201 protein-coding genes, 1 tRNA gene, 14 pseudogenes and 1 riboswitch (2 of these 217 cut by a window edge) are annotated in these 226,059 nt (G+C 71.2%); of the genes and pseudogenes, 110 read left to right on the forward strand and 106 right to left on the reverse strand.

The genetic code is table 11. The features are described from left to right. Positions 1–907 carry the 3' portion of an HTTM domain-containing protein gene (locus OG393_RS15835; protein WP_442817316.1) on the forward strand. 410 nt of this gene lie to the left of the window's left edge, so the window shows 907 of its 1,317 coding nt (coding positions 411–1,317); the start codon falls outside the window, past its left edge; it ends in the stop codon at positions 905–907. Continuing rightward, positions 904–1,653, forward strand: coding sequence for a TrmH family RNA methyltransferase (locus OG393_RS15840; RefSeq protein WP_327375301.1), 750 nt, complete (start codon positions 904–906; stop codon positions 1,651–1,653). The genes OG393_RS15835 and OG393_RS15840 overlap by 4 nt, the downstream gene beginning before the upstream one ends. Before the next feature lie 38 nt (positions 1,654–1,691). Here OG393_RS15840 and paaN read toward each other — a convergent pair whose 3' ends face one another. Beyond that, positions 1,692–3,386, reverse strand: a complete 1,695-nt coding sequence (gene paaN / locus OG393_RS15845) for a phenylacetic acid degradation protein PaaN (RefSeq protein ID WP_327375302.1) — start codon at positions 3,384–3,386, stop codon at positions 1,692–1,694. A 124-nt stretch (positions 3,387–3,510) separates the two neighbouring features. Between paaN and OG393_RS15850 the strand changes: the two genes are divergently transcribed. Continuing rightward, positions 3,511–5,109 carry a 3-hydroxyacyl-CoA dehydrogenase gene (locus OG393_RS15850; RefSeq protein ID WP_327375303.1) on the forward strand — a complete coding sequence of 533 codons (1,599 nt, stop codon included), beginning with the start codon at positions 3,511–3,513 and terminating at the stop codon, positions 5,107–5,109. Then, on the forward strand, positions 5,106–5,699 hold the full coding sequence (locus tag OG393_RS15855; protein WP_327375304.1) for a TetR/AcrR family transcriptional regulator: 594 nt from the start codon (positions 5,106–5,108) through the stop codon (positions 5,697–5,699). Before OG393_RS15850 ends, OG393_RS15855 begins: the two co-directional genes overlap by 4 nt. A 316-nt stretch (positions 5,700–6,015) precedes the next feature. Here the strand turns inward: OG393_RS15855 and OG393_RS15860 are convergent, their stop codons facing one another. Further along, the gene (locus OG393_RS15860) at positions 6,016–6,630 is read right to left on the reverse strand and encodes an Lrp/AsnC family transcriptional regulator (RefSeq protein WP_327375305.1); all 615 of its coding nucleotides are present in this window, start codon (positions 6,628–6,630) and stop codon (positions 6,016–6,018) included. 170 nt (positions 6,631–6,800) lie between these two features. On the opposite strand from OG393_RS15860, the gene pdhA (OG393_RS15865) reads away from it, so the two are divergent. The 7 genes from pdhA (OG393_RS15865) to OG393_RS15895 all read left to right on the forward strand — a co-directional run bounded on the left by pdhA (OG393_RS15865) (position 6,801) and on the right by OG393_RS15895 (position 15,004). Further along, complete coding sequence (gene pdhA / locus OG393_RS15865) at positions 6,801–7,967, forward strand: pyruvate dehydrogenase (acetyl-transferring) E1 component subunit alpha (protein ID WP_327375306.1); 1,167 nt, start codon at positions 6,801–6,803, stop codon at positions 7,965–7,967. Continuing rightward, positions 7,967–8,983 (forward strand): alpha-ketoacid dehydrogenase subunit beta, encoded by a 1,017-nt coding sequence (locus tag OG393_RS15870; protein WP_327375307.1) that lies wholly within the window; start codon positions 7,967–7,969, stop codon positions 8,981–8,983. The genes pdhA (OG393_RS15865) and OG393_RS15870 overlap by 1 nt, the downstream gene beginning before the upstream one ends. Then, positions 8,983–10,350: a dihydrolipoamide acetyltransferase family protein gene (locus OG393_RS15875; RefSeq protein WP_327375308.1), complete on the forward strand. Its 1,368-nt coding sequence runs from the start codon at positions 8,983–8,985 to the stop codon at positions 10,348–10,350. The genes OG393_RS15870 and OG393_RS15875 overlap by 1 nt, the downstream gene beginning before the upstream one ends. A 277-nt stretch (positions 10,351–10,627) precedes the next feature. Next, complete coding sequence (locus OG393_RS15880) at positions 10,628–11,533, forward strand: NTP transferase domain-containing protein (RefSeq protein WP_327378443.1); 906 nt, start codon at positions 10,628–10,630, stop codon at positions 11,531–11,533. Further along, positions 11,530–12,897 carry a molybdopterin molybdotransferase MoeA gene (locus OG393_RS15885; protein ID WP_327375309.1) on the forward strand — a complete coding sequence of 456 codons (1,368 nt, stop codon included), beginning with the start codon at positions 11,530–11,532 and terminating at the stop codon, positions 12,895–12,897. Before OG393_RS15880 ends, OG393_RS15885 begins: the two co-directional genes overlap by 4 nt. 20 nt (positions 12,898–12,917) lie before the next feature. Further along, positions 12,918–13,979, forward strand: coding sequence for a potassium channel family protein (locus OG393_RS15890; RefSeq protein ID WP_442817418.1), 1,062 nt, complete (start codon positions 12,918–12,920; stop codon positions 13,977–13,979). Between the two features lie 38 nt (positions 13,980–14,017). Next, entirely contained in the window at positions 14,018–15,004 is a 987-nt protein-coding gene (locus OG393_RS15895) for an NAD(P)H-quinone oxidoreductase (RefSeq protein WP_327375311.1), read from the forward strand. Between the two features lie 150 nt (positions 15,005–15,154). Here the strand turns inward: OG393_RS15895 and OG393_RS15900 are convergent, their stop codons facing one another. The 6 genes from OG393_RS15900 to OG393_RS15925 all read right to left on the reverse strand — a co-directional run bounded on the left by OG393_RS15900 (position 15,155) and on the right by OG393_RS15925 (position 23,094). Continuing rightward, complete coding sequence (locus OG393_RS15900; protein WP_442817317.1) at positions 15,155–15,697, reverse strand: bacterial proteasome activator family protein; 543 nt, start codon at positions 15,695–15,697, stop codon at positions 15,155–15,157. Between the two features lie 96 nt (positions 15,698–15,793). Further along, entirely contained in the window at positions 15,794–18,655 is a 2,862-nt protein-coding gene (locus OG393_RS15905; protein WP_327375312.1) for an ABC transporter permease, read from the reverse strand. Continuing rightward, on the reverse strand, positions 18,652–19,386 hold the full coding sequence (locus tag OG393_RS15910; RefSeq protein ID WP_327375313.1) for an ABC transporter ATP-binding protein: 735 nt from the start codon (positions 19,384–19,386) through the stop codon (positions 18,652–18,654). Before OG393_RS15910 ends, OG393_RS15905 begins: the two co-directional genes overlap by 4 nt. A 392-nt stretch (positions 19,387–19,778) precedes the next feature. Further along, positions 19,779–20,408, reverse strand: coding sequence for a PadR family transcriptional regulator (locus OG393_RS15915; RefSeq protein ID WP_327375314.1), 630 nt, complete (start codon positions 20,406–20,408; stop codon positions 19,779–19,781). 95 nt (positions 20,409–20,503) lie between these two features. Next, positions 20,504–20,713 (reverse strand): hypothetical protein, encoded by a 210-nt coding sequence (locus OG393_RS15920; RefSeq protein WP_327375315.1) that lies wholly within the window; start codon positions 20,711–20,713, stop codon positions 20,504–20,506. 749 nt (positions 20,714–21,462) lie between these two features. Then, on the reverse strand, positions 21,463–23,094 hold the full coding sequence (locus OG393_RS15925) for a protein kinase domain-containing protein (RefSeq protein WP_327375316.1): 1,632 nt from the start codon (positions 23,092–23,094) through the stop codon (positions 21,463–21,465). Between the two features lie 290 nt (positions 23,095–23,384). Between OG393_RS15925 and OG393_RS15930 the strand changes: the two genes are divergently transcribed. Then, complete coding sequence (locus OG393_RS15930) at positions 23,385–25,028, forward strand: protein kinase domain-containing protein (RefSeq protein WP_327375317.1); 1,644 nt, start codon at positions 23,385–23,387, stop codon at positions 25,026–25,028. Positions 25,029–25,081: 53 nt separating this feature from the next. Here the strand turns inward: OG393_RS15930 and OG393_RS15935 are convergent, their stop codons facing one another. The 3 genes from OG393_RS15935 to OG393_RS15945 all read right to left on the reverse strand — a co-directional run bounded on the left by OG393_RS15935 (position 25,082) and on the right by OG393_RS15945 (position 27,490). Next, positions 25,082–26,098 (reverse strand): phosphotransferase, encoded by a 1,017-nt coding sequence (locus OG393_RS15935; protein ID WP_327375318.1) that lies wholly within the window; start codon positions 26,096–26,098, stop codon positions 25,082–25,084. A 10-nt stretch (positions 26,099–26,108) separates the two neighbouring features. Further along, a complete protein-coding gene (locus OG393_RS15940; protein ID WP_442817318.1) occupies positions 26,109–26,657 on the reverse strand; it encodes a pyridoxamine 5'-phosphate oxidase family protein in 549 nt (182 codons plus the stop codon). Between the two features lie 173 nt (positions 26,658–26,830). Next, positions 26,831–27,490: a response regulator transcription factor gene (locus OG393_RS15945; RefSeq protein WP_327375319.1), complete on the reverse strand. Its 660-nt coding sequence runs from the start codon at positions 27,488–27,490 to the stop codon at positions 26,831–26,833. A 355-nt stretch (positions 27,491–27,845) separates the two neighbouring features. On the opposite strand from OG393_RS15945, the gene pdhA (OG393_RS15950) reads away from it, so the two are divergent. The 5 genes from pdhA (OG393_RS15950) to OG393_RS15970 all read left to right on the forward strand — a co-directional run bounded on the left by pdhA (OG393_RS15950) (position 27,846) and on the right by OG393_RS15970 (position 33,566). Further along, positions 27,846–29,021 carry a pyruvate dehydrogenase (acetyl-transferring) E1 component subunit alpha gene (gene pdhA, locus OG393_RS15950; RefSeq protein ID WP_327375320.1) on the forward strand — a complete coding sequence of 392 codons (1,176 nt, stop codon included), beginning with the start codon at positions 27,846–27,848 and terminating at the stop codon, positions 29,019–29,021. Positions 29,022–29,023: 2 nt separating this feature from the next. Next, positions 29,024–30,004 (forward strand): alpha-ketoacid dehydrogenase subunit beta, encoded by a 981-nt coding sequence (locus OG393_RS15955; RefSeq protein WP_327375321.1) that lies wholly within the window; start codon positions 29,024–29,026, stop codon positions 30,002–30,004. A gap of 31 nt (positions 30,005–30,035) precedes the next feature. Then, positions 30,036–31,442 carry a dihydrolipoamide acetyltransferase family protein gene (locus OG393_RS15960; RefSeq protein ID WP_327378445.1) on the forward strand — a complete coding sequence of 469 codons (1,407 nt, stop codon included), beginning with the start codon at positions 30,036–30,038 and terminating at the stop codon, positions 31,440–31,442. A 172-nt stretch (positions 31,443–31,614) separates the two neighbouring features. Further along, complete coding sequence (locus OG393_RS15965) at positions 31,615–32,256, forward strand: GntR family transcriptional regulator (RefSeq protein WP_327375322.1); 642 nt, start codon at positions 31,615–31,617, stop codon at positions 32,254–32,256. After that, entirely contained in the window at positions 32,253–33,566 is a 1,314-nt protein-coding gene (locus tag OG393_RS15970; RefSeq protein ID WP_327375323.1) for an MFS transporter, read from the forward strand. Before OG393_RS15965 ends, OG393_RS15970 begins: the two co-directional genes overlap by 4 nt. A gap of 120 nt (positions 33,567–33,686) precedes the next feature. Here the strand turns inward: OG393_RS15970 and OG393_RS15975 are convergent, their stop codons facing one another. Next, the gene (locus tag OG393_RS15975) at positions 33,687–34,514 is read right to left on the reverse strand and encodes a maleylpyruvate isomerase family mycothiol-dependent enzyme (RefSeq protein ID WP_327375324.1); all 828 of its coding nucleotides are present in this window, start codon (positions 34,512–34,514) and stop codon (positions 33,687–33,689) included. Between the two features lie 155 nt (positions 34,515–34,669). Between OG393_RS15975 and OG393_RS15980 the strand changes: the two genes are divergently transcribed. Beyond that, on the forward strand, positions 34,670–35,455 hold the full coding sequence (locus OG393_RS15980) for a carbon-nitrogen family hydrolase (protein WP_327375325.1): 786 nt from the start codon (positions 34,670–34,672) through the stop codon (positions 35,453–35,455). A gap of 43 nt (positions 35,456–35,498) precedes the next feature. Here OG393_RS15980 and OG393_RS15985 read toward each other — a convergent pair whose 3' ends face one another. Then, the gene (locus OG393_RS15985; protein ID WP_327375326.1) at positions 35,499–35,984 is read right to left on the reverse strand and encodes an LURP-one-related/scramblase family protein; all 486 of its coding nucleotides are present in this window, start codon (positions 35,982–35,984) and stop codon (positions 35,499–35,501) included. 47 nt (positions 35,985–36,031) lie between these two features. On the opposite strand from OG393_RS15985, the gene OG393_RS15990 reads away from it, so the two are divergent. The 3 genes and pseudogenes from OG393_RS15990 to OG393_RS16000 all read left to right on the forward strand — a co-directional run. Beyond that, positions 36,032–36,376, forward strand: a complete 345-nt coding sequence (locus OG393_RS15990) for a DUF6879 family protein (RefSeq protein ID WP_327375327.1) — start codon at positions 36,032–36,034, stop codon at positions 36,374–36,376. Positions 36,377–36,388: 12 nt separating this feature from the next. Further along, positions 36,389–37,135 (forward strand): annotated as a pseudogene (locus OG393_RS15995) (Scr1 family TA system antitoxin-like transcriptional regulator); the annotation flags it as partial. Positions 37,136–37,270: 135 nt separating this feature from the next. Further along, positions 37,271–38,278 (forward strand): annotated as a pseudogene (locus tag OG393_RS16000) (recombinase family protein); the annotation flags it as partial. A gap of 360 nt (positions 38,279–38,638) precedes the next feature. On the opposite strand, the pseudogene OG393_RS16005 reads toward OG393_RS16000, so the two are convergent. From OG393_RS16005 to OG393_RS16020, 4 genes and pseudogenes are all read right to left on the reverse strand, one after another. After that, positions 38,639–39,190 (reverse strand): annotated as a pseudogene (locus OG393_RS16005) (XRE family transcriptional regulator); the annotation flags it as partial. A gap of 105 nt (positions 39,191–39,295) precedes the next feature. Then, the gene (locus OG393_RS16010) at positions 39,296–40,135 is read right to left on the reverse strand and encodes a transposase family protein (protein WP_327373072.1); all 840 of its coding nucleotides are present in this window, start codon (positions 40,133–40,135) and stop codon (positions 39,296–39,298) included. A gap of 64 nt (positions 40,136–40,199) precedes the next feature. Continuing rightward, positions 40,200–40,655: a hypothetical protein gene (locus OG393_RS16015; protein WP_327373073.1), complete on the reverse strand. Its 456-nt coding sequence runs from the start codon at positions 40,653–40,655 to the stop codon at positions 40,200–40,202. Positions 40,656–40,864: 209 nt separating this feature from the next. Beyond that, positions 40,865–41,098, reverse strand: a pseudogene (locus tag OG393_RS16020) (helix-turn-helix domain-containing protein); the annotation flags it as partial. A gap of 337 nt (positions 41,099–41,435) precedes the next feature. Here OG393_RS16020 and OG393_RS16025 point away from each other — a divergent pair. From OG393_RS16025 to OG393_RS16035, 3 genes are all read left to right on the forward strand, one after another. Beyond that, positions 41,436–41,894, forward strand: a complete 459-nt coding sequence (locus OG393_RS16025) for a hypothetical protein (RefSeq protein ID WP_327375328.1) — start codon at positions 41,436–41,438, stop codon at positions 41,892–41,894. 92 nt (positions 41,895–41,986) lie between these two features. Beyond that, complete coding sequence (locus OG393_RS16030) at positions 41,987–42,664, forward strand: class I SAM-dependent methyltransferase (RefSeq protein ID WP_327375329.1); 678 nt, start codon at positions 41,987–41,989, stop codon at positions 42,662–42,664. 90 nt (positions 42,665–42,754) lie between these two features. Next, positions 42,755–44,569, forward strand: a complete 1,815-nt coding sequence (locus OG393_RS16035) for an NHL domain-containing thioredoxin family protein (protein ID WP_327375330.1) — start codon at positions 42,755–42,757, stop codon at positions 44,567–44,569. Positions 44,570–44,610: 41 nt separating this feature from the next. Here OG393_RS16035 and OG393_RS16040 read toward each other — a convergent pair whose 3' ends face one another. From OG393_RS16040 to OG393_RS16065, 6 genes are all read right to left on the reverse strand, one after another. Next, on the reverse strand, positions 44,611–44,832 hold the full coding sequence (locus OG393_RS16040; RefSeq protein WP_327375331.1) for a DUF6458 family protein: 222 nt from the start codon (positions 44,830–44,832) through the stop codon (positions 44,611–44,613). Between the two features lie 167 nt (positions 44,833–44,999). After that, the gene (locus OG393_RS16045; protein WP_327375332.1) at positions 45,000–46,292 is read right to left on the reverse strand and encodes a M18 family aminopeptidase; all 1,293 of its coding nucleotides are present in this window, start codon (positions 46,290–46,292) and stop codon (positions 45,000–45,002) included. Positions 46,293–46,431: 139 nt separating this feature from the next. After that, the gene (locus OG393_RS16050) at positions 46,432–48,258 is read right to left on the reverse strand and encodes an acyl-CoA dehydrogenase (RefSeq protein ID WP_327375333.1); all 1,827 of its coding nucleotides are present in this window, start codon (positions 48,256–48,258) and stop codon (positions 46,432–46,434) included. Positions 48,259–48,482: 224 nt separating this feature from the next. Further along, positions 48,483–49,076: a hypothetical protein gene (locus tag OG393_RS16055; protein ID WP_327375334.1), complete on the reverse strand. Its 594-nt coding sequence runs from the start codon at positions 49,074–49,076 to the stop codon at positions 48,483–48,485. Then, positions 49,076–50,875: an alpha/beta hydrolase gene (locus tag OG393_RS16060; protein ID WP_327375335.1), complete on the reverse strand. Its 1,800-nt coding sequence runs from the start codon at positions 50,873–50,875 to the stop codon at positions 49,076–49,078. Before OG393_RS16060 ends, OG393_RS16055 begins: the two co-directional genes overlap by 1 nt. 5 nt (positions 50,876–50,880) lie before the next feature. Beyond that, the gene (locus OG393_RS16065) at positions 50,881–51,321 is read right to left on the reverse strand and encodes a hypothetical protein (RefSeq protein WP_327375336.1); all 441 of its coding nucleotides are present in this window, start codon (positions 51,319–51,321) and stop codon (positions 50,881–50,883) included. Between the two features lie 373 nt (positions 51,322–51,694). On the opposite strand from OG393_RS16065, the gene OG393_RS16070 reads away from it, so the two are divergent. The 3 genes from OG393_RS16070 (at position 51,695) to OG393_RS16080 (ending at position 54,526) form a co-directional block, all read left to right on the forward strand. Further along, positions 51,695–52,168, forward strand: coding sequence for an SseB family protein (locus OG393_RS16070; RefSeq protein WP_327375337.1), 474 nt, complete (start codon positions 51,695–51,697; stop codon positions 52,166–52,168). Positions 52,169–52,284: 116 nt separating this feature from the next. After that, on the forward strand, positions 52,285–53,247 hold the full coding sequence (locus OG393_RS16075) for a pirin family protein (RefSeq protein WP_327375338.1): 963 nt from the start codon (positions 52,285–52,287) through the stop codon (positions 53,245–53,247). Between the two features lie 184 nt (positions 53,248–53,431). Beyond that, complete coding sequence (locus OG393_RS16080) at positions 53,432–54,526, forward strand: AI-2E family transporter (RefSeq protein WP_327375339.1); 1,095 nt, start codon at positions 53,432–53,434, stop codon at positions 54,524–54,526. A 35-nt stretch (positions 54,527–54,561) separates the two neighbouring features. Here OG393_RS16080 and OG393_RS16085 read toward each other — a convergent pair whose 3' ends face one another. Both OG393_RS16085 and OG393_RS16090 read right to left on the reverse strand, forming a co-directional pair. Continuing rightward, a complete protein-coding gene (locus tag OG393_RS16085; protein ID WP_327375340.1) occupies positions 54,562–55,374 on the reverse strand; it encodes an MBL fold metallo-hydrolase in 813 nt (270 codons plus the stop codon). 111 nt (positions 55,375–55,485) lie between these two features. Continuing rightward, the gene (locus tag OG393_RS16090) at positions 55,486–57,639 is read right to left on the reverse strand and encodes an ATP-binding SpoIIE family protein phosphatase (protein WP_327375341.1); all 2,154 of its coding nucleotides are present in this window, start codon (positions 57,637–57,639) and stop codon (positions 55,486–55,488) included. 135 nt (positions 57,640–57,774) lie between these two features. Between OG393_RS16090 and aspS the strand changes: the two genes are divergently transcribed. Next, positions 57,775–59,595: an aspartate--tRNA ligase gene (aspS, locus tag OG393_RS16095; RefSeq protein ID WP_327375342.1), complete on the forward strand. Its 1,821-nt coding sequence runs from the start codon at positions 57,775–57,777 to the stop codon at positions 59,593–59,595. A 178-nt stretch (positions 59,596–59,773) separates the two neighbouring features. Here aspS and OG393_RS16100 read toward each other — a convergent pair. Together OG393_RS16100 and OG393_RS16105 are read right to left on the reverse strand one after the other, a co-directional pair. Continuing rightward, positions 59,774–60,688 (reverse strand): annotated as a pseudogene (locus OG393_RS16100) (helix-turn-helix domain-containing protein); the annotation flags it as partial. A gap of 315 nt (positions 60,689–61,003) precedes the next feature. Beyond that, positions 61,004–61,435: an ATP-binding protein gene (locus tag OG393_RS16105; protein ID WP_327375343.1), complete on the reverse strand. Its 432-nt coding sequence runs from the start codon at positions 61,433–61,435 to the stop codon at positions 61,004–61,006. 158 nt (positions 61,436–61,593) lie between these two features. On the opposite strand from OG393_RS16105, the gene OG393_RS16110 reads away from it, so the two are divergent. The 5 genes from OG393_RS16110 to OG393_RS16130 all read left to right on the forward strand — a co-directional run bounded on the left by OG393_RS16110 (position 61,594) and on the right by OG393_RS16130 (position 70,330). Beyond that, complete coding sequence (locus OG393_RS16110) at positions 61,594–62,475, forward strand: helix-turn-helix domain-containing protein (protein ID WP_327375344.1); 882 nt, start codon at positions 61,594–61,596, stop codon at positions 62,473–62,475. Next, positions 62,472–62,684: a DUF397 domain-containing protein gene (locus OG393_RS16115; RefSeq protein WP_327375345.1), complete on the forward strand. Its 213-nt coding sequence runs from the start codon at positions 62,472–62,474 to the stop codon at positions 62,682–62,684. Before OG393_RS16110 ends, OG393_RS16115 begins: the two co-directional genes overlap by 4 nt. A gap of 165 nt (positions 62,685–62,849) precedes the next feature. After that, positions 62,850–63,101, forward strand: coding sequence for a hypothetical protein (locus OG393_RS16120; protein WP_327375346.1), 252 nt, complete (start codon positions 62,850–62,852; stop codon positions 63,099–63,101). Positions 63,102–63,254: 153 nt separating this feature from the next. After that, complete coding sequence (locus tag OG393_RS16125; protein WP_327375347.1) at positions 63,255–69,338, forward strand: P-loop NTPase; 6,084 nt, start codon at positions 63,255–63,257, stop codon at positions 69,336–69,338. Then, positions 69,338–70,330, forward strand: coding sequence for an NUDIX hydrolase (locus tag OG393_RS16130; RefSeq protein WP_327375348.1), 993 nt, complete (start codon positions 69,338–69,340; stop codon positions 70,328–70,330). Before OG393_RS16125 ends, OG393_RS16130 begins: the two co-directional genes overlap by 1 nt. A 72-nt stretch (positions 70,331–70,402) precedes the next feature. Here the strand turns inward: OG393_RS16130 and metG are convergent, their stop codons facing one another. Both metG and OG393_RS16140 read right to left on the reverse strand, forming a co-directional pair. Then, positions 70,403–72,013, reverse strand: a complete 1,611-nt coding sequence (gene metG, locus OG393_RS16135; RefSeq protein WP_327375349.1) for a methionine--tRNA ligase — start codon at positions 72,011–72,013, stop codon at positions 70,403–70,405. Between the two features lie 219 nt (positions 72,014–72,232). Further along, positions 72,233–73,858: a VWA domain-containing protein gene (locus OG393_RS16140; RefSeq protein ID WP_327375350.1), complete on the reverse strand. Its 1,626-nt coding sequence runs from the start codon at positions 73,856–73,858 to the stop codon at positions 72,233–72,235. 266 nt (positions 73,859–74,124) lie between these two features. On the opposite strand from OG393_RS16140, the gene OG393_RS16145 reads away from it, so the two are divergent. Continuing rightward, on the forward strand, positions 74,125–76,164 hold the full coding sequence (locus OG393_RS16145) for a PhoX family protein (protein ID WP_327375351.1): 2,040 nt from the start codon (positions 74,125–74,127) through the stop codon (positions 76,162–76,164). A gap of 40 nt (positions 76,165–76,204) precedes the next feature. On the opposite strand, the gene OG393_RS16150 is transcribed toward OG393_RS16145, so the two are convergent. From OG393_RS16150 to OG393_RS16180, 7 genes are all read right to left on the reverse strand, one after another. Continuing rightward, positions 76,205–77,185 carry a hypothetical protein gene (locus OG393_RS16150; protein WP_327375352.1) on the reverse strand — a complete coding sequence of 327 codons (981 nt, stop codon included), beginning with the start codon at positions 77,183–77,185 and terminating at the stop codon, positions 76,205–76,207. Between the two features lie 285 nt (positions 77,186–77,470). Then, a complete protein-coding gene (locus OG393_RS16155; protein WP_327375353.1) occupies positions 77,471–78,943 on the reverse strand; it encodes an APC family permease in 1,473 nt (490 codons plus the stop codon). Positions 78,944–79,142: 199 nt separating this feature from the next. After that, the gene (locus OG393_RS16160; RefSeq protein WP_327375354.1) at positions 79,143–81,101 is read right to left on the reverse strand and encodes an FUSC family protein; all 1,959 of its coding nucleotides are present in this window, start codon (positions 81,099–81,101) and stop codon (positions 79,143–79,145) included. Between the two features lie 47 nt (positions 81,102–81,148). Continuing rightward, positions 81,149–81,388, reverse strand: coding sequence for a DUF2630 family protein (locus tag OG393_RS16165; protein WP_327378447.1), 240 nt, complete (start codon positions 81,386–81,388; stop codon positions 81,149–81,151). 70 nt (positions 81,389–81,458) lie between these two features. Further along, entirely contained in the window at positions 81,459–81,911 is a 453-nt protein-coding gene (locus OG393_RS16170) for a hypothetical protein (protein WP_327375355.1), read from the reverse strand. Between the two features lie 10 nt (positions 81,912–81,921). Further along, positions 81,922–82,353: a DUF7144 family membrane protein gene (locus OG393_RS16175; protein WP_327375356.1), complete on the reverse strand. Its 432-nt coding sequence runs from the start codon at positions 82,351–82,353 to the stop codon at positions 81,922–81,924. Between the two features lie 85 nt (positions 82,354–82,438). Further along, positions 82,439–83,233, reverse strand: coding sequence for an alpha/beta fold hydrolase (locus OG393_RS16180; RefSeq protein WP_327375357.1), 795 nt, complete (start codon positions 83,231–83,233; stop codon positions 82,439–82,441). 82 nt (positions 83,234–83,315) lie between these two features. On the opposite strand from OG393_RS16180, the gene OG393_RS16185 reads away from it, so the two are divergent. The 3 genes from OG393_RS16185 (at position 83,316) to OG393_RS16195 (ending at position 87,117) form a co-directional block, all read left to right on the forward strand. Then, positions 83,316–84,644, forward strand: a complete 1,329-nt coding sequence (locus tag OG393_RS16185) for an aminotransferase-like domain-containing protein (protein ID WP_327378448.1) — start codon at positions 83,316–83,318, stop codon at positions 84,642–84,644. Positions 84,645–84,861: 217 nt separating this feature from the next. Further along, positions 84,862–85,272: a hypothetical protein gene (locus OG393_RS16190; protein ID WP_327375358.1), complete on the forward strand. Its 411-nt coding sequence runs from the start codon at positions 84,862–84,864 to the stop codon at positions 85,270–85,272. Between the two features lie 135 nt (positions 85,273–85,407). After that, entirely contained in the window at positions 85,408–87,117 is a 1,710-nt protein-coding gene (locus OG393_RS16195; RefSeq protein ID WP_327375359.1) for an FAD-dependent monooxygenase, read from the forward strand. Positions 87,118–87,169: 52 nt separating this feature from the next. Here OG393_RS16195 and OG393_RS16200 read toward each other — a convergent pair whose 3' ends face one another. Then, complete coding sequence (locus tag OG393_RS16200) at positions 87,170–87,595, reverse strand: universal stress protein (protein WP_327375360.1); 426 nt, start codon at positions 87,593–87,595, stop codon at positions 87,170–87,172. Between the two features lie 305 nt (positions 87,596–87,900). On the opposite strand from OG393_RS16200, the gene cbiE reads away from it, so the two are divergent. Together cbiE and cobM are read left to right on the forward strand one after the other, a co-directional pair. After that, positions 87,901–89,133, forward strand: coding sequence for a precorrin-6y C5,15-methyltransferase (decarboxylating) subunit CbiE (gene cbiE, locus OG393_RS16205; RefSeq protein ID WP_327375361.1), 1,233 nt, complete (start codon positions 87,901–87,903; stop codon positions 89,131–89,133). A 19-nt stretch (positions 89,134–89,152) separates the two neighbouring features. Then, complete coding sequence (cobM, locus tag OG393_RS16210) at positions 89,153–89,902, forward strand: precorrin-4 C(11)-methyltransferase (RefSeq protein ID WP_327375362.1); 750 nt, start codon at positions 89,153–89,155, stop codon at positions 89,900–89,902. Positions 89,903–90,061: 159 nt separating this feature from the next. Here the strand turns inward: cobM and OG393_RS35480 are convergent, their stop codons facing one another. Together OG393_RS35480 and OG393_RS16215 are read right to left on the reverse strand one after the other, a co-directional pair. Continuing rightward, the gene (locus tag OG393_RS35480; RefSeq protein ID WP_373297613.1) at positions 90,062–90,136 is read right to left on the reverse strand and encodes a 50S ribosomal protein bL37; all 75 of its coding nucleotides are present in this window, start codon (positions 90,134–90,136) and stop codon (positions 90,062–90,064) included. Positions 90,137–90,386: 250 nt separating this feature from the next. Further along, the gene (locus tag OG393_RS16215; protein WP_327375363.1) at positions 90,387–91,511 is read right to left on the reverse strand and encodes a cobalt-precorrin-5B (C(1))-methyltransferase; all 1,125 of its coding nucleotides are present in this window, start codon (positions 91,509–91,511) and stop codon (positions 90,387–90,389) included. 12 nt (positions 91,512–91,523) lie between these two features. On the opposite strand from OG393_RS16215, the gene OG393_RS16220 reads away from it, so the two are divergent. Then, positions 91,524–92,261: a cobalt-precorrin-6A reductase gene (locus OG393_RS16220; protein ID WP_327375364.1), complete on the forward strand. Its 738-nt coding sequence runs from the start codon at positions 91,524–91,526 to the stop codon at positions 92,259–92,261. A gap of 35 nt (positions 92,262–92,296) precedes the next feature. On the opposite strand, the gene OG393_RS16225 is transcribed toward OG393_RS16220, so the two are convergent. Genes OG393_RS16225 through OG393_RS16235 form a run of 3 tightly spaced genes read right to left on the reverse strand, consistent with a single transcriptional unit; the run spans position 92,297 to position 95,753 of the window. After that, positions 92,297–93,799, reverse strand: coding sequence for a precorrin-2 C(20)-methyltransferase (locus OG393_RS16225; RefSeq protein ID WP_327375365.1), 1,503 nt, complete (start codon positions 93,797–93,799; stop codon positions 92,297–92,299). Next, the gene (locus OG393_RS16230) at positions 93,796–94,449 is read right to left on the reverse strand and encodes a precorrin-8X methylmutase (RefSeq protein WP_327375366.1); all 654 of its coding nucleotides are present in this window, start codon (positions 94,447–94,449) and stop codon (positions 93,796–93,798) included. Before OG393_RS16230 ends, OG393_RS16225 begins: the two co-directional genes overlap by 4 nt. After that, the gene (locus OG393_RS16235; RefSeq protein ID WP_327378449.1) at positions 94,446–95,753 is read right to left on the reverse strand and encodes a cobalamin biosynthesis protein CobG; all 1,308 of its coding nucleotides are present in this window, start codon (positions 95,751–95,753) and stop codon (positions 94,446–94,448) included. Before OG393_RS16235 ends, OG393_RS16230 begins: the two co-directional genes overlap by 4 nt. A gap of 43 nt (positions 95,754–95,796) precedes the next feature. Next, a riboswitch (cobalamin riboswitch) is annotated at positions 95,797–95,933 on the forward strand. A gap of 38 nt (positions 95,934–95,971) precedes the next feature. Here OG393_RS16235 and cobN point away from each other — a divergent pair. Further along, the gene (gene cobN, locus OG393_RS16240) at positions 95,972–99,586 is read left to right on the forward strand and encodes a cobaltochelatase subunit CobN (protein WP_327375367.1); all 3,615 of its coding nucleotides are present in this window, start codon (positions 95,972–95,974) and stop codon (positions 99,584–99,586) included. An 88-nt stretch (positions 99,587–99,674) separates the two neighbouring features. Here the strand turns inward: cobN and OG393_RS16245 are convergent, their stop codons facing one another. Continuing rightward, entirely contained in the window at positions 99,675–100,640 is a 966-nt protein-coding gene (locus OG393_RS16245; RefSeq protein WP_327375368.1) for a nucleoside hydrolase, read from the reverse strand. A gap of 79 nt (positions 100,641–100,719) precedes the next feature. Then, positions 100,720–101,316 carry a histidine phosphatase family protein gene (locus OG393_RS16250; protein WP_327375369.1) on the reverse strand — a complete coding sequence of 199 codons (597 nt, stop codon included), beginning with the start codon at positions 101,314–101,316 and terminating at the stop codon, positions 100,720–100,722. 235 nt (positions 101,317–101,551) lie between these two features. Here OG393_RS16250 and OG393_RS16255 point away from each other — a divergent pair, with 235 nt between their 5' ends. After that, positions 101,552–101,782 (forward strand): CbtB domain-containing protein, encoded by a 231-nt coding sequence (locus OG393_RS16255; protein ID WP_327375370.1) that lies wholly within the window; start codon positions 101,552–101,554, stop codon positions 101,780–101,782. A 14-nt stretch (positions 101,783–101,796) separates the two neighbouring features. After that, on the forward strand, positions 101,797–102,624 hold the full coding sequence (locus OG393_RS16260) for a CbtA family protein (RefSeq protein ID WP_327375371.1): 828 nt from the start codon (positions 101,797–101,799) through the stop codon (positions 102,622–102,624). 117 nt (positions 102,625–102,741) lie between these two features. Here the strand turns inward: OG393_RS16260 and OG393_RS16265 are convergent, their stop codons facing one another. Then, the gene (locus OG393_RS16265) at positions 102,742–103,479 is read right to left on the reverse strand and encodes a PP2C family protein-serine/threonine phosphatase (protein WP_327375372.1); all 738 of its coding nucleotides are present in this window, start codon (positions 103,477–103,479) and stop codon (positions 102,742–102,744) included. Between the two features lie 147 nt (positions 103,480–103,626). Here OG393_RS16265 and OG393_RS16270 point away from each other — a divergent pair, with 147 nt between their 5' ends. From OG393_RS16270 to OG393_RS16285, 4 genes are all read left to right on the forward strand, one after another. After that, entirely contained in the window at positions 103,627–103,926 is a 300-nt protein-coding gene (locus tag OG393_RS16270) for a hypothetical protein (protein ID WP_327375373.1), read from the forward strand. Positions 103,927–104,206: 280 nt separating this feature from the next. Then, complete coding sequence (locus OG393_RS16275) at positions 104,207–105,085, forward strand: hypothetical protein (RefSeq protein ID WP_327375374.1); 879 nt, start codon at positions 104,207–104,209, stop codon at positions 105,083–105,085. Positions 105,086–105,216: 131 nt separating this feature from the next. Continuing rightward, a complete protein-coding gene (locus OG393_RS16280; protein WP_327375375.1) occupies positions 105,217–106,587 on the forward strand; it encodes an FAD-binding oxidoreductase in 1,371 nt (456 codons plus the stop codon). A 141-nt stretch (positions 106,588–106,728) separates the two neighbouring features. Further along, positions 106,729–107,550, forward strand: coding sequence for an alpha/beta fold hydrolase (locus OG393_RS16285; protein ID WP_327375376.1), 822 nt, complete (start codon positions 106,729–106,731; stop codon positions 107,548–107,550). Positions 107,551–107,646: 96 nt separating this feature from the next. On the opposite strand, the gene OG393_RS16290 is transcribed toward OG393_RS16285, so the two are convergent. Continuing rightward, positions 107,647–108,414, reverse strand: coding sequence for an SDR family NAD(P)-dependent oxidoreductase (locus OG393_RS16290; protein WP_327375377.1), 768 nt, complete (start codon positions 108,412–108,414; stop codon positions 107,647–107,649). Between the two features lie 109 nt (positions 108,415–108,523). Between OG393_RS16290 and OG393_RS16295 the strand changes: the two genes are divergently transcribed. Both OG393_RS16295 and OG393_RS16300 read left to right on the forward strand, forming a co-directional pair. Further along, a complete protein-coding gene (locus OG393_RS16295; protein ID WP_327375378.1) occupies positions 108,524–108,871 on the forward strand; it encodes a darcynin family protein in 348 nt (115 codons plus the stop codon). Next, positions 108,864–109,469, forward strand: a complete 606-nt coding sequence (locus OG393_RS16300) for a TetR/AcrR family transcriptional regulator (protein WP_327375379.1) — start codon at positions 108,864–108,866, stop codon at positions 109,467–109,469. The genes OG393_RS16295 and OG393_RS16300 overlap by 8 nt, the downstream gene beginning before the upstream one ends. 78 nt (positions 109,470–109,547) lie before the next feature. Here OG393_RS16300 and OG393_RS16305 read toward each other — a convergent pair whose 3' ends face one another. Genes OG393_RS16305 through OG393_RS16315 form a run of 3 tightly spaced genes read right to left on the reverse strand, consistent with a single transcriptional unit; the run spans position 109,548 to position 112,121 of the window. Continuing rightward, entirely contained in the window at positions 109,548–110,273 is a 726-nt protein-coding gene (locus tag OG393_RS16305) for an FAD:protein FMN transferase (RefSeq protein ID WP_442817419.1), read from the reverse strand. 34 nt (positions 110,274–110,307) lie between these two features. After that, entirely contained in the window at positions 110,308–110,751 is a 444-nt protein-coding gene (locus tag OG393_RS16310; protein WP_327375381.1) for an FMN-binding protein, read from the reverse strand. A gap of 11 nt (positions 110,752–110,762) precedes the next feature. Beyond that, a complete protein-coding gene (locus OG393_RS16315) occupies positions 110,763–112,121 on the reverse strand; it encodes a ferredoxin reductase family protein (RefSeq protein ID WP_327375382.1) in 1,359 nt (452 codons plus the stop codon). Positions 112,122–112,445: 324 nt separating this feature from the next. Between OG393_RS16315 and OG393_RS16320 the strand changes: the two genes are divergently transcribed. Continuing rightward, complete coding sequence (locus OG393_RS16320) at positions 112,446–113,180, forward strand: response regulator transcription factor (protein WP_327375383.1); 735 nt, start codon at positions 112,446–112,448, stop codon at positions 113,178–113,180. Then, positions 113,177–114,600: pseudogene (locus OG393_RS16325) on the forward strand (sensor histidine kinase). Before OG393_RS16320 ends, OG393_RS16325 begins: the two are co-directional and overlap by 4 nt. A gap of 151 nt (positions 114,601–114,751) precedes the next feature. Here OG393_RS16325 and OG393_RS16330 read toward each other — a convergent pair. Then, complete coding sequence (locus OG393_RS16330; RefSeq protein WP_327375384.1) at positions 114,752–114,985, reverse strand: hypothetical protein; 234 nt, start codon at positions 114,983–114,985, stop codon at positions 114,752–114,754. Positions 114,986–115,218: 233 nt separating this feature from the next. On the opposite strand from OG393_RS16330, the gene OG393_RS16335 reads away from it, so the two are divergent. Together OG393_RS16335 and OG393_RS16340 are read left to right on the forward strand one after the other, a co-directional pair. After that, positions 115,219–115,482, forward strand: a complete 264-nt coding sequence (locus tag OG393_RS16335; protein WP_327375385.1) for a CopG family transcriptional regulator — start codon at positions 115,219–115,221, stop codon at positions 115,480–115,482. Next, complete coding sequence (locus OG393_RS16340) at positions 115,479–115,922, forward strand: PIN domain-containing protein (protein ID WP_327375386.1); 444 nt, start codon at positions 115,479–115,481, stop codon at positions 115,920–115,922. The genes OG393_RS16335 and OG393_RS16340 overlap by 4 nt, the downstream gene beginning before the upstream one ends. A gap of 259 nt (positions 115,923–116,181) precedes the next feature. Here OG393_RS16340 and OG393_RS16345 read toward each other — a convergent pair whose 3' ends face one another. Together OG393_RS16345 and OG393_RS16350 are read right to left on the reverse strand one after the other, a co-directional pair. Then, a complete protein-coding gene (locus tag OG393_RS16345; RefSeq protein WP_327375387.1) occupies positions 116,182–117,267 on the reverse strand; it encodes a hypothetical protein in 1,086 nt (361 codons plus the stop codon). A 59-nt stretch (positions 117,268–117,326) separates the two neighbouring features. Further along, entirely contained in the window at positions 117,327–117,626 is a 300-nt protein-coding gene (locus OG393_RS16350) for a hypothetical protein (RefSeq protein WP_327375388.1), read from the reverse strand. Between the two features lie 227 nt (positions 117,627–117,853). Between OG393_RS16350 and OG393_RS16355 the strand changes: the two genes are divergently transcribed. Then, positions 117,854–118,942, forward strand: a complete 1,089-nt coding sequence (locus OG393_RS16355; RefSeq protein WP_327375389.1) for a Tn3 family transposase — start codon at positions 117,854–117,856, stop codon at positions 118,940–118,942. 51 nt (positions 118,943–118,993) lie between these two features. Here OG393_RS16355 and OG393_RS16360 read toward each other — a convergent pair whose 3' ends face one another. The 4 genes from OG393_RS16360 to OG393_RS16375 all read right to left on the reverse strand — a co-directional run bounded on the left by OG393_RS16360 (position 118,994) and on the right by OG393_RS16375 (position 122,872). Beyond that, positions 118,994–119,575, reverse strand: a complete 582-nt coding sequence (locus OG393_RS16360) for a DUF4352 domain-containing protein (RefSeq protein ID WP_327375390.1) — start codon at positions 119,573–119,575, stop codon at positions 118,994–118,996. Positions 119,576–119,698: 123 nt separating this feature from the next. Further along, positions 119,699–120,913, reverse strand: coding sequence for a hypothetical protein (locus OG393_RS16365; RefSeq protein ID WP_327375391.1), 1,215 nt, complete (start codon positions 120,911–120,913; stop codon positions 119,699–119,701). 562 nt (positions 120,914–121,475) lie between these two features. Beyond that, entirely contained in the window at positions 121,476–121,799 is a 324-nt protein-coding gene (locus OG393_RS16370) for a helix-turn-helix domain-containing protein (RefSeq protein ID WP_327375392.1), read from the reverse strand. Further along, positions 121,796–122,872 carry a tyrosine-type recombinase/integrase gene (locus OG393_RS16375; protein ID WP_327375393.1) on the reverse strand — a complete coding sequence of 359 codons (1,077 nt, stop codon included), beginning with the start codon at positions 122,870–122,872 and terminating at the stop codon, positions 121,796–121,798. Before OG393_RS16375 ends, OG393_RS16370 begins: the two co-directional genes overlap by 4 nt. A 180-nt stretch (positions 122,873–123,052) precedes the next feature. Here OG393_RS16375 and OG393_RS16380 point away from each other — a divergent pair, with 180 nt between their 5' ends. After that, the gene (locus tag OG393_RS16380) at positions 123,053–123,652 is read left to right on the forward strand and encodes a Tn3 family transposase (RefSeq protein ID WP_442817420.1); all 600 of its coding nucleotides are present in this window, start codon (positions 123,053–123,055) and stop codon (positions 123,650–123,652) included. Between the two features lie 25 nt (positions 123,653–123,677). Here the strand turns inward: OG393_RS16380 and OG393_RS16385 are convergent, their stop codons facing one another. Further along, entirely contained in the window at positions 123,678–124,271 is a 594-nt protein-coding gene (locus tag OG393_RS16385; protein WP_327375395.1) for a TetR/AcrR family transcriptional regulator, read from the reverse strand. Between the two features lie 154 nt (positions 124,272–124,425). Here OG393_RS16385 and OG393_RS16390 point away from each other — a divergent pair, with 154 nt between their 5' ends. Continuing rightward, complete coding sequence (locus OG393_RS16390) at positions 124,426–125,445, forward strand: aldo/keto reductase (protein WP_327375396.1); 1,020 nt, start codon at positions 124,426–124,428, stop codon at positions 125,443–125,445. 333 nt (positions 125,446–125,778) lie between these two features. Further along, positions 125,779–126,846 carry a tyrosine-type recombinase/integrase gene (locus tag OG393_RS16395; RefSeq protein ID WP_327375397.1) on the forward strand — a complete coding sequence of 356 codons (1,068 nt, stop codon included), beginning with the start codon at positions 125,779–125,781 and terminating at the stop codon, positions 126,844–126,846. 25 nt (positions 126,847–126,871) lie between these two features. Here the strand turns inward: OG393_RS16395 and OG393_RS16400 are convergent, their stop codons facing one another. The 8 genes from OG393_RS16400 to OG393_RS16435 form a co-directional block, all read right to left on the reverse strand. Next, complete coding sequence (locus OG393_RS16400) at positions 126,872–127,207, reverse strand: hypothetical protein (protein ID WP_327375398.1); 336 nt, start codon at positions 127,205–127,207, stop codon at positions 126,872–126,874. Then, positions 127,204–127,644, reverse strand: a complete 441-nt coding sequence (locus tag OG393_RS16405; RefSeq protein ID WP_327375399.1) for a hypothetical protein — start codon at positions 127,642–127,644, stop codon at positions 127,204–127,206. Before OG393_RS16405 ends, OG393_RS16400 begins: the two co-directional genes overlap by 4 nt. Positions 127,645–128,063: 419 nt before the next feature. Then, on the reverse strand, positions 128,064–128,384 hold the full coding sequence (locus tag OG393_RS16410) for a hypothetical protein (protein WP_327375400.1): 321 nt from the start codon (positions 128,382–128,384) through the stop codon (positions 128,064–128,066). Then, positions 128,381–128,722: a hypothetical protein gene (locus OG393_RS16415; RefSeq protein WP_327375401.1), complete on the reverse strand. Its 342-nt coding sequence runs from the start codon at positions 128,720–128,722 to the stop codon at positions 128,381–128,383. The genes OG393_RS16410 and OG393_RS16415 overlap by 4 nt, the downstream gene beginning before the upstream one ends. Next, on the reverse strand, positions 128,719–128,988 hold the full coding sequence (locus OG393_RS16420) for a hypothetical protein (protein WP_327375402.1): 270 nt from the start codon (positions 128,986–128,988) through the stop codon (positions 128,719–128,721). Before OG393_RS16420 ends, OG393_RS16415 begins: the two co-directional genes overlap by 4 nt. A gap of 523 nt (positions 128,989–129,511) precedes the next feature. Then, positions 129,512–130,228, reverse strand: a complete 717-nt coding sequence (locus OG393_RS16425; protein WP_327375403.1) for a hypothetical protein — start codon at positions 130,226–130,228, stop codon at positions 129,512–129,514. Between the two features lie 132 nt (positions 130,229–130,360). Then, on the reverse strand, positions 130,361–130,498 hold the full coding sequence (locus OG393_RS16430) for a hypothetical protein (RefSeq protein WP_327375404.1): 138 nt from the start codon (positions 130,496–130,498) through the stop codon (positions 130,361–130,363). A 54-nt stretch (positions 130,499–130,552) separates the two neighbouring features. Beyond that, positions 130,553–131,410, reverse strand: a complete 858-nt coding sequence (locus tag OG393_RS16435; protein ID WP_327375405.1) for a hypothetical protein — start codon at positions 131,408–131,410, stop codon at positions 130,553–130,555. A gap of 1,116 nt (positions 131,411–132,526) precedes the next feature. Between OG393_RS16435 and OG393_RS16440 the strand changes: the two genes are divergently transcribed. Further along, complete coding sequence (locus tag OG393_RS16440) at positions 132,527–132,955, forward strand: ester cyclase (RefSeq protein ID WP_327375406.1); 429 nt, start codon at positions 132,527–132,529, stop codon at positions 132,953–132,955. Positions 132,956–133,514: 559 nt separating this feature from the next. Further along, positions 133,515–133,634 (forward strand): annotated as a pseudogene (locus tag OG393_RS35485) (helix-turn-helix domain-containing protein); the annotation flags it as partial. A gap of 177 nt (positions 133,635–133,811) precedes the next feature. Here OG393_RS35485 and OG393_RS16445 read toward each other — a convergent pair. Further along, on the reverse strand, positions 133,812–133,994 hold the full coding sequence (locus tag OG393_RS16445; RefSeq protein ID WP_327375407.1) for a hypothetical protein: 183 nt from the start codon (positions 133,992–133,994) through the stop codon (positions 133,812–133,814). Between the two features lie 263 nt (positions 133,995–134,257). Between OG393_RS16445 and OG393_RS16450 the strand changes: the two genes are divergently transcribed. Continuing rightward, positions 134,258–135,049, forward strand: a complete 792-nt coding sequence (locus OG393_RS16450) for a hypothetical protein (RefSeq protein ID WP_327375408.1) — start codon at positions 134,258–134,260, stop codon at positions 135,047–135,049. Positions 135,050–135,512: 463 nt separating this feature from the next. On the opposite strand, the gene OG393_RS16455 is transcribed toward OG393_RS16450, so the two are convergent. Further along, positions 135,513–136,052 (reverse strand): carboxymuconolactone decarboxylase family protein, encoded by a 540-nt coding sequence (locus tag OG393_RS16455; RefSeq protein ID WP_327375409.1) that lies wholly within the window; start codon positions 136,050–136,052, stop codon positions 135,513–135,515. 176 nt (positions 136,053–136,228) lie between these two features. On the opposite strand from OG393_RS16455, the gene OG393_RS16460 reads away from it, so the two are divergent. Next, a complete protein-coding gene (locus OG393_RS16460) occupies positions 136,229–136,825 on the forward strand; it encodes a MarR family winged helix-turn-helix transcriptional regulator (protein WP_327378450.1) in 597 nt (198 codons plus the stop codon). A gap of 64 nt (positions 136,826–136,889) precedes the next feature. On the opposite strand, the pseudogene OG393_RS16465 reads toward OG393_RS16460, so the two are convergent. Continuing rightward, a pseudogene (locus tag OG393_RS16465) lies at positions 136,890–137,276 on the reverse strand (transposase family protein); the annotation flags it as partial. Positions 137,277–137,531: 255 nt separating this feature from the next. Further along, entirely contained in the window at positions 137,532–138,233 is a 702-nt protein-coding gene (locus OG393_RS16470) for an HD domain-containing protein (RefSeq protein WP_327375410.1), read from the reverse strand. Between the two features lie 96 nt (positions 138,234–138,329). Between OG393_RS16470 and OG393_RS16475 the strand changes: the two genes are divergently transcribed. The 5 genes and pseudogenes from OG393_RS16475 to OG393_RS16490 all read left to right on the forward strand — a co-directional run bounded on the left by OG393_RS16475 (position 138,330) and on the right by OG393_RS16490 (position 142,321). Next, on the forward strand, positions 138,330–139,286 hold the full coding sequence (locus OG393_RS16475) for a GlxA family transcriptional regulator (protein WP_327375411.1): 957 nt from the start codon (positions 138,330–138,332) through the stop codon (positions 139,284–139,286). Between the two features lie 196 nt (positions 139,287–139,482). Then, a pseudogene (locus OG393_RS16480) lies at positions 139,483–139,764 on the forward strand (helix-turn-helix domain-containing protein); the annotation flags it as partial. Positions 139,765–139,935: 171 nt separating this feature from the next. Then, a pseudogene (locus OG393_RS16485) lies at positions 139,936–140,921 on the forward strand (IS5 family transposase). 66 nt (positions 140,922–140,987) lie between these two features. Further along, positions 140,988–141,314 (forward strand): annotated as a pseudogene (locus tag OG393_RS35490) (hypothetical protein); the annotation flags it as partial. Between the two features lie 41 nt (positions 141,315–141,355). After that, a complete protein-coding gene (locus tag OG393_RS16490) occupies positions 141,356–142,321 on the forward strand; it encodes an IS3 family transposase (RefSeq protein ID WP_327375412.1) in 966 nt (321 codons plus the stop codon). Between the two features lie 25 nt (positions 142,322–142,346). On the opposite strand, the gene OG393_RS16495 is transcribed toward OG393_RS16490, so the two are convergent. Next, positions 142,347–143,552 carry an IS256 family transposase gene (locus tag OG393_RS16495; RefSeq protein ID WP_327378451.1) on the reverse strand — a complete coding sequence of 402 codons (1,206 nt, stop codon included), beginning with the start codon at positions 143,550–143,552 and terminating at the stop codon, positions 142,347–142,349. A gap of 199 nt (positions 143,553–143,751) precedes the next feature. On the opposite strand from OG393_RS16495, the gene OG393_RS16500 reads away from it, so the two are divergent. Continuing rightward, positions 143,752–145,004 (forward strand): IS3 family transposase gene (locus tag OG393_RS16500; protein ID WP_327375413.1). Its coding sequence is split into 2 segments (ribosomal slippage): positions 143,752–144,034 and positions 144,034–145,004, totalling 1,254 coding nucleotides; the frame shifts between segments, so codons are not numbered across the junction. Between the two features lie 443 nt (positions 145,005–145,447). Here the strand turns inward: OG393_RS16500 and OG393_RS16505 are convergent. From OG393_RS16505 to OG393_RS16560, 12 genes and pseudogenes are all read right to left on the reverse strand, one after another. After that, on the reverse strand, positions 145,448–146,092 hold the full coding sequence (locus OG393_RS16505) for a hypothetical protein (RefSeq protein WP_327375414.1): 645 nt from the start codon (positions 146,090–146,092) through the stop codon (positions 145,448–145,450). Further along, the gene (locus tag OG393_RS16510) at positions 146,089–146,352 is read right to left on the reverse strand and encodes a hypothetical protein (protein ID WP_327375415.1); all 264 of its coding nucleotides are present in this window, start codon (positions 146,350–146,352) and stop codon (positions 146,089–146,091) included. Before OG393_RS16510 ends, OG393_RS16505 begins: the two co-directional genes overlap by 4 nt. A gap of 378 nt (positions 146,353–146,730) precedes the next feature. After that, positions 146,731–147,279: a hypothetical protein gene (locus OG393_RS16515; protein ID WP_327375416.1), complete on the reverse strand. Its 549-nt coding sequence runs from the start codon at positions 147,277–147,279 to the stop codon at positions 146,731–146,733. A 663-nt stretch (positions 147,280–147,942) separates the two neighbouring features. Then, complete coding sequence (locus OG393_RS16520; protein WP_327375417.1) at positions 147,943–148,548, reverse strand: hypothetical protein; 606 nt, start codon at positions 148,546–148,548, stop codon at positions 147,943–147,945. Beyond that, positions 148,545–148,985, reverse strand: coding sequence for a hypothetical protein (locus OG393_RS16525; RefSeq protein WP_327375418.1), 441 nt, complete (start codon positions 148,983–148,985; stop codon positions 148,545–148,547). The genes OG393_RS16520 and OG393_RS16525 overlap by 4 nt, the downstream gene beginning before the upstream one ends. 426 nt (positions 148,986–149,411) lie before the next feature. After that, positions 149,412–150,455 carry a serine hydrolase domain-containing protein gene (locus tag OG393_RS16530; protein ID WP_327378452.1) on the reverse strand — a complete coding sequence of 348 codons (1,044 nt, stop codon included), beginning with the start codon at positions 150,453–150,455 and terminating at the stop codon, positions 149,412–149,414. A gap of 94 nt (positions 150,456–150,549) precedes the next feature. Further along, positions 150,550–151,671, reverse strand: coding sequence for a glycosyltransferase family 4 protein (locus OG393_RS16535; protein ID WP_327375419.1), 1,122 nt, complete (start codon positions 151,669–151,671; stop codon positions 150,550–150,552). Beyond that, positions 151,668–152,204 carry a dCTP deaminase gene (locus tag OG393_RS16540; RefSeq protein WP_327375420.1) on the reverse strand — a complete coding sequence of 179 codons (537 nt, stop codon included), beginning with the start codon at positions 152,202–152,204 and terminating at the stop codon, positions 151,668–151,670. The genes OG393_RS16535 and OG393_RS16540 overlap by 4 nt, the downstream gene beginning before the upstream one ends. Beyond that, complete coding sequence (gene dcd / locus OG393_RS16545) at positions 152,201–152,740, reverse strand: dCTP deaminase (protein WP_327375421.1); 540 nt, start codon at positions 152,738–152,740, stop codon at positions 152,201–152,203. Before dcd (OG393_RS16545) ends, OG393_RS16540 begins: the two co-directional genes overlap by 4 nt. Continuing rightward, a pseudogene (locus tag OG393_RS16550) lies at positions 152,737–153,969 on the reverse strand (metallophosphoesterase). Before OG393_RS16550 ends, dcd (OG393_RS16545) begins: the two are co-directional and overlap by 4 nt. Further along, positions 153,966–155,285, reverse strand: a complete 1,320-nt coding sequence (locus OG393_RS16555) for a UDP-N-acetylglucosamine 1-carboxyvinyltransferase (protein WP_327375422.1) — start codon at positions 155,283–155,285, stop codon at positions 153,966–153,968. Before OG393_RS16555 ends, OG393_RS16550 begins: the two are co-directional and overlap by 4 nt. Then, positions 155,282–155,734, reverse strand: a complete 453-nt coding sequence (locus OG393_RS16560) for an ATP-binding protein (protein ID WP_327375423.1) — start codon at positions 155,732–155,734, stop codon at positions 155,282–155,284. Before OG393_RS16560 ends, OG393_RS16555 begins: the two co-directional genes overlap by 4 nt. Positions 155,735–155,904: 170 nt before the next feature. Between OG393_RS16560 and OG393_RS16565 the strand changes: the two genes are divergently transcribed. Together OG393_RS16565 and OG393_RS16570 are read left to right on the forward strand one after the other, a co-directional pair. Continuing rightward, positions 155,905–157,188 carry a helix-turn-helix domain-containing protein gene (locus tag OG393_RS16565; RefSeq protein WP_327375424.1) on the forward strand — a complete coding sequence of 428 codons (1,284 nt, stop codon included), beginning with the start codon at positions 155,905–155,907 and terminating at the stop codon, positions 157,186–157,188. After that, positions 157,185–157,727 carry a flavoprotein gene (locus OG393_RS16570; RefSeq protein ID WP_327375425.1) on the forward strand — a complete coding sequence of 181 codons (543 nt, stop codon included), beginning with the start codon at positions 157,185–157,187 and terminating at the stop codon, positions 157,725–157,727. The genes OG393_RS16565 and OG393_RS16570 overlap by 4 nt, the downstream gene beginning before the upstream one ends. Before the next feature lie 325 nt (positions 157,728–158,052). Here the strand turns inward: OG393_RS16570 and OG393_RS16575 are convergent, their stop codons facing one another. From OG393_RS16575 to OG393_RS16590, 4 genes are all read right to left on the reverse strand, one after another. Then, on the reverse strand, positions 158,053–159,759 hold the full coding sequence (locus OG393_RS16575; RefSeq protein ID WP_327375426.1) for a relaxase/mobilization nuclease domain-containing protein: 1,707 nt from the start codon (positions 159,757–159,759) through the stop codon (positions 158,053–158,055). A 4-nt stretch (positions 159,760–159,763) separates the two neighbouring features. Continuing rightward, a complete protein-coding gene (locus OG393_RS16580) occupies positions 159,764–160,345 on the reverse strand; it encodes a plasmid mobilization protein (protein WP_327375427.1) in 582 nt (193 codons plus the stop codon). A gap of 108 nt (positions 160,346–160,453) precedes the next feature. After that, positions 160,454–161,338: a DUF2637 domain-containing protein gene (locus OG393_RS16585; RefSeq protein ID WP_442817421.1), complete on the reverse strand. Its 885-nt coding sequence runs from the start codon at positions 161,336–161,338 to the stop codon at positions 160,454–160,456. A 398-nt stretch (positions 161,339–161,736) separates the two neighbouring features. After that, on the reverse strand, positions 161,737–162,939 hold the full coding sequence (locus OG393_RS16590; RefSeq protein ID WP_327378454.1) for a DUF3631 domain-containing protein: 1,203 nt from the start codon (positions 162,937–162,939) through the stop codon (positions 161,737–161,739). A gap of 297 nt (positions 162,940–163,236) precedes the next feature. Here OG393_RS16590 and OG393_RS16595 point away from each other — a divergent pair, with 297 nt between their 5' ends. The 7 genes from OG393_RS16595 to OG393_RS16625 all read left to right on the forward strand — a co-directional run bounded on the left by OG393_RS16595 (position 163,237) and on the right by OG393_RS16625 (position 169,716). Further along, positions 163,237–163,731, forward strand: coding sequence for a helix-turn-helix domain-containing protein (locus tag OG393_RS16595; protein WP_327375428.1), 495 nt, complete (start codon positions 163,237–163,239; stop codon positions 163,729–163,731). A 184-nt stretch (positions 163,732–163,915) separates the two neighbouring features. Next, positions 163,916–164,134 carry an excisionase family DNA-binding protein gene (locus tag OG393_RS16600; RefSeq protein WP_327375429.1) on the forward strand — a complete coding sequence of 73 codons (219 nt, stop codon included), beginning with the start codon at positions 163,916–163,918 and terminating at the stop codon, positions 164,132–164,134. Then, a complete protein-coding gene (locus tag OG393_RS16605; protein ID WP_327375430.1) occupies positions 164,134–165,285 on the forward strand; it encodes a tyrosine-type recombinase/integrase in 1,152 nt (383 codons plus the stop codon). Before OG393_RS16600 ends, OG393_RS16605 begins: the two co-directional genes overlap by 1 nt. 184 nt (positions 165,286–165,469) lie before the next feature. Next, on the forward strand, positions 165,470–166,273 hold the full coding sequence (locus tag OG393_RS16610) for a hypothetical protein (protein ID WP_327375431.1): 804 nt from the start codon (positions 165,470–165,472) through the stop codon (positions 166,271–166,273). Further along, positions 166,263–167,429 carry a helix-turn-helix domain-containing protein gene (locus tag OG393_RS16615; RefSeq protein ID WP_327375432.1) on the forward strand — a complete coding sequence of 389 codons (1,167 nt, stop codon included), beginning with the start codon at positions 166,263–166,265 and terminating at the stop codon, positions 167,427–167,429. The genes OG393_RS16610 and OG393_RS16615 overlap by 11 nt, the downstream gene beginning before the upstream one ends. Before the next feature lie 131 nt (positions 167,430–167,560). Further along, positions 167,561–168,874 carry a hypothetical protein gene (locus tag OG393_RS16620; RefSeq protein WP_327375433.1) on the forward strand — a complete coding sequence of 438 codons (1,314 nt, stop codon included), beginning with the start codon at positions 167,561–167,563 and terminating at the stop codon, positions 168,872–168,874. 251 nt (positions 168,875–169,125) lie between these two features. Continuing rightward, entirely contained in the window at positions 169,126–169,716 is a 591-nt protein-coding gene (locus tag OG393_RS16625; protein ID WP_327375434.1) for a hypothetical protein, read from the forward strand. A gap of 138 nt (positions 169,717–169,854) precedes the next feature. On the opposite strand, the gene OG393_RS16630 is transcribed toward OG393_RS16625, so the two are convergent. The 4 genes from OG393_RS16630 to OG393_RS16645 all read right to left on the reverse strand — a co-directional run bounded on the left by OG393_RS16630 (position 169,855) and on the right by OG393_RS16645 (position 172,368). After that, positions 169,855–170,253, reverse strand: a complete 399-nt coding sequence (locus tag OG393_RS16630) for a hypothetical protein (protein ID WP_327375435.1) — start codon at positions 170,251–170,253, stop codon at positions 169,855–169,857. Beyond that, positions 170,250–171,104, reverse strand: coding sequence for an IS5 family transposase (locus OG393_RS16635; RefSeq protein ID WP_442817243.1), 855 nt, complete (start codon positions 171,102–171,104; stop codon positions 170,250–170,252). Before OG393_RS16635 ends, OG393_RS16630 begins: the two co-directional genes overlap by 4 nt. Positions 171,105–171,333: 229 nt before the next feature. Next, positions 171,334–172,074 carry a hypothetical protein gene (locus OG393_RS16640; protein ID WP_327375436.1) on the reverse strand — a complete coding sequence of 247 codons (741 nt, stop codon included), beginning with the start codon at positions 172,072–172,074 and terminating at the stop codon, positions 171,334–171,336. A 223-nt stretch (positions 172,075–172,297) separates the two neighbouring features. Continuing rightward, a tRNA-Gly gene (locus OG393_RS16645) sits at positions 172,298–172,368 on the reverse strand. A gap of 391 nt (positions 172,369–172,759) precedes the next feature. Here OG393_RS16645 and dcd (OG393_RS16650) point away from each other — a divergent pair. After that, positions 172,760–173,335, forward strand: coding sequence for a dCTP deaminase (dcd, locus tag OG393_RS16650; RefSeq protein ID WP_327375437.1), 576 nt, complete (start codon positions 172,760–172,762; stop codon positions 173,333–173,335). Between the two features lie 13 nt (positions 173,336–173,348). Continuing rightward, a complete protein-coding gene (locus tag OG393_RS16655; RefSeq protein ID WP_327375438.1) occupies positions 173,349–173,846 on the forward strand; it encodes a phosphoribosyltransferase in 498 nt (165 codons plus the stop codon). 85 nt (positions 173,847–173,931) lie between these two features. On the opposite strand, the gene OG393_RS16660 is transcribed toward OG393_RS16655, so the two are convergent. The 3 genes from OG393_RS16660 to OG393_RS16670 form a co-directional block, all read right to left on the reverse strand. Further along, positions 173,932–174,849 carry a Yip1 family protein gene (locus OG393_RS16660; protein WP_327375439.1) on the reverse strand — a complete coding sequence of 306 codons (918 nt, stop codon included), beginning with the start codon at positions 174,847–174,849 and terminating at the stop codon, positions 173,932–173,934. Positions 174,850–175,067: 218 nt separating this feature from the next. Further along, entirely contained in the window at positions 175,068–177,350 is a 2,283-nt protein-coding gene (locus OG393_RS16665; protein ID WP_327375440.1) for a (Fe-S)-binding protein, read from the reverse strand. Positions 177,351–177,547: 197 nt separating this feature from the next. Further along, positions 177,548–178,030, reverse strand: a complete 483-nt coding sequence (locus OG393_RS16670; protein ID WP_327375441.1) for a sugar transferase — start codon at positions 178,028–178,030, stop codon at positions 177,548–177,550. A gap of 234 nt (positions 178,031–178,264) precedes the next feature. Here OG393_RS16670 and dnaK point away from each other — a divergent pair, with 234 nt between their 5' ends. The 4 genes from dnaK (at position 178,265) to OG393_RS16690 (ending at position 182,518) form a co-directional block, all read left to right on the forward strand. Continuing rightward, positions 178,265–180,109, forward strand: a complete 1,845-nt coding sequence (gene dnaK, locus OG393_RS16675; RefSeq protein ID WP_327375442.1) for a molecular chaperone DnaK — start codon at positions 178,265–178,267, stop codon at positions 180,107–180,109. Further along, on the forward strand, positions 180,109–180,789 hold the full coding sequence (grpE, locus tag OG393_RS16680) for a nucleotide exchange factor GrpE (protein WP_327375443.1): 681 nt from the start codon (positions 180,109–180,111) through the stop codon (positions 180,787–180,789). Before dnaK ends, grpE begins: the two co-directional genes overlap by 1 nt. Before the next feature lie 84 nt (positions 180,790–180,873). Next, positions 180,874–182,061, forward strand: coding sequence for a molecular chaperone DnaJ (dnaJ, locus tag OG393_RS16685; RefSeq protein WP_327375444.1), 1,188 nt, complete (start codon positions 180,874–180,876; stop codon positions 182,059–182,061). Between the two features lie 4 nt (positions 182,062–182,065). Beyond that, the gene (locus OG393_RS16690; protein WP_147978884.1) at positions 182,066–182,518 is read left to right on the forward strand and encodes a heat shock protein transcriptional repressor HspR; all 453 of its coding nucleotides are present in this window, start codon (positions 182,066–182,068) and stop codon (positions 182,516–182,518) included. 166 nt (positions 182,519–182,684) lie between these two features. Here OG393_RS16690 and OG393_RS16695 read toward each other — a convergent pair whose 3' ends face one another. Beyond that, a complete protein-coding gene (locus OG393_RS16695) occupies positions 182,685–183,683 on the reverse strand; it encodes a helix-turn-helix transcriptional regulator (protein ID WP_327375445.1) in 999 nt (332 codons plus the stop codon). Positions 183,684–183,811: 128 nt separating this feature from the next. Here OG393_RS16695 and OG393_RS16700 point away from each other — a divergent pair, with 128 nt between their 5' ends. Both OG393_RS16700 and OG393_RS16705 read left to right on the forward strand, forming a co-directional pair. Next, positions 183,812–184,066 (forward strand): hypothetical protein, encoded by a 255-nt coding sequence (locus tag OG393_RS16700; RefSeq protein ID WP_327375446.1) that lies wholly within the window; start codon positions 183,812–183,814, stop codon positions 184,064–184,066. Next, on the forward strand, positions 184,063–184,383 hold the full coding sequence (locus tag OG393_RS16705) for a (2Fe-2S)-binding protein (RefSeq protein ID WP_327375447.1): 321 nt from the start codon (positions 184,063–184,065) through the stop codon (positions 184,381–184,383). Before OG393_RS16700 ends, OG393_RS16705 begins: the two co-directional genes overlap by 4 nt. A gap of 173 nt (positions 184,384–184,556) precedes the next feature. On the opposite strand, the gene OG393_RS16710 is transcribed toward OG393_RS16705, so the two are convergent. Next, positions 184,557–184,970 (reverse strand): pyridoxamine 5'-phosphate oxidase family protein, encoded by a 414-nt coding sequence (locus OG393_RS16710; protein WP_327375448.1) that lies wholly within the window; start codon positions 184,968–184,970, stop codon positions 184,557–184,559. 115 nt (positions 184,971–185,085) lie between these two features. Here OG393_RS16710 and clpB point away from each other — a divergent pair, with 115 nt between their 5' ends. Together clpB and OG393_RS16720 are read left to right on the forward strand one after the other, a co-directional pair. Further along, positions 185,086–187,695, forward strand: coding sequence for an ATP-dependent chaperone ClpB (gene clpB / locus OG393_RS16715; RefSeq protein ID WP_327375449.1), 2,610 nt, complete (start codon positions 185,086–185,088; stop codon positions 187,693–187,695). A gap of 151 nt (positions 187,696–187,846) precedes the next feature. Beyond that, positions 187,847–188,389 carry a YbjN domain-containing protein gene (locus OG393_RS16720; protein ID WP_327375450.1) on the forward strand — a complete coding sequence of 181 codons (543 nt, stop codon included), beginning with the start codon at positions 187,847–187,849 and terminating at the stop codon, positions 188,387–188,389. Positions 188,390–188,805: 416 nt separating this feature from the next. Here the strand turns inward: OG393_RS16720 and OG393_RS16725 are convergent. Together OG393_RS16725 and OG393_RS16730 are read right to left on the reverse strand one after the other, a co-directional pair. Further along, positions 188,806–189,267: pseudogene (locus OG393_RS16725) on the reverse strand (SWIM zinc finger family protein); the annotation flags it as partial. Between the two features lie 36 nt (positions 189,268–189,303). Then, a pseudogene (locus OG393_RS16730) lies at positions 189,304–189,744 on the reverse strand (aminotransferase class I/II-fold pyridoxal phosphate-dependent enzyme); the annotation flags it as partial. Positions 189,745–189,860: 116 nt separating this feature from the next. Between OG393_RS16730 and OG393_RS16735 the strand changes: the two are divergent. The 3 genes from OG393_RS16735 to OG393_RS16745 all read left to right on the forward strand — a co-directional run bounded on the left by OG393_RS16735 (position 189,861) and on the right by OG393_RS16745 (position 192,905). Beyond that, positions 189,861–190,346, forward strand: a complete 486-nt coding sequence (locus tag OG393_RS16735; RefSeq protein WP_327375451.1) for a prevent-host-death family protein — start codon at positions 189,861–189,863, stop codon at positions 190,344–190,346. Continuing rightward, on the forward strand, positions 190,343–190,693 hold the full coding sequence (locus OG393_RS16740) for a hypothetical protein (protein WP_327375452.1): 351 nt from the start codon (positions 190,343–190,345) through the stop codon (positions 190,691–190,693). Before OG393_RS16735 ends, OG393_RS16740 begins: the two co-directional genes overlap by 4 nt. A 127-nt stretch (positions 190,694–190,820) precedes the next feature. After that, on the forward strand, positions 190,821–192,905 hold the full coding sequence (locus OG393_RS16745; RefSeq protein ID WP_327375453.1) for a hypothetical protein: 2,085 nt from the start codon (positions 190,821–190,823) through the stop codon (positions 192,903–192,905). Positions 192,906–192,932: 27 nt separating this feature from the next. Here the strand turns inward: OG393_RS16745 and OG393_RS16750 are convergent, their stop codons facing one another. Next, complete coding sequence (locus OG393_RS16750; protein WP_327375454.1) at positions 192,933–194,129, reverse strand: pyridoxal phosphate-dependent aminotransferase; 1,197 nt, start codon at positions 194,127–194,129, stop codon at positions 192,933–192,935. A 643-nt stretch (positions 194,130–194,772) separates the two neighbouring features. On the opposite strand from OG393_RS16750, the gene OG393_RS16755 reads away from it, so the two are divergent. The 8 genes from OG393_RS16755 to OG393_RS16790 all read left to right on the forward strand — a co-directional run bounded on the left by OG393_RS16755 (position 194,773) and on the right by OG393_RS16790 (position 203,657). Continuing rightward, positions 194,773–195,291 (forward strand): DUF2617 family protein, encoded by a 519-nt coding sequence (locus OG393_RS16755; protein WP_327375455.1) that lies wholly within the window; start codon positions 194,773–194,775, stop codon positions 195,289–195,291. Positions 195,292–195,366: 75 nt separating this feature from the next. Continuing rightward, entirely contained in the window at positions 195,367–197,016 is a 1,650-nt protein-coding gene (locus tag OG393_RS16760; RefSeq protein ID WP_327375456.1) for a polyamine aminopropyltransferase, read from the forward strand. Between the two features lie 229 nt (positions 197,017–197,245). Next, positions 197,246–198,094 carry an SRPBCC domain-containing protein gene (locus tag OG393_RS16765; RefSeq protein ID WP_327375457.1) on the forward strand — a complete coding sequence of 283 codons (849 nt, stop codon included), beginning with the start codon at positions 197,246–197,248 and terminating at the stop codon, positions 198,092–198,094. A gap of 76 nt (positions 198,095–198,170) precedes the next feature. Continuing rightward, positions 198,171–198,962, forward strand: a complete 792-nt coding sequence (locus OG393_RS16770) for an aldose epimerase family protein (protein WP_327375458.1) — start codon at positions 198,171–198,173, stop codon at positions 198,960–198,962. A gap of 66 nt (positions 198,963–199,028) precedes the next feature. Further along, on the forward strand, positions 199,029–199,568 hold the full coding sequence (pyrE, locus tag OG393_RS16775) for an orotate phosphoribosyltransferase (RefSeq protein ID WP_327375459.1): 540 nt from the start codon (positions 199,029–199,031) through the stop codon (positions 199,566–199,568). 231 nt (positions 199,569–199,799) lie between these two features. Next, entirely contained in the window at positions 199,800–200,822 is a 1,023-nt protein-coding gene (gene fbaA / locus OG393_RS16780) for a class II fructose-bisphosphate aldolase (protein ID WP_327375460.1), read from the forward strand. Positions 200,823–200,902: 80 nt separating this feature from the next. Continuing rightward, positions 200,903–202,075, forward strand: coding sequence for a MalY/PatB family protein (locus tag OG393_RS16785; protein WP_327375461.1), 1,173 nt, complete (start codon positions 200,903–200,905; stop codon positions 202,073–202,075). 121 nt (positions 202,076–202,196) lie between these two features. After that, positions 202,197–203,657, forward strand: a complete 1,461-nt coding sequence (locus tag OG393_RS16790; RefSeq protein WP_327375462.1) for an MFS transporter — start codon at positions 202,197–202,199, stop codon at positions 203,655–203,657. Positions 203,658–203,744: 87 nt separating this feature from the next. Here OG393_RS16790 and OG393_RS16795 read toward each other — a convergent pair whose 3' ends face one another. After that, positions 203,745–204,164: a DUF3151 domain-containing protein gene (locus OG393_RS16795; RefSeq protein ID WP_327375463.1), complete on the reverse strand. Its 420-nt coding sequence runs from the start codon at positions 204,162–204,164 to the stop codon at positions 203,745–203,747. Between the two features lie 316 nt (positions 204,165–204,480). Here OG393_RS16795 and OG393_RS16800 point away from each other — a divergent pair, with 316 nt between their 5' ends. From OG393_RS16800 to OG393_RS16825, 6 genes are all read left to right on the forward strand, one after another. Next, complete coding sequence (locus OG393_RS16800) at positions 204,481–205,329, forward strand: tryptophan 2,3-dioxygenase family protein (protein WP_327375464.1); 849 nt, start codon at positions 204,481–204,483, stop codon at positions 205,327–205,329. After that, entirely contained in the window at positions 205,322–206,548 is a 1,227-nt protein-coding gene (gene kynU / locus OG393_RS16805; RefSeq protein ID WP_327375465.1) for a kynureninase, read from the forward strand. Before OG393_RS16800 ends, kynU begins: the two co-directional genes overlap by 8 nt. Positions 206,549–206,646: 98 nt before the next feature. After that, positions 206,647–207,516, forward strand: a complete 870-nt coding sequence (locus tag OG393_RS16810; RefSeq protein WP_327375466.1) for an alpha/beta hydrolase family protein — start codon at positions 206,647–206,649, stop codon at positions 207,514–207,516. A gap of 152 nt (positions 207,517–207,668) precedes the next feature. Beyond that, positions 207,669–209,018 carry a sensor histidine kinase gene (locus OG393_RS16815; RefSeq protein WP_442817319.1) on the forward strand — a complete coding sequence of 450 codons (1,350 nt, stop codon included), beginning with the start codon at positions 207,669–207,671 and terminating at the stop codon, positions 209,016–209,018. Then, positions 209,015–209,677: a response regulator transcription factor gene (locus tag OG393_RS16820; RefSeq protein ID WP_327375468.1), complete on the forward strand. Its 663-nt coding sequence runs from the start codon at positions 209,015–209,017 to the stop codon at positions 209,675–209,677. The genes OG393_RS16815 and OG393_RS16820 overlap by 4 nt, the downstream gene beginning before the upstream one ends. A 9-nt stretch (positions 209,678–209,686) precedes the next feature. Continuing rightward, positions 209,687–210,904, forward strand: a complete 1,218-nt coding sequence (locus OG393_RS16825) for a cytochrome P450 (RefSeq protein WP_327375469.1) — start codon at positions 209,687–209,689, stop codon at positions 210,902–210,904. Between the two features lie 197 nt (positions 210,905–211,101). Here the strand turns inward: OG393_RS16825 and OG393_RS16830 are convergent, their stop codons facing one another. Both OG393_RS16830 and OG393_RS16835 read right to left on the reverse strand, forming a co-directional pair. Beyond that, entirely contained in the window at positions 211,102–212,682 is a 1,581-nt protein-coding gene (locus OG393_RS16830) for an ABC transporter permease (RefSeq protein ID WP_327375470.1), read from the reverse strand. Continuing rightward, positions 212,679–213,584, reverse strand: a complete 906-nt coding sequence (locus OG393_RS16835) for an ABC transporter ATP-binding protein (protein WP_327375471.1) — start codon at positions 213,582–213,584, stop codon at positions 212,679–212,681. The genes OG393_RS16830 and OG393_RS16835 overlap by 4 nt, the downstream gene beginning before the upstream one ends. A gap of 63 nt (positions 213,585–213,647) precedes the next feature. On the opposite strand from OG393_RS16835, the gene OG393_RS16840 reads away from it, so the two are divergent. Next, the gene (locus OG393_RS16840; protein ID WP_327375472.1) at positions 213,648–214,127 is read left to right on the forward strand and encodes a GbsR/MarR family transcriptional regulator; all 480 of its coding nucleotides are present in this window, start codon (positions 213,648–213,650) and stop codon (positions 214,125–214,127) included. A 129-nt stretch (positions 214,128–214,256) separates the two neighbouring features. Here the strand turns inward: OG393_RS16840 and OG393_RS16845 are convergent, their stop codons facing one another. Then, a complete protein-coding gene (locus OG393_RS16845; protein WP_327375473.1) occupies positions 214,257–215,075 on the reverse strand; it encodes a diacylglycerol kinase in 819 nt (272 codons plus the stop codon). Positions 215,076–215,218: 143 nt separating this feature from the next. On the opposite strand from OG393_RS16845, the gene OG393_RS16850 reads away from it, so the two are divergent. After that, positions 215,219–216,502 carry an adenylosuccinate synthase gene (locus OG393_RS16850; RefSeq protein WP_327375474.1) on the forward strand — a complete coding sequence of 428 codons (1,284 nt, stop codon included), beginning with the start codon at positions 215,219–215,221 and terminating at the stop codon, positions 216,500–216,502. 179 nt (positions 216,503–216,681) lie between these two features. Here the strand turns inward: OG393_RS16850 and OG393_RS16855 are convergent, their stop codons facing one another. After that, the gene (locus OG393_RS16855; protein ID WP_442817422.1) at positions 216,682–218,529 is read right to left on the reverse strand and encodes a serine/threonine-protein kinase; all 1,848 of its coding nucleotides are present in this window, start codon (positions 218,527–218,529) and stop codon (positions 216,682–216,684) included. Between the two features lie 669 nt (positions 218,530–219,198). Here OG393_RS16855 and OG393_RS16860 point away from each other — a divergent pair. Continuing rightward, entirely contained in the window at positions 219,199–220,140 is a 942-nt protein-coding gene (locus OG393_RS16860) for an NADP-dependent oxidoreductase (RefSeq protein ID WP_327375476.1), read from the forward strand. Positions 220,141–220,207: 67 nt separating this feature from the next. Here OG393_RS16860 and OG393_RS16865 read toward each other — a convergent pair whose 3' ends face one another. After that, complete coding sequence (locus tag OG393_RS16865; protein ID WP_327375477.1) at positions 220,208–221,092, reverse strand: haloalkane dehalogenase; 885 nt, start codon at positions 221,090–221,092, stop codon at positions 220,208–220,210. Positions 221,093–221,187: 95 nt separating this feature from the next. On the opposite strand from OG393_RS16865, the gene OG393_RS16870 reads away from it, so the two are divergent. Both OG393_RS16870 and OG393_RS16875 read left to right on the forward strand, forming a co-directional pair. Beyond that, the gene (locus OG393_RS16870) at positions 221,188–221,796 is read left to right on the forward strand and encodes a MarR family winged helix-turn-helix transcriptional regulator (RefSeq protein WP_442817320.1); all 609 of its coding nucleotides are present in this window, start codon (positions 221,188–221,190) and stop codon (positions 221,794–221,796) included. A gap of 171 nt (positions 221,797–221,967) precedes the next feature. After that, positions 221,968–222,858, forward strand: coding sequence for a glycoside hydrolase family 19 protein (locus OG393_RS16875; protein ID WP_327375478.1), 891 nt, complete (start codon positions 221,968–221,970; stop codon positions 222,856–222,858). Positions 222,859–223,095: 237 nt separating this feature from the next. On the opposite strand, the gene OG393_RS16880 is transcribed toward OG393_RS16875, so the two are convergent. After that, entirely contained in the window at positions 223,096–223,641 is a 546-nt protein-coding gene (locus OG393_RS16880) for a MarR family winged helix-turn-helix transcriptional regulator (RefSeq protein ID WP_327375479.1), read from the reverse strand. Continuing rightward, complete coding sequence (locus tag OG393_RS16885; protein ID WP_327375480.1) at positions 223,638–224,285, reverse strand: DJ-1/PfpI family protein; 648 nt, start codon at positions 224,283–224,285, stop codon at positions 223,638–223,640. Before OG393_RS16885 ends, OG393_RS16880 begins: the two co-directional genes overlap by 4 nt. A 193-nt stretch (positions 224,286–224,478) precedes the next feature. Between OG393_RS16885 and OG393_RS16890 the strand changes: the two genes are divergently transcribed. Together OG393_RS16890 and OG393_RS16895 are read left to right on the forward strand one after the other, a co-directional pair. Continuing rightward, positions 224,479–225,840, forward strand: coding sequence for an aspartate aminotransferase family protein (locus OG393_RS16890; protein ID WP_327375481.1), 1,362 nt, complete (start codon positions 224,479–224,481; stop codon positions 225,838–225,840). 168 nt (positions 225,841–226,008) lie between these two features. Next, on the forward strand, positions 226,009–226,059 hold the beginning of the coding sequence (locus tag OG393_RS16895; RefSeq protein WP_327378456.1) for a GntR family transcriptional regulator. The gene runs 645 nt beyond the window's last position; the window shows 51 of its 696 coding nt (coding positions 1–51); the start codon lies at positions 226,009–226,011; its stop codon lies beyond the right edge, outside the window.

The raw sequence follows: 226,059 nt of genomic DNA on the forward strand, positions 1-226,059 counted from the left end.
CTGGCGCACCCGCGCCGTCTCGGTGGTCTTCATGGCCGGGGTGCTGTCGCTGCAGAACCGCTCCATCTTCATGGGCGACGGCGGCGACAACGTCGTGCACCTCGTCGCCCTCTACCTCGTGCTGGTCCGATGCGGCCAGGTCTGGTCGCTCGACGCCCGCCGCCGCGCCCGCGAGGCCCGCGAGGCGGACCTCGGCCGGCCCGCCCGCCGCGACGTCGTCGGTCCCCTGCTCTGGACCGTGCTCGGCGTTCTCCTGCTCGTCGCCACCTCCTACTCCCCCGTCACGGGCGAGTGGTGGCTCATCGTGCTGCTGTGGGCGCTCTGGGCGGCGCAGGCGCTGTGGTGGCTGGCCTGCCGTCACGCCCCCGGTGAGCCACGCACCCTCCTCGACGTGCTCGCCAACCTCACCCACAACGCGGCACTCCTCGTGATCATGGCCGAGGTCTGTCTGATCTACGCGACCGCCGGCTGGTACAAGATCCAGGGGTCACGCTGGCAGGACGGCACAGCGCTGTACTACCCGCTCAAGCTGGACTACTTCTCCCCGTGGCCGGCGGTCTCCGACCTGCTCGGCTCCAGCGCGCTGATGGTGCTGCTGCTGACCTACGGAACCGTCGCCGTGCAGGTCGCCTTCCCGTTCACCCTCTTCAACCGCAAGGTGAAGAACGTCCTGCTGGTCGCGATGATGCTGGAGCACGCCGGGATCGCCGTGATCCTGGGCCTGCCCTTCTTCTCGCTGGCGATGATCTCCGCGGACGCGGTCTTCCTGCCGACGGCCTTCCTGGTGTGGCTGGGATCGCGGGCGGAACGGGGCAAGGACCGACTGCTCGCGCGCCGGCCGGCCGGGGCGATGCCCGGACCACGCCGTGCCGACGAGGATGAGCCTCCCCGTACCCTCGTCGGGTGAGCACCACCGAACAGCCGAGCGCGTCGCCCCCGACGGCGGGCCCCGCCGGGCCCGCCCGGCACGAACCTGCCCTCCAGGGCCCGCCCGGCCCGGAGGCCGGCGGCGAGCCCGTCCAGTACGACGAGGGGTACGCCCCCGAGGTCGGCGTCGGGCCGCATCCCCTGCCCTGGCCCCAGGACGAGCGGTACGACCCCGAACTTCTGGCCGCCGGGGACCGCCGCAACGTCGTCGACCCCTACCGGTACTGGACGCGGGAGGCGATCGTCGCCGACCTGGACGCCCGGCGCCATGACTTCCACGTCGCGGTGGAGAACTGGGGCCACGACTTCAACATCGGTTCGGTGGTGCGGACCGCCAACGCCTTCCTGGCGAAGGAGATCCACATCGTGGGGCGCCGTCGCTGGAACCGGCGCGGGGCGATGGTCACCGACCGTTATCAGCACGTGCGGCACCACCCGGACACGCGGTCACTGACCGCATGGGCGGCGGCCGAGGGCCTGCCGATCATCGGCATCGACAACCTGCCGGGCGCGGTGCCCCTGGAGCGGACCGTGCTCCCGCGCCGCTGCGTGCTGCTCTTCGGGCAGGAAGGCCCGGGGCTCACCGAGGACGCCCGCCGGCACGCGGCCCAGGTCTGCTCGATCGCCCAGTTCGGCTCCACCCGGTCGATCAACGCGGGTGCCGCCGCCGCGATCGCCATGCACGCCTGGGTGCAGCGCTACGCGGAGATCGCCGACACCCCGTAGGGAGCGCGGAGGCCCGACGCGCCTCCGCGCACCGTGCGTCAGGCATGCCGACGGACCTCCACCACCCGGAAGCGGCTGGACACGAACGCGCCGTCGCACAGCGCCGCGTTCGCGGCCGGGTTGCCGCCGGAGCCGTGGAAGTCGGAGAACGCGGCGGTCTGGTTGACGTAGACGCCACCCGTCAGGTTCAGCGAGAGCTGGGCCGACTCCTCCAGGCAGACCTCCTCGATCGCCCGCTCGGTGGCCGCCGAGGTCGTGTACCCGCCGACCGTCATCGCGCCCTTCTCGCGCACCGTCCGCCGCAGCAAGTCCAGGGCGTCCTCGGTCGAGTCGACCGCGACGGCGAAGGAGACGGGGCCGAAGCACTCGGAGAAGTAGGCGGCCTCCGTGTCCGGCTTGGAGCCGTCCAGCTTCACGATGACGGGCGTCCGGACGACCGCGTCCGGGAAGTCCGGATGTACCACCTCGCGGGAGGCCAGGGCGACCTCGCCGAGCCCCGCGGCGGCCTCCAGGCGGGCCTTCACGTCCGGGTTGACCAGGGCGCCCAGCAGCGCGTTGGCCCGGGCGTCGTCGCCCAGCAGCCCGCCGACCGCGGCGGCCAGATCGGCGACCACCTCGTCGTACGACTTGGCGCCGGCGTCGGTGCTGATGCCTTCGCGGGGGATCAGCAGGTTCTGCGGGGTGGTGCACATCTGGCCGCTGTACAGGGACAGCGAGAAGGCCAGGTTCGACAGCATGCCCCGGTAGTCGTCGGTCGAGTCGACGACTACCGTGTTGACGCCGGCCTTCTCGGTGTAGACCTGCGCCTGGCGGGCGTTCGTCTCCAGCCAGTCGCCGAAGGCCGTGGAGCCGGTGTAGTCGATGATCCGGATCTCGGGACGGACGGCGAGGGTCTTGGCGATGCCCTCGCCGGGCCGCTCGGCCGCCAGGGCGACCATGTTGGGGTCGAATCCGGCCTCGGCGAGGACCTCGCGGGCCACGCGGACCGTGAGCGCCAGGGGAAGGACGGCGCGCGGGTGCGGCTTGACGAGCACCGGGTTGCCGGTGGCCAGGGAGGCGAACAGGCCGGGGTAGCCGTTCCACGTCGGGAAGGTGTTGCAGCCGATCATCAGCGCGATGCCGCGGGCGACCGGGGTGAACTCCTTGGACAGCTTCAGCGGGTCCCGCTTGCCCTGCGGCTTGGCCCAGTCGGCGCTGCCCGGGGTGCGGGTCTGCTCCGCGTACGCGTACGCCACGGCCTCCAGGCCGCGGTCCTGGGCGTGCGGGCCGCCGGCCTGGAGCGCCATCATGAACGCCTGGCCGCTGGTGTGCATCACGGCGTGCGCGAACTCGTGGGTGCGGGCGGAGATACGGGCGAGGATCTCCAGGCAGACCAGGGCGCGGGTCTCGGCGCCGGCGTCCCGCCAGGCGCCCATGCCGGCGCGCATCGCGGGCAGCAGGACGTCGATGTCGGCGTGCGGGTACTCCACACCGAGCGCGGGGCCGTAGGGCGAGACCTCGCCGCCGGTCCAGCCGTCCGTGCCGGGCTGGTCGAGTTCGAAGCGGCCGTCGAGCAGCGCGGTGTACGCGGCGAGGCCGGCGGCGGCGTCCAGGGAGCCGTTCTCGCCGTACGCCTTGGGGTGCTCGGGGTGGGGCGACCAGTAGGCACGGGTGCGGATGGTGTCGAGAGCCTGGTCGAGTGTCGACCGGTGCTTCTCGGCCAGGGCGTCGGTGGTCAGCAGAGCGGCGGCCATTGCGGGACCAACTCCTCGTCGAGCTGGGCAGGGACGGGCGGACAGAGTTAGAGTAACCGAACGATCGGTCGGGACAAGGGGGTCTGTCGAAGCTGTGGACAACCCATCGGGGAGGATCAGTCTTATGACCGCCAATGTGAGCGACGTCCCGCCGGGCAGCGGGGCCGACGCCATCGACCGGAGCCGTACCGTCGCCGTCGTGGGCACGGGCACCATGGGCCAGGGGATCGCCCAGGTCGCGCTGGTCGCGGGCCACCCCGTCCGTCTCTACGACAGCGCGCCCGGCAGGGCCGAAGCCGCGGTGACGGCGCTCTCCGCCCGCCTGGACCGGCTGGTCGAGAAGGGCCGGATGGACCGGGCCGCCCGCGAGGGCGCCGTCGCACGGCTGTACGCCGCCACGGACCTGACTGACCTCGCCGACGCCGCTCTGGTCGTCGAGGCCGTCGTCGAACGGCTGCCGGTCAAGCAGCAGCTCTTCGCCGAGCTGGAGAAGATCGTCGGCGACGACACCGTCCTCGCCACCAACACCTCCTCCCTCTCCGTCACCGCCATCGCCGGCGGACTGCGCCTGCCCGGCCGGTTCGTCGGACTCCACTTCTTCAACCCCGCCCCACTGCTCCCGCTCGTCGAGGTGGTCAGCGGTTTCGCGACCGACGCGTCCGCCGCCACGCGCGCCTTCGAGACGGCGAAGAGCTGGGGGAAGACGCCGGTGCGCTGCGCCGACACCCCCGGGTTCATCGTCAACCGCGTGGCGCGCCCCTTCTACGCGGAGGCGCTGCGGGTGTACGAGGAGGGGGTGGCCGACCCCGCGACCATCGACGCCGCCCTGCGCGAATGCGGGGGCTTCCGGATGGGGCCCTTCGAGCTGACCGACCTCATCGGCCAGGACGTGAACGAGGCGGTCACCCGCTCGGTCTGGGAGTCCTTCCACCAGGACCCCAAGTTCACGCCCTCCCTGGCCCAGCGCCGCCTCGTGGAGTCGGCGCGGCTCGGCCGCAAGTCGGGCCACGGCTGGTTCCCGTACGGGACGGACGCGCCGGCCGCCGCGCCGCACACCGCGCCGCCCGCCGAGCCGCCGGCCTCCGTGGTCGTCCAGGGCGACCTGTATCAGGCCGCGCCGCTGGCCGAGCTGTTCCGGGAGGCGTCGATCGCCGTAGGCTTCGAGGAGGACGCGGTACCCGGCTACCCGGGGTGGATCGAGCTGCCGAGCGGGACCCGGCTGTTCCTGGCGGACGGCACCGCCGCCGACGACGCCGAGATGCCCGTGATCCACTTCGATCTCGCGCTGGACTACCGCACCTGTGAGCGCATCGTGCTGGCCCCGGCCGTGACGGTGGACGACCGGTCGCTCCGGGATGCGATCGGCCTCTTCCAGGCGGCCGGCAAGAAGGTCAGCGTGATCCGCGACGTGCCCGGCATGATCGTCGCCCGCACGGTCGCCATGCTCGTCGACTTCGCCCTCGACGCCGCCGCGCGCGCCGTGGCGGACGCCGACGACATCGACACCGCGATGCGGCTCGGTGTGAACTACCCGCGCGGTCCACTGGCCTGGGGCGAGGAGCTGGGGGCCGGCTGGGTCCTGGAGATCCTGTCGAACCTCCACGAGGAGTACCCGACGGGCCGCTACGCGCCCTCCCAGGCGCTGCGCCGCCGGGTCGCCGCCGAACTGGCCGCCCAGGCCCGCGCCGAGCAGTCCGCGGCGGGCGAGGAGAGCGCGTCATGACGACGGCGAAACGCGACACGTACACCCCCGAGACCCTGCTCTCCGTCGCCGTCCGGGTGTTCAACGAGCGCGGCTACGACGGCACCTCGATGGAGCACCTGTCCAAGGCGGCGGGGATCTCGAAGTCCTCGATCTACCACCACGTCACGGGCAAGGAGGAACTGCTGCGGCGGGCCGTCAGCCGCGCCCTGGACGGGCTCTTCGCCGTGCTCGACGAGCCCGGGGCCACCCGCGGCCGGGCCATCGACCAGGTCGAGTACGTCACCCGCCGCACCGTGGAGGTGCTCATCGCGGAGCTGCCGTACGTGACGCTGCTGCTGCGGGTCCGCGGCAACACCACGACCGAGCGGTGGGCCCTGGAGCGCCGCCGCGAGTTCGACCAGAAGGTGGCGGAGCTGCTCAAGGCCGCCGCCGCGGACGGGGACCTGCGGGCGGACGTGGACATACGGCTCGCCACCCGGCTGCTCTTCGGCATGATCAACTCGCTGGTGGAGTGGTACCGGCCGCATCCGGGCGCGGAGGCGGAACGGGAGCAGCTGGCCGACACCGTCGCCCACCTCGCCTTCGACGGGCTGCGGACGGCCCGCTGAGAGGCCCCGAGGGGGTGGCTTCGGGGCTCCTCGACGGGTCCGCCGGGCGCTCCCCTCGCGGTCGGGCCTCCCGGGCCTGCCGGCCGTCGCCGGGGCGCGGTCCGGGAGGGGCCGACGGCCCGACCCCGGGTACGCACGCCTGCCGCCCGCCCGGCTTCCCGGACTCTGTCGGCGCGCCCGGACGGCGCCCGGCCCGCCTGCTTGCCGCCCGCCCCGCCCGCCCGTCCTCGTCGGTCGCCCGTTCGGCCGTGCGCCCGCGTGTCCGTTCGGCCGTCCCTGCCCGCGGGGCTCCCCCGACGGTGTGCGCGCGGGGTCCTCAGCCCGGGTGGTCCGGGTCCAGATCGGTCTCCTCGAAGACCAGCAGAGTGCGGGTGGAAAGCACCTCGGGGATCGACTGGAGCTTGGTGAGCACCAGCTCGCGGAGCGTCCGGTTGTCGGGGGTGTGCACCAGGAGCAGAACGTCGAAGTCGCCGCTGACCAGCGCGATGTGGGCGGCCCCCGGCAGCGCCTGGAGCTGTTCGCGCACGGTCCGCCAGGAGTTCTGGACGATCTTGAGAGTGATGTAGGCGGACGCTCCCTGGCCCGCCCGCTCGTGGTTCACCCGGGCACTGAAGCCGCGGATCACCCCGTCGTCGATGAGTCGGTTGATCCGGGCGTACGCATTGGCCCGGGAGACGTGGACCCGCTCGGCCACGGAGCGTATCGAGGCGCGTCCGTCCGTCTGGAGGATGCGCAGGATGTCCCGGTCGACGGCGTCCAGCGGCCGGGCCGAAGGGCCGCCCTGGGGCGTTCCGACGACACCCGGCGACGCGCCCCCGGAGGCGGCGCCCTGGGCCTGGCCGTGTGCCGCTCCCGGGGCCGCTCCCTGTGTCTGACCCGGGCCCTGGCTCAGCGCCCGCTCCCAGCCGTCGGCCATTTGTTCATCCGTCATGTCCCCCCGCCTCTCTCCCATGGACGACATGTCTCCATCCCAGGCTGTGGAGAACCGTTTGTCCACAGGCTGAGGGTGCCTGTAGCCAAAATGCCTCCGCGACCGAACAATCGGTAGGTGAGGCGCGCCACACCCCGCGCCACCCGTCTTCGGGTCTTATGCCCGCTCCCATGGAGGAGGTGGACTCGTTGCAACAGCGCAGTTCGACAGTCCAAGAGCCGCCCGCCACCGTTGCCTACCGGCCCATCCCGCCCCCGGCGTGGAAGCCGCGCACCGACCCCGGCCCGCTCCTGCCCGACGCCGAACCGTTCCGTGTCCTCGGCACGGACGCGGTGGCCTCGGCCGACCCCGAGCTGTTGCGACGTCTCTACGCCGAGCTGGTGCGGGGCCGCAGGTACAACGCGCAGGCCACCGCTCTCACCAAGCAGGGCCGTCTCGCGGTGTACCCGTCGACCACCGGCCAGGAGGCATGTGAGGTCGCCGCCGCGCTCGCCCTGGAAGAGCGCGACTGGCTCTTCCCCTCGTACCGCGACACCCTCGCCGCCGTGGCCCGCGGCCTCGACCCGGTCCAGGCGCTGACGCTGCTGCGCGGCGACTGGCACACCGGGTACGACCCGCGCGAGTACCGGATCGCCCCGCTGTCCACCCCGCTCGCCACCCAGCTTCCCCACGCGGTCGGCCTGGCCCACGCCGCCCGGCTCAAGGGAGACGACGTGGTCGCGCTCGCCATGGTCGGCGACGGCGGCACCAGCGAGGGCGACTTCCACGAGGCGCTGAACTTCGCGGCCGTCTGGCAGGCCCCCGTGGTCTTCCTGGTGCAGAACAACGGCTTCGCGATCTCCGTGCCGCTCGCCAAGCAGACGGCCGCCCCCTCCCTGGCCCACAAGGCCGTCGGCTACGGCATGCCGGGTCGCCTCGTCGACGGAAACGACGCCGCCGCCGTCCACCAGGTGCTCGCCGAGGCCGTGGCCCGCGCACGGCGCGGCGGCGGACCGACGCTGGTCGAGGCCGTGACCTACCGCATCGACGCCCACACCAACGCCGACGACGCCACCCGCTACCGCGGGGACGGCGAGGTCGAGACCTGGCGGGCCCACGACCCCATCCTGATCCTGGAGCGCGAGCTGACCGAGCGCGGCCTGCTCGACGACGAAGGAAAGCGGGAGGCGGCGGAGGCCGCCGAGACGATGGCGGCCGCCCTCCGCGAGCGGATGAACGCCGACCCGGTGCTCGACCCGATGGACCTGTTCGCGCACGTCTACGCCGAGCAGACGGCACAGCTGCGCGAGCAGGCGGCGCAGCTGCGCGCCGAGCTCGACGCCGAGAGCGAGGCGTGATGACGACGAAGACGGCGGCCAGGGCGGCCAAGCCGGCCACGATGGCGCAGGCTCTCCAGCGCGCCATGCGCGACGCGATGGCCGAGGACCCGACCGTCCATATAATGGGCGAGGACGTCGGCACGCTCGGCGGTGTCTTCCGGGTCACCGACGGCCTCGCCAAGGAGTTCGGCGAGGACCGCTGTACGGACACCCCGCTGGCCGAGGCCGGCATCCTGGGCACGGCCGTCGGCATGGCGATGTACGGGCTGCGGCCGGTCGTCGAGATGCAGTTCGACGCCTTCGCCTACCCGGCGTTCGAGCAGCTCATCAGCCATGTGTCGCGGATGCGGAACCGTACGCGCGGCGCACTGCCGATGCCGCTGGTCGTCCGGGTGCCCTACGGCGGCGGAATCGGCGGGGTGGAGCACCACAGCGACTCCTCCGAGGCCTACTACATGGCGACACCGGGACTTCACGTCGTCACCCCGGCCACGGTCGAGGACGCCTACGGGCTGCTGCGGGCGGCGATCGCCTCCGACGACCCGGTCGTCTTCCTGGAGCCCAAGCGGCTGTACTGGTCCAAGGCCGACTGGTCCCCCGAGGCCCCGACGGCGGTGGAGCCCATCGGCAAGGCCGTGGTCCGCCGCAGAGGCCGGAGCGCCACCCTGATCACCTACGGACCCTCCCTGCCGGTCTGCCTGGAGGCGGCCGAGGCCGCGCGGGCCGAGGGCTGGGACCTGGAGGTGGTCGACCTGCGCTCGCTGGTGCCCTTCGACGACGAGACGGTCTGCGCCTCGGTGCGCCGCACCGGGCGAGCGGTCGTCGTGCACGAGTCGACAGGCTTCGGCGGACCGGGCGGGGAGATCGCCGCGCGGGTGACCGAGCGCTGCTTCCACCACCTGGAGGCGCCGGTGCTCCGGGTCGCCGGTTTCGACATCCCGTACCCGCCGCCGATGCTGGAGCGGCACCACCTGCCGGGCGTGGACCGGGTGCTCGACGCGGTCGCGCGCCTCCAGTGGGAGGCGCAGAGCTGATGGCCCAGGTACTCGAGTTCAAGCTGCCGGACCTCGGCGAGGGTCTGACCGAGGCCGAGATCGTGCGCTGGCTGGTCGACGTCGGCGACGTCGTCGCCATCGACCAGCCGGTCGTCGAGGTGGAGACGGCCAAGGCGATGGTGGAGGTGCCCTGCCCCTACGGCGGTGTGGTCACGGCCCGATTCGGCGAGGAAGGCACCGAACTGCCGGTCGGGGCGCCCCTGCTGACGGTCGCGGTCGGCCGTGCGGCCGGCCCCGGAGCCGCGGCGTCCGACGCGACGGAGACGGAGCCGGCCCCCGCCCCGGCGGAGGCCCCCGCCGCCTCGGAACACTCCGGCAACGTCCTGGTGGGCTACGGGACGGCCGGGCCAGCGGCACGACGGCGCAGGGTGCGCAGAGACGTCGTGCCGGCGGTTGCCGCGGCACCGGCCGCTCCGACGCCCGCACCGCCCGTGTCCGCCCCCGCGGTCCCCGTCGTGGCCGTGGAGGGACCGGTGCCGGTGATCTCGCCGCTTGTACGGAAGCTGGCCCGTGAGCAGGGGCTGGACCTGCGGGAGATCCCCGGGTCGGGGCCGGACGGGCTGATCCTGCGGGCGGACGTGGAACGTGCCGCCACCGGGTCCGTGCGCCCCGCTCCGGCCGTCGCCGCCCCGGTGTCCGCGGCGGCGCCGGCCGCAGCCGGTGAGCGGGTTCCGCTGCGCGGTGTGCGCGGCGCGGTCGCCGACAAGCTCTCGCGCAGCCGTACGGAGATCCCGGACGCGACCTGCTGGGTCGACGCGGACGCCACCGCCCTCATGGCGGCACGCTCCGCGATGAACGCGGCGGGCGGTCCGAAGGTCTCGCTCCTCGCGCTGCTCGCCCGGATCTGCACCCACGCCCTCGGGCGCTTCCCGGAGCTCAACTCCACCGTGGACACGGCGGCCAGGGAGATCGTCCGGCTGCCTTCGGTGCACCTCGGGTTCGCGGCGCAGACCGAGCGCGGCCTGGTCGTCCCGGTGGTCCGCGAAGCGGGCGCGCGGACGGCGGAGTCGCTGACGGAGGAGTTCGCCCGGCTGACGGCGTCCGCCCGTGACGGGAAGCTGACTCCGGCGGACCTGACCGGGGGGACGTTCACCCTGAACAACTACGGGGTGTTCGGGGTCGACGGCTCCACGCCGATCATCAATCACCCCGAGGCGGCGATGCTCGGAGTCGGCCGGATCATCCCCAAGCCCTGGGTCCATCAGGGAGAGCTGGCTGTCCGTCAGGTCGTCCAGCTGTCGCTCACGTTCGACCACCGGGTCTGCGACGGCGGCACGGCGGGGGGCTTCCTCCGCTACGTCGCGGACTGCGTCGAGCAGCCCGCGGTCCTGCTGCGCACGGTCTGACCCCCGGCGCGCGGTGGCCCGAGCGCGTACGCGCACGGGCCGTCCGCGCGCCGGTGCCCACGCGTCCCGGCTGCCGGGCACCCGCGTACGGACGTTCCGACGGTGCGCGGGTCCGTGCGTCCCGACACGCCCCGCCGGTCCGGAACGCCCCTTCGTCCCGTCCGGCCTTGGGGGCGGGGCGGCGTGCGTCGGGTGAGGGCGGGCCGTCTCCGTGGGCGAGACAGATCGACGATCTTCGGGGTCTGCTCCCCGGGAAGCGGCCCATACTGCTGGGATGATGACCGAGTATGACGCCGTCGTCCTGGCGGGAGGCGCCGCCAGGCGACTCGGGGGCGTGGACAAACCCGGCGTCCGGGTCGGCGGCCGGGCCCTTCTCGACCGGGTCCTGGCCGGGTCTCGCGGTGCCGGGAAGACCGTCGTCGTCGGTGGGCGGAGGACCACCGTACGGCCCGTCGAATGGGCCCGGGAAGATCCGCCCGGCGGGGGACCGCTGGCCGCGCTCGAGGCCGGCACGCGCCGGACCACGGCCGCCGTCGTGCTCGTACTCTCCGCCGATCTGCCGTTCTTCCGGGAGGAGACCGGCCGGCGTCTCCTGGACGCCCTCGCAGCCACGCCCGGGGCGGACGCCGCGTTCCTGGTCGACGAGGGCGGACGTGACCAGCCTCTCGTCGCCGCCTACCGCAGCGCCCCGCTCCGGCGGGCGCTGCGGGACATCGCCACCGAGCACGGCGTCCTCACCGGTCTGCCGCTGCGCCTGCTCGCCCGTGAACTCGATCTCACCCGGGTCGAGGCCGGGCCCCTGACCTCCTTCGACTGCGACACCTGGGAGGACATCGCCACGGCCCGAGCCCACATCAGGGAGCATGAGTACGTGCTGGAAGAATGGATCACCGCAGTCAAGGACGAACTGGGCATCGAGCTGGACGTCGACACCGGCGTACTGCTCGATCTCGCCCGCGACGCCGCTCACGGCGTCGCCCGCCCCGCCGCTCCCCTGACCACCTTCCTGGTCGGTTACGCGGCGGCCAAGGCGGACCCCGGCGGCGGGCCGGAGGCCGTGGCCGAGGCCGCGCGCAAGGCCGTGGCGCTCGCCCACCGCTGGGCGGCCGAGGCGGACCAGGGCGTGTCGGGCGAGAGTGTGTCGGACGAGAGCAGGACAGGCCAGGACGAGGCAGGAAGATGACCCCGCAAGAGCGCGCGGCGACCGAGCCGGAGAGCGACGGAGTGGACGAGGCATTGGCCCTCGTCGCCCCGCCCCGCCCCGCCGAGCCGCATCGCGCCACCCCCTGGCCGGACGCCCGGTCGACGTCCGCACGCGCCGGAGCGGCGGCCCGTGCGGCCGGCGCGGCCGGCGGCGCACCCCGCCATGTCCCCCTCGGGCGAGCGCTGGGCCGTATGCTCGCCGAGCCGCTCCGCGCCCTCACCGATCTGCCGTCCTTCGACACCTCCGCCATGGACGGCTGGGCGGTCTCGGGCCCGGGGCCCTGGAAGATCCACGAGGAGGGCGCCGTCCTCGCCGGACACGCCCCGGCCGCCGCACTGGCCGACGGCACGGCGGTGCGGATCGCCACCGGGGCGCGGATTCCCTCCGAGACCACGGCCGTCATCCGCAGCGAGCACTCCCGGTCCTCCTCCGGCGGACAGGTGCACGCCCTGCGAGAGGTCCAGCCCGGTCAGGACATCCGTCCACGCGGGCAGGAATGCCGTTCCGGCGATCCGCTGCTGCCCGCCGGGACACCGATCACCCCGGCCGTCCTCGGCCTCGCCGCCGCGGCCGGATACGACGACCTGCCGGTCCTGCCCCGCCCGCGCGTGGAGGTCCTGGTCCTCGGCGACGAACTGCTCACCGCCGGACTACCCCACGACGGCTTCATCCGCGACGCACTCGGCCCGATGCTCGGTCCCTGGTTGGACACACTCGGCGCGGAGGTCCTCGCCACCCACCGGGTCGGCGACGACGCCGAGGCCCTGCGCGCGGCCGTCACCGGATCCGAGGCCGATCTGGTGATCACCACCGGCGGTACCGCCGCCGGGCCTCTGGACCACGTCCACCCCGTCCTCGCGTCGGCGGGTGCCACCCTCCTGGTGGACGGTGTGAAGGTCCGCCCCGGCCACCCGATGCTGCTCGCCCGCCTCGGGGGTGAAGCGCCGGGCCGCCACCTGGTCGGACTGCCGGGCAACCCGCTGGCCGCCGTGTCGGGCCTGCTCACCCTCGCCGAACCCCTGCTCCGGGCCCTCACGGGCGCCCCGGTGCCTCCGCCCCGCCGGGTGCCGGTCCGCGACGAGGTGCACGGCCATCCGCAGGACACCCGACTCGTCCCGGTCGCGTACGACGGGGACCGGGTCGTCCCTCTGCACTACAACGGGCCGGCGATGCTTCGGGGGATCGCGGCGGCCGACGGAATGGCCGTCGTCCCGCCCGGCGGTGCGCGGCCCGGCGACCCGCTGCAGATCCTCGACCTCCCCTGGTCGGTGTCGCTCGCCCAGGAGCGGGCTTCCGTCCGGTCCCAGACTCACGGCGTGCCCGAAGGAACGTGTTTCACGTGAAACTACCCAGCCGTGACGTCATGGCCCGTCAGGCCGAGGAGAAAACGGCCCCCACCCGGGTCAGGATGCCCCGACGCGTCGTCGAGAAGCCTCTCCAGCAGGTGGGCAAGAGGCTGTTGATGGCCTTGGGCGTGCTGGCCGTCACCACGCTGATCGTCTACATGGACCGGTCCGGCTACCACGACAACGCCAACCAGACGCTCGACTTCCTCGACTGCGCCTACTACGCGACCGTGACGCTCTCCACCACCGGGTACGGCGACATCGTCCCGTACAGCGACTCGGCGAGGCTCGTCAACATCCTGCTGGTCACGCCATTGCGCGTGCTGTTCCTGATCATCCTGGTCGGCACCACTCTCGAGGTCCTCACCGAACGGACCCGGGAGGAGTGGCGGCTGAACCGCTGGAGGTCCACCTTGCGTGACCACACCGTCATCGTCGGCTTCGGCACCAAGGGGCGGTCCGCGATCCAGACGCTCTGCGCGACGGGACTGCGCAAAGAACAGATCGTCATCGTCGACCCGTCCAGCAAGGTGATCGAGACGGCGAACGCCGATGGCTTCGTGGGTGTGATCGGTGACGCGACCCGCAGCGACGTGCTGCTCCGCGCCGAGGTGCAGAAGGCCCGTCAGATCGTGATCGCCACCCAGCGCGACGACACCGCCGTGCTGGTCACGCTGACCGCACGCCAGATGAACAGGGGCGCGAAGATCGTCGCCGCCGTCCGCGAGGAGGAGAACGCGACGCTGCTGCGTCAGTCCGGCGCGGACGCCGTGATCACCAGTGCCAGCGCGGCCGGTCGGCTGCTGGGCCTCTCCGTGCTCAGCCCCAGCGCGGGCACGGTGATGGAGGACCTGATCCAGCAGGGCTCGGGTCTCGACCTGGTCGAGCGGCCGGTCATAAAGTCCGAGGTCGGCAAGAGCGTGCGGGAGACCGAGGACCTCGTGGTGAGCGTCCTGCGCGGGCACCGGCTGCTCGGCTACGACGATCCCGCGGCCAGCCCGCTCCAGTTGACGGACCGTGTGATCACGATCGTGCGGGCCGAGCCCGTCACCCCGTTGAGCACCCCGCGGCAGGACTGACAGACCGTACGCCCGCGAGCCGGAGTAGCCTCGCGGCCATGTATGCGATCACGATTCCGGACCCCGGTGGCCCCGACGCCCTCGTGTGGGCGGAGGTGCCCGATCCCGTGCCCGGTGAGGGCGAGGTTCTCGTCGAGGTGGCGGCGAGCGCCGTCAACCGCGCCGATCTGCTCCAGCGCCAGGGCTTCTACGACCCGCCGCCGGGCACCTCGCCGTACCCCGGTCTCGAATGCTCGGGCCGGATCGCCGCGCTCGGCCCGGGGGTGTCCGGCTGGTCCGTCGGGGACGAGGTGTGCGCGCTGCTGGTCGGAGGCGGCTACGCGCAGAAGGTCCTCGTCCCCGCCGGCCAGTTGCTCCCGGTACCGGACGGCGTGGATCTCGTCACGGCCGCCGCGCTGCCCGAAGTCGCCTGCACGGTCTGGTCCAACGTCTTCATGATCGCCCACTTGCGTCCCGGTGAGACGCTGCTCGTCCACGGCGGGGCGAGCGGCATCGGCACGATGGCCATCCAGCTGGCCAAGGCGGTCGGCGCCCGGGTCGCGGTCACCGCGGGCGGCCCCGGAAAGCTGGCGCGCTGCGCGGAACTGGGCGCGGACATCCTCATCGACTACCGCGAGCAGGACTTCGTCGAGGAGGTGGGCAAGGCGACGGGCGGAAACGGCGCGGACGTCATCCTGGACATCGTGGGCGCCAAGTACCTGGACCGTAACGTGAAGGCGCTCGCGGTCAACGGGCGTCTCGCCGTCATCGGGCTCCAGGGCGGCGTGAAGGGCGAGCTGAACCTGGCCGGACTGCTCGCCAAGCGGGCCGCGATCACGGCGACCACGCTGCGTGCCCGCCCGCTCCATGAGAAGGCCGCCATCGTCGCCGCCGTCCGCGAACACGTCTGGCCGCTGATCGGGGCGGGCACGGTGCGTCCGGTCGTCCACCGTACGGTGCCGATGGCGGAGGCCGCGGAAGCCCACCGCGCCCTGGAGTCCGGCAGCCACGTCGGCAAGGTCCTACTCCTCGCCCCGCGGGACTGACGGTTCCTCCGCACCGGAGCCGTACGGTGCCGCACCGGGGCCGTGCCGGGCCCGCACCCGCGCCAGGTGGTGGGACGGCAGCACCGCGCCCCGTCGGCCCGCAGGCCGACGGGGCGCGACAAGCGGGACCGGCCCGCGGACGGACGGCGCCTACAGATACGGACCGGAGCGGAGCGTGTGGCCGTGGTCGCCTTCGCCATCCTCGTGCGAGACGCCCGGGGGCAGCGCACGGCGCATCTGCTCCAGCTGCGCCCGGGCCGCCATCTGCTGGGCGAACAGGGCCGTCTGGATGCCGTGGAAGAGCCCTTCGAGCCAGCCCACCAACTGGGCCTGCGCGATCCGCAGTTCCGCCTCGGAGGGGATGGCGTCGTCGGTGAACGGCAGGGAGAGCCGCTCCAGCTCCTCCACCAGCTCGGGCGCGAGCCCGTCCTCCAGCTCCTTCACCGAACCGGCATGGATGTCCTTCAGCCGGACCCGGCTCGCCTCGTCGAGGGGGGCCGCCCTGACTTCTTCCAGAAGCTGCTTGATCATGCTACCGATGCGCATGACCTTCGCAGGCTGCTCGACCATCTCTGTCACCGGGACCTCGCGGGACTCGTCGTCGCCATGACTGCCGCCGAGCGCCATCCCGTCCTGTCCGACGATGAGGACCGGGGGACTCTCCTGCGACCGTTCATTCCTCGGCATATCCATGCCGCCATTCTCTCGCACACGTGCCTCCTCACACGGTGTGCCCCCGTACGGGGGTGATCCACCCTCGTACGGGGGCACAAGAAGGCCCTGAACCGGTCAGATCGCCGCGCGGCGGGCGAGTGCGCCGTGTGAGCGGGTCACGAGCGCGGCCAGCAGCGCCGCTCCGAGCGGGACGGCCACCAGCAGGAGTGCCAGCGTCTCCCAGGGGACGACGACGGGCACGTACGGCGGTTCCTGGAAGAGTCCCCAGCCCTCGTCCAGCGCGACCTGGTAGAAACGCTCCTGTTCCCGCTGCTCCGTGAAGCGCAGTCCCACCGCAGGCAGCACACCGGCGGCGGAGCCGAGGATCACACCCATCGCGGCGACCACACCGCACTGGAAGCCGCTGAGGGTCCGGCGGACCCGAGGCGAGGCGCCGACGGCGGCGAGCGTCTTGAGATCGGCCTCGGCGTCGGCCTGGGCCAGGCCGGTGGCGATTCCGGCGGCCCCGATGGTGACGAGACCGGCGAAGATGGTCAGCAGGGCGAGCACGATGCTGTTCTTGCTGACGAAACCTTCCTCCAGGGTGAGGTCGACATCGCTGCCGAGCTTGGCGATCTCCGCGTCGAGCTTCTGCCGCTGCTCGGAACTCGGCATGTGGTCGGTCGAGTAGTACGACCCGATGGGGACCGTGGTCAGGCCGACGGCCTTCGCCGCGGCCGGGGTGAGCAGGCCCTGGAGACCGTACGACCGCTCGCTCTTCGGCATCAGATAGGCGGGCAGGGACCTGACCTCGCCGGGCACGGGCCGACCCGCCCGCTCGGCCTCCTCGGCCTTCTCCAGGTCCGTGATCAGCTTGATGCCGATCATGCCGGTCTTGTCGACCTGCGCCTTGGCGAAGGTGACGATCTTGCCGTCGGCGAGGGCCCGCTCGGCGCCCGCGTCCTGGATGCCGAGAACCTTCAGCATCCGGGCGTCACCGACCAGCAGCCCGCCCTCGACGTACACACTGCCGGTCTCACCCTCCTTGCAGCGCCAGTCCTCGGCCAGCCTCTGCCGCTCCGCTTTGGAGAACCGGTCGAAGGGGTCCTGGCCGTCGGGGACCGAAGCCCACAGCGGGCACACGTTCGGCTCGGGGATGACGACCTCGTACCGACCACAGCCGGCACCTTCGCCCCACGGGGCACAGCCCGGCTTGCCGACCACGCCGCGTGCGACGTCCGCCTGGACGTCGATCGGCATCAGGCGCTGGACGGCCTCGCGGACCGCCGGGACATCACGGCCGCCTTCCTCCACCACCAGCGCCGACATCGTTCCGTGCGGCAGCCGCGCCTGGTACGTGTCCCGGTTCTGGGCCTCGCTGCTCGCCGCGTAGGTGGCGACGGCGACGGTACCCGCGACCGCGGCCAGCACCGCGGCGACGGCGGGCGCCGTGCGGCCGCGGTTGCGCACGGCGTCCCGCAGCGCCAGGCGCGGGGACAGCGGCATCCAGCGCCCGGCCCGGCCGAAGAGGCCGACCAGTGCCGGGGTCAGCGCGACGACGCCGAGTTCGGCGATGGCACTGCCGCCCGCGACGACCACGAACTGGTCGGAGACCATCGAGCCGTACAGCGCGATCACGGCGCCGAGCAGCACTGCGCCCAGGCCCACCAGAGGCAGGACCCGGCTGCTGTGCCGGACTCCGCGACGACCGGTGAGCGAGGCGAGAACGGTCTGACGCGAGGAGGTGACGGCCGGGACGATCGCGGCCAGCAGGCCGGTCAGCACGGCGAGCAGGGCGATTCCCAGAAGCTCCACCGGTCGCATGTCGAAGCCGCCGAACCGCTTCCCTATGTAGTCCTCGAGAAGGGGCCGCAGGGCGAAGGTCAGCACCAGTGCGAGGACCGTGCCGATCACGGCCGCGGCGACGCCGATGACGAGTCCGCCGCTCAGCACGATGGCGCGGATGTGACTGCGGTCGCCGCCGTTGGCCCCGACGAGGCCGAGCTGGCGCCGTGAACGGCGGGCCCCGACGGCGAACGCGGGCCCGGCCAGGAGGCAGATCTCCAGCATGGCGAGACCGACCGCGGTGCCGACCGCGGCGAGCTCGGCCGCGCGGGCCGCCGTGCTGACCTCGTAGGTGCCCCAGCCCTCCTTCTGGTAGAGCGGGACCTCGGAGTCGGCGGGAGGGTCCAGCAGGACGGCACGCGAGGAGACGGCCACGCCCTTGGTGTTGATCTGCTGGACCATGTTCCACGTGAAACCACCCGACAGCTTCACCAGATACGTGGTGGAGAAGTCGGGCTTCACCAGGCCGGCCTTCTCGGCGGCCTTCGCGTGAGGCGCCAGGAGGGCGCCGGGCAGGGCGTTGACCTGGTCGGCCTTCAGCTCGTCGGGGAGCTCGTAGGAGCCGACGATCCGGTACGGCTTGTCGAAGCCACGGGCGGTGAGGGTCGCCCCGACGGTCAGACCGCTGGTCTCCAGGAAGTGGGTGGTCACGGCGACCTCGTCCGCCTTCCGGGGGAAGCGGCCCTCCTGGAGGGTCATGATGCCCTTCGCGATCGGCTCGGCCGCCCGGAGTTCGCGGATGTCGGTCCGCAGCAGCCCGTGCGTGGTCGTGAGCTTGACCTGCCCGATGGTGTCCGTGAGGACCTCGGAGCCGGCCGGTATCGCCTGGGTGACATCGGTCGGGCCGCTCGGCCAGGCGGCCCGGTCGTCGTACTCCTGCGCCGGGGCGTTCATCTGGTGGTCCGGAGCCTGGAGGATCGGCACACCGCCGTACTGGGCGTCGACGAAGCGGGCGTCGGCCGCGCCCAGGGTGCGGTCCAGCTGTTCCTCGGTGGAGAGCTGGGAGCTGCGGAAGGTGAGATCGGCGGCGCTCACCCCGAGGATCGGCAGGCCGATCATGGCCAGGACCAGGAAACTACGCCCCTTGTAGCGCCAGGCGTCGCGGCGCGCGATGCGGATCGCAGCGCGCCAGGAGGAGAGCCATGTGCTCACTGTTCGACCGCCTGACCGCTCAGGAGGGAGTCGGCCCCGGTGCGCACGGTCTGGTCGACGACCGCGCCGTCACGCAGGAAGACGACGCGGTCGGCCCAGGCGGCGAACCGCGGCTCATGGGTGACCAGGACACCTGCCGCACCGCCGTCGCAGCGGCTGCGCAGCAGGGCGAGCACGGATTCCCCGGTCTCGGAGTCGAGGGCGCCGGTCGGCTCGTCGGCCAGGACGAGGCGACGGTCGCCGACGAGGGCGCGGGCGATGGCCACCCGCTGCTGCTGGCCCCCGGACATGTCGTCGGGGAAGCGGTCGGCGAGGTGGCCGAGCTCCATCTCCGTGAGTGCGGCGAGTGCCTCGCCACGGGCCCTGCGTGCGGAGACGCCGTCCAGCTCGCGGGGGAGGGCGATGTTCTCGACGGCGGTGAGAGCGGGGATGAGGTTGTAGTCCTGGAAGACGTAGCCGATGCTGCGTCGGCGCAGGGCCGCGAGCGTCTTGCGGCCGGCGGTGGTGATGTCGGTGTTCTCGACGATCACCCGGCCGGAGGTGGGTGTGTCGAGTCCGCCGGCGATGGTCAGCAGAGTGGACTTGCCGGAGCCGGACGGGCCCATGACGGCGACGAGTTCACCGGCGTGGACGTCGAGGTCGATACCCCGCAGGGCGTGCACCTCGGTGGCGCCCGAGCCGTGGACACGGGTCAGGTTCTGGAGTCGCAGCACGGGCTGCTGTGCGGACATGGAGAGGTCCCCCTTGGTCGTGCGTCGAGTGACGGTCGCGCGGGGTCCGGGACGGACCGGCGGCCGGTCGAGGTACGCGGTGGTCGGAGAGGTACGGAGGGGTGCCGCCGGGATCTCCCGGCGGCGGGGTCGTGCGAGGTCCGGGGCCCGCGCGGCGGCGGAGCGAGGGCGTGGCGCGCTGCCACGCGCCGCCGGACGCGGATGGCATCCGGTGCGGCACCGGGAGGCACGAAGCGGCACGGCTTGACCCGCGGCGGAGCCGCGTGCGATGGGGCCGCGTGCGATGGGGCCGTGAGTCGGATACGGAGGGACGCGGTGGGGTGGGGCGTGCGGAGGGATGCGGGGTGTCGCGGTGAGCCGGGTGCGGAGGTCCGGCGCTCGGCGGCTCGCGCTCAGCGCAGCGGCGTCGGGCGGACCTTCCCGGGTGACGCCGCTCGGCTCCGCTCGGGTGGCTGGGCCTCGGCGGGTGGGCCGGCCAGGGCCGAGAGCCGGATGAGCCGGGCCTCGCAGTGATCCAGCCAGCGGGCCTCGGCCTCGGTCTGGAAGATGAGCTGTTCCAGGACGAGCAGCCAGGCCAGGTCGTCCCGCTCGTGGGACTCCCCGTTCTCGAGTGCGGAGATCGCCTGGGCCTTGAGCCGGGTGTAGTCCTGCATCGCCTTCACGGTGTGGTGGCGCTGGGACTGGATGACGCCGCGGATGTCGACCCCTGGGGCGCCCACGGCCATGGCGAGTTTGATGGCCAGCTCGTCACGAGCCGGACTGGTCCGGTCGACCGGCTTCTCGAACCAGGTCCGCAGCTCGGTACGTCCGTCCTCGGTGATCGTGTAGAGGGCGTGCCCGGCCGGGTCCTCGCCGCTCTGCGCGACCAGTCCGTCGCGTTCGAGACGGCTGAGGGTCGTGTAGACCTGGCCCACGTTGAGCGGCCAGGTGGCTCCCGTGCGGGACTCGAACTCCGTACGGAGCTGTGAGCCGTAGCGAGGGCCGCGTTCGAGGAGGGCCAGAAGCCCGTGGCGGATCGACATACTCAGTATGTATACCGAGTATGTCGAGGAGGACAAGCGACCTCGGACGGAGTCTCCGGGTCCGTCTCAGGGGGGACTCGCGGCCCGCTCGGGTCTCAGCGACGGCGTATCCGGACTCCGAGGAATCCGATGCCGAGTCCCATCAACGCGAGCCCGGCGCCCAGCGTGAGCACGGGAATCCGCCGGTCGGAGAGGGGGGAACCCGAACCGGCGGCGATCCGCCCGGCGGCGTCCGGCGCGCCTTCGGGCGCGTCGTCCGACCCCGGGGACTCCGCCTCGGGTACCACCTCGTCCGCCTCGTCCACGCCGACGGCGGGGCCGTCGGCTGTTGCCGTTTTGGTACGTGACGGCCCGGCCGACGGGGTCGGCGCCGGGGGGAGGGCGGGCGCCGTCGCGGGCCGGCCGGGCCGCTCCCGGCCCTCGCCGGCGGGGCGCCCCGCGAGGGAGGGGGAGGGCCGGGGGCGCGGGGACGTCCCCGGACGCGCGGTGCCTTCGGTGCCGGCCGTGTCCACTGAGCCTTCGGGCCGAGCTGAGCCTTCGGGCCCCGCCTCGCCACCGTCTCCGCCGTCCCCACGGTCCCCGCCGTCCCCGGACGCGGAGGCCGGGGCGGTGTCCGGAGCGGAGCCGGGACCGGAAGGGAGCGTGGTGTCTGCCGGCGCCGACGGCTCCGCGGGCGCTGACGTGCCGCTCGGCGAGGGGTGCGCGGAAGGTCCCGGCCGTCCGGGGGGCCCGTGTCCGCGCCAGGGAGCGGGGGCGGAGGCGGAGGGGTCCGCCACGGCGGTGCCCTCCGCGCCGTGGGCGACCGGTACGCCTCCGATGGCGAGCCAGCACGCGAACGCCGGGCCGAGCGCCCGTGTCCGCGCCCTGTGGAGTCCTGGAGTCACGGGGATTCCGCCTCCCGTCCCGAGCAGCCGAGCTGGTCAACCGAGCCAGTCGACTCAGCGTCACATGACGGCACGCTTCCGGCATCCGGGGCGGGTGCGGAGGAAGGAACCCGGGAACGACCGGCCCCGGCGGCCTGCCCCGAGGCTCCGGGGCGGCCCGGCCGGTGCCGCTACTGCGCCGGGTCGCCCGTCGAGATCTCGAGGGTGAACTCGGCCTCGTCGGCCGTCGCGTCCTCACCGGCCGGCGGATACTGGCTCAGGACCGTGCCCTCGCCGTAGGTGTTCTCGTCGACCGGCGTCTGCTTCGTGATCTTCCAGCCCGCGGCCTGGATGCATGTCTTCACGGACTGGATGTTCTTGTACGTGAAGTCCGGGATCTCGAACTTCGCCGGGTCCTCGCTCGACTCCCGCGGGTCCGTGCACTTCTTCGAGGCGATGGTCTTGCTGAGGTCGGGCCCCTTGTGGTCCGGGTCGGCCGACTGGTACTGGCTGGGGTCGCCGCTCGCGTCCGCGTCCGAGTTCCTCCACATCGACAGCGCCGTGACGGTGCCGCCGATGACGAGCAACGCCACCGCGATCGCGCCCACGAGGACCGGCGTGTTCCGCCGTCCGCCCGCCGGAGCCGGCGGGGCCGACCGCTGCGGCGGCATCGTGTACGGCCCGGGTGCGGGTGCCTGGTACATCGGGGACGGGGACGGGGACGGGGGCGGGGTCGGCGCGTGCGGCGGATAGCCGTAGGCGGCGGACGGAGCCGGAGCCGGCGTGCCGTACGGGCCGGGCTGTGGGGTGGGGGGCTGGTAGGGCTGCTGGATCCCGGGCGTGGAGGGCGGCGGTGTCTGTCCGACCGGGGGGAAGACCGCCGAGCCCACGCCCGAACCGCTGCTGACCGGACCACCCGCGACGATCACCGGCGCGCTCGTCTGTCCGGCCGACAGGACCCGCAGGCACTCGTCCTGCATCGCCGAGGCGTTCGGGAAGCGCTCGTTCGGGTTCTTCTTGAGCGCGCGGGCGACCAGCGCGTCCATCGCCGGTGTCACGGAACGGTTGACGGAGGACGGTGCGACCGGCTCCTCCTGCACATGCGCGTACGCGATGGCCAGCGGCGAGTCGGCGTCGAACGGGAGCCGGCCGGTCAGCAGCTGGAACAGCATGACGCCGACCGAGTAGAGATCGGAGCGGGCGTCCACGCCGCGGCCGAGGGCCTGCTCGGGGGAGAGGTACTGGGGTGTGCCGACGACCATGCCGGTCTGCGTCATCGAGGTGACACCGGACTGCATGGCGCGGGCGATGCCGAAGTCCATGACCTTGACCACGCCACGCTTGGTCACCATGACGTTGCCCGGCTTGATGTCGCGGTGGACCAGGCCCATCTCGTGGCTGGTGTCCAGGGCGGCGAGCACGTCGGCCGTCACCTTCAGCGCCTTGTCGGCCGGCATCGCGCCGTGCTGCCGCACGTCGTCGGCCAGCACCGAGCCGAGCGGCAGGCCCTCCACGTACTCCATGACGATGTACGGCATGACCGCGCCGTCGAGGGCGTCCTCACCGGTGTCGAAGACGGAGACGATGTTGGTGTGGGACAGCTTCGCGACGGCCTGCGCCTCGCGGCGGAACCGCTCGCGGAAGGACTGCTCCCGGCCGAGCTCGGTGTGCAGTGTCTTGATCGCCACCTGACGGTCGAGAGCGCTGTCGTAGGCGAGGTACACGGACGCCATGCCGCCTTCGCCGAGCAGGTCGCGAAGCTGGTACCGGCCGCCCGCGACGGAACCGCCGGCATAGCGGCCCTGTGCGCCGTCCTGGCTCATTCGTGCTTCCCCCTACACGCGCATGGCGGCGCTGTTCCGGATTTTCTCGGCCAAGTCTGCCCCAGGGCAGTGACACGTCAAGCCGGGTGCCCGATCCGTGACCCTCCGCAGCACAAGCGTCTCGGAAGCGTTACACGAGCGGCCCGGAAGGCGCGCGGGGCCCGCGGAAGGCGGGGGCGGCCGGGCCGTCCCGGACCGTGATGCCGGACGGAGCCTGTAGCGTGACCGGAAGGAAAGAGTGCCGGCGTGACGGTACGGCGAGACCCGAAGAGCGATGACGGCGAGGACTGATGGCACCCGAATCCGAAGCAGGCGGCGGTGTGTCGGACGCTGCGGAGTCCTGGGGCATCGGCGGTGTCGTCGGTGACGGACGCTACCGGCTGACCCATCGTCTGGGGCGCGGCGGCATGGCCGAGGTGTTCGCCGCCGAGGACGTCCGGCTCGGCCGCACGGTCGCGGTCAAGCTGCTCCGCTCCGACCTCGCCGAGGACCCGGTCTCCAAGGTGCGTTTCACGCGCGAGGCCCAGTCGGTCGCCGGACTCAACCACCACGCCATCGTCGCGGTGTACGACTCCGGCGAGGACGTCGTCGGCAGCCAGTCCGTGCCGTACATCGTGATGGAGCTGGTCGAGGGCCGCACCATCCGGGACCTGCTGGTCAGCGCCGAGGCACCCGGCCCGGAGCAGGCACTGATCATCGTCTCCGGGGTGCTGGAAGCCCTCGCGTACTCGCACCAGCACGGCATCGTGCACCGTGACATCAAGCCGGCGAACGTCATCATCACGCACACCGGCGCGGTGAAGGTCATGGACTTCGGCATCGCCCGTGCCCTGCACAGCGGGCAGGCGACGATGACCCAGACCGGCATGGTCATGGGCACGCCGCAGTACCTGTCCCCCGAGCAGGCGCTCGGCAAGGCCGTCGACCACCGCTCCGACCTCTACGCCACCGGCTGTCTGCTCTACGAACTGCTGGCGCTGCGGCCCCCGTTCACCGGCGAGACCCCGCTCTCGGTGGTCTACCAGCACGTCCAGGACGCGCCCGTGCCGCCGTCCGACGTCGCCCAGGCGGCGCCGCCCGAGCTCGACGGACTGGTCATGCGCTCGCTCGCCAAGGAGCCGGACGACCGGTTCCAGAGCGCCGAGGAGATGCGCGGCCTGATCCAGTACGGCCTGCAGATGCTCCAGCAGCAGGGCGGGCACACCGGCACGTGGAACACGGGACCGGTGGAGGTCTTCCAGGGCGGGCACACCCCGTCCGGCGGGATGGCCGCGACCGCGGCGCTCGGCCACCCGATGCACCACGACACCGCGCACAGCCCGATCCTTCCGCCGATGAACCCCGACGACGGCGGCGTCGGCGGCTACGACAGCGGTGGCTACGCGCCGGCGGGCTACGGCTCCCCGGGCGGCCGTCGCGGTCGCGGCAAGGTGGTGCTGTTCGTCGCGCTGGCGATGATCGCCATCATGGCGGGTGTCGTCTACGCGCTGGACAAGGCCGGCAACAAGGGCACCACCACCACGGACAAGCCGACCGTCAGCAACCAGCCCTCCGCGCCTGAGGATTCGCCGTCCCCTTCGGACGAGCCCTCCGAGGACGTGGAGGAACCGGACACCTCATCCGGCGGTGACCAGTACCCCTCGTACCCTCCGACCAAGCATTCCTACCGGCCGACGACACCGAGCACCCCGACGGGCTCGCCCTCGACGGACCCGGTGGACGGCGGCACCACGGAGGGCGGTGCCGCGGACGGCGGCACGGAGGGGACGAGCGAGGGCTCGACGGAGGGCAACTCCAACACGGGCACGTCGACGGGCAACGCCAACACGGGCACGTCGACGGGCACGGGTACGTCCAGCGGGACGTCCACGGGTACCACAGCCGGTACGACGGTGGGCTCCAACGGCGAGCCCACCGGGGGCAGTACCCCCTGACGGGCGGTCCGCCGCGGTGCGGTCCGGCGACCGCACCGCGGCGCCCTTCGCCGTCAGTCCGTGAACGCGTCGCGCACCGCCTCGTATTCGCGGGTCCACCACACCGCCAGGGCCGATGACGCGGGGAACAGCGGGTCGGCCCTGCGGTCGTGCAGGCGATATCGCCAGCGCAGTATCCAGAAGTCGTTGAGCCGCTCCCACCACACCCGGTGCACGGCGGCGGCCAGTTCGTCCGCGTCGGCGTCCGCCGCCCGCCGGTAGGCCCGCGCGTACGCCCGCACCTTCTCCAGTGCCAGTTCGCCCGTCGGCCGCACGAAGAAGAGAGCGGCGGCCCGGACCGCTTCCTCGGCCCGGGGCTGCACCCCGAGCCGGTCCCAGTCGACGATCGCGGCCGGCTCGGCGCCCCGGTAGAGCAGGTTCAGCGGATGGAAGTCGCCGTGCACCCAGCCGGCCGCGGCGGCGGGCGGCGGGCGGCGGTGGGTGTGCAGGGCGAGCAGGTCGCGGCGTTCGAGCAGCCGGTGCACGGCGAGTTCGTCGAAGGTCTCGCGGGGGCGGCGGGCGCGGGCGAGACGCAGCAGGTCGTCGATGAGGTGGAAGGTCTCCTCGGGGCGGGCGCTCTCGTACCGCTCGCCGGGGGCCTGTGACCCCATCACCTGGTCCAGGCAGGTGTGGACGTGTCCGAGGAGCAGGCCGAGCCGCCGGGAGCCGCCGGTGGAGAGCTGGGTGCCGTCGCGGTGGCGCCCGTCGACCCAGGGGTGCAGGGCGTAGCACCGGCCGCCGATCACCGCGACGGTACGGCCCGCGTCGTCGGCCAGCGGCGGGGCGACGGGCAGTCCCAGGGCGTGCAGCCGCTGGGTGGCGTGGTGCTGGCGGCTGATGGTCGTCCGGTCGGCGGTCGGGGCGTCCAGGTGCTGCTTGAGGAAGTAGGCGCCGCGGGTGGTGGAGACGCGGTAGCCGCGGTTGAGCAGCCCTTGGGCCACCGGTTCGCAGGACAGGGGTTCGCCGGTGCCCCGGTAGCGGCGCAGCAGAGGGCCGAGTGGCGGAACGAGTGTTTCAGATGAGCGCGGCACTCCCCAGATGTTAGATCACGCTGTGTGGTGCGTGTGTCGCTCCGTGGGGGCGCTCGGCCGCGGACGCGCCGGGCGCGTCCGGCATGCCGCGCGCCGGTGGGTGCCCCGACACGCGAGTCCGGTCGTCCGTCGATGCCGGCGATGTCCGCGGGGCGCGATCGAGGCCCTCGGGGGCGTGATCGAGCGTGTGCACGGTCTCGAACCGGGGCTCGACGCGCAGATAGACCGCGTCGAAGGGTTCGCCGTCCACGGCCCGGGGGCAGTGGCCGAAGGCCGTGAGCTGTTCCGTGGTCGGTTCGGCGATCTCGGCGGTGCCCGTGACCTGCACGGACCACAGGTGCCGGGCACCGGAGCCGAGGTTGTCGGCGCCGTAGGCGACGACCCCGCCGGAGCACGCCCGGTGGTAGCCGAGGCCCCGGTGCATGCGCAGCAGGACGCCGCCGTCGACCACGATGTGCCGGGCCGGCGCCACGAACGGCATGGCGCGCATGCTCGTCGCCACCCGGCCGTACGACACCCCGGTCAGCAGCTCGATGGCGTGGATCTCCTCGGAGGACATGCCGTCCACCCTCCGGCACCACGGCCCGACGCGGGAAGGGGCGCCCGCCCCGGCCGGCCAGGGACGTAGGTCCCGAATCCGGGCTCCCCGTCGGGCCCGGGTCCCTTCGCGACTCCCGGGCGAGGGGTTCCCTCCGTGTGCGGGCCCGCCGAAAGCCGCCCGTCGGGGAGCGGTCAGCGCCGCTCGGCCTGGAGCCGCGCCACGTAGGCCGCGGCCTGGGATCGTCGTTCCATGCCCAGTTTCGACAGCAGGCTGGAGACGTAGTTCTTGATGGTCTTCTCCGCGAGGTGGAGGCGCTCGCCGATGACCCGGTTGGTCAGGCCCTCGCCGATCAGGTCCAGGATCCTGCGTTCCTGGTCCGTCAGCTTGGCGAGCCGGTCGTCACCCTTCGGATTGTTCCCGTCGCGCAGTCGCTCCAGGACTCGGGCGGTCGCCACCGGGTCGAGCAGTGACCTTCCGGCCGCGACGTCGCGGACCGCCGAGAGCAGTTCGTTCCCCCGGATGGCCTTGAGGACGTATCCCGACGCTCCGGCCATGATCGCGTCGAAGAGCGCTTCGTCGTCGGCGTACGAGGTGAGCATCAGGCATCCGATGTCGTCGTTCTGCGAACGGACCTCGCGGCAGACCTCGACCCCGCTGCCGTCGGGCAGCCGGACGTCGAGAACGGCCACATCGGGACGCGTCGCCGGGATCCTGACCAGCGCTTCTGCCGCTGTGCCGGCCTCTCCGACCACCTCGATGTCGTCCTCCACGGACAGCAGCTCGTGGACGCCGCGCCGGACGACTTCATGGTCGTCGAGCAGAAATACCCGGATTTTTCCCTCTTCGTGCACCGGGTCAGTCTCACATATTGGCTCTTCCCGTGCCCGGGGGTGGCGGGATAACGTGCCCGTGTTCCGGCGACCTCCAGGTCGTTGCACTGCGCTGACCAGCTACGTTCCCCCATTTCTCGATTTACTTGGAAATCCAAGCAAAATCGCAGGTCAAACGGGGTTTCGCAGGAATGCGGCGCACTGGGTAACGTGCCTATGGCAGGGCGCTCGCCGGGGCACCTGTCACGCCCGACCCCGGCCGAGCGCACCCACCCCGTGCGCGGGCCGGAAGGGCGAGCCTCCCCTTGCCTGCGGTAGGGGGACCCCAGGCCTTGCCCGGCAATCCCGGGGGCCGGACCGACGGAGGAGCACGCACGTGACCGTGGAGAGCACTGCCGCGCGCAAGACGACGCGACGCAGCAGCGGCACCAAGCGCACCGCCAGCGCCAGCGCGAAGAAGGCACAGGATTCGCAGAACTCCGAACCCGAGCTCGTTCAGCTGCTGACGCCCGAAGGGGAGCGCGTACAGCACCCCGAGTACGACATCGACCTGAGCGCCGACGAGCTGCGCGGGCTGTACCGGGACATGGTCCTGACCCGCCGCTTCGACGCCGAGGCCACTTCCCTGCAGCGTCAGGGCGAGCTGGGCCTGTGGGCGTCGCTGCTCGGCCAGGAGGCCGCGCAGATCGGCTCCGGCCGTGCGCTGCGCGACGACGACTATGTCTTCCCCACCTACCGCGAGCACGGTGTGGCCTGGTGCCGTGGCGTCGACCCGACCAACCTGCTGGGCATGTTCCGCGGTGTGAACCACGGTGGCTGGGACCCCAGCACCAACAACTTCCACCTGTACACGATCGTCCTCGGCTCGCAGACCCTGCACGCCACCGGCTACGCCATGGGTATCGCCAAGGACGGCGCGGACTCCGCCGTGCTCGCGTACTTCGGCGACGGCGCTTCCAGCCAGGGCGACGTGAACGAGTCGTTCGTGTTCTCCGCGGTCTACAACGCTCCCGTCGTGTTCTTCTGCCAGAACAACCAGTGGGCCATTTCCGAGCCCATCGAGAAGCAGACGCGCGTCCCGCTCTACCAGCGCGCCCGCGGCTTCGGCTTCCCGGGCGTCCGTGTCGACGGCAACGACGTCCTCGCGTGCCTGGCCGTGACCCGTTCGGCCCTGGAGCGTGCCCGGCGCGGTGAGGGCCCGACCCTCATCGAGGCGTTCACCTACCGGATGGCCGCCCACACCACCTCCGACGACCCGACGCGCTACCGCCGCGACGCGGAGCGGGAGGCGTGGGAGGCCAAGGACCCGATCCAGCGTCTCCGGACGTACATGGAGAACGAGGGGCACGCCGACGCGGCCTTCTTCGAGGCGCTCGAGGCGGAGAGCGAGGAGCTCGGCAAGCACGTCCGTGAGGTCGTCCGCGCCATGCCCGTTCCGGACCACATGGCGATCTTCGACAACGTGTACGCGGACGGGCACGCGCTCGTCGACGAGGAGCGCGCGCAGTTCGCCGCCTACCAGGCGTCCTTCGCGGATGGAGAGGCCGAGTAATCATGGCTGTTCAGAACCTTCCCCTCGCGAGGGCGCTCAACGAGTCGCTGCGCAAGTCCCTGGAGAGCGACCCCAAGGTCGTCATCATGGGCTTGGACGTCGGCAAGCTCGGCGGCGTCTTCCGGATCACCGACGGCCTGCAGAAGGACTTCGGCGAGGACCGGGTCATCGACACCCCGCTCGCCGAGTCCGGCATCGTCGGCACCGCGATCGGTCTCGCCCTGCGCGGCTACCGGCCGGTCGTGGAGATCCAGTTCGACGGTTTCGTCTTCCCGGCGTACGACCAGATCGTCACCCAGCTGGCCAAGATGCGGGCCCGATCGCTCGGCACGGTGAAGATGCCGGTCGTCATCCGCATTCCGTACGGCGGTGGCATCGGCGCCGTCGAGCACCACTCCGAGTCCCCCGAGGCGCTCTTCGCGCACGTCGCGGGCCTCAAGGTGGTCACTCCGGCGAACTCCTCCGACGCCTACTGGATGCTCCAGCAGGCGATCCAGAGTGACGACCCGGTCATCTTCTTCGAACCCAAGCGCCGCTACTGGGACAAGGGCGAGGTCGACACCGAGGCCATCCCCGGCGAGCTCCACAAGGCCCGGGTCGCCCGCGAGGGCACGGACCTCACCCTCGCCGCCTACGGCCCGATGGTGAAGACCTGCCTGGAGGTGGCCGCCGCGGCGGCCGAGGAGGGCAAGTCGATCGAGGTCCTGGACCTGCGTTCGCTGTCCCCGATCGACTTCGACACCATCCAGTCGTCGGTCGAGAAGACCCGCCGGCTGGTCGTGGTCCACGAGGCCCCGGTCTTCTACGGCTCGGGCGCGGAGATCGCCGCCCGGATCACCGAACGCTGCTTCTACCACCTGGAAGCCCCCGTCCTGCGGGTCGGCGGCTACCACGCGCCGTATCCGCCGGCGCGCCTGGAGGAGGAGTACCTGCCGGGCCTGGACCGTGTGCTCGACGCCGTCGACCGCTCGCTGGCGTACTGAGGAGAGCCCCGTGACCATCCGCGAATTCAAGATGCCCGACGTGGGCGAGGGCCTCACCGAGGCCGAGATCCTCAAGTGGTACGTCCAGCCCGGTGACACGGTCACCGACGGGCAGGTCGTCTGCGAGGTCGAGACGGCCAAGGCGGCCGTCGAACTGCCGATCCCCTTCGACGGCGTGGTCCATGACCTGCGCTTCGGCGAGGGCACCACGGTCGACGTCGGCCAGGTGATCATCTCCGTGAACATCGGCGGTTCCGCGTCCGCCGGGACTCCGGCCGCACCGGCCGCAGAGACCCCCGCTGCCGTCGAGACCCCCGTGGCCGCACCGGCCGCACCGGCCGCACCGGCCGAGGAGGCCGAGGAGGCCGAACCGCAGGGCCGTCAGCCGGTCCTGGTCGGCTACGGCGTCGCCGCGACCTCGACCAAGCGCCGGCCGCGCAAGAGCGCCACCGTGCCCCAGCAGGCCGCCGCCGCTATCCAGGGCGAACTCAACGGGCACGGTGCCGCGAGCGCCGTCCGGCCACTGACCAAGCCGCCGGTGCGCAAGCTCGCCAAGGACCTCGGCGTCGACCTGACGGCCGTGACCCCGACCGGCCCGGACGGGATCATCACCCGCGAGGACGTCCACGCGGCGGCGGCCCCGGCGCCGTCCCCCGTGGCCGAGGCGCCCGCCCCGGTCGCCGCTGCCGCCGCACCGGCTCCCGCCGCCGCACCGGCCGCACCGGCCGCGACGGACGCGCGGGAGACCCGCGTCCCGATCAAGGGTGTCCGCAAGGCCACCGCGGCGGCGATGGTCGGCTCGGCCTTCACCGCGCCGCACGTCACCGAGTTCGTGACCTTCGACATCACGCGCACGATGAAGCTGGTCGAGGAACTCAAGTCCGACAAGGACATGGCGGGCCTCCGGGTCAACCCGCTCCTCCTCGTCGCCAAGGCCGTCCTGGTCGCCGCCCGGCGTAACCCGGAGATCAACGCGGCCTGGGACGAGGCGAACCAGGAGATCGTGCTCAAGCACTACGTCAACCTGGGCATCGCCGCGGCCACCCCGCGCGGGCTGATCGTGCCGAACATCAAGGACGCGCACGCCCAGACCCTGCCGGAACTCTCGCGGTCCCTCAGTGAACTGGTCGCCACGGCCCGCGAGGGCAAGACGACCCCGGCGGCCATGCAGGGCGGCACCTTCACCATCACCAACGTCGGCGTCTTCGGCGTCGACACCGGCACGCCGATCCTCAACCCCGGCGAGTCGGCGATCCTCGCGGTCGGCGCGATCAAGCTCCAGCCGTGGGTCCACAAGGGCAAGGTGAAGCCGCGCCAGGTCACCACGCTGGCGCTGTCGTTCGACCACCGTCTGGTGGACGGCGAGCTCGGTTCCAAGTTCCTCGCGGACATCGCCGCGATCCTGGAACAGCCGAAGCGCCTTCTCACCTGGACGTAGCACGTCCCGCGCGTCATCCACGAGGTGTGACGCCCGAGTTCGCGTGTTTCACGTGAAACGCCCGGCCGGTGCCATCCCGGCCGGGCGTCCTCGTCTTCGACCTCGCCGGGCTCTCCGTCCGTATCGCGGACGAGCCCACGGGTTGCACCCCTCTTGTATCTATGCTGTGTCCATGGCATCCGCACCTCCCGCAGCCGAACGCGTCTACCTGCACGTCAAGCAGGCCGTTCTCGAGCGCCGCTACGAAGGCGGCACCCTCCTCACCGAGGGGGAGCTCGCCGAGGCCGTCGGGGTCTCCCGCACCCCGGTACGGGAGGCGCTGCTGAAGCTGGAGATGGAAGGGCTGCTCAGGCTCTACCCGAAGAAGGGCGCCCTGGTGCTCGCGGTCTCCGCCCAGGAGATCGCCGACGTGGTCGAGACCCGGCTGCTCGTCGAGGAGTTCGCGGTGCGCCGCGCCGTCCCCGCATCACCTGCGCTGATCACGCGGCTCGAGGAGCTCCTGGAAGAGCAGAAGCGCCGCGCCGAGGCCGGCGACCTCGCCGAGGTCGCCGTCACCGACCGCTGCTTCCACGCCGAGATCGTCCGGTACGCCGGCAACCAGATCCTCGCCAGGCTCTACGACCAGTTGCGCGACCGACAGCTGAGGATGGGGGTCGCCGTCATGCAGTCCCACCCCGATCGGATCGCCAAGAACATCACCGAGCACGCCGAGATCCTCCAGCGGATCAGGGACGCCGACGTCGAGGGCGCCGCCGCCTGCGTCCGGCACCACCTCGGCCGGGTCGAAGTCCTGGTACGGGGTGAGGCACGGTGAGCGGACGGGGACACGGCGCCGGCGTCACCCTGCCCGGTGATCCTCCCGGCGGCCGGCGAGCGGCCCTGGTCTGGGGCGTCGGCGTCTCCGTCTACTTCGTCGCCGTCATCTTCCGTACGTCCCTGGGAGTCGCCGGACTCGACGCGGCCGACCGGTTCGACGTCAACGCCTCCGCCCTCTCCACCTTCTCCATCCTCCAGCTGCTGGTCTACGCGGGCATGCAGATACCCGTCGGCCTGATGGTCGACCGGCTCGGCACGAAGAGGGTCCTGACCCTCGGCGTCGTCCTCTTCACCCTCGGCCAGCTCGGTTTCGCCCTCTCCCCCTCCTACGGCATGGCGCTCGCCTCCCGGGCCCTGCTCGGCTGCGGCGACGCGATGACCTTCATCAGTGTGCTGCGGCTTGGTTCCCGCTGGTTCCCCGCCCGGCGCGGCCCGCTCATCGGCCAGGTCGCCGCACTGTTCGGCATGGCCGGCAACCTCGTCTCCACCCTCGTCATCGCGCGGGCGCTGGACGACTGGGGCTGGACCGCCACCTTCGTCGGCAGCTCGGCCGCCGGCGCCGTCGCCCTGACGCTGTTGCTCCTTTTCCTCAAGGACCACCCCGAGGGGCACGCGCCGGCCCCCGCCCCGCACGCGGGCGTGGCCTTCGTCCGGCGCCAGATCGCCGCGTCATGGAGCGAGCCGGGGACCCGGCTCGGGATGTGGGTGCACTTCACCACCCAGTTCCCGGCGATGGTGTTCCTGCTGCTGTGGGGCATGCCCTTCCTCGTCGAGGATCAGGGGGTCCCGCGGGACGTCGCCGGTGAGCTCCTGACGCTGGTGGTGCTCTCCAACATGGTCGTGGGCCTCGCCTACGGTCAGATCATCGCCCGCCACCACGCGGCGAGGGCGCCGCTGGCCCTGGGCACGGTCGCGGCGACCGCGCTGTTGTGGGCGGCCACGCTGCTCCACCCGGGCGACCGGGCCCCGATGTGGTTGCTGATCACCCTGTGCGCCGTGCTCGGCGCCTGCGGCCCCGCCTCGATGATCGGCTTCGACTTCGCGCGCCCCGCCAACCCTCCGGAGCGTCAGGGCACCGCCTCCGGAATCGTCAACATGGGTGGTTTCGTCGCCTCGATGACGACCCTGCTCGCGGTCGGCGTCCTTCTCGACGCGACCGGCGACGACTACCGGATCGCCTTCTCCTCGGTCTTCGTCCTGGAGGCGCTGGGCGTCCTGCAGATCCTCCGCCTCAAGGCCCGTACCGCGCGGCTCGAGCGCGAACGACTCGTGGCGAGCCGGGTGGAAGCCGTCCACGTACCCGCGTGAAGGCCCCAGGGGGCGGGGGCGGCGTGCCCAAGCCCTCCGCACCCAAGCCCTCCGCGCGAGAGCCGGCGCCGAGGCCCTCCCCGCCGGTCACGGACTCTCCCGGACCGCTACGGAGCGGACCTAACGGGGCGTCACCGTGAAGTTGTCCAGGATCGTCCGCACCAGGTCCGGGTCGCCCTCGGCCCTGACCCGGTCGGCGACCTCGGCCGGCCGGACCCGTCCGCAGGCCAGCCGGACGTACGTCTCCCAGTCCGTCGCCAGCGTCGCCACCGGACCCAGCGACGGAGCGCCGTCGACCGATCCGCGCCCGTCCGCGTCCACCCGCACCGTCCGCAGGAACTCCACCGGGCCGTGTACGTCGATGACGACCGCCGAGTTCACCGGCGCTCCCGCCTCCTTGGCGACGACCTTCGGCAGCCCCTCCAGCAGCACGTCACGGACGATCAGCGCGGCCGGCGAGTCCAGGTTGCCCGGCCGGCCCAGCGTGGTGCGCAGGTCCTGTTCGTGTACCCACACGTCGAAGGCCCGCATCCGGTAGGCCGTCTCCAGCGTCTGCTCGGCTCCGAGCGGCGCACGGATCAGATGCTCCGGTCCGCGGTTCTCGTTGCGCAGCCGGCGCGCCCGGCGGATCAGGACGTACTCCAGCTCCGAGGTCATCTCCGGACCCGTGTGGTGCCGGCGCACGTCGACCTGCATCTCCATGTACCGGGCGAACTCACTGCGCACGTGGTAGAGATCGCGGGGGAGGGAGTGGATCGGACGCGGATCGCCGAGCATCTCGCACTCCATGCCGATCACATGGGACACGATGTCGCGCACCGACCAGCCCGGACAGGGGGTCGGACGGTTCCATTCGCCTTCCACGAGCGGCTGGACGAGTTCGGATATCGCTTCGATGGAGTGGGTCCAGGCGTCGGCATAGGTCTGGAGGCTGGGATGGACGGTCACGGGACCCCTCGGCGGTTCTGCGGTGCGCGGGCTGAAAACAAGACTGCTTGGGAGGCTCGGACGCTAAGTTACGCTGCCCGAAGGCACCCCGGCAGTGCTTTCGTGTGACGATCGTAGGCCCGTGTTGACGGCTCGAATGCCAGGACGGTGGTAGTGTGCGCGCCTCCCTCATCCAGATCGCAGTAGACCCGGACGAAACGATCGAAGCCCGCCGCGCGCGGGTGGCCGGTCTCGTACGGGAGGAACGCGGCGCGGCCGATCTCGTCGTGCTCCCCGAGTTGTGGCCGATGGGCGCCTTCGCCTACGAGGCGTTCGCAGCCGAGTCCGAACCACTGCGCGGCCCCACGTACGAGGCGATGGCGGAGGCGGCCCGCGACGCCCGGGTGTGGCTGCACGCCGGGTCGGTCGTCGAGGCGGCCGGGGGAGCGCTCTACAACACCTCGCTCGTCCTCTCCCCCGCCGGCGACCTCGCGGCCGGCTACCGGAAGATCCACCGCTTCGGCTTCGACAAGGGCGAAGCGGTGATGATGGCGGCCGGCAAGGAACTGGTCACGGTCGCCCTGCCGGAGCTGACCGTCGGTGTCGCCACCTGCTACGACCTGCGCTTCCCCGAGCTGTTCCGGGGTCTGGTGGACGCCGGTGCCCAGGCGTTCGTCGTCCCGGCGGGCTGGCCCGCCCGGCGGCGCGCGCACTGGACGCTGCTCGCGCGGGCACGAGCCGTGGAGAACCAGGCGTACATGCTGGCCTGCGGCACCGCCGGAACCCACGCGGGCGTGGAACAGGCCGGGCACTCGATCGTGGTGGACCCGTGGGGCGAGGTCCTCGCGGAGGCGGGGCCCGGCGAGGAGATCCTTCGGGTGGTCCTCGACCCGGCGAAGGTCGAGACGACGAGGGAGGAGTTCCCCGCCCTCAAGGACCGTGTCCTGGGCAGGACGCCCTGACCCCCTCGCCCACGGCGCCGTGCCCGCCCCGCCGGGCGGCCGGTCAGTCCTCCCGCTCGGCCATCCGGATCACGCACACCGCCACGGCGATCAGCAGCGCCGCGTCGGTGTCCTCCCGCACGACGTTCACGGCGTAGGTGTCCCGCAGGCGGAACCACCGCCTGGAGATGTGGGCCAGGAGTTCACCGTCGTACTCGACCGTGAACTCCCGGTCCAGAATCCGACCGGAGACGTCCAGCTCGGTGCCCTCGACCAGACCGACACGGTAGTGGTTGCGGAGCAGCGAGAGCCGCTTGCGGCGGATCGTGGCGAGCGGCCGGTCGTCCCGCTCGATCGTCATGGCGTCCCGGAGGCTGAACATCTTCTGCCGCAGCGTGATCAGGACCTGTCCGAGCGGGTCCTTCAGCTCCAGCGTGTCGCGCAGCCGCAGGGCCTTGCCGTCGACGAGGAAGGCGTGGCGGCCGTCCTCGTCCTCGATCCAGTAGTCGTCGCCGAGCGCGAAGATCTTGTCCCGTACGAGGTATTTCATACCGCCACAGCTTCCCCGGCGGCCTCCGCTTCACGCGGCGCGAAGGAGTGGCGACGGCCCGAGGGGTCGTGGTCCGGCGGCTTCGGATCGTGTCGGAGCCGATCAGCGACTACGTGCGGTACGAGTGCGACCGCACCTTCACGAACATCGCGGCGGGTGAACTGGTCCGGTGGCTGCCACGGCGGCAGACCACGGACTTGGCCGTGCCGGGTACTGACTTCTGGCTGTTCGACGGTGGGCAAGCGCTGTTCCACCACTTCACCGGGAACGGGCAGTTCGACCAGGACGGGCGGGAGTACACGGACGAGCCCGAGCGGGTGAAGCTGTGCGCCGTCGCATTCGAAGCGGCCTGGCAACGGGCCGTTCCACACGAGGAGTACCGACCGCGCTGAGCTGTCACCACCATGGCCGTCTCACCATCAAGTGCACAGCAGGCCCGGCGGGCTCTGGCGAACCGACTCGCTGAGCTGTGCCGGGATGCCGGCCTCACCGGACGGGACATCGCCCGTCTGTGCTCCTGGCACCCGTCCAAGTCATCGCGGATCATGAACGCGCGCACGCCCCCGTCCGCTGACGACATCCGGGCGTGGTGCCAGGCGTGCGGGTCGGAAGATCAAACGGAAGACCTGTTGGCCTCGCCGCGCACCGCCGAAGGCATGTGGGTCGGGTGGCGGCGTATGGAGCGCGCCGGGCTCAAGCAGGCACAGGAAGCCCGTCTCCCGCTCTTCGAGCGAACCCGCCGGTTCCGCTCCTACTCCTCGTGGTTCGTTCCGGGCCTGATTCAGACCTACGGCTACACGGAGGCCGTTTTGCGCGCGGTCCAGCGCAGGCGGGTCGCAGTGGACGACGTTGCCGCTGCGGTCGCCGTCCGCAAGGTCCACATAGACAGAGGGCGCTCCGGCTACAAGACCGTTGAGCGCAAGGGCTTCGACGCCGCCCTGGCGGCCGTCACGGCGGGCGTCGTGGGCACGCTGATCGTCTGGAAACTGGACCGCCTGTCCCGCAAGTGCATCGGCCAGGTCGGCAAGGTGCTGGACGACATCGAGAAATCCGGCGGCCGTCTCGTCTCGGTGGTGGACGGTCTCGACACCTCGAACGACTCGGCGCGCATGGTCGTGGCGATGCTCGCCGAACTCGCCCGATCCGAGTCGAAGAATCTCGGCACACGCGTCGGCCATGCCAAGCGATACCTACGCAGCGAGGGTCAGTGGATCGGCGGACAGCCTCCGTACGGGCTGCTCATCGACCCGCAGACCAAGAAGCTCGTCCATGACCCGGAGCACGCCGTCTACGCCCGTCTCATCGCGGATGAAGCGCTCGCCGGAACGTCGCTGGTCAAGATCGCCCGACTTCTCAACGAGTACGAGATCCTCTCGCCCAGGGGCGGGCAGTGGAACGCCGCCAGCATCATGCAGCTCCTGCGCTCTCCTGCGCTCGCCGGCCTGATGCCGGAGACCGAGACCGTCGAGACGGACGACGGTGAGCGGAAGTACACGGGCAGGGTCTTTCCGTACCGCGATCCCGAGACTCTGGACACCGTCGGGATCGGCGAGGGGATCATCACGGTCGGAGAGCGTGAACAGATCATCCGCACCCTGGAATCCAGGACGTTCGTGCACGCAGGAAAGCGGCGGCCGAAGCCCGAGGGGACCGCGCTGCTCACGGGACTCGTCTACTGCGCGGTACCCGGCTGCGGTCGCCGGACGCACCGTGTGGGAGGCAGCTACCAGTGCATGGCTCGCCGCGCGGGCAACCAGTGCATCGGAGCGTCGGCGCTGGCTGAGGCGGTTGACCAGTACGTGACGGAACAGTTCCTCACCAAGCTCCCAGCGCTCGAACCGGACGACCCGCTGCTTGTCGCTATCGCAGATCGCTGGGTGCATCGGGTGGACCCGGAGACCTTCGCGAAACGTGATGCGCTTACTGCTGAGATCCAGGACGAGGAAGCCCGCCTTGCCGATCTGGAGGACGCGCGATACGTGCGCGGCGAGTTCAGTGGCCCCGCAGCCGTGGAGCGCTACAACCGGCTTGCAGAGCGCCTGAGGGGGCGCATCGAAGGGCTCGGCACCGATCTTCGTAAGCTCCCCATGCCGTCCGTGGACGTGTCACCGATGCTCGACGGCCTCATCCTGCGTGAGGCGTGGGCTGAGGCGACAAACGAAGACCGGCGCGGCCGGTTGTCACTCGCGATAGACCGGGTTGAAGTGACCAAGGGAGTGCGCGGACAGCGGATCATCCCTGAGCAACGGATCCAGATCCATTGGGCGAAGATGGGTACCGACAGCGCCACCTGAGCACCCGCGTAACCCCTCCAGATGCCGGCAGCGGACACGCGTGACGAAGTGACGAAATCACGCTCTCCCCCGGTTATCTCTTATAGGAGTGTCGTTGTTTCCATGAGTGGATCAGAACTAATCGTCATTCCGTCACTTCGTCACCCGGGATGTCCAAAGTTCAGGCGCAGCCCTCACCGCGACCCCGGCCCCAGCTCGGAAGGCGCACGCTGGGTGTGACTCCGTTTTTCGGGCCCACCGTGGCTCTGACCAGCGCATATCGATCGCCGAAGGTGCGAGAGCGGCACAGTTAACGCCCTGCAAATCCCGCCGAAGGCCCCACCCGTGGGGTCTTCGGCCCATCAGGTGCTCCGTCGGATGTCACTCCGGCGGCTGGCTGTACCTCTCCAGCGTCGCCTTGCTCGTGGACCGGTCCACCAGCCGCAGTTCCCAGGGGCCGGTATTCACGTCGAAGTCCTTGCCGAAGCCGACCCACTTCCCGGCCATACGCCGCCCGGTCGGCTCGACCAGGAGTTGGATGGCCCCGTGGTAGCGGGCCCCGTTGTAGTAGCCGTCTGCGGCAGTCTGCTCGACCCACGTACCCGTGACCACGTTGCGATCAACGGTCAGATCCAGCGTGAGCGGGCTGTCCGGGTTGCTGCTCGCCCCAGGCAGACTCTGAACGGTCAGCCGGTTCCCATGCTGGACGATCACTACGTAGTGCTTACCCTCGTACGAGTCGCCCCGGCTCGAAGAGAAGAACTCGTAGCGGCTGAGCCACACTCCCGAAAACGTCTCCTCACCCGTCTGCGCGGCGGGCTGCGCGCCTACAGAGGCAGACGCGACACCGGTTGTGCCGGTCTCCATGTCATGCCCTCCTTTCCCGTCTGCGTGGACTCGTGCCGTCGGCACCGACAGGGCGAACCCCAGTGAGCAGTGTGCATCGTGAAAACTGCACGTCAGATGGTCTGGTGTGCGTAGGCGTCGGGACGCTCGGCGAGGTCCGGGGCGGTAGTCCAGCGACAAGATCATCGGTCATCAGCGGGCGACTTCCTGGTTTGTCAGCACCAGCAGGGCCCGCACCAGCGTGGTCGCCCACCTCGGATCCGTGCGGACCTTGCCCAGGACTCTCCAGTTCTTCAGGTGGGCGAAGCCGTGCTCGACCGGGGCACGGACCGTGGCCAGCGCTTTGTTGGACAGTTTCTGGCCGCGGGTCAGGGGCCGGTTCCGGGCGGCCTTGTAGCCGGTGATCACCGCCGGGTCGGTGTCCGGGCCGCTGTCGTCGAGGCCGATGAACCCCAGGTCGGCGATGGCTCCGAGCCCGGCGGCCCGCAGGTGGGCGGTGAGCTTGTCGTGACGGGAGGCGGTGATCTCCGAGGTGCGTCCGGGACGTGCGGCGGAGACCCAGATCAGCCGACCCTTGTCGTCGGTGAGTGCGATCACCAGCAGGCCATGATGTTTGTGCTTGCCGGAGTAGTTCTTCCGGTTCGCCGTGCCGGTGCGGCGCCGGGTGCGGATCAGGGAGCCGTCCAGCAGTACGATTCCGCCACCCTTTCGGGCGATCTTTTTCAGCGCGCGGTCCAGGCGCGGGGCGCGGGCGGCGAGCAGGCCGACGACTTCCCGCACCCAGCGGGTGACGGTGGTGCGGTGGATGCCGTTGCCGCCGGCCAGGTCGCCGGGCCGCTGGTCACAGCGCAGTACTGCCAGCACGATGCCGGCGATCTTCCCGGCGGGCAGCGCCCGCCACCTGGAGCCGATCTTCTTGCAGTGGCCGCGTATCAGGTCGGCGAGCCAGTTCAGGGTGGCGCTCGACAGCGGCAGGCGGGCGGTGTAGACAAGGCTGTCAGGGCCCTCGGCGGACCCGTTGTTTTTCTTCACACCAAACTCAACTGCCGCCGGGGGCCTGTAGGTTACGCCCCTTGCCGTCCCCGGTCCGGTACTGCTACAGGCGCGCGGTGAACTTCCCGTCGGGCCGTTTGTGCAGCCAGCCACGATCGGCGAGCTTGGTCATCTTTGCCCGCAGCGGCTCCAGCTTCCCGCGCAACCCCACCTCAAGCCCCAGCTCCTCGCCCACCGACTTGACCTGCACCGGGCCGCCGGCGGCCCGCACGATCGACAAGATCCGGCGGTAGTCACCGGGCAGCGCGGCCTCGTCGCCGGTCTCACCGCGGTGCGGGATCAGCAGCACCGCACGCCCCGCCACCTGCGCTTTCATCGGGGCTTCCACCCCGGCGGCCTCCGTATCGGCCCGGTCCTGTTCGGCCAGACGGCGCAGGACCCGTTCAGCGATCCCCAGCTCCTCCCGCTCGGCCTCGACCTCCCCAAGCCGCTTCGCCAACTCCTCGGCGAGCGCGTCCAGTTCGCTCCGGCGAGCCGTGATCCGCTCCAGATCGGACATCCCCACACCCTCCTCACGATCTCCGGCGTACCGGCACGGTGACGGATCGTAGGCGGCCCGCTGACGCAGGCGCAGCAGAACCAGAGAACCCTCCTGGCCGACCAGTCAGGCGATCTTCACCACGGACACCCGCCACCGACCAGCCCGAGCACCCCCGACCCCGCGCACACCAGCCCGCCCGACCTGCACTTTTCACGATGCACACTGCTCAGTGCCTCGACCGGACGCCCAGTGACCCGTTCTAAGGCCCTGGCGTACACGCCCCGAGGCGTCTTGCTCGTGCCGGACTCCCAGCGCTGCACCAGCCGCTTGGAAGCCTCGTTCGGTTCCCCCAGTTCCGCACCTGCCCGGCGGAGCGCCTTGGCAAAATCGTCCTGGCTTAAGCGCAGGCCGATACGCACGGCCCGCAGCACATCATTCGGCACCACGGCGGTCGTCGTCATGACGTCAAAGCTAGACCGAACAGCCATGCAATGACACCGGTTTGACGCCCTGGAGGGCGTCATTGACACCCCACTGAGTGACGCCCAGGCGACGCCCGAAGCGTCGTCGTTCCGACCGACCGGCGGCGGGAGCATCGCTTCACCAACCGGACCCGGCAAGCGGAAGGCCAACGATGACCATGACCGTGCGGGTGTCTCGCGACTCCGGCCAGACGTTCGGCTCTGAGGTGATCTACCCCAGCAGCAGCGCCGAGAAGCCGTTGACCCCCATGGCTTCCGCCGCCTGGCCCCCCTGCAAGTGCCCCCGATGTTCCTCACAGACCAGGAAGGCACAGACGTGACGATCACGGACACGACGAAGACCGTGTACGACCTCATCACCCCCGAGCTGAGGGCCGACCTCATCACCATGGTCCGCGAGGACTCCTGGCCGGAGATGACCGACGACCAGGGCCGGCGCGGCGTCGACCAGGTGGCGGCCTTCCTCGCCGTCGCCGCGAACACCACGGAGAGGGCCACGCCCAGCCTTCGCGTGGACCTGTTCTGGCACGCACTCGTGCTCCACACCAAGGACTACGCCAGGGTCTGCGACGCGCTCGGCGGCGGGTTCATCCACCACGTCCCCGACCGCAACAACGGCCACAGCCCGGCCGAGGGCCGGGCCGCGATGCGTCGGACGGCCGAGATGATCCGATCGGCCGGCTTCGACGTGGACCCGGAGTTCTGGCCGATCAACAGCGCAGCAGACTGCACCCAGAGCTACGCGGGCTGCTCCGACAGCCCCGTCGCCAAGTAGCTCCGACTCAAGCGGAGCGACTGACCCACGAGAGCTTCAGCCGCCCGGTATCGTGCCGGGCGGCTGTCGCCGTGAACGAGAACGGACAGGTAGTGACTGACGCTCGCAGCACCGCATGGGACACCTACTCGCAGAGCAAGCCCCAGCGGCGGAAGACCAACGCCAAGGGCGAGACCACGTGGTTCAACTGGACCCAGTACCCGGACCACGGCCCCCGGGTCGACGTGCTCAAGCTCAACCCGGGAGACAGGGCACTCGACCTCGGGTGCGGGTCTGGAGGAAACGCTGCTCACCTCGCAACGCTCGGCATGAAGTCCATCGGAATCGACCTCTCCGCCAAGCAGCTCGACAAGGCACGTGAGCGGTGGCCGGGCGTGAACGAGATGGAACTCCACCAGGCCGACGCGCTCACCTACCTCGGAGACACGTTCACGATCTTCGATGCGGTCTACAGCGTCTTCGGCGCTGCCTGGTTCACCGACCCCGGTCCACTGCTGCCTTTGGTTCACGCGACCCTCAAGCCAGGTGGCGTCTTCGCCTTCTCCCAGCGGCCCCCGGTTGAAGGGTGCTACGGCTGCCAGGCGTCATACATCCCGCGCGGGCCCGAAGAAGACCCCGCTGTCGTCAAGCGGTGGGACTACGAACCCGATGTGTGGGCGCTGATTCTCAAGGAACACGGCTTCGTGGACGTGTCAGCGTCCGTGCTTGCCCCACCCGCCGGGAGCCGGCGCACAGGAACTCTGTTCGTCCGGGGCGTCCAAGGAGGCTAGTCCGTGGTGGAGCGGATCCCATAGCTGCGCAGGACAGCGGCGTCGTACGGTCGTGATCCGGTGTTCATGGGCCAATGGCAAGCTTGAAGGATGAACGATGCTGCCCCGGCGCCCACCCCCGCGCCCGCACCCCGCAAGCGTGCCCGTGTCCGTGCCCCCGAGCTGATCGGCAAGGGTGGCTGGATCAACACCGGCGGGAAGGATCTGAAGCTCGCCGACTTCCGAGGTCGCACATTGATCCTCGATTTTTGGACCTTCTGCTGTATCAACTGCCTCCACGTCCTCGACGAGCTGCGCGAACTGGAGGAGAAGCACCGCGACACCCTCGTGATCGTCGGCGTGCACTCGCCGAAGTTCGTCCACGAGGCGGAGCATCAGGCCGTCGTCGACGCCGTCGAGCGCTACGAGGTGCACCACCCCGTCCTGGACGACCCCGAGCTCGCCACCTGGAAGCAGTACGCCGTCCGGGCCTGGCCGACGCTCGTCGTCATCGACCCGGAGGGGTACATCGTGGCCCAGCACGCCGGTGAGGGACACGCGAACGCGCTGCGCGCCCTTGTCGAGGAGCTGGAGACGGAGCACGAGGCGAAGGGGACGCTGCGGCGCGGCGACGGGCCGTACGTGCCGCCGGAGCCGGTCGCGACCGATCTGCGTTTCCCCGGCAAGGCGCTGGCGCTGCCGTCGGGGAACCTCCTGGTCTCCGACACCACCCGCCATCAGCTCGTCGAGCTCGCGCCGGACGGTGAGACCGTCGTGCGCCGTGTCGGCGACGGGGAGTTCCGTGAGCCGCAGGGGCTCGCCCTGCTTCCCGACGGCAGGGTCGTCGTCGCCGACACCGTGCATCACGCGCTGCGTACCTTCGACCCGGTCACCGGCGTGATCGAACGGGTCGCCGGCACGGGCGCGCAGTGGTGGCAGGGCTCCCCGACCTCCGGGCCGGCCCTGGAGGTCGCGCTGTCGTCCCCGTGGGACGTCGCCTGGTGGCAGGGCAAGGTGTGGATCGCCATGGCCGGTGTCCATCAGCTGTGGACCTACGACCCGGCCACGGGCACGGTGGAGGTCGCCGCCGGCACCACCAACGAGGGGCTCGTCGACGGGCCGGCCGCCGAGGCGTGGTTCGCCCAGCCGTCCGGGCTCGCCGCCGCCGGGGACCGGCTGTGGATCGCCGACTCCGAGACCAGCGCCGTCCGCTGGATCGACACCGAGGGCGCCGTCCACACCGCCGTCGGCACCGGGCTCTTCGACTTCGGACACCGCGACGGTGAGGCCGGTCAGGCGCTGCTGCAGCATCCGCTGGGCGTCACCGCCCTGCCCGACGGCTCGGTCGCGGTCGCGGACACGTACAACCACGCGCTGCGCCGGTTCGATCCGGCGTCCGGCGAGGTCACCACGCTGGCCACGGATCTGCGCGAGCCGAGCGACGCGGTCCTCGTCGGGGACGACATCGTGGTCGTCGAGTCGGCCCGCCACCGGCTGACGCGGCTGCGGCTGCCGGAGGAGGCGGTCACGGTCGAGTCGGTGGCCCACCGCACCCGGCGCGAGGCGACCGCGGTGGCCCCGGGGCGGCTGCGCGTCGACGTCGTCTTCCAGGCGCCGGCGGGCCAGAAGCTGGACGAGCGCTACGGTCCCTCGACCCGGCTGCTGGTCTCCTCGACCCCGCCCGAGCTGCTGCTCGACGGGGAGGGGACGGGGACGGACCTGTTCCGGGAGGTCGAGCTGAACCCGGAGTTCACCGAGGGTGTGCTGCATGTCTCGGCGATGGCGGCGTCCTGCGACGACGACCCGGCCAACGAATACCCGGCCTGCCATGTCCATCAGCAGGACTGGGGGGTCCCGTTGAAGGTGACCGAGGGCGGCGCGGTGCGTCTGCCGCTCATCCTCGCGGGGATGGACGCCCAGGCGTAGGGGCTTGCGGGGCGTCGCCGCGGGGCCGCTTTGGCGGGCGCTCAGTAGCGGCGGCGTTCCTCCTCGACCACGGTCGGTGCCGCCGACGGGACGACGACCCGTCGGCGCCGCGCGATGCTCGCGAAGGTCGCCGTGCCGATGAGACCGACCGCCATCATGATCAGTCCCACCAGGTCGAGGTTGATGCCGTCGAGCTCCCAGTCCGTGGCGAACGTGAGGATCGCGCCCACGGCGATCAGGATGATGCAGCCTCCCAGGCCCATGACTTCCGCCTCCTCGTGGTGTGGTCGGGATCGGGTACCCGGGTCCGCGCGCGCTATCCCCCACGAGGGCCCGGTACTTCCCGGCCCTGCCCGCGGCGTTCGGCGTCCGCGGGCGGGGCGCTCCCTGGAGGCGGCGGGTCCTCGGAGGCGGCGGGAGTGTGGGGCCGCTATCCCTCCAGGAAGGCGACGAGGGCGTTGGCCAGCAGGTACGGGTCGTCCGCGCCGCAGAGTTCACGGGCGCTGTGCATGGACAGGCAGGCGACGCCGATGTCCACGGTGCTGATGCCGTGGCGGGCGGCGGTGATCGGGCCGATGGTGGTGCCGCACGGCATGTCGTTGTTGGAGACGAAGGACTGCCACGGCACGCCCGCCTTCTCGCAGGCCGCGGCGAACACGGCCCGGCCGTCGCCGTCGGTGGCGTAGCGCTGGTTGACGTTCACCTTGAGGATCGGGCCGCCGTTGGGGCGCGGGTGGTGCGTCGGGTCGTGGCGCTCGGCGTAGTTGGGGTGGACGGCGTGGCCGACGTCGGAGGAGAGGCAGACCGAGCCGGCGAAGGCGCGGGCGCGGTCCTCGTAGGCGCCGCCGCGGGCGTAGACCGAGCGTTCCAGGACGTTGCCGAGGAGGGGTCCCTGGGCGCCGGTGTCGGCCTCGGAGCCGTTCTCCTCGTGGTCGAAGGCGGCGAGGACCGGGATGTACGGGAGGTCCTCGTGCCTCGCGACGGCGGCGAGCGCGGCGACTCCGGCGTGGACGGAGATCAGGTTGTCCATGCGGGGGCCCGCGAGGAGTTCGCGGTCGCGGCCGAGGTAGGCGGGGGCCTCGACGGCGTGGACCATCAGGTCCCAGCCGGCGACGTCCTCGGCGTCCACGCCCGCCTCGGCGGCCACGAAGGAGATGAGGTCGCCCTCGTGGACCTCGCCGAGGCCCCAGACCGGCTGCATGTGGCGCTGGCGTTCGAGCTTGAGGCCGTCGTTGGCCTTGCGGTCGAGGTGGATGGCGAGCTGTGGGACGCGCAGGACGGGCCGGTCGACGTTGACCAGGTGGTGGCTGCCGTCGCGCAGGGTGAGGCGGCCGGCGAGCCCGAGGTCGCGGTCGAGCCAGGTGTTGAGCAGGGTGCCGCCGTAGACCTCGACGGCGACCTGGCGCCATCCCTGGCTGCCCATGTCCGGCTGCGGTTTGACGCGCAGGTTGGGGGAGTCGGTGTGGGCGCCGACGACGCGGTACGGGGTGTGGGGGGTGGCTCCCTCCGGCACGTACCAGGCGATGATCGCGCCGCCGCGGATCACGTACTTCCCGCCGCTCGTCCCGTCCCAGGCATCCGTTTCCTCGACCTTGCGGAAGCCGGCCTTCCCCAGGTGTTCCGCCGCGTTCGCCACGGCGTGGTACGGCGAGGGGGAGGCCGCGAGGAAGGTCATGAGGTCATCGGTGTGGCCGCGGTCGAAGCGGGAGGGTGCGCTACTCATAGGCTCACCATACGCAGAGGCCCGGAGGTGGTGTCCGGGGTCCCGGACGCGGAGCCGGTCCGGCCGTGGTGGCGGTAACGCGGAACGGCCCGCTCCCCTCCCCGGGAGCGAGCCGTTCGGTGCGGACGGAGGCCGCGTACTAGAACGCGGCCTCGTCCAGGTCCATCAGCGAGCCGTCGACGGCCTCGGCGAGCGTGCGCTCGGCGCCGACGCCCGGCAGGACGTTGGCGGCGAAGAACTTCGCGGCGGCGATCTTGCCGGCGTAGAAGGTCTTGTCCTTGGCGGAGGCGCTCTCCAGCTTCTCCGCGGCGACGGCCGCGCCCTTCAGGAGGAGGTAGCCGACGACGACGTCGCCGGAGGCCATCAGCAGGCGGGTGGTGTTGAGGCCGACCTTGTAGATGTTCCTGACGTCCTCGCCGGTGGCGGTGAGGTCGGTGAGCATCGTGCCGACGATGCCCTCCAGGTCCACGGCGGCCTTGGCGAGCGCGTCGCGGGCCCCGGCCAGTTCCTCGCCGCCGGTGCCGAGGGCGAGGAACTTCTTGATCTCCTCGGCGAGCGTGTTCAGGGAGGCGCCCTGGTCGCGGACGATCTTCCGGAAGAAGAAGTCCTGGCCCTGGATGGCCGTGGTGCCCTCGTAGAGGGTGTCGATCTTGGCGTCCCGGATGTACTGCTCGATCGGGTACTCCTGCAGGAAGCCGGAGCCGCCGAAGGTCTGGAGCGACTGCGCGAGCTGCTCGTAGCCCTTCTCGGAGCCGTAGCCCTTGACGATCGGGAGCAGCAGGTCGTTGAGGCCGTGCAGGGCCTTCGCGTCCTCGCCGTTCGCCTCGGTGAGCTGGATCTCGTCCTGCACGGCGGCCGTGTAGAGGACGAGGGAGCGCATGCCCTCGGCGTACGCCTTCTGCGTCATCAGCGAGCGGCGGACGTCGGGGTGGTGCGTGATGGTGACCTTGGGGGCGGCCTTGTCCATGAAGTTCGCCAGGTCGGTGCCCTGGACGCGCTCCTTGGCGTACTCGAGGGCGTTGAGGTAGCCGGTCGAGAGGGTGGAGATCGCCTTCGTGCCGACCATCATGCGGGCGAACTCGATGATGAGGAACATCTGACGGATGCCGTCGTGCTTGTCGCCGATCAGCCAGCCCTTGGCGGGGTGCTGGTCGCCGAAGGTCATCTCGCAGGTGTTGGATGCCTTGAGGCCCATCTTGTGCTCGACGTTGGTGGCGTAGACGCCGTTGCGCTCGCCCAGCTCGCCGGTCTCCCAGTCGAAGTGGTACTTCGGCACGAGGAAGAGGGACAGGCCCTTGGTGCCGGGGCCGGCGCCCTCGGGGCGGGCGAGGACGTAGTGGAGGATGTTCTCCTCCATGTCGTGCTCACCGGAGGTGATGAAGCGCTTGACGCCCTCGATGTGCCAGGAGCCGTCCTCCTGCTCGACGGCCTTGGTGCGGCCGGCACCGACGTCCGAGCCGGCGTCCGGCTCGGTGAGGACCATGGTGGAGCCCCACTGGCGCTCGACGGCGATCTGCGCGACCTTCTTCTGCGCTTCGTTGCCCTCGTTGTAGAGGATGCCGGCGAAGGCCGGGCCGGAGGAGTACATCCAGACGGCCGGGTTGGCACCGAGGATCAGTTCCGCGTACGCCCAGATCAGGGAGCGCGGGGAGGTGGTGCCGCCGATCTCCTCGGGCAGGCCGAGGCGCCAGTACTCGGAGTCCATGAATGCCTTGTAGGACTTCTTGAAGCTCGCCGGCACCGGGGCGGTGTTGGTCTCGGGGTCGAAGACCGGCGGGTTGCGGTCGGCGTCGGTGAAGGACTCGGCCAGCTCGTTCTCCGAGAGGCGGGTGAGCTCTTCGAGCACGCTCTTGGCGGTCTCGACGTCCATCTCCTCGAACGGACCGGTGCCGTACACCTTGTCGCGCCCGAGCACCTCGAAGAGGTTGAACTCGATGTCGCGGAGATTCGACTTGTAGTGCCCCATGGCGACGGCTCCGTAAGGATCGGGGAGGCGGATGTCCTCGCGCGTACTCGTACTACCGGTGAGTAGCGCACGCTCTCTACGATGATGCTACCCGTCGGTAATAAGAGCAACCCCTCTCGGGCCATCTGTGACGCGAGACGCACCGGAGGGCTCCCGCGCGGGGCACCGGAACGGTGTGCCGCGCGGGAGCCCTCCGTGCCGGGCCCCCGGCCCCGCGCACCGGATCAGAAGAGGGTGTCCAGGTCGGTTCCCTCGGGCGCGCGGAAGCAGCCGGAGACGACGTTGACGACGATCAGGTGCTTCTTGCCGGGATCCGTGCCGCCGACCGACAACTCCGCGTTGACGGCGAAGCGGTCCTTCCCCGAGTCGGCGGTGAGCTCCAGGTTCCTGGCCTTGCTCTTGTTGGGGCCGTACGAGACGACCTTCCAGCCCTGGGCGGGCAGGGCGTGGCGCAGGCGCTCGAAGCCCTGCTTCAGCTCCTCGTCCGAGACGCCGTAGACCGACCAGGGGTGACGGGTCGCGTACAGGTGCTCCGGGTCCTGGGCGCACACGGAGGCGCTGGGACCGGTGGGCGTGGTGGTGGCCCCGGGCAGTCCGATCATGTCGAAGACCTCGCTGGAGACCTGCTTGGTGCGGGTCTTCGCCGCGTCCACGTCCAGCGTGGCGGGGGTGTAGTCGAGGTCGTCCGTGTCGTTCATCGAACATCCCGTCGCGAGCGTGGTCAGGCAGAGGAGGAGGGCGGGAAGGGCGGCACGCGCCCGGGAGACGGAGCGAGCCGTCGCCGTGCGGGCCGGACGGTGGTCGTCGCGGGTGGTCATCAGTCCTCGTTCACTTCGTCGTACCGGCCGGCCACGACTTTCGCCTGGTTCTTCAGGCTCTCCGAGTCGGCGGTCCAGTAGTCACTGTGCCCGCTCGTGTCCACGTCCATCCGGTGCCCGCCGAACAGCTCGTCCGATGGCACGGTCTGTACGTATCCGGCGTTGAACGGGATGCCGTTCCAGGTCTCCACGCCCCAGGTGTAGCCGCCCAGCCCGGCGACTTTGCCGCCGGCCGGTACCGGGTCGTTCCACGCGGCCTCCGACCAGACGTGGCCCTTGGGGGCGTCGAGGTCGTCGGCCCTGCCGGTGAGCATGCCGGGGCTGCCGACCGCCACGATGTCGTCGGCCGGGAGGTCGCCCCGCTGGGAGGCGTCGCCCACCACGGTCGAGCCGTAGCTGTGTCCGATGATCGTGGTGTGACTCCGGTCGGCACCGCCCTGCACGGTCTCCAGCCCGTCCATGAACCGGAGCAGCTTGGGTGAGCCGTCGTGCGCCCAGCCCTTCTGCATCGCCTCGGGCACGATCGACTGCGGTGCCTCGTAGCCGAACCATGTGATGGTGGAGGTGTTCTCGCCGGGAGCCCATGCCTGGGTCTCCGTCCACAGCGCGGTCATGCGGTTGATGTCGCCGCCGATCGATTCCAGTCTCGTCGTCGTGCCGGGCACGTACACGGCCGTGTGGTCCGCGGTGTCCGGGTTGCCGTTGGCCACGATCGCCCGTCCGATGCCGTCCTTGTCGAAGCCGAGCAGGTACGCCTCGGGGAGGCCGTCGCTGCCGGTGGCGTCGAAGCGCGCCTGGATGGCGTCCATGCCCTTCAGGCTCGCCTCCAGTTCCTTCCTGCGGTCTCCGTACTTCTCGTTCCACTCGTTCCACGCGGGGTTCTTGACGACCGCCGGGTAGCTGCCGTTGGGGTTCGGGAAGTACTCCCGGGGCTGCTTGGGGATGGCGTCGAGGTCCAGCCGTGCCTGGGCGCGGGTCTCGGCGAGCACCATCCGGTTGGCGTCGTCGCGGACGGTGGAGGGGATGCCGTCGAGCGCGCCGACGGACGCCGGGTAGAGCGTGGCGTACTCGTCGCGCTGCTCCTGGGTCAGCCCGTTCCACCAGGCGGCGTTCTCCTTGGGGGACTTGCCGTGCGGGATTTTGTCGTCGTCGGCGTACGTCCCGGCGGCGTCCTGGAGGGCCTTGGTGTCCCTGGCCGCGTCCGCGAGGGTCTCGTCGCTGACGGTCAGGCCCGGCTCGGCCTTGAGCTTGCGCAGGGCGCCCGCGTACCGGCCGTCGATCTCGGCGGCCTCGCGCAGGGCGTCGCCGATGCGCTGGGCGATGTCCTCGGCCTTGCCCTTGTTGGCGTCGCTGCTGCCGATGCCCTCGGCCTTGCCGGGCAGGTAGGGGATGGGCGCGCCGTCCTGGGCGGTGGCGGCGCCCGGCTTGAGGACGAAGGACTGGGTGGGGTACTCGACGGAGCCGTCGGGTCTGACCGTGAACTTCAGGTTCTCGGCGTCCTCCAGCGCCTGTCTCAGCTTCCGCTGTGGTGCGGCGAGTTCGGAGGCCAGGCCGTTGAGCGCGGTGCGGATCAGTCCGCATTCGGTGTGGAGGTACTGGAAGTTGCGGCTCAGCTGCTGGACGTCGCCGGTGGCGCCCTTGGCTGCCTCGCCCTTCTGGGTGTCGTGGATGCGGGCGAACATGCCGTTGTCGACACGGTCCTTGTCGGAGTTGGCGCGGGAGCTGACCTTGCCCCAGCCGTCCGCCGCGTCCGTGTACTCGCTCAGCTTCACGTCGCGGAGCTGCTGCCAGGTGGGCATCCGGTTCAGCCCTCTTTCTTCCGGGCGGGGACGGGTGTCTCGGCGGCGATCCTTCGCTGGGTGTCGGCCTCGCGTTCGCCGAAGTCGCGGCCGGCGCTCCTGAGGGCGGTCTCCAGCCGTCCGCACTCGTCGCGGACGGCGGTGAGCCGGGTCTTCCAGGTGCCGAGGATCTCGGTCAGCGCGGCGGAGGAGTCGAAGCCGGCTGTCCCGCCGGTGACGCCCTCGTTCGCGGTGCCGAGGTCGGTGAGCGCGGTACCGGTGGAGACGCGCAGTTCACCGGAGGTCCTGCCGGCGCCGTGCCAGGGACCCTCGTCGGCTTTCAGGTTCGCGTCGCCGCCTCCGCCGCCGCGGTCTTCGGCGGGAAGGCCCGCGAGGGTCATCGACGCGGGCCGACCGGACGGTCCGGTACCGCCGAACAGCTCTTCCCATGTGGCGTTCAGCGTCATGTCCCACCCCCGTGGCAACCGGAAATTGCTCAAGCGAACCTAGCAAGGGATGAAGGCGGCGCGAAACAATGTGCGAAGGGTGGCTTCCGCGCGGCCGGTGAGCTCGCCACGGGGGTGCCCGCGGTGGCGCTCCGTTCCGGCCGGGGGTGCGCTCCGTCTCGGACGGCCCGGAGCGCGCTGCCCGGGACGCCCGCTCGCTCGTGCCGCGTCAGGCGGTGCCGGCTTTGTCGCGACGCCCGGCACGGCGGGTCGAGGCGTCGCCGCGTCAACCGTGCGGGCCCCTGCGAGGTCGATCCGGCGCTTCGCGATCCACCGCACCGGACGCCGTTCCTCGACGGGTGAACATCGCCGGACGCGGCACTAGGCTGGGTGCATGTACGGATACGGCCAGCACGGCGACGGCAGCGCCGCGCAGCAGCAGTACGCCCCTCCGCAGCAGCCCATGCAGGACGGGTACGGGCAGCAGGCCCCGCTCTACCCCGAGCCGTCCCCGCCCTCGCTCGCCGACGCCGTACGGGCCTTCACGACCGGTTCGCTGGCCGCCGAGGACTTCCAGCAGATCTTCGCGACGTCGAAGGTCTACTGCCCCCGGGGCGACAACCCCGGTTTCCTGGCGCTGCACAACACCCAGCAGCCGGTGATCCCCATGTTCACCTCGCTCAAAGAGCTGCGGCGGTACGCGGGCAAGGAGTCGAAGTTCTTCGTGATCACCGGCGCCGAGGTGATCGACCTGCTGCCGACCGGCTACGGCTTCGTGCTGGACATGGAGGGCGATCACCGGATGGTCTTCGACGCGAAGGCCGTGGAGCAGATGGTCGAGTTCGCGATGCGGCGGATGTACGGCTGACGCGTGCCGGCGGCACGCGCGGGAGCGCCCGGGGGGAATTCCTCCCGGGCGTTCCGCGTTCCGGGTGGCAGGAAGTTCATTGTTCAACTAAAGTGGTCGCACAAGGAGGCCCTCCCATGCCCGCTGTGACTGTCGAGAACCCGCTCACCCTGCCGCGCGTCGTCGCCCCGGCCGACGCCGCCGCCCGTCCCGTGCTCGCCGTGACCACGGCGCCCTCCGGCTTCGAGGGCGAGGGCTTCCCGGTGCGCCGCGCGTTCGCCGGGATCAACTACCAGTATCTCGACCCGTTCATCATGATGGACCAGATGGGCGAGGTGGAGTACGCCCCCGGTGAGCCGAAGGGCACCCCGTGGCACCCGCACCGGGGCTTCGAGACCGTCACCTACATCATCGACGGGATCTTCGACCACCAGGACTCCAACGGCGGTGGCGGCACCATCACCAACGGCGACACCCAGTGGATGACCGCGGGCTCGGGCCTGCTGCACATCGAGGCGCCGCCGGAGTCCCTGGTCGTCAGCGGCGGGCTCTTCCACGGCCTCCAGCTGTGGGTGAACCTGCCCGCCTCCGACAAGATGATGACCCCGCGCTACCAGGACATCCGCGGCGGCCAGGTGCAGCTGCTGACCTCGCCGGACGGCGGCGCGCTGTTCCGGGTCATCGCCGGCGAGCTGGACGGCCACCAGGGTCCGGGCGTCACCCACACCCCGATCTCGATGATCCACGCGACCGTCCGGCCGGGCGCGGAGGCGACCCTGCCGTGGCGCGAGGACTTCAACGGGCTGGCGTACGTGCTCGCGGGCCGCGGCACGGTCGGCACCGACCGCCGCCCGGTCCACATGGGTCAGACCGCCGTCTTCGGCAAGGGCGGCTCGCTGACGGTCCGCGCGGACGACAAGCAGGACGGGCACACCCCCGACCTGGAGATCGTCCTCCTCGGCGGCCGGCCGATCCGTGAACCGATGGCGCACTACGGACCGTTCGTGATGAACAGCCAGGCCGAACTGCGCCAGGCGTTCGAGGACTTCCAGGCGGGACGGCTGGGCACGATCCCGGCGGTCCACGGGATGGGCGAGTAGGCGCGGGGACAAGGCCCCCGCCCGCCGCGGGGCGGGGGCGTGCGCGGACGGTGACGGCACGGCGCGGGCGGCGGCCCGGCTCCGCCGTGCCGCGCCGGTCGGGCCGACACGTCCCTGACGGAGCGTCACCCGTCCGGGCTCGCAGCGCAGGACGACACGCCGCGGGGCGTGGTCCGGTGGACGGGTGCAGACGCAGCCGGAGCCGCCCCGACCGCTCCTTCCCGAGCCCGCGCGCCGCGCCGCCGCCTGGTGCGTCGTCGCGCTGCTGCTCATGGCGGTCGCCGCCGTCGCTATCTGGCTCTGCGTCGCGCTCCAGACGGCCGTCACCCCCGTGCTGCTGGCCCTGCTCGGCACCGCGCTCCTCGGCCCCCTCTACCGGCGGCTGCTCCGCATGAGGGTGCACAAGACGGTCGCCGCCGCGCTCACCGTCGTCGCCGTCCTCGCCGTCGTCGGCGGTGCGGCCTATGTCGTGGTCGTCGCCCTCGTCGAGACCGGCGACCAGATCATCGAGTCGCTGCGGCAGGCCGCCGCCGACATCGCCCGGCACCTGGGCGCGGCCGGCACCTCCCTGGACGACGTCGCACGGAACGCCAGGTCGCTGTTGCAGCAGTTCGGCGGGACCGCGGCCTCCGGGGTGCTCTCGGGCCTCAGCGTCGTGGGCCAGATGATCGCCACCGCCGTCCTCGCGCTGCTGCTGATCTTCTTCTTCCTCCGCGACTCCGACCGGGCCGTCGACGCCCTGCGGTCACTGGCCCCCCGGGCGACCGGCGACACGGTCGAGGCGATGGCGCGCCGGGCCTTCGAGGCGGTCGAGGGCTTCATGCGCGGGACGACCTTCGTCGCGCTCGTGGACGCCTTCCTGATCGGCGCCGGCCTGCTGGTCCTGCGGGTGCCCGGCGCGGTCGGGCTCGCCGCGCTGGTGTTCGTGACCGCCTACATCCCGTACCTCGGTGCCTTCCTCTCCGGGGCCGTCGCCGTCCTCGTGGCGCTCGCCGACCGCGGCTTCCTCATCGCCCTGTGGGTCCTCGGCATCGTCCTCGCCGTCCAGGTCCTGGAGGGCAACGTGCTCCAGCCGATGGTCCAGAGCCGCACCGTGCAGATGCACCCCGCCGTCGTCATGCTCGCGATCACCGCCGGCGCGTCCGTGGCCGGCATCCTGGGCATGCTGCTCGCCGTCCCGCTGACGGCCGCGGCGTTCGGCGTGCTGGGAGAGCTGCGCGACCGGTACGGTACGGCGCCGCCGGTACCGGAGGAGCCGGCGGCGGAGGAAGCCGGCTGACCCGACAGGCTCTCAGGCTCAGTTCAGACCCAGACTCAGGCCGGCGCGCCGCCTGGTTCGAAGGACGCCAGCATCTGTTCCAGGGCCGCCTGGTCGGGGCCGACGAAGGGGTCCGCGTCCGGCGCCAGCGTGATCGTCTCCAGCATCGTGTCCGTCATCCGTACGGCGGGCGGCAGATGGGAACCGAGCACGATCTCCGGGTTCATGTCCCGCAGCGGGACGAGCGTCGACCGGTACTTCCCGGCGTCCACGACGTGCACCCAGGGGCTGTCCACCGTCGCCCACAGGAGCTGTGCGGCGCGCAGTTCGTCCGGCCGCAGGTCGCTCGCGTGCCCGCTCTGGGCGAGTTCGGCGGTCGGCATCGGCGCCCCGAAGCAGTCGGAGCTGAAGCAGATCCGGGTCTTCTCGTCGAAGAAGCCGACGGTCGCCGGGTTGTCGAACAACGGCGGTCTGAAGGCGTCCAGCTTGCGGTCGCCGACGTCCAGCGACTGCCCCGGGTTGAGGAAGTAGACCCGGTCCATCGGGAGCGGGCGTTCCGTGGTCATGATCCCGGCACCGAGGAAGGTGGTCACCACCCGCGCCTCCGGCGCCGCCTCCAGCAGCGCGAAGATGCCGCCCGTGTGATCGCGGTCGGGGTGTGTGAGCCAGATCCAGCGGACGTCGGCGGGGTCGACGACCGAGCCGAGCGCGGCGACGAAGTCGCGGTCCGCGACGGAGAGCCCGGTGTCGACGACGACCGGTTCCCGGGCGGTGAGGACGTAGGCGTTGACCGGGATGTGACCGATTCCCGGGATGTCGAGACTGTCGGCCAGGACGGTGGTGTCGCTCCCGACCCTGTGGGTGTCCATAGGAAACTCCGTGGTCCCCCCGGCGGCCGTACGCGTCCAGTCTCCTCCGCTCGTCGGCGCTCCGCGAGGCGAGCCGGTCCGGGCACCGGGAGTGACCGGAGGCGCCGGAGGTCAGCCGACGGGCTCCGGGCGGGGACCGCTCTCCGCCCGCGGCGGCTCGTGCAGTTCGAACCAGATCGACTTGCCCTCGCCCCGCGGGTCCACGCCCCACGCGTGCGCCAGCATCTCCATCAGCACCAGCCCGCGGCCCGAGGAGGCCATCTCCCCCGGGTGGCGTTTGTGGGGCAGCTCGTCGCTGCCGTCGGAGACCTCGACGCGCAGCCGGCGGGTCTTGTCCGCGCACGTCACCTCCGCGACCAACAGTGCGTCCCCGTCGGTGTGGATGAGGACGTTGGTGACCATCTCGGAGACCATCAGGACCGCCGAGTCGACCTGTTCCTCGTCGGTCCAGTCGTGCAGGAGCTGGCGCAGGTGCTGCCGGGCGGAAGCGATGCGCTGCTGCTCCGCCTGGGGGACGGTCATCATCGTGCGTCTCGGGGCCCGCGATACGGCCGCTCCCCGCCGGGAGAGCAGGAGGAGCGCGATGTCGTCCTCGCGGCGGTCGGCGAGCGGTCCCGTGGTGTGGTGGGAGCCCGGCCCGTGGACGGCCTCCACCAGGCGGTCGGCGAGCTCCTCCAGGGAGTTCCCGTCATGCCCTTCGAGCAGGGCGCGGACCCGCTCCCAGCCCGTGTCGAGGTCGTGTCCGCCGGTCTCCAGAAGCCCGTCGGTGCACATCATCAGGGTCTCGCCGGGCTCCAGCGTGAGCCGGGTGGTCGGGTAGTCGGTGTCGGGGTCGATGCCGAGCGGCAGTCCGCCGGCCGTCGGCCGCAGCAGAACCGTTCCGTCGGCCATGCGGAACGCCGGGTCGGGATGACCGGCACGGGCGATGTCCAGCGTGCCGGAGACCGGGTCGATCTCCATGTACAGGCAGGTCGCGAAGCGCGTTCCGGCGTCCCCGGAGTGCGTGCCGTCGACCTCGCCCGGCCGGGGGGCCGTGCCGCCACGCGGGTACTCCGTCTCGCCGTCGGTGATCCCGTAGAGGAAGCGCGAGGCGCGGGAGAGCACCGCGTCCGGGCGGTGGCCCTCGGCGGCGTAGGCGCGCAGGGCGATGCGCAGCTGCCCCATCAGGCCGGCCGCGCGCACGTCGTGGCCCTGGACGTCGCCGATGACCAGGGCCATGCGCCCGCCGGGCAGGTGGATCATGTCGTACCAGTCGCCGCCGACCTGGAGTCCGCCGCCCGTGGGCACGTAGCGGGCGGCGACGTGCAGGCCGGGCAGGCCGGGACCGAGGACCGGCATCATCGCGCGCTGGAGTCCGAGCGAGAGTTCCCGCTCGGATTCGGCGACACCCGCGCGGGCGAGGGCCTGCGCGAGCATCCGGGCCACGGTGGTGAGGACCGAACGCTCGTCGGGAGTGAAGGGGACCGGGTGTTTGAAGGCGGCCATCCAGGCGCCCATGGTGCGTCCGGCGACGATGAGCGGGAGGTAGGCCCAGGACTGGCGGCCGAAGCGGCGGGCCAGCGGCCAGGTCACCGGGAAGCGCCGCAGGTAGTCCTGCGGCGTGGGCAGGTAGATCGCCCGCCCGGTCCGGGCGACCTCGGCCGCCGGATAGTCGGTGTCCAGCGACATGGAGCTGAAGGGCTCCTCGTCGCCCGCGTGATGTCCGTGGTGCCCGATGATCGTCAGCCGGTCGCCGGCCACCCCGAAGACGGCGAGCCCGTCGGGTGAGAAGCCCGGCATGGAGAGCGAGGCGGCGACCCGCAGCACCTCGGCGGTCGACCGCGCCTCGGCGAGCGCCCGGCCGGCGTCCAGCAGGAACGCCTCGCGCGAGCGGCGCCAGTCGCCCGTGACGGGGGTGCGGGCGGCCGTACCGGGCTGCGGCTCCGCCACCTCCTGGAGGGTGCCCACGAGCTGGTAGCCGTCCCCGTCGACGAACGGCTTGGACCGGCTGCGCACGGTACGGATCACCCGTCCCCGTTCGTCCATGATCCGCAGTCTGGCCTCGGCGAGGGTGCCCTCGACCACCGCCAGGTGGACCACCCCGTCGATCTCGTTCCAGTCGACGGGGTGGAAACGGGAGCGTACGGCCGCCTCGCTGAGCCGGACGGGCCTCGCGGGCAGCCCGAGCAGCCGGGCGGCCTCGGCATCGAGCGTGACGATCCCGGAAGCGTTGTCCCAGCGCCACATGCCGGTCGCGATCGCGGCCAGGACGTCCTCGGTGCGCATTGCCCCACTTTATGAATATCGGACCGCTGGTCGCCACTGAGAGTATTCGAGGGCCGGTCCCGGGCAGCCCGGTACCCTTGACGGGCCTGGAGGTATCCGGGCTTCCCACCGATTCCGAAGACTGGATGAACGACGATGCATCGGTACAGGTCCCACACCTGCGGCGAGCTCCGCGCCTCTGACGTCGGCACCGACGTCCGGCTGAGCGGCTGGCTGCACAATCGGCGCGACCTGGGCGGCATCCTCTTCATCGATCTGCGCGACCACTACGGCATCACCCAGCTCGTCGCCCGGCCGGGCACCGCCGCCGCCGAGACGCTCGACAAGTTGACGAAGGAGACCGTCGTCCGGGTCGACGGCAGGGTCGTCTCGCGTGGCGCCGACAACGTCAACCCGGAGCTGCCGACCGGTGAGGTCGAGATCGAGGCCGCCGGGATCGAGGTGTTGGGCGCGTCGAAGCAGATCCCGTTCACCATCAACGCCGACGACGGCGTGAACGAGGAGCGGCGCCTGGAGTACCGCTTCCTCGACCTGCGCCGCGAGCGCATGCACCGCAACATCATGCTGCGCTCGGCCGTCATCGCCTCCATCCGCTCGAAGATGGTGGCGCTCGGCTTCAACGAGATGGCGACCCCGATCCTCGCCGCGACCTCTCCCGAGGGCGCCCGCGACTTCGTCGTCCCGTCCCGGCTCAACCCGGGCAAGTTCTATGCCCTGCCGCAGGCGCCGCAGCAGTTCAAGCAGCTGCTGATGATCTCCGGCTTCGACCGCTACTTCCAGATCGCGCCCTGCTTCCGCGACGAGGACGCCCGCGCGGACCGTTCGCCGGGCGAGTTCTACCAGCTCGACGTCGAGATGAGCTTCGTCGAGCAGGAGGACGTCTTCCAGCCGATCGAGAAGCTCATGACCGAGATCTTCGAGGAGTTCGGCGGCGGACGGCACGTCACGTCCCCCTTCCCGCGCATCCCGTTCCGCGAGTCGATGCTCAAGTACGGCAACGACAAGCCGGACCTGCGCACCGACCTGGAGCTCGTCGACATCACCGACGTCTTCGCGAACTCCGAGTTCAAGGCGTTCGCCGGGAAGCACGTGCGGGCACTGGCGGTGCCGGACACGGGTGACCAGCCGCGCAAGTTCTTCGACTCCCTGGGCGACTTCGCGGTCTCCCTCGGCGCCAAGGGCCTGGCCTGGGTCCGGGTGGGCGAGAACAACGCCCTCACCGGTCCGATCGCCAAGTTCCTCACCGAGGAGAACGTCAAGGTCCTCGCCGAGCGCCTCGGCCTGGAGCCGGGCCACGCGGTCTTCTTCGGCGCGGGCGAGTTCGACGAGGTCTCCAAGATCATGGGCCCGGTCCGGGTCGAGGCCGCCAAGCGGGCCGGCCGGTTCGACGAGAACGTCTTCCGCTTCGCCTGGATCGTCGACTTCCCGATGTACGAGCGGGACGAGGAGACCGGCAAGATCGACTTCTCCCACAACCCGTTCTCCATGCCGCAGGGCGGCATCGAGGCCCTGGAGACCCAGGACCCGCTGGACGTCCTCGGCTGGCAGTACGACATCGTCTGCAACGGCATCGAGCTGTCCTCGGGCGCCATCCGGAACCACGAGCCCGAGATCATGTTCAAGGCATTCGAGATCGCGGGCTACTCCCGCGAGACCGTCGAGCAGGAGTTCGCGGGCATGCTCCGCGCCTTCGAGTACGGCGCCCCGCCGCACGGCGGCATCGCCCCGGGCGTGGACCGCATCGTGATGCTCCTGGCCGACGAGCCGAACATCCGCGAGACGATCGCCTTCCCGCTCAACGGCAACGCCCAGGACCTGCTGATGGGCGCCCCGACGGAGCTGGACGAGGCCCGCCTGCGCGAGCTGAACATCCAGCTGCGCAAGCCGGTCGCGAAGGAGAAGCCGACCGACGGCCGTCCGGTCACGGACGCGGTCCACCCGGACGCGGCGCGGTAACAGCGCCCTCCCGCCTCACCGAAGGGTCCGGGCAGCCGCCGGTACGTACGGCGCTTCCCGGGCCCTTCGCCGTGCGGGGGAGGGTCGCGGACCGGGGAAACGGGTCGCCCCGTCCTCCGCCCTTGTCCCGTCCCCCGTCCGGTCCCGGACGCCCCGCCACGGGGGCGGGTGCCGTGCCGGTGCGGCAGCCACCGCAGCGACCCGGCTCGGCGGCCCGGAAGGCGCGGTCGCAGACGTCGCAGTTCTGCAGTGGGTGACGGACGGCCGGTGCCGCCTCCGGGGCGCGGAAGGGCGGCAGTGGCGGCAGCCGTACGGCGAGCCGGTGGGCCAGGACCGCGGCCGGACGACGCAGGGGCTCCGCCGGGAGGCCGTCGGTCAGGGCACGGTGGACGTCCTCGGGGGTGAGCTCGCGTTCCAGCCAGGCCGCGACCCCCGGGACGAGGTGCTCGGCATCCGTGGCGGACAGCAGGAGGCGGGGGTCCGCGCGGCGGAGGCCGGAGAGGACCCCGAGGGCGGTCCGGAGGAGATCGGGGGCGGGATAGGCGGGCGTCGGGACGGCGGGGAGCGCGCGGCGCGGTGGAGCGTCTTCGCGGTGGGCGCGGCGCGGTGGCGCTTCCTCGCGGTGGGCGCGGCGCGGTGGCGCTTCCTCACGGTGGGTGGGGCGCGGTGCCGGTGTTGCCTTGGCCGCGGCACCGGCCCGGCCCGGCTGGTTGCAGGAGACCGTGTGGGTGACGAGCCGGCCGCCTTCGGTGCGCTCACGCGTGCGGCGGAGATAGCCGTGGGCCACCAGTTCCCGCAGGGCGGCGGCGATCCGGATCTTGCCCTCGGGGAAACGCGCGGCGAGGGCCCTGATGTCGATGGGGGCGCCGGCGGGCAGGGACTGGATGTGGACGGCCAGGCCGATGGCCAGCAGCGACAGTTCGGCGTGCTGCGCGAGATGGTTGCCGACCACCGTGAAGCACTCGGTGTGACGGGTGTTGTCGTGGATGACCCCGCCGCGACGCGGGTTCGCGCGGACGCGCCGGGAGGGGTGGCTTTCCCCGGAGTTCCGGGACTGGGCGCGCGGGCGCACGCTAATGTTCGTGGTACCCATCGGGAAGGTCCTGCTTCCTCGGTGGTCAGGCCCTCGCCCTGGGATTGCCGTCCCGGCGGGGGCCGACGCATGTCAGCGGTGATGTGGTGTGTCGCGCTGAGCGTAGATCAGGCGACCCCTGACGAAGCCGGCGTATTCGGTGTTCTTCACCCGGGCGAGTGAGTGTGTGCGCCGTGGGCGGGAGGGGTGGGTGGGGATGGTTCCTTGCTCTCGTTCCTTGACCGGAGGGGATCGTCCCCGCCACCGGAGACCCGTGGGCGGGCCTCCGGTGGCGGGGACGATGGGCGCAGGCCGGCAGGTCAGCGGCCCGGCAGATCAGCGGCCCGGCAGGGCGAGTTCGGCCCAGACGGTCTTCCGGGGGACGGGACCGGAGGCGACACCCCAGCGGTCGGCGAACGCCTCGACGAGGAGCAGGCCGCGCCCGGCGGCGGCCTCGGCGGAAGGCTCCCGGAGCCGCGGGAGTTCGTCTCCCCGGGTGTCCGTGACCTCGATCCGGAGGACGTCCGGCCGGACGACGAGCGCGAGGCGGAAGTCCCGCCCGCGGACCCGGCCGTGGGTGGCGGCGTTCGCGGCGAGTTCGGCGACGACGTGCGCGGCGCTCTCGGTGACCCGGTACGGCAGTTCCCGGGCGCGCAGCCACTCGGCGGCGAGCAGGCGGGCGAGTCGCGCCCCGCGCGGAGTGGCCGACAGCAACACCGTGAAGTGCGGGGCGGACGGGGCGAGTCGGGAGGTCATCTGATGGTTCACGGCACCGAGCGTGGCGGCCCGGCGCGCGGGTGAACAGTGACGGCGCCGATGCGTAGAGTGACTGTCCGGGCTTTGTCCACCGCTGTCCGGGCTGTCGGGACTCGGCCGACGGGTAGGGGTGTTCGCGGCACGGAGGAACGGACGGGAGAGGTGCGGGCATGTCGGTGGAGGACGGGGCCGGGGCACGGCGACTCGAGGACGAGCCGGACGAGCCGGGCTGGGAGGTCGACCCGGACGACGACTGGGGCGTGGCCGTCGTCGCCACCGTGGGACGGCAGTTGAGGCTGCGGCGGGAGGCGGTCGGGATGCGCGCCGCCGACTTCGGGGTGGCGGTCGGCTACGGCGAGGACATGGTTTACAAGCTCGAATGCGGGAAGCGCATCCCGCGTCCCGAGTTCCTGGACAGGGCGGACGAGGTCCTGGCCGCGGGCGGCCTGCTCGCGGCCATGAAGGAGGACGTGCGCAAGGTCCGGTACCCGAAGAAGGTACGGGACCTGGCGAAGCTGGAGGCGATGGCGGTGGAGCTCCAGCTCTACGACCCGCTCAACATCCACGGGCTTCTGCAGACACCCGAGTACGCGCGCGGGCTGCTCCTGATGCGGCGCCCCGCGTACACCCAGGACGAGGTGGAGGGGATGGTGGCCGGCCGGATGGCCCGCAAGGCCGTGTTCGCGCGGGACCCGGCCCCCGAACTCGGCTTCGTCGTGGAGGAGTGGACGCTCCGGCGCCCGCTGGGCGGCCGGGCCTCGCTACGCGGCCAGCTCGCACACCTGCTGGAGGTCGCACGGTCGCGGAACGTCGAGCTGCAGGTGATGCCGATGGACCGTGAGGAGCACGCCGGAGTGGACGGCGGTATCGAGGTGCTGAAGTTCGGGGACGGAACGGCGGTCGGGCGATCCCCGGTCGTGGCCAACGGCCGCCCGGTGACCGAGCGGAGACAGCTTCATATCCTGGAGATGCGGTATGGCATCATCCGGGCTCAGGCCCTCACGCCGCGTGAGTCGACCGCCCTCATCGAGCAACTGCTGGGAGAGACATGATTCGCACCCTCTCGACCGGGGACGCCTCCGAACCGGTCTGGTTCAAGAGCAGTTACAGCAGCGGCAGCGAAGGCGACTCCTGCGTCGAGGTCGCCACCACCCCCGGCACCGTGCACGTCCGCGACTCCAAGTGCCTCGACGGTCCCCGGCTCGCGGTCGGGCGGGGTGCGTGGAGCGGCTTCGTCGCCTACGCCTCGGACGCCCACTGACGGGGATGCCCCGCCGCGCGACGGACCGGCGCGCCCTGAGGGCACCCCGGCGGCCGGCGTGGCCGTCTCCGGCGGTCCGGGCCGGCGGGCGCGCCTGACCCGCGTCGGCCGATTCGAACACCTGTCTGGAATGCTGAATGCTTCTGGACTCGATCTTCCGTCCGCATGCCGCATGCGGGAGTCTTCGTGCGTCTCGTCGGATCCCTTGTCAGCGCCGCGAGTGCGGCGGCCCGCGCACTCACCGGCACGGCGGCCCTCGCCCCCGCGGCCCGCGCCGACAGCGTGGCCGGTGTCGACGCTCCGCCCTCGCGGTACGTCAGCCACAAGCTGTGCGGCAACGTCTGCTCGGACACCGACGGGTACGACGACAAGCGCCGCGTCGACACCGTCGTCGGCGAGGCCACCGGCGCGACCTGACGGCGGGCCGTGCAGGACGCGGAGCCCCGGAAGTCCGTCACCGGACTCCGGGGCCCTCGCGTCTTCGGGTGGGATCACGCGGTTGTCTGGGCACACCCAATTTGCCGGTGGTACAACCGATGCACGGTGTTCGCTCGTTATGTCGGGGGTAGCGTGGACCACGAGGAGATCCTCGGGAACGAGGCCGAACAAGCCGCTGCCAAGGAGGCGTTACGCCTCTGGTTACCAAACGCGACCCTGCACCTCATCGAGGTGCCGCAAGGCCGGTCGGGGGCCCATGTGGCCGGGATCGACGTCAGCGGCGACACCGGTGAGTTCGCGGCGGGCGTCTACTTCCTGCGGGTCGGCCCGGACGATCACGGGCAGACCCAGTCGAACGACCGTGCGGCACACGATCTGCTGCGCGCAGCGGACCCGGACTTCGCCCGGGAGCACATTCCCCGCCTCCTGCATATCCACAGCGTGGGCGAGGGAACCGGCCGGCTCGTCGTCACCCTGCACGAGATCGCGGGTGGCGGGCTCCGCCAGTACGTCTCGCCCCGCACCCGCACGACCGGGCTGCGCCGCGCCGCCCGACGCCTGTCCGCCGAAGTGCTCTCCGCCTGGGCGGACCCGAGCGACATCCGGATGATGACCCCGTACGAACTGCTGGTCGACCTCGTCGGGCAGGACCGTGCCGGTGCGTGCCTGGACTCCGCCGAGGCGTTCTTCCCCGGAGGCGGCACGACCGAACGGGGCGGCTACGCCTTCCTCGACCCCCGTGAGATCCTCGGCCAGGGCAAGGCCGGCCCGGTGCCGGTGATGCGCGGCCACTGCCACGGAGACCTCAACACCGGCAACGTCCTCGTCCCCGTCGACGAGCGCGCCGACACGGACACCGGCTACTGGATCGTCGACCTCTCCCGTGCGCGGAAGGGCGCGGCGGGCTTCGACCTCGCGTATCTGGAGGTCAGTGTCCTGGTCAACCTGCTGCCGGACCTCCGGGGCCCCGTACTCGCCCGGTGCCTGGCGAGCGTGGAGGACGTCATCGTCCGGTCCGTACCGGACGACACCGACTGGCTCATGGCCTTCTTCGAGGAGTCCCGTCAGGGCATCCAGGAGTGGATATCCCGGCAGCAAGGGCGGGTGGACCAGCTCGACTCCCAGTTCCTGTTGGTGCGCATGGTCGCCGGGCTGCTCTGGGCACGGCGCTTTCCGCCGAACGATCCGAGCGCCGAGATCTGTCTCGCCTACGCGGGCTGGTACGCGCTGCGCTACCGCCGCGCTCTCGCCGACGACACCTCACCGGAAGGGCGGGCGACCGAGGGCGAAGCCCCGGTGACGCGGGCCGAAGCCGAGGAAGAGCTCTGGCAGTCGCTGTGGGAAGCGGCGTCGGGCTTCTCGCCGCACGCGGCCCGCTACGTCCTGGTCGCCGAACGCATGCCCGACACGCCGTCGGTGGCCGCGCTGGGCCGAATCCCCTGGTCGCTGATCGTGGACCTGGACCCCAGGTCGGACGGCGAGGGCCTGCACCACCACGCCGGCCCGGTGCTGGAGTCCCAGCGGGCGGTCCACCTCTACACCCGCGACCAGCCGCTCGTCGACTACGCGCGAGGGACGGCCTGGATGCTCGCCGTCGGCTCGGTGCTCCGCAACGAACCCCCCGACGACCTCCGGAACTGGGGCTACAAACGCCTGGGCCTCATCCGCCAGTTGACGGCGTCCTTCCGCCAGGCCGCCGGTGACACTCCGGTCTTCGTGGTGATCGTGGAGGGCGAGTCCCGCAGCGCGACCGGCACGGAACGCGAACGGCTGCTGCGGACGGTCGGAGCGATGGACGAGATGCTCCAGGGACGCGCGACCTTCCTGCACATCGGCGGGGCAGGGCTCGCCACCAGTGTCGAGACGACCCTCTTCCCGCTGTCGCTGCCCGCACTTCTCGACCGGCTGACCGACACCCTCGGGCTGGCGCCGGAGCAGGCCGACTACACCGTGCCGGCCCTGGGACACGGCACCGCGGCGATCTCCCCCGAGACCATGCAGAAGCTCCGGGAGCACCTCGTCGTCCTCCACGACGGGATCGAACTCACGGTGGCGCCCTACGGGGACCGCCACAACGACGAGTTCTGGCGCGGGGGCCTGATCAGCTGGGCCGATCTGGACATGGGGCGGGACGTCCGCCGCACGGTGACCGAGTCGCTGGTGTCGGGCCTGCGGGAGAGACTGGAGCAGCACCGCACACGCACCGTGCTGCTGCACCACCGGCCGGGCACCGGCGGCAGCACCGTGGCGCTGCGGGCCGCCTGGGACCTGCACCACGAGTACCCGGTGGCCGTCCTGCCGCACGGGGTGACCGTCGACCGGACCCGGATCCCCCTCATCGCGGACCGGCTCAACCTGCTGCACAGCAGGACGCAGAAGCCGGTGCTGCTGGTCGCCGAGTCCGGAGATCTCAGCGAGGCCGACCGCGAGGTGCTCTACCAGGAGCTGGCCAAGCGCAGTGCCCGCGTCACCGTGCTCTACGTGCGGCGCGGAGTGGGGGACCCGGCAGCCGGAGTGCCGGCCCTCGAAGAGAGTCTGGACGAAACGGAGGCGCGGGACTTCGAGCAGCGCTACGGAGAACTCGTCCTGGAGCCCTCCCGGAAGGGGGAACTGCGACGGCTCGCGCAAGAGCAGTACCGGCAGTACCGCACACCCTTCTTCTACGGACTGGTCACCTTCGAGAGGAAGTTCACCAAACTCTCCGACTACGTGAGCACACACCTGGCGCAGGTCAAGGGCCGAGCGGCCGACGTCATGACCCACCTGGCCCTGGTGACGATCTTCTCCAACACCGGACTCCAGCGGGAACTCGTCCACCATCTGATGCGGCACTCCTCCGTCTCGCCGGAACTCGAACTGGCCGACGTCCTGGGCCCCGAGGCGGCCCGCCTGGTGACGGTGCGGTCCGGCAGGGTCCGGCTGCAGCACCAGCTGATCGCCGAACAGGTCCTGACGGAACTCCTCCAGGACAAGCACTGGGAGTACTACCTCAGGGATCTCGCGATCAACTTCGTCGAGGCACTCGCGCTGTCCACCGACGTGTCGTCCGAGCCCGTGCGCGTCCTGCTGCGCCAGATGTTCGTGGACCGCCAGGGCGGCACCGTGGACGGCGTCGAGGACCGGGGCTACTTCGCCCCGTTGATCGAACGCCTCGACGTGAACTCGGCACACGAGGTCCTGCGCTCCCTGACCCGGCACATCCCGAACGAGCCGCACTTCTGGAACCACCTCGGCCGGCACCAGATGTACCGGCTCGACCGGGAGTACGACAAAGCGGAGGAGTACGTGTCCCGGGCGGTCTCCCTGGCCGAGCACGACTTCATCCACCACCACACCCTGGGCCTGACCCGTCGCGGGATACTGAAGCAGGAGCTCAAGCGCGCCAAGCCCCTGGGCGTGGCAGCCGTCATGAAAGTCGTCGAGGAGCACTTCGAGCAGACCGTGGACTGCTTCAGGACCTCGCGGCGGCTCAACGGGGAGAACCTGCACGGCTACATCACCCACGTCCAGACGATCGTGACGGTCGCGCAGACGGTGAAGGCGGCGGCCCGCGTCAAGTCGATCGCCGACCTGGACGCCGCCGCGGGGGACTGGGTGGCCGACAAGATCGGGGAGGCCAACGCGCTGCTCCACGAGGCGACCCAGGCATACGGCACCCTCGACGACCAGGACAGCTATCTCGTGCGCTGCCGCGCCGACATCCGTCAGCTGTACGGCGACCTGGACGCCGTGGTGGAGACCTGGGAACTCGCGGTCGCCGGCCGGCGCTCGAACCCCATGGTGCAGCGGGCGCTGGCCCAGGCCTACTACACGCGGGGGGAGCGCAGGTGGCGCAACCTCAGCCATGCGGAGCTGCGGCGCATCGTGGAGCTGGCCGGCCACAACCTGTCCCGCCACGACTGCCGGGAGGAGGACTACCGGCTCTGGTTCGAGGCGTACAAGCAACTGCCCGAGTTCGACGTCGACGAGGCCCTTTCGCAGCTCCAGCTGTGGTCCGAGCGCTTCCCGTTCTGGCGGGCCCACTACTACCGCTACTGCCTGCTGTTCCATCTGTGGTTCAGTCGGCGCAGCAACGACGTCGAGTCGTTTCGCCACGCTCAGCAACTCAGCCGTGAGCTGGTGTTCGGCCGGTCCCAGCGCTCGTATCTCTGGCTCGCCAAGGGGCCACAGTGGTACCCGGTGATCGCGGACGGCGACCTCGGCGAATGGGACCGCAAGCGGATGTTCTGGAAGAACACCGAACCCCTCCAGCGGGTCAACGGTCTGATCGACGTGATGCACAGCCCATGGGCCGGCAAGATCAAACTCGACGGTGCCGTCACGGCGTTCTTCGTGCCCAGCCGGGACGACTTCCTGTCGGACAGCGACGAGAACACCCGCGTCAACTTCTACCTCGGCATGAGCGCCGACGGTCTGCGGGCCTGGCAAGTGCGCCCCGGACACCTCGACTCCGCGGTCTCGGCGCGGGACGGGATCGCGCCGCCGGCCGTCCCGAAGGGCGAGGAGCCGGCCGTCGACGCGGCCGACGAGACACCGGTCGCCGTGCTCGCCGACCGGGCCGCACGCATCCGGGACGACCAGAAGCTGGCCTTCTGTCTCGCGTTGCTGCGGTCCTGGCAGCAGGTGGACCAGACGCCCCGGCTGTCCGCACTGACCGCACGCGTCAAGGCGCGCTACCGGTACGACGGCGCCGACATCGAGGCCCTGCTGGAACGCTCGGACCAGGTGCTCTACATCGGCGGCGGCGACGACCCCGAGATCCGCCTCGTCGACGCCAACGGACGACGGAACGGCGCGCCGCGCCCGGGGAGGGCCGGGGCGAAACGCACGTCGGCCCAGCCGGGACGCAAGGTGCTGGGGCGGGCCATCCAGGTGTACGAGGCGAAGCGCAGCGTGCTCGTGATGTGCGGGGACGGCTCGATGGCGAACCTGAGCATCGAGGACGTCGTGGAACCGCCCGAGGCCGTCCCGCTGCGCGGACAGCTCCTGTGGATGGAACGGGAGCTCGACCAGCGGGGCGGCGGTGTGGCTCGCGAGGCCGAGCTGCTGCCGCTGACCTCGACCATGGTCGGCGGCGAGCTGGTCGCCGAGGACGCGCTGAGGGACCGGGTCGAGAGCGACCTGCGGGACGAACTGGAGAACCGCCTGGGCGGGGACGCGGCCCGGGTCACCGAGGCCGAGATGACCGACTGGCTGGAGTACCGGTTCGCCGGATGCCTGCCGCTGGCGGAGCGGCTGGGGATCAGCGACCTCTCGAAGCTGTGGAACGGGCTGGACTGGCTGCGACGAGGTGGCGGCGGCGAAGGGGCCGTCCTGATGCTGGCGACCACGGCGGTGTTCGGGCGGGTCGCGCTGCCCGCCCAGGCCGACCGGTCGGCCGCGCGGCGTTCCGGGACTCCGCTGCCTCGGTTCGGCGAAGCGCTGGCCGCGGCGGTCGACGGGCTGCGGAACCGCCCCGGTGCGGCCGACCCGTCGTTCCGCGAGGTGATGAAGGCACTGCGGGCCTCCCTCGGAACGGACTTCACTCGGGTGGTCGGCCGGGAGCGGGGCAAGTCGCTGCGGGCACGGATCCTGAAGGAGCCGGGCTGGGAGCTGGTGGGCAGGCCGCCCCATCCGGAGGTGGTGAGACGTGTGAGCGGCGGGATTCTCGCGGAGGCCGTCCACACGATCGAGGCCGCGGGTGTGGAGCCGACGCTGGCCATGCTGGGCAACACCCTGCGCCGGAGCCTGGCCACGGACTACGGCAGCACGGTGGGGTCCTCGCTGAAACGCTGGATCGAGCGACAGCCCGGCTGGGAGGTGGTGGCCGAACGGCCCGGTCACGAAAGGGTACGGCGGGTGGGGGCCGCCGAACCGGACCGGAGGGAGGAGGCTCCGGCCACCGCCACCGCCACCGCCACCGCCACCGCCACCGCCTCCGCCCCGGCCCCGAGGGAAGCCGTCGGCGACGCAGAGCAGGATCTCGGCCCGGACGTCGGTGCCGCCCTCGCCGAGATCGTCGCGGAGCTGTCCGGACAGGGAAGAGAGACGACGCTGAACATGATCGGCTCCGCCCTGAGCACCCGTTGGGGAACCGAGACCTATCGGAAGATCACCGCCCGGCGACGCCTGCCGGCACTCGCCGCGGACCACGGCTGGGAGGTCGTCGAGTTGCGCCCCGACGTGCACTTCCTGCGCCGCCCGGACACCTCGGCGGGCCACGAGGGGGAGGCGTGATGGGCGAAGCGGCGCGGGCGCACGCGGCTGAGCTGCTGGAATGCCTCGCGGCCCAGCAGGGGACTCCCGCCACGGCGGAGGAACTGGGACGGCGCGCCGGGCTGACACCCCCGGACGCGGCGGCCACGGTCCCCGTCATGCTCGCGCTGGTGGGTGCCTTCGGCGTGTTGAAGGAGGAGACCACGCCCGACGGCACCCCCGCCGTGGCGGTGATCAGTCCGGCCGCCGCCTACTTCCTGCGCGGGCTGGCCGCCTACCTGCGCGCGGGACACGCGATCCTCGACAACTGGGAGCGCGCCGGCACCGAGCCCGGACCGTACACCGACCGTCAGGTGCTGGCCGGACCGCAGTTCCTCCTGCTGACGGAGAGCCGCCGTCTGGCCCTGGACGCCGACGCCGTGCCGCTGCGGGAGGTGGACGTCGTCCAGATCGTGGTCAAAGCCCGGCACCGGGGCGCCGGCGGGCAGGCCCGCTACCTCCTCCAGTACGACGAACGGGCCCGTCAGTACCAGCTGCCCGGCGGACACGTGCGTGCCTCGGACGCGGACCACCGCGCGGCGGCCGTCCGGGAACTCGAGGAGGAACTGGCGGGCTACCGCCACGACGGCGACCGGGACGTCCTCACCGAACTGGGCACGGTCGAGGCCGTCCAGCCCTCCCGCACCTTCGGTGTCGTCAGTGCGTACCGCGTCGCGTTCTTCCAGCTCACCACCGACGCTGAGCGTCTGCTGCTGGGGCCAGGCGCGCACTGGGTGGCCCAGGACGAGCTGCTCGACCCGGACTTCCGTGTCGGGCGTGCGAGCCTCAACGTCACCGCCCTGGAACGTCTGGACGCCACTCTGCCGGGCGGTCTGACCGGTCTTCCGCTCAGCGTCCCCGCTCCGCTGCGCCGCACCCTGGGACAGATCGTCCGGGACCGTCCGTGGGAGTCGGCGGGGCTGGCACTGGGAGTGGTCGGCCTGCTGGTGTCACTCGTTCCGCTGTTCCTCTGAGCGGGGAGGCACCGGCCGACGCACGGAGCGGTGGCGGTGGGGGCCCGGCCGGGCCCCCACCGCCACCGGAGCTCACTGCTCCTTCTTCGGGTCCTCCAGGCGGGGGAAGAGCACCGCGCCCTTCGTCACCGTCGCGCCCGCCGGGAGCTGCCCCCACGCACCGGACGACTGGACCGGCTGGGCCGCGAGGGCGCCCAGGGCCGCCTCCGCGCCCAGGGAGTCCCAGAGGGCCTGCGAGGTCTCGGGCATGATCGGGTTGAGCAGGACCGCGACCGCGCGGAGGGACTCGGCGGCCGTGTAGAGGATCGTCGCCAGGCGCGCCCGGCCCTCCTCCGACTCGTCCTTGGCCACCTTCCACGGCTCCTGCTCCGTGATGTAGCCGTTGACCTGCTTCACGAAGTCGAAGATCGCCAGGATGCCGGACTGGAAGTCCAGTTCCTCGCCGATCTTGCGGTCGGCCGTCGCGACGGCCTTGGCCAGGCCCTCGTGGATCGCCTTCTCCGCGTCGCCGTCGGTCGCCGAGGCCGGCAGCTCGCCGCCGAAGTACTTGCCGACCATGGCGGCCACCCGCGAGGCGAGGTTGCCGTAGTCGTTGGCGAGTTCGGAGGTGTAGCGGGCGGTGAAGTCCTCCCAGGAGAAGGAACCGTCCTGACCGAACGCGATCGCCCGCAGGAAGTACCAGCGGTAGGCGTCGACGCCGAAGTGCGAGGTCAGGTCCTGCGGCTTGATGCCGGTCAGGTTCGACTTCGACATCTTCTCGCCGCCGACCATCAGCCAGCCGTTGGCCGCCACCCTGCCCGGTACCGGCAGGCCCTGCGCCATCAGCATCGCCGGCCAGATCACCGCGTGGAAGCGGAGGATGTCCTTGCCGATCAGATGGACGTTCGCCGGGAAGGTCTCCTCGAACTTCGCCTGGTCGGCGCCGTAGCCGACGGCCGTCGCGTAGTTCAGGAGCGCGTCGATCCACACGTAGATCACGTGCTTCTCGTCCCACGGCACCGGGACGCCCCAGTCGAAGGTGGAGCGCGAGATCGAGAGGTCCTGCAGGCCCTGCTTGACGAAGTTCAGGACCTCGTTGCGGGCCGACTCCGGCTGGATGAAGTCCGGGTTCGCCTCGTAGAACTCGACCAGCCGCGGGCCGTACGCGCTCAGCTTGAAGAAGTAGTTCTCCTCCTTGAGGATCTCCACCGGCTTCTTGTGGACCGGACACAGCTTCGTGCCGTCCTCGGCCTCGATGAGGTCGCCCGGGAGCTTGAACTCCTCACAGCCCACGCAGTAAGGGCCCTCGTACCCGCCCTTGTAGATCTCGCCCTTGTCGTGCAGGTCCTGCACGAACTCCCGCACGCGGTCGGTGTGACGCTTCTCCGTGGTCCGGATGAAGTCGTCGTTCGCGATGTTCAGGTGCTCCCAGAGAGGCTTCCACGCCTCCTGGACGAGCTTGTCGCACCACTCCTGCGGGGTGACGCCGTTCGCCTCCGCGGTGCGCATGATCTTCTGACCGTGCTCGTCCGTGCCGGTGAGGTACCACACCTTCTCGCCGCGCTGACGGTGCCAGCGCGTGAGCACGTCGCCTGCGACGGTCGTGTAGGCGTGGCCCAGGTGAGGAGCGTCGTTGACGTAGTAGATGGGGGTCGAGACGTAGAACGCCTTCGCCCCCTGCTTCTCGGATCCAGTGGCCGCCATGGTCGAAATCCTAACGGCCTGAGCAAGATCCACTCACATCGTTAAGCGGCCGTGGGAGCACGGAGAGGTCCGCGAGACGTCCCCGGACGTGGAAAGCCCCCACGCGCCGCAGCGAGGAAGAGGACACGCGCGCCGGGCGCGGGCGGCCCCGGTGGTGACGGCGACCCCGCCGGTCACCGTCACCACCGCCGCGGAGGACCGGGCAACCGCCCGGACGCCCTAGCGGGAGCCCGCGCCCTCCCAACCGGAGAGCAGCCCGCGATAGAAGGCGGGATGCGCCGTCTCGCGGGGCGCCGGGCCGGCCAGGAAGTGGCCGGTGTGCGGGGCGTCGAGCCTGCGGAGGAAGTCGAACGCCTTGTTCTCCTCGTCGCCCCAGGCCACGAACCGCCAGTGGACCGGGCGCTCCGCCGCCGCGGCGAGGGCCTGGGCGGCGGCGGTCTTCGACTCCGGCGCTCCGTCCGTCTGGAAGACGACGAACGCGGGCCGGGCCGGGTCGGTCTTCTCGTGGTGGGCGAGGACCTCCTCTACCGCGCGGTGGTAGTTGGTGCGGCCCAGCCGGCCGAGACCCGCGTTGATCGTGTCGATGCGGTTCTCGTCGAGAGTGGCCGGGGTGAGCTCGGCGGTGCCGTCGACGTCGGTGGAGAAGAAGACGGCGGTGACGGCGGCCTCGGCGTCGAGGTGCGCGGCGAGCGCCACGGTCTGCTCGGCGAGGCGCTGGACGGAACCGTCCTTGAAGTAGCCGCGCATCGATCCGGACCGGTCGACCACGAGGTACACGGCGGCCCGTGCCCCGCTCAGCCCCTGCTTCCTGAGCACGGTGCCGGCGGCCCTGTAGGCGTCGGCGAGATGCGGTGCCACGGCCTTGACCTCGGCGAGGGAGAGGGCGGGGCTGCCGGCGGGGGCGGCCGAAGCCTCCTCGGCGTCGGGGGCGGCGGGGGCCGGCTCGGCGGTCGTGTCCGCCGTCTCGTCCCCGGCGGCCTCGACCGTCACGTCCGCCTTCGGGGCGGGTGCGGACACCTCGGGCTCGGGCTCGGGGGTGGCGGACTCGACGGGCTCGGTGACCTCGGGCTTCGTGACCTCGGATTCCGTGGCCGCCGCCTTCGGGGCGGGTGCGGACACCTCGGGCTCGGGCTCGGGGGTGGCGGACTCGACGGGCTCGGTGATCTCGGGCTTCGTGACCTCGGATTCCGTGGCCGCCGCCTTCGGGGCGGGTGCGGACACCTCGGGCTCGGGCTCGGGGGTGCCGGACTCGACGGGCTCGGTGACCTCGGGCTCGGTCGCCTCGTCGGCGACAGCCTTCTCCGGAAGCCCGGCCGGCCCGTCGGCGGGCGCACCGGACTCCGCCTCCGGTGTCCCGGCCGGCTCGTCGCGGTCGGCCGCCCGAGGCTCGGGGACCTCCGCCGTCGCCTCCGCCGTCGCCTCCGTCTTCGTCCCGAGGGTTTCGGCCTCGGCCTCCGTGGTGTCCGCCTGCGGGGCTTCCGGCTCCGGGGTCTCCGCCGCCACGGCGCCGGCCTCCGCCTGCGGCTTCGCTTCCGCTTCCGCCTCCGCTTCCGCTTCCGCTTCCGCGGCACGGGCCTGGGGGATCTGCGGGTTGTCGAAGGCCGCCGCCACCAGGTCCGAGACGCCGCGCTCCGAGGTGGTGTCCGCGCCCTTCGGGGACGGCAGCGTCACGTCGGAGGCGGCGGCCTCCCGCTTCGCCTCGTCCCGTGCCTCGACCGGTTCCGCGACCTCCGCCGCGGGCGGTGCCACGCGTTCCGTCTGGGGCGGGACGGAGGTTGCCGGGGTTTCGTTCTGCTCGGCACTGTCGCGTCCGAACACTTTGCGCAGCAAGCTCCGAATGCCCATGGGCGAACCCCTTCGCATGAGTTGGGTGCGTGTATGTCCGTACTGGGCGCTTCGGGAGTTTCATCCCTGGCCAGGGCGGATACGTAAGGTTAGCGGTCTGTTCGGCGCCACCCACGGCGCCCCGCCTCTCGTTGTCGTCCCCGGTCGCTCCGGATTCATCCCGCGTTCATTCCCGCGCCGCCGTAGTGCAGGGGTGCGCACATAGCGTCACCGCCGGATGGATTCCCGACACAGTGTCGGCGCGGTGTGCGCCGGAGGAGGACGAAGTGCGCAAACTGCTGCCGCTGCTCGGCACCCACTCGCACGGAGGCGGCCGTTCCGCCCTCACCTGCCGGTACCGCTGCGGTGACGCCTGCTTCCACGAGGTGCCCAACACCAGCGACAACGCGTACGTCGGCGACGTCATAGCCGGTGCGCTCTCCCGGCGTTCGATGATGCGCGCCGCCGCCGTCGTGACGGTGGCCACCGCGGCCGGGACGGGCGTCGCCTTCGGGAACGCGCCGGTCGCCGAAGCCCGTCCGCACCGCCCCGGCCGTCCGGACGGTGCCCGCGGCCTCCGCTTCGAGGCGGTCGCGCCCAACCGGGACGACCAGGTCACCGTCCCGTCCGGTTACGCGCAGAACGTCGTCATCCGATGGGGTGAGCCGATCCTCCGCGGCGCCCCTGCCTTCGACGCCGACCGGCAGACGGCCGCGGCGCAGGCCGGCCAGTTCGGCTACAACAACGACTTCCTCTCGCTGCTCCCGCTGCGCGGTGAGCACGGCCGTCAGGTCCTGGTCGCCAACCACGAGTACACCGACGAGAACCTGATGTTCCGCGGCTACGACCCGCAGAACCCGATCCGCGAGCAGGTCGAGATCGCCTGGGCGGCCCACGGGCTTTCCGTCGTCGTGGTCCAGGAGGAACGCCGCTCCGGCCGGCTCGGCCCGGTCACCCGGCACCACCTCAACCGCCGTCTCACGGCCACCAGCGAGTTCCGCCTCACCGGACCCGCCGCCGGTTCCCCGCTGCTGCGGACCTCCGCCGACCGCTCCGGCCGCACGGTCCTGGGCACGCTCAACAACTGCGCCGGCGGTACCACCCCGTGGGGCACGACCCTGCACGGCGAGGAGAACTTCAACCAGTACTTCGCCAACGGGTCGAGCGCCACCGACAAGCGGTACGGCGTCGGCACCGGTGCCACCGAGCGCAAGTGGGAGCGGTTCGACAAGCGTTTCGACCTGAGGCAGGAGCCCAACGAGGTGCACCGCTTCGGCTGGGTGGTCGAGCTCGACCCGTACTCCCCCCACTCCACGCCCCGCAAGCGCACCGCGCTCGGCCGTTTCAAGCACGAGGCCGCGCAGCCGCGTCTGACCGCCGACGGCCGCCCGGTCGTCTACATGGGCGACGACGAGCGCTTCGACTACCTCTACAAGTTCGTCTCCTCGAAGCGGATGAAGAAGGGCGGCTCGCGGGCGGCCCGCGAGCACAACCTCACGCTGCTCGACGAGGGCACCCTGTACGTCGCGAAGCTCACCGGCGACTCGCCCGGCGAGATCGACGGTTCCGGGAAGCTGCCGGCCGACGGCGAGTTCGACGGCTCCGGCGTGTGGATCCCGCTGGCCACCGGTGACGTCTCCCACGTGCCCGGCATGAGCGCCGAGGAGGTGTACGTCTTCACCCGCCTCGCCGGTGACAAGGTCGGCGCCACCAAGATGGACCGTCCCGAGGACGTCGAGCCGTCCCCGCGCAGCGGCCGTGTCTACGTCGCGCTCACCAACAACTCCAACCGCGGCAAGGCGGGTTACCCCGCCGCCGACGAGGCCAACCCGCGCAACCTCAACAAGCACGGACAGATCCTGGAACTGGCCGAGCACTGGGACGACCCGGCGAGCGACGGCTTCGCCTGGCGCCTGTTCCTGGTCGCCGGCGACCCGGACGACCCGGCCACGTACTTCGCCGGCTTCCCCAAGGAGAAGGTCTCGCCCATCTCCTGCCCGGACAACGTGGCCTTCGACCCGCACGGCAACCTGTGGATCTCCACCGACGGCAACCAGCTCGGTTCGCACGACGGCCTGTTCGGCGTCGCGACCCAGGGTGAGCGGCGCGGTGAGCTCAAGCAGTTCCTCACCGTCCCGGCCGGCGCCGAGACCTGCGGTCCGATCATCCAGGACCGTCGCGTCCTGGTCGCCGTCCAGCACCCGGGCGAGGTCGACGGCGCGTCCGTCGAGCAGCCCGCGTCCGTCTGGCCGGACGGTCCGGGCCGGATCGTCCGCCCGGCGGTCGTCGCGGTGTGGCGCAAGGACGGCGGCGACATCGGCGTCTGATCCCGGTGCCAGGTGGTGTGAGGGGCGCGGGGGGCGCTCCTCACACCACCCCCAGCCCCTCGTGGAAGCGGACGAACTGCTCGGCCGGGTCCCCGGTGTACACCCACGGAACCCAGGACGCGCGGGCGCCGAGCATGCCCAGTACGTCGCGTGCCACGTCCGTCTGGCCCGCGTAGCACGCGGCGTGCGCCAGGTAGTTGAGGTCGGTGACCTCGGAGGGAAGCACCGGTCGTCCCGTTTCCCGGCCGCCGATCCAGCGCTGGTAGGTCCGGCGCAGTTCGGTCACCGCGAGCTCGTGCTTCCAGTGCTGGTCGAAGCCGCGCACCGGGCCCCGGCCGAGGGCGCCGTCGGCTATGTAGCGGTACTCCTCCACCCGGGCGAGCTGCACCAGCACCGGCAGCGGCGAGCCCGGCGGGGCCACGCCCGCCGCGTCGCGGGCGAAGTCGTACATCGAGCCGTGTGTGCCGTGCCAGCGGGCCGACCAGTAGCGCAGGACCTGTGCGTGCCCCTCGGTGCTGTACGGGTCGCGCCGCCGCAACTCGTCGAACCAGCCGCGCAGTTCGCGGCGCCGGACGCCGCCTTCGTAGAGCCGGGCGACGGAGAGCAGCGCCACCCAGGGCATCGGGTCGGCGGGCGCCGCCTCCGCCGCGCCGAGACAGGCGTCGACGATCGAGTCCAGCCGCGCGCGGTCCATCTGCGTGCCACGGCCGGCGGCGATGGCCGTGTCGAAGACGCGGACGACCTCGGTGGCCGCCATCAGTACGGCCGAGTCCGGGTTGTCCGGTTCGGCGGCCCGCCATGCCTCGGCCGTGGAACTGCCGGCGGCGGCGTGCGCGAGCAGGCGCAGCCGGTGGGTGCGCCGCACCCAGTCGTCGCCGGTGGCCCGCAGGAGGTCCCGCACTCCCTGCCAGCGGCCGATGACGATGTCGTGCCGGGCGTCGGTGAGGGCACGGTCTCCGAGGTCCGGGTCGAAGTCGGGGGTGAAACGGGACGGGCGGGACGGGCGGCGGCGTGCGGCCATCGGTCTTCCTCCCTCGGTAGCTTCGGGCGGGGCGGCGGAGCTGCCCGAAGGACGGCGGCGGCGGCGCTGCGCGGCCGGTGGCGATGCGGTCCAGTGTGGTCCAGTGCGGTACGGGTGGGGTGCGGGTGCGGTTCAGGTGCGGATACGGCCGGGCCGGTGCGTACGGGGGTGGCGGGGCCGTCCCGGGCCGGTGGCGGGATGGTCGGTGTGCGGGGGCGGATGGTCGTCGGGGGTCGGTGTGCTGGTTGGTGGGGGTGTCGGCTCGGCGGGTGCGCGGGCGGCGGGTCAGAAGTCGGTGGCGAGCGTCTCGTCCGCCCGCCGCTCGCCCCGGGTGCTGGGCGTGAACGGCCCTGCCGCGGCGAGCGCTTTGGCCGCGTCGAGCCGGACGGGGCGGTAGTACGCGCTGCCGTTGCGCCAGTACACGGTCATCGGGATCAGTCCGGCCAGCAAGCCGCCGAGGCCGATGGTCAGCGCGGTGGCGGACAGTTCGCCGAGCGACTCGGCGAACGCCCAGAACATGAACGCCGAACCGAGCAGCGGCCAGACCCCGCCGATGAGGAAACTCCACACCGAGCCGAGCAGCAGCCCGCGGTACGCCACGACGGCGGCGAGGCCCGCGAGTCCGTAGTAGAAGGCGATCTGGAGGCCGATCGCGGCGACCGCGTCGCCGAGGATCTCCTCCACCGATCCGGCGACCGCCGCCGCGCCGAACAGCACCAGGGCGGCGGCGCCCACCGCGACGATCGCGACCCACGGCGTGTTCCACCGGCGGTGCACCGTCCCGAGCGCGGCCGGAAGCGTCCGGTCCCGGCCCATCGCGAACAGCGAGCGGGTGACCTGGATGAGGGTGGTCTCCAGGGTGGCGACCGTGGACAGCAGAACGGCCATGATCAGCAGCTTGCCGCCGACGCCCGGCCATATCTCCTGGCCGAGGACGGCCAGGACACCCGCGCCGCCGGCCTCGATCCGTTCGGCGCTCAGCAGGACGTTGACGGCGATGGTGAACGCCTCGAACAGCAGGAATACCACGCCGAGGCCGACCAGCGCGGCGAGCCCCGCCGTCCGCCGGCTGTCGCGGGTCTCCTCGCTGAGGTTGCTGGTCACGTCCCAGCCCCAGTAGTAGTACGCGGCGATCAGCGCCCCGGAGGCGAAGCCGGCCGGACCGTCGAAGTGTCCGAGGCCGAACCAGGACCAGTCGAAGGCGGTGGCGTGCCCGCGGTGCGCCAGAGCGGCCAGGATGAAGACGACGAGGATCAGCATCTCGACGGCCGACAGGAAGAGTTGTGCCCGGACGGTCAGCCTGGCGCCCCCGAGCACGACCAGCAGCATGAGCAGGAACCAGCCGGCGCCGACGGCGGAGGCCAGCGGGGTGTTCCCGGTCAGGCCGGCGTCGAAGAGCGAGAGTGTCAGCGCGCCGGCGGGCAACGCCCCGGCCACCATGAAGACGGTCGTGGCGACCACCAGGGCCCAGCCGGAGAGGAAGCCCAGGAACGGGTGCAGGGTGCGGCCGACCCAGGAGTAGCCGGCTCCCGCGTTGACGTCGATCCGGCCCAGCCGGGCGTAGGCGAGGACGATGCCGAACATCGGTATCGCGCAGTAGAGCAGCGCGGCGGGACCGGCCAGGCCGACCGCGGCGAAAAGCACGGCGGTGGTGGCGGCCAGGGAGTAGGCGGGGGCACTGCCCGCGACCGCCATGACGATGGTGTCGAACGTCCCGAGAACATTGGGCTGGAGCCCTCTGCCGGTGGTGGTGCGCATGGCGGATGTCCTTGGGTGGCACGGGAGGTGATGCAGGACGACATGACCCTGTCACCGGGTCGGACGGTCACCCCGGCGAGCGCGGATCAAGGTGAATCGAGCGCATCGTAGTCGGCCCCGTGGAATCCGTTGACGGCGGCGGGGAGAGTTCCGCTGGGTGACCGCGGGTAAGTGCATCCGGCCATCCCGGACGGCGGGTTCAGGCCTTTTCCGCGTGGGGGGAGGCGATGGCCCGGGCCGCCCGGACCTCCTGGCGCAGCGGCGCCAGCACCCCCTCGTCGTCCCCGAGCAGTTCGGCGCGCACCCCCACCAGGACGGCGCTGCTGCGCAGTCCGTCCGCGAGTTCGCTCAACTGCCTCTCGACGGAGACGACCTCGCTCGGATCGGGGGGCGGCGCGCCGTGGTCGACGCGGACCCGGGCGGCGGTCGTCGCGTCCACGATCCGCTCCACGGCGACGACCAGCGGCCACCAGGCGGCGGCGAGGGCGCCGGTCGGCGGCGGCTCGGTCAGAGCCCGCTGGAATTCGGAACGGACCGCCGAGAGGTCCCGGTACAGCGCCCGCCGGGCCCGCACCCGGACGGCCTGACCGCCATCGGTCTCGGGGCCGAACGCGCGGGCCACGTAGTGGGCCGTGTCGGCGACCGCGTCGGCGAGCCGGTCGCCGATCCGGGCGTGCCAGGACTCCGGCCAGAGCAGGTATCCGGCGATCAGCGCGATGGCGCAGCCGAGGAGGGAGTCGTAGAGCCGGGGCAGGACCAGTCCGAAGCCCTGCTTGTTGAGCAGGTCGGACAGAAGCAGGATGACCGGGGTGATCGCCGCGGTCTGGAAGGCGTAGCCCTTGGCGGAGAAGGCCGGGATCAGCGCGCCGAGCACCAGCATCACCGGCACGTCCCACCAGCCGCGCGGCACCTCCGCCAGCAGCAGCGCGGCCACGACCAGCCCGGCCGCGGTGCCGAACGCGCGGAGCACGGCGCGGGAGAAGACGGAGCCGAAGTCCGGCTTCATCACGAAGGTGACGGTGAGCGCCACCCAGTACGAGCGGGGCACGGTGATCAGCGAGACGAGGGCCTGGGCGAGGCCGATGCAGAGGGCGAGGCGCAGTCCGTACCGCCAGGAGGGCTCGGACATCATGACGGCGCGGGCCGTGCGGCGCACCCGAACCCGGAGGACGGCGGGCCGCCCGAGCCGGTCGTCCACGTTGTACGGATCGGGTTCCGCATGGTGGACGACGGTCGCCGCGTAGCGCAGGGCCTGGTCGACGGCCCTCTCGGAGGGCCGGGCGGCCTCGGGCAGCCGGAGGGCCGGTGCGCCGGTGCGGCCCTCCTCGACGGCGGCGGCCAGGTCGCGCACGGCCGTGGGGATCTCCGGCGGCACCGGGCGGTGCAGGCGCCCCGCCGCGAGATGCGCGGCCGGCGCGGCCTCCACCAGCGGGATCACCGCGTTGAGCTGGGCGAGCAGGCGCACCAGGGCGGGGGTGCGGCCGTGCCGGCGGGTGCGGCGGGCGAGGACGAGGTCGTAGGACCGGTCGAGGGAGGTGGTGACGGCCCGGCGGCGCGCGTCGTAGGCGTCGGAGCCCGCGGCGTCGAACAGCGCGGCGACGGCGCGGTAGGTGCCGGCGACCGCCGTGCGTTCGGGGACGCCACCACGCAGCGGCCAGCCGAGCAGCGTCAGGGCGAGGACGACGGCGCCGCCGAGGCCGAGCAGGACGGGCGCCTTCCACCAGGGCGCGGGCAGCGGCAGTCCGGCGCCGACGACCGCGTTCAGGAGGAGCAGCAGGCCGGAGACGGAGGCCACGGAGCCGATCGAGGAGATCATCCCGGAGACGAGCGCGACGAGGGTGAGCACCGCGACCGCGAGCCAGCCCCTGCCGTACACCAGGGAGCCGAGGGTGACGCCCAGGGCGCCGAAGAGCTGGGGGACGGCGATGTTGTAGAAGCGCATCCGGTACGCGTCGGCGGTGTCGCCGATCACCCCGGAGAGGGCGCCCATGGAGACCAGGGCAGCGGAGACCGGTTCGTCCAGGGCGAAACCCACGGCGAGCGGCGCGGCGAGGGCGATCGAGGCGCGGGCCACGGCGGCCCAGGGGACCGGCGCCGGCTCCGGCCGCAGACCCGCGGTGAGCCACGGTGGCGGCGCGAGCCGTGAGGGTCCTGCCATGTGCCTCCCGCCCGCGGGGCCCGGTCACGGCCGTCGGGCCGGCGGCGTCAGTTGCGGTAGCCCTCGACCTCCGCCGCCGGCCGGACGGCCGCCGTGTCCGGGTCCTCGCCGAACTCCGTCTTCGCGCGCCGCTGGCGCAGGAGGTCCCAGCACTGGTCCAGCCGAATCTCCAGCTCGGCCAGCCGGGACCGCTCCTCGTCGAGGAGCCCGCCCACCCGCTGCCGCAGGGAGCGCTCCTCCTCTACGAGGGAGCCGATGTTCTCGAGGATCTGCGCATCGTCGTACATGGCGTCCATGTCATCCAGCGTGGCCGATCGGGGCTCCGCGTGCAGGTCGAGGGCGAGGGCCGGCACGCGGTCAGTGCCGCAGCGCCTGCCCGATCTCGGCCTTCGTGCTGCCCGACAGCGTCCGGTTGGAGCGTGCCGTCCCGGTCTTCGAGGCGCCCGGCTGGACGCCGTCGATGTTCAGGACGACCGCGTCGAGCAGATTCCCCTCGTCGTCACGGAAGTCGACCAGGATCGTGTAGTCCGCTTCCTTGTCGGTGGAGTTGGTCGCGGTGATCTCGGAGACGGTCCGGTCGCCGTCGGTGTCCGTGGCTCCGGCCTCGACGTCGCCGGTGGCGTTCACCCCGTCCTTGACCTCGTTCATCTTCTCCTGGGCGGCGGAGGCCACCGCCGAGGTCGCGGAGGCGACGATGTCGCCGGCCGCGTCCGTGGCCTCGTCGCATCCTGCGACGGTGGCCGTCAGGAGGGCGGCGGCGGCCAGCGTGCCCGCCGCCCGGAGTCGTACGCGTCGCGTCGGTCGTCCCATCGGTGCCGCCTCAGGCCGTCTTGTCGTCGACGCGGGGGCCGTCCGTGGCCAGGGCCCAGATCACGAAGACGGAGATGGCGATGGAGAACAGCGCCCACCACGGTTGGTAGGGCAGGAACATGAACTGGGCGAGGGCGTTGAGGGACGCCAGCGCGATACCGGCGATCCGGCCCCACTCGGTGTCCACGAGGATGCCGAAGCCGGCGACGGCGAGGACGATGCCGAGGATGAGGTGGATCCAGCCCCAGCCGGTCAGGTCGAACTTGAAGACGTAGTTGCCGACGCGGGCGTACACGTCGTTGTCGGCGAGTTCGGCGATGCCCTGGAGGATGTCCGCGATACCGGCGACCAGCATCAGGACACCGGCGAAGAGCGTGCCGCCGGAGGCCCAGGTCGTGCCGGCTTCGGGGCCCGGGGTGCGGGGTGCGGTGTTCTGGCTCATGGCCTCATCGTCGGCCCGCGGGTCCGCGGGCGGCCTCCCGGCGGAAGCGAACGGGTGAACGGCCCTGGGAAGGGCGGGCCCCGGGTCAGCGCTCCGGCGGGGCGAGGGCGGCGAGGAAGGCCGTCAGGGCCGAGTCGAACTCCTCGGGCCGCTCCAGGTTCGGCAGGTGCGCCGCCCGCTCGACCACCACGAGCGTGGAGTGCGGCAGCGCCGTGTGCATGGCCTCCGCGTCCCGTACCGGCGTGTAGGTGTCGTCGCGGCCCACGACCACCAGGGCGGGCACGGACACGGTGGTGAGCAGTGCGCGGTAGTCGGGGCGTTCGGCCCGGCCGCGCAGGGCCGCCGCCGCGCCGGCCGGGTCGGTCGCGCACATCATGCGGTGGACGTGCGGCGCCGCGTGGGTGTTGTACGGGGCGACCATCCGGTCCATGACCTCGTCGGCGTACCCGCGCATGCCTTCGGCGAGCAGCCGGTCGGCCTGGGCGTTGCGGCCGGCCCTCCCCTCCTCGGTCTCGGCGGCGGCGAAGGTGTCGACGAGCACGAGCCCGCGTACGCGCCCTGGGAAGAGGCGGTAGCACTCCATGGCGATCTGGCCGCCCATGGAGAGCCCGGCGAGGACGAACTCCCCGATCCTCAGGTGGTCGAGGAGCGCGGCGAGGTCCCGCGCGAAGACGGACAGCGCGGTGGCGCCGGGGACCACGGTGGTCTCCCCGTAGCCACGGAGGTCCGGGGCGACCACCCGGTGCGTGGCGGAGAAGCGGTCGACCTGCGGGTGCCACATGGTGCGGTCGAAAGGGTGGCCGTGGACGAGGACGAGCGCGGGGCCCGTGCCCTGGTCCTCGTAGCCGATGGTGAGTCCGTCGATCTGTGCGGAAGGCATGGTCAGAGGCTAGGCAGGCCCAGCCGGTCGGTGCAATAAGATCTTTGCTCTCGGTGCAATCGGCGTGAGTGGGGGAATGACGGTGGAGGACTACCGCGGGATCGCCGACCGGGTGGCGGCACGGATCGCCGACGGGCGGCTGCGGCCCGGCGACCGGCTGCCCCCGCAGCGGGTCTTCGCCCGCCGGCACCGGATCGCCGGCTCCACGGCGATCCGGGTGTACGGCGAGCTGGCCCGCCGGGGCCTGGTCGTCGGGGAGGTCGGGCGGGGCACCTTCGTCCGGGCCGCTCCCCCGCTGCCGGGGTTCGCGCTCGCCGAGCCGACCGGAGTGGCGCCGGTCGACCTCCAGCTCAACTATCCGGTGGTGGAAGGCCAGTCGGAGCTGATGGGGCGGGCGCTGGCGGCGCTCGCGCGGGCCGACGTCCTCGGTGAGGCGACCGGGCTTCCCGCGGCGGCGCGCGGCACGGCCCCGGCGCGGGAGGCCGCGGCCGGTCTGCTCGCGCGCGCGGACTGGACGCCGGACCCCGACGGTGTGCTCTTCGCGGGCAACAGCCGTCAGGGCATCGCCGCAGCGGTCTCCCACCTCGTCCCGGCCGGAGGCCGCCTGGGGGTCGAGGAACTGACGTATCCGCTGGTCAAGGCGGTGGTGGAGCGGCTCGGCGTGCGGCTGACGCCGATCGCCACCGACGGCGAGGGGATGCGCCCCGACGCGCTGGCCGCCGCGCACCGGGCGACCCCGCTCTCCGGCGTGTACCTCCAGCCGACGCTGCACAACCCCACCGCGACCACGGCGGGTACCGCACGCAGGGGCGAACTCGCCACCGTCCTGGGGGAGTCGGGACTGACCGCGGTCGAGGACACGACCTGGGCGTTTCTGGAGCCGGGCGCCCCGGCGCCGCTGGCCGCGTACGCCCCGGAGCGGGTGATCCTCGTCGACAGCCTCTCCAAGCGGCTCGCGCCCGGACTCACGGTCGGCTATCTGGTGGCCCCCGCGCCCCGGCGGGAGGCGCTGGCGGCGGTGCTGCGCTCCGGCGCGTGGACGGCGGGCGGCCTCGCGCTGGCCGCGGCGACGCGCTGGGCCGGTGACGGCACGATCGCGGAGGTCGAGGCGGCGAAGCGGGCGGACGTGGCGGTCCGGGGCGCGCTGGTCCGGCGTCACCTCGGGGCGTTCGGCCTCCGTACCGCGCCGCACGCCTACTCCTGCTGGTGGGACCTCCCCGCCCCCTGGCGGGCGGAGAGCTTCGTCGCCGCGGCGGCCCGCGCGGGTGTGGCCGTGACCCCGGGCAGTGCCTTCGCGGTGGGCGCGGCGGCGGCCCCCGACGCGGTTCGGATCGGTCTGGCCTCCCCGCCGCCGGAGGTGCTGGACGCGGCACTGGCGAGGCTGGCCGCGCTCGCCGCCACGAGACCCTGAGGGCCTTTCGGATGGCCTTCGACCGCCCGGTCAGAGGCCACCCGACAGGCTCCGAGAGGCACCACCACGGCGCCGGGCCGATTCCGGCACCGTGCTCCGTCACCCGAGTGGGCGCGGACTCCCGTCCCAGGCGGCGTACCCCCGCTGATCCAGTTGCGTGCCCGGGGGCCCGGGTGTGCCCTGGAGGGTGAAGGGGGCGAGGGAAGGAGTTCCCGCCATGGCCGCACACGCAGCGGTGCCCGCACGACGGCACCTGAGCACACACGGCTTGGGGCTGCCCGTCACCCTGGGCCTCGCCTACGGCATCTACACGGCGGCCGTCCAGCGCTCCGGTGGCGTCATCACCTGGGGTCAGGTCCTGCTCGGAGTGGTCTCCGGGGTCCTGCTCGCCGGGGGTGTGTACGCGCTGCGCCGCTGGGGCCACGTCCTGCCGCGCGAACCGCACGCGGCGGCCTGGGGGGTGCTCGCGGGCGGCGCCATCGGCTTCCTGTTCAGCCTGTCCGACGCGAGCGTCCTGTCCTCGTCGGTCCTCGGCCTGATCGTGGCGGCGTGCACCACGATCACGGCGTTCTACCTCCTCTACACCCACGAGGACGTCCCCGCCCGGCCGGTGCGCCGCACGCCCTGAGACCGAGAGCCCGTCGGGCGGCCCTCGCCCCGTCACACCCCCCCGGCCCGAGCACGCCGCCCAGTGCGGCGGCGTCCCCCTGCCGGAGCCGGGCGGGCCGACACCGGCAGGGGACCGGCACCCCCGGAGGCACCCATGGCGCGAACCCGAGCGACCGACGCACCCGACGTACTGATCGTCGGAGCCGGCCCCGTCGGACTGAGCACGGCGGCCGAACTCCGCCGCCACCGGGTGACCTGCCGGCTCGTCGACCGGCTGCCCGCCCGCCTGCCCTACGCCAAGGCGGTCGGCATCCAGCCCCGGACGCTGGAGATCTGGGACCGGATGGGGCTGGTCCGCGACGTCCTGGAGGCCGCCGTCCCGCTGCGCGGCCAGCTGCTCTACGTCGACGGCCGCGAGGCGGCCCGGATCGACCTGGTGCTGCCGCCCGAGGTGCCCTACACCTTCGCCGCGCTGCCGCAGTACGAGACCGAGCGACTCCTGGAGGAGTACGTCGCGGGCCTGGGCACGGTCATCGAGCGCGGCACCGAGCTGCTGTCGTTCGACCAGGACGCGACCGGGGTCACCGCCCGGCTGCGCACCTCGGACGGGGCCGAGGAGGAGGTCCGGGCCGCGTACCTGGTCGGCTGCGACGGCGCGCACAGCACGGTCCGCAAGGGGCTCGGCCTGTCCTTCGAGGGCGGAGCCTTCCCGGAGGAGTTCATGCTCGCCGACGTCGAGACCGACTGGGACCTGCCGGACGGCTACGGTCTGCGCTCGCTGCACCGGTCAGCCGACGGCGCCACGGACGACCTGCTGGTCTGCATCCCGCTGCCGGGCGGCAGCGGCGCGCGCCGCTACCGCATGTCGATGCTGGTCCCGCCCGAACTCTCCGCCCGGCGGGGCGGCCCCCCGGCCGCCGGGGGCGACGGCGTCGCGCACGGAATGGAGGGCTCCCGCCGCCCGGAGCTGTCCCACGTGCAGGCCGTCGTCGACCGACTGGCTCCCCGGCCGGCCGCCGTGTCGCACCTGCGCTGGTCCTCCGTCTTCCGCATCAGCCACCGGATCGTCGACCGGTACGGCGACGACCGGGTCTTCGTCGCGGGAGACGCCGCGCACATCCACCCGCCCACCGGCGCCCAGGGCATGAACACCGGCATACAGGACGCCTGCAACCTGGCCTGGAAGCTCGCCCTGGTGCTGCGCGGCGAGGCCGGGCCCGCCCTGCTCACCGGCTACGACACGGAACGCCGTCCGGTCGGCGAGGAGGTCGTCGGGAGGACCGTCCGGCACGCCACAGAGGCCGGAGTCCCGGCCGACGCGGACGATCCGCGGACCATGATGCTCCGCGAGGCCCAACTGCTCGTCTCCTACCGCGGCGGTCCGCTCGCCGGACCGCCGCACGGCCCGCGGGACGCGCCCCAGCCCGGCGACCGGGCACCCGACTGCACCGGCCTGACCGCGTCCGTCGCCGCCTACCCGCTGCGCCTGCTGGACGTCCTGCGCGGTCGCACCGGCCATGTGCTGATCCGCTACGGGGCCGCCCCCGCCGAGGCGGCGGACGCCGACGGGTCCGCTCCGGTGACCGTCACCGTTCTGCCGCGGACGGCCGCGAGTACCGGGGCCGGTGACGCCCGGCCGGGCGACGGCGGCCCGGTACCAGGCGCGGGCGCCGTGTACCGCGACGCCGCCGGGGAGTTCGCCCGGCTCTACCGCCCCGACGGTCCGACCGGATTCCTCGTCCGCCCGGACGGATACCTCGCCGCCCGCTTCCCGCTCGACGGCACCGCACGGGCCCTGGCCGGCCACCGCGGGGTCCTGTCCGCCGCCCCGGCACCGCCGGCGCCCGGGGACCCCGGCGCGTGAGGGCGCCCCGCGCCGCCGTCACCGGCCACCGTCGCGGAGCGCTCCCGGGGGACTACTCGCCGCGGACGACCACCACGGGGCACGGCGCGTGCTGGGAGACGTTCGTGGAGACCGAGCCGAGGACCGCGGCCGCGAAGCCGCTGTGGCCGCGATCACCGACGACCAGCAGCGACGCGCCGCGTGACTGGTCGATCAGTGCCTGCGACGGATTGCCGCCGACGACCGTGCGGGTGACGGAGGCGGTGACGTCCGGGGCGAGGGCGCGCTCCAGGGACTCGTCCAGGATCTGCCTCGCGAGCCGTTCGGGGTCGAACTCCGGCGGCACGCCCGGCATCAGCGTCGCCCAGGACGCCGGGTACTCCCAGCCGATCACCGCCTGAAGCGCGTCCCCGGTGAGAGCCGCCTGCGCGGCGGCCCACTTCAGCGCCCTGATCGAACGCTCCGAGCCGTCCACGCCCACCACGATCCTGCCGGTCATCGCCGACCTCCGTTCTGTTCGGTTCGCCGTAGGGTCCGCCTGCCCCCGATCTCTCCCCCGTAACGAATGCTCCTCTTCCAGGCCCGAGCCGGCCATGAGGTGCTCGAAGGGCACCACGGCCTCCTCGTCCGTCGCGCGGGGCCGGACGGGCCGACACGGCGTCCGCGAGTCCGTGACCCGCCCGGACGATCCGGGACGGCAGGCCGTCGGTGTACCCGTCGCCGGCCGCGCCCCCGGTCCCCCACCCGGCCGGGCCGAGCGCCCCGGAGCGGGCCCCCGGAGGCGCTCCCGTAGAGTTCGCGGACGTGAGCACCGTTCCCCCACCTGCGATATCGGTCGTCGGAATCGGCGCGGACGGCTGGGACGGACTCCCCGGAGAAGCCCGCCGCACCCTGCGCACCGCCGAGGTCCTCATCGGCGGCCCCCGCCAGCTCGACCTGCTGCCGGCGGCCGACTGCCCCGGCGAGCGCGTTCCCTGGCCCTCCCCGCTGCGTCCCGCCGTACCCGGGCTGCTCGCGGCCCACGAGGGCCGGCGGATCGCGGTCCTCGCGAGCGGGGACCCGATGTTCCACGGGATCGGCCGCACGCTCACCGAGACGGTGGGCGCCGACCGGCTGCGCGTCCTGCCCCACCCGTCCTCGGTCTCGTACGCCTGCGCCCGTCTCGGCTGGCCCCTGGAGGCGGTGGAGACGGTCTCGCTGGTCGCCCGGCCGCTCGCCTCGCTGACCGCGGCCCTCCACCACGGCCGCCGGCTGCTCGTCCTCAGCGAGGGCGCCGGCACCCCGGCCCGGATCGCGGGACTCCTGCGCGACAAGGGCTACGGCGGAAGCCGGCTGCGGGTCCTGGAACGGCTCGGCTCACCCCGTGAACGGATCGTGGAGGCGACGGCGGACGACTGGGCGCCGGACCGGGCCGCCGACCCCCTCAACGTCGTCGCGCTCGACTGCGTACGGTCGGCCGGGGCGCCCCGTCTCGGCCTCACGCCCGGCCTGCCCGACGCGGCGTACGAGCACGACGGCCAGCTCACCAAGCGCCACGTCCGCGCCGCCACCCTGGCCGCGCTCGCCCCCGCGCCCGGGGAACTGCTGTGGGACGTCGGCGGCGGCTCCGGCTCGATCGGCGTCGAATGGCTGCGGGCGCACCGCTCCTGCCGGGCGGTCGCCGTGGAGAGGTCCCCTGAGCGGGCCGCCCGGATCGCCCGCAACGCCGCGGCCCTCGGCGTGCCGACACTCACCGTCGTCACCGGACCCGCCCCCGCCGCCCTCGCCGGGCTGCCCGCCCCCGACGCGGTGTTCATCGGCGGCGGCCTCACCGTGCCCGGCCTGCTCGACACCTGCTGGGAGGCGCTGCCGCCCGGCGGCCGGCTGGTGGCGAACACCGTGACACTGGAGTCCGAGGCGCTGCTGGCCGAGCGGTACCGCGAGCACGGCGGCGAGCTGATCCGGCTGGCCGTCGCCCAGGCGGTGCCGGTGGGCGGCTTCACCGGCTGGCGCCAGGCGATGCCCGTCACGCAGTGGTCCGTCACCAAGGGTCCGTAACCAAGGGAGAAGCAGCACCATGACCGTCTACTTCATCGGCGCCGGCCCCGGGGCCGCCGATCTGATCACCGTGCGCGGTGCGCGGACGCTCGCCTCCTGCCGGGTCTGCCTGTACGCCGGGTCCCTGGTCCCCCGCGAACTCCTCGCCGAATGCCCGCCGGACGCCCGTCTCGTCGACACGGCCGACCTGGACCTGGACCGGATCGTCGCCGAGATCGTCACCGCCCACGAGGCCGGCGAGGACGTGGCACGCCTGCACTCGGGCGATCCGTCGGTCTTCTCCGCCGTCGCCGAGCAGATGCGGCGCCTGGACGCGGAGGGCATCCCCTACGAGGTGGTGCCCGGCGTCCCTGCCTTCGCCGCCGCCGCCGCGGCGCTCAAGCGCGAACTCACCGTCCCGACGGTCGGCCAGACCGTCATCCTCACCCGGGTCGCCCAGCAGGCCACCCCGATGCCGCAGGGCGAGGACCTGGCGACGCTGGGCCGCAGCGGCGCCCTCCTGGTCCTGCACCTCGCCGCCCGCTACGTCGACCGCGTGGTCGACGAACTGCTGCCGCACTACGGCGCCGACTGCCCCGCCGCGGTCGTCGCCATGGCCAGCCGCCCGGACGAGATCGTCCTGCGCGGCACCCTGGACGACATCGCCGCGCAGCTGAAGGACTCCGGGATCACGAAGACGGCCGTCATCCTGGTCGGCCGGACGCTCGCGGCCTCCCAGTTCCGCGACAGCCACCTCTACGACCCGGCGCGGGAGCGGCACGTCTGCTGAGCTGTGGGCCTGTCGGGTGGCCTCCGCGCGGTCAGAGGCCAACCCGTCCCAGCGGACGGCCCCCCGCCGGGGCGGGCCCCGGCACACCCGATCACGCGCGGGGCCGGCACCCCGTCCGACGACGTACCGGCCCCGCGCGGTCAGCGGCTCACGGCCTCATCAGGCGTTCGGCCGCTTGCCGTGGTTCGCGCCCTTCTTCTTGCGGGCCCGGCGCTTGTTGCCTCGCTTCGACATGGGAGTCCCTCTCGGTCGGGGGCAGTGCCTTGGTAAGCCTAGTGTCGCGTCACGCAACCTTCGCCCTGTCGCGACGCTCCTCGACGGGCGAACATTCCCTGACGCGCCAGTCGTATCGCCCCGTGAGGTCGGGACGCGGCCCGCATCCGGTGCCCGCGGCCGTCCGCGCCGGGCGCTGGGCCCGCCGACCTGCACCGCGGCCCGCGCCGCCGCCCGCTCAAGCCTGTCGGCCGAAGGCCACCCGACAGGCTCAGCCCCGGCCTGGGCCCCGCGTCGCGGACCGGCCCACCACCGTGCCCGCGCGGTCGACGCAGACCACGTCGACCGCGACCGGCGCGCCCCGGAGGACGGCGAGGGCCTCGTCGCGGGCGGTCGTCGCCACCAGGTCGCCGAGCGGGACGCCGGCCGCCTCGCACAGGCGCAGCGCGGCGAGGCCCGTGTTCGCCGTGGCGATCTCCGCGGCCAGTGCCTCGGACGCGCCGCCCGCGCGGGCCAGCTCCGCCAGGAACGGCTTGTCCACCTGGGAGCGGGCGGAGTGCAGGTCCAGATGGCCCGCCGCCAGCTTCGACAGCTTGGCGAAGCCGCCGCACACGGTCAGACGGTCGACGGGGTGCCTGCGGATGTACTTGAGCACGGCGCCCGCGAAGTCGCCCATGTCGAGCAGGGCGATCTCCGGGAGCTCGTACAGCGTGCCGACGGTCCTCTCCGAGGTCGAGCCGGTACACCCGGCCACATGGGTGAGGCCGGCCGCGCGGGCCACGTCCACCCCGCGGCGGATCGAGTCGATCCACGCGGAACAGGAGTACGGGACGACGATCCCCGTCGTGCCGAGGATCGACAGGCCGCCGAGGATGCCGATCCGGGGGTTCCAGGTGGAGCGGGCGATCTCCTCGCCGTGATCGACGGAGACCGTGACCTCCACGTCGCCCGGGGCGCCGTGCAGGGCGGCGATCCCGGCGATGTGCTCGGTCATCATCCGGCGCGGCACCGGATTGATCGCCGGCTCGCCGACCTCCAGGGGGAGGCCCGGGAGGGTGACCGTCCCCACGCCCGGGCCGGCCCGGAACACCACGCCCGAGCCGGCCGGCAGCAGCCGTACCGTGGAGCGGACCAGCGCCCCGTGCGTCACGTCCGGATCGTCGCCCGCGTCCTTGACGACCGCCGCCATCGCGTGGCCGGATGCGCGTTCCTCCGCAGCCAGGGCGAAGGCCGGGCGTCCGCCGCGCGGCAGCGTGATCGTGACCGGGTCCGGGAAGTCGCCGGTCAGCAGGGCCGTGTACGCGGCCGCGGTCGCCGCGGTCGCGCAGGCCCCGGTCGTCCAGCCCGGCCGCAGGCCGGTGTGCTTGAGTTGGGCGTCACGCCCGCCTGAGCTCAAGGATCGACTCCCATGCACGTACTGGTACTCGGAGGGACCACCGAGGCGAGGGAACTCGCCGAGGCGCTCCACCCCGCCGTACGGGTCACCAGCTCGCTGGCCGGCCGGGTCGCGCGGCCCCGGATGCCCGCCGGAGAGGTTCGGATCGGGGGGTTCGGGGGAGCGGAGGGGCTGGCCCGGTGGCTGGCCGAGCACCGTGTGGACGCGGTCATCGACGCCACCCATCCCTTCGCCGAGCGGATCAGCTTCAACGCGGCCCGTGCGACCGCCTCCGCCCATGTTCCCCTGCTGGCGCTCCGCCGGCCCGGGTGGGTCCCGGCGACGGGGGACGACTGGCACGAGGCGGCCTCCCTCGACGAGGCCGCCGCGCGCCTGGACGGACTCGGGGACCGGGTCTTCCTGACGACGGGCCGCCTTGGCCTGGCGGCCTTCGCCGCCTGTCCCCAGTGGTTCCTGGTCCGCTCGGTCGACCCCCCGGACACGCCGCTGCCGGCCCGCGCCGAGCTGCTCCTGGACCGGGGCCCGTTCACCCTCGACGGAGAACGCGCGCTGCTGCGCCGCCACCGTGTCGACGTCCTGGTGACCAAGGACAGCGGCGGCGCGGCGACGGCCCCCAAACTGGCCGCCGCCCGCGAGGCGGGCATCCCGGTCGTGGTGGTCCGCAGACCGCCGGCGCCCCGGGGTGTCCCGGTGGCGGACCACCCGGAGGCCGCGGTGCACTGGGTGCGTCTGCTGGCGGCCCGGTCTTAGCTCGGAGCCTGTCGGGGGCCGCCGCCCGGCGGGTCCTACCCCCGTGGGGACTCCGGGTAGCGGCGCGGGGTCCAGGCGATGGTGCGGCCGTCGCCGCGTTCCACCGCCACCGTCTGCGACGAGCCGATCAGCAGCAGGGTGCGCATGTCGACCTCCGACGGTTCCAGCGTCTTGAGGGTCACCACCCGGACCGACTGCTCCGGACCGCCCACGTCCCGCGCCACCACGACCGGTGTCTCGGGGGAACGCAGCGTGAGCAGCAGCTCGCGGGCGGCGGCCACCTGGTGGGTACGGGACCGGGAGCCCGGGTTGTACAGCGCGAGCACCAGGTCGGCGGCGGCCGCCGCGCGCAGCCGCTCCGCGATCACCTCCCAGGGCTTGAGCCGGTCGGACAGCGAGATCGTCGCGTAGTCGTGGCCGAGCGGAGCGCCGGCCGCCGCCGCCGCCGCGTTCGCCGCGGTCACGCCCGGCAGCACCCGGACGGGCACGTCCGTGTACCGCGCCTCCGAGGCCACCTCCAGAACCGCCGTCGCCATGGCGAAGACCCCCGGGTCGCCGCCGGAGACGACCGCGACCCGCCGGCCGCGCCGGGCCAGTTCGAGGGCGAACTCGGCCCGCTCGGACTCCACCTTGTTGTCGGAGCCGTGCCGGCGCTGGCCCGGCCGCAGGGCCGGGACCCGGTCCAGATAGGTGGTGTAGCCGACGAGGTCGTCGGCGTTGACCAGCGCTCCGCGCGACTCCGGCGTCAGCCAGGGCGCGCCCGCCGGGCCGGTGCCGACCACGACCACCTCGCCGCGTTCACGGGCCCGGGGTGTCACCGCGTCGATCCGCGAGGGCAGCACGGCCACCGAGAAGTACGGGACGGAGGCGGGGTCGATGTCCGTCAGGGCACCGGTTCGCTCCCCGGCCATCGTCGCCCGCTCGACGTACCGCGCGTCCTCGGCGCGGCCGGCCCGCTCCAGGGCCCGGCGCACCGTCGGGAACGTCCGGCCCAGCTTCATCACGACCGCCGAGTCCGTGGCCGCGAGACGGGCCGTCAGCTCGTCCTCCGGCAGGGTGCCGGGGATGATCGTCAGGACCTCCTCGGCCTCGCACAGCGGTTCGCCGAGGCGCGCCGCCGCCGCGCTGACCGAGGTCACGCCCGGGATCACCTCGGTGTCGAAGCGGTGCGCGAGACGCTTGTGCATGTGCTGGTACGAGCCGTAGAAGAGGGGATCGCCCTCCGCGAGCACGGCGACCGTACGCCCGGCGTCGAGGTGCGCGGCAAGGAGCGCCGACGCCTCCTCGTAGAAGTCGTCCAGCGCGCCCCGGTAGCCGCCGGGGTGGTCCGTGGCCTCCACGGTGAGCGGATACATCAGCCGCTCCTCGATGTGGTCCTCGCGGATGTGCCCGGCCGCGATCGACCGTGCGATGGAGCGGCCGTGCCGGGCCGAGTGGTAGGCGACCACGTCCGCCTCGGCGATGGCCCGCGCGGCGCGCAGCGTCATCAGGTCCGGGTCGCCGGGGCCGAGGCCCACGCCGTACAGCTTGCCGCTCATGCCTGGATCTCCTCCTCGGTCGCCATCGCGTTGACGGCGGCGGCGGTCATCGCGCTGCCGCCGCGGCGGCCCCGGACGACGAGGTAGTCGAGGCCCAGGTCCTGTGCCGCCAGCGCGTCCTTCGACTCGGCGGCGCCGATGAAGCCGACCGGGATGCCGAGGACGGCGGCGGGACGCCCCGCGCCCTTCCCGACCATCTCGAGAAGGCGGAAGAGGGCGGTGGGCGCGTTGCCGATGGCGACGACCGAGCCTTCGAGGCGGTCGCGCCACAGCTCCATGGCCGCCGCGCTGCGGGTGGTGCCCAGCTCGGCCGCCAGCGCGGGCACGGCGGGGTCGGAGAGCGTGCAGACCACGTCGTTGCCGGCGGGCAGGCGCTTGCGGGTGACGCCGCTGGCGACCATCTGGGCGTCGCAGAGGATCGGCGCGCCGGCGCGCAGGGCGGCGCGTGCCCGGGAGACGACCCCCGGCGAGTAGGCGAGGTCCCGGACGAGGTCGACCATGCCGCAGGCGTGGATCATCCGCACCGCGACCTGGCTGACGTCGGCGGGCAGACCCGCGAGATCCGCCTCGGCGCGGATCGTGGCAAAGGACTGGCGGTATATCTCCGCCCCGTCCTTCTCGTAGTCGAACATCCTGTTGCTCTCGCTCATCTCGTGGGTGTGGACGGGCGGCGGGCCGCCGCGACGGCGTCGGGGAGGTCTGTACGCGGGACGGGGCGCCCGTCCACCAGGTAGTGGCCGTCGGCGGTGGCGACGACGTCGACCCACTCGCCGGGCCCCCCGGTCGGGTGGCCGCAGCGCCGCTCGCACCCCGAGAACCGGACGGGTGAACCGCCCCCGTCCGTGCCGGGTGTCGCGTCCGCCCGGACGTCGGCGAGCGACTTGGCGCATCCGGGCCGCCCGGTGCACGCGCCCACGTCGAGCCAGGGGGAGTCCGCGCGGGTGAGCAGACCGGCCCCGGCGAGCGCGCCGAGGCGCGCCTCGGCGGCGGGACGGCCGGGGAACCCGGTCACGACGGCTCCGCGCCAGGGGGTGAGCCGCAGCTCACCGGGGGCGGCACCGTCCGGGGTGAGGGCACGGAGCTGCGCGGCGGTGAGCCGCCCGAGCCGCGCGACGACGGATACGGCGTACCTCCCGGTCGCCGGGTCGCCGAGCACACCGGGGCGGGGACCGGCGGAGCCGGGCGGGGTCGTGGGAGTGTGCGGGGCCGCCGGCCGCGCGGGGACGCCCGCGCGGACGAGGGCGCCCGCGAGGTCCGGCTCCACTCCCGCCGGGAGTTCCCGGACGCGCCAGGCCCCGGTGCCCGCCGCGCGCGCGGCGGCGAGGAAGGCGCCGGCGGCGGCGAGCGCCGCACGGGCCGCGTCGGAGCCCGCGACCCGGACGGTCCGGGCTCCGGCCCGGACCAGCGCGTCGCCGTCAGCCCGGGACGTTGAGAACAAGGTCACATCCGCGCCCAGCCCCGCCACGTCCCCGCGGCCGTCGTCCAGAGCGAAGAGAAAACGTCCGGAAAGCGCCGTCGTCCAGTCCTGCCCGCAGAGCAGGCCGTCCAGCTCGCGTGCCCACAACTGCACGTTCCCGCCGCCGATTCCGTCCACCCCGGCCAGCGGCGAGGCGACGATGTTCCGGATCCGCTCGTGCGCGGAGGAGGGCAGCAGCGCGGCGGCCGAGAGCAGCTCCGCCAGCCGGGCGTCGCAGCCCTCGGAGAGGCCCCGCAGCTCCACGTTCCCCCGGGACGTGACACTGATCCGTCCGTCGCCCAGAGTCTCCGCCGCGTCCGCCAGAACATGCGCCTGACGTGACGTCAGAACGCCGGCGGGCAGGCGTAGTCGAGCCAGGAGACCGTCATCGGCTGCGTGCAGCCGGAGCGCCCCGGGGCAGGCGTCGCCCCGGTCCCGCACGGGCGGTTCGCCCCGGTCGGGAAGGGGGGGTGGGATGGGCGGCATGGCGGCGAGCATACCCACGTCGTTCCGGCCGCCATCCCTGCGCCGGGCGGCCAGGATCTACTATGCAGACGGCATGGGGTCCCAGGACCCCGGGGAGGAAGCCCGGTGAGAATCCGGCGCGGTCCCGCCACTGTGAGCCGGCTCCGAAGACGGAGCCGGTGAGTCAGGAACTCCCGCCGTCCACACGACCACCCGGGGCGCGGACAACCCCGAGGAAGGCCTGCGCTCGCATGCGAATTCTGTTGCTGTCGCACTCCGACACCGACCTGCTCAGCGCCCGCGCGGCCGGCGGCCCGGTCGCGTACCGCTTCGCCAACCCCGCCCGCCTCCCGCTCGGCGACCTGCCCGGTCTCCTCGACGGCGCCGACCTCGTGCTGGTCCGCCTCCTCGGCGGCCTGCGCGCCTGGGAGGACGGGCTGCGGGCCCTGCTCGCCGAGGACCAGCCGCGGCCCGTCGTCGTGCTCTCCGGCGAGCAGGCCCCCGACGCCCAGCTGATGGAGTCGTCCACCGTCCCGATCGGCGTCGCCACCGAGGCCCACGCCTACCTGGCGCACGGCGGCCCGGACAACCTGGAGCAGCTGGCCCGCTTCCTCTCCGACACCGTGCTGCTCACCGGCCACGGCTTCGAGGCCCCGGCCGCCGCCCCCACCTGGGGGCCGCTGGAGCGCACCCCGCGCACGACCGACGGCCCGACCATCGCGGTGCTCTACTACCGCGCCCACCACATGAGCGGCAACACCGGCTTCGTCGCCGCGCTCTGCGAGGCGATCGAGGACGCGGGCGCCCAGGCCCGTCCGCTCTTCGTCGCCTCCCTGCGCGCCCCCGAGCCCGAACTGCTCGACCGGCTCCGCGACGCCGACGCCATCGTCACCACCGTGCTCGCCGCCGGCGGCACCAAGCCCGCCGAGGCCCAGGCCGGCGGCGACGAGGAGTCCTGGGACGCGGGTGCGCTCGCCGCTCTCGACGTCCCGATCCTCCAGGCACTCTGCCTCACCGGGTCCCGCTCGGCCTGGGAGGAGAACGACGAGGGACTGTCCCCGCTCGACGCGGCGAGCCAGGTCGCCGTTCCCGAGTTCGACGGCCGCCTGATCACCGTCCCCTTCTCCTTCAAGGAGATCGACGAGGACGGCCTGCCGGCCTACGTCGCCGACCCCGAACGCGCCGCCCGCGTCGCCGGGATCGCCGTGCGCCACGCCCGCCTGCGGCACATCCCGAACGCCGGGAAGAAGCTGGCGCTCGTCCTCTCCGCGTACCCGACCAAGCACTCCCGGATCGGCAACGCCGTCGGCCTGGACACGCCCGCCTCGGCCGTGGCGCTGCTCCGCAGACTGCGCGCGGAGGGCTACGACTTCGGCCCGGTCGAGGACCTCCCCGGCGTGGTCTCCGGCGACGGCGACGAGCTGATCTACGCCCTGATCGAGGCCGGCGGCCACGACCAGGACTGGCTCACCGAGGAGCAGCTGGCGCGCAACCCGGTCCGCATCCCGGCCGCCGACTACAAGCGCTGGTACGCGACCCTCCCGGCCGGACTCCGCGCGTCCGTCGAGGAACACTGGGGCCCCGCGCCCGGCGAGATGTTCCTCGACCGCTCCCGCAACCCCGAGGGCGACATCGTGCTCGCCGCCCTGCGCCGCGGGAACCTGCTGATCCTCATCCAGCCGCCGCGCGGCTTCGGCGAGAACCCGATCGCGATCTACCACGACCCGGACCTGCCGCCCTCGCACCACTACCTGGCCGCCTACCGCTGGATCGCGGCACGCGCCGAGGACGGCGGCTTCGGGGCGGACGCGATGGTCCACCTCGGCAAGCACGGCAACCTGGAGTGGCTGCCGGGCAAGAACGCGGGTCTGTCGGCGGCCTGCGGCCCGGACGCGGCGCTCGGCGACCTCCCGCTGGTCTACCCCTTCCTCGTCAACGACCCGGGCGAGGGCACCCAGGCCAAACGCCGGGTCCACGCGACGCTCGTCGACCACCTGGTGCCGCCGATGGCGCGCGCCGACTCGTACGGCGACATCGCGCGCCTGGAGCAGCTGCTCGACGAGTACGCGCAGATCTCCTCCATGGACCCGTCGAAGCTCCCGGCGATCCGTGCCCAGATCTGGACGCTGATCCAGGCCGCGAAGCTCGATCACGACCTGGGGATGGACGACCGGCCCGACGACGACGGCTTCGACGACTTCCTGCTGCACGTCGACGGCTGGCTCTGTGAGGTCAAGGACGCGCAGATCAGGGACGGTCTGCACGTCCTCGGCGGAGCGCCGGAGGGCGAGGCGCGGGTCAACCTGGTCCTGTCGATCCTCCGGGCCCGGCAGATATGGGGCGGCACCCAGGCGCTCCCGGGCCTGCGCGAGGCACTCGGCCTGGACGAGTCGGCCGCGACGCGCACCACCGCCGACGACGCGGAGGCGAAGGCGCGCGAGCTGGTCGAGGCGATGGAGGCCGCCGGCTGGTCGGTGCACGCGGTCGCCGAGGTCGCCGGCGGGCACGGCCCCGAGGTCGCCGCGGTGCTGCGGTTCGCCTGCGAGCAGGTCGTCCCGCGGCTCGCCGCCACGACCGACGAGCTGACGCACGCCGTCCACGCGCTGAACGGAGGCTTCGTGCCGGCCGGGCCTTCCGGTTCGCCGCTGCGCGGTCTGGTCAACGTGCTCCCGACAGGCCGCAACTTCTACTCCGTCGACCCCAAGGCCGTACCGTCCAGGCTGGCGTGGGAGACGGGCCAGGCCCTCGCCGACTCGCTGCTGGAGCGCTATCGCACGGACAACGGCGCGTGGCCGACCTCCGTCGGACTGTCGCTGTGGGGCACGAGCGCCATGCGCACGGCCGGCGACGACGTGGCGGAGGCCCTGGCCCTGCTCGGCGTCCGCCCGCTGTGGGACGACGCCTCGCGCCGGGTCAACGGTCTGGAGGCGATCCCGCCGGCGGAACTCGGCCGCCCGCGCGTCGACGTCACCCTGCGCATCTCCGGCTTCTTCCGGGACGCGTTCCCGCACGTCATCGGCCTGCTCGACGACGCGGTACGGCTCGTGGCCTCGCTCGACGAGCCCGCCGAGTCCAACTTCGTCCGCGCGCACGCCCAGGCCGACCTGGCCGAACACGGCGACGAGCGGCGCGCCACGACCCGGATCTTCGGCTCACGGCCGGGCACGTACGGCGCGGGCATCCTCCAGCTGATCGACTCGCGTGACTGGCGCACGGACGCGGACCTCGCCGAGGTGTACACGGTCTGGGGCGGGTACGCCTACGGCCGGGGGCTGGAAGGCCGCCCGGCGCGGGCGGAGATGGAGACCGCGTACAAGCGGATCGCGGTGGCCGCGAAGAACACGGACACCCGCGAGCACGACATCGCGGACTCCGACGACTACTTCCAGTACCACGGCGGCATGGTGGCGACGGTCCGCGCGCTCAAGGGCACGGCGCCCGAGGCGTACATCGGCGACTCCACCCGCCCCGAGACGGTCCGCACCCGCACGCTGGTGGAGGAGACCTCCCGGGTCTTCCGCGCCCGCGTGGTCAACCCGAAGTGGATCGAGGCGATGCGCCGCCACGGCTACAAGGGCGCCTTCGAGCTCGCGGCGACCGTGGACTACCTCTTCGGCTACGACGCGACGACGGGCGTGGTCGCCGACTGGATGTACGACAAGCTCACCGAGACCTACGTCCTGGACCCGGAGAACCAGGCATTCCTCCAGGAGGCCAACCCCTGGGCCCTGCACGGCATCGCGGAGCGACTGCTGGAAGCCGAGTCGCGCGGGATGTGGGAGAAGCCGGACCCGGCGGTGCTGGAGGGGCTGCGCCAGGTCTTCCTCCGGACGGAGGGGGACCTCGAGGGCGGCGACGAGGACTGACGGCCGCCCTCGCCCTTCCGCTCGTCCCCCCGGGGAAGGGCGGAAGGGCGGGAGGGGCCTCGCCCTCACAGGTCACGCGGTCAGGCGGTCACCCGGACGTCCGGGCGGACGGCCGTGCGCCGAGCACCCGGACCGCTTCGACGATCAGGTCCCAGAACGCCGGCACGTCGACCTCCATGCCCACGTCGACCTGCGGCGCGCGGCCCGTCACCCCGTCCAGGTCCACCACCGTCGCCCCCCGGGTGTGCGTCCCCGTCAGCTCGACCGACACCGGCGCCCGTACCAGGCTGACCAGCGACGGGTCGATCAGGTGCGCCACGGTCAGCGGATCGTGCAGCGGTGGGGCGTCGAGGCCGAAGACCTCGCGGTACGCCGACGCGAAGAAGGTCAGCAGCTCGACGCAGAGCCGGCTCAGCGGCGTGCCGAGCGCCTCGATCCGTGCCACCACCTCGGGCGTCGCGCGGACCTGGTGGGTTGCGTTCAGACCGAACATGGTCACCGGCAGCCCGCTGGAGAAGACGATGTCGGCGGCCTCCGGATCGCACAGGATGTTGAACTCCGCGGCCGGCGTGGTGTTCCCGCGCCCGGTCGAACCGCCCATCAGCACGATGCGCTCGATCCTCGGGGCCAGTTCCGGATGGGCGAGCAGCAGGGTCGCGATGTTCGTCAGCGGCCCGGTCGGTACCAGCGTCACCGGCTCGGGCCGCGCGAGCAGGGTGTCCCGGATCAGGGTGAGCGCGTCGCGCGGGTCCTGGGGCACGCCGGGTTCGCCCGCGCCCCAGCCGGGCCCGTCGAGTCCGGTGCGGCCGTGGATGTTCTCGGCGACACGGGGCGAGCCGTGCAGCGGCCCGGCCCGTCCCGCCGCGACGGGCACGTCGTCGATGCCCGCGGCGGCGCACACCCGGCGGGCGTTGAGGGTGGTCTTCTCCAGCGACTGGTTGCCGGCCACGGTGGTGACGGCCAGCAGGTCGACGGCGGGATGCGCGGCGGCCAGCAGGATGTTGAACGCGTCGTCGTGACCGGGATCGCAGTCGAGGATCACGGGTACGGGCATGGGCCCACCGTCCCACACGCCCGCCTCCGCCGTCGCCGGTCCACGCCGTCCCCGGCCGGGGACGGCGTGCCGGGGCGCGTCACGCGTCGGCTTCCGCCGTCCCCGGCCCGGCCGACGGCTCGCCGAGCCTCAGGTTCCAGCGGCCGGAACGGCCCGTGAGGTGCACGGCGGCCAGGGGACGGACGTCCAGCCGCCAGAACGTCCGGTCGTCCGTTCCGAGGGCGTGGACCACCGCCGCCCGGACGACGTCCGGCTCGGCCACGGCGAGCAGCCGGCCGGCCGGACGCGGCGTGTCCAGCCACCCGCCGACGCGCTCACGCAACGCCCGCAGCGACTCGCCGCCGTGTGGGGCGGCCCCCGGGTCCGACAGCCAGGCGGCGACGGACTCCCCCTCCTCGTCCGCGACCTCCGCCAGGGACCGGCCCCGCCAGCGGCCCATCGCGCAGCCGGCCAACGCCGCCAGCGGCTCGGCGGTCTCCAGGCCGAGGGCCAGCGCCGTCTCCCGGCACCGCGCGGTGGGCGAGGAGAACACCGCCTCCTCCCGAACGCCCCAGGACCGCCGCACCGAGGAGGCGTGCGCCCGTCCCGCCTCCTCCAGAGGCCCGTCGTCGTCGAACCGGGCCTCGCGCAGCGCCGCGTTCACCGCGGGCGCGACCAGCGTGATGCGTACGGTCATGTGTGACATCCCTCAAGCCTCCGCGCGCCCTTGGCCCCGGAGGTCCGGCGCGGTACGGTCTCCGCGACAATTCCACACTCGACGACGGCACGACGGAAGCCGGTGCAACTCCGGCACGGTCGCGCCACTGTGTGCCGCGCCCGACCCGAACACGGGTTGGGGAGCGGTGAGTCAGACCCGAAAGCCGTCGTCGCGCACCACCGTATGGGACGCGAGTTCCCGAGGAGGTACCACCATGGCCGAGGCCGTCGCCTCATCCGCCGTCTCTTCACTTCCCTCCGCCGCGCCGCCGGCCCCACTTCCGGTCCGCGCGGTGCTGCCCTGGGCGGTGTTCGCCGGAATCCTGATGCTGGTCGCGCTCTACTTCGTCGGCGCCGAGCAGGGCGCCACCTCCGTGTTCGCCGGCAGCGACTTGCACGAATGGGTGCACGACGGACGTCATCTGCTCGGCTTCCCCTGCCACTGAGGGGCGTCGGGTCCATGCGTACCACTACTGGCTCGACCGTGGGCAGACTGCTGTTCCGCGGCATGCTGGCCGGCCTGATCGCCGGCCTGTTCGCCTTCGCCGTCGCCTATGTCGCGGGTGAACCGTCCGTCAACGCCTCGATCGCGGTCGAGGAGGCCGCCGCCGGGGCGGACCACGCGGACCACGGCGCCGAGGCCGGCGCCGTGTCCGGGCACGCGGCCGAACACGCGGCCGAGGAAGAGGAGGAACTGGTCAGCCGTGGCGTCCAGTCCACGGCCGGGCTCGCCACGGGAGTACTCGTCTACGGGGTCGCCCTCGGCGGCATCGCGTCCCTCGCGTTCTGCTTCGTCCTCGGACGGGTGGGGCGTTTCACCCCGAAGGCGACCGCGGCGATCGTCTCCGCCGCCGCCTTCACGACGGTCTACCTGGTGCCGTTCCTGAAGTATCCGGCGACCCCGCCGGCGGTCGGCAACCCGGACACCATCGGCAAGCGCACCACGCTGTTCTTCCTGATGATCCTGCTGAGCGTGCTGCTCGGCGTCGCCGCGGTCGTGGCGGGCCGCCGGCTCGCCCCGCGGCTCGGCAACTGGAACGCGACCCTGGTCGCCGGAGCGGGCTTCGTCGCCGCGGTCGTGATCGCCTGCGCGGTCCTGCCGGGGAACGAGGACGCCGTGCAGGCGGGCTTCCCGGGCGCGGTGCTCTGGGAGTTCAGGATGGCGACCCTGGGCATCCAGGCGGCACTGTGGGCGGCCTTCGCGGTCGTCTTCGGCCTCCTGGCGCAGCGGCTCCTGTCCCCGGCGGTCGCCCCGGCCCCCACGGCGGGAACGGCCCCCGCCCTCTGAAACCCGGCGACGGCCCCGTCCCTCCTTGCGGCGGGACGGGCACGGGCACCTCAACCAAAGGCCGCCGCCGGACGCTCATTCTCAGAGCCTGTCGGTCGGAGGCCATCCGACAGGATCTCAGGCGCCGATCCGGATCAGCGCGAGCGTGATGTTGTCGGGACCGCCGGCCTCGATGGCTGCCTTCCACAGTTCGAAGGCCGCACGGCTGTCGTCGTGGCTCCGCAGCAGCCGGTCGAGCACCTCGTCGGGGACCGGGTCGGTCAGTCCGTCGCTGCACACCAGGAAGCGGTCCCCGACGGTCGAGGGATGTCTCCGCACGTGCGGATCGACGGCGCTGAAGACCCGGCCGCCGCCGAGGGTCTGGGTGACCAGCGACGTGGTGTGCCCCGGTTCGGACGGCGGGCTGTCGTCCACGCTGAGCCGGCGCAGCGGGCCGGCGCCGGCCGCGTAGACCCGGCTGTCGCCGACGTTGAAGACCAGCAGCGCGTCCGGCAGCACGACGGCGCCCGCGACCGTGGTCCCCATGGTGGCCCGCCCGGGTTCCCCGCTCGCCGCCTCGTACACCGCCCGGTTGCAGTCGTTCATGGCGTGCCGGACGCCCTCGGCGCTGACCGGCCACGCGGCCGGCCCGGCCAGCCGGCGCACGACCAGGCCACTGGCCACCTCGCCGGCCGGATGCCCGCCCAGCCCGTCGGCGACGGCGACCACGAGGGGCGTGCCGAGCGGGAAGAGGAAGGTCTGCGGATTCTCGGTCACCGTGCCGCACAGGGTCCATGGTCCGACGACGAGGCTGTCCTCGTTGTGCTCCCGGACCAGCCCGGCATGGCTCAGCGCGGTGACGGCCGTGTACGGCACCTCGATGCCCCGCTCTCCGTCGTGGCGGACGGTTTCCTCACCCCCATTGTCCCGCCGGCATGCGTCCCGCGGCCCGCCGGAGCACGCTGGTCCCGGAGCCGCCCGTCCCTCCGACCGGCGACCCGGACCACGAAAGGACGTCCGCGGATGTTCGCGAGGCTGAGCACCTACCAGGGATCACCGGTACCCGCGACGGGGGACCTGGCCGCCAACGCGGTGACCGTCGTCAGCCAGGTCAAGCACCTGCCCGGTTTCCTCGGGGTCTACTACCTGGTCGACCGGGCCTCGGGAAAGGCGAGGACGCTGACCCTGTGGGCGAACGAGGACGCGATGCGGGAGAGCGAGGAGGTGACCTCCCACATCCGCGAGGAGGTGGCCGCCCGAGAGGGCCAGCGGGTCCTGTCGGTCGAACGCTTCGAGGTCGGCTTCAGCCATCTGAAGCCCTGACCTGCCCGCGCTACGGCCCCGCGCCGGAACGGCGGGCGAAGCGGTCCCGGACGGGGTGCCGCCGCACCGGGAGGCGCCGGAGCGCGCCGCGCTTCCCCGTCCGCCGAAGAGCCGCCCCGTCATCCGCGGCGGGCACACGGGGACGCTATGGCACCCCGCCGCGTCGTCGCATCGCCCGCATGCCGCTCCGGGGGAGGGCGGCCCTCCGCCGTGTGACGCGCCGCCCGACGCCCCGCGCTGATCCACCGGGGACGAGGGGACAGCCCATAGCCTCGGCGGCATGCTGCGTATCGCCGACTCCCGGACCGGCCGCCTCGTCGAGATCCCCGCCGCGCCCCACCGCCACCTGCTGCGCGTCTGCGTCCGCCTCGACCCGGCCGGAGAGGCCGGCACCGCGCCCCAGACGATGGACCCGCGGGGGCCGCTGGTCGGCGATCTCCTGGCGCGCGTCGCGGAGCTCCAGGGACTGCAGTCCCACACGGTGCTCGTCGTACCGGACCCGGCGCCCTCCTCGCCGTCCTCGCGGGGGTCCGCGCGGGGGTCCGCGCGGGAGTCCGCGCGGGAGCGGAACACGGCGGCGCTCGGCCGGGCGCTGTCCGCCCTCGGCATCCATCCGCCCGCCGTGACCGGCGCTCCCCCGGCGACCGACGCCCTGTGCGCCGCCGCCGACGTCCACGTCCACGCGGACAACGGCGCCCTCGCGGGCGCCCTGCCGGAGCCCCCAGGCGCCGCGTTGATCGAGGTGAGCGAGGGCGGCGCCCTACCACTTCGGCTCCTGGACGCCGCCCCATCGGACGGCCTCCTCCCAGGCTCCGGCCCGCCGCACGATCCGCTCGCCGTACGGCTGTGGCTGCTCCGCCGGCCGTACGCCGCCCCGGCCGCCCCGGACGACGCCGGCCTCGACGATGCCCGGCGGACCCTCGCGCGCTGGCGCCGGCAGGTGGCCGCCTGGGCGCGCGAGCCGTCCCGTCCGGTGCCCGCGGAGGTGCTGAGGGAGGCGCAGAACGCGCTGTCCGAGGACCTCGACGTGCCCGCCGTGCTCGGCCTGCTGGAAGGTCTCGCGGACCGCGGCGACGTACCCGCCGGTGCCAGGTTCGAGACCTTCGCCCTTCTCGACCGGGTGCTCGGACTGGACCTGGCGCGCGAGGTCGGAGGCTGAGCGCCTGTCGGGTGACCTCTGGCCGGGCGGTCACGCCCTGGCCCCGCCCCGCCGCCCGTCGCGCGCTCCCGGTTGAGGCCCCGGGCCATCGGCGTAGCGTAGGAGAGGAGCTCGTAGGAGGAGCGGTGGCCATGGGCAGGCTCTCGACCGACCAGCTACGCGAACGGGTACGCGGAATCGTCGTCACCCCGGGGGACGACGGCTACGAGGAGGCGCGCAAGGTCCACAACGCCATGATCGACAGAACGCCGGGTGTGATCGTGACCTGCGCCAACGCGGGCGACGTCATGGCCGCGGTGGACTACGCGCGGGAGAACGAGCTGGACTTGGCGGTGCGCGGCGGCGGCCACAGCGTGCCGGGCTTCGGCACCTGCGACGACGGCGTGGTCGCCGACCTGTCGGGGATGCGCGGTGTCCGCGTCGATCCCGTGAGGCGGACGGCCCGCGCGGAGGGCGGGGCGACCTGGGGCGACCTCAACGCGGCGACCCACGCCTTCGGTCTGGCCACGACCGGCGGGATCATCTCCACCACCGGCATCGGCGGACTCACCCTCGGCGGCGGCATCGGCTACCTCGCCCGCGGGCTCGGCCTCAGCTGCGACAACCTGATCTCGGCGGACGTGGTGACCGCGGACGGCCGCATGGTCGTCGCCGACGAGAAGCAACACCAGGACCTGTTCTGGGCGCTGCGCGGCGGAGGCGGCAACTTCGGCGCGGTGACGTCGTTCGAGTACCGTCTGGCCCCCGTGAAGGATGTCTACGGCGGGCCGATGTTCTTCGAACTCGAGAGCGCCGGCACCGTGCTGCGTGCCTTCCAGGAGCTGATCAGGGACGCGCCGGAGGAGATGGGCGGCTTCCCCGCCTTCCAGATCGCCCCGCCCCTCCCGTTCGTCCCGGAGGACCGGCACGGCGACACCATGGCCCTGATCGTGGCGTGCTGGTCCGGCCCGCTGGAGGAGGGGCCGAGCGCCGTCAAGCCGTTCCGCGACATCGCGCCGGTCGTCGCCGAGCACGTCGGCCCGATGCCCTACCCCGCGCTCAACAGCGCCTTCGACGCTCTCGTACCGCCCGGTCTCCAGCACTACTGGAAGGCCAACTTCGTGACCGAGCTGACCGAGGACGCGATACAGGCGCATCTGCGGCACGGGCCGGACATCCCCACCGTGAACTCGGCGCTGCACATCTACCCCGTCAGCGGCGCCTGCCACCGGGTCCCCGCGGACGCGACGGCCTTCGCCTACCGCGACGCCTCGTTCGCCACCGTCATCGCCGGCATGTGGCCCGACCCCGCGGACAACGAGGCCAACACGGCCTGGGTGCGCGACTACTACGAGGCCACCGCGCCGCATTCCGAGGAAGGCGGCTACATCAACTTCATGGCCGGCGACGACCAGAGCCGGATCAAGGCCAACTACCGTTCCCACTACGACCGTCTGGTCGAGGTCAAGCGGGCCTACGACCCGGGGAACCTGTTCCACCTGAACCAGAACATCAAGCCGTGAGCCCCCGCGCGGGCCACCGCCGCCCGTCCCACGCCACAGGAGGGCGCCCGGGTGGCGGCGCGGCCCGGACCGGGACCGCGGCGCGCGCCGTCCGCCGGGCGCACCGCGGCTCCGGTCCGGGTACGAGCTGAGGAGGGCGTCATGTCCACCCTGGCCCTGCATCGCGCGGTCCTGCGCGACGGGACGGCCCTGCCCTACGCCGAGGCGGGATACCCCGGGGGCACGCCGGTCGTCATGCTGCACGGCTACACCGACTCCTGGTGGACGTTCGAGCCGGTGCTGCGGCGGCTGCCCACCTCGCTGCACGGGTACGCGCCCACCCAGCGGGGGCACGGGGACGCCGACAAACCCCCGGAGGGCTATCTGCCCGAGGACTTCGCCGCCGACGCCGTCGCCTTCATGGACAGCGTGGGCATCGACCGTGCCGTGCTCGTCGGGGGCTCCAGCGGCGGTGTGCAGGCCCGCATCGTCGCGGGCCGCTATCCCGACCGGGTGGCGGGGCTCGTCCTCCTCGGCGTGCCGGCCACCCTCGCGGACAAGCCGGCGGCCACCGGCCTGTGGGAGAGGGTGCGGCGGTGCGAGGACCCGTTGGACCGGTCCTTCGCCGAGGAGTTCGCCTCCGGGATGACCGAGGCACCGGTGGGACGCGGCTTTCTGGAGACCGTCGTCGAGGAGAGCCTGAAGGCACCGGCGCGGGTGTGGCGCGAGACGCTGCGCGGTCTGATGGAGACCGATCTGCGGGCGACGCTGGCCGGGATACTGGTCCCCACCCTGGTCGTGTGGGGGGACAAGGACCCCCTGTTGACCCGTGAGGACCAGCAGACGATCCTCGACTCGGTCCCCGGCTCCCGGCTGATCGTCTACGAGGGGACCGGTCACGCCGTGTACTGGGAGAGCCCGGAACGGGTGGTGCGGGACATCGCCGCCTTCGCCCACCAGGTCTTCCCGCCCCGGAGCGGGTGAACGGCCGTCGGTCCGCGCGCGGGTGTGCGGGTGCCGGGGCCTCCCGCGGGAGGCCCCGGCGACAGCTCGCCCGCCGGGCACCCAGCCGCCGGGCGCTCAGCCGTCCCGGAGCATCCGCGCGACGGCGCCGGGGGCGATCCGGTGAAGCACCGTCAGAACCCTTGTCCTGCCGACGCGGACGACGGGACGGCCGCGGTCGAGACCGCGCAGCAGCGCCGCGGCGGCCTGGTCCGGCCCGATCTTCCCGCTGCCCCGGCCCGCGGTCATGGCGGTGTCGACCAGCGGCAGCATGGCCTCCACGACGCGGATACGCCGTTCCTCGCCGGCGAGCTGGTATCGCAGCGCGGTGGTGTAGTTCCGCAGTGCGGCCTTGGTGGCGCAGTAGACGGGCGCGGAGCGTTTCGGGCTGAGCGCCAGGGCCGAGGTGACGTTGACCAGGGCGCTCCCGGGCAGCATCAACGGCAGGGCCAGCGTGGTGAGTTTGACCGGGCCGGTGAGGTTCGTGCCGATCTCGGTGTCGGTGCGGCGCAGGACCTCGAGCGGATCGTCCTCGGTCAGCCGGAGGCCGAACTGGACGGCCGCGTTGTTGACCAGCAGCCGGAGGCCGCCCCGCTCGCGCAGCAGGTCCACGAGGTCCACGAGGTCGCTCTCCACGGCGAGGTCGCGGCGTACCGCCTCGATGCCCGGGAGCGCCCCGGCCGCGGCCACGCGGGCAGGGTCGCGGCCGCAGACCACCACCCGCTCACCCCGTTTTGCGAGTCGGCGGGCCAGTGACAGGCCCACGCCCGCGGTGCCCCCCGTGACCAGGGCGACCCCTGGTCGCGCTGCGGTGTCGTCGCCGTTCTGCGGCGCGGTGGTCGGCATGGCTGCTCCTTGGTCACGAGGACGGCGAAGGCTCATTACATTACAGCGCTGTACTGTAATGTAAATGGGGATGGCGCCGGACGGCGCACGTGCGGAGGGAGTACGGACCGTGAGGTACGTGGTGATCAACATGCTGCAGTTCCAGCCCGCCTGGCTGCGGCTCGAACGGGGCGAGCGCGCCCACGTGTGGGAGACCGTCAAGACGCTGGCCGGCCGGGCGCGGGGAGTACGCCTGCGATGGTTCGACGCCGAGGCGTTCTCCGCCGAGTACAGCGACGTCCTGTTCGTGGAGACCGACGACCTCGCCGCCTACTACATGTTCTGGGAGGCGGTCCGCGACACCGAGCTGTTCACAGTGCCGTACGTCGAGGTGAAGCAGGTCGTGACGGCGGTCGAGGAGGGCTTCGCCGCCTACGACGCGTCCCTCGCCGCCTCCGGGGAGCCGACCGGTGACTGAGGCGACGCCCCCGGCGGCGGGGCGGCCGCGCAGCGGTGAGGCATCCGTCCGCATCCTGCGGGCCACGGTCGAGCTGCTGGCGGCCGGCGGCGCCGCCGGCCTGTCCGTCGAGGCGGTCGCCGCCCGGGCGGGCGTCTCCCGGCCCACCGTCTACCGCCGCTGGCAGGACCGCACCGAACTGATCGCGGCGGCCGTCCGGGACGCCTTCGCCCGCGCCAACCCCGAGGCCCCGCACACCGCCGACCCGGCGGCCGACCTCGTCACCGTGCTGTCCAACACCATCCGGCTGCTCACCGGGACCGATCTCGGCCGCGTCATCGCCGGCCTGGTCAGCGAGCTGCCCCGGGAACCCGGACTGGCCGCCGCGCTGCACGAGGTCGAACGCGAACGCCGGCTGATCCTGCGCGAGGTGCTCGACCGGGCCCGACAGCAGGGCCGGCTGCGTCCGGCCGATGTGGACCTCGCCGTCGACATGCTGCTGGGCCCGGTGTACCTCCGCCTGCTGGTCACCGGGGACCCCGTCCCGGTATCCCTGGCCGAGGAGCTGGCCGCGGCGATCGTCACCCCCCTCCCGCCCGGGGCACCCACCGCGTCCTGACACCGCCGCGCGCGCCGCGCCGACGCCGTGCCGCGGGGCCGCCCGCGAGGACCCGGGGACGCCGTGCCGCGCGGGCTCTCAGCCCACTCGGGCGTCGAAGCCGGAGGTCCTCCAGACCCGGCCCTCGGGCGTCACCCCGAGCCCCTCGTACCCGGCCAGCGATTCCAGCCAGGCCCGGGCCGACTCACCGCGGGCGAACGCCGCCGTGGCGTAGGCGTCGGTCATCGTCAGCCCGGGGCCGACGACGGTGACCGAGGCCAGACCCGTGGCAGGCGTCCCGGCGTGCGGATCGAGGATGTGCGCCCCGCGCTCCGCCGTGCCCGAGGTCGCGACGGCCAGATCGCCGTGCGCGGTGACGACGGCGACCCGGGCCGCGGGACGCGACGGGTGGGCGATGCCGACGCGCCAGGGCGTGCCGGGGGCGGACCGGCCCCGGAGCCGGAGGTCGCCGCCGCCGTTCACACAGGTGTCGTGCGCGCCGGCCTCGTACAGCATCCGTGACGCGTTCTCCACGGCCCAGCCCTTGACGAGGCCGGAGGGGTCGAGGGCGCCGCCGGCCAGAACGCTGAACCAGCCGTCGCTGGTGTGGGCGGCCCGAGCGCACAGCGACAGCACCTCATGGACCTCGGGCGGACAGTCGGCCGACCGGATCTCGCCGCGGTCGAGCCTGCGCACGGCGCTGTCGGGCCGGTAGGTGGAGAAGACGGCGTCCACGGCGTGCAGATGGCGGACGGCGTCGGCGAGGGCGCGGCGGATCGCGGGCGAGGGCCGGTCGCGGATGTCGAAGGAGAACACGGTGCCCATGACGTGTTCGACGTGACGCAGACCGCGTGGGGCGTCAGCCACGGGCCTGGTCCAGCGCGCTCTGCAGGGACCGCCGGTAGCCGTCGCTGGTGTAGCTCGCCCCGGACACGGCGTCGATGTCCGCGCTCTGCGCGCCGAGGGCCTCCCGCGCCAGCCGGGGCAGGGCGTAGGCGGACAGCTCCTGGTCCCTGCCGTTCCCGTCCGGTGCCCGGAGGACCTGTATCCCGGTGATCCGTCCGCCGGTGAGGGTGACGGAGACCTGCACCGGTCCGTACCGGGTGCCGATGGCGTCACCCGTGAACGTACCGGTGCGGCTGCTCCCCCCGGCCGAGGGCGTCGCCGCCCCGGACCCGGGGGAGGAGGAGACGGGCGACCGGGCCGGACCCTCCGCCAGGGGGGTCTGCTGATGCGGTTTGAGCGCCAGCAGGACGACGATCAGGACACTGGTCCCGGTGGTGGCGAGGACGGCACGGCGCACGGCGGTTCTCCTCAGAACGCGAAGGACTCGTGGTGGATGCGGCGGGCGGGCACCCCGGCCTCGCGCAGGGCGAGCACGGCCGCTCGTGCCATCGGCGGCGGGCCGCAGAGATAGACGTCGTGGGAGGCCAGGCCGGGAACGAGACCGGTCAGCGCGCGCGCCGTCAACGGCGAGGAGAAGCGGGCCGGTTCGTCGACCACGTAGTGCACGGTCGCCCCGCGGCGGGCCGCGATCGCGTCGAGTTCACCGCGCAGGGCCAGATCCTCCGGGCGGCGGGCCCGGTAGACGAGGGTCACCTCGCCGGGCAGCGTCTCGAACAGCGCCCGCAGGGGGGTGATGCCCACGCCGCCCGCCAGCAGCAGCACCCTCGGCGCGGTGCGGCGGTCCGCGGTGAAAGCGCCGTACGGCCCCTCCGCCCAGACCCGGGTACCGACGGCCAGCCGGGCCAGCGCACCGCTGTGACCACCGGCGTCCTTCACCGTGATGCGCAGCCGACGGGGGTGGGCGGGCGCCGACAGGGAGTACGGACTGGCCGTCCACCACAGTCCCCGGGTGAGGAAGCGCCAGCGCAGGAACTGCCCCGACGCCCCGCCCAGCTCCTCCAGGTGCTCGCCCCCGAGGTGGACGGACACGACGCCCGGCGCCTCCGGACAGACCGCCACGACCCTCAGCCTGTGCCGCAGTCCCCGCCGTACGGGGACGACGAAGCGATACCAGACGACCAGCGCCGCGACCCCGAGGTAGAGCGTGTACCAGGCGGCCTGCGCGGACCGGTTGCCGACGAAGTCCGCGCCGTTGGAGAGCTGGTGCCCGAAGGCGAGGAAGACCGCCAGATAGGTCGCGACGTGCAGGTAGTACCAGGTCTCGTAGCTCAGCCGCCGGCGGGCCGCGCGGGCGGAGAGCACACCGGTGCCGACGAGCAGCAGGAATCCGGCGGTGCCCCCGAGAAGGTCCGGATAGTCCAGCACCAGCGTCGTGGCCTCTCCCACGACGGACGTGTGGGACACCACGGAGTAGCCCCAGACGACCAGCAGTGTGTGGGCGAGGGCCAGCGACACGGTGCACCGTCCGCCCCAGGCGTGCCAGCGGGCGAGCCGGTCGGTGCCGACGCCGTGATCCAGCAGGGGCGTCCTCGCCATCAGCGCCAGCAGCACCGCGCACGCGTATCCGGCCAGCAGACCGGTCATGCGGCCCGCGCCGGTCAGCCAGTCGGCCGGACCGACGACGGAGGACGTGTCGCTCCACCACAAGGCCAGCACACCGGCGGCTCCCGCCCAGATCGCGAGCGGCGCGAGCACGGGGACGAGAGCGCGCCGCGGCGGCCTGCGGCGCGCGCCGTTCCGCTCGTGCGCCATCGTGGACGTGGTCATGATCGCTCCTCGGAGCTCGCTCCGTTACCGGCCGGCCCAGCATCACAGCCGAACCTTTGCGTACCCTCTGAGAGCCTGTCGGGTGGCCTCTGACCGGGCGGTCACGCCCTGGCACGCGCGCTGCCGGCGTTGCCGACACGCCCCGGTAGCTCCGCTACAGCGGCATCCCGGCGCCTTGGAATCGCACACACCAGACCGCGCCCGCCTGTCGATCGAAGGCCATCCGACAGGCTCTGAGCCGCCCGCCGCAGCGGGTCTCTCAGAGGGAACTCACAGAATCGCCGCCCACCGGGGGCGGCGCGCGCGAGGGATGCTGGACTCACCATGGAAGAACGTCACCCACTCCCCGCCCTGCACCGGCCCGACGGGAGCCCGCCGCGGGTCCTGGTCGTCGACGACGAACCCGACGTCACCGACGTGCTGTCCGGTGCCCTGACCGACGAGGGCTGGCAGGTGCGGACGGCGGCCGACGGCACGTCCGCGCTCGCGACCGCCCGCGACTTCCGCCCCGACGCGGTCGTCCTGGACTGGATGCTGCCCGACGCCGACGGTCTGCACGTCCTGCGCGAGCTGCGACGCGAGGCCCGCCGGGTGTGCGTGCTGTTCCTGACGGCCCGCGACACGGTCGAGGACCGCATCGCCGGCATCACGGCGGGCGGTGACGACTACGTCACCAAGCCCTACAGCCTGGAGGAAGTCCTGGCCCGGCTGCGCGGCCTGCTGCGCCGCGCGGGCATGACCGCCGAGACGGACGCGAACCTGCTGGTCGTCGGCGGTCTCACCATGGACGAGGAGGCCAGGGAGGTCCGCCGCTCCGGCACGGTGATCGAGCTGTCGCCCACCGAGTTCGAACTCCTGCGGTTCCTGATGCGCAATCCGCGACGGGTGCTGTCCAAGACCCGGATCCTCGACCGCGTCTGGGCCTACGACTTCGGCGGCCGGGCCCACATCGTCGAGCTCTACATCAGCTACCTGCGCAAGAAGATCGACGCGGGCCGGCCTCCCATGATCCACACCGTGCGCGGCGTCGGCTACGTCCTGAAGCCGGAAGCACCGTGAGGCGTCCCCTGCCACGCACCCTGCGCGGCCAGCTCACCGCCGGGCTGCTGGTGCTGCTCGCCGCCGCCTGTCTGGCGGTCGGGATCACCACCGTCATCGCGCTCAAGGGATTCCTGGTGGCACGTCTCGACGAACAGCTCACGGCGACGGGAGGCCGCTTCGCCGCCAGCCTGGAACACGAGCGGACACCCGACGCCGACAACCGCCCCGACACCCGCGGGCAGGCCGAGGCCACCTTCGGCGCCCGCCTGCTCGACGGCACCGTCACCCAGGCCGCCGTGGTGACGGACACCAGCGACCGCCCCGTCACTCTCACGCCCGCCGACCGCGACGCGCTGACCGCGGTGCCGGTCGACGGCGGGGGCCACCGGGTCCGTCTCACCGGCCTGGGCGCCTACCGTGTCGTCGCCGTACCGGGTGACGACGGCGACATCCTGCTCACCGGCCTGCCGCTGCGCCCCGTGGAGGCGACGCTGCACCGCCTCGAAGCCGTCGAGGCGGCGGTCTTCGGCGGCGCGCTCCTCGCCACCGGAGTCGCGGGGGCGCTGTGGGTACGGATCTCCCTGCGCCCCTCCGCCGGGTCACCGAGCACGCGGCCGGCGTCGCACGGCTGCCCCTGGCCGACGGCGACGTCGCCATGCCGGACCCCCTCCCCGAGGCCGACCCGCGCACCGAGGTGGGCCAGGTCACCGTCGCGATCAACCACATGCTCGGACATGTGGAGGACGCCCTCGTCCGGCGTCAGGGCAGCGAGGAACGTCTCCGGCACTTCGCCGCGGACGCGAGTCACGAACTGCGCACCCCCGTCGCCAACATCCGCGGCCACGCCGAACTCGCCCTGCGTCACCACGGCCCCGTTCCCGCCGGCATCCGCCACGCCCTCGAGCGCGTCCAGTCCGAATCCCAGCGCATGACCCGCCTCGTCGACGACCTCCTGCTGCTGGCCCGCCTCGACGCCGGGCGGCCCCTGGAACAAGAGACCGTCGACCTGACCCTGCTCGTGCTCGACGCCGTCGACGACGCGCGCGCCGCGGGCCCCGGCCACCGCTGGCTCCTCGACCTGCCCGAGGAACCCGTGACCGTGACGGGCGACTCCCACCGCCTCCAGCAGGTCCTGGGGAATCTCCTCGCCAACGCCCGCACCCACACCCCGCCCGGAACCGAGGTGACCGTCGTTCTGGCCTCGGGCACCGGTGGTGTCCGGCTGACCGTCACCGACAGCGGACCGGGCATTCCCGAGGAGCTGCAGCCCGAGGTCTTCACCCGCTTCGTCCGCGCCGACCGAGCGAGGTCCCGGAGCACCGGCAGCACCGGGCTCGGGCTGGCGATCGTCCGCGCGGTCGTCACCGCCCACAAAGGCACCGTCCAGGTCACCAGCAGACCCGGACACACCACGTTCCGGGTCGTCCTCCCCGGCTGACCGGGCGTTCCCGGACGGCGCGGGGGGACACCGGCGGCCTGTCCGGTCCGCGTCCGGCTCGGTTCCGCTCGCCCCGGCCCCGTTCGCCCCCCGTTCCCGTTCCCCCCGTCCCCGTTCGACGACGATCACCCGGGCCGCACGGCGCGCGCCGTCAGCCGAGGGACGGGGGCCTTCGCCACCGCGCCGTGAAACGCCTGCGGACCCGGTCGCCGGCCTCACCGATGGCGACGAAAAGCGTGACGGACGCGGCACTCCGCATGAGGCCCGCCGGATGGTCCGCCGCCTGCCCGAGCAGCCGGCAGGCGAGGGTGAGCGTGCTCCACCAGAGGATCAGCGACCGGGCCCGACGCCACAGACGGCCGTGGTCGCGGCGCGCCGCGGTCACGGCGTCGGACCTCGCCACGCGCGACCGCGCGCGACCGTCTCCGGCACGGCCGCTCGGACACACGGGCCGGGGCCGTCCCCCGTCGGCCGACGGGGGACGGCGCGGGGGAGGGAAGTCGGGGCGATCCACTGCCAGGGCATGGGGCCGGCTCCTGTGGGAGGGGTACGCGTCGCACCACCGGGAGGGGGCGCCCATTCCGTACATCAAACCGGTACATGGGTTAGCCTTGGTACATGTCGATGAAGCGCACCAACGTCTACGCCGACCCGGAAGACCTCGCGATCATCAAGGAAGCGGCCAAGCGTCGCGGTATAAGCGAAGCCGAGATCATCCGGCAGGGCATCCACCTTGCCGCCATGGCCAACCGTGTCTGGGACGAGCCGCTGTTCTCCCGTACCTTCGCGGGCCCGGGGCGCACCCTCGCCAAGGGCGAGATCCGTGACGTCGTCGCCGACGCCGTCCAGCGTGACGCCACCCCTGGAGCCACAGTCGCGTGATCATCGTCATCGCCGACACGTCCGGCCTGTTGGCCGCGCTCGACTCCACACATCCCGAGCACGAGGCGGCGCAGGAGGCGATCATGGCCGCAGGACTCCTGGTCATGTCTCCGCTTCTGCTTGCAGAGCTCGACCACGTGGTCACCCGTGAACTCGGCCGCGAGGCCGCGGTGAGCGCGATCGACGACATTCGCGGCTGGATGCGCCGAGGCAGGGTCTCGGTGCCCGAGATCACCGAGACCCATCTGAGCGTCGCCCAATCCGTTCGCGCGCGTTACCGGGGGCTGGATCTCGATCTCGCGGACGCGGTGAACGTGTCCCTGGCCGCGGACTACGACACAGCCGCAATCCTCACCCTGGACCGCCGGGACTTCCGCGCCGTACGCCCCCTGGGGCGGCACAAGGCGTTCCGTGTCCTGCCTGATGATCTCCCTCTCTGAATCGGCTGTGCCCTCTGGGAGTTCAAGGCAACAAACAAGCCCCAGGTTTTGACCTGGGGCTTTGCAGTGGAGCGGATGACGGGAATCGAACCCGCGCTACAAGCTTGGGAATCACCGTCACCGAGCTCGATAATCCCGCTCCTGACCTGCGGAAACACGCTCTGGCGGCACTCGTCCCACAAGCTCTTGGACACCCTTGTCGACCGCTGGTGTCCGTCCTGAAGGGCACGGTTGGGGCACGAGGTGCGGACGCTCGTCCTCACACCCCGATTGCCCACCGGGCGGCCGCGATCACGCCCAGAAGAAGCGGTGGAGCGAGCCACCAGGGACCCATGGCGCGACGGATCGACGGAAGCAGAGTGATCAGCAGGGCGAGTCCGCTCGCGGCGATGGCGAGGACGCAGGACAGCTCGATCCCGGCCCGTGCTTCGTCGTCCCAGCTGCCCGCGGGCCGGATCGTGAGGGCCATGTACACGAACCATGCGGCGATCACGTGGAGGAGCACCAGCGGGACCGCCATGACCCACCGCAGACAGCCGTCGTCACCGGCGGTCCCGGCGAAGTCGGGCCGATCGGACGTCACTGGAGAGCTCCCTTGGCTTCGTCGAGGTTCTTGGTGAAGGCCCGTCCGTAGGACCTGGGCGTCATCGCCCCGCCAGTACGGACCACCGTTGTACCGCGCCGCCAGTTCCTGGCGCTGCTCGGGCGTCATCTGCTCGGGGGGAACGTCGGCGAACTCGCTCTCGGCCTTGAGCTGGGCCAGGTACTCCGCCGCGATGAAGATGTTCTGCCCCGGGTCCTGGAGGGACTCCTCCACGACTGCTCGCTGCTGTTCGGTCATGTGCTGGGGGTCGTAGCCGAGTACTTCGGCTCCGTGGCGGACCTGGATGGCGATGGGTCCGAAGGACGTCTCGTCGGGGGTTCCGCCGAGGCGCCACGGGAGGTTCTCCGGGGAGGCCGGGCTCAGCCCCCAGAGTGCGTCGGCCTGCTCGCGGATCGTGTCCGTGAGGTCGTCGAGGATGCCGGGCTGTCCGCCGATCTCCTGCCAGGCGATCCCGGCGACCACGTCCGCCGGCAATCCGGAGTTCTTCGCCGCGGCTTGAACGATCTCCTTGTTCGCGCTGATCCAGTCCTTCCGGTCCTGGCTCGACGACGGCGGACTCCAGTAGTCCTCCGCACCTGGCAGCGCGGACAACCGCGTCCGGATGTCCTGAAGCGTCGGTGAGACCGGGTTGGTGCCGACTCCCCCGGCATAGTCCTGCTTGGGCGGGCTGCCGGGCAGGTGGGTGAGGGGATTGCTGCCGGCCTCCTTGGCCTCGCTCCTCATGGACGCGATGGCCGACACGATGTCCACTCTCTGGATGGAGCCCATGCGGAATTCGGGCAGTAGCTCGTATGCCTGCTTCAGTCCGTGTACGCACAGGTCACGGGCTTCCTTCTCGGTCGTCCGGGCGAGGTGGAACGCGCTTCCTGCCGCTCGTGGAGCCTGTTCGCCTCTTCCCGGATGTCGTCGACATCCATGGTGAGTTCGGCGAGGAAGTCCAGGACACCCGTGGTGGCGCGCATGTCCTCCCACTGACGCATGGGTTCGGCGTCCTGTGCCTCACGGGTGATCGCAGTGCCTTTGGTGCCGATGAGGGCGGCCAGGCTACGCTCGTTGGCCTTGCCGTCCGAGTAGTGGGGTGTGACCGAGATACGCGCCAAAGGGGCAACGGGATGATCTTGAAGCCCGAACCGCCCGGCCCGTCACCCATTCGGCTCAGTGTCGTTGGTGGTGACATTGAGCGTCACCAGCGGCCCGCGGCGAGTACATCACCGCCTTCAACGAGGAGGGCAAGGAGGTCGACATCTCCTTTGCCACCCAGAACTGGCGCAAGGCCGTCCTCGACAAGACCCGGACCGGGCAGTTCGTCCGCAAGCACTTCGAAGCGATGGTCCTCACCGCACTCGCCGAGGAACTGCGTACCGGCGATGTCGCGGTGGTCGGCTCGGAGGAGTACGCCGACTGGTCTGAGCAACTGCTGGACTGGGAAGTCGTCCAGGAGACGCTGGGGTCCTACCTGGTGGAGGTCGGCCTGTGCGAGCCGGGCGAGAGCGCCCAGTTCGACGCGAAGTTCTTCCGCCGGCGGCTGGAGGACAAGCTGCGAGGCGCTGCCGCGGCGGCGGACGCCGGGTACCCGGAGAACGAGGGCCTGGTCATCGATCCGGAGACGGGCATCCCGTCGCTGAAGGCGTTCAGAGCTGACGGTCAGCGGCCCTCGGCGAAGCGGCTGGAGCAGGAGATCAAGGCGAGGATGCCGGAGCGGTCTCTGATGGGGATCGTGGCCCGGACCGCGTACTGGGTGGAGTGGTGGCGCCGTTTCGGCCCGCCGTCCGGCAACGAGCCCAAGCTCACCGACCCCCTGGGCCGGTACGTGATCGTCACGTTCGTCAAGGGCACCAACATGGGCCCCTACGAGGCCGCCCGGCACATCCCGGGCGTGAGCGGGCACGAGCTGTCGTACGTCGCCAACAAGCACTTCTCGATTCAGCTGCTGAACGAGGCGATCGCCGACCTGGTCAACGCGCACGCCCGCCTGGACATCTCGCAGGCGTGGGGCGACGGCACCGCGGTGGCGGCGGACGGCACCCACATGGACACCTATCTCGACAACCTGCTCTCCGAGACGAGCGTCCGGTACGGCAAGCCGGGAGGCATCGCCTACCACCACGTCTCGGACACCTACATCGCGCTGTTCACGCACTTCATCCCGTGCGGCGTGTGGGAGGCCGTCTACATCATCGAGGGCCTGCTGAAGAACACATCCGAGGTGCATCCGGCCACGGTGCACGCGGATACGCAGGGCCAGAGTTTCCCTGTCTTCGCGCTCGCCCACCTGCTGGGCTTCGACTTGATGCCCCGGAGGAGGCCACAAGTTCAGGATTACCGAAGGGCTGTTGCGGCGGAACCAGAGGGGTCGACAAGGCTGCTTGGCCAGCGTCTACCCTCAAGTTCGGAGGTCGTAAGGTCACCATCATAGGCCGGTCGCCGTTGGAGGCTCGTGAGGCAAAGACTGCGGCACCCGGTGATGTCAGGACACATTCCACTGACCGGCGTTTCCAGAGAATCCGCTGTTCATCGCGAACTGCACTTTGGCGATCTTGGAGGACGTCGGGACCTCGAAGGTGATAAAGCCCAGTCCGGTGTCGCCTGGCGCGATGGTGACACTGCCGGGGAATCCAGGGCCGGCGTTGGTGTCCTCGTAAGTCGCGTCGAACTGCTGGCCCTGGGTGTCCACGACCTTGGCGCCGTTGCTCGGAGAGTCTTTGTAGACGGCGGTCCCGGTGTTCTTGAGTCGGAACTGGACCGCCACGAACCGCATGCCCGCATCTGGACTGGCGTATTGGTTCTTAGCACCCGCCGGATCGACCACCCGTACAACGGTGACGGCGAGTTTCTCGTCGTCACCGATTCCGGTGAGATCGAGGGTGTCTCCCACAGCGGCGGAGGCCCGCGACGGGGTGGGGCTCGGCGACGCCGTGGCAGGCGTCTCCTCGGCCGGTGTACGGCTCACCGGGGGGCTGCTTGCTGGGGTGGTGTTGACCGTCTCATCCGAGCAGGCCACGGCGGCGGCAAACAGCCCAGACAGCGCCAGAGCGAGCATGCGACGCATCGAACCTCCCTGGTGCCAAAGCTCCCACCAGAGCGCGGAAAGTAGAGGCAGGGTCAATGATCCACCTCACCGCCAACGTACGCACTTGGAACCGTGAGAGCTCGAAGTTGACCCTTGAACCGCTCAGAGGTTCGCGGTGGGGTCATGGCGTCCATACACGGCATCGACATACCGCTGGGCGGTATCGGGTCGCAGTCCGAAGACCGCCGCAATGTGCAGAGGGTCGCGGACCCCTGCGGCTTCGACTTCGTCGAGGATCCGGTCCTGCCGCAGAAGATCGAGGCTGGCTTCCTGGCCACGCAGGGCAAGTCCGAGCCACCACCGGCTGACCGGGCCGTCGTGATGGGCAGTCTGCTGAGTGATCAGCAGATGCGTATTGCTCGTACTCGGCCACCTGCGGTTTCGGTAGTCGAGGTACCGCTGGATGGCTTGGCGGGTCAGGTCGTCGAGAGGGCGGGACCGCCCCTGGATGGTCAACCGGCGGTTGGGCAGATCGGCATCCTCCAGCGCCAGGGCCTGGAGGTGTACCGCTCCGAGTGCGTGGTGGCCGGTCAGCACCGTCACCAGCCACGTTGCGGGAGTGTGCGTGATCACTCCGATCTCTTCCAGGACGGAGGCCGGCAGGCGGGTGGGGATTCTCTGTCCCGGTCTGCGGGTGACGTTGCGGCCCAGTCGGCTGGTGGGGTCGGCGAACACCTTCTGCTGGGCCTTGAGGAACGCGAAGAGCGAACGCAGCGCGGTCAGCCGGGTGTGCCCGTCTCCGCCGAATGGCGTCGGCGCTTCGAGGGCGGCGACGACCTCGGCCTTGGATATCTCGCGGAGGGTTCCGTGTTCGGTCGACGAGGACAGGAGGGTCGGCCGGACCTGCATCAGGTAGTTCTTCCAGGTGAGTTCGGCTTTGGGCCGACGGCGGGAGTTGCCGTTCCTCAGGACGTCCATCCAGTCAGCGACGTCGGTGCGGATGCCAGCAGGCAGACAGGCCAGGTTCCGCTCCAGCCATTGGTCGAGGGGATCGGCACGATCGTCTTCGAGTCGCCCGAGCTCGGCCAGCAACTCGATGGTCCGGGTGACGTTTCGCTTACTGCCGTCGGCGAGGAGGGCGATCCGGGAAGCCGAGTATCTGGGGGTCCCGGCTTCGTGGGTGGCGACTACGCCTTCCAGGGTGAGCGTGACGCTCTCGCGCACATCGCGGCTCCAGCCCTTGGCCTCGCCGATCCGGGACACGGCGGGTTCCAGATGCGCGAACCAGGCCAGCCGAGGTCCGTCATCGCTCAGTATCCGGTGGGGCAGCTCGTCGATGGGCAGACTGAAGATCTCGTGGTGGACGGGCCAGTCCATCGGATGCCAAATGCGCAACTTCCCTACGGGCTGGGCAAGTTGCTCTCTAGTTGCTTTGCGCGTCACGCGGCCCGGATTATGACGTGTGATGCGGCGCTGGGTGTCACCGATGAACAGCTGCTGGCCGGTGGCCCGCACGAGGTGGAGAGCTGCGGGCCCGTAGTCACCGGTCTCGCCGGCCAGTATCCGGGCCTGGTGACGACAGAGCCTGCAGTGGCCGTCCGAGAGCGGAACCCGGCGTGCGCAGGTTTCGCAGGAGCCCACTGGGTGCACACGGCTGAAGCTGCGGGGGCCTTGCAGGTCAAGGCATTCATCGGCCCCCAGGAGAAACACGTCCGGCACGAGCGCGGGCGCTCAGACAGCGGCACCAGGCCCGGATGACAACTTCGGCACCAGCCCGACATCCAGAACGGTCCACCGCACCCCCTGCAGGTCGGAGCCACACCGCCGTCGCGCGCACATTCCCAGCATCGCCGGTGCTTGGGGGTCCGGGGCGGCCGAATGCCGCAGCCGGAACAGACCAACTCGCCTCGCAGGGCAGCGATGAACGCCTCGCGATTGTTCACGGCGGTGCCGTGCGACCACTGCGACGGACCGGCCTGACGACGGGCGCCTGCCCGACCGCGACATCCTGCGTGTCGATGTCGGCGACTGGGTGAGCCTGGACCTTTCCAAGCTCGCGCAACAGCAGCTCCTCGGGGCCGCAGCCGAGCGCGTCGCAGATGACCTCCAGGTCATCGAGCCGGATCGAGGTCGGCTGCCCAGACCACAAGGACGACATCTTCCCGACGCTGATCTCCAGTCCGCGTTCGGCCAGCAGCCTGCGCATGTCGCTGGCTTTCCAGATCTCACGGCGGGCCGCCGCCATACGCAGATCCCACTTCATGACCTCACCCCGCCCAGCCGGGCCGCCGATCGGCCCGCAGCCCTCTCCCAGGAATCTTCGATATGACTGATATGCACGTGTATGTACCCCATTGTGGTGGCGACCCATTCGTGGCCGAGGAGTTCCTGGATCGCGACGATATCCACGCCGTTGCGATACAGCGACGACGCGCAGTAATGCCGCAGAACGTGAGGGCTCAAGCGCCCGCGCCAGGACGGCAGATGCCGCTCGACCGCCCTGGCCAGGCCGGCCCTCAGCGTCTCGGTACTGACCCGGCCGCACGAGCCGTCGGTCGCCCTGCGCTCGGAGACGAGGAAGGGGGCACCCGGCTGGTCCCAGGCATCGTCGAACTGCCCGCGGACCTCCTCGACGAACCACACCGCCTGATCGCGGGCCCCGTTGATCAGCGGCACGATGCGCTGCTTGGGTCCGCGGCGACGCGAGCCCTTACCGAATCGAACGTGCAACTTGCCAAGTGGCCCCAACTCCCACTTCAGATCGGCCATGTCGAGCCGGGTCGACTCCCCGATACGCAGGCCCACCTGGGACCACAGTTTCGCGGCGGTGTAGTTGCGGGCGGCAGGCAGGAACTTGCGAGTCGTGGCCACGTGGTCCCGCCAACCGTCGAAGAGCTTGTCGATCTCGGCGTCGCTGGGTGGAATGCGGATGTTGAGCTGCCAGCCGCCCCGGGGCCTGTTCATCTCGTCGATCGGGCACTGCACCAGATCGCCGGTCAGTGTGTGGATCTCCGCTTGGTGCCGCAGCTCCAGGTACTCGAAGAATACGGCGACACCGAACGCCTTGCCGCTGACCGTGCTGTGGGACTGACCTCGACACCGTTCACCGAGGAACCGGTCGGCGTCATCCGGGCGGGCAGTCCACAGATGCCGCCCCATCGAGTCACGGAACTCCGACACGGCTCTGATCTCTGCCTGGATCGACCCGTCCTCCACTCCGGCCGCGGCTCTCGCGAGCACGAAGCCGGCCACGAGGTCCTGCTCGAAGGCGTCGAGGTCCTCATCAGCCGGTGTCGGCCGCACCGAGCGAAGGTCACGCACCAGCGCCAGCGACACCACCGACCTCGCCTTCACCCATACGGCACATCGATCAACGAGGAGGCGAATATTTCAGGAATCCCGACGATCCGTCAACTCTGGCCAGCACGCTGGCCGAGCGCGCGACGCCGCAGGCCACCAGCGGCAGGGACCAGCACAGACGCCCGGCGACTCCCGGGAACTCAAGGGAAAAGAGACATCAGGAACTGGAAGGAACTGACCTTCTACCGGCCCTCCAAGCAGACGGAGTACGTGCACATCGACCCCCTGTTCGGTGAGCCGGGCAAGAACGTCATCGACTTCGACCTGATCGAGTCCCAATTCCGCCACCTGATGCGCGTGGCCGTCTCCGTGCGCGAGGGCGCCATTTCCTCCTCCACGCTGCTCAAGCGGCTGCGCTCCGGGTCGAGGAAGAACGCCACGTACGCCGCGTTCCGCGAGGTCGGCCGCGTGATCCGCACCGTCCAGCTCCTGCGCTACCTCGCCGACGCACCGCTTCGTCGGCGGGTGACTGCGGCGACCAACAAGGTGGAGTCGTTCAACCGGTTCTCCCAGTGGATCGGCTTCGGCAACCGCGGCGTCATCGCGGACAACGAAGATCGACCCGGAGGACCTGGCGCACATCTCGCCGTACCTGACCGAGCACATCAACCGGTTCGGCGAGTACAGCACGCACGAGCTCGGCATCCAGCCCGACGCGTACGACCCAAAGCTCGACGTCGACTTCACCCCGCTGCGCGAGCAGGACCTGACCACCGCCGGCCTCGGCCAAGCCGCGTGAGTCTCGCGATTCAGTAGAGCCGCACGCGCGATGTCGCCGAGGTCACTGGTGTGGTCGGCTCAGCCCTGCGACGAGGAGTTCGACCATGCGGCGTGCGTCGTAGCGGGGATCGCTGTCCGCGCCGATGCAGAGGTTACCGACGCCGCGCATGAGCTGGTACGCATCGATGTCGGGGCGGATCTCGCCGGCGACGGCTGCGGCTTCGAGCAGTTCGGCGCAGACGGGTACGAGGCGGTCGAGGAAGTAGGCATGCAACGCCTCGAAGCCGGCGTTGTCGGCCTGCAGCACTGCGGCGAGTCCGTGTTTGGTGACCAGGAAATCAGCGAAGAGGCTGATCCACTGCCCTAGTGCGGAGTGCGGAGAAGGGCTGGTCGCCAGCAGGGCCGGACCGGCATCAGCGCAGGCGTCGACCTGGTGCCGGTAGACGCCGATGATGAGGTCCGCTCGCGCCGGGAAGTGGCGGTAGATCGTGCCCACCCCGACGCCGGCCCTGGCCGCGATGTCGCGTACCGGCGCTTCCACGCCCGACATGACGAAGACCGCGGAGGCCGCATCGAGCAGGGCCTTCTGGTTGCGCCGGGCGTCCTTCCGCCTAGCCGGGGCCGCCTGCCCTGCGCCCTCGTCACTGTCGTTCACCGCGCCGCTCCTTCCACTCGCCGCTTGCAAAAACGGAACGAGGTTCCGTATCGTTCCGGAACGAGGTTCCGCTTTGTGCATGATGCCAGAGCAGGGGCCCGGCAACCAAGCCATGCAATGCATCACGTTCCACCCACAATGAGGAGACAAGGCCATGCAGTACCGCACTTTGGGTCGCACTGGTGTGCAGGTCAGCACCCTCGCGCTCGGAGCGATGAACTTCGGAAAGATCGGGCGCACCACCCAGGAGGAGGTCACCGCCATCGTCGACGTCGCCCTGGAGGCGGGGATCAACCTGATCGACACTGCCGACGTGTACAGCGGCGGCGAGTCGGAAGAAATGGTCGGCAAGGCCATCGCGGGTCGCCGCGACGACATCGTGCTGGCCACGAAGGCGACCATGCCGATGGGCGACGAGCGCAATCGCCGGGGCAGCTCGCGCCGCTGGCTGGTCACCGCGCTGGAGGACAGCCTGCGTCGGCTCGGCGTCGACCACGTGGACCTCTACCAAATCCACCGGTGGGACCCGAACACCAGCGACGAGGAGACCTTGTCGGCGTTGACCGACCTGCAGCGCGTGGGAAAGATCCGCTACTTCGGCTCCTCGACCTTTCCGGCCTACCGCATCGTGCAAGCCCAGTGGGCCGCCCGCGAGCACCACTTGAGCCGTTACGTCGCCGAACAGCCCAGCTACTCGATCCTGCAGCGCGGCATCGAGGCCCATGTGCTGCCCGTGACCGAGCAGTACGGGCTCGGTGTGCTGGCGTGGAGCCCGCTGGCCTCGGGCTGGCTGTCGGGCGCGATCCGCGAGGGTAGCGAGATCACCACCAGCCGCTCAACGTTCATGCCGCAGCGCTTCGACACCGCCATCCCCTCCAACCGGGCCAGGCTCGACGCCGTCGAGCAACTGGCCAAGGTCGCCGACGAGGCGGGCCTGACGGTGATCCAGCTCGCGCTCGGCTTCGTGACCGCGCACCCCGCCGTGACCAGCGCGCTCATCGGCCCCCGCACGCTGGACCACCTGCACACGCAGCTTGCCGCCGCGGACATCACGCTCTCCGCCGACGTACTCGACGCGATCGACGCCATCGTCGCCCCCGGCACCGACCTTGCCGCGCACGAGAAGAACGACACCCCGCCCGCGCTGCTCGACCCGTCCCTGCGGCGCCGCTGATCGTCCCGGTGACAGCCTCCACATCCACTTGGGGTGCCGTTGACGAACGGCGAACCAAGTGGCAAGTAGCTCTCTGTAGTTAACGTGACGGTCAGTCGCTGGTTCGGGGTGAGGGCCAATTGAGCAGCGGATAGCGGCAGCGGTGATTCCGCTTCGAGGTCGGCTTATCGGACTTCTAGGCTCTGACGCACTATCAGGGTTCTGTTGCGGTAAATGCCGGATTTACTGCGGCGGGTCCTCTGCGGTGATCGTCACGACCTGCGGTGGGTTCTCCGGCCGCCGCAGGCGAGGTGTACGCATTTACTGCGGCAGCGCCGGGAGGGCGGGGCAGACGTGGCGATCAAACCGGTGACCGAACTCGGGAGCGGGGGCTCGCTCCGCCTGCCGCACGCCCGGGTCGTGCCGCTGTCCGCCCCGCCTTCGTCGTACACCGGCGCGGTCGAGCGGTACCTCACCGGTGCGGGCATCACGAAGTCCTCCGCGCGGATCTACCGGATCTCGCTGACGACGTGGGGATGGATGCTCGCCGGCGAACCCGCGCCGACCGGACCCGCCCGCCGGGGCGCGAAGCCGCCCGTCTTCCCCGTCGCCGCGATCGACGACCCGGCGCTGCCCGAGGTGCTGGCCGAGCTGGCGGCGGCGCGGGCGGACGAAATGGACGCCGACACCGTCAACCGCGAACTGTCCATCGCGCGCAAGGCGATCGGCTGGTGGCAGCGCCAGGGCTGGATCGACGGCGATCCGACGATCGGCATCGAGCGGCGCCCGGCGCCGCCCGACCGCACCAAGGCCCTGGCCGAGAACCAGATCGCCGCCCTGTGGCGCCTCGACGTCGGGCTGAGGGAGAAGACGTGCTGGAAGGTGCTCTACGAGTCGGCAGCGCGGGCCGACGAGGTGCTGTGCCTGAACGTGGGAGACCTGTACCCGCAGGACAAGCGAGGCAAGATCACGTCCAAGGGCGGGGCGGTCGAGTGGATTCACTGGCAGTCCGGCACCGCCCAGCTGCTGCCCCGCCTCATCGCCGGACGGACCCGCGGGCCGCTGTTCCTCACCGGCCGCAAGGCCCCGGCCGGCACGCCGTCGCTGGACGTGTGCCCGGAGACCGGCCGGGCCCGGCTCTCGTACCGGCGGGCCGAGGAGATCTTCGAGTACGCCACGCGGCTGCTGGCCAACCCGCTCGCCTCACCCGAAGACATCGAGGACCTGAACGGCTGGACGCTTCACCGGCTCCGGCACAGTGCCCTGACACACGACGCCGAGGGCGGCACCTCCACCCCGATGCTGCTGGCCCGCTCCCGCCACGCCTCCGTGCGCTCCCTGGAGCGGTACGCCCGCCCCGGCGTCGACGCCGTCGCCCGGCACGTCGCCGAGCGAGACCCCGCCGCACGTCGCCGCAGGTGAGTCCGAGCGCAACAGGGCTTCAAGATCATCCCGTTGCCCCTTTGACGCGTATCTCGGTCACACCCCAGTAGTGACTCTTCGCCGTCTCCAGTGCCCACGCATAGCTTCGCAGAGCGCCGGCGGCGCGGCCGTAGCCCTCGGCGATGTGCTGCATGAGTTTGCGTGCCTCAGCGACCCGAGACACGTAGTGCTGGCTTCCTTCGCTGTGCCAGTGGGTCCGCTTCTCCGCGCGCTCGGCCGGCGCGTCGACCTCGACCAACATGTCGTGGAGGCGCTTGAACTCGTCGGCGTTCCGCTCGACGAGGGCGGGGTTGCAGCCTTCGAGGAACTCGACGTCCTTGCGGTAGCTCAGGCCGGTCACTTCGCCTCCGGTGCCACGTACTGGCCATCGCTCAGGACGTTGTCGAGGAAGCGACGGGTATTGGCGTCGTCGACGGCGACGAAGTCGGTCCCCGTGGTCTTGAGACGGGTGGCGAGCGCCGCGAGGAGCGCGACCGTGTCCAGGAACTGATCGTCGGCGAACCGTCCGAAGCGTTCGACCTCGGCGGCGACTTCGGCATGGGATCGCGGTACGCGCGCCATGGTTCCGAGATCACCGTCGGGCCTGCCTTCTTGGAGCAGTCCTGCGATCTCGATCAGCAGGTTCGCGTTCCCGTTGATGGAGTCCGTGTTGTAGTCGAGCGTTCCGCCGGTGGTTGCACCGCCCCGATCCACGGGGAGCTGGTTCAGCCGCATAACGGTCGGGCCGTCTAAGGAACCGTCGGCCTTCTCCTGGGCCCATTCGTCATCGAACGACACGCGTCCCCCTGCGGTTGTCGGTCTCCTGTACGAGCGACCGAAGAGGCTACCAAGGATCGCGACGACACCGTGGTGCGGAGGTGACGCAGGGTTCCCTGAGAGGTCTGGACAACGACAAAGCCCCAGGTCGCTGACCTGGGGCTTCGTAGAAGAGCGGATGACGGGAATCGAACCCGCGCTACAAGCTTGGGAATCACTCGGCACTTGGGCCTGTGAATGACGCCTGACCTGCGGGAACGCGCCCTGGCGGCGGCGTCGTGGCTGCTTCCGCCGCCCCCTTGTTCACTGCTGTTTACCGCACCTACTGGCACGTTGTGGCACGGCTTTCGCGCGGGCTGGATTCCCGAGGGCGCTGTTGTCTGGTCCACCGAGCGGTTGTCTGGTCCACCGAGCGGACAGGTGTACGGGAAAGTGGCAGGTCACTGCCAGAACACCTCCTCGACGATGATCTGAGGGTCGGCGGTGCGTCGGGTGAATGCGTAGTGGATCCAGCCCCGGCCGTGATCGAAGTAGCAGACGTACAGCCCGTTCGGCACCGTCGACCGAAGCGGCGCGATGCGGCAGCCGGGCGGGAGATCCGGGATGTTGTCGATGCCGCGGAAACAGGGGTCCTCGACGGTGACCAGTTCGGCTCGGATGCCGTCGATCAGGTCGCGGACCGGCTTGGGCAGGGAGTCGCGGGTGGTCCGGGCCGTATCGACCCAGTCCATCTGCCAGGGCGGCCCCATGAAGTCGCTCACTGGCCGGGCTCCGCCTTCCCCGCCTCGCGCCGAAGGTGCGCGGCCTGCGTGAGCAACTGCGTGGCTTCGGCGTTCGTCGTCGCGTCGGCTGCCCGGTTTTCCAGATCGTGGATGTGCCGGTCGAGCGCGGGATCGCGGGCGATGGCGAACTCGGCCCACCACTGGGCGAGGAACGCCGGCACCGGGGCGATGTCGTGAGCGTCGCCGATGGCCCACTTCCAGTGGGTGTCGAAGTCGGCGAGGAGCTGCGGTGTGTGCTCGGCGATCGCGGCGCGCAACGCCTTCGTGTTCCGCTCGGGCATGGGCGGGATGCCTGACGGCCTGGGGGCGGTCGTCATGCCGCCACCTCCTCGCTCCCGCTGCCCTGGGCGGCCTGCTTGGCCTTGTAGGCGACGGCGAGGGCGGACGCGTACTGCGGTGTCCACTCCATGTGCCTGGCGACGGCCGGAGCTCCGCCGCGGCCGAGGTCTACGGCGATACGCCCCGCGGTCTCACGGAAGTGCGCGACGGCGTCGTCGGCGGCCTTCTTCGCCCGGTCCAGTTCGAGCTTCTGCCTGTCGGTCAGGGCGGCCTGCGGAGCTCGGGTGCGGGGTTTGTCGGTCATGGGAAGAGTGTGGACCCCACGCCGATAAATCACAAGGATTACTTGTCGTTAAGGGCCCTGCTCGAAAGCGCGGCCGGCGTGTGCGCGGGCGGCCTGTCGTCCTTCTTCTCTGTCGAGGTCAAGCGGGACCTTGGGCGGCTCGCGGAGTGCGGGTGCCGGCGGCACGCGAAAGAACCTCTGGGTGGCGTAGTCCTGCGAGTTGGGGCACGCGAATGGCGCGCGGGCCCGGATAGGTCTAGACAACAAACAGCCCCAGGTCGCTGACCTAGGGCTTTGCCGTAGAGCGGATGACGGGAATCGAACCCGCGCTATAAGCTTGGGAATCACCCGGCACGGGGGTGCGTGCATGTGCTCTGACCTGCGGAAACAATCGCTTCCCGCTCTGATCTGGCCGCCTCGCTGGTCCCTTTGTTGACCGCTGTCTACCGCCCCTACGGGCACGTTGTGGCACGGCCGCCGATGGGCCGGGACCGTGGTGCGGACAGTCAGGGCTGACGCCGGGAGCGGGAGACTGTCGTGGCCGTCACGAGAGGAGAGCAAGGAGCAACCGCCCCGGGACCAGGTAGAGGGTGGCGGCAGCGCTCGCGGCGAAGATCGGCAGTGTGACCAGAACGACGACGGGCAGCCTCAGGAGGGCCCAGCCGTCGAGGACTTCGCCCTCGTCCTCGCGTCCCCGCACATACCAGACGCGCTGATACGGCAGGGGCTTCACGGTGGGACCACTCACCCTCCGTACGTGCTCGTACCGCCGCCCGGAGACGTCGGTGACGACGTGGACATGCTGGTGGCCCGACGAGGCCAGTTCCGAGCGGTCGAAGTCCGCGTGGGTCCGGTGCCCCCGGCGGATCAGCGCCCACAGCCTGGACGCCGACGAGAAGAGGAAAACGCCCGACCCCAACGCGAAGCCCGCCGGGACGTAGCCCGCGGCGAGGTAGACGATGCCTCCCACCGCGTCGCCGACGGCGAACAGGGCGGCCGCGTACCCGAGGAGCGCGGCGACCACTCCCGGCACTACCAGCCTGCCCGAGTCGATACGGTCGCGCGGCGACGGCGCCGGGGCGGCCGGGCGCCGCGCGGGGTGCCCGCTGGCGATCGGGAGCGAGCCTTCGCGCAGGCGTACCTCGTCCGCCGCGCACACCGGGACCGGGCGCCACGTGCCACTCGGGGGCGTCCACGGCACTTCAGCGGTCGACGGTCCGTGCCGGGGGTCGAAGAAGCAGAGCGGGAGCCGCGCGGGCAACGGTCCACCCGTGAGGCGGGACTCCAGACAGGCCAGGGCGTACCGGCCGTCGTCCAGGCACCGAAGGACGTCCTCGCGGTCGTCGTGGCGCAGGGCCCGATCGGCCGCCTCGTACGCGTCGAGGGCGCGCGCCTAGTCCGCCACCGCCTCCGGCGGCGTTCCAGGAGTTCCCGGCCGGAAGGGGTGACCGGCCAGCAGTTCACCGAACTCGGTCACGGCGGAGGCGAGGCTCGCTTCCTGCCGTGTCCTCTCCTTCTTGCGCTCCCGCACGACCCCTCCCGCAGGCTCGTTCGTGTGGTTCAGGGGTCAGGGCCGCGAAGTGGATCAGCCGAGTACGCCGATGAGGAGGCCCGGCATGAGGGCGAGGCCGATACCGCCGAGGAAGAGGAGCATCCCGCCTGTCACGACCGTGATGAACAGAGCGGTGAAAGGGTCGCCCAGGGTGTGGCTCGTCCTCTCGCCGGGGACGAACCACAGGACCCGGACGGGACGCGGTCGGGCGAAGCGGCCCGACGGGCGGAGTTCGTGCTTCCGGACGACGCCGTCGGGGTCGGTGAACTCGTAGACGAACATGGGCCAGGGGCCGCCGCTGCCGAAAGTGGTGCCTCTGTCGACGTATCGGGCCTCGACCCGGATCCCGCGGGTCCAGGGATCCCGTGCACCGACGAATCCGAAGCGGAGGACCGGGGCGATGAGGGCGACCACGGACCACGGCGCGACGGAGAACCAGACCCCGACCGCGCGTGCGGGATGGCCGAGAGCCAGCAGGACGAGCGAGGCGAGCAGGTTCGCCGTCAGCAGCGCGAAGAAGGCGAGCCGGACCGGGGAGTGGCGCTCCCGTAGGGGCAGTGAGCGAATCGGTTCCGTGGTGACGTCGGCCGGCCGCCGCGACCGGTGTCCCCGGTGCGCCGTGCGGGCCTCACGGGCCAGGCGGTCCAGAGCCGTGGCGAAGGGGCGGCAGTGCCGGGCGAGGCAGTTCAGCTCGTAGGGACCGCGGTGCTCGCCGACGTTCTGGCGGAGAGAGATACGTAGCCGCGACCGTGTCTCGTCGTGAGGGGTGACGGTCACCGTCGCGATGGTCTCGTAGGGGATCCGCGTCACGCTTCCGGAGTCCTGCCACAGGACTCCGCCCTCACGGAGCCGGGCCGTGACCCTTCCCTCCCGCACGATCAGCGAAGCCACCGCCGGTCCTGCTTTCGATCCCACAGGTGTCCCCCTCCGCGCCTTTCGTCCTCCGACGCTCCCGATGCTCCTCCGGTCACGCCGGGGGAGCACCGGTGGCGCCCGGCAGAGTCGGCACCACGTTCCCTGCCGGGAGAGGGAAGCCCCTGGACCTCTGAGCGACGTGGACAGGCCGGGAGCACTCCCAGGCTCGCGGACGCCTATCCGTGGCACACCCACCACCTCGACTTCCACCGTCGCCGACTCACCTGCGGCGGTCCGGTGTCCCTGCCGCCTCGATGGATTCGACGCGCGTCTTCGGGAGCGTGGAGGCGAGCGACGGCGGCGAAGCGGTGCTCGGGCCGACCGCGTCGAACTGCTTCCGGGCAGGAGGCGATGGTCTCGTCATGCCTGGTGGGCGCGGTCGAATTCGGCGGGCGGATCGATGCCACCATCATCCGAGGCCAGGCGACTGCGGAACCGTGCCGGGCGACCGAGCCGCGTCAGGAGCCGTCACGGTCGTCAATCCGGTGCCCTCGCCGCGCTCGGCGACAGGGAGAGGACGGGAGAGGAACGGACTACGGCCCTGCGACGGGCGGACGGGTACTCCGCCGCCGGTCCTTCCGGGTGCTCGCACTGCTCGTCCTCGTGCTGTTCGGGGGCGGGTCCGCCTTCGCCGGCTCGCTGCTCGACAGGGTCTACAAGACGTCGGACAAGGCGGCTGCAGAGCTCAGGAAGCACCACAAGCGGCGACGACGTGCGCCTGGGGCGGACGGCCCGATGCGGCGCAGCCTGGTTGCCGATGCCGTGGCGGAGGTGATGCTCCTGTCAGCAGTCGTCCGCGCGGCATGTGCTGTGGCTCTCCGCTAGGCCGTCTGGCGTGGATCACCGAGCGGACCAGAGGAGACGCCCGCGATGTGGAGTCCGTCCAGGTGGATCGTCGCGGGCTTCCCGTGGCGATGCCCTGCCCCGCCACCGGTCGCGTTCGACGTGTTGGGCTGCTTGTGTGCCTCGCGGTCGGAGGAGGCCCGCTGGCGAGCGGTCGACGCATCCCACCCCGTCGCCCTGGTCCGGGCCGGCCTCCGCTTCGAACGCCCCGAGGCTCACGCGGCATGAACGGGATGCCATCATCTGCCGATGACCAGTGCTAAGGACACAGTCCACCAGTTCCTGCTGCAGGTGCGATCGGGGCTGCATCCTGACCGGGCCCACCGCTTCATGGCCGGCCTGGTCCGGGCCCACCAGATCGTCTCGGAGGCGCCGGTGGTCGTGGAGCGGACACCGCAGCAGTACGCCGAGCACGTCCAGGAGATGCTCGACGCCTACGGCGCCTTCGCCCTGACCGTGGACGAACTCATCGCCGACGGCGATCGCGTCTACGCCCGTTGGACTCAGATCGGACAGCATGTCGGATCCGTCGATCACTTTCCGCCGACCGGTGCGCAGATCACCGCGATGACCAGTGCGGTCTATCGAGTCGAGGACGGCCTGATCGTCGAGTACTGGATTCAGATCGACCGGCACGGAATCACAGCCCAGTTGGAGAGAGCCGCTGCCGAGCGCTGAACCAAACGCGACGGATGCGGCCCGGACCCGCACCAAGTCCGCAGTTGTCGGCGCATGGCTGGTACCGGCACATCACCCTGGCCCTGCTCGCGCACACCTTGCCGGCTGTCACGGCGCACCGGCCGACCCAAGAGATCGTCCGTGTCCCCATATCCTGCGGGGCTGAAGGGTGTGCGGACAGAGAGACTCTCTGCAGACAAACAAGCCCCAGGTCGCTGACCTGGGGCTTTGTCGTGGAGCGGATGACGGGAATCGAACCCGCGCTATAAGCTTGGGAATCACCGTCGCTCAGACCGGCCTTATGGCGTCTGACCTGGGAATATGGCGTGTGATCGGCTGTGCCGAGACGGTTCTGAGAACCCGTGGTGACCGCTGTTCACCGCGTTGATGGGCACGGATGGGGCACGCGTCCGTTGGCCTGGGTCGTGCGGCACATCCCCGGCCTCGGTGGTTGCGCCTTGCCTCCTGAAAGTGTGAGGCTTGACGCAAGGGGGTCTAGGCAGGAGACTGCTTGCGTGTTCCCTCCTGATTTCGTGAGGGGAGGCGCAAGGGGATGGTCATGGAACTGCTGTCGGTGAAAGAGGCTGCGGCCCTGCTCGGGGTGGATGATTCCCGTGTCCGTCAGTTGCTGCATGACGGGAAGCTGCAAGGGCAGCGAGTCGGTGGTCGTTGGCTGGTTGCCGGGGATGGTGTCCGGGATCGCAAGGACCGGAGCCCTCGTTCGCGGAGACCGCTGTCGGCCCGCAATGCGTGGGGCGTTCTGGCGATGCTGGACGGCCATCAGCCGGTGAGCCTGTCCGATGCCGAGAAGTCCCGGGTGAGGACGCGGTTGCGGAACCTCCCTGCCCACGGGCGACTAGGTCCGGCCCTGCTCCAGGAGCTTCTTGCCGCCCGCGCCGAGGTTCGCTCGTACCGCGTTCATCCAGGCGTACTGCCGGTTCTGCTCGCCGCTCAGGATGTGGTGAGGGGGGGAGTGAGCGCCGCGGCGCAGGTGGGGGCGGACTACATCGCTCTCGGCCGTGCGGAGATCTACGCGCATCCCGACAGGGTCGACAGGCTGGAAGCTGAGTTCGGCATGGTCCGTGATGAAGAGCGGGGCAATGTCTCGGTCCGAATCCCCCCGGCGGAGATGTGGTCGTTCCTCTGCTCAAGGTCTGAGACGCCTGGGCAGGGCCATGACGCCCCCGCCTCAGTAGTGGCGGCCGACTTGCTGGACCGCCACGAGGGCCGAGCCGCCGCTGCCGCAGCTGGGTTGCTTGAGCCTCTGCTGACTCGCTACGCACAGCCTCGGAGGGTGTGATCATGGCAGCCGATCTGCCCGACGTGCGACTGGAGTCGGACCTGTTCACCGGTCCACTGGTGGAGTTGTGGGGCGTGCTGTTCGACCTTTCGGAGCAGGTACCGGATGCCTGGTCGCTGATCGGTGGGCAGATGGTGCTCCTGCACGGCCTGGAGCACGGTCGGACCCCACCGGCGGCGAGCGCCGACCTGGATGTCCTGGCTGACGTGCAGTCGGACCAGCAGAGCTTGCGCCGTTTGGTCGCGGCGCTGGAACGGCTCGGGTTCTCCCCCGCCGGCATGTCGCCGCAGGGCAACCTGTTGCACCGCTATCAGCGTGGTGTGGAGCCGCAGCGGTTGGTGGTGGATCTGCTGGCGCCCGACAACCTCGGCCCCCGTGCAGACCTCACGACGACGCCGCCCGGCCGCACACTTGAGGTGCCGGGCGGCCGGCAGGCCGCGCAGAGAACCGAGGCTGTGAGTGTGCGACTGGGGCCGCGGACCGGCCGGATTCGTCGCCCCAGCCTGTTGGGGGCGATCGTGGCGAAGGCTGCGGCGGTGAGCATCAAGACCGCTTCACCGGAGCGCCACTACCGCGATCTGGCGTTCTTGCTCTCGTTGCCCGCCAATCCGCTGCAACTCAGAGATCAACTCGACAAGGGCGACCGTAAGAAGCTCGCGTTCGCGAAAACTCTGCACGATTCGCAGCATGCCGCGTGGCGTCAACTGCCCGACGAGAGTGTGAGGGCTGACGGCCAGGCCATGTACGCATTCTTGTCTCCGTCTCCGTCTCCGTCTCTGTCTCCGTCTCCGTGACGTGAGGGCGCCCGAGCGCCCGTGACCTCGTCGCCGTCGAGGCGGTGCGCAAGTGGTGCAGGACTCCAGGATCGGTCTAGACAACAACTAAGCCCCAGGTCGCTGACCTGGGGCTTAGTTCAAGAGCGGATGACGGGAATCGAACCCGCGCTACAAGCTTGGGAATCACCCGGCGCTTGGGTGTGCATATGGATTCTGAGCTGGGTGAACGTTCGGCCGAGGTCCCGTCTTGGCTGCTGTTGACCGCTCCTGCTGGCATGTTGTGCCACGGTCTCCCCCGCTGGCGTCAGGGGGATGGGGAGCGGGCGGTGGCGAGGATGCGGCCGCATGTGTGTCACCGCGCCTTGCGGGACCACTGCCGGCGGTAGGGCGTGACGCTGGGGTCGTACGCGCACGTGACCAACGCCCCGTTGGCGGCCCGCAGTATGCGTCCCCGGTCAGGCGCCACGGCCGCGGGCGGGTGCTACTGGGGGAGAGGGACGGAGGGGAAGTCGAGCTCGGTGCGGCCGACGGAGTTGAAGTAGTTGGTGAATATGTTGAGGGCGACCGCGCCGATGATCTCGCCGATCTCGCCGTCGCCGTAGCCCGCGGTGCGGACGGCCTCGATGTCCGCGTCGGCGACGAAGCCCTTGTGGCGGACGACGGCGCGGGCGAACCGCAGCGCGGCGGCGACCTTGGGGTCAGCTGCCTCGGCGCGACCTCCGGCGGCGAGGTCCGCGGTGCTGACACCTGCCTTGGCGCCGAGGACGTGATGGGCCGCGTAGCAGTACTCGCAGGAGTTCTCCACGGCGGTGACGAGGGCGATCTGCTCACGGACCGCGGCGGAGAGGTGCCCCTTGGCCAGGGCGCCGCCGAAGGAGAGGTACGCGTCCAGGACGGCCGGCGAGGAGGCCATCGCCCGCATCATGTTGGGCGTCGCGCCCAGGGCGCGCTCGACCCGGTCGAGCTGGGCCTTGGCGGCGGGGGTGGCGGTGTCCGGGTCGACGGTGGACAGGCGAGACATGAGCATGCTCCTTCGGGCGGCGGCCGAGTCCGACCGCACGTCAGTTTGTTGGCAGTGCCAAGAACTGTTGGCGCTGCCAAATATAGTTGGCTCTGCCTAGAATGCAAGCCGGAGTTGAGAACGGTCCGGCTCGGTGTTCGGTCAAATGGTCATGAAGGAGGTTCATCGTGGGTGATATGCCTGGGCTGTCCCCCAGCGAGCAACTGCTCATCGGGCTTAGCCGACTTGGCCAGGCGGTCCGGTTGAGCGCATGGCACAACGCAGGGCCGACGAAGCTCACCCCGCTGCAGTCCGACATCCTGCTGTTCCTGGACGGTGACCGCCGGCCCCGCCGGCAGGGCGAGATCGTCTCGGCTCTGGCCTCCACCGCGCCGACCGTCAGCGACGCCGTGCGCGCCCTGGCGGGAAAGCGCCTGGTCGACCGTCAGCGCGACCCTGTCGACTCACGCGCCATCACTCTTGTCCTGACCGAGACCGGACGGACCGAGGCCGCTCGGCTCGCCACCATCCCCGAGCCACTGCGCGCGGCGCTCGACGGACTCGGCGAGGAGGATGTCGCCGCAATGCTGCGCGGAACGACCAGCATGATCCGGATCCTCCAGCAGTGGCACGCGATCCCGGTCTCCCGTACCTGCGTCACCTGCCGGTTCTACCGTCCCGACGCCCACCCTGGCGATCTCCGTACCCCGCACCACTGCGCCTTCGTGGATGCCGCGTTCGGGGACGTCGACCTCCGGCTCGACTGCCCCGACCACCAAACGGCCGACGGCTGACTTGATCCCTGGACTCGGATCCCGAACGAGTCGGGACCGACTAGGTACTGAGCGTTTTCCAACCTCATGCTGATGCGTGGTGAAGGACGAGTACGGCCTTCACGACGTCGGTGATTCGGTTGGTGCTGCAGCGGAGCTTCCGCAGGAGGCGCCACCCCTTGAGGGTGGCCATGGCCTGCTCGCCGAGGCAGCGGATCTTGGCGTGGGTGGTGTTGTGGCGGCGCTTCCATCTCTTGAGTCGGCGGCCCCGAAGCGGTACCCGGACGGGTCCGCCGGCTCCTTGGTACGCCTTGTCCGCCCAACATCTGAGTCCTGCTTCGGTGAGGGCTTCGATGATCCCGTGCTGTCGAGCGGCGGTCAGGTCGTGAGCCGAGCCGGGCAGAGCCGGCGAGGCCCAGAGCAGCCGTCCGAACGGATCGGTCAGGACCTGCACGTTGATGCCGTGAGCCTTTTCCAACCTGACGGTGCTGGTCGCGTGTTATGGCTGAGCGCTTCAGATGGCGGATGAGCGCTCTGGTTGGCGGGGCTGAGTACTTCGGTTGGCGAGCGGTATGGCGGGGATGGACTCGGCTGAGGTGTGACGGCCAGCAGTCGGCGGTCCGGATCCAGGTATACGCCGGTTCTGTCCTCCCGTAACGTCATCGTCTCAAAGATGCCGCCGGGCTGATCGACCAGTTGCTCACACGTGTCCATCCCGGAGACGGAGTCATGGGGTTGTCCCGGCACCCGCCGCATTCCCCGCAGGCTGGTCACCCCATGCTGAGTGGGCGATCAGGTCGTGCCAGTCGGACAGTGTGCCTTCCGGCAGATGGCGGCGCAGTACCTGGCCGGGAAAGCTCAACGGGCTGGCCTTGGCCGGGTTCTCCAGGGCCTGCGCGACGATCGCGTCGGTGATCGCATAGGCCAGGTCGTCCCGGGGGAATGCGGCGTGGACACGGTCCGCGAAGCCTGGCGGCAGTTGCTCCCCGCCGCGTCCCAGCACGTCAACGGCGGCGCCTGCCTGGGTCAGCGCGACTTCCGGACCCTTGCGGTGCGCAATCCCGTCCGATGTGTGCAGCGCGATGGCGTCCCACACCACCGCGACCCGCGCCTCGTCTGCCCCGTGTTCCCGCAGGAACCGGGCGGCCAGGTCGGCCCCGTCCACCTCGAACCGCTGGCCTCCGTTGCCCTGCTCGCACAGGCCCAGATCGTGCAGGACGCAGCCCAGGAACACCACCTCGTCGTCGTAGTCGGCGCCGGGCCGCAGTCCCTGCAGGTCGGCCAGGGCGCGGGCGAACAGATAGCTGCGCACGCTGTGCCGGTACAGGAAGCCGGGCTCGGCGTCCGCGACGAACCGCAGCGCACGTGAGGTCAGTTCGGTACGCGGCAGGTCGAAGTCCGCACACGGGTCGGGGAGGGAAAGGTCCACAGTGGGCTCCTCAGCAGGTCGGGGTTGCTCCGATCCTGCGGCAGCTCCAGCCCCCCGGACAGTGGCTGGAATGCCAGCATGCGCTAACTTCTAGCCATGTCGGTCATCGCCATCCTTGCTCTCGACGGCGTCCTGCCCTTCGAGCTGTCCATACCCGGCCAGGTCTTCGGCACGGCCAACGAGGTCGCCGCCACCCGGCACTACCAGCTGCGAGTGTGTGCCCCCAACCCGACCGTCACCACCTCACCGGAACACGGAGCGTTTCGGATCCAGGTGCCGTACCGACTGGACGCCCTCACGGAGGCGGACACCGTCATCGTCCCCGCCCACGCCGGCTTCCTCGACCCTCCGCCCAACCTCGTGGTGACGGCCCTGCGCGACGCGGCAGCCCGCGGCGCCCGCATGGCCTCGATGTGCGTCGGCGCGTTCACACTCGCCGCCACCGGTCTACTCGACGGGCACAAGGCAACCACCCACTGGCAGTACGCGGACGAACTCACCCGCCGCCATCCGCGCGTGGCCGTGGACAGCGGTGTCCTGTTCGTCGACAACGGCGCCCTGATCACGTCAGCCGGCGTCGCCGCAGCGCTGGACCTGTGCCTGCACCTGGTCCACCGCGACTTGGGCGCGGACTGTGCGGCGGCTACCGCACGCCGCACAGTGATGCCGTTGCAACGCGACGGTGGGCAGGCCCAGTTCATCGAGCCGTCCCAGACTGCGACGACCGGCACCACCCTGCTGAGCCCGACACTGCACTGGATGGCCGGCAACCTGCACCGCCCGCTCACACTGGCAGATATCGCGGGTCACGCGGCGATGAGCGTGCGCAGCCTCAACCGACACTTCCGCGCACAGACGGGCACCACGCCGCAGCAGTGGCTGCTGCGCGCTCGCGTCCGCCGCGCCCAGCAACTCCTGGAGACGACCGACCTCCCGGTCGAGCGCATCGCCGACGCGAGTGGCTTCGGCTCCGCAGTGACGCTGCGCCACCATTTCGCCCGTGTGGCAGGCACGTCACCGCACGCGTACCGCACTGCGTTCCAAGCACGGTGACGCCCAACGCGAACAAGTGGCACCTGACTCGCAATGTCACGCCGCTCGCCAACTGAAGTGCTTGACCCCGCCACCACAAGCGCTCACCCGCCAGGTGAAACGCTCAGTCACACTTGTTGGACAGCTCTGCAGAACAGCGAAGCTCCTGGTAGACGGGTTCTCGACCAAGATCGCCCGCAGCCACCAGGAGCTTCGCGTGCTTGCCTACCCGTCGTCGATTGACCTGTCCAGTCGCACCTTGCGGTGCCTGGCCGGACACCTCGCCGTCCGGCGAGGGGAGGTCGGGACCCGGTGGCGGCGGCTCACCACCGGACGGCAGGCCCTCCTCGCCCTGGCGCATCTGCGGTGCGGTGACACCTACGCCCAGCTCGCCGCCGGGTTCGGTATCGGCATCGCCACCGTGTACCGCTACATACGCGAGGCCGTCGAAGTGCTGGCCGCGCTTGCGCCCACCCTGGCCGAGGCGATGCGTGTCGCACCCCTCCCTGACATCGTTGGGCGAGACACCCCGGCGTGATCAGTTAGCCTGGGTGGACGAGCGAGCAGGAGAACCACCCGTATGACCAGCACTAGGTCCTGTCTGAAGTCCAGATCACGAATGTGTGGGATCGCCTGCGCGCGACGGGGTGTCCTTGGTAGTTAAGTGGCCATGGCGCGAGGCGATCTCACCGACGAGCAGTGGTCCCTGATTGAGCCCCATCTCCCGATCGCCGCGGTCGGGCCTATCCCCGACCTGCGGAAATACTTCAACGCGGCGATGTGGCGCTTTCGGACCGGCAGCCCGTGGCGCGACCTGCCGGAGGAGTTCGGCCCCTGGCAGAGTTCCTACGACCGCTTCCAGGTCTGGGCGAAGCAGGGCATCTTCCAGAATCTGATGGAGATGGTGATCGCGGAAGCTGCCGCCCGCGACCAGGTCGACCTGGGGCTGGTCAGCGTGGACTCGGCGACAGCACGGGCACACCACCATGCCGCCGGGATGATCCTGGATCCGGAGCAGCTGGCAGCCCTGGAGGCGGCTGTCGAGGCCGAAAAGGGGGTTTGGTGGAAGGACAACAGCCGCAAGACCGGCAGGAAGAGGACCCCGCCCGCGAGGAGCGACGCCGGGTTCGCCGACGGTACCGGATCCGCTTGACCGCCGCTGACCTGGGGCGTTCGAGGGGTGGGCTGACCAGCAAGATTCATCTGGCGGCTGACCGGCGCTGCCGTCCGCTGGCGTTCGTGCTCACGCCCGGGCAGTGCGGTGACAGTCCGCAGTTCGTCCCGGTGCTGGAGAAGGTGAAGGTCCGCGGGCCGGTCGGGCGCCCGAGGACCCGGCCGGACGCCATAGCCGGCGACAAGGCGTACTCGTCCCGCAGCAACCGTGCTCACCTGCGCAAACGCAACATCAAGGCCGTCATCCCGGAGAAGAAGGACCAGGCCGCCAACCGGAAGAAGAAAGGCCGCAAGGGAGGCCGCCCCGTCAGCCACGACTCCGCGCTCTACAAGGAGAGAAACACCGTCGAGCGGTGCATCAACCGTCTCCGAAACTGGCGGGGCATCGCCACCCGCTACGACAAGACCCCAACCAGCTACGAAGCCGGACTGCACCTGTGCGGTGCGATGCTCTGGCTCCGCAGCATCACACCGCCCTCATGATCCGAACTTCAGACAGGACCTAGCGGCCCCGGTCCCGATCCGGCGCCGAAGCCGAAGCGCCGCACCTTCACCGCCGAGTACAAGCTGAGGATCGTCGCCGAGTACGACGCCGCCCCGGCCGGCGAGAAGGGTGCCGTCCTGCGCCGCGAGCGCCTGTACCACTCCCACATCATCGAGTGGCGGGCCGCCCGCGACGCCGGCGCGCTCGCGCAGCTGACCGACCACCGCACCAGCCCCGCCCGCCCCAGGAAGCACCCTGCGGAAGCCGAGAACGCCAGGCTGCGGCGGGAGAACGAGCGGCTGCGCACGGAGGTGGACCAGAAGAACGCGGCACTGGAGGTGCTGGGAAAAACACACGCGCTCTTGCAGTCACTCTCCAGGGGCGCGGGCTGAACCAGGTCCTGGACGGTCACCTGCACCTCGCGGTCGAGGAGTTGAGGCTGCTGGTGGGCATCGTGGACGCCTGCCGGATCACCGGACGCTCCCGGGCGACCCACCACCGACGGGCTCACCCCAGGCCGCCGGCGCCCACGCGACCGCGTCCGGCCCCGGTCACCGCACTGTCGGCCACCGAGCGGGCCGCGGTGCTGGCGCTGATGAACAGCGACGAGTACGCGGAGCTGCCGCCGGCGCAGATCTACGCCCGCGAACTGGACGAGGGGCGCTACCACTGCTCAGAGCGCACGATGTACCGGATCCTGAAGGAGGCCGGGCAGGACGGCGAGCGGCGCCGGATCGCCACCCACGGCGCCAAGACCGTGCCCGAGCTGGTCGCCACCGCGCCTTCGCAGGTGTTCACCTGGGACATCACGAAGCTGGCCGGTCCGGACAAGGGCATCTGGTACCACGCCTACGTCATCATCGACATCTACAGCCGTTACATCGTCGGCTGGACGGTGGAGCGGGCCGAATCGGCCGAGCGGGCCGAGGAGTTGATCCGCGAGACCATCGAGCGCAACGGCATCGTGCCCGAGACCGTGCATGCCGACCGGGGCACCTCCATGACCTCCAAGAAGGTCTCGCAACTGCTGATGGACCTCGGAGTCACCCGCAGTCACTCACGCCCCAAGGTCAGCAACGACAATCCCTACAGCGAGGCACACTTCAAGACCACCAAGTACCAGAGCGACTTCCCGCAGAGGTTCGACTCGCTGACGCACGCCCGGGAGTGGATGGACGGCTTCATCAGCTACTACAACCACGTCCACCGACACTCCGGGATCGGCTACCACACACCGGCCAGCGTGCACTTCGGCACTGCAGAGCTGGTACGCGAGCAACGAGCCGTCACCCTCCAAGCGGCCTACGAACGGCATCCGGAGCGGTTCAACCGACGCCCCGTCCCGCCATCGATCCCCCGCCAGACATGGATCAACGATCCCACCGGGTGTGTCCAGTAGACGGCTGATCCAGTTTTTGTAGGGGTCAGTTGGCGGCCGGGGTGAGCCGGCCTTCGAAGGCGATCTGGAAGGCGTTCAGGGGCGCCTTCCAGCGCATGGTCCACCGCTTGCGGCCCTTGCCGGTCGGGTCCAGCGACATGAGGGCCATGTAGACGCACTTCATGGCCGCGGCCTCGTTGGGGAAATGGCCGCGGGCGCGTACTGCCTTGCGGATGCGGGCGTTGACGGACTCGATCGCGTTCGTCGAGCAGATGACCTTGCGGATCTCGACGTCGAAGGAGAGGAAGGGCACGAACTCGGCCCAGGCGTTCTCCCAGAGCCGGATGACCGCCGGGTACTTCTTGCCCCAGGCTTCCTGGAACTCGCCGAACCGCTCGGTCGCGGCGGCTTCGTTCGGCGCCGTGTAGACGGGCTTCAACGCCTTGGCGATCTTGTCCCAGTCCTGTCGGGCCGCGTGCCGGAAGGAGTTCCGCAGCAGATGAACGACACAGGTCTGCACAATCGTTCGAGGCCAGACGGCCTCCACCGCCTCGGGCAGGCCCTTCAGTCCGTCGCAGACCAGCATCAGGACATCGTCGACGCCCCTGTTCTTCAGGTCCGTGAACACGCTCAGCCAGTACTTCGCGCCCTCGCCGCCGTCACCGGCCCAGATCCCCAGGATGTCGCGGTGGCCCTCGGCGGTCACGGCCATGACGACGTAGATCGGACGGTTTGCCACCTGCCCGTCCCGGATCTTGACGTTGATCGCATCCACGAACAGCACCGGATAGACGCGGTCCAGGGGGCGGTTGGACCATTCCGCCATCCCGTCCATCACCCTGTCGGTGATCGTGGAGATGGTCGCCTTGGACACGCTCGCGCCGTAGACCTCGGCCAGGTGGGCGGAGATTTCCCCGTGCGTCAGTCCCTTCGCGGACAGCGACAGCACCATTTCGTCCACCCCGGACAGGCGCCGCTGCCGCTTCTTGACGATGGCCGGCTCGAACGTTCCGGCCACGTCCCGGGGGACCTTGACCTCGACCGGGCCGACATCGGTCAGCACCGTCTTCGCCCGCGTCCCGTTGCGGCTGTTGCCACTGCCCCGACCTTCGGCGTCATGCTTCTCGTATCCGAGGTGATCGGTGATCTCGCCCTCCAGGGCGGACTCCAGCACCCGCTTGGTCAGCTGCTGGAGCAGCCCACCCTCCCCAGTCAGCTGCAGGCCCTCCGACCGGGCCCGATCCACGAGCATCGCAACCAACTGCTCGTCACTCGCCGCCACGGCCCCCGCCGTCGGCTCGCTGCCCGGTATCTGCTCGATGGTCGTGTCGCTCATCTGGCGTCTCCTTGATCATCGGATCCGCCGATCATTGAACACTCCCATCCCACCAAGCGACGCCATGAACCGTTCCGGGTTTGGTAGGGACTCGATCATTTGAGAGGATCGAGTCATGGCACGTTCTTCCCATTACCCGCTTGAGCTGCGCCGTCGTGCGGTGCGGATGGTCGCCGAGGTGCGGCCGGATTACGACACCGAGTGGGCCGCGTTGAAAGCGGTCGCCCAGAAGCTGGGCATCGGCACGACCGAGACGCTCCGCAAGTGGGTGAGGCAGGACCAGGTCGACGCCGGAGTGCGTCCTGGCGTGACCACCGAGGAATCGGCCGAGCTGAAGCGACTGAAGAAGGAGAACGCCGAGCTCAAGCGGGCGAACGAGATCCTGAAAGCCGCGGCGTCTTTCTTCGCGGCCGAGCTCGACCGGCCACACACACGCTCGTAGCGTTCATCGACGAGCACAAGGGCCGCTTCGGCGGTGTCGAGCCGATCTGCCGCGTGCTGACGATGCACGACTGCAAGATCGCCCCCTCCACCTACTACGCCCACCACCAACGCCAGGCCGCACCGTCCGCCAGGACCGTGCGGGACAGCGAGCTGAAAGAGCTGATCCAGCACGTCTACGACACCAACTACCGCGTCTACGGGGCGAGGAAGATCTGGCGGGAGCTGAACCGGCAGGGCGTCACGGTGGCCCGCTGCACCGTCGAGCGCCTGATGCGGGAACTCGGCATCGCAGGAGCGGTCCGCGGCAGACGTGTGATCACCACGCTTCCCGGCGGCCAGGCCGACCGGGCCCCCGACCTTGTGGACCGGGACTTCATCGCCGGCGCCCCGAACCGCTGCTGGGTCGCGGACTTCACCCACGTGAAGACCTGGGCCGGCGTCGTCTACGTCGCCTTCGTCGTGGACACCTTCTCCCGCCGGATCGTCGGCTGGTCCGCGGCCACCGTGAAGGAGACGGTCTTCGTGCTGGACGCCCTGGAGATGGCGATCTGGCAGCGCGACCGCGACCAACACCCCGTTCAGCCAGGCGAGTTGATCCATCACTCGGACGCCGGGTCGCAGTACACGAGTTTCCGGCTCGCCGAGCACCTGGACGCAGCCGGCATCGCCGCCTCGATCGGCTCGGTCGGCGACGCCTATGACAACGCTTTGATGGAGAGCACGATCGGCCTGTTCAAGACCGAGCTGATCAAGCCCCGACGGCCATGGAAGACGCTGTCCGACGTCGAGCTCGCCACCGCCGAGTACGTCGACTGGTACAACCACCGACGACTCCACGGTGAGATAGGCCACGTCCCGCCCGTCGAATACGAGAACAACCACTACCGAGCAACCACGAAACCCCAGGTCACAACCAACATCTGAGATCTCTACCGAACCCGGAACGGTTCATTCCACGGCAATTCCACGTACTGGAGGCACCTGAAGTCTAGCGGCACCATTCCACCTGACTCCAAGGAAGCCTACGATCAGGCTGCCCAGAAGTTGAGGAGTCTGGCCGGACTTACCCTCGATGACGACGTCCGAGACTTGGTCGATACCGCCAACGACACGGTCAGTCAACTGAACCTTGGAGTGGTGACACAGAGTGGCACCCCCCGGAAGACCGTTCCACAGGCGCGCTACGACCTTGAACGGGCGCAGTACGCGGCGGCCTCACGACTGCGAGAGGTCTACAAGACAAACGGCAACTCCGCATAGCCGCAACTGACCACCGGCGGTTGTGACCTGCGGCCGCGCCGGCGTCGCGCAGCCACCCTCGGACGCCGCCTCGTAGGCTGGCGCTGCTGCCCCGGCCGATCGGGACCCTAGGGGGTGTGCGTGCCCTCAGTCTTCGGTGCTGCCGCCTGTGCCCGTGTGCCGTTCATCGCGGCGTTGTCGCGCGCGGTGTGAGCTCGCTCCTGGATGCTGGTGCCGAACTCGCTCCATCCGAAGAACATCGCTATAAACGCGGCCCCCGTTGCCGTCGCGAAGGCCGCCGTGGCCAATAGGCGGGCCATGCTCGCTGGTGGGTACGCGAAGATCCTCACGTGGGTGTCTATTGCGAGGTCGGCGCAACGCCCGGCCCACAATTCGAAGCCTTGCGCGGCCCGCGCGAGGAGCACCGCCAAAGCCGCGAAGAAGAGGGCAGTGAACAGCAGCCCTCCTCCGCTACGTTCGAGCCAGCCAGCATGCGTTTCCCCGCCGAGGGGCTTGCCTTGGATGGCCAGGCGGAAAAACCCGGCACCGCAGGCGGCGGTCAGGAAGAGGGAGACAACGAGAGGCGTGCCAATGCCGTCGTAGTCGTCATCTGGGAGGCTGGATCGGCTCTCTCTGTCCGACGAGGTGCGGCGGTGGGAGGGTGCGAAGTTATTGACGATGTAGCCAAAGAAATTCCCGCCCACGAAGGTACCCGGGCCGCGGTTCGTCTGGTTGACGACCTTCTTGTGGTCCTCGGGAGGGGGCTCGGTCACGCGGTGGGCCCGCCGTGGTTGATCGTCAGACCGCCGTGGTTGTCACCGCCGATGAAGACACCCTCCCCCGTGTTGTGCTGGTTGTAGACCGTGGGCCCGGTGGCGGTCAGGGCCTTGAACTCGGTGATCGCCTCCGGGAAGGCGTCGAGGTGCGCGTGGAGGAGCGGGATCACGCGCTCGGCGAGCTCCTCCGGCGTGGCCTCCTGATCGTCAAGCATGGCGATCACAGCGTCCTGCTCGGCAGCCGTTCCACGATGCATGAGCGTACGCACCTTCGTGCGGACCCAAGTGGCTCCGCTGGTGATGGCTCCGGCGGCCAGAGTGCCACCCGCCCCGCCAGCGACCTCAAGAGCAAAATCCGGAAGACTCACGGCAGTTGATTCCCCTTGGTCGTACAGATGAGAGCCACACGGTACCGGCGGGCACGTCGCGTGGACGGGCCTTTCAAACATGTTGTCCGTCGCCGGGACGTCTGACGACGGCCCGGCTCCCTGTCGCTGCACGAAGCGCGTCATTGCCAGACCGCAGCCACGCTCCAAGCAGGACAGCCCGGACAGCTTTCCTCGGAGCTGTCCGGGCTTTTTCGCTGGTCAGAGCCACAGTGGGACAGATGGGACAGCCGGCCCTGCAACGGCTGATCACTCAGGGGCAACCTGACGCCAGATCCGCATGCAGGTTGGTGCGTCCTTCAAAATGCCCACCTCGGCGCCAAAGGACCGTCCATCGGGGTGGCTGAAGGCAAAGTGGAAGCTGCGGTTCGCTGCGTCAGTCTCGGATCGAGACAGCGTGAGGCTGTCGCCCTCCACGCCGTACTGACTCGCGATGCGTTGCTTCGCCACCGCAACAGCGGTCTCCTCTGAGATCACATCCCCCCAGTGGTCGCCCTGAGAGCGTCCCCGGAGCTTTGAGTAGAGCTCCTTGACTGCCGCGGAGACAGCTAGCGTTGCAACGCCTCCCAGGCCGCTGGAGCTCATCTCAAGGACGAACTCCATGAACGAAGATGAGGCACCCCAGTTGGTGACGCCCTGCCGAGCACTGATGTGACTCATGACCGGGTACTCGGCTCCAGGGAGCCACGTCAGAGCCTCAAGTTCCTTGATGACGTCGTCCGCCGGCATCTGGAAGGTATCGAGGCTGAGAACCCAAACCTGGTCTGGTTCCGACGTGGGGTGTTCGGTGAGCTTCACGACGAAGGTAGCTGTTATGTATTCCACTGTTCTCCGCTGCTCATCGCTTGGGTAGTTCGCAGCAGAGTAGCCACTGATGGGTGGCCATACGGGGGTTTTGTGGGCCTCACCTCGGCCACCACCCACCTAACTCCCTTCCCGTCTGCCGTCGACCCACACACCGTGGAGCGGGCCCGGTGCCGTGTCCTCCCGAGCAGGCGAACTCCTGACGTGACCTGGGAGTGCACTCCCAGGTTTCCCGTCGAGGCATGAGCCGGACCACCGCCCACATCGGCGGGCTCCGGGGCGCGCAGTTAGCCGCCGCGGCGGATTCCCTGCCGACGCGGTCTGCAATTACGAGAAGGCTGGCTTGCTGTCCGCCCTGTGACGCACGGCAGCCAGCTATCGCACCAGCGACGAGGCCGCCGTCGACGGCTGAACTCACCCAGGGTGGCTAGTGTCGGGGCAGCGGCTGCGCGGGATTCGCGACCTGCCGGCCATCCGCAACACCGGCAGTCCGGAGCGGGCCTGCCAGTCCTGACCCTTGGCGGAGCGTGCGGGGTGGTCCCGTCCGAACGAGGCCGGACGCAACCAGAAGTGCAACCAGACCTTGTTCGTCACCCGGAACCGAGCGGTTGCGACACAATCCGGCAGCGCGCCGATTCGAGACACCCGGGACAGCGCTCAGACGGGGGCAGGGACCACGGCCTCCTGCACCTCCACCAGCTGGAGCACTCGCTCCATCTCGGCGAAGACACCGTCCGGGTCACCGGCCTTGAGGATCATCAGGATCACTTCATCGAGGAATCGACTGAGCGTTTCGCTGCTGGTCTTCTTCTCTTCCTCGATGTACTTCAGGGCGTGGGCCACCTTCGGCCGGGCGGCGGTGAAGGCACTGGGCAGCAGTTGGAGAGCGTCAGCCAGGTCCCAGCCCTCCGGGACGCAGTAGGACGCCTGCGCCATGTCATCGCCGAAGATCTTCACTACGGGTTCCGTGATCCGCGGCCCACTGGTGAACTGCACGTCCAGGAACAGCTTCGACGCTGCGCGAAACAGGGCCGTCAGGTCCATTGCGTGCCCTTCGAGGATCACCTCAGAGATGGTGATCCCTTCACAGGAGAGGCGAACGCGGCCGAGGTAGACAGCCATCTCGACGGAGGTCCGCTGTGGGTCGTAGGTCGAGATGACGCGGTCTCCGTCGTAACGCGCCATGATCGGCATCTCCTGCCGACCGTCACCCCGATGCACGTGGAGCGGTGCAACGCGAAGGCCCTCAAGCGACTGCGTCATGAGGACATCTCCGTCCGCCGCCAGCTCCGCTGGGAGACGTCTCGGTGATCACCGCTGTGGCCGTGCTGTCGGGTACACGGCAGGCGATCGGGGAAGGTGTCGTCGGTGTCGGACTGGCCATCGAGGCGGTCACCGGTCAGCGGATCGTGACCCGGGCGGCGCTCCAGACACTCGGAACCGACGCAGTTGGAGAGGAACTTTCGCAAGGGGCTGGGCTCGACACTGGCACGCTGGTCGGCGATGGCCCTCAGTGCCGCGGGAACGATTTCGCGGAGCGCCTCGACAGCAGCCAGCGGGTCGTCGGCCTGCTGACAAACGGCGGCCAGGTCCTCGGCCACCTTCGCGATGAGTAGTTCTCCGATGGGCGTGATGCGACCGTCTTGGACGACGAGGGTGTCCGGAGGGATCGCGTCGAGATCTATGCCGGCGGTGGTCATGCAACGGTCCTTCTTCTCTTCCGTGGGCGCGAGGCGGATGCCTCTGCTGGAGGAGCCTCGCGGCAAGCCTGCTGGCCGGTCAGACACTGCTGCTTCGTATGGGGGCATCGCTGTCAAAGATGGTCAGTTGGAGTGCAAAGAGTGCTTCGATGAGAGATTTGGCCTCGATCAGCTCTGGACCGGTGGCGGGTTGATGGCGATGTCAGCGGATGGTGAGACGTTGGCGCGGGGCGATCAGGGCATGGCCTTGCGGACGAAGGCTTCGACCTGTGTGGAGGTGCGGGCATGGCACTGGGCGGCGACGTCGACGTAGTTGTAGCCGTAATCGACAAAGGCGCGAGGCGACTCCATGCTCCGGGTGATGGGTGAGGACCCTGCCGTTTCGGTCAATGACATCGGCGTTCTGCTCTGGCCCGCACGTCAAGATCAGGTGAATGCCCCCTGGCGGAAGGCGTTACGGACGTCTGTCAGGGGCTGGCGGTCGCGGGTGTAGTAGAGCTTGTTGGTCAGCAGCACCGCCCACCGGTCCTGGGCAGGGGAGATCCACATGCCGGTGCCGGTGAAGCCGTAGTGGACCCAAACGTCCTGCTCGTCGGTGGTGCCGGGGGCCGGGTGCCAGAACAGGCCGCGTTCCGGCTGTAGGCCGCCGGTCTGCACGGTGAGGGAGTGGGCGCTCCACTCGGCGCCGAAGCCGGCCTCGGTGGGGGCCGTGGTGTGGTCGAGCATGTAGCGGAGGAAGGCGGCCAGGTCGTCGAGGACGGTGAAGGTGCCGGCGATGCCGCAGACTCCGCCGAGGAGCCGGGCGGAGAAGTCGTGGGCGGTGCCCTTGAGATGGGTTCCGGTGTCCTGGTCGAGTTCGGTGGGGGCGCATCGGGCGGCGATGTCGGCGGGCAGCGGGCCGAAGCGGGTGGAGTCCATGCCCAGCGGGCGCCAGGTCCTCGTCTCGCAGAGCTGGTCGAGGGGCCGGCAGGAGAGGTGTTCGGCGAGGTAGCCGAGGATGAGGGCGGCCCGGTCGGTGTACTCGACGGCTTCGCCGGGCGGTCGGTTGAGGGCTTCGTGCAGGACTCCGCGGCGGATGGCGGCGGGGTCGGTGCCGTAGAGGTGCTTCAGCTGGGCCCGGAGGGGGAGGCCGGCGGTGTGGGTCAGGAGCTGGCGGGCGGTCACAGCGCCGAGGGGGTGGCCGGTGACCTCGTCCCAGAAGGTGCCGAGCGGGGCGTCGAGGTCGAGGACGCTGTCCTCCCACAGGGCTCCGGTGGAGGCCCAGACCGCGAGGATCTTGGTGAGGCTGGCGGCGTCGAAGACGGTGTCCGGCCGCATCTTCACGTCCGGTTCGTCGGGGTCCAGGACGCCGGTGGCGCCCGTCGCCCGAATTCCGCCGGAGTCGCCGACGGCCCACACCGCGCCCGGGTAGACCTTGTCGCGGACGCCTTCGCTCAGCAGGTGCTCGATGCGATCGGTGCGGTACGGCATGGTCTCCCTCTTCGTATGGGACATCCCAGCGGCCAGCGTAGTGAGGTGGGCCGGTCGGGCCGGGCAGCGGCGTGCCGGTCGGCGTGGGCCGTTCTCAGGTGAGTCGGCGGCCGAGCTCAGCCAGTTCGCGGGCGGTCTTCGACAGGGGGTACAGGGCGGCGTTGGCATATCCGGCGTGCCGCAGAGTGGGGAGAAGGGCGGATTCGGTACGCAGCCGGTTGAGGTCCCGAGCGACGGCTGGGGGATGGGTGAAGTCGGTGGCCATACCGGAGCGGGCGAGGGCTTCGCTGAGGCCGGGGACGGGCTGGTAGAGGACGGGGAGGCCACAGGCTTGGGCTTCCAGGGCTACCAGGCCCATGGCCTCCAGGGTCGTGGAGGGCATGACGAGCACGTCGTGTTCGGCGAACGTTTTCCACAGCTGGGGACGGCGGAGCCAGCCGAGATAGCGGACCCGCACCCCGGCCCGTTGCAGCCGTGGGGCCAGCGCACGGAACTGAGCGATGGGGGCGGCGATCGACAACTCGACGCCCTGGAGCGGGGCCACGCTCCGGATCAGGGCCTCGACGCCCTTCTCCGCCGTCAGCCGGCCCGCGTACAGCAGGCGGAGGTGGCTCTTGGTCCTGTGGGCGGTGCGGGCGGGCGGGTGGGTGAGGAGTCGGTCGGGGATGCCCCAGGGGATGTGGGTGATCTTGCGGCGGTCGGTCTGCGGCGCGAGCTTGAGGAGGCGGTCGGCCATGGCGCCGGTGGGGACGACGATGGCGTCGGCGGCCCGGGCGGTTGCCCTCAGGACCTGGAGTTGGTCGCGGTGGGCTTCGGCGAAGAGCAGATCGGTGCCGTGGACCAGGGCGATGCGAGGGTGCGCGGGCAGGGCCCTCATCAGGGCGGGAGTTGCGCCGAAGGCGAGGTGGTGCAGGTGCAGGACGTCGATCCGGGATGGGGTGATCGCCGCCGTCAGGGCTCTGCACAGGGCGGCGACGTAGCGGCCGAAGGCCGGCCCCTCCAAGCACTTGCCGCCCGCCCTGAGCAGGTCGAGGCCGGCCGGCGTCCGGGGACGGGGTCCGGCCGGGGCGAGCATGAATGCCCTTGCGGGGATGAGGGGCTTCTCGCCGGTGTAGAGGTCGAGGAACAGCTCGACGCTGCCGCCGGGGCTGCCGGCGGGCAGGTCCAGGAAGGTGGCGGCCATCGGCCCCGGGGCGGGACTGGCGAGGGAGTTCATCGGCTGCTTCCGCCGATCTCCTCGTAGAGGCGCGAGATGTCGATGCCCTCGGTGGCGGCGTACTTCGCGAGCTGCTGCTGGTAGCTGGCCGGTGTGCCCTGCGTGGTCAGGAAGACCAGCTTGCCGAAGGTCATGCCCGGATAGACGCGGACGGGCCGCGCGGCCCGGATCTCCAGGGTCCAGCGGATCGCGTGGCCCTGGTGGCCGAGCGGGGCGGAGACATGGACCCAGATGCCGAGGGCTCCGATCGTGCGGTCGCCGTTGAGCATCTGCGCGTACGTCTCCGAGCCGGTCCGCTCGTGGGTGACGCCGAGGTAGAGCAGTCCGGGCTGGAGGACCAGGCCGGTGGTGGGGATCGTCTGCTCGGTGTAGGTGGTGGGGGCGGCGGCGTCGAGATCGCCGGCGCAGACGCGGAGGGTGTTGCCGAGGCGCCAGTCGTAGGCGTTCGGGGAGACGCGGGCGGGGTCGTACGGGTCGATGGTGATCTCGCCGGCGCGGAAGGCGGCGGTGATCGCGGGGCCGGTGAGGATCACGAGGCGACCGCCCCGACGCGGGTGGTGTCCCGCCAGTAGCGGGAGGGCTGGGGGCCGTCGGCGGCCTGGTACTTGCCCGCGTACAGGTCGATGTCGCCGGTGGAGACGAAGAACATGATCTGCCCGATCTTCATGCCCGCGTACACGCGCAGGGGGCGGATCGGGGAGAGCATCAGGGTCCACTGGCCGTGGAAGCCGATGTCGCCGATGGGGGCGGTGATCTCGACGAACAGGCCGAGCCGGCCGACGGAGGAGCGGCCGAACAGCAGCGGGACGAAGGTGTCGGAGCCGACCTGTTCGAGGGTGTGGCCGAGGTAGAGCTCTCCGGGCTGGAGGACGTACCCGTCCTCGCCGATCTCGACCGTTGCGGTCGGGTTCGCCTGGTGGGCGTCGATGACCGTGGTCGTGTAGGTCAGCAGAGTGGGGCCGAGGCGGACGTTGTAGCTGTTGGGGTTGACCTGCCCGGGTTCGAACGGGCTGATCGCCAGGCGGCCGTCGTGGGCGGCGGCGGTGATCTCGGGGCCGGTGAGGATCATCGTGTGCCTTCCTCCTGGTCGGGCAGCGGGGTGGCGAGGGTGCGGCGGACGGCCTCGCCCAGGCGGAGGCCGGCCTGGTGGGTGCGTCCGCCGAGGTGGGTGTCGGCGAGGTAGTCGGTCGTCAGGACGGACCGGATGCCCTGCGGCAGCGGCCAAGGGGCGAGGGCCAAGGGGCCGGTCTGCTCGGTCAGGTGCTTGAGCAAGCTGTCCGGGGCGTCCGCGTACCTGTCAGGGAGGAAGGCGTGGACGAGCTGGTTGTCGAACGGCTCGATGGCCATCAGGTCGCCGAGCGTGAGGACGTCGCCGAGGCGGGTGGGGCGCAGGGCGGTGTCGTTGAGGACGACGGCGTCGGCGCCGAGGCCGGTGTGGAGCCGGGAGGCGATGTCCTGGAGGAGCTGGCGGCGGTCGAGGACGGTGTTGCGGTAGGGCTCGTTGACGGTGCCCAGGGGAGTGGCGAGCATCCGGCAGGTGGAGGCGATCTTCTCGTCTAGGGCGGCGAGGTCGTCCGGGACCGGTGTTGGGGCGGGGAAGACGGCGGTACGGGCGGCCCAGCCGGAGCCGACGGGTTCGGCGGCGGCGTATCCGGCGGCCAGCTCACGGCCCTTGACCACGAGGGTGTCGCCGACGTGCACCGGACCGTAGGCGTCGCTGTGGCAGTGACCGGCGAAGATGACGTCCACGAACGGGCAGGCCCCGGCGAGCTTGAGGTCCTCGTCGAAGCCGGAGTGGGACAGCACGATCCACGAGTCCACGTGGTGGTGGTGCTCCAGCATCAGTTCGCGCAGCGCGGTCACAGGGTCGGTGACGCGGTGTCCGGCCCGCTGGCCGGTGGGGATGGTGTGGAACGCGCTCTCACCGATGACCGCGGTAACGGCGACCTAGCGGCCGTGTACGTCGACGACACGGAGGCGCTCGAACAGCGGTTGCCCGGTGGCGTCGTCGAGGGCGTTGGCGCAGACCGTCATCTCGCGCAGTCCGGGCTCGAAGTAGTGGGGCCACCCGTGGTTGCCGGGAGCGATCACGTCGTACAGCGTCGTGAGGATCTCCCGCTCGATGGTGCCCCTACCCAGCCGGTAGTAGCCGGTGCCCTCGAAGAAGTCGCCGCAGTCGGCGACGAGGCTGTCGTGCCTCACGGCGTGCAGGTGCGTGAGTACCGGCACGGCGTCGGCGAAGGCCGAGTGGACGTCGGTGGTGGCGATGATCCGATGGAAGCGCCTGGCTGGGGTCATGGGGTGACCTCGCAGATGTCGGCTCCGAGGGCGAGGAGTTTTCCGGGCAGGTCGGCGTGGCCGCGGCGGATCTGGTCGACCCCGCCGAGGGTCGTGACGCCGCGGGCGGTGAGGCCGGCGACCATCAGTGCCGAGCCCGTGCGGATGTCGGTCGCCTCCACTCCGGCACCCGTCAATCGCTGGGGGCCGGTGAACCGGCACTCGGTGGAGGACAGTTCGGTGATCTCGCCACCCATGCGGACGAGCTGCGGGATGAGGTTGCTGTGGCGCCCGGGGTTGATCGGGTCCGAGAACACGTGGGTGCCGGGGAAGCCCAGGGCCAGGCCGAGGAGCGGCGGTTCGAAGTCGGCATCGAGGCCACCGGGGGCCAGGGAGGCCATGGCCCGCAACGGCCGGCCCGTCGGCTGAATGTCCCGACCGCGAACGACTAGGGTCCCCGGTTCGTCGGTCATCGGGATACCCATTCGACGCAGGGCGGTGACCAACGGCGCGACGTCAGGTCCGTGGACGCCCTCGATCCGAGCGGTGCCGCAGGTGGCGGCCACGGCACAGGCCAGGGTCCCGGCCTCGATCTTGTCGCCCGGAACGTTCCATACGGGCACGTCCTCCGGATCGGAGGAAGGCGGGGCGAGTGTGAGGACGCGCTCGCCGGCACGGCACTCGTACCCCACGGCCGTCAGCGCGTTCAGGACGCCGAGGACCTCCGGGGAGAGGTTCGGTTGTCCGAGCCTCAGGGGCGTGCCCGCTACCACGGCGCGCAGCACCGCGGCGATCGTCGCCCCGCGCGAGCGGAATGGCAGCACCAGGGACACCGTGTCACGGACCGCCTTGCCGGCTTCGACGACGTACCCGTGGTCGTTCACGCGGACGCGGTCGCCAAAGGCTTCGTACACCTTGAAGTGCTGCTCCATGCCGCGGTCGCCGATCCGGCATCCGCCCGGCCAGGGAAGCCGTGCCCGGCCGCAGCGGGCGATCAGGCCGGGGACGAGGTAGTACGAGGCACGGATGCTGGACGCGGCCTCGCCCAGGCCGTCAGGCGTCGGGGTCGCCTTGCCGGGGAGGACGAGGACGGTGCGGCTGTCACCGACTGGGTGGGCGGTGTTCCAGCCCGCCTGCCGCAGCAGGCCGAGCAGCGTCTGGACGTCGGAGCTGGCGGGCACGTTGTCGAGACGGACGGGGCGAAGGAGGGCTGCTGCAGCGGCTACGAGTGGCAGTGCGGCGTTCTTCGAACCGTCGACCGTCACGGCACCCTTGAGGGGCCGACCGGGCCGGATCGCGATGACCTGAGACGTGACGGCGGGGACGCGGGTACTCACGTACAACTCCTCTGCGCGGGAAGGGACAAGGCGGAAATGGCGCCGTCCGGCAGCGAGCCGGACATGTCGATCTCGGCCCAGCAGCACTTGCCGGACTCCGTCGGCGCCGTGCCGAAGCGGTCCGCGAGGACACCGACCAGGAAGAGCCCACGTCCGCCCTCGCTGTCCTGGTCCGGCAGAGTCGGCGTCGGAAGAGCGGGGCTCGCGTCGCTGACCTCCACCCGCAGAACCGCGTCGGAGAGCTGGGCCACGACGCTGATCGGCCGGTGACCGGCGTAACGGACCGCGTTCGTGACGAGCTCGCTGACGACCAGCTCGGCCGTGTGGACGGCTTCCGACGTCGCGGGCAGCGTCGGCCAGGCGGCTATGGCCTCCCGCACCTGGCGTCGTGCCGTGGGCACGGCGATCGGTGTCGGCGGGAGAGTGAAGGTGAGCTGGTGCGCTTCCACGAGCGGCCTCCAGGAGTCGGATCGACCACCCCAAGGAACCGCGCAGGAACCGCCGTTCGCGATGCCCTGTGCCCGTCCCGCATCTTCTATGCAGAAGCTGCATGACGCCCCGGAACCGCTCGCCTACGCTCGACCGCAGGGGCATGCTCGACGCGGACGGAAGGGCATGGATGGCAGACGTGAAGACCGAGGCCGAGAAGATCGGCGAGACGATCAAGCACGCCCGACAGCGCACCGGCCGCTCGCAGACGCACGTCGCCACCGCGCTGGGCTACCACCAGTCGAAGCTCAGCCGCCTGGAGAGCGGACGGGGCACGGAAGACACCCGGGTCTTACGCGCAGTCGCCGCCGAACTCGGCATCCCGCTCCACGTCCTCGGCCTGAGCGACCCCGCCCCGTCAGCAGCACCAACCGACGATCCCGAGACAGAAGACATGCGCCGCCGCACCTTCCTCGCCGCGAGCATCGCGTCCCTCACGGCCCCCACCACCCCTGCCACGGCTGCCCACGACGACCTCGTCCGCGCCCTCCTCCCCAGCCCGCGGACGGTCTCCGGTCAGGGAGGCTCTTCAGATACGGGCTCCCTGGAAACCAGGGTCGCCGCTGCCCGGCGCCTGTTCTGCACGTGCGACTACGCGGAGCTGGAGACGACCCTGCCTGGTCTCCTCGCCGACTTGCGGGAAGCCGCAGGCGACCACCGCAACGAGGCCGAGATGGCCGGACTCCTGGCCACCGCGTACCAGACCTCGACCAGCCTGCTGCTCAAGCAGGGGGACCACGGCAACGCCTGGCTCGCGGTGGGCCGCGCCCTGGCCGAAGCCGAGCGCTCGGGCGACCCCGTCGTCCTCGCTTCCAGCGTCCGTGTGCACGCCCACGTCCTAACCCGCGAGAAGCACACCACCCAGGCGGTCACACTCGTCCGGCACACGGCGGGCCAGCTCGCGGGCGCCTACGACCAGCGCTCACCCCGCTACCTCGCCGCCGTGGGCCTGCTCCTCCTGCGGGGCGTCACGGCCGCCAGCACCGCCGGCGACCGCGCCGCCACTCGCGAATTCCTGGACGAGGCCGGGGACGTCGCCCGCTACGTCGCGCTCGACCGGCCCGACGCCTGGGCGAACTTCAGCCCGACCAACGTCGCCCTTCATGCGGTGAGCGCCGCGGTCGCCTTCGGTGACGCCGGCATCGCCCTGAACACTGCCGCGCCTCTCATGCGCCGCCACATCCCCGTCCCCGAACGCCGAGCGGCTCTGTGGGTCGAAGCAGCCCGCGCCTACAACCAGCAGGGCCGCCTCGCCGAGGGCTACCAGGCCCTGCGGATCGCCGAGACATGCGCCGCCCAGGACGTACGCCGCCCCGCAGTCCGCGACCTGGTCGCCGACATGGCCGCCCGGGACCGGCGACGTACGCTGCCCGAGCTCCACCACTTCAGCCGCCGACTGGGAGTCCCCGCGTGACCGCACAGCCGTTTCTGTACGTCGTCGTCTGCGCCGCCGGCATCGCGGACGACGCCCACAAGCTGATCACCGCCGCGCAGGAGCAGGGCTGGGGCGTCGGGGTCATAGCCACACCCCAGGGGCTCGGCTTCCTGGACACCGAGGCGATCGAGGCCCAGACCGGCCACCCGATCCGCTCGGCCTGGCGCAGCCCTGGTGACCCGCGCCCGCTCCCGCCGGCCGATGCCATTGCCGTCGCGCCCGCCACGTTCAACACGGTCAACAAGTGGGCAGCCGGCATCGCCGACACCCTCGCCCTCGGCATCCTGTGCGAGGCATACGGGATGGGCATCCCGACGGTTGTCCTGCCGTACGTGAACGCAGCCATGGCCGCCCACCCGGCGTACGGCCGCAGCCTGGATCAGCTGCGCGACATGGGCGTGCTGGTCGGGTCGTACGAGCCGCACCGCCCCAAGGCGGGCGGTGGAGCGGACCGCTTCCGGTGGGAGGAGGCGCTGGAGCTGCTGCATGGCAAGATCGCAGGCTCTTCCGGAAAGTGATCGCCGTTCCTTTGGGGAACGCGACGGCTGTTCCCCAAGGGAACGCATTCGATGTTCCTTTGGGGAACATGGCGGGGCGGCGACTGCAGCGCATTCCGGGGCACCGCGGCCTCGATGTCACCCGGTCGTCATAGGACTGCCCGGCCAGTCGCACCGGTTGCTTGCCCCGTTCATTCAGTGAACAAGGAGGCCGTTCACGGAGTGAACGCCCCAGCTGTTCACTCCGTGAACATGCCGCCTCAATAGAGGGTGATCCCGGCCGAGGACGGCCCAAATTGGCCTGCACGAGCCGACCATCTTGCGCCCTCGGCGACACGTCGTCCGATCAACGCCGCCGCACGTGCGGCTGCTGCTGCACGACGGTTGGCGTGCCTGTCGCGGGGCGGATCGGAGCGTTGGGGCGTCGTGTGGTGCTGCGGGCAATGGCTGCCTGAGCGAGGGGGCCCGGTGCGTGGCGTTGGCCGAGGCGGTGGATGCGCCAGGTCAGGGCGCGGGCGGGGTTGCGGGCGTCGTCGAGGGTGCGTTGGCCGAGGGCCTGGCCGAGGAGGGTGGTCGGGTTGTGGCCGGCCGTTTCGGCGTCGGCGAGGACGGTGGCGAGGGCGTCCCAGGTGGGGTCCTTCAGGATGCGGTCGGCGTGGTCGGGGGCGGCCTGCTGGAGGTGGCGGGCGTAGCGCTGCTTGGTCTGCATGCCGGGGGTGCGGCGGGCGAGGTCGTCCAGGACCGGGACGGCGACCTGGGCGTATGCGGTCTGGAGGTGGACGAGGGCCTGCTGGGCTGCTGCTTCCTGCTGGGCGTGTTGGTGGGTGCGGTGCCAGTGCTTCGCGAAGGCCACGGCGATGAGGGCGGCGTCCAGCAGCATCGCCAGCCCGGCGCCGTCGCGAGTCGCGGCGGGGGTGCGCAGGATCGTCTGGACGCTGCGGCGCAGGACGCGGGCGCTGTCGGCGTCGGCGGTGATGCGGGAGCGGGTGGCGCGCTCGAAGAGGGCGGCGGCCCGTTCGAGCTCGCTCCTCGCGGCGGCTGGTGCGGCGAGCGGGAGCAGGTCGAGGGCTCCGCCGAGGGCGACGAGCTGGCCTTGGGTGATGTGGTCGCTGCTGTGGGTGAGGTGGTGGGGGATGCGTTCGGTGGCGGCGGTGGCCGGGTGCCAGGGGTCGGCCTGCCGGGCGGTGACCGGTTCGGGGACGGTGTCGGTGAGACGGTGGCGGATCTTGGGCAGGGAGAGATCGCCAGCGAGGGTGGAGCCGGAGAACCACACCGGTTCGCCGTGCTTGTTGAGGTCGCCAGGCAGGGCGACGCTGTAGCCGAGGACGTCGCCGGACGGTCCGGTCTTCGGACGAACGGTCACGCCGGTCGCCTCCAGCAGGGCGAAGAACTCGGTCTCGGTGGAGGCGGCTGCCACGGCGCGGCGGACGCGCATGCGCAGGATCTCGCGGGTGGTGGTGTCCTGGCCCTGGCGCTTGGCCTTGAAGTGTTCCTTGCTGGTGGGGCGTTTGGCGGCGGTGCCGTCGCCGGGGTTGAGGCGGCGCAGGCCGAGGTCGGCTTCGATCTTGCGGGCTTCGCGCTGGACGGCGCGGATGTCGTGGTCGCGTCGGGGGCGGCGGCCGTCCTGTCGTACGAGGGTGGCGGCGATGTGGATGTGGTCGTCGGCGTGGCGTACGGCTACCCAGCGGCAGGCTTCCTCGTCGCCTTCGGGGGCGATGCCGGCGGCGGCCACGATCCGGCGGGCGATGTCCGCCCACTGGGCGTCGGTCAGGATCGGATCCTCCGGGGCGGCACGCACGGGGCAGTGCCACACCGTGGTCGTCGGGGCCTTGTCGCCGAGCATCCTCACGGGCTGGTCGAGCTGTGCGGCGAGCTGGTCCTCGACGTCCCTGGGGTTGCGGCGGGGGCTGCGGCCGGGGTCGGGGGCGAAGCCGTTCCAGGACGCGACCAGGTGCGGGTCGGTGTGCTCGTTGGCGGTGCCCGGACCGTAGAGGTAGCCGATGAGGCGGCGGGTGGCGCGGGCGCCCTTGCCGAGGATGATCTTCGGTATCACGTGGTCACCGCCCCGAGATCACCTGGGCGACGGCCACGTCCACGTCGTCGACCGATGCCTCGACCCGGCCCAGTAGCCGCGCCACGATGTCCTGCGCGGGCCAGGCGCCGTCCTTGTTGAGGTGCCAGGCGAGCTGGTTGAGGTTGTTGCCGATCAGCGCGAGCTGGCGATTGGCGGCCATCAGCGCCTTGACCATGGCTCGGTAGTCGGCGACCGCAGCGGTGGGGTCGTCGGAGCGGGCGGCGGCGAGCGAGGTCTCGGCGACGTAGCCGCCGACCGACATGCGGCTGAGGTGAGCGGCTGTCGCGAGGAGGGCGAACTCGTCGTGGCTGTAGCGGGGGTGGACGCGCTTCTCACGCAGCGTGGGTTCGCGAAGACGGCGGCGCGGCGCGGACGGCTGCGTGGCTTCTCCCCGAGTCGGCTTCCCCGGGCCGGCCGACACCGGCGCCCCCTCGGCGCCGGACGCCTCCGCCTCCCCCGGGGCGGAGGCCGGGTAAGGACTCCTTACCCGACAACTTGCTGCGCTGTTGAGGCCGGTGACTATCTCCTGCTGGGTGGTGGGGAGTTCGTGGTTCGGGTCGTGCATGGGTCGGTTCTCCGCTGGGTGTTTGGTTGTGCGCGGTCTCCGGGTCCCTGTGCGTTCGGATGCACGGGGACCCGGGATGCGGACGGAATGATGGGGGCGGTGCGAGGGTCAGGCGATGCCGACGGGGGCGGTGGCGCCGTCGTCGAGTGACCCGATGTCGGAGCTGTCGTACAGGGCGGGCTGGTCCTGGCCGGTCCGCTCGGCCTGCAGTCGGTCGCGCAGGATACGGGCGCGCTTCTGGCCGATCCGTAGTTCGGTCCGCAAGCGCTCGGCGGTCAGCTGGTCACCGGTCCAGTCGGCCGTCAGGAGTCGGGCCTTGTCGAGGACTTCGTCGTCGGTGAGGGTCCGGTCGACGGTCGACTTGGCAGCGGCGGGGACCCGACCGGTCGCTCGACGCGGGGCAGCTCCGGTCGACTCCGCCGCTGTGACCGACCGGGGCGGTCGGGCGCCGGGTGCTGCGTCGACTCCCTCGGCCGGCCCCGTCACGGGCACTTCGGTGACCTTCATGGGGGTCGACTCGGTCAGCTGCTCGGGGATCGATCCGGGCCGGTCAGGCGTCGACTGAGGGGCCTGCTCGCCGACCGACTGGGCGGAGGCCGTTTCGGGGGAGTCGGCCGACTTGTGGTTGTGGTGCAGCACCTTGGCCACGAGGTCCGACCCGAAGTAGATCGACCCGACCGGCAGTGAGGTTGCCAGCAGGACGAGGGCCCAGTTCGCGTAGTCCAAGTCGGTCAGTCGGCCCCACTGGATCGAGTCGGTGTGCAGGGCCGGTACGAGGCCGTGCACGTAGTTCAGCAGGAGGCTGGCGATCGTATAGGTCGCCAGGACCCGCAGAGCGAACTTCCGGTCGGCGTCGGTCAGCACAAGTGTGGCGATCAGCGCGAGGGCCATCAGGCCGTCGACGACGATCGGGTAGAGGAAGGCGGCGGTGGAGTCGGCGCCGATGGCACGAGCCACGTCGGACAGCGCGTTCCACGAGACCCGGAAGGCCATGAGGATGACGGCTACCAGGCCGATGACGAGGGCGATGCGTCCCGTGCGGTTCACACGACGACTCCCCGCGGGTGCGGGTGTTCGGCGCGCGTCGCCGGGATCGGCACGCCGCTTGAGGTCGTCGTTCTTGGTGCCGGAGGCGAACCGCGCGATACCGGCGCGGATGCTGCGCATGGCTGCCGGGGCGCTCGGAGCAGGGAGGTGCAAGGTGGAGGGCTCCAGGGCTGGGTGTGGCCGTCGGCGTGGGCGGCCGTGAGCGGTGGGGACTCGTCCCACCCGTCCCGCCGCTGGTCAGGGCAGGTACGGGTGGGGCGGTGATGTCGAGTCGACTCGTTGCGGGTCGCTGACTCGTCCCCGCGCTGACCTGCGCGGGGACGAGTGGGACGAGTCGGGGAGGGTCAGGCGCCGGGCTCGACGGGGAGCGTTGCGGCTGCCTCGGGCGGGCAGTAGCGGGTCCAGGCGTCGGTGAACTGGGCGCGGGTGAAGCCCTTGGCCTGGGTGCCGCCGGGGAAGCGGCGGTTGGCCGACTTGATGCCGTAGTCCTGGAGCAGGATCTGCAGGCCGCGCGGGGTGAGCCCGTGGGGGCTGTGCTCGGCCCAGGGCGCCTCGGGGTCGGCGTTGAGGATCTCCAGGAGGCGGCCGGTGCGGAGTGCGGGCTGGTCGCCCTCGGAGGTGAAGGCGCGGCGGATGTCGGCGAGGATGCGGATCTTGAACCCGCCGTCCTCGTCGCGCCCGGACTCGTAGTCGGTCATGGCCGAGCACGCGGTGCGGGCCAGGACGGGCCACTGCCCGCCTGCGAGGTCGGCGACGCTGATCAGCGGTGCCCAGGTGTCGGCGGCGCGGTCCTCGACCGGCATCTTCGGCTCCAGGGCGAGTGCCTTCTCGCGTACGGAGGCCAGCCAGGCCGCCAGCCGCGTGCGGAGCTCGCGGACTGCCAGGTCGTCGCGGCCGTAGCGCCAGAAGCTGACTTTCTCGGTCTCGGCTCGGCGGCGCATGCGGATGACGACCGACCGGTCCATGATCGTGTCGGGAAGGTCTCCGATTCCGGCGAGGGCGGCCATGGCGAAGGTGTCGAACTTGACCACCTCGTGGTTGGGGCCGGTGACGCGCAGGGTGGGCCGGTTGCGCTGGTGGCCGGCGTTGAGCAGGCCGCGCATCTCCTCGTTCTTCTCCGCGACCTTCGGGCTGCCGAAGATGGTGTCGACCTCGTCGACGAGGAGCGTGGGCGGGTCTCCCTCGCCGATTGAGCGGAAGATCGCGGCGGCGGAGGCGTTGACCGTGATCAGCGGTTCGTGGACCGCCTCGATCAGGACCTCAAGGAGCCGCGACTTCCCACACCGCTTGGCGGGACCGACCACCGCCAGGCGCGGCGCGTGCTGCCACACCGTCTGCAGGTGGGTCGCCGCCGCCCACAGCGTGGTCGCGGTCAGGGCCTCGTCGCTCGGCATCACGACGTAGCGCCGGATGGCAGCCCGGAGCAGGTCCAGGACCTCTTCGCCCTCGGGGTCTGTGGCGGGCGTGGGGGCGGTCGGCTGGCCGGGGACCGCCGCCGGCGGCCACTCGACGGGAAGCAATGGCGTGTTCGGGGTGGCTTCGTCCATACTGGACATCGAGCTCCTCAATCTGCGGGCCACACGGGACGGCAATCCCGGCCTTGCAGCTAGTCGTTCAGGGATGGGCGGCGTGAGGTTTGCGCTTTGAGCCCCTCGGTGTCGCAAGCACTGGGGGGCTTTTTGCATGTCTGGCTAGGTGCTGGCGGTCTCCTGCGGATAGCAGCGGTCCAGCAGAACAACCATGCCATACGCATAGCGGCTATGCAAGCGGCAGAAGATGATGTACTGTGGTACCTGTCCCTGCGGATTGCAGGAAGCTGCTGCGAAAGGAAGGAGGTGGGGCTGATGTCCGAGGACGAGCACGACGAGGCGCCCGAGGGCGTGCTGCTCCAAGGCGAGGACAACGCCGCGCAGAGAATCAAGGCCGAGCGCGAGAAGCGGGGCTGGAGCACCACCACGCTGTCCGATCGCGTCAATGAGGCCGGGTACGAGATGAACCCGTCCGCGGTCTGGCGGATCGAGAACGGCAAGCGCCGCATCAACCTCGACGAGGCGATCGGCTTCGCCTCCGTCTTCGGTGTGTCCCTGTCCAACTTCGTCGGCCCGCCAGCCCTCGCCGCAGCCGGCCGTGCCATGGAGCTGATCGACGCCGTCGTGGCCGCCAACCTGGCTGCTCAGCGCGCTCAGCACGTGTACCGCCGGGCGACCGGCGAGCTGGTCGCCTACCTCGACGAGCATCCGGACATCCGCGAGGAGGCCGACGTGATGGTCAGCAATGCCATCGCCGAGAACACCATGAAGATCAACCAGGAGGAGTTCGGACTGCCGCCCCAGCCGTAGCTCGCTCCTCCGGCCGCCCTGGATCGCAAACCCCAGGACCCCGGCCAGCCACACGCCCATCCCATCCCTGAACGACACCGGCCCGGCCGGGGTTGCCGCCCCACCAGCCGAGGCCAGGAGAGGACCCCGCTTGCGCCACACGGCGATACCTCATGCCTCCGCCCAGCCCCGCCCGGCGAAGGAGGTGAACAACAGCGACCGCCTGCTCACGGTCGACGAGGCCGCCGAACGCCTCGGCACCGGCGTCCGCTTCATTCGTCGGCTCATCCAGGAACGCCGGATCCGCTACGTGAAGCTCGGCAAGCACGTCCGCATCGCCGACAGCGTGTTGACCGCGTACGTCGAGGAGCGCACCGTCCCCTCCCTCCGCGAAGCGCGCTCCCGCTTCGGGAAGGCGGCCTGATGGCGGGCCGCAAGCCGCAGCGGCGGCGCGAGTTCGGCAGCGTACGCCAGCTACCCTCGGGGCGTTGGCAGGCCCGCTACTGGGCGCCGGACGGGTCCCGACGTACCGCCCCGGAGACCTTCGAGACGAGGACCGATGCCCAGGACTGGCTGACCCTCACCAAGGCGGACATCCAGCGCAACGTCTGGGTGGACCCGGAAGTCGGAGCGGTCAACTTCGAGGAGTACGCCTTGAAGTGGGTGGCGGAGCGCGGCCTGTCCGCCACCACGGACGAGCTGTACCGCCGCCTCCTGCGGCTGCACCTCCTCCCCTTCTTCGGCGAGGTGGACCTCGACGAGATCACCCCGCCAGCCGTGCGGACCTGGCGGGCCGAGCGTTTGGCCGCTACGGGGGCCACGACCGTCGCCAAGTCCTACCGCCTGCTCAAGGCGATCATGGAGACAGCGGCGGACGACGAGCTGATCAGGCGCAACCCCTGCCGGATCAGGGGCGCCGGCAGCGAGAAGGCGAAGGAGCGCACGACGGCCACCGTCGAGCAGGTCGACGCCCTCGCCGAGGCCCTCGGGATCCGCTGGCGGCTGATGGTGTACCTCGGTGCCTATGGCCCGATGCGCCCGGAGGAGCTGGCGGCCCTGCGCCGGGCCTCGGTCACCCTCGACCCGCTCGCCGTGCGGGTTACGGAGGCCGCTCCGGAACTGAATACCGGCCGCCGTGTCGAAGGCGACACCAAGTCCGCGGCCGGCGTGCGCACCATCCACCTGCCGGCCTTCCTTTACATCGAGGTCAAGCGGCACCTGGACTGGTTCGCGGAGAAGGAACCTGACGGGCTGCTGTTCGTCGGAGAGAAGGGAGCACCGTTCCGGCGGACCACCTTCGGCCGGAAGTGGGCGAAGGCCCGCGCCAAGGTCGGCCTGCCGAAGGACTTCCGCTTCTACGACCTCCGGCACACGGGCCACACCCTCTCCACCCAGTCCGGCGCCACGCTCAAGGACACGATGGTCCGCGCCGGCCAGTCCTCGGAGAAGGCCGCGATGATCTACCAGCACTCCGACGACGCCCGCCAGCAGGAGGTCGCTGGAGGCATCGACGCCAAGGTCCGTGGCGCTCGACAGCGGGCGGCCGCCAAGCCGCCATTGACGCGCGAAGCCTGAGAAGGGTAGTGGGCGTGCGGCACTGAGTCGCACGCCTACCAGGCCGCACGAGCTGGCGGTGGTGGCGGAAGTGGAGGTGACTTGCCGCCGAGAAATAGCAGATGTGCAAGAAAGTCGAGATCAACTAAAGTTTGTGCGGTAGCCTCCTCCAAGGAACGCAAGCTGTCGTGGATCGGAGTTGTGCGTGGACGCGAACGTCGATGGGCCGATGCCGGCCTGGGCCAGTGCTCGTTTTGGGGAAGACGTCGTCGGTCTTCGACTGGCGATCCAGATGGGGCTTCTCGACACCGAGTCGGCCATGCTCGAGTCGCATGTGGCCGGTCGGTCCAAGCACAAGTTCGCCGCGGGAGCGGCTCGCATGACCAATCAGTACGACCGGATCGCCGAGCATGTGCTCGACCTCGGTATCCCAGGCACTGAGCTGATCAAGCCGGGCACCTTCTACGAACTCGCGTTGGTGCACAACACCCTCCTCTTCCCCTACCACGTGGAGTCGGTCGACGGCTTCGAGCCGGGTGACAAGTGGCCGAAGAAGCTGTCGCGCGTGATGCGGGAGCTGTTCGCGCTCACTGACGCGCCGAAGCCACGCTGGGTCGCCGATCCGCTGTTGAAGGTGGAAGGGGAGGAGCTGGTTCTCCGGCGATCCCTGGCCGATCTGGCTGAGCGGGACCCGCGCCCCGGCCTGGTCCTCATCCCGTACGAGATGAACATGAGTGGCCTGCAACGAGCCTGGTGGGGGCAGGCTAATCTCCTGGACGAGGCCGGAAACCTTCACTGGGTGACCGAGAAGTCTCTCCTCACGACCGGTGCTGAGAGCCGTCTCTATGCGGTGCCGGACCAGCGTGCGGGGGATAACTTCGCCTCTGGTGATCTTCCCGAGGTGGCGCTGTCCACGCGCAGCGAGGCAGCCCGTGCCACGGGAACCCCGCCGCAGACTGAGATCGAGTACGACACGTTCGTGAGCGCTGCTGAGGGCAATGAAGATTGAGCAACCACTACTCCCAGGGACAAGCCTGGGCGGTACGTCGCCGAGAGCGGTCTGGGACGGCTTCCACGCGCCCCGACTGACACAGGCGCGGCGTCTCGCCGGGCTCACGAAGCGCGAGGTCGCAGACGGCATTGGTGTGTCTGCGGCCGCTGTGGGCCAGTACGAGGCGGGCACCAGCCGCCCTCGCCCTGAGCTGATTCCTCGGCTCGCTGAAGTGCTGGACGTGCCGATTCAGTTCTTCGTCGCTGGCCGGCCGATGGGCAAGGTCGATACCTCCATGGCGCACTTCCGGGCTCTGCGTTCCACTTCCGGGGCCCAGCGAGAGCGAGCCCTCGGCTTCGTCGAGCAGGTATGGGAACTCACTCATGCCCTTGAGAAGCGGGTGCAGCTTCCACCCGTGGACCTTCCAGGCTTCACAGGGGGCGAGGTGTACCCCGGGGTCGATCTACCTGACGATCCGGTGGGCGCTGCACGAGCGCTACGGCGCCACTGGGGACTGGGCGATGGACCGGTGCGCCATCTGGCACGCCGGATGGAGTCACACGGCCTCATCGTGGTGGCACCTGTAGAGGCCGACGAGGCGGCATCCAAGGTCGACGCCTTCTCCAGTTCCGGCCTACTGCGTCCTGTCGTCGTGCTCACCCCCAATCGCGCTGATGATGTCTACCGATATCGCTTCAGCGCGGCCCACGAGCTTGGGCACCTGGTCCTCCATGCAGGTGCCACCGGTGACAGCCGTCTGGAACGGGAGGCAGATGCTTTTGCCGCAGAGTTCCTCACCCCTCAGAAATCGATCCTCCCTCTGCTGTCGCGGCGGGTGGACCTGGCGCAGCTGGCTGGCCTGTCCCAGACCTGGGGCGTGTCAGTGAGTTCGCTCATTTACCGGTACCGGGAACTCGGGCTCGTCTCAGACGCGACGATCAGCCGCGCGTACCAGCGGCTCCGGGGCCTCAGCGGCCAGCCGGGCTTCGCCCCGGAATCGGTCCGCGGTTACCCCGGGGAACAGCCGGTGATGCTTCGCAAGGCATTCGAGCTGGCGGAACAGGACACTGGACTGACGATCCGCGCGCTTGCTGCGGAACTTGCTTGGAAGCCGGCGAGGGTGCGTGAGCTGCTGGGGATGCCCGACAGCCGCCCTGTGCTGAGACTTGTCTGACGAGTGGCTGGGGGAAGGGACTTGCGCCGCTCCCCCAGCGACTGCCAATTCCATTGCCGATGGACGAGGGTCAGAAATCCATCAAGAGCCCGCATTCTCCAGGTACTTGATGACGTAAGGGGTCCCATCGCTTGAGTGACATAGAGACTGCCCTGACCATCGCCACGCGCGTACTGGTGCTGGGCGTCATCGTCGCGGTACCGACCATCGCCTTCGCCGCCGCCGAGTCCAAGGTGGGCCGGTGGCGGCGGAGACAGGCCGACAGAGTCCGCACCCTCCGCAGACGGCTGACCGTCCGCTTGGCACGGCACACGCTCACCCGGGCCGACGAGGCGATCTCCCTGGTGCTCCCCGACAACGGACTGCACACCAGGCCGCTGATCGAGCAATCCATCACGCGCTGGTGGCACGAGGCCGTGATCGGCCTGCCCGTCGGCCTCATCTTCATGGCCTTCTTCGGCTACCTCGCCTCGTACGCGGTGGAGGTCTCCGAGGTCATCCGCCGACCGCTGCCCCCACCGAACGCGAACCCACAGGAAGGGGGAGGGGCGTACAGCGGCCTTGACCCTCTCGCCAGCCTCTACGCCGGGACCAGGGACGCGGTCCTGTTCACCGTGGACCAGGCGGAGGATCTGGTACACCGCCTACAGAAGCTGTGGGGCCAGCCGTGGGAGAAGCCCTGGGACACGGCCACCACGCTCGTGTTCCTGATGCTCGTATACGTCGTGATCGACATGGCCCGCCGGCTACTTCCCGCGATCCTCGCCGCCTTCGGGGTAGCCCGCAGGAAGAAGGAGCCGACCGGTGGCCTGCCGCCGTCGCTGCGCTCCGGCCTCGGTGTCGTGTTCGCCCCAGCCGTCGACAACCATGACGAGCAGCAGCACCGGCCGGTCGCAGTGATCCTCAGCTACGCCACCGGCGCCGCCCGAGCCCATCAGGAGATGGGTGAACGGTCCCCTCTGGACGCCCGGCGAGTCTCGGTGCGCGGCGTCGAACGCGTCATACGACGGGCCTGGAAGGTCCGCCACGGCAAGCCCAAGCCGCCCCACCGTCGTGAACTCAAGACCCACGCCGCGAAGGTCGTGGGCGCGCTGCGCCGGGCCGAGGAACGCCAGTACACCGACGAAGACCCGGGCATGGCGCTGAAGGACCTCACTGAGATGCTGCTCACCATCGCCGAGCGATACGCGGAAGGCCGCACCGGACAGCTCCTGGACGACGTCGACGAGATCGAGCCGGTGACCGACCGGACCGCGCTCCGCGTGGCCGGCGCCGCCGCCGTGTTCCTCCTCATCCTGTTCGGCGCCCCCAAGCTCGGCCTGCCGGACTCCGTCACAGGATCACTCCAAGGGATCGCCGCTATCGCGGCCGTCGCCCTGTTCTTCAACCACCGGTACAACGCCACAGACCTGGTCGACATCTTCCGAGGCGCCGACCGTAAGTGAGAGGCCCGGCCGGCGTGGGGCTGGCCTGCGATCCGAAGGCAGACACGTGTCTCCTCCCTTGCCTGACGCTCCGCCGGACAGGTGAGAAACCACGGAAGGCTGTGCCGGTGCTCTCGACGCCGTTCGATCGCACCCACGATGAGGCCATGACCCGCTCCTTCGCCGTGGCACGCCCACCAGCCCCTCAACTCCACACCAGTACCGCTAGACAGAGCTGCTCCGCCAGGGTCCCTGATGAGGCGGTGTGACACATGACAACGATCATCAGGATCGCCGAGCGGATCAGGCGGGAGCAACAAAGCCTGCGCCCGCCCGCATGGCAGTTCCTCCGCAATTCGCCGGCTTGGCTGCTGGTCCGGTCCCCCACCTGGTCCATCAGCAACACGGCCGCGGCCTGGCTCAATTCGGCGCTGAGAGCCTTGCCCGAACCACCGGGGCTCGAGCGACTCCGCATCTGGACGGTCTGGCAGCAGCAGCTCCTGACCTCCCTGTCCCTACTGGAACAACTGACTCCTCCTATCCGACCGGCGGCCCGGCTACAAGAGACCCGTCAGCTCCTGGACGCGTTCAGCGAGACGCGGTTCGTTGAGCTGAGAGAGAGCCTCACGCCCCTGGAGGATAAGGAAACCATCGAGATCCAGGCACTGGCCGACCGATTCTCGGACGCACTCGTCGACCTGCCACCGGACCAGGCGCGACGCTGGCGTGTGGAGCTCCTCGCGGCCACCATCCTCAGCGGCTGCCCCAAGAAGATCGAGGAGATGAGTGACGAAGCCGCCGTCGATTACATTGACGACACCATGCGTATCGTCCTAAGCGTGATTGAGTTCTGGGAGCGGTAGGACCCCGCATAAGAAGGCGACTTCCGCGCGTTCTCTTGTCGTTCAAGCCATTCAGCAGCGGCTCGTCGACACCCGGCACGGCTGCGACGCTGCCGACCCGCCCGCCCACAGGCACGGCATCGATTCCCTGAGTGGGCGTTAAGTCCGTTTCTGGTAGCGGCCTCGTCCGGGTTGGGTGAGGAAGCCTTGGCGGACGAGGCGTCCGAGGCGGCTGCGGGTGACGTTGACGGATGCCTCGTCGGTGGGCATGCCGAGGAGTTCGTGCAGCTCACGGGCTCTGAACACCTGGCCGGGGTGCTGGTTGAAGGCGTTGACGATGGCCTGGTAGGCGGTGCCCGTCTCGGGCGGGTCGGGTTCGGCTCCTGCCGGCGCGACCTCTGCGATGACCTTCCGGGCGGTGTCCAGGTCCACGAGTCGAGCCTCGGTCTCGCGCAGGGCAGCGGTCAAGTGCTCGATCTGACCGCGTAGCTCTGCGGCTCGGGCGGTGACCTCGTCGTGCTGGGCCTGGAGGCCGGCGAGGAGTTCGGCGACGTTCACGCGGCCAGTCCCAGGCAGTCACGCCAGGCGGGACTCGGTGTGGTGAGGCGGCGGGTCATGTTCGCGGTGGAGGCCCAGTAGACGCGCGAGACGGAGGTGTCGGGCCGGTGGTCGTACTCACGGGCCAGACGCCGGTGCAGCAGCAGCGTGCCGTTCGTCTGCTCCACCACCCACCGCTTCGGCTGCGGGACAAAGTCTTTGCCCTGGTCTGCGGGGTTGCGGCGGACGACCTCGACGTCGATGTCCATCAACGCACCGTGGATGACGACTTCGTCCTTGAAGCCCTGGTCCACCAGGGCCTTCTCCAGGCGCATCCCGCACCGCTCGGCGGCCTGGTCGAGCAGGGCGGTGCCGGCGGCGTTGTCGTGGGCCGAGGCAGCCAGGACGACGACGCCGATGATCAGCCCCAGAACATCCACGGCCAGTCCCCGCTTGCGCCCCGACACCTTCTTGTTGGCGTCCAGCCCCGTCGTGGTCTTCGGGACACCCGCGGCCGCACGCACGGACCGGGTGTCGAGGATCACGAGGGACGGGTCCTCTAATCGCCGGGCTCTCTCGCGCACCTGGCAGCGCAGGAGTTCCTGGATCCGCTGGTCGAGGCCGTCCTCGCGCCACAGTCTGAAGTAGTAAAACACCGCCGACCAGGCCGGTAGATCATGCGGCAGGTAGCGCCACTGACAGCCCGTCCGGTTCTGGTAGAAGATCGCATTCACGACCTCCCTCAGGTCACAGGAACCGGGATCGCCGGTCGCCGACCGCGCCACCCGGTCCTGCTTCCAGGCAGTGATCATCGGCTCGATCAACAACCACTGCTCGTCCGATAAGTCGCTGAGGTACGGCTCTCTCTTCACACCCCGCATCTCAACATGGACATGCCCACCAGGCCGCTCGTACGGCGATCAGTACCACGATCGAGCGATCACGAACCGAGGAAGATCGGACTTAACGCCCACTGAGAAGTCCTGGGTCTCCAGGTAGAAGCGGCAAAGAGCGTTGAGCGTGGATCGCGCCCTGTGGTTGGTGAACTCGCGCATTGCCGTCCTGTTCGTCCTCTCTTCTGGTGTGGCCGTACGGGCGGGCTCAGAGGTGCTGAGTGAATGCGGTCTCCAGGCGCTCGACGGCGTCTCCATGGGCGCTCAGATGCGGCTGCATCACCCATACGTCCTCACGGAAGGGCTCGAACCCCAAGGACCGCCACGTGCGTTGCACCACAGCCTTCTCCCGCGCTTCCCGGGCCGTGTCCTCCCGTTCGGCGACAGGGATGTCGATCGGGTACGGATGTGTCGCCACGAGCGCCGCTTGGCCGGCCATCCAGCGGAGCAGCCGGCCGATCAACAATCGGCCGACCCCGCCCAACCCGCGCCATGCCGGTGCGATCCGAACCCGGTCGATGATGACGACCTGGTCACCGCTCACCAGGCCCTCCTCCAGATCGGAGTGCAGGCCGAGATCCCCCGACTTGTCGAAGAGCGGTGCGAAGTGCTCGTAGTCGGCGTCGCGCGAGTCCAGCGACTCGTAGACGTTCCCGATGCGCCACAGATCCAGCGTGAGGCCGGACATGGCGAGGATCGTCAACTCCTCGCGCTCACCCTGAGACGACTGGGCCAGCGATACGCCAGGGGCCAGGAGCCGCGCATTGGCGGCCTCGGCCTCGTCATCGTCCGGCTCCCACAGGGGCAGGACGGCGCGGCAGCGCCATTCCAGCGTTGCGGGATCGTCGTGGGCATCGGATGCGACCAGGGAAGCGGACGAGTCGAAACGTAACTCCAGACGGTTCAGATACGTCAGGAGGTCCGCCCCGGAGGGTGCGGCGTCGGTCATAAGGCCACACGCTAGCCACGCGGCCGGCCTCGGATGTGGCGATTCCCAAGACAGGCGGCGATCCTTTCGGCGGGCACTCCGGCGCAGGTGGTGCGAGACGGTGCGCCACGTGCCCTCCGAACAGGGCCTTCGTGCGAGATGGGGCACGCGGAGGGCACGGCAGCCCCCGACAGGTCTAGACAACGACGAAGGCCCAGGTCTCTGACCTGGGCCTTCGTTCAAGAGCGGATGACGGGAATCGAACCCGCGCTATAAGCTTGGGAAGCTCATGTTCTACCATTAAACTACATCCGCGCAGCGGACCCGAAGATCGGTACCGCAGACCGATACTGTACCTCATGCCGAAGTCGAGGCGTGGCTGTCCGTGGCGGAGTGCCGCCTGGAGTGCCGTCCTGTTGATCCCCTAATGTGGCTGTCTCGTCCACCACTTGTCGGGGAAGGGACTTGATGGGTTCGATGGAGCGCACCGTCGTCCGTTGTGCCGAAGGGCACGTGTTCAGCACCGCTTCGTTCCCGTTGCAGCAGCTCGGGGCCGGGCGGATCGGACCCGGGCGGCTGCTCCGGTGTCCGCGGTGCGCCCGATTGCGGCGCGCGGTACCCGTGGAGCTTGAGCAGCGCTGATGATGTCCGGGCGCGGAGTCTTCCCGATTGGGGGAGGCCCGCGCCCTCTGCGTATCGTGGGGTCGTGCTTCTCTCAGACAAGGACATCCGGGCCGAGATCGATGCCGGACGGGTGCGCATCGACCCGTACGACGTAACCATGGTGCAGCCCTCGAGCATCGACGTGAGGCTTGACCGCTTCTTCCGGGTGTTCGAGAACCACCGCTATCCCCACATCGACCCCGCTGTGGAACAGCTCGACCTGACCCGTGAGGTCGAGCCGGAGGGTGACGAGGCGTTCATCCTCCACCCGGGCGAGTTCGTGCTCGCCTCGACCTACGAGGTCATCACCCTGCCGGACGACATCGCGTCGCGCCTGGAGGGCAAGAGCTCCCTCGGCCGGCTGGGGCTCGTCACGCACTCCACCGCCGGGTTCATCGACCCGGGTTTCTCCGGGCACGTGACCCTGGAGCTGTCCAACCTCGCCACCTTGCCCATCAAGCTCTGGCCGGGAATGAAGATCGGGCAGCTGTGCATGTTCCGGCTGAGCTCGCCGGCCGAGTTCCCCTACGGCAGCGAGCGGTACGGCTCGCGCTACCAGGGGCAGCGGGGCCCGACGGCCTCCCGCTCGTTCGTGAACTTCCATCGGACCCAGGTGTGAGGCGGCAGGCGGCATGAGTGAGGTACGAGAGAACCTGACGTACGAGGGTTTCGGCCGGGCCGTGCGCGAGCTGGCGCAGACCATCGCCGACGACGGCTACGAGCCCGACGTCGTGCTCTCCATCGCCCGCGGCGGCGTCTTCGTCGCCGGCGGTCTGGCCTACGCCCTCGACTGCAAGAACATCCACCTGGTGAACGTGGAGTTCTACACCGGTGTCGGCACGACGCTGGAGATGCCGGTGATGCTGGCACCCGTGCCCAACGCGATCGACTTCTCCGACAAGAAGGTCCTGATCGCCGACGACGTCGCCGACACGGGAAAGACCCTCAAGCTCGTCCACGACTTCTGCGTCGACCACGTCGCCGAGGTCCGCTCCGCGGTCGTCTACGAGAAGTCGCACTCCCTCGTGAAGTGCGAGTACGTGTGGAAGAAGACCGATGAGTGGATCAACTTCCCGTGGTCGGTCCAGCCGCCCGTCGTGAAGCGTGAGGGCCAGATCCTCGACGCGTGAGCGGGTGATCAGGTAGCGGAGAAGGTCCCCCGTCGGCGCGTCCGCGTCCGGTGGGGGACCTTCCCGTATGCCCGTGTGGGCCGACCTACAGGGTGCCGAGCTTGATGAGCGAGAGCAGGGCCACCAGCTGGATCGCCGAGGCGCCCAGCGCCTTCGGCCAGGGCAGGTCGTGCGAGCGGCTCACCATCAGGGTGAAGAGGGCTCCCGCCGCCAGCCAGGTCGCCCAGCCGATGATCTGCACCAGGCCGTTCTCGCCGCCCAGGAAGAGCGCGAAGAGCAGCCGGGGCGCGTCGGTGATCGACATGATCAGCATCGACAGGCCCACGGTGGGCTGCCACGAGCCGTCGCCGCCCAGTTGGCGGGCCAGGGTGTGCGTGACGGCGCCGAGGATCAGACCGCCGACCACGAAGCCCGCACCCGTCATCAGGACGTAGGGGATCGCCGTCGACAGCGTGGCGTTGATCGCCTCCTCGCGCGCCTGGTCGAATCCGAAGATCGCCAGCAGGCCGTAGAGGAAGGTGACGACCAGTGCGGGGCCCCAGACGGCGTGGTCCCGCGTCCGGAGGAACGTCGGGGCGGGGCGCAGCACGATCCCGCTCAGCAGCGCCTTCCACGGCAGACGGGGGCCGGAGGGCACGGGGGCCGCGCCCGAGTGGTGGGAGGCGGCGTCACCGTACGGGTCGTCGTGGACGCTGAACATCTGGGTGTGGCCGGGGTTGTTCGCCGCGACGTGCCGCTGTTGCTGCTGCGGGGAGGGGTCGCCGAAGTACTCCGGCTCACCGTGCCCCTGCGACCCGTGCCCGTGCGACCCGTGTCCCCGTGACCCGTGCCCCTGGGGTGCCTGCGGCTGCCCGTAAGGGGCGCCCTGGCCGCCTCCCGGGCCCTGGGGCCACTGCTGCTGCGGGTAGGGCGGTGGGGCCGCGTTGTACCCGTACGGCGCCTGCTGCGGTTGTTGCTGCGGGGGGCGGTTGTCCCGCCCGCGTCCGTTCCTGAATCCTGCCACGCCCTCGAACGTACCCGCTTCCGCGGGAAGGGCGCTCCTTTGCCACGGAGCTGTGACATCCCTTAGGGGGCGTCAGGGGATGTACCAGGGACGTTCAGGGGACGGTTCAGGGGCGCCGGGGCGGCCCCGAAGCCCCTTCCCCTCCCCGGGGCGGCAGCCGGAAGGGGCCGCCCCGCGCGACGGCGCGGGACGGCCCCTCCTCATGCGTACCGGAAGCGTTACTGTGCCGGCTCCGGCGCGGGTTCCGCCGGGACGTCCTCCGCCGGCTTCTTCACCGAGTCGAGGAGCAGCTGGGCCACGTCCACGACCTGGACGGATTCCTTGGCCTTGCCGTCGTTCTTCTTGCCGTTGACCGAGTCGGTCAGCATGACGAGGCAGAACGGGCAGGCGGTGGAGACGATGTCCGGGTCGAGGGACAGGGCCTCGTCGACGCGCTCGTTGTTGATGCGCTTGCCGATCCGCTCCTCCATCCACATCCGGGCACCGCCGGCACCGCAGCAGAAGCCGCGCTCCTTGTGGCGGTGCATCTCCTGCTGGCGCAGGCCGGGGACGGCGGACATGATCTCGCGCGGCGGCGTGTAGACCTTGTTGTGGCGGCCCAGGTAGCAGGGGTCGTGGTAGGTGATCAGGCCGTCGACCGGGGTCACCGGGGTCAGCTTGCCCTCGTCGATCAGGTGCTGGAGCAGCTGGGTGTGGTGGATGACCTCGAACTCGCCGCCCAGCTGCGGGTACTCGTTGGCGATCGTGTTGAAGCAGTGCGGGCAGGTGGCGACGATCTTCTTGGCCGACTTGGGCTTCCTCGTCGACTCGTCCACCCCTCCGTCCTCGTCGAGGGACTCGCCGAACGCCATGTTCAGCATGGCGACGTTCTCCTGGCCGAGCTGCTGGAACAGCGGCTCGTTGCCCAGGCGGCGGGGCGAGTCACCGGTGCACTTCTCCTCGCCGCCCATGATCGCGAACTTGACGCCCGCGATGTGCAGCAGCTCGGCGAAGGCCTTGGTGGTCTTCTTGGCCCGGTCCTCCAGGGCGCCGGCGCAGCCGACCCAGTACAGGTAGTCGACCTCGGTGAGGTCCTCGACGTCCTTGCCGACGATCGGGACCTCGAAGTCGACCTCCTTGGTCCATTCGACGCGCTGCTTCTTCGCCAGGCCCCAGGGGTTGCCCTTCTTCTCCAGGTTCTTGAGCATCGTTCCCGCCTCGGACGGGAAAGCGGACTCGATCATCACCTGGTAGCGGCGCATGTCGACGATGTGGTCGATGTGCTCGATGTCGACCGGGCACTGCTCGACGCAGGCGCCGCAGGTGGTGCAGGACCACAGGACGTCCGGGTCGATGACGCCGCCCAAGACATTGTCAGGGGCCTCGGCGGTGCCGATCAGCGGGCGTTCGGCTTCGGCCAGGGCCGCGGCGGGGACGTCCTTGAGCTGCTCCTCGGTGGCCCGCTCGGTGCCCTCCATGTCCTTGCCGCCGCCGGCCAGCAGGTACGGGGCCTTGGCGTGCGCGTGGTCGCGCAGCGACATGATGAGCAGCTTGGGGGAGAGGGGCTTGCCGGTGTTCCAGGCGGGGCACTGAGACTGGCAGCGACCGCACTCGGTGCACGTGGAGAAGTCGAGGATGCCCTTCCAGGAGAACTGCTCGACCTGGGAGACGCCGAAGACGGCGTCCTCGGCCGGGTCCTCCCAGTCGATCTCCTTGCCGCCGGTGGTCATCGGCTGGAGTGCGCCGAGGGCGGTGGAGCCGTCGGCCTCGCGCTTGAACCAGATGTTCGGGAAGCCGAGGAAGCGGTGCCACGCGACGCCCATGTTGGTGTTCAGCGAGACCGTGATCATCCAGGTGAAGGACGTGACGATCTTGAGTGCCGCGAAGAAGTAGGTGAGGTGCTGGATCGTGCTCAGGTCCAGCCCGTCGAGCAGTGCGATCAGCGGGTACGAGGCGAAGAAGCCCGGCTCCCAGCCGGTCACATGGTGCTGGACGCCTTCCAGGGCGCGCAGCGTCATGATGCAGACGCCGACGATCAGGATGACGGCCTCGACGAAGTACGCCTGGCCGGTCTTGGAGCCCGCGAAGCGGGACTTGCGGCCCGCCCCGCCCGGCCGGTTCAGCTGCCGGATCACGATCAGGGTCACGATGCCGAGGACGGTCATCAGGCCGAGGAACTCGGTGAAGATCTCGTACGGCAGCCAGTCGCCGATGACCGGGATCAGCCAGTCGGCCTGGAAGAGCTGGCCGAAGGCGTTGACGATGGTGAGCAGCAGGGAGAAGAAGCCGACCGCCACGAACCAGTGCGCGACGCCGACGACGCCCCAGCGGTTCATCCGGGTGTGGCCGAGGAACTCCTTGACCAGGGTGACGGTGCGCTGCTTGGGGTCGCCGGTGCGCGTACCCGCGGGCACGGGCTGACCGAGCCGCACGAAGCGGTAGATCTGGCCGATGGCGCGGCCGAACAGCGCGACGGCTACCACCGTGATGACGATCGACACGACGATCGCGGCGAGTTGCATGTGGGGCTCCTCGAGCGGGCCTGCGAGGCGGAGCGCCGGCACGGTCGAGTGTGGCGCTACTAAGCGGTAACTTATCCAGTCCGTGCTGAGATTACCCCGTCCCGGCCCCGCGCTGTAGCGGCGCCCGCGGTGATCTGTGTCGCTCAGGCAAGCCTTGCCCTGCCTCCCGGCGCCTCCCTTCCGGAGGGCCGCGACGTTCAGGCGGACCGCGCCGCGCGGCGTCTGCGCACTGCCGGAAGCGTACGCGCCAGGACGGCCAGGTCCGTCCCGAGCCAGTGGTGGTCCACATAGTGGAGGTCGAGCAGTTCGCGCTCCTCCCAGGGCAGCTCCGAGCGTCCGCTGACCTGCCACGGGCCGGTCAGTCCGGGGCGCACGGAGAGCCGGCGCCGCGCCTCGCCCGTGCACTCGCGGTGCCCGGGGGTGAGGGGGCACGGTCCCACGAGTGACATCTGGCCCCGGACGACGTGGAGGAGCAGGGGGAGGGCCGCGAGCGGCCCGGGGGTGCGGAAGGTCAGTATCACGAAGGGCCGCCCGTCCCTGCCCGCCATCGTCCGGCGTCGCAGGGTGCCGTGTGGGCCGCCCGTGAGGGCGGTGGCGAGCGCGACGGCGGCCATCGGGAGCGCGAGGAGGAGCAGCAGGCTGAGTCCGCCCGTGAGGTCGAGTACACGCTTGGCCGTCATGCCCCACACCCTTTCGTGGGATATTCGCGGGATACACCTGCTTTGCCCGACTGCGGTATCCCGGACTCTCTCACGGCCGGGCGGGTCCGTCCCGGAACCGACGCGCTCGATCCCGGGTCTTTGAGCGGGAGTCAGCGCGAAGAGTTGAGCCCCCTTCGCTCAGGTCTGTTGACTCGGCGGGGCGGGTGGTGCATCCTTGAGTCAGTTCCACTCAAGTCAGCTGGAGGAATCGAAATGGCACGTGCGGTCGGCATCGACCTGGGCACGACTAACTCCGTCGTCAGCGTTCTCGAAGGCGGCGAGCCCACCGTCATCACCAACGCCGAAGGCGCCAGGACCACGCCGTCCGTCGTCGCCTTCGCGAAGAACGGCGAGGTGCTCGTCGGCGAGGTCGCCAAGCGCCAGGCGGTCACCAACGTCGACAGGACCATCCGGTCGGTCAAGCGCCACATGGGCACCGACTGGAAGATCGACATCGACGGCAAGAGCTTCAACCCGCAGCAGATGAGCGCCTTCATCCTGCAGAAGCTCAAGCGGGACGCCGAGGCGTACCTGGGCGAGAAGGTCGTCGACGCGGTCATCACCGTTCCGGCGTACTTCAACGACTCCGAGCGTCAGGCCACCAAGGAGGCCGGTGAGATCGCGGGCCTCAACGTCCTGCGCATCGTCAACGAGCCGACCGCGGCTGCGCTCGCTTACGGCCTCGACAAGGACGACCAGACGATCCTCGTCTTCGACCTCGGTGGCGGCACCTTCGACGTGTCCCTCCTGGAGATCGGCGACGGCGTCGTCGAGGTGAAGGCCACCAACGGCGACAACCACCTCGGTGGTGACGACTGGGACCAGCGCGTCGTCGACTACCTGGTGAAGCAGTTCGCCAACGGCCACGGCGTCGACCTGGCCAAGGACAAGATGGCTCTCCAGCGTCTCCGCGAGGCCGCGGAGAAGGCGAAGATCGAGCTGTCTTCCTCCACCGAGACGTCGATCAACCTGCCCTACATCACGGCCTCCGCCGAGGGTCCGCTGCACCTGGAGGAGAAGCTCACCCGGGCTCAGTTCCAGCAGCTCACCTCCGACCTCCTCGAGCGCTGCAAGACGCCGTTCCACAACGTCATCAAGGACGCGGGCATCAACCTGTCCGAGATCGACCACGTCGTTCTCGTGGGTGGCTCCACCCGCATGCCGGCCGTCGCCGAGCTCGTGAAGGAGCTGACCGGCGGCCAGGAGGCCAACAAGGGCGTCAACCCGGACGAGGTCGTCGCCATCGGCGCCGCCCTCCAGGCCGGTGTCCTCAAGGGCGAGGTCAAGGACGTCCTGCTCCTCGACGTGACCCCGCTGTCCCTCGGCATCGAGACCAAGGGCGGCATCATGACCAAGCTCATCGAGCGCAACACCACGATCCCGACCAAGCGGTCCGAGATCTTCACGACGGCCGAGGACAACCAGCCGTCCGTGCAGATCCAGGTCTACCAGGGCGAGCGCGAGATCGCGGCGTACAACAAGAAGCTCGGCATGTTCGAGCTGACCGGCCTCCCGCCGGCCCCGCGCGGCGTCCCGCAGATCGAGGTCGCCTTCGACATCGACGCCAACGGCATCATGCACGTGACCGCGAAGGACCTGGGCACGGGCAAGGAGCAGAAGATGACCGTCACCGGCGGCTCCTCGCTGCCGAAGGACGAGGTCGACCGGATGCGCCAGGAGGCCGAGCAGTACGCGGACGAGGACCACCGCCGCCGCGAGGCCGCCGAGAGCCGCAACCAGGGCGAGCAGCTCGTCTACCAGACGGAGAAGTTCCTCAAGGACAACGAGGACAAGGTCCCCGGTGAGGTCAAGACCGAGGTCGAGGCCGCCGTCACCGAGCTGAAGGAGAAGCTCAAGGGCGACGACACCGCGGAGATCCGCACCGCCACCGAGAAGGTCGCGGCCGTCTCCCAGAAGCTCGGTCAGGCGATGTACGCCGACACCCAGGCCGCCCAGGCCGCGGGCGGCGACGCCCCGCACGCCGAGGCCAAGGCCGATGACGACGTCGTCGACGCCGAGATCGTCGACGAGGACAAGCCGAAGGGTGGCGCGGCCTGATGTCGGAGGAGACCCCGGGTTTCGAGGAGAAGCCCGACGTCCCCTCCGGCGCCACCGCTGACGACGCCGCCGCAGCCGCCGAGAACTCCGACTCCACCGTGGAGGGCTCGGCGGCCCCGGCCGGGGACGCAAGTCGGAACACAGGCCCGAAGCAGGCCGAGACCGCCGGTCTCACCGCCCAGCTGGACCAGGTCCGCAGCGCGCTGTCCGAGCGCACGGGGGACCTCCAGCGGCTTCAGGCCGAGTATCAGAACTACCGCCGCCGCGTGGAGCGGGACCGGGTCACGGTCAAGGAGATCGCCATCGCGAGCCTCTTGACCGAGCTCCTGCCCGTGCTCGACGACGTCGGCCGGGCCCGCGACCACGGCGAACTCGTCGGCGGGTTCAAGTCGGTTGCCGAATCGATGGAGACCGTCGTCGCCAAGATGGGACTCCAGCAGTTCGGCAAGGAGGGCGAGCCCTTCGACCCGACGATCCACGAGGCCCTGATGCACTCGTACGCGCCGGACGTCACCGAGACGACCTGTGTGGCGATCCTGCAGCCGGGGTACCGCATCGGCGAGCGGACCATCCGGCCCGCCCGTGTGGCGGTGGCCGAGCCCCAGCCCGGGGCGACGCCGGCCGTGAAGGAAGAGAAGTCGGCAGACGAGGAGAGCGGTGGCCCCGACGAGGCCGTGTGATCCGGTTCCCCGTGGACACCCACGGGGAACCGGGGCGCACGCCCCGCGGGCCGGCGCAACGATCGTCCGGGAGGAGGGACGTCGATGAGTACGAAGGACTTCGTCGAGAAGGACTACTACAAGGTTCTCGGCGTCCCCAAGGACGCCACCGACGCCGAGATCAAGAAGGCGTACCGGAAGCTCGCGCGCGAGAACCATCCGGACGCCAACACCGGCGACACCAAGGCGGAAGAGCGCTTCAAGGCGATCTCCGAGGCGAACGACGTCCTCGGTGACCCCAAGAAGCGCAAGGAGTACGACGAGGCCCGCGCGCTGTTCGGCAACGGCGGTTTCCGCGCCGGACCCGGTGGCGCGGGCGGCTCCTTCAACTTCGACCTGGGCGACCTCTTCGGCGGTGCCCAGGGCCCCGGCGGCGGGGCCGGCGGCTTCGGCGGCGGCGGGCTCGGCGACGTGTTCGGCGGACTGTTCAACCGCGGCGCGGGCGGCGGCGCGGGCACCCGCACCCAGCCGCGCCGCGGCCAGGACATCGAGTCCGAGGTGACGCTCAGCTTCGTCGAGGCCGTCGACGGCGCGACCGTACCGCTGCGGATGTCCAGCCAGCAGCCCTGCAGGGCGTGTTCGGGCACCGGCGACAAGAACGGCACGCCCCGGGTGTGCCCGACCTGCGTCGGCACCGGCCAGATCTCGCGCGGCGGCAGCGGGTCCTTCTCCCTCACCGACCCGTGCGTGGACTGCAAGGGCCGCGGCCTGATCGCGGAGAACCCCTGCGAGGTCTGCAAGGGCAGCGGCCGGGCCAAGTCCTCGCGCACCATGCAGGTGCGCATCCCCGCCGGGGTCACCGACGGCCAGCGGATCCGGCTGCGCGGCAAGGGAGCGCCGGGCGAGCGCGGCGGTCCCGGGGGCGACCTCTATGTCGTCGTCCACGTCGGAGCGCACCCGGTCTTCGGCCGCAAGGACGACAACCTCACCGTCACCGTGCCCGTCTCCTTCGCCGAGGCGGCACTCGGCGGTGACGTCAAGGTCCCGACCCTCGGCGGCCCGGCGGTGACGCTGAAGCTGCCCGCGGGCACACCCAACGGCCGGACCATGCGCGCCCGTGGCAAGGGCGCGGTCCGCAAGGACGGCACCCGCGGCGACCTGCTGGTGACCGTGGAGGTCGCGGTGCCCACGGAGCTGGACGACAAGGCGCGCGAGGCTCTGGAGACCTACCGCGAGGCGACCGCGGGCGAGGACCTGCGGGCAGAGCTGTTCCAGGCCGCGAAGGGAGCTTGACGCGATGGACATCCGACCAGGGCGCAGCCGTAACCCCTACGAACTGACCGACGAGACACCGGTGTACGTCATCTCGGTGGCGGCCCAGCTGTCCGGCCTGCACCCGCAGACGCTGCGCCAGTACGACCGCCTCGGTCTGGTCTCCCCGGACCGCACCGCGGGCCGGGGGCGGCGCTACTCGGCCCGCGACATCGAACTGCTGCGCACCGTGCAGCAGCTGTCGCAGGACGAGGGCATCAACCTGGCCGGCATCAAGCGCATCATCGAACTGGAGAACCAGGTCGCGGCGTTGCAGGCACGGGTGTCCGAACTCTCGGCGGCGGTCGAGGGCGCGGCGGCGACGCTGCGCCAGCGCGAGGCACAGGTGCACGCCTCGTACCGCCGGGACCTGGTTCCCTACACCGATGTGCAGCAGGCGAGCGCGCTGGTGGTGTGGCGCCCCAAGCGCGGCGAGTAGCCCGGCCGCCCGCACGGCGGACACGCCCCGCCCGACGGCACCCCACGCCTTACGCCGGAGCCCCCTTCCTCGACGGGAGGGGGCTCCGGCGTGTGCGCGTGCGGCGGGCGAGGTGGTCAGGACCCGGAGGCCCGCCGGGGACCGGCACGGTCGTCGAGGCCGGTCGTCACGCGCACGGCCGGTCGTCCTGCTCCAGGATCCCGGACCGGGCGATGAGGTAGCCGAGCTGGGCCCGGCTGCCGCTGCCGAGGGCGGAGGCGAGTTTCGCTATGTGGGCGCGACAGGTCCGGACGTTCATACCGAGGCGGCGGGCTATGGCCTCGTCCACATGGCCCTCCACGAGGAGTTTGGCGATGGAGCGCTGCACGCCGCTGATGCCGTCGAGGGCGGTGGTGTAGGACACCACCCCCTCCTCCCAGGGGACCCCGTGCAGCCAGAACTGGTCGAAGACACCCACGAGGTACTGCACCAGCCCCTCGTGGCGCAGCTCCAGGGCGACCTGGCGGTCGCTGCGCGCCGGCACGAAGGCGACCTTGCGGTCCACGATGATCAGCCGGTCGATGATCTCCTCGAGGGTCCGCAGTTCCAACCCGTAGGGCGCGACCCGTTCCACGTAGGCCAGCGTCGCCGGATGGTGCCGTGCGGTGTGCTGGTAGAGGGTGCGCATCCGGACACCGCGGTCGAGGAGCGGCTCCATCCGCTTGAGCGCCTTCTCCAGGGTGTCGGGACGCCGTCCGCTGCCGGGCTGGATGGTCAGCAGCTCCTCGGTGCACTCGGCGGTGACACGGTCCAGCGTGGCGTTGATCATGCTCAGGCCCTCGAGCACGGTGATGGCGTGCGAGGCCGACGGGTCCAGCCGGTTGATGGTCATGAAAGGCTCGAACGTGTCGGCCAGTGATATCGCCCGCTGTCTGCGCGCCTGGATCTCCTGCTCGAGAGGGTGTATGAGCTGGTTGAGCGCGATGGAAGGCGGCACGGGCAGCAGCCACTGACCGTCGTCCGGATCCGGGTGCAACAGGGCGAGGCGGACGAGGCAGGGCGCGGCGTCAGTCTCGGAACGGGTGATTCTGCCCATGCGCAACGCGTTCGCATACAGGGTCTTACCCACGTCGCATAGTTCACCGTGACTGTGGATGTGTCCTGTATCGCCTCTTTCTGTCCGCATTTGCACCCCCCTCAGGGTTTTGAATTACAGGAACATGATGCCTGGGTTCGCTGGTGGAAGGGTCGAGAGTGAGCCATCGTCTTATTCGCGGGGGAGGAGGTAATGATCAAAAGAGGTGGAGATCGGCCATGACCAGGATGGTTCGTGCACTTAGCGCCATAGCCGTTGCGGCGGCTGCTCTCGGCGTACTCGTCGGCACCGGCGAGCCCTCGTGGGAGAGCATCCCCACGGACGCGGTGACGGCGACCCCGGGCGAGCCCTCGTGGGAGAGTGAGCCGGCGGGCTCGGTGCTCGCTGCCCCCAGCGAGCCCTCGTGGGAGTTCGCCCCCATGGGGCAGACCGGCCCCGGCGGGGCCTTCGTCCAGGCGGGCGCGGGCGCATGACCTTCCCGCCGGACGACCGGGTCTTCCGCCGCGAGATGGCGACGGCGTACCGATCCGGGTGGCATTTCATCGATCTCGTCACGGCAGTGCCGCACGGTGGCGAGTCGTTGATGGTCACCCTCTTCGGCGAGCCGATCATCATCGCGCGGGGCGAGGACGAGGAGATCCGCGCCTACCGCTGCCTGCGCCGCCCCCGCGGCGCCCCGCAACCCGTCCGCTGTGCCATCCGGTACGGCATGATCTTCGTCAACCTCGACCAGCGGGACCACCAGCTGCTCGAGCCCGAGACCATCACCGCCACCCCCCGCAGTGCCTGAGCGGTTCCCCCGTCGTTCCAAGATCGCTCAGGTACTTCCCCCACACAGCGGCGCCATCGCGGACCTGAAACGCGATGGCGCCGCTGTGCTGTCCGGACGCGTCCGGTGGCCGGCGTGCGTCCCGTGGGCCCCGGCGGCGCACCCGTGCGCGGCAGGGGTGCGGTGCGTCGGGGCTACGCCCGGCCCATGGCCCGGGTCAGCGCGATCTCGATGACCACCCGGTCCGGGTTCGGCGCCGGGACCCTGCCGTAGCGCGCCGCGTAACGCTCCACCGCGTCGGCGACGACGTCCGGCTCGGTGCGGACGCGTGCCACGCCCTCGAGCGTCGCCCAGCGCCCCTTGTCCACCTGGCAGACGGCGACGCGTGCCCCCTCCGCGCCCGCGGCCATGACGTTGGCGACCTTCCGGCTGTTCTTGTTGGTGATCACCCGGGCGATGCCGTTACCGCCGCCGTCGGGGTCGTAGGTCACGCCCACCGCGACCACGTGCGGGGTGCCGTCCGCGCGCGGGGTCGTCAGTGTGCACATGTGGTACTCGCGCCAGAAGCCGAGATACGAGTCCGAGGGGTTCCGCGGGTCAGTCGCCATGTCCCGGAACCTACCCGCGGAGGACATCTCTCCAACAACTTGAGCGGAATAGGCTCAACTTTGTGTATGTTGGAAGAGTCATAACCGGCAGGACCGCAAGGAGGAGACCCCGCACGTGGACGCCGAACTGACCAACAAGAGCCGGGACGCGATCAACGCGGCCACCAGCCGTGCCGTGTCCGAGGGCCATCCCGATCTGACCCCCGCGCATCTCCTCCTCGCGCTCCTCGCGGGTGAGGGCGGGCAGGCTTCGGCGAACATCGTCGACCTGCTCGCCGCCGTCGACGCCGACCAGGCCGCCGTCCGTTCGGCCACGGAGCGACTGCTGGCCGCCCTGCCCAGCGTGACCGGCTCCACCGTCGCGCCGCCGCAGCCCAACCGCGAGCTGCTCGCGGTCATCGCCGACGCCGCCGAGCGGGCCCGGATGCTGGGGGACGAGTACCTTTCCACCGAGCACCTGCTGATCGGCATCGCCGCGAAGGGCGGACAGGCCGGCGAGGTCCTCGTGGGCCAGGGGGCGAGCCCGGTGAAGCTGCTCGACGCCTTCGAGAAGACGAGGGGAGGGCGCCGGGTGACCACTCCCGACCCGGAGGGCCAGTACAAGGCCCTGGAGAAGTTCGGCACCGACTTCACCGCCGCCGCGCGCGAGGGCAAGCTGGACCCCGTCATCGGGCGCGACCACGAGATCAGGCGCGTGGTCCAGGTCCTCTCCCGCCGCACCAAGAACAACCCCGTCCTCATCGGCGAACCCGGCGTCGGCAAGACCGCCGTCGTCGAGGGACTGGCGCAGCGCATCGTGAAGGGCGACGTCCCGGAGTCCCTGAAGAACAAGCGCCTGGTCTCCCTCGACCTCGGCGCGATGGTCGCGGGGGCCAAGTACCGGGGCGAGTTCGAGGAACGGCTGAAGACCGTCCTCGCCGAGATCAAGGCGAGCGACGGACGGATCATCACCTTCATCGACGAGCTCCACACCGTCGTCGGCGCGGGTGCCGGCGGCGACTCCGCCATGGACGCCGGCAACATGCTCAAGCCGATGCTGGCCCGCGGCGAGCTGCGCATGGTCGGCGCGACGACCCTCGACGAGTACCGCGAGCGGATCGAGAAGGACCCCGCCCTGGAGCGCCGCTTCCAGCAGGTCCTGGTCGCCGAGCCGACCGTCGAGGACACCATCGCGATCCTGCGCGGCCTCAAGGGACGGTACGAGGCCCACCACAAGGTCCAGATCGCCGACGCCGCGCTGGTCGCCGCCGCCTCCCTCTCCGACCGCTACATCACCTCCCGCTTCCTCCCCGACAAGGCCATCGACCTCGTCGACGAGGCGGCCTCCCGGCTCCGCATGGAGATCGACTCCTCGCCCGTCGAGATCGACGAGCTCCAGCGGTCCGTGGACCGGCTCCGCATGGAGGAGCTGGCGCTGAAGAACGAGACCGACGCGGCGAGCGTGCAGCGCCTGGAGAAGCTGCGCCGCGACCTCGCCGACCGCGAGGAGGAACTGCGCGGGCTCACCGCCCGCTGGGAGAAGGAGAAGCAGTCCCTCAACCGTGTCGGCGAGCTGAAGGAACAGCTCGACGGGCTCCGCGGCCGGGCCGAGCGCGCGCAGCGCGACGGCGATTTCGACACCGCCTCCCAGCTGCTGTACGGCGAGATCCCGACGCTGGAGCGGGAGCTGGAGGAGGCGACCGAGGCCGAGCAGGAGGCGTCCAAGGACACCATGGTCAAGGAGGAGGTCGGCTCGGACGACATCGCCGACGTGGTCGGCTCCTGGACCGGCATCCCCGCCGGCCGCCTGCTGGAGGGCGAGACGCAGAAGTTGCTGCGCATGGAGGCCGAACTCGGCAGGCGGCTGATCGGCCAGACCGAGGCCGTACGCGCCGTCTCCGACGCCGTCCGCAGGACCCGGGCCGGGATCGCCGACCCCGATCGGCCCACCGGCTCCTTCCTCTTCCTCGGTCCCACCGGCGTCGGCAAGACCGAGCTGGCCAAGGCCCTCGCCGACTTCCTCTTCGACGACGAGCGGGCCATGGTCCGCATCGACATGTCGGAGTACGGCGAGAAGCACTCCGTCGCCCGGCTCGTCGGGGCGCCCCCCGGCTACGTCGGCTACGAGGAGGGCGGCCAGCTCACCGAGGCGGTGCGCCGCAGGCCGTACAGCGTCGTGCTGCTGGACGAGGTGGAGAAGGCCCACCCGGAGGTCTTCGACATCCTGCTCCAGGTACTCGACGACGGCCGGCTGACCGACGGGCAGGGCCGGACGGTGGATTTCCGCAACACCATCCTGATCCTGACCTCCAACCTGGGCAGCCAGTTCCTGAGCGGGCCCGCCCCGCTCGGCGCCGAGGTCTCCGACGAGGAGAAGAAGCGGCAGGTCCTGGAGGTGGTCCGGGCCTCCTTCAAGCCGGAGTTCCTCAACCGGCTGGACGACCTGGTCGTCTTCTCGGCCCTCGACCGGACGGAACTGGGCCGGATCGCCCAGCTCCAGATCGACCGCCTCGGCCGCCGGCTGGCGGAACGCCGGCTCACCCTGGAGGTCACCCCGGCCGCGCTGGAATGGCTGGCCGAGGAGGGCAACGACCCGGCCTACGGTGCCCGGCCGCTGCGCCGTCTGATCCAGACGGCGATCGGCGACCGGCTCGCCAAGGAGATCCTGGCGGGCGAGGTCGAGGACGGCGACACGGTCCGGGTGGACCGTGCCGACGACGGCCTGGCGGTCGGCGTGGCGCGGTAGCCCCACGGCGTCCGGCTGCGTCCGGCACCCGTTCTCTCCCCCGATCCGCGCCGGATCTTGTCAGCCCGCAGCGGATCGCGGGTGGCGGGGGTTGCCACGGACCGCCCGGGATGGGAGAGGATGGCGGCAACCGTACGAAGGGATATTCACGGTGAGCATCGACCCGTCCTCGATTCCGAATTTCGGGGGCCAGCCCCAGCCTCAGGCCGCAGGACCGGCGGGCCCCGTCGTTCCCGACCAGGATCTGGTCAAGCAGCTCCTCGACCAGATGGAGCTGAAGTACGTCGTCGACGACGAGGGTGACCTCGCGGCGCCGTGGGAGGAATTCCGTACGTACTTCATGTTCCGTGGCGAGGAGGACCAGCGCGTCTTCTCGGTGCGGACGTTCTACGACCGGCCGCACTCCGCCGACGACCGTGCCAAGGTCCTCGACGCGATCGACGACTGGAACCGCCGCACCCTGTGGCCCAAGGTCTACACGCACCTGCACGAGGAGGAGGACGGCTCCGCCACCCTCCGCCTCATCGGTGAAGCCCAGATGCTGATCGGCACCGGCGTCGCGCTGGAGCACTTCGTGTCCTCCACCGTCAGCTGGGTCCGCGCCTCGATCGAGTTCGACAAGTGGCTCGTCGAGCAGTTCGGCCTGGAATCCCCCGAGGACAAGGCCGAGGGCGACACCGGCGACGAGGGCTGAACGACCGGCCCGCCCCCGTGAGCGGGGGCGGGCCGCCGCCCGTCCCGTCCCGGATCCGCGTCTCTGCGCCACGCGACCGAACGCACTGTGCGGCCGGGACGGAATCGGTGGACCGCAGGGGCATCCCGAGCCTCATGCTTCGAGGAGCGGCGGCGGCGCGGGCAGGGCCGGCAGGTCGGTGCGTGAGGCGAAGGCGGCCCGGCGGGATCGCCGGTCCGCGCCGGGGGTGCCGCGGGGCCTGTGCCTGCGGTTGCCGCGTACGCTGCGGCTTCGACGGAGGCGCGGGCGGTGTTGCGGCTGCCGAGCTCGTCCATCAGCTCCCGCTCGTCGCGCCCCCGCAGGAGCAGCAGCACGAAGGGGTCGCGGTCCAGACGCCGGGCGAGCTGGTAGCAGAGGGCCGCGGCGTGTTTGCAGGGGTAGCCCCAGTCCGGGCAGCTGCACGCGGGGTCGAGCTCCCCCGGGCCGGGCGGCAGCGGGACACCGGCGGCTGCCGCGTCGTCGGCGAGCCCGGCGGGCATCTCGCCGTCCAGCAGCGCGGCGATGTTGGCGGCCCGCTCGGCGATCATGTCGAGCAGCCGGTCCCACTGCTGGTCCGTCAGCTGCTCGACCTGGACCGTGGAACGGTACGGGGTGCGGCGGCTGCCCTCCACCGGGGCGGCGGCCGAGCCGGGGGTGACGGTGACCGATCCGACCGCACCGCCGCGCGCGTAGGTCCGGCCGCGCGAGAGGCGGCCGGAGTCCAGGGAGGACTCCTCCAGGGAACGCAGCCATGCGCGGCCCCACCAGGAGTCGGCGAAGGGCGCACGGCTGCCCTTGGCCGGCGCGAGTGCCTCGAAGGTACGGGCAGCCGACCCGCCCGGCCGGCTACGCCCGGTCATCGTCCCGTCCTTCGCAGTGTGACCAGTTCGGGGCGGTCAGCCCGCGAATGCCTTGCGGAGCCGTTCCGCCGCTTCTGTCAGTACCTCGGTGCGCTTGCAGAACGCGAACCGGACATAGGGGGCGCCCGCCTCCGTGTGGTCGTAGAAGACCGCGTTGGGGATCGCGACGACGCCCGCGCGTTCCGGAAGGGCACGGCAGAAAGCGGCACCGTCGCTCTCGCCGAGCGGGCGGATGTCGGTCGTGATGAAGTACGTCCCGGCCGGCCGGGAGACCCGGAAGCCGGCGTCGGTGAGTCCCGCATCGAGCAGATCCCGCTTGGCCCGCAGATCGTCGCGGAAGGCGGTGAAATAGGCATCGGGCAGACGCAGGGCCTCGGCAACGGCGTGCCGGAAGGGCCCGGACGCGACGTACGTCAGGAACCGCTTGGCGGAACGGGCGGCGGAGGTGAGCTCTCGGGTCGCCGTCACCCAGGCCACTCCGCGTTCACGCGCCTATTGGTCCGGGTTTCGGGCCGGGCTGAAGCAGTGGGGCCTGTAGATGCCATTCACCTTGAGCGATGGAAATCAGAGCACAGTCAGAGTATGGTCTGAGTATGAGCATCGGGCACCTGGCATTCGAATCGGAATCTGTCTCGTTCACCGATCTGTCGCGGAACCCGAAGGCCGTCGCCGCCAGGGCCGCTGCCCTGGGACGCCTGCGCGTCACGCACCGGGACGCGCCCGACATGGTGCTGACCACGGCCATACACGCCGAGCGCACCGAGGAGAACCTGACCACCGCGTCCCGGCTCTTCCTCGCGTTGATGAAGCAGGATGACGGGGCCAAGACGCTTCTGCTCGCGCTGCCCGAGGTGTTCCCGTGGGTGCGGCACCTGAGCGACGAAGAAGTCCGGGAGTTCACTGTCGAGCTCCTGGACGCGCTGTCCGATGCCGCTGAGCTGGGCGCCAGGGAGGCTGCGCACCAGGCGATCGTCTCGTGGCGGGCGACCGCTCGCATCAACGCCGACCCCGACCAGCTCAGGGAAGCGCGCCGTCCGCTCGGTGACGTCGACCTCGGCCCTGTCGAGGTGCACGAGTGAGCCCGAAGAAGGGCGATCGGGTCAGTGTGCCTCCGCTGAGTGGTTGGAACGTCATCTTCGGGACGACGGAGGCCGCGACCGGCTGGGAGGAACTGTGCCGGGTGGCGCTGCCGAACGCGCATCGCTGTCTGGAGGTCCTCCGCGCGGACCCTCTGTCGCGATCCAACTGGAACCGTCAGCACCAGCTCCGAGGCAGGCATGCCACCAGGGAATGGAAGGGCTCCGAGCTGGAACAGTGGGAGTACGAGATCACCAGCGGCGGCCGGGTCCGCTACCTGGTCAGCCCGGAAGCCTCGACCGTGATCCTCGTGTACGCCTCCCCGCGGCACCCGAAGGACACCGAGTAGCTCCCGTGCCTTGGCCTCGCTGAGGCCAGCGAGCCGGGTCGCCCGTGTCCTCGGCCGGGTTTCGCGGCCATGGTTCGGCGGTAGCGTGCCACCGCAGGGATGGCTGCGAGCAGGCAGGACGGGTTACATGCGGATGAGGTTCGAAGCCGAGGCCGAGGAGGAGTTCGAGGCGGGGAGGGAGCTGTTGGTCGACCGCCTGATCCGGTGGGCCGGGGAGCAGGAGCTGCCGGTGGACGGGTTCACGGCCGAGGCGGCGCTGGAGTACCGGCACCGTGCGACTGCCGACGGCCGGCTGGGTCTGTGGGAGACGCGCCACGTGGAGGAGCTCCTGCTTTCCTGGCTGCCCCAGAACGTCACCGAGCTTCCAGCAGAGGAGCGCCCGGACGCCTCGGGCACACTGCGCACGCTTCTGCGCTATCTGCACGCCATGCAGTTGGCGGACCCGCGCGGCCTCTCACTCCAGGATTCCCTCGCCGCGGTGGACAGGGTCGCGGAGCAGTACCCGGCGGCGATGGCCGACCGCACTCGCTGGGGTCTGGCGAAGTTCTGGGCGACGACGGCCGCCGAGCAGGGCGTGGACGTCCGGGACGGGGAGGCGTTGCAGCGTTTCGCGGACCGGGCACGGCGCGGAGAAGCCGCCTATGACGAGCAGGCCCTCGACGCGATCATGGAACGGCGGCTGACCGGCCGCGCGCTGTCCGGCGCGGCCCGCGCCGAGCCGCAGCTGCCTGTGGCGCTTCCTCAGGACGCCGAACTGCGCCGGTCGGCCGGGCTGTCGACGGCTGTCGCCCAGTTGCGCGGACTCACCGAGTGGGCGGGACGGGACGGCCGCCCCGTGACGGCGACGGGGCGGCTGCGGATGGCGGACGCCCGTGAGCTGGCGGGCCTGCTCGGCACCGGGGACAAGACCGACGGGGTGCGCTCCTCGGCGGACCTGCCGAGGCTGGGACTGCTGGTGGAGTGGGCGAAGAAGGCGCGGCTGGTCCGGGTGGTCAAGGGGCGCCTGTACGCGGTGGCCAAGGCCCGGCCGGTGCTGGCCGACCCACTTGAGCTGTGGCTGCGCGCCTTCGACGCGTGCTTCGAACTGAGGCAGCCCCTGCTCGGGGCGCGTGGCGGCTGGCACGTCGAGTCGATGCTCTTCGACGTGTACGAGGACGTCCTGGGGGACGTGCTGAACACGCTCTACAGCCTGCCGTACCCGATGCCCTGGCCGCGGCTGCGCGACACCGTGCACCTGGTCTATCAGACCGCCTTCCAGTTCGACGGCGGGTCGGACCTCCCGCACCGGATGTGGTTCGAGCACGCCGACCGGGACCTGCGCACGGTGCTCGACCTGCTGGACGACCTGGGCGTGATCGAGCGTGAACGCGGGATGGCCGACCCGGTGTTCCTCGATGCCGGCCTCTCCGACGTCGACCCCGAACTGCTCGCGGACATGCCACCGGAGCTCGCGGAGCTGCTGGGCGTCCCGGGGGCCTCGCCGGACCCGGCAGCGCGGAAGCGGGCCGATGCACGGCGCGCCGAACTGACCGCCGGGCCGGTCGAACTCATCCGCCTCACCGATCTCGGCACCCGGGCCGTACGGCAGCGGCTGCTGGCCGTCCGCAGGAACGCACCGCTGATCGGTGAACTCGGCCAGGCACCGGCGGCCGGGCTGCTGGGCGTGCTGGCCGAGGAATACCCACCAGATGCCGCCCGGGCGGAGCTGGCCGGCTGGATCGCGGCCCACGGCGAGCGTGCGGACGCACTGCGGCAACTGACCGACGCCGTGCGGACCATGACTTTCCGCACGCGTGCGCAGGCCATGCTCGGCGTGCTGCCGGCGGCGCTGCCGGACGGCGAGGGCGAGCGGCTGCTGCGCACACTGCGCCGCGACTCCGGGCTGGCGCCGCTGGCGCTGAACGCGTTGGCACAGGAAGAGTTGCTGTCTCCGGAGGACATGACCGACGCCGAGCATCTGCTGGTGCTCGCCGAGAACCTGCTGCAGCTCGTGGAGCTGGCGGGCGGCCCGGGCGGTGCCGAGGAGGCGCTGCGCGCCCAGGGCCCTGAGGTCAGAGAGGCGATCACCGTCGCCTCGGATTCGGCGCATCCCGACCGGGCCGGTCTGGAGGAGCTCAGGCAACTGGCGGCCCGAGCGCTGCCCGTGCCCGCCGTCCGTCTTGGCCGCGCCCACAAGCGCGGGCGTGGCACCGGCCGCAAGCGGCACTGCTGACGAGCGACGGCGGGCGCCGCCCGCCGTTCAGGTGGTGAGGCGTCGCAGCCGGTCGGCGGCCTCGTGGAGGACGTCGTCCTTCTTGCAGAAGGCGAAGCGGACCTGGCTGCGGCCGGCGTCGGGGTCGTCGTAGAAGACGGAGTCGGGGATGGCGACGACGCCGCAGCGTTCGGGGAGGGTGCGGCAGAAGGTGTGGCCGTCCTTCTCGCCGAGGGGGGTGATGTCGGCGGTGATGAAGTAGGTGCCCCGGGGCTGGTAGACCTCGAACCCGGCCGCGCGCAGGCCGTCGCCGAGCAGGTCGCGCTTGCGTCGCAGGTCGGCGCGGAGGCCGTCGAAGTACGCGTCCGGGAGGCGTAGCGCCTCGGCGATCGCGTACTGGAAGGGGCCCGAGCTGACGTACGTCAGGAACTGCTTGGCGGAACGGACGGCGGAGGTGAGCTCTCGGGTCGCCGTCACCCAGCCGACCTTCCAGCCCGTGAAGGAGAAGGTCTTGCCCGCCGAACCGATGGTGACCGTGCGCTCCCGCATGCCCGGCAGGGTGGCGATCGGCACGTGCCCGGCCCCGTCGAAGACCAGGTGCTCGTACACCTCGTCGGTGACCACCAGCAGGTCCCGTTCGACGGCCAGCTCGGCGACCGCGGTGAGTTCGGCGCGGGTCAGCACCGTGCCGGTGGGGTTGTGCGGGGAGTTGAGGAGGATCAGCCGGGTCCGGTCGGTGACGGCCGCCCGTAGTTCGTCCAGGTCGAGGACGAAGCGCCTGCCACCGGCTCCGCCTCGGGGCTCCGACTCGGGACGCAGAGTGACCGGCACGCGTGTGCCCCCGGCCATGGCGACGCACGCGGCGTAGGAGTCGTAGTACGGCTCCAGGGCGACGACCTCGTCGCCCGGCTCCACCAGAGCCAGCAGCGAGGCGGCGATCGCCTCCGTCGCCCCCGCGGTGACCAGCACCTCGGTGTCCGGCTCGAAGTCCAGGCCGTAGAAGCGGCGCTGGTGGTCGGCGATGGCCTGGCGGAGCTCCGGAACGCCCGGACCCGGCGGGTACTGGTTGCCGCGCCCGTCGCGCAGTGCCCGGACCGCGGCCTCGCGGATCTCCTCGGGGCCGTCGGTGTCGGGGAAGCCCTGGCCGAGGTTGATCGCCCCGGTCCGGGCCGCCAGAGCGGACATCTCGGCGAAGATCGTCGTCCCGAAGCCGGCGAGGCGGCGATTGAGCAGCGGTCGATTCATGAGGGTCATCCTGCGGCGAAGCTCTGGAGTTCCTCAAGAGAGGATGAGGCCGTGTCCGGGCGGGGCATCCCCCTCAGGACGCGATGAGCGATCATCGCGAGGACCCATGGAGGTGACACGGATGGAAGCGTTGTTCTTCGGATTCCTGGTGCTGGTCGTGGTGGCCGGACTGGCGTCCTCGGGAGGGAGCCGCAGGGGCCGTCGGCGCCGGCGTCGCAGCTGGTCGGAAGGGGGCGGTGGCGCCTCCTGCGGCAGCGGCCACTCGTGCGGCTCGTCCTGCGGCAGCGGCCACTCGTGCGGCTCCGGTTCCTCCTGCGGGGGCGGTGGCGACTGACCCGGGGGGTCCGTCCTCGCCGCTCCCGGTTGTCCGGTCGGTCCTTGACCGGCCGGACACCTTCGTGTCGGAGGCCCGCGGTGGATTCCGATTGGACAAGTGAACGTTGGGGTCCCCGAGGGGGATGGAAACCCCGTCAAGTTGGGTAAAAGCGCTGCGAGTCGCTCGAAGTCCATGATTCCCTCGCTGTTGAGAACATCCAGCCCTCGGACCGTGTGTGGACCCGAGCCGGCGATCCCCCACTCCCGTTGAACCCTTCTCCGGGGCGCCCCCGGCCCACCCGTCAAACCGTGTTTGCGGAGCCGACCCATGCTCACGACCCTGAAGACCTCCTATACCGACACGCGTGCGGCCGATCTGGCCTGGGCCCTGGGGCGCGAGCCGCTGCCCGCCCTCGCCGTGCTCGACCTCGACCTCGCCGGCGCCAAGCTCCAGTTGCGTCTGCTCGGCGCCTCCCACCAGGTGCTGCTGGAGGAGGAGGGCCGCAACTGCTCGGAGACCGTCGCCTGCATGCCGGGCAGCAGTACACCGCTGCCGCTGGGCGTCTCCAAGCGGATCGGCGGCTGGGAGTACGCGTTCGCGGCGCGCGTCGAGACGCTGTCCGACGGCTCCTTCGCGGGCCGCGCCCAGGAACTGCTCGCCCTGGTCGCCGACCACCCCCACGGGCTCGCCGGGACCTTCCCCGGCTCCCCTTACGCCTTCACGGCGATGCTGGCGCAGCACCACGAGGGCCAGGTGCGCTGGCGTACCTGGCACGCGTACCCGCAGGAGGGGCAGTTGGTGGTCACTCGCACGCGGATCGGCGCGCGTATGCCCGCCACGCTGTAGTGCGCCGTCCAGGAGCCGCAGGTGCACTCGTGTGGGTGACAGGCGGCGAAACAGGTGTGACGTAGCGTTACGAACATGATCGATTCGCCCGTGACCACTCCACCCGAGCGGGTGAACCGGCCGCTCGCGCGGCCGAGCGCGGTGCGGTATCCGGTCCTCGCCGTGGTCTTCGTCTGCGCCGCCTGCGGCCTCGTCTACGAACTGGAACTGGTGGCGCTCGCCTCGTACCTGATCGGTGACTCGGTCACCCAGGCATCCGTCGTGCTCTCCGTGATGGTCTTCGCGATGGGAGTCGGCTCGCTGCTCGCCAAGCGGCTGCGCTGCCGGGCGGCGGTCGCCTTCGGCCTGCTCGAAGCGGGACTCGCGCTGATCGGGGGCTGCTCCGCGCTGGTGCTGTACGCCTCGTTCGCCTGGCTCGGCGAGTCCCGGTACGTCCTGGTGGCGTTCTCGCTCGCCATCGGTGTGCTCATCGGGGCCGAGATCCCGCTGCTCATGTCGCTCATCCAGCGTGCGGAGTCGGCGCGTTCGCCCGGCATCCGGCAGCGGGACGACCCGGCCGGGACGGTCGCCGACCTCTTCGCCGCCGACTACGTCGGCGCGCTCGTCGGCGGCCTCGCGTTCCCGTTCCTGCTGCTGCCCTGGCTCGGCCAGCTCACCGGCGCGCTCGTGACCGGCGCCGTGAACGCGCTGGCGGGCGGCGGACTCGTGCTCTGGCTGTTCCGGCGGGATCTGGCCGTCCGGTCCCGGGCGCTGCTGATCGGTGTGAACGTGACCGTGCTGGCCGTGCTCGCCACCGCCACCGTCCTCGTCGACGACTTCGAACACGCGGCGCGGCGCGCGGTGTACGGCGACAGTGTCCGGATCGCCGTCCACACCCGCCAACAGGAGGTCGTGGTGACCGGCGAGCGGGGTGCGCCTCCCGCCCTGTTCCTCGACGGGCGCCTGCGGGTGGCCGGTCAGGACGAGTACCGCTACCACGAGGCGCTGGTGCACCCCGCGATGCGAGGGCCCCATGCGCGGGTGCTGATCGTCGGCGGCGGGGACGGCCTCGCGGCGCGTGAAGTGCTGCGCTACCCGGACGTCGCGCAGGTCACCGTCGTCGAGCTGGACCCCGGGGTCGTCCGCCTCGCCCGGACCGACCCCGAACTCGCCGCGCTCAACCGGCAGGCATTCCGGGACCCGCGTGTGCGGGTCGCCTACGCCGACGCGTTCCGCTGGCTCCGGGGGACGGGTGCGAGCCGCCGCTTCGACGTGGTGATCTCCGACCTGCCCGATCCGGGCATCACCGCGAGCACCAAGCTGTACTCGGCGGAGTTCTACGGCCTGCTGGCCCGGTCCCTCGCGAACGACGGGCGGCTCGTGGTCCACGCCGGTTCGGCCTCGGCTCGCCCCCACACGTACTGGACGGTGGACGCCACGCTCCGGGCGGCCGGCTTCGCCACCCGGCCGTACGACGCGCGGGGGCGAGCCGCCGGCTTCGCCGCCGGACCCGACCGGGTCGAACGGGCGACCGGCACTGAGCGGGGCCCGCGGGACTGGGGATTCCTGCTGGCCGCCCTGGGGGCGAGCCCGCCCGCGCTGGGCCTGGCGGCGGACGCGCCCGCGCTGAGGTCGCTCACCGAGAGCGGCCTGGTGCTCGGCGCGTGGAACGCGGAGGCGACCCGGGACGTGGACGGCTCCGCACCGCAGCCCTCGACTCTGGTGCACCCGCGGTACAACGGCTGAGAGCCCGTCGGGTGGCCTTCGGCCCGGCCAGAGGCCACCCGAGAGGCTCTGAGACGCACCCCGGAGCGGGCAAGGGCCCGTGAGGTGGCGGCGCGCGCGGCGGAGGGGGAGAGGAAAGGCACCGGGCGTGGCCCGGAGCGCGGAACGAGGCGGGAGCGGGGACCGGCGGGGCGGGCCGGGGCGCACAAACAGGCGACGAGGGCGCCGGGGCTGAGTAGGCTCGTTTCCCATGGAGCATGAGGTGTTCGTTCCGGTTCCGGCCGAGGTCCTGCGCGCGACGCTCACGGACCCCGCACGGGTGGCGCGCTGCGTTCCCGGCCTCCAGCAGGACGCCGACGCGGAGGCGGGCCCGCTCTCGGGCCGGCTGCGGGTCCGGGTCGGTGGCAACACCATCACCTACCGCGGTGCCCTGCGGCTGGCGGAGCGGGACGGCACCTATCTGGCGGAAGGCGAGGGAATCGAAGCCCGCGGCAAGGGTTCGGCCACGCTGGCGCTGACGCTCGTGCTCACCCCGGTGGCCGACGGCACGAATCTCGCCTTCAGCGCCACGCTCACCGCCGGCGGACGGCTGGCGGACCTGTCGGAGGAGTCGGCGGCCTCGGCAGGCCGTCGCCTGCTCGACCGCTTCGCCGCGTCCCTGGCGACCGCCGCCGCGCGGACGACCACGGACGGGGCCACCACCGCGCCGGACGAGAACGCGGCCGGGGACGCCGGCCCGGGCGGAGGGACGGACAGCGACGCCCACGGGGCCGGGGCCGGGGAAACCGCCCGCCCGTCCGTCTTCGACACGCCGGTCCCTCCGCCCTCGCTCGACCCGCGACCGGACGAGGAGTTCGGCGAGAAGCCGGTGGAGTTCCCCGCCGAGACTCCGGCGGTCGAGGCCGCACACGCCCGGCGGACGATGATCGGCCGCAGTGCGGAGGAGGTCGACCACGCCCCGCCACGCGGCCGGTACGCCCCCGTTCCCGCTCCGGACTCGGGCGGTTCGGGCGCCACGCTGCGCTGGATCGCCCCGGCCGCGGCGCTCGCGCTCGCCTCGGCGGTCGTCCTGGGCCGGGCGCTGCGCCGCCGGCGTTGACACCGGCGTTCCGGGACGGCTTCGCCCGGGACGGGGAGCGGGCTCCGGAACGCGGGAGAGCCCTTAGGGTCGAGGGGTGAGCGAGCAGAAGCGACTGACGGCGGACGACGCCGAGTTGACCATCGACCCCGACAACGGCTGCCGGATCGAGAGCCTGCGCATCGGAGGCCACGAGTTGCTACGCCAGGGCGAGGGGTACGGCAGCTTCCCCATGGTTCCCTGGTGCGGGCGTATGGCGAACGGGCGTTTCCGGAACGGTGCGACCAGCCATCAACTGCCGCTCGACGCCGGGCCGCACGCCATCCACGGCACCGGACGGAACGCCACCTGGAAGACCGTCCGGACCGGTGAGCGCGAGGCGGCCTTCACCTACGACCTCGCCGAGCCCTGGCCCTACCCCGGGCGGGTCACCCAGCTCTTCGAGCTGAGCGAGGACGCGCTCACCCTCACCCTCGGCGTGGAGGCGGCGGACGACTCCTTCCCGGCCCAGGCCGGCTGGCACCCCTGGTTCCGACGGAACCTCGGCGACGGCGGGCAGGACCTCCGGCTCGACTTCACCGCCGACTGGCAGGAGGAACGCGGCACCGACCACCTCCCCACCGGCCGCCGGATCGGCCCCACCCCGGGGCCGTGGGACGACTGCTTCGGCATGACGGGCGGCGTCGACATCACCCTGACCTGGCCGGAGCGGCTGGCGTTGAGGATGACCAGCCGCGCCGAGTGGGTCGTGATCTACGACGAGCAGGCGGAGGCGGTGTGCGTGGAACCGCAGTCCGGACCGCCGAACGGTCTCGACACCCGCCCGCGCCTGGTGACCCCGATCGATCCACTGGAGATCACGACCACCTGGACCTGGCGGCGGCTATGAGAGCCTGTCGGCCGAAGGCCACCCGGCAGGCTCTGAGCGGACGACGACGGCTTTAAGCTGCTGAGCATGACTGACGTACGCGCTGAGCTGCTCCAGCAGATCAAGGACAAGGCCGTGGTGCACGGCAAGGTGACCCTCTCCTCGGGTCGGGAGGCCGACTACTACATCGACCTGCGCCGGATCACGCTGGACGGCGAGGCCGCGCCGCTCGTCGGCCGGGTCATGCTGGATCTGACCGCCGATCTGGACTTCGACTGCGTCGGCGGCCTCACCCTCGGCGCCGACCCGGTCGCGACGTCGATGCTGCACGCCTCCGCCGCGCGGGGGCAGCGTCTGGACGCCTTCGTCGTGCGCAAGGCGCAGAAGGCCCACGGCATGCAGCGTCGCATCGAGGGCACGGACGTCAAGGGCAGGCGGTGCCTGGTCGTCGAGGACACCTCCACGACCGGCGGCTCGCCGCTGACCGCCGTCGAGGCGGTCCGCGAGGCGGGCGGCGAGGTCGTCGCCGTCGCCACGATCGTGGACCGTGGCGCGGCCGAGGCGATCGCCGGGGCCGGTCTTGCCTACCTGACCGGCTACGAGCTGACGGACCTCGGTCTCGGCTGAGAGTCTGTCGGATGGCCTCTGACCGACGCGAAGTCGTGACGTAGCGCCCGGACGACCGGTGGAACCGGTCTGACCTGCGGCTTTCTTCAGGGGTGGAGTGTTTCACGTGAAACGCTCCACCCCTTCGTCCTGGTGTCCCCGGGAGAGTCTGGAAAGATGGGCCCCGACGATGACGTCGCCCCAGGTCAGGGTCAAGCAACGCACATACCGCACATCACAAGGAGCGGACGAATGCCCATCGCAACCCCCGAGGTCTACAACGAGATGCTCGACCGGGCGAAGGCAGGCAAGTTCGCCTACCCGGCCATCAACGTGACGTCTTCCCAGACGCTGCACGCTGCGCTGCGCGGCTTCGCCGAGGCCGAGAGCGACGGCATCATCCAGATCTCGACCGGTGGAGCCGAGTTCCTGGGCGGCCAGTACAACAAGGACATGGTCACGGGTGCCGTCGCCCTGGCCGAGTTCGCGCACATCGTCGCCGCGAAGTACGACATCACGGTGGCTCTGCACACCGACCACTGCCCGAAGGACAAGCTGGACGGCTACGTGCGTCCGCTGCTCGACATCTCCGCCGAGCGCGTCAAGGCCGGTCGCCACCCGCTGTTCCAGTCCCACATGTGGGACGGTTCCGCCGAGACCCTCGCCGACAACCTGGCCATCGGCCAGGAGCTGCTCGCCAAGGCCGTCGCCGCGAACATCATCCTCGAGGTCGAGATCACCCCGACCGGTGGCGAGGAGGACGGCGTCACCCACGAGATCAACGACGAGCTCTACACCTCGGTCGACGACGCGATCCGTACCGCCGAGGCCCTCGGCCTGGGCGAGAAGGGCCGCTACCTGCTGGCCGCCTCCTTCGGCAACGTGCACGGCGTCTACAAGCCGGGCAACGTCGTGCTCCGCCCGGAGCTGCTCAAGGACCTCCAGGCGGGCGTCGCCGAGAAGTTCGGCAAGGCCGCCCCGTTCGACTTCGTCTTCCACGGCGGCTCCGGCTCCACGGCCGAGGAGATCGCCACCGCGCTGGACAACGGCGTCGTGAAGATGAACCTGGACACCGACACCCAGTACGCCTTCACGCGTCCGGTCGCCGACCACATGTTCCGCAACTACGACGGCGTCCTGAAGGTCGACGGCGAGGTCGGCACGAAGTCGACCTACGACCCGCGTACCTGGGGCAAGCTGGCCGAGGCGGGAATGGCCCGCCGTGTGACCGAGGCGTGCGCCGCGTTGCGCTCGACCGGCACGAAGATCAAGTAGTCCGATACCCGACCGCTTGACCGGGGTCCGGCACGACCGCATCGGCGGATGTGCCGGGCCCCGTGAGTGAAGGGCCCCGCGTGACGACGAACGCGTACGACTTCGACCGGGTGATCGACCGGCACGGCACCTGGTCGGTCCAGTGGGACGGCATAGCGGACCGGTTCGGCACCGGGGACCTGCTCCCGTTCACCATCTCCGACATGGATTTCGCCTCCCCTCCGGAGGTCCTGGCGGCGCTGCGCGAGCGCGTGGACCACGGGGTGTTCGGGTACACCGACTGGCGGCTCGGCGGCTTCCGGGAGGCGGTCCGGCACTGGTACGCGACCCGGTACGCCACCGCACTCGACATCGAGACGCTGGTCTACGCCCCCTCGGTGCTGAGCCAGCTCTCGCAACTACTCCAGACGTGGACGGGGCCCGGCGACGGGGTGGTCGTGCACACCCCCACGTACGACGGCTTCCGCAAGGCGGTCACCGGCCTGGGCCGTGAGCTGCGCGGCGTCCCGATCGGGGACACCGAAGCGCTGGAGGCCGAGCTTTCGCGGCCGGACGCGCGGATGCTGCTGCTCTGTTCGCCCCACAACCCGACGGGCCGGGTGTGGCGGGAGCACGAGCTGGCGGAGTTCGCCCGGCTCGCCGAGCGTCACGGAGTCGCGGTGGTCAGCGACGAGATCCACGCCGACATGATCGCGGCGGGTCACCGGCATCTGCCCTGGACCCGGTTCGCCAACGGTGCGCACGACGGACGGTGGGCGGTGATCACCTCGGGCACGAAGTCCTTCAACTTCCCGGCGCTGAGCGGCTCCTACGGGATCATCGGTGACCCCGGCGAGCGTGAGGCGTTCATCCGGCGCATGGAGACCGGCGAGGGGCTCGCCTCGCCGGCCGTGCTCTCGCTGACCGCCCACATCGCCGCGTACCGGCGGGGCGGGGCCTGGCTGGACGCGCTGCGGTCCTACGTGGCGGGCACGATGCGGCTGCTCGCGGAGCGGGTCCGGGAGGGACTGCCGGGGGTGGAGTGGACGCCACCGGAGGCGGGGTACCTGGCCTGGATCGACCTGCGTCCGCTCGGCGTCGACGAGAACGCGCTCCAGCGGGAACTGGTGGAGACCGAGAAGGTCGCGATCATGCCGGGCGGGGTGTACGGGCAGCCGGGGTTCGTCCGGTTGAACGTCGGCTGCCCGCGGGCGAAGGCGGAACGGGGAGTGGACGCGCTGGTACGGGCGGCGGCGAGACTACGGACCCGCTGAGAACACCGGAGCACCGGCCGGGCCCCGCCCGGCCGCGCGCCACGGGGGCGGAGAAGCTCCGGAGGGGCCGAGATCCCCGGTCGGCAGGCGCGGCCTCGCCGTTCGCGGGACCATGCAAAGCATGGACATCAGGCTCGGCACGGGGACGGGACGGTGGATCGTCTTCACCACCGTGCTCGGGTCCGGGATGGCGCTGCTCGACTCCACCGTCGTCAACGTCGCCCTTCCGCACATCGGCGAGGACCTCGGCGCCGACCTGGCGGACCTCCAGTGGACCGTCAACGCGTACATGCTCACCCTGGCCGGCCTGATCCTGCTCGGCGGGGCGCTGGGTGACCGCTACGGGCGGCGGAAGGTGTTCGTCGTCGGGGTGGTGTGGTTCGCGTTGGCCTCGCTGCTGTGCGGCCTCGCACCGAACGCCGGTGTCCTGATCGCGGCCAGGGCCCTCCAGGGCGTGGGTGGCGCGCTGCTCACCCCGGGTTCGCTGGCGCTCATCCAGGCGTGCTTCCATCCGGACGACCGGGCCCGCGCCGTCGGACTGTGGTCCGGCTTCGGCGGAGTCGGGGCGGCGATCGGGCCCTTCGTCGGCGGCTGGCTGGTCGACGGGCCGGGCTGGCGCTGGGTGTTCCTGCTGAACGTGCCGCTGGCCGCGCTGTGCGTGCCGGTCGCGCTGCGGCACGTCCCCGAGTCACGGGACGAGAGCGCCCATGACCGCTTCGACGTGCGGGGAGCCTTCCTCGGCGCCACCGCTCTGGCGCTCGTCACCTACGCGCTGATCGGCGCGGCCTGGTGGGCGGGGGCCGTGGGGGTCGCGGCCGGAGCCGCCTTCGTGTCCGTGGAGCGCCGACGCGGCGAGGAGGCCATGGTGCCGCCGTCGATCTTCGCGTCCCGGCAGTTCACCGCGGTCAATCTGGTGACGCTCTGCGTGTACGCGGCCTTCGGCGGCTTCTTCTTCCTCGCCGTCCTCCAGCTCCAGGTGGTGTCCGGATACTCGGCGCTCGGTGCCGGGGCCGCCCTGCTGCCGACGACGCTGCTGATGCTGCTGCTGTCGGCCAGATCGGGCGAGCTGGGGGAGAGGATCGGGCCGCGGATTCCGTTGACGGTGGGGCCGCTGCTGTGCGCCGTCGGGATGCTGCTGATGCTGCGGGTGGGGGAGGACGCCTCGTACGTCTCGGACGTGCTGCCGGCACTCCTGGTGCTCGGCCTCGGGATGACCACGCTGGTGGCGCCGCTGACGGCGACGGTGCTCGCGTCGGTCCGGGTGACCCGGGCGGGGCTGGCGAGCGGAATCAACAACGCGGCCGCGCGCGCGGCGGGACTGGTCGCGGTGGCGGCGCTGCCGCTGCTGGCCGGGATGGGGCCGGAGGCGTACCGCTCGGCCTCCGAGTTCGGGGCGACGTTCCGGCGCGCGATGCCGATGTGCGCGGGGGTGCTGGTGCTCGGAGCGGTGCTGGCCTGGACGCTGGTCCGGCTGCCCACGCCGATCGAGGAGGCACGCTGTCACCCGGAGTGCAGGACGCACTGCGGCGTCACATCACCGCCGCTGGACCCGGGCGAGGGAAAGGCCGCACCCGGAGCCTGACCCCGCGCGAGGAGCGGCCGGGCCTGGCCCGGCGGTGCCTCCACTGCTGAGCAGCGGAGGCACGGCTGATTCCGGCCGCGTCGAGCGCTACCGCTTCAGCGCGGCGTACGCCTCCGTGCTGCTGTCCTGGAGGAACTGCCAGCACCGTTCCGTCTCGTCCTTCTCGTTGATGTCGCCGGCGGCACGCGCCAGGGCGGCGAGGCAGCGCAGGAAGCCGCGATTGGCCTGGTGGCTCCAAGGGACGGGGCCGTGCCCCTTCCACCCGGCCCGCCGCAGCTGGTCGAGTCCGCGGTGGTAGCCGGTGCGGGCGTAGGCGTACGACTCGACCACGCGCCCCGCCTCGTAGGCGTCGTCGGCGAGCTGCGCCCACGCAAGGGAGAACGTGGGGTGCTTCGCCGCGACTTCGGCCGGCGCGAGGGACTCCTCGCCGAGCAGGCGGTACGCCTCTTCGTTCTCGGGCAGGTAGGTCGGCTCCGGGCCGCCGAGCAGGTTCTTGTGCGTCGTCATGGAATCAGTCTGCCAGTTGTCCGTGGGCCCTCACCCCGGAAGCCGTCGCCGTGCGGTCCGGACCGGAGCCGGGCGACGCGGGGCGGTGGGCTGCCGATCCCGTCCTCGGCCCTCGCTTCCGCCGCCCTGGTCGGACGAGCGCCTGTCGGGCTGCGCGAACAGTGGCAGAAGACGGGGGCTCCATACCGGGCTCGATCGTGTCATGATGCGCGTGGGACCGCGCGCGACGCCGTACACGGCCCCGAGGGGACCGGGGCTCCACTGCCGAACGGAAGGAGCGGACCGCTACCCGGTAGCACGTATCGAGGAGACAGCGATGTCCACCTTCCCCGATGCCTCCGGAGCCGGTTCGGTCGATGACCCGAACCTCGACTTCGCGGGCACGACGCCGTACGAGGACTACGTCCAGGCGGACGTTCTCACCCACCTCCAGCACCTGCGCTCCGACGACCCCGGCGAGATGGTCTTCCTGGTCACCACCCAGGTCATGGAGCTGTGGTTCACCGTCATCGTCCACGAGTGGGAGACCGCGAGCCGCGCGCTGCGCGAGGACCGCGTCCCCGTGGCGAGGGACGCGCTCAAGCGGTCCGTGCGCGAGCTGGAGGCCCTGAACCACTCCTGGCGCCCGCTCGCCCAGCTGACCCCGGCGCAGTTCAACGCCTACCGGGCCGCCCTCGGCGAAGGCTCCGGCTTCCAGTCGGCGATGTACCGGCGGATGGAGTTCCTGCTCGGCGAGAAGTCCGCGTCGATGCTGGTCCCGCACCGCGGCGCGCCCCGGGTCCACGCCGAGCTGGAGAAGGCGCTCCAGGAGCCCAGCCTGTACGACGAGGTGCTCCGGCTGCTGCACCGGCGCGGTCTGCCCGTCCCCGCGTCCGTCCTCGGCCGCGACCTGGCGCAGAAGTACGAGCCGTCGCCCGAGGTCGAGCGGATCTGGACCGGGATCTACGCCGACGCCGACCAGAACGGCGAACTCGTCCGGCTGGGCGAGGCGCTCAGCGACGTCGCCGAGCTGGTCTGGCGCTGGCGCAACGACCACCTGGTCGCCACCCGCCGGGCCATGGGCTCCAAGACGGGCACCGGCGGCTCGGCGGGTGTGGCCTGGCTGGAGAAGCGGGCGCAGAAGAACGTCTTCCCCGAGCTGTGGACGGCGCGCAGCCATGTCTGAGGCCCTGCGCGAGGACGCGCTCACGAGGGACGAGAAGGACCCGCTGGGCCCGCTGCGCGAGCGGTTCGCCCTGGACGAGACGGTCTATCTCGACGGCAACTCGCTCGGTGCGCTGCCGGCGCACCTGCCCGACCGGATGGCCGACGTCATCACCCGCGAGTGGGGTCGGCTGCGCATCCGTTCCTGGGACGAGAGCGGCTGGTGGACCGCGCCCGAGCGGATCGGCGACCGGGTGGCACCGCTCGTGGGCGCCGCCCCCGGCCGGATCGTGGTCGGCGACTCGACCAGCGTGAACGTCTTCAAGGCCGTGGTGGCCGCCGCCCGGCTCGCCGGTGGCGGACGGGACGAGATCCTCGTCGACGCGACGACCTTCCCCACGGACGGCTACATCGCCGTGTCCGCCGCACGGATGACCGGACACCGGATCGTGCCCGTCGCACCGTCCGAGGTCCCGGACGCCGTCGGCCCCCGTACGGCCGCCGCGCTGATCAACCACGTCGACTACCGGACCGGGCGCCTCCACGACCTGCCCGGTATCACGGCCGCGGTGCGCGCCGCCGGTGCGCTCGCGGTGTGGGACCTGTGCCACAGCGCGGGCGCGCTGCCGGTCGGTCTCGACGAGCACGGGGTCGATCTGGCCGTCGGCTGCACCTACAAGTACCTGAACGGCGGACCGGGTTCGCCCGCGTACCTGTACGTCGCCGAACGTCATCAGGCCGCCTTCGACTCACCGCTGCCCGGCTGGAACTCGCATGCCGACCCCTTCGGTATGACGCCCGGCTACGCGGCCGCCGACGGCGCGCGGCGCGGCCGGGTCGGCACCCCCGACATTCTCTCCATGCTGGCGCTGGAATCGGCGCTCGACGTGTGGGACGGGGTTTCCGTCGAGGACGTCAGGGCCAAGTCCCTGGCCCTGACGGACTTCTTCCTGGAGTGCGTCCGGGCGTACGCGCCGCCCGGGCGGGTCGAGTCGCTGACACCGGAGGCACACGCCGAACGCGGCAGCCAGGTGGCGCTGCGCTGCGCCGAGGCCCCCGCCGTCATGGCGGAGACGATCCGGCGCGGAGTGGTCGGCGACCTGCGTCGTCCGGACGTCCTGCGGTTCGGCTTCACCCCGCTCTACGTGGGCTTCGCCGACGCGGAACGGGCCGCGAGGGTACTGGCCGAGGTACTCGTGGAGATCCCGGCGGGCCCGGCCGAAGCGGTTCCCGGCCACTGAGCACGGATCGATGATCACCTGATCTGCGGGCGCTCCACTCCTGGTACGGTCCCCGCAGGTCAGGTCGATTCGGCCTGTATCGGAGAGGTTGGAACAGTATGCCGGACCCCGCCGCGCGCGACGCAGCAGAAGAGGCATCCGCCTTCTCGCACCCGGCCGTCGCCCCGGACGCGTCCGCCGCGTACGGCGAACACCCCGATCAGGTCGTCGACTTCTACGCCCCGCGAGACGGCCGGCGGCACGCTCCGCTCGTCGTCGCGCTGCACGGCGGCGCCTGGCGGGCGCCGTACGACCGACAGCACCTGACTCCTTTCGTGGACTTCCTCGCCCGCCGGGGCTTCGCGGTGGCCAGCCTCGAGTACCGGCGGGGCGGCTCCCTCCCCCGGCAGGGCGCCACCGGCCCGATCGCCGGGCGCTGGCCCGAGACCCTCGACGACGTGGCCGCCGCGCTGGACGCCCTTCCGGAACTGGCCGTGGCGCACCTGCCACTGGCCGACCCGCGCCGGATCGTGCTCACCGGCCACTCGGCGGGCGGGCACCTGGCGCTGTGGGCCGCCGCACGCCACGTCCTTCCGCCGGACTCGCCCTGGCGGCTGGCCGCCCCGCCGCCACTGCGCGGCGTGGTGGCACTGGCCCCGATCGCGCACTTCGATCGGGCCGTGGAACTCGGGGTGTGCGGCGGCGCGGTCACCGAGTTCCTCGGCGGCGAAGGAGAATTCGACGTCCGTGCCCGTCACGTGGACCCGGCGCTGCTGCTGCCGACCGGCATCGCGACCGCGGTCGTGCAGGGCCGCGAGGACGTCGTCGTCCCGCAGGCCGTCGCACACGCCTACGTGCGGGCGGCGGCCAGAGCGGGGGAGGAGGTCGGCTTCACCCTCCTCGACGACGTGGGCCACTTCCCGCTGATCGACCCGTCGGCCGACGCGTGCGCGGTGGTGGCGGAGGAGATCGCCCAACTGGCCTGGTGACCGCGGCCGACGCGTCACCGGGCCCGGCGGACCGGCCGCCGCAGGGTCCGGCCGGCGCCGCGCGCTCCGCCGGCGCCTCTCCGTCACCGTGCCGCGCCCGCCCCCTGATCAGCGAGGTAGTACCTGGGACGGACGCGGAAGGATCCCCCGTCATGGGGACGACCGGTCCGCCCCGCCCCCGTACCGTGGCGTACGTGACCCAGACCTCCGAGCAGGGCCTCAGCCCCGAACTCCGCCTGGCCCAGGGCGCGCTCTCCGGGCTGCGCCAGGACCTCTTCCACGACGCGTTCGCCTACCGGCCGCTGCCCGCGATGGCGACCGACGGGCCGTTCACCCGCCGCCTGCCGCGGCGGATGCGGGACCGTCTCGGCTGGACCCCGCACGTGGTGGTCGCGGCCTGCGCCTTCCTCGTCTTCCTGATCGGCGCAGCGGAGGCGGAGGGCGCCGCTCCTCCGGTCCTGGCGCTCTACTCGTCCGGGCCCGCGCTGATCGTGCTGCTCACCCTCGTGCGCCCGGTGCTCGCCTTCTGGGCCTCACTGGCCTCCACCCCCTTCCTCGGTATCCTCGGCGATCTCGGCGGCGGACTGCTCTGGGCGCCGAACTCCTTCGCCGCGCACCTCGTCGTCCTGACCGTGGTCGCCGCCCGGACCCGGCCCCGCGCCGCCTTTTGGATGTGGTTGCTGACCGGCGGCTACGCGGTTCTCACCGGGGTCTTCCTCCAGTCCGGGGGCCGCGGCGACGCGGCCCCGCTGCTGTTCTGCGCCGCGCTCTCGCTGCTCGTGGTGACCGTCCTCCAGGTCCGCCGCCAGGCCGCGCGGGAGGTCACGGCCCAGCAGTCGGTGACCGCCGTCGAGCGTTCCCGCCGTACCCTGCTCGAGGAACGGACCACCATCGCCCGCGAACTCCACGATGTCGTCGCCCACCACATGTCGGTGGTCGCCATCCAGGCGGAGGCCGCTCCCTACCGGGTCGAGAACCCGCCGCCGGAGCTGGAGCAGGCATTCGTCACCATCCGCGAGAACGCGGTGGCGGCCCTGACCGAGCTGCGGCGCGTGCTCGGCGTCGTGCGGGCGGAGGGCTACGAGGCTCCCGACGCCCCCCAGCCCACCCTCGCCGACCTGGACGGGCTGGTGGCCAACGTCCGGGAGGCCGGGCTCGACGTGGCGAAGACGGTGACCGGCGCGGTGCGCGAACTGCCGCAGGGCGTCGAGCTCTCCGCGTACCGGATCGTCCAGGAGGCGTTGAGCAACGTGCTGCGGCACGCGCCCGGCGCGGAGGCGAAGGTCGAGGTCGGCCACGTGCTGGGTGGGCTGGGCCTGCGGGTCGTCAACGGTCCGGCGCGCGGGCTGGTGAAGCCTTCCCCCGGCGCGGGCCACGGGATCACCGGCATGCGGGAACGGGTGGGCATGCTGAACGGAGAGATGACCGCCGAGGAGACCGGGGACGGTGGCTACGCGGTGACGGTGTTCATCCCGGTGGCGCGGACGGAGTCGGCGGAATGACCGTGAGGGTACTCATCGTCGACGACCAGATGATGGTCCGTGAGGGCTTCTCGGTCCTGCTCGGCGCGATGCCGGACATCGAGGTCGTCGGCGAGGCGGTCAACGGGCGCGAGGCGATCGCGCAGGTCGCGGCGTTGCGTCCGGACGTGGTCCTGATGGACATCCGGATGCCCGAAGTGAACGGCATCGAGGCCACGCGGGAGATCGTCGCGGCGGACGCCGACGCCAAGGTGCTGGTCCTGACGACCTTCGACCTCGACGAGTACGTCTACCAGGCGCTGCGCGCCGGGGCTTCCGGATTCCTGTTGAAGGACGCCTCCGCACGCCAGCTGGCCGAGGGAGTCCGGGTGGTGGCGGCCGGCGAGGCGTTGCTGGCGCCGACCGTGACCAAGCGGCTGATCACCGAGTTCGCCAGGGCGGCGGAGACGCCGCGCGAGCCCACCGCGGCACAGGTCGGCGACCTGACCGAGCGGGAGACGGAGGTGCTCGTGCTGATCGCCCAGGGGCTGTCCAACGCGGAGATCGCCGACCGGCTGGTGGTGGCCGAGTCGACGATCAAGACGCACGTGAGCCGGGTCCTGGTGAAGCTGGGCCTGCGGGACCGGACGCAGGCGGCGGTCTTCGCGTACGAGGCGGGGCTGGTCCGGGTGGGCGGGTAGCGTCCGCTCATGAACGCCGCACCCGAGAACCTCTTCGCCCCCGAGTCCCCGGACTTCGTCGCCGACCCCTACCCCGCGTACGCCGCGCTGCGCGCCGGGGGCCGCGCGCACTGGTACGCGCCGACCCGGCAATGGCTGATCCCGCACTACGAGGACGTGTCCGCGCTGCTGCGCGACCGGCGGCTCGGCCGCACCTATCTGCATCGCTTCACCCACGAGGAGTTCGGCCGCCAGGCGCCTCCGGCGGCGCACGAGCCCTTCCACACCCTGAACGACCACGGCTTGCTCGACCTGGAGGCGCCGGACCACACGCGGATCCGGCGGCTCGTCTCGAAGGCGTTCACCCCGCGGACCGTGGAGCGGCTGGTGCCGACGGTGCGCGGCCTGGCCGCGGGCCTGGTCGACGGCTTGGTGGAGCGGGGCGGTGGCGATCTCCTCGCGGAGGTGGCGGAGCCCCTGCCGGTCGCGGTGATCGCGGAGATGCTGGGCGTCCCGGAGGAGGACGAGGAGCGGGGGCGCCTGCGACCCTGGTCGGCGGACATCTGCGGGATGTTCGAGCTGAACCCGTCGAAGGAGACGGCCCGCCGCGCGGTGAACGCCTCGATCGAGTTCTCCGGGTACCTGCGCGAGCTGATCGAGCGGCGTCGCGCGAAGCCGGGCGATGACCTGATCTCCGCCCTGGTCGGGGTGGCGGAACTCACCGAGCAGGAGATGATCTCCACCTGTGTGCTGCTGCTCAACGCGGGCCACGAGGCGACGGTCAACACCACGGCCAACGGCTGGTGGACGCTGCTGCGACACCCGGAGCAGCTGGCACGGCTGCGCGCGGAGCCGGAGCGACTGCTGCCCACGGCCGTGGAGGAGGTCCTCCGGTACGACACTCCGCTCCAGATGTTCGAGCGCTGGGTCCTCGACGACATCGAGGTCGGCGGCCAGGTCATCCCGAGGGGCTCCGAGGTCGCTCTCCTCTTCGGCTCGGCCAACCGCGACCCGGCCCGCTTCGGTCCGGCCGCCGACGTCCTGGACCTGGCCCGCGCCGACAACCCGCACATCACCTTCGGTGCCGGTATCCACTACTGCCTGGGAGCTCCGCTGGCACGGCTGGAACTGACGGCCGTCTTCGCTGAACTCCTGCGCAAGGCGCCGCGGCTGCGGCTCGCCGCGGAGCCGCGCTGGAAGCCGGGATACGTCATTCGGGGCGTCGAGGAACTGCGGGTCGCGCTGTAGCGGCGACGGCGGGGCGGCGACGGAGCACCCGCTGCTCGTCCTCTCCTCCCGCCCAGCCGCGGCCGTGGCCGTGAGGGGTGCTCGCGCCGAGGTCCCGGCCGAGGGCGACACCCACCTCGGCCGGGACGAACATCGCTGTGCGGGACCGCGGGTGACCTGACGGGGAGCCTTCCGGGTCCGGGTCTTCCGGGCCCGGGTCAGCCGGACAGGTCCCGGCGGCGCAGGCTCGCGAGACCCGCCGCCGTCAGCGCCGCCGCGAGGACGGTGAGGACCAGGAGGGGGGCCCAGTCCGTCTCCGGGCCCGGCAGCTTCGGCAGGTGACCGAAGGGCGACAGTTCCAGCACGCTCCGGGGCAGGTCCAGGGCCGGTCCGACCCAGCCCAGCAGCAGCGCCAGTCCGGCCGCTCCCCAGGCCGCGCCCGCCGCCTTCGGGGCGGCGCCCCACAGCAGGACCGCAAGGCCCGCGAGGGTCCAGACCGCCGGGAGCTGGGCGAGCGACGCGCCCAGGACCGGGCCGAGGTCCCTCCCGTAGGAGAGGCGGAGGCCGACTCCGGCGAGCAGCATGATCCAGACCGACCCGCCGAAGGCGATCACCAGGTGTCCGGCGGCCCACCGCAGTCGCCCCACCGCGTTGGCGAGAACCGGTTCGCCCCGCCCGGAGGTCTCCTCCGCGTGCAGGCGCAGGACCGAGCCCACCGCGTACAGCGCCGCGATCATTCCGAAGAGTCCGACGATCGTGGCCAGGAACGCGTCCGTCAGCGCACTCTGCCCGCCCATCCGTTCGAATATCTCCCGGGCCCGTTCGTTGTCCCCGACGAGGTCGGCGGCACCCTCCGCCATCCCGCCGAAGACGAGCCCGCCGACCAGGAACCCGAGGGACCAGCCGAGGACGGAGCCGCGCTGGAGCCGCCAGGCCAGTGCGCCCGCGGTACCGAGCCGTCCCACCGCCGGGCCCGGCCGGGCCGGCAGGAAGCTCATGCCGAGGTCGCGCCGCTCGGCCAGCCCGTACGCCAGGGCCGCCTGGACGACCGTGGCGCCGCCGGCCAGCGCGAGGACCCACCAGCGTTCCCCGGCGAAGGCGCGGACGTTCTCGCTCCAGCCGACCGGGGACAGCCAGGTCAGCAGGGACCCGCCGTCGGCCGTGCCTGTGTCCCCCGCCGCCCGCAGGACGAAGGCGAGCCCCAGGACGGCCGCCGTGGCGCCCTTGGCGAGCCGGGCGCTCTCGGTCAGCTGGGCGACGATCGCCGCCGTGGTGGCGAAGAGCATGCCGGTCGCGCCGACCGCGAGGCCGAGCGCGAGTGCCCCGCCCGCGCCCTGGCCGGCCAGGGCGGCGGTGATGAGAAGCGCGACGGCCGTGTTGGCGGCCAGCGCTGCCAGCAGCGCCGCGGTCAGCGGGGCCCGCCGCCCCACCATCCCCGCGGAGAGCATTTCCTGGCGGCCCGTCTCCTCCTCCTCCCGGGTGTGCCGGATGACGATGACCAGGCTCATCACGGCGGCGAGTACGGCGGCGAGGGTGCTGAACCGCCAGGCGACGAGCCCGCCGACGGAGTCGTCGAAGACCGGTCCGTAGAGCGAGCGCATCGAACGGTTGGCGTTCATCGACGCGGCCAGTTCGGAGCGCTGGGCCGCGCTGCCGTAGAGGCCCTCCAGCGAACTCGCCCCGGCGGCCACCAGACCGCCGACCACGAGGACCCACAGCGGCGTGGTCAACCGGTCCCGGCGCAGGGCGAGCCGGGCCAGGGTGCCGGTACCGGTGAGCGGGACCGTGAAGGCGCTCATCGCGCGCTCACCGCGGTGGCGTCGTCGGCGTAGTGCCGGAGGAAGAGTTCCTCCAGGGTGGGCGGGGTGCTGGTGAGTGACCGCACCCCGGTCTCGGTCAGGGAACGCAGTACGGCGTCCAGCTTGTCGGTGTCGACCCGGAGCCGGACCCGGTGCCCGCGGACGTCGAGGTCGTGGACGCCGGGCAGGTGGGCGAGTCCGTCGGGTGTTCCGGCGAGTTCGGCCGTGACGCTCGTCCGGGTCAGATGGCGCAGATCCGCCAGGGAGCCGCTCTCCACCGTACGTCCTCCGCGGATGATGCTGACCCGGTCGCAGAGGCTCTCGACCTCGCTGAGGAGGTGCGACGACAGCAGCACGGTCCGTCCCCGGTCGCGTTCCTCGGCGACGCAGCGCTGGAAGACCTCCTCCATCAGCGGGTCGAGGCCGCTGGTGGGCTCGTCGAGGACCAGCAGGTCGACGTCGGAGGCGAACGCGGCGACCAGGGCGACCTTCTGGCGGTTTCCCTTGGAGTACGTCCGGCCCTTCTTCGTCGGGTCGAGCTCGAACCGTTCGGTCAGTTCGGCCCGACGGGCCTTGTCCAGCCCGCCGCGCAGCCTGCCGTGCAGATCGATGACCTCGCCGCCGGAGAGGTTGCGCCAGAGCGTCACGTCACCGGGGACGTAGGCGATGCGGCGGTGCAGCGCGACGGCGTCGCGCCAGGGGTCCCGGCCGAGGACCCGGCAGCTGCCCGAGTCAGCGCGCAGCAGGCCCAGGAGGACACGCAGCGCGGTGGACTTCCCGGCGCCGTTGGGCCCGAGGAATCCGTGGACCTCGCCCGTCTCGACGGCGAGGTCGAGGCCGTCCAGCGCGTGGGTCCGGCCGAACGACTTGTGTAGTCCGGCCACGGTGATTGCCTTCGTCATGACTCCGAACGTACGCTAATTTCAGAAACTTGTGAAGATGAGGAAGCGCATAAAGTAGGTGCCATGACGACGACCAACGACGAGGCGGTCTCCCGCTTCGTGGAGCGCTTCGCCGCCGAACTGACCGAAGCCGGCATGCAACGGATGGCCGCGCGGGTCTTCGCGGCGCTCCTCGCCTCCGAATCGGCCTCCCTGACGTCGGCTCAGCTCGCCGAGCAGCTCCGGATCAGCCCGGCTGCCGTCTCCGGCGCCATCCGCTACCTCTCCCAGGTCAGCATGGTCAGCCGGGAGCGCGACCCGGGGACCCGGCGCGAGCGCTACGTCCTGCACAACGAGCTCTGGTACGAGACCTTCACACGGCGGGACCAGGTCCTGACCCGCTGGGAGAAGGTGCTGCGCGACGGCGCCGAGACGCTCGGACCGGACACGGCGGCGGGCGCCCGGACCGCCGAGACGGCGGAGTTCTTCGCCTTCCTGCAGGAGGAGATGCTCGGGATGATGGACCGCTGGCGCGCCCGGCGGGAGGGACGCGCCACCTCGTAGGGGGCGGCGCCCGCCCCACCGGCGGTTGCCCGGTGCCGCGGGGCCGTGTGGGGAGGGCCCCTCACCGCGGCGGCCCGGAAGCCGGCGGAGCCCGCCGCCCGTCCCCGCCGTCGTCCCCCGCGGCGGTCCTCAGCGGTGCGTCTCCGGGGCCCTCGGCAGGGTCAGCCCCCATGCCTGCGGTCGTACCGTCCATGTCCGGCGCCGCACCGGGCCCGACACCACGCTGTCCGCGCGGTAGCGGAAGTCCGGGCCCGAGACCGTGAGGACGCCCGCGGTCGTCTGGAGGGGCGGGGCGGCCGGGGGGTGGACCGTGACCTCGGCCGCGCCGGCCAGCGAGCGGACCGTCACACCCTCCACCGGCTCGTTCACATCGCTGAGCAGGACGCCGTCCGCCTCCACCCGCAGCCGGTGGGTGCGGACCGCGACCTGCCCCGGGGCCGGCCGGACGAGCGTACGGACCAGGGAACGGCAGGTGTCCCAGACCGAGGGCGGCACGGGGGAGGCCGCCGTGGCCCGCGTCGCCGGGATGCTCAGATCGCCCAGGACGACCCCGTCACTGTCGTCGACGAGCAGATCGAGGCGGCGGACGGTGCCGTCGAGCACCGCGCGGGCCGCCGACACCGCGTTCTGTGGCACGCCGAGCGCCCGCGTCACCCCGAGAGAACCCGGCGGACCGACCGGTACCAGCGAGAGCGCGCCCCCGGAGAGCTCACGCTCCCGGTGCAGCAGCGTCACCGTGCGTAGCAGTGCACGGTCGTCGCCTATCACCACGGGGCGGCGCGCCCCTCGCCTGGCCAGCGCCCGGGAGAACTCCTCCGGGCTGCTCGGGAGGCAGATCTTCGCCTCTGCTCCCGCACACAACACATCTTTCGCGATCCGTACGGACTCGCCGTCATTCCGGCGGGCGACCGGGTCGATGACCACCAGCAGCTGGTCGTGAGCCGACACCTCGGTCCTTCCTCGGGTAGCATCTTTGTGCAAGAGCCCCTTGCGCTATTGCGCCAGGGGCTTCGTCTATTCCGGGGCACACCGGTGAGGCGGCTTCGGCCCCCTGACCTTGGACATGCCCCGCCCGGAAGGGGTGTACGCCTGTGCCCGCACTTGTGCTGCTCGGTGCTCAGTGGGGTGACGAGGGCAAGGGAAAGGCCACCGACCTCCTCGGTGGATCCGTTGATTATGTGGTGCGATACCAGGGTGGCAACAACGCCGGCCACACGGTCGTCGTCGGCGACCAGAAGTACGCACTGCACCTTCTCCCTTCCGGAATCCTCTCCCCGGGGTGTACCCCGGTGATCGGAAACGGTGTCGTCGTCGACCCGGCGGTCCTGCTCTCCGAGCTGAGCGGGCTGAACGAGCGTGGCGTGGACACGTCCAAGCTCCTTATCAGCGGTAACGCGCATCTCATCACGCCGTACAACGTGACGCTCGACAAGGTGACGGAACGCTTCCTCGGGAAGCGCAAGATCGGCACCACCGGCCGGGGCATCGGCCCGACCTACGCGGACAAGATCAACCGCGTCGGCATCCGGGTCCAGGACCTCTACGACGAGTCGATCCTCTCCCAGAAGGTCGAGGCGGCGCTGGAGGGCAAGAACCAACTCCTCGCCAAGCTCTACAACCGCCGCGCCATCGAAGCCGCGCAGATCGTCGAGGAGATGCTCCAGTACGCGGAGCAGATCAAGCCCTTCGTGGCCGACACCACCCTCATCCTCAACCAGGCGCTGGACGAGGACAAGGTCGTGCTCTTCGAGGGCGGCCAGGGCACCCTGCTCGACGTCGACCACGGCACCTACCCCTTCGTCACCTCCTCGAACCCGACCGCGGGCGGCGCCTGCACCGGTGCCGGCGTGGGCCCGACGAAGATCAGCCGGGTCATCGGCATCCTCAAGGCGTACACGACCCGCGTCGGCGCCGGCCCGTTCCCGACGGAGCTGTTCGACGAGGACGGCGAGGCGCTGCGCCGCATCGGCGGCGAGCGTGGCGTCACCACCGGCCGCGACCGCCGCTGCGGATGGTTCGACGCGGTCATCGCCCGCTACGCGACCCGCGTCAACGGCCTGACCGACTTCTTCCTCACCAAGCTCGACGTGCTCACCGGCTGGGAACAGATCCCGGTCTGCGTCGCCTACGAGATCGACGGCAAGCGCGTCGAGGAGCTGCCCTACTCGCAGACCGACTTCCACCACGCGAAGCCCGTCTACGAGATGCTGCCGGGCTGGTCCGAGGACATCACCAAGGCGAAGACCTTCGCCGACCTGCCGAAGAACGCGCAGGCGTACGTGAAGGCCCTGGAGGAGATGTCGGGCGCCCCGATCTCCGCGATCGGTGTCGGCCCCGGCCGGACCGAGACCATCGAGATCAACTCCTTCCTGTAGGCGGTACGCGACCTCGTACGCCGTGCCGAAGGCACGGCACACGGGACCGCGCCGCACACGCGCCGAGGCCCGCCCCGGATCACGGGGCGGGCCTCGGCGCGTCCCGCGGCCGCCGGCAGGGAGCGGCCGGAGCCGCCCCGCCCCGGCGGTGGGGCCCGCCCGGCGGTGGTCCGGCGCCGCTACGAGCGGTGGAACGGGGCGGCGTCGCTGTCGGTCATCGGTGACATCAGCAGCCGCTCCTCGCCCTGCGAGCGGTCGAGCCTCAGGTACTGGGACGGGGCCTCGCCGCACTCGGGGTCCCAGTCGTCGGAGTCGCGGGTCTGCGGGCCGGTGACCAGCAGACCACCCGCGCCGCCGAGGAGCGCGGTGGTGGTGCACGTGACCGTGTCGGGCGTGAGACCACCCTGGTCGTCGAGGCGGGGAAAACTGTGGCGGACGCGGACCAGGGGGGCGCCGACCGGGCCCTGGGAGACGGTCACCTCGTCCCCGTAGCGGTCCGCGTTGTCGCCGTAGACCAGCGGATCCTGACGGGACTTCCAGACGCCCAGGAAACCGGCCGGGACGATGTCGGCGCCCGAGCGCACCCGGCGGAACGTGGCCCGCGCGGCACCCGAGGTCCACACCAGGACGTCGGGCGAGCGCAGTGTCAGGCTCTGGTGGGCCGCCGGGGTGCAGCGTCGCGCCGGCACGCCGGTGGTCACGTCGGACTCCCCGAGGATCAACGCGTCCTCGTCGGCGGAGACCAGCCGTGAGTGGCCCATGCACAGCCGCTCCTCGGTGACCTGGACGTAGCCGACGTTCTTCGCACCCACCGCCCCCTGGGCGATGTCGAAGCGGGCGGTCTCCCGGGGATGTTCGGCGGAGCCGCGCACCACGCCCTCCCAGGAACCGAGGAACGCGGGCGGCACGATGCCCCCCGGGTGGGCGGAGAGGCCGCCGCCGCGGTCACGGTTCTTCAGCTCGCCGGTCCCGGCCGAGGGGTCCGGCCGGAAGGCGTAGGCGAGTCCCGCGGCGACGGCGAGCACGACGGCGGTGGCGACCAGCCCGGTCCGGCGCCACCGTCCGGACGGCCTCGCGGAAGGAACGGGGGTGGTGTCGCACGCGCTCCCGCCTCCGGTCGCCCCGGACGCCACCGCCCGCGCCTGCGCCTCCAGGACCTCCGCGGCGTGCGCCTCCAGGAGGGCGAGCAGGTCCGCCGGGAGCCACGGGCCGGCGAGCTCGACGGTCTCGGCCAGCTCGGTGGCCGTGGGCCGGTCGGCCGGGTTCTTGGCGAGGCAGGCCCGCACCAGCCCGACCAGCTCGGGTGCGAGGCCGGTCAGGTCGGGCTCGTCATGGGCGATGCGGAACATGGTGGCGTGGACGCCGCTGTCCGCCGTACCGAACGGCGAACGGCCGGTCGCCGCGTAGGCGAGGACCGAGCCGAGGCAGAAGAGGTCGGAGGCCGGTGTCAGTCTCTCACCGCGCACCTGCTCGGGAGACATGAAACCAGGGGAGCCGACCACGGCCCCGGTACGGGTCAGGCCCCCGTCGGTGACCGTGTCGACGGCGCGGGCGATCCCGAAGTCGATGATCCGCGGTCCGTCGACGGTGAGCAGGACGTTGGAGGGTTTCAGATCGCGGTGGACCAGACCGGCCGCGTGGATATGGGTGAGCGCCCGGCCCAGCCCGGCTGCCACCCCCCGTACGGTCGAGGGCGGCAGCGGCCCGTGGTCCGCGGCCACCACGGCGCGCAGCGACGGCCCGGGGACGTAGCCGATCGCGACCCAGGGCGAGACGGCGGCGGTGTCGGAGGCGAGCACCGGGGCGGTACCCGCGCCGCCGACCCGTTCCAGGGCGGCGACCTCACGGGTGAAGCGGCGCCGGAACTCGTCCTGCGCGGCGAGTTCCGCGTGCACCACTTTGACGGCGACGGTCCGTCCGTCCGCCGAACGCGCCAGGAACACCCGGCCCATCCCGCCGACACCCAGCCGGCCGAGCAGGCGGAACGGGCCGATACCGACCGGATCTTCCGCGTTCAATGGCTCCACGGGAACAGAGGATGCCAGACCGCCGCGTACCGGCTCACCCCCACGCGCACGGTCCGTCCTCATCCTTCCCCGCAGGCCCTCAGGCCCTGAGGGCCTGCGGGGAAGATGCCCGTGGGCGCGGATCTCGTCCTGGCCGGCGCCCCGGACGAGATAGCCGAGGAAGCCGACGGTGAGCGAGTCGGCGGCCGGTCGGCCCCAGGTGTAGGCGTACTCGATCTCCCGGTACGGGTAGGGAGACCGGCCGATCTCCTCGATGTCCGGCGTCCGGCCGTCGTTCTCGATCCGGAGCGGTACGAGGGTGGACCCGTCGGCGCTGCCGACCTCGCCGGCCCGCACGGTGAGGTCCCCGGCGTTCTCGTCCCGTTCCCGCAGGGGGGGTGTTGAGCTGCACGCGGTAGCCGAGTCGACGGCCGTGCTGCGTGAGGCGTTCGTAGACCACGACCCCGGCCGACACGAGCACACCGAGGAGCGCACTGGCCACGGCGATGACGTGCTCGGCGGTTATCCACTCCTTGACGGTGACGCTCGGGACGGCTGTGCGAAAGGGAGGCCGGTGTCGTGGGGTCGCCACCTGGATTTCCTTGTTCGTTCAGGTGGCCGGACAGAGGTTGCCGGGGTTGTTTGACCATGGGTGTAATGGCGACGCGGGGGGCCGTAGGAAGGAACCGCATGCGTGTCGTCGAAGTGACCGCCTACGGCGGCCCCGAGGTCCTGAGACTGAGCCGCCGGCCCGAGCCCGAGGCCGGTGAGGTACCGGGACGAGTCAGGGTACGGCTGAAGGCAGCGGCCGTGAACCAGTCCGACCTGAGGATCCGCTCGGGACAGGCCGCCGGCCGCCTCGGCGACCTCACGCCGCCCTTCGTGGTCGGTTCCGACTTCGCGGGCAGGCTCCTGGACCCTGCGCCGGGGCTGGAGGCGGGAACGCGGGTCGCCGGATTCGTGCCGTGGTTCGAGGAGGGCACGGGGCAAGGGACCTACGCGGAGGTCGTCCAGGTCGACCCGGCGTGGCTGGCCCCGGTACCGGACGACGTGGACTTCACCACGGCGGCCTCCGTGCCGCTGTCCGCGCTGACCGCTCAGCAGGCCGTCGACAAGCTCCGGCTGCCCGCGGGGTCGGTCGTGCTCGTGACGGGGGCGAGCGGCGTGGTCGGCCGGTTCGCCGTCCAGCACGCGGTGGCCGCCGGATACCGCGTGGTCGCCGTCGCCAACGACGGTGACGAACACGAGGTGGGGGTGCTCGGCGCCGAACGCACCGTGCGGCGCGGCGCACCGGAGGACGTGATCACCGGGGTCCTCGGCTACGCCCCGCACCAGGTGGACGGCGTCTTCGACGCGGCGCTGATCGGCGATCCGCTGCTGCCGGTCCTCAAGGACGGCGGTGTGTTCGTCTCGGCCACGCAGGAGCGGATGCCGGTCGCCGAACGCGGCATCTCCGTGCTCGCGGTGCACGGGACCCCCGACGGGGCGCGGCTGAAGGAGATCCTGGAGAAGGTGGCGAAGCGGGAGCTGATCACCCGGGTGGCCGATGTGATGCCCCTGGAGGGTGCCGCCGAGGCACACCGACGTGTGGAGGCGGGGCACCGCCCCGGCCGTCTGGTCCTGTTGATCTGAGCCGGCTCCGGGCTGGTCCGGTACGGGTAGCCCGTCGCGTCGGTCGCCGCGGTCGAGCCGGTCGCGGTCACCGGGCGCGTCCCAGGGAGTGGCGGTCCGCCCAGGCGGTGATCGCGGCCGCGATCACCTCCGGCCGGTCCTCGGGTGCCTGATGGGCCGCGGGCCCGCAGTGGCGCGTCTCCAGGGCGGATATGTTCTCCGCGCACCAGGCCGCCATGGCCGGGTCGATCATCAGGGTCGGCGAACCGTCGAAGGTCAGCAGCAGCTTGGGTACTTCCGGGCTGGCGGCCAGCCAGTCGCCGTACTTCCCGATACGGGCGACGACCCCGGCCGGCTCGCCGTCCAGCGGCATGGCGCGCGGCCACTCCAGCATCGGCCGGCGGGACGCGGGCGTCGGATACGGCGCCCGGTAGACACGGAGGTCTTCCTCGGCCGGTCCGGACAGGACGGTCTGCCGGAACGAGTCCTCGATGAAGAGGTTCCGCTCCAGGACGAGCTCCTCCCCCACCCCGGGAGTCCGGAACGCCCGGAAGCGGTCCCGCGCCTTCTCCGGAAACTCGGCCCAGGACATCGCTCGCAGGATCGTCTCCATGAACGCCACCCCCCGCACCCGTCCCGGATGCCGGGCGGCCCAGTCGAAGGCGAGCGACCCGCCCCAGTCGATCCCGACGAGTACGACCTCCCGAAGGTTCATCGCCTGGATCCAGGCGTCGAGGTATCGCGCCTGGTCGGCGTAGTCGTAGGAGATGTCGGGCTTCCCGGAGCGTCCCATCCCGATCAGGTCGGGAGCGAGGAGGCGCCGTCCGCCGCCGATCGCCGGCAGGACATTGCGCCAGAGGTGCGAGGAGGTGGGGTTGCCGTGCAGGAAGACGAGCGGAGTGTTGCCGTCCGTCGCTGCGGGCCCCCTCTCCTCGTAGTACATCGACGAGTCGAGGACGTCGATCGTGGGCATGGCGTTCACTCCTCTAACGTTCGTTGAGCTAACGTTTATGACGCTAACGAAGTTACATCGTTCGGACCACTAACGCAACGGGTAATCTGCGCGGCATGAGCACAGAACGTGGAGGCGACCCCGGGGGAGCGGCTTCGGCCCGGCGGGGCGAGGTGTCCGACAGGGGCGAGGTGCCCGACGGCGCCGGCTGGGCCGAGTCGTCGGGCGCGTCGGGCATGGCGCCGATGGCGGCGACGCCCGGGGCCACCGATGCAAGCCAGGGCGCCGAGCCGGATGAACGGCTGACTCCGGCCCGGCTGCGTGGCATGCCCAGCCGCCTGCTCGCGCTGACCGCCGCGCGGGCGGATCGCCTGGTCAGCGCGAGTCTCGCCGAGGAGGATGCCCGGAAATGGCACTACACCGTGCTCGTCTCGCTCGACGAGTTCGGCCCGACCAGCCAGGCCGGGCTGAGTCGCCGGACCGGCATCTACCGCAGCGACCTCGTCGCCGTCATCAACGAACTCGCCGAGCGCGGGCTTGTCGAGCGCGCCCCCGACCCCGGTGACCGCCGCCGCAACGTCATCACGCTGACCGCCCGCGGCCATGCGCGGCTCCGGCGTCTCGACGCGGTGCTCGAAGCCGCCCAGGAGGAGTTGATGGAGCCGCTCTCCGTGGCGGAGCGGGCCTTGCTGACCGGTCTGCTGGAGCGCGTACTGAGGCACTGACCATCCGCCCGCGGGCCCCGTCCGCTCCGTCTGCCTCGTGGGCCCGGTGTTCGCGCGCCCTCGCGTATCCGGTCCGCGAACGGCCTCGCGGCTGAGGGATTTCGGTCCAGACCTTGACAGGTCCAGACCAAGGCGGCTTCGCTTGCCTTCCCCCCACGGAAGGACGCGCGCATGCTGCGACGCCTGCTCATCCTCCTGTCCGCACTCTGCACGGCCGTCGGACTGGCCGTCATCGTCCCCGCGACCGCCGGAGCGGCGCCCGCGTGCGTGGCCGCCTGGAACTCCTCCAGCGTCTACACGGGCGGCATGACCGCCTCGTACGACGGCCGCAACTGGTACGCGAAGTGGTGGACCCAGAACGAACGCCCCGGCACCACCGACGTCTGGCGAGACGAGGGCACCTGCGGGGGCGGTGGGGGTTCGGACCCCGATCCGGACCCCTCCGGTTTCGTCGTCAGCGAGGCCCAGTTCAACCGGATGTTCCCGGGCCGGAACTCCTTCTACACATACAGCGGCCTGACCGCCGCTCTCGGCGCCTACCCCGGGTTCGCGAAGACCGGCAGCGACACCGTCAAGAAGCAGGAGGCCGCCGCCTTCCTCGCCAACGTCAGTCACGAGACCGGCGGTCTGGTGTACATCGTCGAACAGAACACCGCCAACTACCCGCACTACTGCGACACGAGCCGGCCCTACGGCTGCCCCGCCGGCCAGGCCGCCTACTACGGCCGGGGCCCCATCCAGCTCTCCTGGAACTTCAACTACAAGGCGGCGGGCGACGCCCTCGGCATCGATCTGCTCAACAACCCGTACCGCGTCGAGCGCGAGCCCGCCGTCGCCTGGAAGACCGGCCTCTGGTACTGGAACACCCAGAGCGGCCCCGGGACGATGACCGGCCACAACGCCATGGTCAACGGTGCCGGCTTCGGCCAGACGATCCGCTCCATCAACGGATCGCTGGAGTGCGACGGCCGGAATCCCGCTCAGGTGCAGAGCCGGGTGACCAAGTACCAGCAGTTCACCCGGATCCTGGGTGTGCCGACCGGAGCGAACCTGTACTGCTGAGGGCGGCTCTGACGGCCGTGCTCCGAGGGGCCCACCCGACGCGGCACCGGCGGCGGCACGCGCGGACGCCCGGCCGGGGCCCGGATCATGAGGACACGTCGGCGCGTCCACGACGGTACCGGCCCGTCGCCACGGGGCCGGGCGGCGCGTGCGCCCGGCGCCCCACCCGGGTGTTCCGCCTCGCCCGGGACGGTCCGGTCCGCACCCGCCGGCCGGCCGGCGAGAGCCGACGACACGTCAGGAGTCCGAGGTGTCCCCCGCTGGAGCCGCCCGGTCGTCCGTGGCGCCCGTACGGAAGGCGTCCGCGCCGTCCGCCGTCGCGTCGTCCGCCGTATCCCCCGCGTCGATCGCGTCGAGAGCCCGGGAGAGCCGTTCCAGCGCGCGTACCGTCTCGTCGAACGCCTCCTGGCCGCCGAGCGTGTGCGTCAGTCGCCTCGCCAGCTCCGCGTGTCCCGGATCGATCCGGCGGATCGCCGCACGCCCCTCCGGTGTCGGTGCCAGCAGTTTGGCGCGCCGATGCGCGGGGTTCGGTGCGTAGACGGCGAGTTCCCTGGCCACCAGAAGGTCCGCGACGCGCTGCACGCTCTGACGGGTGATCCCCATGGCGCGGGCGATCCCCGCGACGGACAGCGGCTCGGGGAGGACGGCTCCGAGCACCTGCCACCAGGCCGCGGTCAGTCCCGCGGGCTCGGCGAGTCTCTCCGAGACCGCGAGGAGACGGCCGTTGAGGTGGAACACGGCGAGGGCGGTGCGGGACAGCGCGTCCTGCTGGTCGCGGCTCACGACGCCGCGGCCGGCCCGGCCCCGGCGGCCTCTCCGTCCGATGCCTGGAGCTTCTCGTACGCCGCCGGGTCGGAGTCGTGGAAGAGGCGGTACCAGGCGTCGAGCCGCTCGCCCTCGAAGGCGCCCATCCGCCCCAGGACCTCCCGGGCGAACGCGACGGGTTCGGTCGGTCCCGCCGTGATCAGGTCGCCGCCGCCGGTGCCCCGGTCCGTGACCGCGTCCGTGTCGACGTAGCGGGCGCCGCCCTGGTAGCCGGTGGCGGCGAGGTAGAAGGAGACGGCGCTCGTGTGGGCTCGGTCGTCGAGGAGTCCCGCACGGGCCAGTCCGGCGGTGGCGCCGCAGATGGCGGCGACGGGCTTGCCCGCGTCGAGGAAGCGACGCGCCGCGTCCGCGAACGGGGCCAGGTCGTCGCTCGTGTCCCAGAGATCGGCGCCCGGCAGGATCAGGAGCTCGCTGTCGGCCGGGTCCAGCCGGTCGAGGGCCAGGTCCGGCGTGACGCGCAGACCGCCGAGGCTGGTGATGGGCGCGGAGCTCGGGCCGACCGTGCGGACCCGGTGGCCGGTGCGGGCGAGCCAGGCGGTGGTGTGTCCGGTCTCCCAGTCGGCGAGTGTGTCGTAGACGGCGAGGTGAACGGTGCGGGGCATTGCGGGCCTCCTGCGGAATCGTCGACGAGATGCTGCTGACAGCAGGCTGTCAGAACGACAGCTTGCTGTCAATATGTCGAAGGGTGGACGGTGTCCCGTGACGACCGGGTGGGGCAAGGTGTCGGGTCGTCCCCGGTCTCGGTGGACAAGATGGTCATGGCTCGCCCCACCTGCGGTTACCTACGCTCGACCCATGACCCCTCATGTCGCTCCCGATCCCGAGGCCGGTGCGGCCGTGAAGGCCGCCGACCGCGCGCACGTGTTCCACTCCTGGTCCGCCCAGGGCCTGATCGACCCGCTCGCCGTCGCAGGCGCGGAGGGCTCGTACTTCTGGGACTACGACGGAAACCGCTATCTGGACTTCACCAGCGGCCTCGTCTACACCAACATCGGCTACCAGCACCCCCGTGTGGTCGCCGCCATCCAGGAGCAGGCCGCGAAGCTGACCACCTTCGCGCCGGCCTTCGCCATCGACGTGCGTTCCGAGGCCGCCCGCCTCATCGCCGAGCGCACCCCGGGCGACCTGGACAAGATCTTCTTCACCAACGGCGGTGCCGAGGCCGTCGAGAACGCCGTCCGGATGGCCCGTCTGCACACGGGCCGCCACAAGGTGCTCTCCGCCTTCCGGTCGTACCACGGCGCCACCTCCACCGCGATCAACCTCACCGGCGACCCGCGCCGCTGGGCCTCCGACACCGGCTCGGCCGGCGTCGTGCGCTTCTGGGCGCCCTTCCTCTACCGCTCGCCGTTCTACGCGACGACCGAGGAGCAGGAGTGCGAGCGCGCGCTCGCCCACCTCGAGGACACCATCGCCTTCGAGGGGCCGGGGACCATCGCCGCGATCATCCTGGAGACCGTCCCCGGGACCGCCGGGATCATGACGCCGCCGCCCGGCTACCTCGCCGGGGTGCGCGCGATCTGCGACACGTACGGCATCGTCTTCGTCCTCGACGAGGTCATGGCCGGGTTCGGCCGGACCGGCACGTGGTTCGCCGCGGAGCACTTCGACGTCGTGCCCGACCTGATGACCTTCGCCAAGGGCGTCAACTCCGGCTACGTGCCCCTCGGCGGCGTCGCCATCAGCGCCGAGATCGCCGCGACCTTCGACAAGCGCCCGTACCCCGGCGGACTGACCTACTCCGGTCACCCGCTGGCCTGCGCCGCCGCCGTCGCCACGATCCGGGTGATGGAGGACGAGAAGGTCGTCGAACACGCCGCCCACATCGGTGAGACCGTCCTCGGCCCCGGACTGCGGGAGCTGGCCGAGCGCCACCCGTCGGTGGGCGAGGTGCGCGGCATGGGCGCTTTCTGGGCCCTCGACCTCGTCAGGAGCAAGGAGACGCGAGAGCCGCTCGTCCCCTACAACGCGACCGGCGAGGCCAACGCCCCCATGGCGGCCTTCGGCGCGGCGGCCAAGAAGCACGGCCTGTGGCCGTTCGTCAACATGAACCGCACCCACGCCGTGCCCCCCTGCAACGTCTCCGAGGCGGAGGCGAAGGAGGGCCTCGCCGCCCTCGACGCGGCACTGAGCGCGGCCGACGAGCACACCGTCTAGCCGGCCGGGGCCGGGCCCGAGCCGACCCGGGTCCGGAGTCGGCTCAGGTCACCGTCCGGCTCCGGCACCGGGCGGTGACCGGTGTACGAACGGCCCGCGCGGGTCCTCGGGGGTCTGCCTCCGCCTGGACTAGGGTGTCCGACAGCCGGACGGAGGGGGGCGAACATGATGCCCATGAGCGGAGCGGTCACCCGCAGTACGCTTCGGCAGCAGATCGCG

Origin of the sequence: Streptomyces sp. NBC_01216, from assembly GCF_035994945.1 — a bacterium.
Lineage (GTDB): Bacteria > Actinomycetota > Actinomycetes > Streptomycetales > Streptomycetaceae > Streptomyces.

Excerpts from the sequence above, each read along its gene's own strand:
- paaN (WP_327375302.1), bottom strand. The coding sequence starts at position 3,386 with ATGGCCGCCGCTCTGCTGACCACCGACGCCCTGGCCGAGAAGCACCGG.
- OG393_RS15850 (WP_327375303.1), top strand. The coding sequence starts at position 3,511 with ATGACCGCCAATGTGAGCGACGTCCCGCCGGGCAGCGGGGCCGACGCC.
- OG393_RS15855 (WP_327375304.1), top strand. The coding sequence starts at position 5,106 with ATGACGACGGCGAAACGCGACACGTACACCCCCGAGACCCTGCTCTCC.
- OG393_RS15860 (WP_327375305.1), bottom strand. The coding sequence starts at position 6,630 with ATGACGGATGAACAAATGGCCGACGGCTGGGAGCGGGCGCTGAGCCAG.
- pdhA (WP_327375306.1), top strand. The coding sequence starts at position 6,801 with ATGGAGGAGGTGGACTCGTTGCAACAGCGCAGTTCGACAGTCCAAGAG.
- OG393_RS15870 (WP_327375307.1), top strand. The coding sequence starts at position 7,967 with ATGACGACGAAGACGGCGGCCAGGGCGGCCAAGCCGGCCACGATGGCG.
- OG393_RS15875 (WP_327375308.1), top strand. The coding sequence starts at position 8,983 with ATGGCCCAGGTACTCGAGTTCAAGCTGCCGGACCTCGGCGAGGGTCTG.
- OG393_RS15880 (WP_327378443.1), top strand. The coding sequence starts at position 10,628 with ATGACCGAGTATGACGCCGTCGTCCTGGCGGGAGGCGCCGCCAGGCGA.
- OG393_RS15885 (WP_327375309.1), top strand. The coding sequence starts at position 11,530 with ATGACCCCGCAAGAGCGCGCGGCGACCGAGCCGGAGAGCGACGGAGTG.
- OG393_RS15890 (WP_442817418.1), top strand. The coding sequence starts at position 12,918 with ATGGCCCGTCAGGCCGAGGAGAAAACGGCCCCCACCCGGGTCAGGATG.
- OG393_RS15895 (WP_327375311.1), top strand. The coding sequence starts at position 14,018 with ATGTATGCGATCACGATTCCGGACCCCGGTGGCCCCGACGCCCTCGTG.
- OG393_RS15900 (WP_442817317.1), bottom strand. The coding sequence starts at position 15,697 with ATGGATATGCCGAGGAATGAACGGTCGCAGGAGAGTCCCCCGGTCCTC.
- OG393_RS15910 (WP_327375313.1), bottom strand. The coding sequence starts at position 19,386 with ATGTCCGCACAGCAGCCCGTGCTGCGACTCCAGAACCTGACCCGTGTC.
- OG393_RS15915 (WP_327375314.1), bottom strand. The coding sequence starts at position 20,408 with ATGTCGATCCGCCACGGGCTTCTGGCCCTCCTCGAACGCGGCCCTCGC.
- OG393_RS15925 (WP_327375316.1), bottom strand. The coding sequence starts at position 23,094 with ATGAGCCAGGACGGCGCACAGGGCCGCTATGCCGGCGGTTCCGTCGCG.
- OG393_RS15930 (WP_327375317.1), top strand. The coding sequence starts at position 23,385 with ATGGCACCCGAATCCGAAGCAGGCGGCGGTGTGTCGGACGCTGCGGAG.
- OG393_RS15940 (WP_442817318.1), bottom strand. The coding sequence starts at position 26,657 with ATGTCCTCCGAGGAGATCCACGCCATCGAGCTGCTGACCGGGGTGTCG.
- OG393_RS15955 (WP_327375321.1), top strand. The coding sequence starts at position 29,024 with ATGGCTGTTCAGAACCTTCCCCTCGCGAGGGCGCTCAACGAGTCGCTG.
- OG393_RS15960 (WP_327378445.1), top strand. The coding sequence starts at position 30,036 with ATGCCCGACGTGGGCGAGGGCCTCACCGAGGCCGAGATCCTCAAGTGG.
- OG393_RS15965 (WP_327375322.1), top strand. The coding sequence starts at position 31,615 with ATGGCATCCGCACCTCCCGCAGCCGAACGCGTCTACCTGCACGTCAAG.
- OG393_RS15985 (WP_327375326.1), bottom strand. The coding sequence starts at position 35,984 with ATGAAATACCTCGTACGGGACAAGATCTTCGCGCTCGGCGACGACTAC.
- OG393_RS16015 (WP_327373073.1), bottom strand. The coding sequence starts at position 40,655 with ATGTCCGATCTGGAGCGGATCACGGCTCGCCGGAGCGAACTGGACGCG.
- OG393_RS16035 (WP_327375330.1), top strand. The coding sequence starts at position 42,755 with ATGAACGATGCTGCCCCGGCGCCCACCCCCGCGCCCGCACCCCGCAAG.
- OG393_RS16040 (WP_327375331.1), bottom strand. The coding sequence starts at position 44,832 with ATGGGCCTGGGAGGCTGCATCATCCTGATCGCCGTGGGCGCGATCCTC.
- OG393_RS16045 (WP_327375332.1), bottom strand. The coding sequence starts at position 46,292 with ATGAGTAGCGCACCCTCCCGCTTCGACCGCGGCCACACCGATGACCTC.
- OG393_RS16050 (WP_327375333.1), bottom strand. The coding sequence starts at position 48,258 with ATGGGGCACTACAAGTCGAATCTCCGCGACATCGAGTTCAACCTCTTC.
- OG393_RS16055 (WP_327375334.1), bottom strand. The coding sequence starts at position 49,076 with ATGACCACCCGCGACGACCACCGTCCGGCCCGCACGGCGACGGCTCGC.
- OG393_RS16060 (WP_327375335.1), bottom strand. The coding sequence starts at position 50,875 with ATGCCCACCTGGCAGCAGCTCCGCGACGTGAAGCTGAGCGAGTACACG.
- OG393_RS16065 (WP_327375336.1), bottom strand. The coding sequence starts at position 51,321 with ATGACGCTGAACGCCACATGGGAAGAGCTGTTCGGCGGTACCGGACCG.
- OG393_RS16070 (WP_327375337.1), top strand. The coding sequence starts at position 51,695 with ATGTACGGATACGGCCAGCACGGCGACGGCAGCGCCGCGCAGCAGCAG.
- OG393_RS16075 (WP_327375338.1), top strand. The coding sequence starts at position 52,285 with ATGCCCGCTGTGACTGTCGAGAACCCGCTCACCCTGCCGCGCGTCGTC.
- OG393_RS16085 (WP_327375340.1), bottom strand. The coding sequence starts at position 55,374 with ATGGACACCCACAGGGTCGGGAGCGACACCACCGTCCTGGCCGACAGT.
- OG393_RS16090 (WP_327375341.1), bottom strand. The coding sequence starts at position 57,639 with ATGCGCACCGAGGACGTCCTGGCCGCGATCGCGACCGGCATGTGGCGC.
- aspS (WP_327375342.1), top strand. The coding sequence starts at position 57,775 with ATGCATCGGTACAGGTCCCACACCTGCGGCGAGCTCCGCGCCTCTGAC.
- OG393_RS16110 (WP_327375344.1), top strand. The coding sequence starts at position 61,594 with ATGTCGGTGGAGGACGGGGCCGGGGCACGGCGACTCGAGGACGAGCCG.
- OG393_RS16115 (WP_327375345.1), top strand. The coding sequence starts at position 62,472 with ATGATTCGCACCCTCTCGACCGGGGACGCCTCCGAACCGGTCTGGTTC.
- OG393_RS16120 (WP_327375346.1), top strand. The coding sequence starts at position 62,850 with ATGCCGCATGCGGGAGTCTTCGTGCGTCTCGTCGGATCCCTTGTCAGC.
- OG393_RS16130 (WP_327375348.1), top strand. The coding sequence starts at position 69,338 with ATGGGCGAAGCGGCGCGGGCGCACGCGGCTGAGCTGCTGGAATGCCTC.
- metG (WP_327375349.1), bottom strand. The coding sequence starts at position 72,013 with ATGGCGGCCACTGGATCCGAGAAGCAGGGGGCGAAGGCGTTCTACGTC.
- OG393_RS16140 (WP_327375350.1), bottom strand. The coding sequence starts at position 73,858 with ATGGGCATTCGGAGCTTGCTGCGCAAAGTGTTCGGACGCGACAGTGCC.
- OG393_RS16150 (WP_327375352.1), bottom strand. The coding sequence starts at position 77,185 with ATGGCCGCACGCCGCCGCCCGTCCCGCCCGTCCCGTTTCACCCCCGAC.
- OG393_RS16155 (WP_327375353.1), bottom strand. The coding sequence starts at position 78,943 with ATGCGCACCACCACCGGCAGAGGGCTCCAGCCCAATGTTCTCGGGACG.
- OG393_RS16160 (WP_327375354.1), bottom strand. The coding sequence starts at position 81,101 with ATGGCAGGACCCTCACGGCTCGCGCCGCCACCGTGGCTCACCGCGGGT.
- OG393_RS16165 (WP_327378447.1), bottom strand. The coding sequence starts at position 81,388 with ATGTACGACGATGCGCAGATCCTCGAGAACATCGGCTCCCTCGTAGAG.
- OG393_RS16170 (WP_327375355.1), bottom strand. The coding sequence starts at position 81,911 with ATGGGACGACCGACGCGACGCGTACGACTCCGGGCGGCGGGCACGCTG.
- OG393_RS16175 (WP_327375356.1), bottom strand. The coding sequence starts at position 82,353 with ATGAGCCAGAACACCGCACCCCGCACCCCGGGCCCCGAAGCCGGCACG.
- OG393_RS16180 (WP_327375357.1), bottom strand. The coding sequence starts at position 83,233 with ATGCCTTCCGCACAGATCGACGGACTCACCATCGGCTACGAGGACCAG.
- OG393_RS16190 (WP_327375358.1), top strand. The coding sequence starts at position 84,862 with ATGGCCGCACACGCAGCGGTGCCCGCACGACGGCACCTGAGCACACAC.
- OG393_RS16195 (WP_327375359.1), top strand. The coding sequence starts at position 85,408 with ATGGCGCGAACCCGAGCGACCGACGCACCCGACGTACTGATCGTCGGA.
- OG393_RS16200 (WP_327375360.1), bottom strand. The coding sequence starts at position 87,595 with ATGACCGGCAGGATCGTGGTGGGCGTGGACGGCTCGGAGCGTTCGATC.
- cobM (WP_327375362.1), top strand. The coding sequence starts at position 89,153 with ATGACCGTCTACTTCATCGGCGCCGGCCCCGGGGCCGCCGATCTGATC.
- OG393_RS16220 (WP_327375364.1), top strand. The coding sequence starts at position 91,524 with ATGCACGTACTGGTACTCGGAGGGACCACCGAGGCGAGGGAACTCGCC.
- OG393_RS16225 (WP_327375365.1), bottom strand. The coding sequence starts at position 93,799 with ATGAGCGGCAAGCTGTACGGCGTGGGCCTCGGCCCCGGCGACCCGGAC.
- OG393_RS16230 (WP_327375366.1), bottom strand. The coding sequence starts at position 94,449 with ATGAGCGAGAGCAACAGGATGTTCGACTACGAGAAGGACGGGGCGGAG.
- OG393_RS16235 (WP_327378449.1), bottom strand. The coding sequence starts at position 95,753 with ATGCTCGCCGCCATGCCGCCCATCCCACCCCCCCTTCCCGACCGGGGC.
- cobN (WP_327375367.1), top strand. The coding sequence starts at position 95,972 with ATGCGAATTCTGTTGCTGTCGCACTCCGACACCGACCTGCTCAGCGCC.
- OG393_RS16245 (WP_327375368.1), bottom strand. The coding sequence starts at position 100,640 with ATGCCCGTACCCGTGATCCTCGACTGCGATCCCGGTCACGACGACGCG.
- OG393_RS16250 (WP_327375369.1), bottom strand. The coding sequence starts at position 101,316 with ATGACCGTACGCATCACGCTGGTCGCGCCCGCGGTGAACGCGGCGCTG.
- OG393_RS16255 (WP_327375370.1), top strand. The coding sequence starts at position 101,552 with ATGGCCGAGGCCGTCGCCTCATCCGCCGTCTCTTCACTTCCCTCCGCC.
- OG393_RS16260 (WP_327375371.1), top strand. The coding sequence starts at position 101,797 with ATGCGTACCACTACTGGCTCGACCGTGGGCAGACTGCTGTTCCGCGGC.
- OG393_RS16270 (WP_327375373.1), top strand. The coding sequence starts at position 103,627 with ATGTTCGCGAGGCTGAGCACCTACCAGGGATCACCGGTACCCGCGACG.
- OG393_RS16275 (WP_327375374.1), top strand. The coding sequence starts at position 104,207 with ATGCTGCGTATCGCCGACTCCCGGACCGGCCGCCTCGTCGAGATCCCC.
- OG393_RS16280 (WP_327375375.1), top strand. The coding sequence starts at position 105,217 with ATGGGCAGGCTCTCGACCGACCAGCTACGCGAACGGGTACGCGGAATC.
- OG393_RS16285 (WP_327375376.1), top strand. The coding sequence starts at position 106,729 with ATGTCCACCCTGGCCCTGCATCGCGCGGTCCTGCGCGACGGGACGGCC.
- OG393_RS16290 (WP_327375377.1), bottom strand. The coding sequence starts at position 108,414 with ATGCCGACCACCGCGCCGCAGAACGGCGACGACACCGCAGCGCGACCA.
- OG393_RS16305 (WP_442817419.1), bottom strand. The coding sequence starts at position 110,273 with ATGGGCACCGTGTTCTCCTTCGACATCCGCGACCGGCCCTCGCCCGCG.
- OG393_RS16315 (WP_327375382.1), bottom strand. The coding sequence starts at position 112,121 with ATGACCACGTCCACGATGGCGCACGAGCGGAACGGCGCGCGCCGCAGG.
- OG393_RS16320 (WP_327375383.1), top strand. The coding sequence starts at position 112,446 with ATGGAAGAACGTCACCCACTCCCCGCCCTGCACCGGCCCGACGGGAGC.
- OG393_RS16335 (WP_327375385.1), top strand. The coding sequence starts at position 115,219 with ATGTCGATGAAGCGCACCAACGTCTACGCCGACCCGGAAGACCTCGCG.
- OG393_RS16355 (WP_327375389.1), top strand. The coding sequence starts at position 117,854 with ATGGTCCTCACCGCACTCGCCGAGGAACTGCGTACCGGCGATGTCGCG.
- OG393_RS16360 (WP_327375390.1), bottom strand. The coding sequence starts at position 119,575 with ATGCGTCGCATGCTCGCTCTGGCGCTGTCTGGGCTGTTTGCCGCCGCC.
- OG393_RS16365 (WP_327375391.1), bottom strand. The coding sequence starts at position 120,913 with ATGGACTGGCCCGTCCACCACGAGATCTTCAGTCTGCCCATCGACGAG.
- OG393_RS16370 (WP_327375392.1), bottom strand. The coding sequence starts at position 121,799 with ATGAAGTGGGATCTGCGTATGGCGGCGGCCCGCCGTGAGATCTGGAAA.
- OG393_RS16390 (WP_327375396.1), top strand. The coding sequence starts at position 124,426 with ATGCAGTACCGCACTTTGGGTCGCACTGGTGTGCAGGTCAGCACCCTC.
- OG393_RS16415 (WP_327375401.1), bottom strand. The coding sequence starts at position 128,722 with ATGACGACCGCCCCCAGGCCGTCAGGCATCCCGCCCATGCCCGAGCGG.
- OG393_RS16420 (WP_327375402.1), bottom strand. The coding sequence starts at position 128,988 with ATGACCGACAAACCCCGCACCCGAGCTCCGCAGGCCGCCCTGACCGAC.
- OG393_RS16440 (WP_327375406.1), top strand. The coding sequence starts at position 132,527 with ATGACCAGTGCTAAGGACACAGTCCACCAGTTCCTGCTGCAGGTGCGA.
- OG393_RS16445 (WP_327375407.1), bottom strand. The coding sequence starts at position 133,994 with ATGCGCGTAGATCTCCGCACGGCCGAGAGCGATGTAGTCCGCCCCCAC.
- OG393_RS16450 (WP_327375408.1), top strand. The coding sequence starts at position 134,258 with ATGGCAGCCGATCTGCCCGACGTGCGACTGGAGTCGGACCTGTTCACC.
- OG393_RS16455 (WP_327375409.1), bottom strand. The coding sequence starts at position 136,052 with ATGTCTCGCCTGTCCACCGTCGACCCGGACACCGCCACCCCCGCCGCC.
- OG393_RS16460 (WP_327378450.1), top strand. The coding sequence starts at position 136,229 with ATGCCTGGGCTGTCCCCCAGCGAGCAACTGCTCATCGGGCTTAGCCGA.
- OG393_RS16475 (WP_327375411.1), top strand. The coding sequence starts at position 138,330 with ATGTCGGTCATCGCCATCCTTGCTCTCGACGGCGTCCTGCCCTTCGAG.
- OG393_RS16495 (WP_327378451.1), bottom strand. The coding sequence starts at position 143,552 with ATGCTCGTGGATCGGGCCCGGTCGGAGGGCCTGCAGCTGACTGGGGAG.
- OG393_RS16510 (WP_327375415.1), bottom strand. The coding sequence starts at position 146,352 with ATGCATCGTGGAACGGCTGCCGAGCAGGACGCTGTGATCGCCATGCTT.
- OG393_RS16520 (WP_327375417.1), bottom strand. The coding sequence starts at position 148,548 with ATGACGCAGTCGCTTGAGGGCCTTCGCGTTGCACCGCTCCACGTGCAT.
- OG393_RS16525 (WP_327375418.1), bottom strand. The coding sequence starts at position 148,985 with ATGACCACCGCCGGCATAGATCTCGACGCGATCCCTCCGGACACCCTC.
- OG393_RS16530 (WP_327378452.1), bottom strand. The coding sequence starts at position 150,455 with ATGCCGTACCGCACCGATCGCATCGAGCACCTGCTGAGCGAAGGCGTC.
- OG393_RS16535 (WP_327375419.1), bottom strand. The coding sequence starts at position 151,671 with ATGAACTCCCTCGCCAGTCCCGCCCCGGGGCCGATGGCCGCCACCTTC.
- dcd (WP_327375421.1), bottom strand. The coding sequence starts at position 152,740 with ATGATCCTCACCGGCCCCGAGATCACCGCCGCCGCCCACGACGGCCGC.
- OG393_RS16565 (WP_327375424.1), top strand. The coding sequence starts at position 155,905 with ATGGCAGACGTGAAGACCGAGGCCGAGAAGATCGGCGAGACGATCAAG.
- OG393_RS16580 (WP_327375427.1), bottom strand. The coding sequence starts at position 160,345 with ATGCACGACCCGAACCACGAACTCCCCACCACCCAGCAGGAGATAGTC.
- OG393_RS16585 (WP_442817421.1), bottom strand. The coding sequence starts at position 161,338 with ATGGCCTTCCGGGTCTCGTGGAACGCGCTGTCCGACGTGGCTCGTGCC.
- OG393_RS16590 (WP_327378454.1), bottom strand. The coding sequence starts at position 162,939 with ATGGACGAAGCCACCCCGAACACGCCATTGCTTCCCGTCGAGTGGCCG.
- OG393_RS16595 (WP_327375428.1), top strand. The coding sequence starts at position 163,237 with ATGTCCGAGGACGAGCACGACGAGGCGCCCGAGGGCGTGCTGCTCCAA.
- OG393_RS16605 (WP_327375430.1), top strand. The coding sequence starts at position 164,134 with ATGGCGGGCCGCAAGCCGCAGCGGCGGCGCGAGTTCGGCAGCGTACGC.
- OG393_RS16615 (WP_327375432.1), top strand. The coding sequence starts at position 166,263 with ATGAAGATTGAGCAACCACTACTCCCAGGGACAAGCCTGGGCGGTACG.
- OG393_RS16625 (WP_327375434.1), top strand. The coding sequence starts at position 169,126 with ATGACAACGATCATCAGGATCGCCGAGCGGATCAGGCGGGAGCAACAA.
- OG393_RS16640 (WP_327375436.1), bottom strand. The coding sequence starts at position 172,074 with ATGACCGACGCCGCACCCTCCGGGGCGGACCTCCTGACGTATCTGAAC.
- OG393_RS16655 (WP_327375438.1), top strand. The coding sequence starts at position 173,349 with ATGAGTGAGGTACGAGAGAACCTGACGTACGAGGGTTTCGGCCGGGCC.
- OG393_RS16665 (WP_327375440.1), bottom strand. The coding sequence starts at position 177,350 with ATGCAACTCGCCGCGATCGTCGTGTCGATCGTCATCACGGTGGTAGCC.
- OG393_RS16670 (WP_327375441.1), bottom strand. The coding sequence starts at position 178,030 with ATGACGGCCAAGCGTGTACTCGACCTCACGGGCGGACTCAGCCTGCTG.
- dnaK (WP_327375442.1), top strand. The coding sequence starts at position 178,265 with ATGGCACGTGCGGTCGGCATCGACCTGGGCACGACTAACTCCGTCGTC.
- grpE (WP_327375443.1), top strand. The coding sequence starts at position 180,109 with ATGTCGGAGGAGACCCCGGGTTTCGAGGAGAAGCCCGACGTCCCCTCC.
- dnaJ (WP_327375444.1), top strand. The coding sequence starts at position 180,874 with ATGAGTACGAAGGACTTCGTCGAGAAGGACTACTACAAGGTTCTCGGC.
- OG393_RS16690 (WP_147978884.1), top strand. The coding sequence starts at position 182,066 with ATGGACATCCGACCAGGGCGCAGCCGTAACCCCTACGAACTGACCGAC.
- OG393_RS16695 (WP_327375445.1), bottom strand. The coding sequence starts at position 183,683 with ATGCGGACAGAAAGAGGCGATACAGGACACATCCACAGTCACGGTGAA.
- OG393_RS16700 (WP_327375446.1), top strand. The coding sequence starts at position 183,812 with ATGACCAGGATGGTTCGTGCACTTAGCGCCATAGCCGTTGCGGCGGCT.
- OG393_RS16705 (WP_327375447.1), top strand. The coding sequence starts at position 184,063 with ATGACCTTCCCGCCGGACGACCGGGTCTTCCGCCGCGAGATGGCGACG.
- OG393_RS16710 (WP_327375448.1), bottom strand. The coding sequence starts at position 184,970 with ATGGCGACTGACCCGCGGAACCCCTCGGACTCGTATCTCGGCTTCTGG.
- OG393_RS16735 (WP_327375451.1), top strand. The coding sequence starts at position 189,861 with ATGAGCATCGGGCACCTGGCATTCGAATCGGAATCTGTCTCGTTCACC.
- OG393_RS16745 (WP_327375453.1), top strand. The coding sequence starts at position 190,821 with ATGCGGATGAGGTTCGAAGCCGAGGCCGAGGAGGAGTTCGAGGCGGGG.
- OG393_RS16750 (WP_327375454.1), bottom strand. The coding sequence starts at position 194,129 with ATGAATCGACCGCTGCTCAATCGCCGCCTCGCCGGCTTCGGGACGACG.
- OG393_RS16755 (WP_327375455.1), top strand. The coding sequence starts at position 194,773 with ATGCTCACGACCCTGAAGACCTCCTATACCGACACGCGTGCGGCCGAT.
- OG393_RS16760 (WP_327375456.1), top strand. The coding sequence starts at position 195,367 with ATGATCGATTCGCCCGTGACCACTCCACCCGAGCGGGTGAACCGGCCG.
- OG393_RS16765 (WP_327375457.1), top strand. The coding sequence starts at position 197,246 with ATGGAGCATGAGGTGTTCGTTCCGGTTCCGGCCGAGGTCCTGCGCGCG.
- pyrE (WP_327375459.1), top strand. The coding sequence starts at position 199,029 with ATGACTGACGTACGCGCTGAGCTGCTCCAGCAGATCAAGGACAAGGCC.
- fbaA (WP_327375460.1), top strand. The coding sequence starts at position 199,800 with ATGCCCATCGCAACCCCCGAGGTCTACAACGAGATGCTCGACCGGGCG.
- OG393_RS16790 (WP_327375462.1), top strand. The coding sequence starts at position 202,197 with ATGGACATCAGGCTCGGCACGGGGACGGGACGGTGGATCGTCTTCACC.
- OG393_RS16795 (WP_327375463.1), bottom strand. The coding sequence starts at position 204,164 with ATGACGACGCACAAGAACCTGCTCGGCGGCCCGGAGCCGACCTACCTG.
- OG393_RS16800 (WP_327375464.1), top strand. The coding sequence starts at position 204,481 with ATGTCCACCTTCCCCGATGCCTCCGGAGCCGGTTCGGTCGATGACCCG.
- kynU (WP_327375465.1), top strand. The coding sequence starts at position 205,322 with ATGTCTGAGGCCCTGCGCGAGGACGCGCTCACGAGGGACGAGAAGGAC.
- OG393_RS16810 (WP_327375466.1), top strand. The coding sequence starts at position 206,647 with ATGCCGGACCCCGCCGCGCGCGACGCAGCAGAAGAGGCATCCGCCTTC.
- OG393_RS16815 (WP_442817319.1), top strand. The coding sequence starts at position 207,669 with ATGGGGACGACCGGTCCGCCCCGCCCCCGTACCGTGGCGTACGTGACC.
- OG393_RS16820 (WP_327375468.1), top strand. The coding sequence starts at position 209,015 with ATGACCGTGAGGGTACTCATCGTCGACGACCAGATGATGGTCCGTGAG.
- OG393_RS16825 (WP_327375469.1), top strand. The coding sequence starts at position 209,687 with ATGAACGCCGCACCCGAGAACCTCTTCGCCCCCGAGTCCCCGGACTTC.
- OG393_RS16830 (WP_327375470.1), bottom strand. The coding sequence starts at position 212,682 with ATGAGCGCCTTCACGGTCCCGCTCACCGGTACCGGCACCCTGGCCCGG.
- OG393_RS16835 (WP_327375471.1), bottom strand. The coding sequence starts at position 213,584 with ATGACGAAGGCAATCACCGTGGCCGGACTACACAAGTCGTTCGGCCGG.
- OG393_RS16840 (WP_327375472.1), top strand. The coding sequence starts at position 213,648 with ATGACGACGACCAACGACGAGGCGGTCTCCCGCTTCGTGGAGCGCTTC.
- OG393_RS16860 (WP_327375476.1), top strand. The coding sequence starts at position 219,199 with ATGCGTGTCGTCGAAGTGACCGCCTACGGCGGCCCCGAGGTCCTGAGA.
- OG393_RS16865 (WP_327375477.1), bottom strand. The coding sequence starts at position 221,092 with ATGCCCACGATCGACGTCCTCGACTCGTCGATGTACTACGAGGAGAGG.
- OG393_RS16870 (WP_442817320.1), top strand. The coding sequence starts at position 221,188 with ATGAGCACAGAACGTGGAGGCGACCCCGGGGGAGCGGCTTCGGCCCGG.
- OG393_RS16875 (WP_327375478.1), top strand. The coding sequence starts at position 221,968 with ATGCTGCGACGCCTGCTCATCCTCCTGTCCGCACTCTGCACGGCCGTC.
- OG393_RS16885 (WP_327375480.1), bottom strand. The coding sequence starts at position 224,285 with ATGCCCCGCACCGTTCACCTCGCCGTCTACGACACACTCGCCGACTGG.
- OG393_RS16890 (WP_327375481.1), top strand. The coding sequence starts at position 224,479 with ATGACCCCTCATGTCGCTCCCGATCCCGAGGCCGGTGCGGCCGTGAAG.